The following is a 222,884-nucleotide window of genomic DNA, read 5'->3' on the forward strand; positions in this document are numbered from 1 at the left end:
TGCAGGTTGAGGGCGTTCAGGTCCCGCACGGCCCGCTGGACCGGCACCTCCAGCCGCAGTGACGACGCTCCGGACGCGGAACCGATCAGGTCCACGGCCTCCTTGCACAGCCGCGCCACATAACCGCTCTGGGCCCGGATCCGAGCCCGTTCCTCCGTCGTGTAGGAGTTCCCGTCGGCGACCCGGGCGTCGATCAGCGAGACGTAGTCGGCGGTGAGCAGTTCGGCGCAGGAGATCTTCATCGCGGCCTCCGCGAACTGCAGGTGTGTCACCGGTGCCTCGTGCTGACGCTCGTAGATCGTGTACGTGATGCCCCGCTGGTGGACGCGCTCGCCGAACTCCGCCAGCGCCGCCCGCGCGGGGCCGAGAGCGCCGGCCGCCGTCCAGGCGCAGAACAGCAGGAGGACCGGCATGCCGTAGAAGGGGTCGGCGCTGTTGCGCCGTGACGGGAAGGAACCGCCCAGCAAGGGCCCCAGCTCCAGGACACGGTGGGCCGGGACGTGGACGTCACGGGCCACGACGCTGTTGCTGCCGCTCCCGGCGAGCCCTGAGACGTGCCAGTCGTCGAGCACGTCGAGGTCGGACATCGGAACGGCCGTCCACAGCGGACGCGGAGGGCGGCCGTCCCCCGTGTCGGCCACGGCGGTCAGCAGGTGCCAGTCGGAGTCCTGGCAGCCGGTGGCGAACCGGGAGGTGCCGTCGACCACGTAACCACCCTCCACCGGGCGGGCCTTGGCCTTGGGGACGAGGGTGCCGCTGACCCGTACGTCGGGGTCGGCGAAGATCTCGTCCTGTGCCTCGTCCGGGAAGAGCGCGGCGATGAACGCGCACCCGGCCTGGATGAGTGCCGTGAACCCGGTCGACCCGCACGCGGCCGAGACCTCGCTCAGCACCTCGACCTGGGTGCGCACCGAGGACTGGTGACCGCCGTACCGGCGGGGCACGTTCATGCGGTGGACCCCGGCGTCCGTCAGGGCCGCGACGACCTCTCCGGCCACCCGGCGGCGCTGCTCCGTGCGCACGGCGTGCGCACGGATGAGGGGCTGCAGTTTCCGTACACGTTCGAGGAGTTCGGCGTCCGACTCCGGTGCGGACGAACCAGCCAAGGCGAGACCTCCGGGCCCGATGCGCGGCAGAACCCTCACCGTGACGCCGAACCCGAGAGCTGTCAACGCCCCCTGCGGGAGCCGCTGTTGACGTCGGCGGCGGCATGACGACCTGCCCCACCCCCTGGCCACCGGCATGGTGGAAGGCCGGGCCGCGACAAGGCGGAAACGGTTTCGATCCCGTACAGGACCGGCCCTTGCTGGGCATCGGTGAGCCGGTGCGCTAAATCGTACGGCCCGGAACCGTACCGGGTGTCGTGGGCGGGAAACGGATGTCACCGCCGTGTCACAGCACGCCGGGGCCCCACAACCAGTGCCGGGCCCGTCGTGTCGAACCCTGCGTTGCGACCAGAACCGGTCGGCCGGACCAGCCGACTGACACATCATCAATTTCCCACGGGGGGAACAGACATGAGCATCACCACGCGCACCGCCCGGCGTACCGCGGGCTCCGCCGCCGTAGCGGCGGCCTCCTTCCTGCTGCTGGCGGGGGCGGGCATCCTGGCGGCACCGGCCGCCTTCGCGGGCGTCCCCGGCGGCACCTCCGCCGCCGACCGCAACAGCGACTTCGACGGCGACGGCTACAACGACGTCCTCGTCGGCGTCCCGGAGGGCACCGTCGACGGCAAGGAGGGCGCCGGGTACGTCACCGTCCAGTACGGCGCCCCCAACGGCATCGGCACCAACACCACCGTGCCCAAGGGCGAGGTCCAGGTCGTCAGCCAGTCGACCAAGGGCGTGCCCGGCACCTCCGAGACCGGCGACCACTTCGGACAGGCCGTCGCGACCGGCGACCTGGACGGCGACGGCTACGACGACGCGGTCATCGGCACCCCCGGCGAGGACGAGGGCACCGTCGAGGACGCGGGCCGGGTGACCGTCGTCTACGGCTCCGCGCACGGCCTCGACACCGGGCGCACCGCCACCTTCACCGCCGCCACCCCGGTCGAGGGCGCCCGGTTCGGCCACGCGGTGGCCGCCGCCCGGTTCACCGGCGACATCGTCGGCGACCAGCTCGTCGTCCTGGACCAGAAGGTGGGCCTGCACGTCTTCACCTACCACGCGGGCGTCCTGCGTCAGGTCGGCACCCCGCACTCCACCGGCCACACCCTCCAGGCCGCCTACCTGACCACCGGCGACTACGACAACGACGGCTTCGCCGACCTCGTCGTCTCCGGCTACAGCCCCGACGACGACTACACCAAGGGCTGGTCCGCCTACTACGCGGGCGGAGCGGAGGGCCTGGCCTACCGGCACGACCTGCTCGGCGGCCTGGGCACCGCCTCCGGCGACGTCGACGGCGACGGCGACGACGACCTCGTGGTCGGCCAGCTCAGCGGCGTGGACGAGACGGCCGGTGACGCGGACGCGCCCGGCGGTCTGGTCGGCGTCTACTACGGCGGCGGGGAGGGACCCGCCGGCACGGAGGGCCCCGGTACCGCCCCGCAGTGGTGGTCGCAGAACTCCCCGGGCGTGCCCGGAGCGGGCGAGCAGGGCGACGCGTGGGGCAACGACCTGTCCGTCGCCGACGTCGACGGTGACGGTTTCGCCGACGTGGCGGTCGGTGCGCCCGGCGAGGACGCGGACGGCGAACAGCGGGCGGGCGCGGTGTGGCTGCTGCGCGGCTCGCAGGAGGGCGTGACCGGCACCGGGGCCCAGTACTTCGACCAGAACTCCCCGGGCGTCCCCGGTGCCGCCGAGGCCGGTGACGGGTGGGGCGCCCAGGTGCGGCTGGTGGACACCGACGGCGACGGCCGGGCGGAGCTGGTGGCCGCGGCGCCCGACGAGAACGCCGGTGACGGCGCGGTGTGGCTGCTGCCCGCGAGCGGTGACGGCCTGCTCGCCGACGGCTCCCGTTCCTACGGTGCCGCCGCTCTCGGCGGCAACGGCCACGGCGCCCGCTTCGGCGCTGTGATCGACGAGTGAGTACGGCGCGTCGGTTCCGGAGCGGTCACTCGGCGCCGCGGAGCGCGACCCACGTGTCGTGTGCCACGACGCCGTCCGCGTCCAGGCCCCGGTCGCTCTGGAAGGCGCGGACCGCGTCCTCCGTGCCGGAGCCGAACTCACCGTCCACGCCGGTTCCTCCGACGCCGTAACCGCGCTCCGTCAGCATGCACTGCACCTGCTGCACGCGTTTGCCGCTGTCGCCGAGGCGTGTGCGTCCGTTGCCGTCGTAGTAGGTGCATTCCGCGAGCCAGGGCGCGGTGCCGGTCCCGGCGGACGGGCCGTCGGCGGACGGGGTGGCCGGGGACGGGGTGGTGGACGGATCGTCACCCGTAGGGCGGGTGTCGATGTCCTGGCCGCCGGCGGAGCCCGAGGCACGGGGCTCCGCCGAGGTGGCCCCCGGCTCCGGGTCGGGGTTCTCCGCCACGGCGCCGTCGACGTCCGGGCGGCTCAGTCCGCCCGTGCTCGGGGAGAGCGAACCGGTGGCGGGGTCACGGGGGCCGGTGCCCTCCGCCCTGCCGGCACCGGATTCCGGTGCGGCGGAGGCAGGGGGCTGCTGCTTGACCAGCAGCAACGCCATCGCAGCCACGACGCAGATCGCGACGGCCGCGACGGCGACCAGTAACGCCCTCCTGCGGCTGCGGACCGGGGTCTTCGGCGGGTCCGGCGGAGGCTGCGATGGGCCGCCGGCGCCCTTCGCGGGCGGCTGCGCCTCGGAGGGCGCGGACAGCGGAGCTGGCTGCGGGAGGCGTGCGGACACGACCGGCGGCAGGTCGCCGGGAGACCGTAGACAGCCCATGCGGGCGACCGGCAGACCGTGCAGCAGTTCGTACGCCTGCTGCCGGGCGAGCACCTCGCCGCCCAGGGGCTCCGGCCAGGCGGAGGCCCGGGGACGGACCTGGGCGGCGTCGACCAGCTCCCGCGGCCCGGGCCGTCGAGCGGGGTCCTTGTCGAGGCAGGCGGTCAGCAGGGCACCGAGCTCCTCGTCCGCCGCCGAGAGCTCACCGACGACCTCGGGGTCGGGGTCCTCGTACGCCACGCGGTGCATCACGTCGACGCCCGTGCCGTCGCCGAACGGGGCACGTCCCGTGGTCGCGTAGACCAGTGTCCCGGCCAGCGAGAAGACGTCCGACGCGGTGTCGGAGCGGCCCTCTCGCAGATGCTCGGGCGACATGTAGGCCGGGGTTCCCACCCGGTTGCCCGTGCCGGTGATCGCGCTGGCGTCGGCGGCCTTCGCGATCCCGAAGTCGATCGCGTGGGCACCGCGGACCGACAGCAGTACGTTGGACGGCTTCAGGTCGCGGTGCACGATCTCCTCGTCGGCGAGACCCGCGAGTGCCTGCCCCAGCTCCGCCAGCAGCCGCCACACCGCGGCCGTCTCCAGGGCGCCGTACTCCTTCACGGCTTCCGCCAGGTCGAAGCCCGGGAGGTACTCCGTGGCCATCCACAGCAGTTCGTCCTCGAAGCCCGTGCCGCACAGGCGCGGTGCGTGCGGTGTCCTGAGGCGGGCGTGCACGGCTGCCTCGCGCTCGAACCGGCGCCGGAACCTGGGGTCCTCCGCGTACTCCGGCCTGATCACCTTCACCGCGACCAGCCCGGGGCTGTCGTCCGCGGGACGCGCCAGATAGACCCGTCCCATGCCGCCGCTGCCGAGCAGCGCCACGGGTGCGTAAGGGCCGACGCGCCTCGGGTCGCCGAGCCGCAGGGGTGAGGCACCGGTCTGCCGCAGCGCGGCAGCCGCGTCGTCCGTCGACGCCGACCGCTGTACCGACAAGAAGGCCCCCGAAGTCACGTTCGATGCACGCCAGTTCACCCCCAGTGAGAGACGAGCGTAACCCAGCTCGCGCACGTGTTCAGGAAATCGCTCACCTCCGTCCCGCGGGCCGCCGACCAGGCGGGCGCCGGCCCCCTCGGAGCGGGCGCCCGCTGTTCACCGCCCGACACGCGGCGGGTCGGGAATGAACCCACGGCGCGCCCACGTTGTCCACCGCCGTCCGACTCTCCTGCCCCCGGGTCAGAAAGCAGGCTCATGACGTCCTCGCCCCGCACGATGCGCGCCGTCCGGCTCACCGCTCCCGGTCCCGTGGCCAACCTGCGGCCGGTCACGCTCCCGCTGCCGCCGGAGAGGGACGGCTGGGTGCGCATCCGCGTCGAGGCGTTCGGGCTCAACCGCTCGGAGCTGAAACTCCGGCTGGGGCTGAGCGAGGGCGTCACCTTTCCCCGGGTACCGGGCATCGAGGCCGCCGGCACCGTCGACGCGGCCCCGGCCGACAGCGGTCTCGTGCCCGGGCAGAAGGTCGTGGCCATGATGGGGGACATGGGGCGCACCTACGACGGCGGCTACGCCGAGTACACGTCGGTGCCGCTGAGCCAGGTCATCCCGGTCGACACGGACCTGCCCTGGGAGGTGCTGGGCGCCCTGCCGGAGATGGTGCAGACCGCCTACGGTTCACTCACCGTCGGCCTGGACCTCAGGCCCGGCCAGTCCGTGCTGATCCGCGGCGGCACCTCCTCGGTCGGCCTGGCGGCCGCCGCGCTGGCCACCTGGCGAGGCGCCACGGTGCTGTCCACCACCCGGCGCCCCGACCGCCTCGCCCTGCTGGCGCGGCACGGTGTCGACCATCCGCTGCTCGACACCGGCGAGATCGCGCCCGCCGTGCGGGCGCTCTACCCGCACGGCGTCGACGCCGCCCTCGACCTCGTCGGCACCCCGACCCTGCGCGACACCCTGCGCGCGGTACGCGTCCACGGCACGGGCTGCTTCGGCGGCAGCCTCTCCAACCAGTGGACGGTGCGGGACTTCTCCCCGAACGAGTACCTGCCGAGGGGCGTACGTCTCGCGGGTTACTTCGGTGACGCGGCCGACCTGCCCCGGGCGGCCTTCCAGGAGATCCTGGACGCGGTCGCCGCCGGCCGGCTGGCCTTCCCCGTCGACCGCGTCTACGACGGCCTCGACCAGGTTCCGCAGGCCCACGACGACATGGAGCACGACCGCGCCACCGGCAAGCTGGTCGTCCGCGTACGGCACGAGGACCGGTGAACCGGCGTCCGCCGGGGACCGGCGTGGAGGTCCGACCCCGGTCGGCCACGGCGGCACAGGAGTAGCACGGGTGGAGCGGGGGACTTGAACGTCAGGCCGGGCGTGGCGGCGTACCCATGGGGGCCGCACCGGCCAGGCTTCTCCGGTTCAGCCAACGAGCCGGGGAGGCCGCGTCCGGACGGGGTCACCGTCTCGCGGGCGGATGCGGAGACCACCTTCTTGCCACGGATGCCCATGCGAGCCGACCGGGGTGCGGTCTGATCGCGCGCCTTCTGCCGAACCGCCGCAGAGCACTCCAGTCCCCCATGGACCGCACGGCACCGCGGGCGTCGGCTGCGCACGGACCGTGGAGCGCGAGCCCCTGTCGTCCTGCAACGGCGACGGGGAGCGCGGCGGCTGTAGGGTGGCCGCACCGGTGGAGGTGGGTGGTGGCGGTGGAGTGGCGGGAGTTCGCCGAGGCGATGGCCCAGCTCGCGAGGAACTTGCTGGCACAGGATTCTGTGCAGGGCACGCTGGACGAGATCGCGGCGTCGGCGGTGCGCCTGGTGGAGGGCTGCGACGCGGCCGGAATCCTGGCCGTCCGCAAGGGCCGGGCGGTCACCCTGTCCGCATGCGGCGACGTGGTGGAGGCATCCGACCGGCTGCAGGGAGAGCTGGCTGAGGGCCCGTGCTTCGATCTCGCCGCCCGCGCCGACGGCGGGAAGGGGGATCGCGTCTTCCGGATCGCGGACCTCACCGAGCCGCAACCGGCCTGGCCGCGGTTCGCCAGGGCGGCCCGTGACCTCGGTATCGGCAGCATGACCGGGGTCCTCCTCTACACCCACGACGACGACTTCGGCGCCCTGAACCTGTACTCCCGCCGCCCCGGCGCCTTCGGCAAGGACATCGAGACCGCCGGCTGGATGCTGGCCTCGCACGCCGCCGTCGCCCTGGCCGACGCCCGCACGATCGACCAGCTCGAGGACGCCATGAAGACCCGGCACGCCATCGGTGAGGCCATGGGCATCCTGATGGAACGGCACAAGCTGAGCGAGGACGACGCCTTCAGCGTGCTGCGCCGCATCTCGCAGCAGCACAACATCAAGCTGCGCGACGTCGCCCAGCGGGTTCGCGCCGACCGCCCCGGCCAGGGCTGAGCACTCACCGTCCGGCGGAGCGGGCGTGCACGGCCTGCGTAGGTCCCCTGTGCCCGGGTAGCCGCAAGAGCGGCAACCGGTCACGAGTGGTGAACGCGACGAAAGAGCTCCACATGATCACCCCGCTGATGAAGCATGCGGCAGATGGGACGGGCAGGGACGATCATGCCAGGCTGCGCTATGCCGCGGCCTGGGGACCCGGCACGCCTCACGCCGTGGAGGCGCGGCGGGACGTGCGCGCCGTCCTCGCCCACGCCCCGCTGGGCGACCGCCCCGCCGTCCCCGCGTCCCGCGTCACGGATGCCGAGCTCGTCGTCAGCGAGCTCGTCACCAACGCGCTGCGGCACGCTCCCGGCCCCTGCGCCCTGACGCTGCGGCTGACCGGTACGGAGCTGTCGATCAGCCTGTACGACACCTCGCCGGACGCTCCGGTGGTCAGGCCGCCCGACCGCGGTCGCGTCGGCGGTCACGGCCTGTACCTGGTGCACTCGATCAGTGACCGGGTTGACGTGACTCCCCGGGGCGGAGGCAAGGAGATCACCGCTCACCTGCGACTGGTGGCGAGTGAGGACTCCGACGCCGGCGAGTTCGCCGAGCGGGCACGGGCCTGAGGGCAGAAACGGATGGAAGGGCGCGGAGGGGCAGGTCACGGCGGTGGTGGTCAGCCCCCGCAGGCGATCAACCCCGGTGCGCGGTGACCAGCCAGGCGCGGGAGTCGAACCACACGCCGTCGCCGGTGTCGTGCGCGTCGAGCGTCGACCGCAACCGGTCGAGGGCGCGTCCGGCGGACGCGGAATCCAGACCGGCGGTCCATTCCTCCACCATGCGCAGCCCACGGACGGCGGCGAGCGCACGCTCCGCGTTCGGGCCGTAGCAGACGGGCTCGTGCACGTCGACGACATCCACCGCGGTGAATCCGGCCCGGGTCAGGATCCCGGCCATGACGTGCGGGTCGGCCAGAGCGAAGGGGTCGTCGGTCCCTGAGGCGGACGCCGACGGCCCGTGCCCCTGCGAGAGCGCCGCCCGAATCGCCGTGTGCCACTCCTGCCGGTCGGCGGCCTGCCAGACCAGTTGCACGAACCGCGCGCCCGGACGCAGCGCCCGCCCGATGTTGGCGAAGGCGGCGCCCGGGTCGGTGAAGAACATGGTGCCGTACCGGCTGACGGCCAGGGTGAAGTGCTCCGGCGGGAACGCATGGGTCTGAGCGTCGCCCTGCACGAAGTCGACGTTGCGGAGCCCCTCCGCCTCGGTCTGTCGGCGGGCCCGCGCCAGCATCGGGCACGAGACGTCGATGCCGACGGCGGTGCCCGGCGCCGCCGCACGGGCCGCGTCCCGGGTGGTCAGGCCCGTGCCGCAGCCGATGTCGAGGACACGGTCACCGGGGCGGACGTCGAGGGCCTCCAGCAGGCGTACGTGATGACGAGCGAGCTCGGTGTCGTAGTCGAACACAGGGACCACCTCCTCGCGGGGGCGAGCCGCGCCCCGGTGCCCACTCTGCCAGTCACCACGCGTCCACTCACCACGGACCGCCCGTCCTGTCGGGATCGCCGTCGAGGTGTCGACCGCGCCTCCGCGGACCGCTTCCTGCTCCACCGACCCCGTACGGCTCGGCTGTCGCACCGGGTCGCCGGGGCCCGGGCGGTGCGCCCGGGAGGCCGGGACCCGCCGCTCAGGGGGTGCCCAGATACGTGGTCGCCTCGACGTCGTGCAGGTGGATGAGGATGTCGTGCGCCCTGCCGAAGGCGGTCGTGTACTTCACGGGGTCGGGCCATCCGGCGCCGATGTTCCAGGTGGCGCGCGCCTCGTGCAGCCAGGTGCGCGCGGGTTCGGGGGCCGTGCGCAGGTCGAGAACGTAGTCGTCCTGGCGGGCCCTGTCGAGGGTGTGTTCGTTGGAGCCCGGCTGCGCGGCGCCCACCCGGTAGGTGCGCATCACGTTGTCCGCGGTGCCGAACGCCTTGAAGGAGCCCTGGTAGAAGCTGAAGCCGATGCTGACGTAGTCCTTGCCCAACGCGTCGCGCAGGAACGCGCCTTGGGTCTTCGGGTACCGGGCGTCGAACGAGTCGTAGGACACATGGGTGTTGTGGGCCGACAGCAGGACCCGGTCGCCGGTGTGCCGGTGCCACCAGGCCACGTTCTCGGCCATGACCTGGTCGCGCAGCCTCATCATCTGCGCCACCTGGCTCTCGTCGCCGAAGTCGAAGGACATGCCCCTGGCCATCTGGTGGATGGCCCTGGCGTGCTGGACCATCCACATGTGTTCCCGCGGGTCGGCGCCGGGGGCGGGGCGCTGCCTGCGCAGGAGTTCGTACACCTCGCCGGTCCGCGCCGACCGTTCCCGGCGTTCGGCGAGCGGCAGTTCGAAGTACTCCGCGCTGTAGGTGCCGGCGTCGGTGGCCGGCGCCAGCCCGCGGTACAGCTCGGTGACGCGGTCCAGCAGCCGCGGGTACCTGCGGGCCACGTAGTCGGTCACTCGCCCGTACAGCTCGGGACCCGCGTAGCCCATGTCGTTCCCCATGAACTGCACGGGGTCGCCCGGGTGGTGGAGGTTGTAGTCGCGCATCCACTCGATGAGGTCGAGGTAGTCCTGGTTGTTCCAGATCCGGTACGAACCCTGGAACTCCTCGCGCGCGATGTCCTCGAGGTCGCCCTTCCCGTGCACCACGTAGTCGTTGAGCCGCACTCCGCTGCTCCAGGGCAGTTCCAAGGAGAAGGACCGGAAGCCCTTCTCCTCGACCAGGTACCGGAAGACCCGGTGCTTCATGCGGAAGAAGTCCCGCGAGCCATGGGTGGCCTCGCCCAGGCCCACCACCTCGGCGCCGCCGATCATCCGGCCCAGCGCCCGCAGGTCCCGCAGTCCGCCTTGCGGATCAGTGGTCCTGAGGGGGTGAGCGCTGCGCTCGACGGCGGCGACCACACGCCCGTCGAGCCGCGCGGAGGCCGAGGCCTTCGACGCGGCGACGGAGGCGGGTGACCCGTGTGCCGAGTCGGCGATGGCCGGAGTGCCGATCGCCACCGCGCTGACGGAGAGGAGGACCGAGGAGATGACTACTGCCTTGTTTCGCTTCATGGTTGTAGGTTTCCGCGCGCCCGGGGTGCTGCACGAACCCCTACGCTGCCCACCTGCGGGTACCGCAGGCACTACCTACGCAAGTGGGGTGGTGACGCCGGCCTTTGCTAGGGTGCGCCGATGTCGACGATCAGGCAGATCCAGGTCACCTTCGACTGCGCGGAGCCCGAGCGTGTCGCTCGCTTCTGGTGCGAGGTGCTGGGGTACGTCGTACCGGACCCGCCCGAGGGATTCGCGAGCTGGGAGGAGTACGACCGCACCCTGCCTTCCGAGGACCGGGGTTCGTGGTTCGCGTGTGCCGATCCCTCAGGTGTGGGTCCGCGACTGTTCTTCCAGCGTGTTCCCGAGGGCAAGGTCGTCAAGAACCGTGTGCATCTCGATGTGCGGGTCGGTACCGAGCTCGTGGGTGCGGAGCGTCTGGCCGCGCTGGAGGCCGAGTGCGCACGGCTGGTCGCGCTCGGCGCGGTGCGCGAACGCCTGCTGCCCGCCGATGAGGACAACGAGTCGTGCATCGTGATGCGGGATGTCGAGGGCAACGAGTTCTGTCTCGACTGAGCATCTCCTGGGGGGAGTTGGGTCAGTGGGGCGCTCAGGCGCCGCCGCTGACGTGGACCGGGTGCCCACCGTGATCATGGCCTTTTGGGCTGTCGTCCGGGTGGTTGCTGTGTCCCTTGGGCCCGCTCGGCCTCCTGGGCGTCTCTGGCGAGTTTGTCGACCTTCGTCTGTGCTGCCGTGATGCCGCGGAGGATGAGGCGCAGGTGGGTGGTGGACTGCGGGACGGCCGCCTGGAGTTCTTCCAAACGGCGTTGTTGCGCGGCGAGTTCGGCTCTCAGCCGGGCGGCCCGGTCGGGGGGTGGGGGAGGTGCCTCGCCGTTGAAGACGATGTTGTGCAGGGGTCGTTCGGAGTGGACGGCTTCACGTTCGGCCGCGTGGGCGTCAGGGGGGTAGTCGATCCGTACGCCGATGACACGGGGGCCCCACGGCTGTTGTTGCAGGTGGGTGCGGATACGGGTGAGCGGGCACGTGGAGATGCCGACGTACAGCAGGCCCTCGAGTCCGTAGAGCCGGTACAGGGCGGTGCGGCCGGCGGTGTGCAGGCTGCCTTCCTCGTCGAACAGGCTGCGCAGGAACTGAGTGTCTATGTCGGTCATGACGCGGCCTTCCTCGGCTCGGGGCGCGCGGTGCCCGCCGCGGCCGCCTCTCAACGGCCTGCGCCGGCATGCCTGCGGCCCGGGTGGCGACCGCGCGCCGAATGTCCGTCCTCTCACGGTCCCACGAGGGTGTGACAGTGCCCGCGCGCGGCCTCGCCGGGCGTTGGCAGAACAGGCGCACTCGCGGGTCCGGCCGCTCGGGCATCATCGTCGTCCTGGCCGAACGGATCGGCTGGCTCGTGGCGATCCCGGTGAGTGTCGGCGCCCTGGCTCAAGCCGCTGCTGTCAGGGCCATGGCTCCCGCTTCCTGCTGGACCAGGGGACGTAGCGCCGTCTCCCGGCCGCGACGAACGGCGAAGACATAGAGGCGCAGGACGATGAAGCGGCCCAATCCCGCGAGGCCGGAAGCGCCGAGGTAGACGAGTTGCTCGCTGAGCAGGGAGGGCGAGGGCTGGATCAGGTGAAGGACGCAGACGGCCGCCGTGGTGGCCAGGTACGCGAGGGTCGCCGAGCCGGCGGACTGCCAGTGCTCCCGCCAGCCGGCGCGGCGCCCCGCCCCGAAGGTGAAGCGGGCGTGGAGCTCGGTGCACAGCAGGGTGGACGCGGCTGTGACGAGCGCGTTCGCGACCGCCCAGGGCAGGGTCAGGGCCAGTAGCGGAACCGCCAGGCCGGAGAGGAGCCCGACGCCGCCACCGAGGATGACGAATCGTATGAAGGAGGCGACGGCGTTGGGGGCGGCCGGGGTCGCCGTCTCGGGCTTCTGAATGAGCGGCGACGTCATGGGTGTTCCTCTCCTCGACGGCTCCGGAGGGTCCGAAGTAGGGGTCCTTGGCGGGCGGGGCGGATGTCGAACTGGTGCATCAGGTGCTTCTGCGTTCGTCGTCGGTGTTTCCGATGCACGAAAAGCTACGTTGCGTTCAGTGATTCGACAACTTATTTGTTGCGTCAAAAGCTCATACTCACAGGTGAATAGGCCAATTTCATTGCAACGAATGAGAAAGCAACGCAACGCAAGAGCAGGCGCTCATTGCAACAGGCTGAGGGTGAACGCTATGCGGTGGGTGGGTCAGACAGGCAAGCGTCGGGTTCGCCGACCATCGGTGGTCGGCCCCCGTTATCCGCCTTGTCCGCGAACCCCCTCGGAATTGTCCTTGATCCGTAACGGACGCATCCCGCAACCGCTGTTCCTCGTCTTGCCAGGTGGTCACGGGGTGACCGGGGAATCGACGAGTAACTGCGCGGAAGCGGGGCGGACATGGCACGGCACGGCGGACGGGGCTGGAACGGCAAGGTACTCGGGGCGGCGCTCGGGGTGACGATGCTCGCCGCCGGCGCCTCCGTGTGGACCGCGCAGGCCGGCGCCGTAGGCACGTCGCCCAAGGCGAGCAGCTCGGCCACGCAGGGCAGCGCGGTGAAACCGGTCGACGTGACCATCGCGCACGCCTCGGACAAGGGGGCGCGGGGCGTCAACATCACGATCGACGACGGGCCCGACCCCGTATGGACCCCTCAAGTCCTGGACGTGCTGCGGGAGTACGGAGTCAAGGCCACGTTCTGCATGGTGGGTACGCAGGCGCAGGCTCACCCGGACCTGGTGAAGCGGGTGGTCGCCGCGGGGCACCGCCTGTGCGATCACTCGGTGTCCCACGACACCACCATGGACAAGAAGTCCCAGACCTACCAGTCGCAGCAGATCCTCGACGCCGAGCACATGATCACCCAGGCGTCCGGTGGTGTACGGCCGATGTACTACCGAGCCCCCGGCGGCGCCTTCACTCCCTACAGCCGCAAACTCGCCGCGTCCCGAGGCATGCGTCCGCTGGGCTGGAACGTGGACTCCAAGGACTTCGAGAGGCCGGGCACGGACGCCATCGTCGCCACGGTCGAACAGGAGCTGCCTGGTGGCCCGACCGTCCTCTTCCATGACGCGGGTGGCGACCGTTCCCAGACCGTCGCGGCCCTGCGTCAGCTCCTGCCCCGACTCAAGGAGCAGGGTCACTCCTTCGGCTTCCCGGTGCGCTGACCCGATGGCCGTGGACGTTCTGTGCACTCGGGGCCGGAGCCGGAGCCGGAGCTGATCACTGCGCTGAACTCCCGTACGGAACTGCTGCTTTGGCGATGCGGAGATTGATGCCCGTTGTGCGAGCCGCCCCGGAAGCAGCCGACCAGACTGCTCACCCCTCCTTCAAGAAGTCCGGGTCCCAGGGCAGGACCCGGAAGTCACCCGTGCCGTTCTTCACCTTCTCGAACGGCGCCGCACTCACGCACTTCGGCAGGTCCTTGGTCTCGACCGGGTTGCCCACCGAGGCCCAGCTGTAGCCGAGACGGTCGTGTCGGCCCACGTCGTGCACGGTGAAGCCGACCCGGTTGCCCTGTGCTCCCGGCAGGTCGGTGCGGGTGATGACCCCGCTGGCGACCGCGACCTTCCCGCCGGTCAACAGGCAGTCGATCCTCCCCTCGGCCCAGGCGCCCCGGCCGTCGAGGTAGTGGCTGAAGCGGAAGGTCCCCGTGGCCTTCGCCGGGTCCATCCGGTGCTCGGCGGCGAGGTGGGCGTCGAAGGTGAAGGTGATGTCGTCCCCGAGCGGCCGGTAGAGCTTGGCGGACCCCGTCAGGGCTGCGGCCTCCCTCGGTGTGCCGGGGGAGCGGGTCTCGGCCGAGCGGTCCAGGGCCGTGGCGGAGGCGGTGCACGCGACGGTGATCAGTACGGCGGCGCCCGCGGCGACACGGATGCGGGTGGAGGCTGACGCGTTGCGACTCATCGCTGGTCCTTCCTCGTGGTGGGCGCCCGTTGGCCGCGGGCGCCCACTCAGAGTCCCGTGGACTGACGGTGCCTCACATCGCCCCCGTAGTTGACGTGTTGCTCCGCCGCTCGGAGCACGCCGGTGATCGCCGTGAGCCCGCAGAGGTACGCGCGCCTGGGCCCCTGGTCTCACACCCGGAGGACGGCACTGCCTGCGGCCAGGCAGTGAACGCGGGGCACATCATCCGTCCACGGTGTGCTCCGCCTCCCGGCGCAGCAGGTCGCCCGGCCGGCATTCGAGCACCTCGCAGAGCGCGGCGAGCGTCGCGAAGCGTACCGCCTTGGCACGGCCGTTCTTGACGACCGCCAGGTTGGCGGGGGTGATCCCCACGCGTTCCGCGAGCTCGCCCACGGACATCTTCCGCTGTGCCGGCACCACATCGATGTCGACGGCGATCGGCATCAGATCACCTCGGCCAACTCGGCCTGCATCTGCGCTGCTTCGGCGTCCCGTGCGACGGCCTGGGCGAGCAGCGTCCGCAGCACGTACACGATGAGCGCGACACCCAGGATGGCCATCCCGAGCCCGCCCATGATGACGGTGACACCCGGGTCGTCCCGCTGGCCCGGCGCGTTGACGGCCGTGACCGCGAACCACACGAGGGCGGCCGACACGATTGCGCCGATCACACCGTCGACGTACCGGAAGGCGGCGTGGGAAAACACGGTTCCGCGTCGCACCATCGAGACCAGCCGCCCTACGCAGACCACGGCGACCTGGACCGACACCATGCCGAGGATCGTGATGACGCGCAGCGAGGTCAGGGGGAGGGATCCGTCCTCGGGGTCCTTTCCGCCGACCAACGCCCACACCATCAACGCCTGAAGGAACAGGGTGCCGGTGAACACCCCCACGAGCATCGCACGCAGTGCGTGGACAGCCAGCTTTCCCATGACTCACCTCTCCATCGAATCGCGATGGAAAGCTATCGAATATCGATAGGTGGAGCAAGGGGGAAGTCCTGTTCTCCGGGAGGTGGCCCTCTGGCCCTCTGGGGGGCCGGGGTGACGCCCCGTCTCGGTCGCCCCCAGGTCCGCCTCGGTCGGCCCTACAACCCGCCTCAGTCCGCGTCCCGCTCCCCGGTGAGGCGCCGGAGCAGGTCGAGCAGGGTGGCGCGGTCCGCGTCCGGCAAGGGGGAGAAGCATTCGGCGAGCACCTCGTCGGCCACCTTGTGGCCGGCCGACAGGACCTGTTCGCCAGCGGGCGTGAGGTGGTGTTCGATGCGCCGTCCGTGTCCTGGCCTGCGTTCGACGAGGTCCTGGGCCGTGAGGCGGCCGGCGAGGGTGCCGAAGGCCTGCTCGGTCTGGAAGGTCGCTGCGGCCAACTCGCGCGCGGACGCGCCGGGGGAGCGGCTGATTGCGCGCAGTGCGTCCCACTGGGCCAGTGTCGTGCCGACGGCCTGGAGGGCGCTGTCGAGGGCTCTGTGTTGTCGGTACTGGGCCTGCTTGACCGCTCTGCCGAGTTCTTGCAGCTCACCGTGCATGAGACGAGTCTACGGCATAACCAAGCTAGCTTATATAAGCATCTTTAGTTAGGGTGGTGGCATGTCCACAGATCCAGCGGCAGCATCAGCCGCCTACGCCGACCTGCCCCTCACCCTGTCCGAGGCCGGAACGGGAAGGCCGGTCCTCGTTCTGCACGGTGGCGGAGGCCCCGCCACCGTCGCGGGCCTGGCCGACCACCTCGCCGGCACCGTCCACACGATCACCCCCGTGCACCCCGGCTGGGAGGGCACCCACCGTCCGGCATGGCTCACCGGCATCGACGACCTCGCCCTCGCCTACCTGAACCTTCTGCGTGAACGCCACCTGAGCGACGTCCTCGTCGTCGGTTCCTCACTCGGGGGCTGGACGGCCGCCGAGATGGCCCTGCGCGACACCGAGGGACTCATCACCGGGCTCGTCCTGATCGACGCCGTGGGCGTGCACGTCGAGACGGAACCGATCACCGACTTCTTCGCCCTGGACGCCCGCGGAGTCGCGGAGCACTCCTGGCACGACCCCGACCGCTTCTACCTCGACCCGGCCGACATTCCGGCCGACGAACTCGCGCGGAGGCAGGCCAACATGGCGACCATGCGCATCCTTGCCGGCGAACCGTACATGCACAGCCCCACGCTGTTGTCCCGGCTCGGACAGATCCGGGTGCCCGCCCTGCTGCTCTGGGGTGAGAGCGACCGTGTCGTCACCCCTGCCTACGGCGCCGCGTACGCCGAGGCGTTCGGCGACGGCCGGCTGGAGGTCATCCGCGGGGCCGGTCACCTTCCGCAGATCGAGCAGCCGGAGGCCACCTTCGCCCTGATCGACGAGCATCTGCGCCGGACGGGCGGCCCCTTGCGTCAGCGCTGAGCGATCTCCGTACGTCCGGTCAGCCGCCCCTGAGCGGGGGCGATATGACGGCGAGCGGGGTCGCCAAGACTGCCACCATCAGTCGGTCGGTCGCGGCATGTGTCGGCGTGCACCGAGGACCTGGTGGAGATGATGACGAAGCTCGTCAACGACAAGGAGGACGCCGGCACCGTCGCAAAGAAGTGGCTGACAAAGGCCGGCCTCGCGACCTGACCCATCGCTCGACTGTCACATCACCTACAGGAGTGGCGACAGCACCCCGAAAGAAGGACACAGATCCCGACGTCACCGCTGAAGCGCACCTTGCCGGTGTCATCCCGCGGCGCGAGGTCGAGGTCGGGGATCGCGTGGTTGGCGGCTGCCTTCGGGACCACGGTGCAGTGGGCGGTGGCGGCACTTCTTACGCCCCGCCGGGGAAGGGGCGGGACTCGGCGAACGGCTCGCGGGTGTGCACCTCGAGCCGAACCGGGTGCTCGGGACCAGGGCTCACCGGCCCGCCTCCTGAAGCGCCGGGGAAGCGGGGTACCAGCCCAGCTCGGGGGCGATCAGGTGCCGGACGTCGTGCAGGATCTGCTCGTACTCCTCCCGGTGGAACTCGTACGGCAGCTCCAGGCGCAGCTCCGACACCTGCGCGAGGACGGGATCGGCCGTCAGTTGTTCCAGGATCTGGTCCGCGGTGCCGACGATGTCCGGGGCGAACAGGATCCGCTTCCCGCCCAGTGCCGCCACCGTCCGGGGCTTCAGGGTGCGTTCGTGCCGACTGGCGGCGTAGTCCCGGTAGCGGGCCCGGGTGACCGCGTCGGCGCTGTCGAACGGCACGATCACCCGCCCGAGCGCCACCCGCGCCCCTGTCCGGTCGGCGCCCAGGCTGCGCCGGTACTCGGAGAGCAGGTTCAACTGGGCGGTGGTGAAGTCGTCGGTGTCCTCGCCGGAGACGATGTTGCCGGACAGCAGGTTGAGACCGTTCTCGGCGGCCCAGCGGACCGAGCGCAGGCTGCCTGCGCCGTACCAGATCCGCTGCACCAGACCGGGGTTGTGCGGCTGCAGCCGCGGCCGCTGGACGTTGCCGGGCGAGTGGATCACGGTGTCCGGGCCGCCGAGGTAGTCGCCGCGCAGGTTGTCGACGAGGCGGGCGATCCTGCCGTACGACAGGTCGAAGGTGCGCCAGTCGCCGTCGTACACCAGGTCGCCGAGCAGGTCGGCGTGCGGCATGCCGGTACTGAAGCCGACCTGGAGGCGACCGCGGGACAGTACGTCGGCCAGCGCGAGGTCTTCGGCCAGGCGGAAGGGGCTCTCGTAGCCGATGGGGATGACCGCGGTGCCCAGCTCGATCCGCTGGGTGCGCTGGCCGGCCGCGGCGAGGAATACGGCAGCCGAGCCGACGCCGTGTTCGAGGTGGCGCTGGCGGATCCAGGCGCCGTCGAAGCCGAGGCGTTCGCCGTACTCGAAGAGTTGGAGTGTTTCCTCCAGGCCGGTGTAGGGGTCGTCGTCGGCGAAGTTGCCCGGGGTGAGAAGGGCCAATGAGGTGATGGTGGGCGTGCTCATGCGACCGTGCTCCTCAGCTCGTGGTGGTCTTGGCGGCGGGGGCGGAGAGGCGGCCGCCGGGGATGGCCGCGAGCAGCTCGCGGGTGTACGCGTGGCGGGGGCGGGTGAACAGTTCCTCCGGCGGGCCCGTCTCGACGACGCGGCCGGCCCGCATGACGGCGACTTGGTGCGCGATCTGGCGTACGACGGCCAGGTCGTGGGAGATGAAGAGGTAGGCCACGCCTGTGTCGGCCTGCAACTCGGCCAGCAGGTCCAGGACTTGGGCCTGAACGGACACGTCGAGCGCGGAGACCGGCTCATCGCAGACCACCAGGTCGGGGGAGAGGGCGAGAGCGCGGGCGATCGCCACGCGCTGCCGCTGACCGCCGGACAGCTCCGCCGGGCGGCGCTCCAGCGTCGCGGCCGGAAGGGCCACCCGGTCGAGCAGATCGCGGGCCCGGGCGAGCCGGGAGGCGCGGTCGCCGATCTTGAAGGCGCGCAGCGGTTCGGTGATCACCTCGCCGATGGAGAAGCGGGGGTCGAGGGAGGCGTAGGGGTTCTGGTAGACGAGCTGGGCGCGGCGGCGCAGTTGCCTGGCCCGGGCGCCCTTGGCGGTGGTGACGTCGGTGCCGTCGAAGAGGATCTGTCCGGCGGTCGCGTCGGCAAGGCGGAGAATCAGGCGGGCGGTGGTGGACTTGCCCGAGCCCGACTCGCCGACCAGGGCGAAGGTCTGGCCTCGGTGGAGGGTGAGGCTGACGTCGTCGACGGCGCGCAGCGTGCGGGGGCCGTCCCCGGTGCGGGGCAGCCTGAACTCCTTGACCAAGTTGCGGACTTCGACCAGGGGTGCGGTGTCCGGCTCGGGGACGGTGGCGGCCGGGGTTCGGGGCCGGGCGGTGGTCAGGCTGGGGGCGCCGGCCAGCAGGTGCCGGGTGTAATCGTCCTGCGGGTCGGCCAGGATGTCTTGGGTGGGGCCCGCCTCGACGACCTTGCCCTGGGACATCACCACCAGCCGCTGCGCCCGGTCGGCGGCGACCCCGAGGTCGTGGGTGACGAGCAGGACCGCGGTGCCGGACTCCTCGGTCAGGCGATGGAGATGGTCGAGGATGACCCGCTGCACGGTGACGTCGAGCGCGCTGGTGGGCTCGTCGGCGATGATCAGCTCGGGTTTCGCGGCGATGGCGATGGCGATCAGGGCGCGTTGCCGCATGCCGCCGGACAGTTCGTGCGGGTACTGCCGGGCCCGGACGGCTGCGTCGGGCAGTCCGGCCCGGTCCAGGACGGCGATCGCCTCCGCGGGGGCCGAGCGGCGGGTTGCGAGACCGTGGATGCGCAGCACTTCGGCGACCTGGTCGCCGATGCGCTTGACGGGGTTGAGGGAGACCGTCGGATCCTGGGGGACCAGTCCGATACGTGCCCCGCGGACGGTGCGCAGTTCCGCCTCCGGCAGGGTGGCCAGGTCGTGTCGGCCGAAGCGGACGGTGCCCGCGTCGATACGGCCGTTCGCCGACAGGAGCCGGGTGATCGCGTGCGCGGTCGTGCTCTTGCCGGAGCCGGACTCGCCGACCACCGCGGTCACCTGACCCGGCCACACGTCGATGTCCACGCCCCGGACGGCCTCGACCGTGCCGCCCCGGGTGCGGTACGACACCGACAGGCCGCGGATCTCCAGCAGTGGTGTGGTCACGTCCTCACCGTTCTCACGTTCGTCGGTCATCGTTGCCGGGACCATTCGCCGTCCAGCGCCCGGGCGATGCGGTTGGTGGCCAGTACGGTCGCGGCGATCGCCAGGCCGGGCAGTGCGGTCAGCCACCAGGCGTTGGCGAGGTAGTTGCGGCCGTCGGAGATCAACGTTCCCCATTCCGGGGCCGGCGGGGGAGCGCCGTAGCCGAGGAAGCTCAGGGCAGACACGGCCAGGATGGAGGAGCCGAAGTCGAGGGTGGCCAGGACGATCACCGGGCCCGCCGCGTTGGGCAGCACATGGCGGCCCAGTACCGAGTACCAGCGTGCTCCGCTGGCGCGTGAGGCCTCGACGAAGACGGCCTGCCGCACCCGCAGCACCTCGGAGCGCGCCACCCGCGCGAACGCGGCGACGCTGGCGATGCCGACCGCGACCGCCACCTTCACCGTGCCGTAGCCCAGCGCGGTGACCAGGGCCAGGGACATGAACAGCGCGGGGATGGACAGCAGCACGTCGACGAAGCGCATCAGCACGTCGTCCACCCACCGGCCCACGAACCCCGCGACCACCCCCAGCAGCCCGCCGACCACGAACGCCACCAGCACCGCGATCAGCGTTGCCTTCAGGGACAGTTGGGCACCGTGGACGACCCGCGAGAACACATCGCGGCCCAACTCGTCGGTGCCGAACCAGTGACTGCCGCTCGGAGCACGGAAGTTCTGCGACGGCACGCCCTTCAGTGGGTCCTGCGAGGTGAACAGGTCCGGCCGGAACGAGGCCAGCACCACCAGCACGAGGACGGTCACGGACAGGAGCAGTCCCGGGCGGCGTACCACGAAGCGCAGCAGCCGTCGTACGTCCACGCGGCGCCCGGGATCAGGCTTCGGCCCCGCCTCGACCGGGCGGGCCGGTCCCAGCGCCGCTTCGGAGGGGTCATCGACAAGGCTCTGGCTCATGTGAGTGCCGCCCTTCTGCCCGAGGCCACCACGATCCGCGGGTCCAGAAGCGGATAGACCAGGTCGATGACCAGGTTCGTCGTCACGAAGATCAGCGCCCCGAACACCACTACCCCTTGGACCAGTGGGATGTCCTGGGCGGTGACCGCCGCCGCGGTCACCCGGCCGAGGCCGTCGCGGGAGAACACCGTCTCGACGACGACCGAACCGGCGATCAGCTGCCCCACCAGCAGGCCGACGACCGTCAGGGCAGGCAGGGACGCGTTGCGCAGCGCATGCCGCAGATGGACCCGCCACCGTCCGGCGCCCTTGGCCCGCGCGGTCTCCACGTACGCCTGGTCGAGGGCGGTGAGCAGGCTCTTGGCGAGGACCTGCGCGATCTGCGCGCCCGTCGGGACCGCCAGCGTCAGCGCCGGCAATACCAGCCCCTTGAATCCGTCGTTGCCGAACGCCGGGAACCAGCGCAGCCGGAACGAGAACACCTCGACCAGCAGCAGCCCCACCCAGAACGTCGGGACGGACACCCCGAGCGGCGGCAGCGACAGCAGCAGCTGCCGCAGCGAGCGCTGGGCGGTGTATGTCGCCAGCACCGCCAGGCCGCCGCCGAGGAGCACCGCGAGCAACAGGGCCGCGCCGGTCAGCTGAAGCGTCTGCGGCAGCGCGTCGGCCAGCGTCGAGGTCACCGGCCGACCGGTGGACACCGAGTCGCCGAAATCCCCGCGCACTGCCCGGCCGAGGTACTCGGCGTACTGCACCAGCACCGGCTTGTCGAAGCCGTACTCGTGCCGCAGGGCGGCGAGTTGCTCGGGGTCGACCTGCCCCGAGTCCATACCAGCGCCGGCCATCGCCGTGACCGGGTCGCCCGGCAGATAGTCCAGCACCAGGAACGAGACCGTGTAGGCCGCCCACAGCACCCCGACCGCCTGGGCCAGCCGCTTGAACACATAGCGGCGCATGCGCTAGCCGATCCAGGTGTCGTGCAGCTGGAGCCGGCTGGAGGCGTCGAAGTCGAGGTCGTGCACCTTCTTCGCCACGCCCAGCTGGGTCTGGAGCTCGACCACCGGCACGTAGTAGGCGTTCTGCACGATCAACTGCTGTGCCCGGGAGACCAGTTGCCTGCGCTTGGCGGTGTCGACGGTCGCGGCCTGCTCGGACAGCGCGGTGTCGAGCGAACTGGCCGGCAAGCGGTAGAAGTTGGCCAGCTCGGTGGAGAAGGAGCTGCGCAGGATGTCGGGGTCGGCGCGGGTCACGTTGCCCCACACCGCGTCGTAGTCACCCGACTGGAGGGTCGGGGCGAACTGCGTGACCTGGAGCTGCTTGAGGGTCACGTCGACACCGGCGGCCTTGAGCTGCTGCTGGATCAGCTCCAGCGCGGGCTGGTTGGTGGCCGCGTTGGGGAACCACTTGATGGTCAGGCTGAGTTTCTTGCCGTCCTTGGCGCGGATGCCGTCGCTGCCGGTCTTCCAGCCGGCCCCGTCCAGCAGGGACTTGGCCCTGGCCGCGTCGAAGGTCAGGCCGGAGGCGAGGTCGGTGTAGTCGGGTGTGGTGTGCGCAAGAACGCTGGTGGCCGGTTGCGTGCCGGTCGGGAAGACGGTGTCAGCGATCTGCTGCCGGTCGATGGCGTACAGGATCGCCTGGCGCACCTCGGCGTCCTTGAGCAGCGGCCGTGCGTTGTTGAGGCCGAGACCGAACACGACGCCGGGGTTGGCCCGCCGCTGGAGGGTGACCTGGCCGCCCTTGAGGGCCGCCTCGTTGGCCTTGCCGACGCTGGAGACGGCGTCGACCTGGCCGGACTGCAGGCCGCCGGCCCGCACACCCGCCTCCGGCACGACCTTGAACACCAGCTTGTCCAGGTACGCCTCGCCCTTCTTGCTCCACCGCGAGGAACCCCACGCGTATCCCGCGCGCTTGGCCAGGGTGATCGACTGGTTCTGCACGTACTGCTTCAGTACGAAGGGCCCGGACCCGATCACCCCGTCGCTGCACTTCTGCTGCGGGGTCCTCTGCACGCTCGCCGACGACTCGATCCCCAGCGAGTGCGTCGAAGTGGCCTGCAAAAACTGGGCGTTGGGCTGGCCGAAGGTCACCTTCACGGTGAGCGGGTCGACCACCGTGGTGCTCTTGACGCCGCTCAGATAGCCCTCGGCGAGCGTCCCCAGGGCGCCGAGCTTCGGCACCGCGTCGAAGTTGTCCTTGACCACCTGAGCGGTCAGCTTCGAGCCGTCGCTGAAGGTAACGCCCGAGCGCAGACGGAAGGTGAACGTCGTGGCGTCGGGACTGACGTCCCAGCTCCTCGCCAGCCACGGCACGATCTTGCCGGTCTTGGGGTCCTGGTCCGTCAGGGAGTCCACGGTCTGGCGCACCGCGTAGATGGTCTCGTTGCTGGCGACCTGCTGTGGATCCACGCAGCCGGCGTCCGAACCCACCGCGAAGGTCAGGGTGCCACCGGGCTTGGGCTGCCCGGAGCCGCTGCCGGAATCGCCGCCGCCGGAGCCGCAGGCGGCCAGCAGCACACTGGTGGTCACCAGGACGGTCAGTGCCGCCCACCGGGAGGTTCTGGCATGGGAAAGTGCAGTCACGGAGGGTTTCTCCTACTCGTGTCACCAGGCACGGACGCCGTACGAGGCATGGCCGTGCGTGGGCGTGCGGTCCCGGCCGGCGCGACGCCGGTGCCGGGGAGCGCTGTGCAGACGGGGGTCACGGGAAAAGGGAGGATCAAAGACAGGCGGAGATCAGGCGCAGACGGGTGCGGCGACGACAGATGTCGTACTGCGGCCTGCGGCGGGAAGTCCCGTCAGGCCTGACAGAGACAGCTGGTCGAGCGCTTGAGGTCGATGTGGCGCCGACGCGAGAGCCGGGAGAACACGGTGGCGCCGGCGAAACGGGCGCTGAGGTCACCACCGTGCCGCATATCGGTCCTCCACATGATTCGGCCCCGGTCACGGGGCCACGCGCTTGCGGAGATCGTCGGTGATCCCGCCGGGCTTTCACCTGGAGCACCCCACCGCGTGGGAGGGTTGCCGGTCAGCGAGCCAGGGCTTGACGCTGACACTCAATGCCGTTCGTGATCGTACGGAGTGGTCTTGTCGTACGTCAATGGCGTCAAGGGACGCCTCGTCAGGGCAGTCGGGGCGCGAGTGCGTCCGGCTCAGGAGCCGCCGCGCTCGCGGGGGATCTTCTGGCCGGCCTCGATCGCCACGGGCAGCCGGTTCTCGGCCGGGGGCAGCGGGCAGGTGGCCAGGTCCGTGTAGGCGCACGGCAGGTTCGTGGCGCGGTTGAAGTCCAGGACGACCGTGCCGTCGGCGGCGGGCGCTTCGAGGGACAGGGACCGGTTGGCGGCGTAGGTGGTGACCCCGGAGGTTGCGTCGGTGAACAGCACCATCAGCCGTCCCGCACCAGGGCCGGGAAATGCGGTCAGCGACAGCGGGCGCCCGTCGAGCTCGAACTCGACCCTGCCCGGAGCGTCGTACACATGCTCAAGGCCCTCGACCGCGGCGCCCACGGTGGTCGGCCGCGGGGTGTCGAAGGGGATGTACCGGCCAGTCACGACCCAGCGCGGGTCGGGGGCGTAGGCGGGCGTGCCGGTGAAAGCCGTGCGCAGCGGCGCGTCCGGGTGGCGGGGGCGCACGATGTCCTGGCCGCCGCGCTTGGCGACCTCGATGACGGCGTCTCCCCAGACGGCGTCGACGCCGCCGCGCTCGGGAAGCACGCCGAAGCGGTGCTCGCCGCGCACCGGCGTCCCGTCCACGACCAGCTCCTCGCCCTCGTCGAGGTTCACGACGACGCCTTCGGGGCCGGTGTGCCACGAGCCGGGTGCGTCCGGGAAGCGCTGGGGCCGGTCGTCGAGCCAGTGCAGGCCAGTGATCGCCAGGAAGCCGTGCGGGGCGGCGAGCCGGGCCTCCTGGGCGCTGTACCACTCCTGCCAGGTCTCGGTGAAAGCGTGGAGGTCCGTAGTGGTGGCCTCGGTGGTCATGGGGAATCTCCTTTGTGCCGGGGTGCCCTCGGGCAGGGGATCAAGGGGTTGTCGGGCCGACGGGTGTACTCAACCGGCCAGTTCACCGAGGAGCCGCCAGGTCCGTCGACGATCGGCTCCTCCCGCGATTTCAGTGACCGAGAACACGACCTCGGTGGCGCCGGCGTCGCGGTAACGCCGCACCTCGGCCTCGACGGTCTTCTCGTCGCCGATCACGGCCAGATCGGCGGCCCGTCGGCCGCCGGAGAGTTGGATGACCCGTGCGTAGGACGGGATCTGTTCGTAGAACGCGAGGTTCTCGGTCACCTTTTCCCGCACCTCGTCGACGTCGTCGGTGACCACGCCGGGCACCAGGGCCACGATCCTGGGCGTGGGGCGCCCGGCGGCCTCGGCCGCGGCGGTCAGGGCGGGCACGATGTGGTCCGCCAGGGCGCGCGGTCCCGCCAGATAGGGCAGGATCCCGTCGGCCAGCTCACCGCTTGCCCGCAGAGCCTGCGGCCCCATCGCCGCAACCAGCAGGGGCACACCGCTCTCGGCACCCGGAACCCGCGCCGGGATCGGTGTGGTGGCGATGAGCAGCTCCCCGTGGAAGTCGGCCGTGCCGGTCTCGGTCAACTGTCGTAGCACGGTGAGGAATTCACGCAGCCGGGCGATGGGGCGTTCGAAAGGCAGGCCGAAGCCCGTCTCCGTCAACAGTTTCGTGCCCAGAGCCAGACCGAGGTGATAGCGGCCGTGAGTCGCGGCCTGGGCCGTCTGTGCCTGGCTGGAGACCAGCAGCGGGTGCCGGCCGAAGACGGGGATCGCGGAGGTGCCGACCTGCAGTCCGGGGACCGCCCGTCCGACGATCGCCGCGAGCTGGGGTGAGTCCGCGCCGAAGGTCTGCCCGAACCAGGCCGACGTGAGACCGAACTCAGCGGCCTCTTGGGCCAGTTGCACGGTGGCGTCGACCTGGTTCGACGCGTCGGACGCGTTGAGCGCTACTCCAACAGTCATGTCAGTTCAGAACGGGCGTCGGCCGGACCCGCATTCCGGTCCGCGTGTGACAGCTTCTTGTCAGTCATGTGTACAAGGGCCGGCTCCGGGGGCTCAGCCCGCCTGTCGTCGGTCCGGTGCGGACCGGTGGGTGAGGGGTGCGCGCAGGCCGAGGTTCTCGCGCAGGGTGCTGCCGGTGTATGCGGTGCGGTAGATGCCGCGTTCCTGCAGTTCTGGGACGAGCAGGTCGACGATGTCGTCGAGGCCGTCGGGGATGAGGTACGGCGTGACGTTGAAACCGTCGATCGCGCCGTGCCGGACGAAGCGGGCGAACTTGTCTGCCAGACCGGACGGAGTGCCGACGTGCCCGCGCTGCGGCCCGAGTGCGATGACGGTCTCACGCAGCGACCAGCCGTGTGCCTCCGCCTTCGCCCGCCATTCGGCCACGACGGCACGCGGGTCGGCGATGCGCCGGGCACCGAAGGAGCCGTCGTTCTCCGTGACGACGGGGTCCTCCTTGGGCAGGGGCCCGTCGGCGTCGCGGTCGGACAGGTCGATGCCCCACAGCAGCCCTGCGATCCCCAAGGCCGTGGCCGGGGTGACCTGTTGCAGCCGGATCCAGCGCTTCTTCTCCCGGGCCTCCTCTTCGGTGGCGCCGATGATGATCTCGGTGCCGGGCAGGATCCGCAGATCGTCGTCGGGCCGCCCGACCGCGCGCAGCCGGCGCCGGATGTCGTCGGCGAAGGCCAGTGCGTCGTCGAAGTCGGTGCCGTGCGCGGAGAAGATGACGTCGGCGTTGCGGGCGGCGAAGTCGCGTCCCTCGCCGGAGTCACCGGCCTGGAAGATCACGGGGTGGCCCTGGGCGCTGCGCGGCAGGGTCGGGGCGAGGTCGACGTCGAACTGCGGTCCCTTGTGGCGCACTCGGTGTGCGGCACCGGGCCCCGACCAGGCGGGCGCGCCGACGGAGTCGGCGACTGCGCCGTCCTCCCAGCCGTCCCACAGGGCGCGGGCCACGGTGAGGAACTCTTCGGCACGCCGGTAGCGGTCGGCGTGGTCGAGGTAGCCGCCGCGCCGGAAGTTCGCGCCGGTCCAGGCGTTGTCCGTGGTCACCACGTTCCAGCCGGCGCGGCCCTCGGAGAGCAGGTCCAGGCCGGACAGGCGGCGAGCCAGATCGGCGGGTTCGTTGAAGGTGGAGTTGGAAGTGGAGACGAGACCGATGCGACGGGTGACCGCGGCCAACGCCGCGAGCTGCGTGATGGCGTCCGGCCGTCCGGCCACGTCGAGATCGTGGATCCTGCCGTCGACCTCGCGCAGCCGCAGGCCCTCGCCGAGGAAGAACGCGTCGAACAGGCCGCGTTCGGCGGTCTGGGCGACCTTGCGGAAGGAGGCAGGGTCGATCTGGGAGCCGCTGTCGGGGGCGGACCAGATGGTCCAGTGGTTGACGCCCTGGAAGAACACCCCGAAGTGGAGCTGGGCGTGCGGCCGGGGGACGTCGAGGGGGTCGGTGCGGGTCATCGGGCGTCCTCCTGGGCGGCCACGGCAGCGGCGGCGAAGCGATTGGCGGGGCGCTCCAGACCCAGGGTCGAGCGCAGGGACGTACCGGGCAGCGGACGGGCGACGAGGCGCCGTTCGGACAGCGCGGGCAGGACGAGGCGGGAGAGGACGGGCAGGTCCTCGTCCAGCACCAGTGGATGCAGTCGTACACCGTCGACGTGACGGCTCAGTTCACCCAGGAGAGCGACGAGTCGGTCTGCGGCACCGATGTGCCGCAGCCTTCCCCGGTCACTCCACGTCCCGTGTCGTTCCAGGTCGGCGACGCGCTCGGCGGCCGTGGCCTCCGGTGTGTCCAGTGCCACCTCGACCTCGGCGAAGACGCGGGGCGTGGCGGGCGCAGCGGCGGCCGTGGCGACCGACGCGAGATCGCGCCCCTCGACGAGAGCGACGTCGAGCTGTGCGGCGGGAACCCGGTCCGGTCGGCCCAGGACGACGAGCTGTCCCTGTGGCGGGCGCGGCACAATCGCCGGGCCCTTGACGGCATACGTGTCACCGGTGAAGTCGATGTAGTGGAGCCGTTCGCGGTCGAGGTAGCGGCTGGTTGCCACGGACCGGATGACCGCGTCGTCCTCCCACGAGTCCCACAGGGCGCGGGCCACCTCCACCCCGTCCCTCGACTCCCGGGCCAGCGCGTCGGCGCCGACGACCAGGGGGCGCCCCCAGGCACGGGCCGCCTCGGGACGCTCCTCCTCTGTCACCACCCACCCGGCGCGACCGGCGGAGATGTGGTCCAGGGACGCCAACTGACTGGCGACATGGAACGGTTCGGCATACGTCACCGGGACGACGGGCGCGATCCCGATGGTGCTCGTCGACGCCGCTACGAAGGCCGCCCGCTCCACCGCGCCGATACGGCCCACCGGATCCGGTGCGGCACCGGGGGGCAGTACGCCGTCTTCCAGGGTGATCAGGGTGAAACCGGCGTTCTCGGCGATGGCGGCGACCTGGGCCACGCGGCGCGGGGTGAGCAGCTGATCGGGGGAATGGGCGGCGCGGCGCCAGGCCGCGGGGTGGGCGCCGTCGCCGTCGAGCTCGACGGCGAGGTGCAGGGCAGGGCCGGACAATGGGGGTTCCTTCCGGGAACACGAGAACACAGGAACGCGAGAACGCGCGGCCATAGGCCACGAGAGACAGCCCGCAAGACGGCAGGCGGAGGTCAGGCGTGTACGGAAGGACAGACGGCGGAGGAGGTGCGGCAGTAGTCGACGTGCCGCCGGGTGATCAGCCACGCACCAGTGCACGCACCGCGTGGTGCCGCGCCCAGTACGTGCATCGAAGCCTCCACCTGTCAGCGAGTTTCCCCTTCAACGTACGTCGTCCGCCCCGCTGAATGTCAAGGTCGACCATGGGCGCAGGGCCGTCCAGCCCGCTGGGAGGTGGGCTCCCTGAGGCACCGGGCATGGAGTCACCGCAGCACTGCGGGAGGACGGTGCTGAGTGCGGCCCGCCGCTTCTTCGCGCTGCAGGAGGAGCAGCGGCTGGAGATCGAAAACCTCGACTCGCTGCGGCTCCACGGCTACACGCGCACCGGCACCGCGTACACGGGGGCAGTACCGACCGGCGTGAGCAGACTGCCGAGATGCTGGGCGGTCTCGCGGACCCACGCCAGCACGGCTTCGTCGTCAACGGCCTCCTGCACGAGCTGCGCAAACGGAAGATCATCGGCCCTGACTACACCGGCACCAAGCTCCGCGAGAACCTCGGACTCGAACCGCCGGCCCGCGACACGGCACCCGCCGGGTCTGACCCGAGCCACGCCCGGGACCGGCAGGGGCCGGGCGCGGCACGCAGCTACGCCGTATCCCAGCCAACTACTGCGGTCAGCAGCCTCGTTGACACCGACTGGACGACATGCTTGCATCGCGTCATGTCTCCGCAGGAGCCTCTGACCCGTCGCCGCGCCGTGGACCTTGTCCGAGTGGCCGCCGCGCTGTGTCGGTTCCCTGACTGACCGGTTTCCCCGGGTTCCCTGCTTCGACGCTCTTCGACGGCCTTGTCACGCATGCGCCGGCGGTCGCCGTCCGCGCAGCCCTGCCGAGGACGTTCCCTCGCGCGCCGGTGCCCCGCTCCGCCCGGCCCCTTCCCTCATCCACGACCCATGACGGGACAACCATGTCCGCTGCCGGTTCCGCCGCCCACCACGAGATCTCCTACGACCGCCGCAGGCTGCGCCAGTGGCTCGCCGGGGAGGCCCGAGCGGAAGGGGTCACGCGGCGCCGGCTGCTGACGCTGCTGGCCGCGACCGCAGCCACCGCACTCCCCGTGCCACACCCCGCTCGCGCCGCCGACTCTCCGATCCTCAAGCCGCTGCCGCCCGAGTCGTTCATCCCACGCGGCACCAATGCCGAGACCCGCTGGGAGGCGCTGCGTGGAACCGGCCACCACACCCCCAACGCCCTGTTCTTCGTCCGCAACCACACCGCGACACCCGTCCTGGACGCCGCCGACTGGCGGCTGAGACTGTGGGGTGACGGGCTGCGCGGCACACCCACCGAGGACAGACCGGTGGAGTTCGGGTACGACGATCTGCGCGCCCTGCCCGCCGTCACCCGGACCGCCTTCGTCGAGTGCGCCGGAAACGGCCGCAGCTACTACGCGACCCAGCAGGGCGAGACGGTCGCAGGCACCGCGTGGACGCTGGGCGCGGTCGGCGTCGCGCGCTGGCGCGGCGTGCGCCTGGCCGACGTGCTGCGCAGGGCCGGGCTGTCCCCGTACGCGGTGGACGTGCAGCCCCGTGGCCTCGACGCCGAGTACGTCAGCGGTGGCGAGAGCCTGGGCCGGGTGCGTCGACCATTGCCGCTGGCCAAGGCGCTGGACGACGTGCTGCTCGCGTACGAGATGAACGGTGAGCCGCTTCCGTACGACCACGGGTACCCGGTGCGGGTGCTCGTGCCCTCGTGGGTGGGGATCGCCTCGATCAAATGGGTCGGTGACATCGAGGTGTCGGCGCAGCCGCTGTACTCGCCGTGGAACACCACCTTCTATCGGCTGTTCGGCCCCGCCTACCCGCAGGAGGGCAGTACGCCGCTCACCCGGCAGACGATCAAGAGCGCCTTCGAGCTGGCGAGCGGCGCGACGTTCCCGGCGGGGGAGAGTCAGGTGCTGCACGGTCGGTCCTGGTCGGGTGCGGGCGCCGTCGTGCGGGTCGACGTCAGCACCGACGGTGGGACGACATGGCGGCGGGCCCGACTGCACGACCGACCGCGTTCCGGCACCTGGACGCGCTGGTCCGTCCCCTGGACACCTGGTACGCCCGGCCCGACACATCTGCTGGCACGCGCCACGGACACGGCGGGCCGCACCCAGCCGGACACCGCAACGTTCAACACGCAGGGCTATCTGTTCAACGCGGTGGTGCGCCACCCTGTGACGGTGCTCTGACGCCGGCATGCCTTCCCAGGACGACGACGATCTTCTGGCGACCATCAAGACCGAGCACTGGTCCGGGCGGATCGTCAGCACCCACGCCCCGGACATCATGCGCGACATCGAGGCGGTCGAGCGGATGTGGGCGCAGGGCATCGAGGAGGCCGCGCAGCACGCCGGATCGGCCGGTGGCGAGCCGGTGGCACGTGACACGGCACTTGGTCCTGTGGTCCTACGCCCGTCGGCTCGCCGCCCGTCCCGCCTTCGGCGGCCACCTCGACCCAGACGGCATCGAGTGCCGTCACCACGCCCGCTGCCAGGGCCTGGAGGCGGCCGGAGCGGCCGTGCGGATACTGGACTGGGCGGCCCACACGTTAGCCGTTCCACCTGGTGGACCAGCGTTGACATGCGTTCGGACAATTGTCTTAACTACGGCCCAGAACGGTCATGATTGTCTGCGACAAGCCCTGGCTTGCTGACCGGCAACCCTCGCTCCGTGGTGGGGTGCCCCGTAAACGCGAGGCCCAACGGGCCGGAACAGTGATGGTGACGCCATGTACGCAGCTCCCAGGACGGCCACGCGCCGCCCCCAGGGCTGCGTACCGTCGTACGCGAACCTGTTCGTCGCCGATCATGCCGTCGATCTGCTCCGCGTGAACAGCGCACTGTGTAGCGCACCGGGCTGTGCCCGCTGTCGGGGCTGACACTTCCCCGCAGCCCAGTACTCCCTGACGAACACCGCCCGTGCGGTGTGCCGTTGTCCTCCCTGCTCCCCGGTACCTCGTCGTCGTGTGCGTCCCTTCATGTCGCCGCGCTTCCGGGGATGTACCCACCCAGCCGGAGCCCACCATGAGTGAACCCCCTGGCGACACCGTCACCCTCCCCGAGACGCCGACCGCCGACCAACCAACGAAAGCCCTCACTGCCCAGCGAGTTGTGCCGCAGCGGAGCCCCGGACGCTGGATCGCCACCGCGGTAGTGCTGGTCCTGGTCACCCAGTTCGTGCACGGACTGGTCTCCAAGCCCTTCTCCAGCGCGGTGTTGGGCCTGATCGGCGGCTTCGTGCTCGCCCTGGCCCTGCTGTCGAAGAGCCCCGTGCTGGAGGGACAGGGTGTCTTCCGCACCGACTACGAGGGCCCGACGCTCCGCGACCACCTCGGCCTCGCCCACCCGGACAAGGCGTCCGACGAAGGGGCGGCGTCGTGAAGTTCCTCGCGATCACCCTTATCGTGCACCGCCCGGACCCGGTCACCGGGGTGCGGAAGTCCACACATGGCAGGTTCCGCGAGGTCCTCGACAACGCCCTGCTCGCCGAGGAGCTGGGCTTCGACGGCTTCGGCGTAGGGGAGCGGCACGAGCGGCCGTTCATCTCCTCGTCCCCGACCGTCGTACTGAGCCATGTGGCGGCCCTGACCAAGCGGATCCGCCTGTTCACGGCCGTGACCACGCTCAGCCTGCTGGACCCGGTCCGCGCGTACGAGGACTACGCCACCCTCGACCATCTCTCGGGCGGCCGCCTCGACCTGATCATCGGCAAGGGCAACGGCGCCGCCCAACGCGACCTGTTCAACGTCACGCCCGAGGACCAGTGGGACCGCAACGCCGAGAGCTACGAGGTCTTCCGGAAGATCTGGCGCCAGGACAAGGTCACCGCCGACACCCGCTTCCGTCCTCCGTTGACCGACGCCGAGGTGTGGCCGCGGCCGTACCAACAGCCGGTCCGGGTCTGGCACGGCAGCGCCACCAGCAAGGAGTCGGTCGAACTCGCCGCCCGCTACGGCGACCCGCTGTTCTCCGCCAACGTCACCAACCCCATAGAGCCGTACGCCGAGTTGATCCGCCACTACCGCGAGCGCTGGGAGTTCTACGGCCACGACCCGGCGCAGATCGCCGTCGGCGCCGGCACCGCGGGCATCCATGTCGCCCCCACCTCGCAGGAGGCGCTCGCCGCGTACCGGCCGATCTTCGAGGCCAACCTGGCCTTCTTCAAGAAGGCCGGCCTGCCGGTGGTCTTCGAGACCCTGGAGGACTTCGTCGAGCGCAGCTCGGCGCTGATCGGCAGCCCCCAACAGGTCGTCGACAAGGTGCACCGCTACCACGAGCAGTTCGGCCACACGGTCGTCCACCTGCACGCCGACGCGGGTGGGCTGCCCGAGTCCCGGCACCGCGCCTCCCTCGAGCTGTTCCAGTCCAAGGTCGCCCCCGTGCTGCGCCGCGAGATCCCCGATCCGCCGTTCGCCTGGGGCCCCGTGCTTCCGGCATCACCGATCACCCAGGAGTCCGTCCGTGTCTGACATCTCCCTCGGCGTCCTCGACCTGGTCCCGGTCTCCTCCGGATCGACGGCAGCCGACGCCCTGCGCAACTCCATCGACCTCGCGCAGCAGGCCGAACGCCTCGGATATGCCCGCTACTGGTTCGCTGAGCATCACCTCAATCCCGGCGTGGCCGGAACCTCCCCCGCCGTCGTCCTGGCGCTGACCGCATCCGCCACCTCCACCATCCGGCTCGGCTCCGGGGCCGTGCAGCTCGGGCACCGCACAGCGCTGTCCACGGTGGAGGAGTTCGGCCTGCTCGACGCACTGCACCCGGGCCGCTTCGATCTGGGCCTGGGCCGCTCGGGCGGCCGCCCGCCGGGGCAGCCGGCCGCACCGTTGCCGACGGCGACCCCCGTCGTCGACGGCCGCACCCCGAACGGCCTGCTGATCCCACCCCGCTTCTCCTTCGAGCATCTGCTCGGCTCACCCCGCATCGCGCTGCAGCGCAGGCTGCTCCTGCTGCCGGGCGCCGAGTCACAGGACTACGCCGAGCAGATCGACGACATCCTCGCCCTGCTGGCCGGCACCTACCGCTCCGCGGAGGGCGTCGAAGCGCACGTCGTGCCAGGGGAGGGCGCCGACGTGGAGGTGTGGATCCTGGGCAGCAGCGGGGGTCAGAGCGCCGAGGTGGCGGGCGGCAATGGTCTGCGGTTCGCGGCCAACTATCACGTCAGCCCGGCCACGGTCCTGGAGGCGGTGGAGGGCTACCGGTCCTTCTTCCAGCCCTCCGAGTTCCTCGAAAAGCCGTACGTCAGCGTCTCGGCGGACGTCGTCGTCGCCGAGGACGACGCAACGGCCCGGGAACTCGCCACCGGCTACGGCCCGTGGGTGCGCAGCATCCGTACCGCCGAGGGCGCCATCGAGTTCCCGACGCCGGAGGAAGCGCGTGCCCACGCATGGACCGACGAGGACCGGGCCCTGGTCCAGGACCGCCTCGACACTCAGTTCGTAGGCTCGCCGGGCCGGGTCGCCGACCAACTGGAACAACTGCAGGAGGCCACGGGCGCGGACGAGCTGCTCATCACGACGATCACCCACGACCACACGGACCGGGTCCGTTCGTACGAACTGCTCGCGGAGGAATGGCGCCGACGGGGGCACTCCTTCCAGTAGTGAAGGCCCGCGCCGCCGACGTAGCCCTGGAGTGCGACAACGTTCTCCCAGAAAAGAGGACGCGGATCCCTCGACACCGTCGCCGACCTCCAGGGTTGCATCGGCTGACCGTGCGCGTTGGATCAGCGGGGCGGCGAAGGCGCTCGGGATCAGCCAGGAACCGAACCGACGCGGCGCGCGTCTCCCGCACCATGATCTCCAACGAGCATCCAGAGCACGTGAGATCCGCCGGGCTCGACTCGCCGGCCGCGGTGACCGGGCATCCGTCGAAGGTCAACGACTACGACAGCTTCGCCGAGGCCTACACGGCCGAGAACGAAACCAACCTGATCAACGCACACTACGAACGGCCCGCGATGCTGGACCTCGCCGGAGACGTGGCCGGGCGGCGCGTCCTGGACGCCGGCTGCGGGTCTGGGCCGCTGTTCGAGGCGTTGCGCGAGCGTGGTGCCGTCGTGAGCGGTTTCGACACGAGTGCCGGGATGGTGGAGCTGGCCCGGCGGAGGCTCGGCGAGGGCGCTGACCTGCAAGTGGCGGACCTGGGCGGTCCGCTCCCTTACCCGGATGACACGTTCGACGACGTGGTGGCCTCCCTGGTGCTGCACTACCTGGAGGACTGGGGACCGCCGCTGGCCGAGCTGCGACGGGTCCTCAAGCCCGGCGGGCGACTGATCGCCTCTGTCGACCATCCCTTCGCCATCAACCTCATGCACCGCCAGGCCGGCCGCGAGGGCGAGTACAACTACTTCGACACCACCAACTGGACCGAAGAGTGGACCATGGGCGGACGGAGCGCGCTGATGAGTTTCTGGCACAGGCCGCTGCACGCGATGACCGAGGCGTTCACCGGAGCCGGTTTCCGTATCACGGTCATCAGCGAGCCGGAGCCTGATACAGCCGCCCGCGAACTGTTCCCCGAAGCCATCGCGGCCAAGCCCCGCTTCTTGTGCTTCCTGTTCTTCGTTCTGCACGCCGACCAGTACCCGGGCACACCCGGGTAAGGGTGTCAGGCCCCCGGACCGGAACCCGTCCGCACGAACAGGCAGAACGGGTGTCCCACCGGGTCGCGCAAGACTCGTACATCGTCCTGGGGCTGGAAGTCCGCCATGCTCGCTCCCAGGGCGAGAGCGTGATCGACAGCTGATGACAGGTCGTTCACCTCGATGTCCAGATGCATCATCATCTGCTGCCCGGAGTCGCGGGTGGGCCATTGCGGGCGTTGGAAGAGCGGCTCTGTCTGGAAGGACAGCGCGGCCGTGCCGTCGGGCGACACGATCTCGACCCAGCCCGGTTCCTCCTTCCGCGTCCGCCACCCGAGCAGACCGCGGTAGAACCGCGCGAGCTCACGCGCGTCCGGTGCGTCAAGGGTGGTCGCGGCCAGGGTGAAACGCGGTTGCGACTTCATGCGGTAGTGCTGCCCCGTGTCGCCGCTGTCAGGCCCGTCGGGACAGGTCTGGCGTCCCCACCGGCAGCACGGCCGAGATCCACGTCCTGCGGCCGGCGGTCACGCCGAAGCCGTGGCGGGAAGGAGCGGCGCCGACGCGGCGTCCTGACCTCTCTCCCGAGGGGTGGGACGGCCGGCCCGGGGTAGCCGCGTCTGTACGAAGGCCTGGTCGTACAGGAGTTGTCGTCGATCTCTCGGAAGGACAGTCATGCCTGGCATGTTGGAGAAGATCAAGCAGTTCAGCAGGAGCCCGCAGGGCCGGCGTGCCGCGGAGCAGGTGCGCCGTGCCTCGGCCGATCCGCGACGCCGGGCGCAGGCGCGCCAACTGCTCGGCAAGCTCCGGGGGCGGAGCCACTGAGACGGGCAGCAGTGAGGCCTCCGCGCCTCCACGCCTCAGCATCTCCACGCCTCCGCGTCTCCGGGCTGTCCGCGCGAGTGCTGTGCGGGCCGCCCGGAGGCGACAGTGGAGAACTGCGGACCCCGGCCCGCATCCGTACGCACCACCGCTGACGAAGAATGGTGAGCAGCGTGCTCACCAGGGGCCGGGAAGGAGGCGCGCGCTGATGACTGACCTCCGTGATCGACTGGGCAGGGCCGTGTTCCGGCGCGTGGCGGGCCCGGACGGCCCGGCCAACCGTGCCCGGATCCACGACACTCCGGGCCCCCGGTGGTTCGGTCCGGAGCGTCCCATCCGCACGGTCCACGGTGACGCGTCGATGTTCATCGGCGGGCTGAGCGCTCTCCTGCTCCAGTCCCTGCATCCGCTCGCCATGGCCGCCGTGTCCGCGCACTCCGGGTTCCGCGGTGACCCGTGGGGACGGTTGCAGCGCACCAGCACCTTCCTGGCCGTCACGACGTACGGCACCGCGTCCGACGCCGAGGAGGCCGTCGCGCGGGTGCGCGGCATCCACGAGCGGGTGCGCGGGACGACGGCCGACGGACTCGCGTACCACGCCGCGGACCCGCACCTGCTGGGCTGGGTGCACGCGGCCGAGACCGACAGCTTCCTGCGCGCGCACGAACGCTACGGAGCCCGGCCGCTCGACGCGGCGGGCTACGACGACTACGTGGCCGACACCGCACGGGTCGCCGAGGCGCTGGGCGTGGTCGATCCGCCGCGCGACCGCGAGGCCCTGGCCGGGTGTCTGGCCACGTACCTGCCGGAGCTGCGGGCCACCCCGGACGCCCGGGCCGCCGCCCGGTTCCTGCTGCTGCACCCACCCGTGCCGCTGGCCGCGCGGCCGTTCTACGGCGTCCTCGCGGCGAACGCGGTCGCACTGCTGCCGCCGTGGGCACGGAGGGTGCTGCACCTGCCCCGGCTCCCGGTGGTGGAGGGGCTCGCGATACAGCCCTCCGGTCTCCTGCTCACCCACACGATCCGCTGGGTCATGACGCCCGGGGCACGCTCGCGGGCGGAGTGAGCAGCGGAGGAGTGGGGCGCGGAGGAATGGGGGCCGCGGCGGAGCGAGGCGTGCAAGCGGGAGCTGCGGGGACGGCCGAACGCGCACGTCGCGGCTCCTCCCGTGCACCGCCTGCGAGAAAAGGGTTTCCCAACGCGCGGGCGGTGGGACCGCGCGGCAGTGCCTCAGGACGACTCGCGCACCACGAGCCGGCACGGGACGGTGTGCCGGCCGGGCTCGGGCCGGGCCCCGATGGCGTCCAGCAGCCGCAGGGCGGCCTGGCGGCCGATCTCGGAGAGGTCGGTGTCGATCGTGGTGAGCGGGGGCCGGCAGGCCAGGGCCATGATGTCCCAGTTGTCGTAGCCCACGATCGCGACCCTGCCCGGGACGTCCACGCCGTTCTCGCGCAGGGTGTCGGCGACGCCCCGGGCGATCTGGTCGTTGCCGCAGAAGAAGGCGTCCGTGTCCGGGGCGATGCGCAGGACCGCCTCCGCCGCGCGGCGCCCCCACGCCTCGCTCCACTCGCCGAAGTGGACGCGTCCGGTGGCGAGTTCGAGCGAGGAGCGTTCGAGCAGCTCGACGGTGTGCCGGGCACGGTCCTGGGCGGCCGCGTGATGTGCCGGGCCGGTGACGTGCGCGATCCTGGTGCGCCCGGTCGCCAGCAGGTGGTCGACGGCCAGCTTGGCTCCGCTGCGGTCGTCCGAGACCACGGAGATGTCGTCCGGGTCCGTGGACGGCGAGAGCGCGTAGACCGTCGGGATCGGCTCGATGCCCTTCAGGGGCGGCCTGGGGTCGGTGCGGCGGCCGGTCACGATGATGCCGTCCACCCGCCGGTCCATGAGGTTGCGCAGATGGTGCTGCTCGCGGATGGCGTCGCCGCGTGTGTCGCACAGCAGCACGGAGATCTTCCCGGCGCCGAGCGCGTCCTCGGCACCGAGGAGGACGGGGGTGCTGAACCGGCCGATGCCGTCGGTCGTCATCAGTCCGACGGTCCAGCTGCGGCCGGTGTGCAGGCTCTGCGCGTGCTGGTTCGGGCGGAAGTCGAGCTCCTCCACGGCGGCCAGGACCCGTTGCCGTGTCTCGGGCCGCATCCTGCCGTTGCCGTTGAGCGCCTTCGAGGCCGTTCCGACGCTGACGCCGGCCAGCCTGGCCACATCGGCGAGTTTTGCCCGTCCGGTGGAGGGAGAACCCGGAGCAGCGGTCACGCGCAATCCTTTTCCTGATGGGTGTGAGTCTGCAACATCCTGGCACCATTCCCCGTCGTCGGCCAGTCCCCGCTAGGGGAAAGAAATACCGCGGCGTACCTCTTGACTCGTGCGCACCGGCTCTCTACTTTTCCGGGCAGAAAAACGTTTTCCCAAAGCGGGTTCGAGAGGCGGTCCACCGTCTCACCGACGCCGCGGTCACCGGGGCACCGACAGTGCACCGTATCCCCGGCCCGCTCCCCATCCAACCGTTCGGAGAGCCATGCCCGACCCCCGTTCCGCCGTGCCCTCCTCCGTGTCGCCGGCCCTGCCCGGCCGGCCGGCCGTCGCGTCGGGCCCGGTCCGCCCGGGCCCGGCCGCCAAGGCGGCGCTCGTCCCTGCCGCCGCCGAGGTGCGGGGCGGTTTCTGGAGCACCCGGCGCCGGGTGAACGGGCGGACCTCCATCCCCCAGGGTCCCGGGCTGCTGGAGTCGGCGGGAAACCTGGACAACCTGCGGGTGGCGGCCGGCCTCATCGAGGGCCCGTTCCAGGGCGCGTACCCGTTCGTGGACTCCGACGTCTACAAGTGGCTGGAGGCCGCGTCCTGGCAGCTCGCCCAGGAGCCGTCCGAGGACGAGGGCCCGCTCGCGGCCGACGTGGAGCGCATCGTCTCCCTCGTCGCGGCCGCGCAGCAGCCCGACGGATACCTGAACACCTGGTTCCAGCTCCTCAAGGGCGGCGAGCGCTACCAGGACCTGCGCTGGGGCCACGAGCTGTACTGCGCGGGACACCTCATCCAGGCCGCCGTCGCCCACCACCGGGTCACCGGACGCCGTGAACTCCTGGACGTGGCGGTGAAGTTCGCCGACCACATCGACTCGGTCTTCGGCCCGCCCGAGAGCGGCAAGCCGGTCGACGGCGTCGACGGCCACCCGGAGGTCGAGACCGCCCTGGTGGAGCTCTACCGGGAGACGGGGGAGCGGCGCTACCTGGAGCTCGCCGGCTACTTCGTCGACCGCTTCGGCCACGGTCTGCTGGGCGGCGAGGCGTACTGCCAGGACCGTGTCCCGCTGCGCGAGGCCACCGACGTCGAGGGACACGCCGTACGCCAGTTGTACCTGCTGGCGGCCGCGACCGACCTGGCGACGGAGAACGGTGACACCGAACTGCGCGCCGTCACGGAGCGGTTGTGGGCCGCGATGACCGCCGCCAAGACCCACATCACCGGCGGCCTCGGCGCCCACCACGACGAGGAGGACTTCGGCGACCCGTACGAGCTGCCCAACGAGCGCGCCTACTGCGAGACCTGCGCCGCCATCGCCTCGGTCCAGTGGAGCTGGCGCATGGCCCTGCTCACCGGCGAGGCCCGCTACTCCGACCTGATCGAACGCACCCTGTTCAACGGCTTCCTGGCCGGGGTCTCGCTGGACGGCGAGCGCTGGCTGTACGTCAACCCGCTCCAGGTCCGCGACGGCCACACCGACCCCGGCGGCGACCAGTCGGCCCGCCGCACCCGTTGGTTCAAGTGCGCCTGCTGCCCGCCCAACGCCATGCGGCTGCTGGCCTCCCTGGAGCACTACCTCGCCTCCGGGGACGGCAGCGGCCTCCAGATCCACCAGTACGTCACCGGCCGCTACACCGCCGACGGCGTCACTGTCCGCTGCGAGACCGACTACCCGTGGCAGGGCACGCTCGCCTTCACCGTCGAGGAGACCCCGGCCGACCGGCCCTGGACCCTCTCGCTGCGCATCCCGCAGTGGTGCCGCGAGTACCGGATCAGGTACGGGGACGCGGCGTACGACGGGACGGACGCCCCCGCCACCGACGGCTGGCTGCGCATCGAGCGGACCTGGGCACCGGGCGACCGGGTCGTCCTCGAACTCGCGCTGGCGCCCCGCCTCACCGCCGCAGACCCTCGGGTGGACGCCGTCCGCGGCTGCGTCGCCATCGAGCGCGGACCGCTCGTGTACTGCCTGGAAGGGGTCGACCATCCCGGTGGCGGCCTCGACGACATCGTCCTCGACCCGGCCGGCCCGCTCACCGACGTGCACCGCCCCGACAGGCTGGGCGGCGTGACCACGGTGACGGGCTCCGGGTACCGCCGCCCCCGCCCCGAGGCCGGCTGGTGGCCCTACACCCCGGCCGACGCCCGGCCTTCCGCGACCGAGCACGACCCCGTCGAACTCACCGCCGTGCCCTACTACGCGTGGGCCAACCGCCAGGACGGCAGCATGCGCGTCTGGCTGCCCACCCAGTGAGCCACCCGTCCAGCCCGGCTCCGCACCCGGGCCCACCACACGCCCCACGTTCCGCCACGTCCCCCCGCGCCCCACTCCTCCCTTCGAGCCGCCCCAAGACAACGAGGTCGCCGTGAGAAACCCCCGTCGCACCCTGATAGCCGCCGTCGCCACCGCCGGTGCGCTCGTCTCCGTCGCCGCCTGCGGCGGTGGTTCCGACTCCTCCTCCTCCGGTTCCGGCAGTGGCGGCGGGACGTACACCTTCTGGGACCCGTACCCGCAGTTCGACGCCACCTCGCCGTGGGGCAAGCTCGTCAGCAAGTGCGGCACCGACGCCGGCGTCCAGGTCAAGCGCACCGCCATGGACACCACGGACCTGGGCAACAAGGCCCTGCTCGCCGCCCAGCAGGGCAACGCCCCCGACGTGATGCTTGTGGACAACCCGGTCGTCTCCACGCTCGTGGAGGCGGGCATCCTCAACAAGACCGCCGATCTCGGCCTGGACACCACGTCCATCCAGAAGAACATCCTCGGCGCGGGAGAGATCGACGGCGCCTCCTACGGCGTTCCCATCGGCGCCAACACCCTCGCTCTCTACTACAACAAGAAGGTCCTCACCGCGGCGGGTGTCGACCCGGCCTCGGTCAAGGACTGGAACTCCCTCACGGCCGCGCTGAAGAAGGTCAGGGCGGCCGGCAAGAAGGGCATCACCTTCTCCGCGATCAACACCGAGGAGGGGAGCTTCCAGTTCCTGCCCTGGTTCTGGGGCGCCGGGGGTGACCTGACCGAGCTCGACTCGGCCAAGGGCGTGGCCGCGCTGTCCCTGTGGAAGGGCTGGGTGGACGACGGACTGGCCCCCAAGGACGTCCTGCAGAACACCCAGACCACGAGCTGGCAGGAGTTCGCCACCGGCGACTACGCGTTCGGCGAGAACGGCACCTGGCAGCTCGGCAACGCCGACAAGGCCGGTTTCGAGTACGGCGTCATCAGCATCCCCGGCCGGAGCGGCGGGGCGGCGCCGGTGCCGACCGGCGGCGAGTTCGTCACCGTCCCGGTCCAGAAGGACAGCGGACGCTACGACGTCACCAAGAAGATCGTCACCTGTCTCACCAGCTCCGCCAACCTGCTGGCCACGGACACCACCCTGGCCTACGTCGCTCCCACCGCGGCGGTGCAGACCGAGCAGGTCAAGGCGAACCCCGAACTGAAGCCGTGGGTGGACGCGGTGGCCGCGGCACGCGGTCGCACCAGCGGCGGTCTGGGCACCGAGTACCCGGTCATCTCGCAGCCGATGTGGACGGCCGTGCAGAGCGCCCTGTCCGGAGGCCAGAGCCCGCAGGCCGCCCTCGACGCCGCCCAGAAGGCCGCGGACAAGGGCAGGAGCTGACCACCCGACGCCCTCGCGGCACCTTCCGGGCCCCGCCCCGGCCGCCGCACGGCACCCGCAACCGCCCGGACACCGCCGCCGGTCCCGGGCGGGCCACCCCCTCCAGGAGTCCGCCATGACCATCGCCCGCGTCGACCGCCGCGCCCCGCGGTCCCCGGCCAGGCCCCGGGACGCCGGCACCGCAGCCCCGGCCGACGGCCCCGCACCGAAGCCGCACCGGCGCCGCACGAGCCGGCTGACCGCACTGGCGTTCCTCGCGCCGCTGGCCCTCTACCTCGCCGCGTTCTACGTCTATCCCCTGTACCGCAACCTCGACCTGAGCCTGCGTGACTACACGGTCCGTTCGTTCGTCGCGGGCGACGCGCCGTTCTCCGGGCTGGACAACTTCAGGACCGTCCTGGACGACCCCACGTTCGGCCCGGCCATACGCCACACCATGATCTTCACCTTCGTGTCGATCGTCTTCCAGTACGCCGCAGGGCTGGCCCTCGCGGTCTTCTTCAACCGGCACTTCCGGCTGGCCGCCACCCTCAGGGCGCTGTTCCTGATCCCCTGGCTGCTGCCGCTGATCGTGTCCGCGTCGACCTGGTCGTGGATGCTCAACAGCGAGTCCGGTGTCCTCAACTACGCCCTGCACACGGTCGGCGTGGCCCCCGTCGACTGGCTCAACTCCCCGCACTGGGCCCTGACCTCGGTCATCATCGCCAACATCTGGATCGGCATCCCGTTCAACCTGGTCATCCTCCACAGCGGCTTGCAGAACATCCCCGGCGAGCTCTACGAGGCGGCCGCCCTGGACGGGGCGAACGCCTGGCAGCAGTTCCGGCGGATCACCTTCCCGCTGCTGCGCCCGGTCTCCGCGATCACCCTGCTGCTGGGCCTGGTCTACACCCTCAAGGTGTTCGACCTGATCTGGATCATGACCAAGGGCGGCCCCGGTGACGCCTCCTCCACCCTGGCGACCTGGTCCTACCAGCTCGGCTTCGGGTCCCTGCTGCCGAAGTTCGGCCCCGGAGCCGCCGTCGGCAACATCCTCATCCTCATCGCCCTCGTCTTCGGACTGCTCTACATCCGGGTCCAGAGGAGGCAGGAAGCATGAAGTCCCGTACCGGAAAACGCCGTTACACCGTCATCGGCCTCCTGCTCACCGCCGTGATGCTGTTCCCGGTCTACTGGATGCTCAACGTGTCCCTGACCCCGCAGCAGGACATGCGCAAGAGCCCGCCCGACCTGCTGCCCCTGCGCCCCACCTTCGAGGGCTACCGCGCCGTCCTCGACGACCAGATGCCCTACCTCGGCACCAGCCTGCTCATCGGTCTGGGCACGGTCGTCCTCACCCTCCTTCTCGCTGCCCCGGCCGGCTTCGCACTGGCCAAGCTCCGCCCGCCGGGCGGCGGCTTCCTCGGCCTCGCCCTGCTGGTCGCCCAGATGGTTCCCGGCATCGTCATGGCGATGGGCTTCTACGGCATCTTCCTCGACCTCGGACTGCTGAACTCCTGGTGGGGCCTGATCGTCGCCGACTCCACCATCGCGGTGCCCTTCGGCGTCATGATCTTCACCGCGTTCATGTCGGGCATCCCCGGCGAGCTGATCGCCGCCGCCCGCATCGACGGGGCCGGCACCTGGCGCACCTTCCGGTCCGTCGTGCTCCCGGTCAGCCGCAACGCGCTCGTCACGGTCTCGCTCTTCAGCTTCCTGTGGGCCTGGTCCGACTTCGTCTTCGCCAACACCCTCGACAGCGGAGGCGAGTTGCGGCCGATCACCCTCGGCATCTACCACTACATCGGCAACAACAACCAGGAATGGAACGCGATCATGGCCACCGCCGTCGTCGCGTCGCTGCCCGCCGCGGTGCTGCTCGTCCTCGCCCAGCGCTACGTCGCCGCCGGTGTGACCGCGGGCGCGGTCAAGGACTGAACCACCGTGCCCGCCGCCCCCGGCCCACCAACCGGGCGGGGCCGGTCCCCGCCCCGGCCCCCACCCCGTCACGGGACCGTCACCCCCGCGCCACCCGTCCGACGGACCCCGAACCACCCGCCCCCTCCGGCGTTCCGCGCCACCCGGTATGTCACCCCCCCCGTCCTCAGGAGAGCCGCTGATGTCGTACCTGAGCTCCCGTCACCGCCGCAGATTCCCGCTGGGCCGCGGCACCGCCGCCGTCATGGCCACCGCCCTCGCCGCCACCGCCGCCCTCCTGACGGGCGGATCCGCCGAGGCCGTTCCCACCTCCTCCACCACCCTCGTGGTCAACGCGGCACAGACCCTGCGACCCGTCACCCACGTCGCCACCGGCAGCCTCTACGGCCTGGCCGACAACAGCACACCTGCCGACAGCCTGGTCCAGGCGCTGAAGCCGAACACCTTCGTCCAGATGGCACCCGGCGGCAGCCAGCTCCCCAACGGCGAACCCAGGCCCGCCGGCGACGCCCTCGTGGTGGCGGCGAAGGCGGCCCGCGCGGGCGCCAAGGTCGTCGTCCGGATGCCGGACTGGTACCCGAACTTCCCCTACAGGTGGGTGAGCTGGAGCGACTGGCTGTCCGCCGTCGACAAGCAGGTGACCGCCGTCAAGGCATCCGGCGCCACCAACATCAGCGCCTACGAGCTGTGGAACGAACCCGACTGGACCTGGGACACCGCCAACGCGGGCGCCTTCAACGCCGGTTGGGCGCGCACCTTCAAGCAGGTCCGCGCCAAGGACGCCACGACGCCGATCCAGGGCCCGAGTTACTCGGCGTGGAACCAGTCGTGGATGAGTTCCTTCCTCACCGACGCGAAGGCCTCCGGCACGGTCCCGGACGTCATCGCCTGGCACGAGCTCCAGGGCAGCCAGAACATCGCCGCGCACGTCTCCGCGTACCGCGCGCTGGAGTCGAGCCTCGGCATCAGCCCGCGCCCGATCGACATCGAGGAGTACGGGACGCCCGCCGAGATGGGCGACTCCGGTGCCCTCATCGGTTACGCGGCCAAGTTCGAGCGGACCGGTGTGCGGGACGCCGAGCTCGCCTTCTGGAACCACTACGGCACCCTCGGCGACACCCTCACCGACACCGGCGGATCGCCCAACGGCTCGTACTGGACGTACAAGTGGTACGGCGACATGTCCGGCAGCATGCTGGTCACCACGCCGCCCGCCCAGACCGGCATCGACGGCCTCGCCTCGCGCAACGGCGCGGGCAACCAGATCAGCGTGATCGCCGGCGGATGCACCGGCTCCTGCGCCGTGACGGTCAACGGCCTGAACTCCCTGTCCGCCTTCGGCAGCACCGTCCACGTCAAGCTGGAGTACAGCCCCGGCACCGGCCGCACCACCGCGTCCCCCGGCCCGATCACCGTCTCCGACGCCGACTACACCGTCAGCAACGGCTCCGTCACGGTGCCGGTCACGATGAACGCCACCGACGGCTACCACCTGGTGATCACCCCGAGCGGCACCAGCACCTCGCTGGCCGGGCGCTACCAGATCACCAACAGGAACAGCGGACTCGCGCTGGCCACCCTCAACGCGGGCACCGCCCAGGGCACTTCGGTCGTCCAGGCCACGTCCACCACCGGCACGGACCAGAACTGGACCCTGGTGGCCGCCGGTTCGGGTCTCTACAAGATCGTCAACCAGAAGAGCGGGTTGCTGCTCGGCATCACCAACGCCGGGACCGCGGACGGCGGCACCGCCCTGATCTGGGGTGACAACGGCACCGCCGACCACCTGTGGCAGCTCATCCCCGCCCGCGACGGCTACTACAAGATCGCCAACTACAACAGCGGCCGCCTGCTCGGAGTGGACCAGATGAGCACGGCCTCCGGTGCGCAGGTCCTCCAGTGGTCCGACAACGGCACGGCCGACCACCTGTGGAGACTGACCGCCCGCTGACCCACCGCAGCCCGGCCGACGGCCGTGGCCGTCGGCCGATGGGCCCCGCACCCGGTGCGGGGCCCACACGGTCAGCAGGTCGAGTTGGTCTGGGTGAGCAGGCCGAGCCGCCAGGGCAGACTGTTGTAGTCGCCGCCGGCGTTGGGGTCCTTCCCCTGGTAGAGGTACTGAAGCCTGCATGCCGGAATGGTGAGTGTCTGGTCGTATCCCGCGCGGATCATCTCGCCGTGACTGATGTCCCGGGTCCAGGCGCCGGACGGGAAGGTCACGTTGCCGGCCCTGGCGAACGGGTTGCTCTCGGACGCGGCCAGCGGCGACCAGGAGCCGGCCAGGCTGCTCGACGTCCAGGAGCGGAAGTAGCGCCGGCCGTCCGAGCCGATGGCCTCGACCAGCAGCAGGTACTGGTTGCTGCCCTGCACCTTGTAGACGTTGCTCGCTTCGAACAGGGCGTACTTCGAGTCCTGGGCCGCGATGACGGTGTCGGTGAACCCGTTGGGGAACTGGCCGACGGTCGTCCGGGAGCGGTAGAGGTGCCCGTTGTCGTCGGAGGAGAACAGGTAGCAGTTGGCGCTGTCGCAGATCACCCACATGTCGACCCAGTAACCGTTGCCGATGTTCTGGCGGATGACGTCCGGCATCGACGAGTAGAAGTTCTTCGGGGCGCTCCACCCGTTGGGATTGCTGATGTCGGGGTTCGTGGAGTACGACGCGTTGCCGGTCTGGTAGACGAGGTACCACAGGCGCTGCGGGGCGTTGTAGAAGACCTGCGGCGCGGCCCGGTACCCGGCGCCCACGGCGGTGCGGTCCAGGTAGTGATGGGTGGCCGAGCCCGCCTGGGACCAGTCGGAGAAGCTCAGGTAGACCAGGTTGTACCCGGCGGAGTTCGCGGTGCTGGCGAACACGTGGTACTTGCCGTTGTAGTAGACGACCGACGGGTCCTTGATGCCCGCGACGTTGTGCGTGGCGTCCGACTTCGGCGCGATGAGGGCGCCGCTGGAACTCCAGCGGAACGAGGAGGGCAGCGCCGCGGCGGACCGGGTGGCGGGAGCGCCTGCCCGTTGTGCCGCGGCGGTGCCGCCCAACGCGGTGAGCGTCGACTGGTAGGCGGCCTTCTTGTTGCCGTTGCGGTCGAACAGCAGGGGGTTCTCGCCACTGCGCCAGGAGTCGCTGTCGCGGATGCCCCAGACCGTGATCCCGGTGCAGCGCGCCACGTTCATGCACGCCCGGACCGTGTTCGCGTACGCGGTCGTCGGCGCCTGCGCGATGTCGAGCTCGGTGATCTGGACGTCCACGCCGAGCGCGGCGAAGCTCGACAGCGTCGTCTGGAAGCTGGACGGCGGTCCGCCCGTGCCGAAGTGGGACTGCAGGCCGACGCAGTCGATGGGCACCCCGCGTGCCTTGAAGTCGCGGACCATGCGGTAGACGCCCTGGGTCTTGGCGTCGCTCCAGTTCTCGATGTTGTAGTCGTTGTAGCAGAGCTTGGCCGACGGGTCGGCCGACCGTGCGGTGCGGAACGCCTCCTCGACGAACCCGGTGCCCAGCACGTCCCGGAAGACCGAGCTGCGCAGCTGGCCGCTGCCGCCGTCGGCGAAGGCCTCGTTGACCACGTCCCAGGAGTGGATCCTGCCCTTGTAGTGGTTCATCACCTGGGTGATGTGGTTGTTCATCACGCCGCGCAGGGTGCCCGCGTCCCTGATGGAGCCGACCCAGGAGGGGAGTTGCTGGTGCCAGACCAGGGTGTGTCCGCGCAGGCGCTGCCCGCGCGCCTGCGCCCGGTTCGCGATCTGGTCGCCGGGGCCGAAGTTGAACGAGCCGCGGGAGCGCTCGACGGTGTCCCATTTCATCTCGTTCTCGGGCGTCACCGAGTTGAACTCGCGGTCCAGGATCCCGGTGTACGTGCCGTCGCCGAGCCGTCCCGCGGCCACGGCGGCGCCGAAGTACCGTCCGGACTGGGCCGCCTGGGCGCCCAGCGTGGAGGCGCGGACGTCGTCGGGTGCGGCGGTCGCGGCGCCGGGTGTGACCAGGGCGGCCATGGCCAGCAGGGATAATGCCGAGGCTCGGCGGCGGCCGATCCTTTTCAGAGGGTTCATGGTTCTCCTCGTGCGGGTGAGTGGGGGGTTGCGCTGTGCGGTCGACGGGACGGGATCAGGGCGTCGACAGTTCGAACCGCAGGACGCGGACCGCGCCGCCGAGCGCCCGGGTGGCGTGGTTGAAGAGGGCGAATCGGTAGCCCATGAAGAAACGCCAGTCGTTGCCCATGGAGAAGGCGGGCCCGAGCCGGGTGAAGTTGGTGCCGTCGGTGCTGTAGGAGAAGGTGCCGGGGCGTGCCGCGCCGGGCCGGATGTCCGCGCTCGCGCGCAGCCACACACCGTTTCCCGCAAGGGCCGCGCTCGCGACCTCGACGCCGGTCCCGGTGGTGTTCCAACTGCCGTCCATCGTCAGACCGTTGACCATCACCACCCGTGTCGTCCCGCCGTCGCGCCGGAGTCCGATCCACGCGGAGGAGTCCCGCAGCAGCGCGAGTCCTGCCCGGTCGCCGTCCCGCATCGCCGAGTGGTCGAGCTGGACCGTGGCGGTGGAGGTGGGCCCCTGGATGCGGTGCGTGAGGGTGTTGCGGGCCCAGTACAGGTCGTCGGTGACGGTCGCGGTCCGCAGGGTCAGGCCGTTGCCGACCGACCACTTGGTGTTGTCCGGGTTGTGGTTCCACTCCCACCGGGGCTTGAGGACCGTACCGTCGAAGGTGTCCACGCCGGTCATGGGGGTGACCTGGCGGGGCGGGGCGGGCACGGCCGGGGTGGGGTACGACGTCCCCCAGCCGCCGTTGACCAGTTGGACCACGGGCCATCCGTCCGAGGTCCAGGTGACGGGCGCGAGGACCGGTACCCGGCCGCCGGGGTAGGCGTCCACGAAGGCCATGTAGTACCAGGCACCGCCCTGGGTCTGCACCAACCCGCCCTGGTGCGGGACACCGCCGCCGGAGATCGGCCCGCGCAGGTCCAGGAGCACCTGGCGCATCGTGTACGGACCGAAAGGTCCGCCGGAGGACTTCAGGATGTACTGGCCGTTGGCCGGACGGGTCAGGAAGATGTAGTACTGCCCGTTGATCTTGTAGAAGCGAGAGCCCTCCAGGGTGCCGACACTCGACGGTGTGGTGAACACCTGCTGGGTGCGGACCTGGCTGCGGCCGTCGGGCGAGAGCTGGGCCACGCTGATGGTGGTGTTCCCGTACGCCACGTACAGGGTGTCGTCGGTGTCGACGAGCAGCCCAGCGTCGTAGTAAGGGGTGTTGATCGTCGTCAGTCTGCTCCACGGCCCCTCGACGGAGGTGGCGGTGTAGACGTAGGTCCTGGCGAAGTCGATCTGGCCGAGCCAGTAGAACGTCCTGTTGCTCGGACGGTAGGCCAGTGACGACGCCCAGATGCCTCTGACGTAGCCGCGGGCCCCGTTCAGGTCGTACTTGGCGCCGAAGTCGAGGACGGGCACCGAGTGACCGGCGATCTCCCAGTTCACGAGGTCGTACGAACGCAGCACGGGTGCGCCCGGGGAGTAGTGCATGGTCGAGGCGGAGGCGTAGTAGGTGTCGCCGACGCGGATGACGTCGATGTCCGCGAAGTCCTGCCAGACCACCGGGTTGGTGTACTGCGCGGCGGCGGGGGACGTACCCCGAGCGGACGCGGTGGCGGACAGGGGGCCTGTGAGCGGCAGCAGGGCGCCTGCGGCCAGGCCGCCGGCTGCGGTCAGCGCCCGTCGGCGGTCCATGGGTTGGCGAGGCCATGACATATCCATGTGTCGTTCTCTCTGCGAGGGAGCGCTGGGGGAGGGCCGGTCCTGCTCGTTCGAGATTGCGAACGCTGACTGGGGTATCGAGCACCCAGGATGATAGGAGGCTGCCATGCCCCGTCAATGCCTTTCGCAGGATTCGCTGTTGACGTCGAAATATTTCGACGAATCGGCTGGGTCGATGCCGTCCGGGCCGAGGATTGGCTGTCCCTGAGGTGTTGACATGTCCAGGCCCACCTCTAACATCCGTACAGCCAACGATCCGAAAGCCGATCGAAATTTCGAACTGTCGGCACGGGGCGGAACCGGGACACCGGCCGACGGCCCGGTCCACGGCGCCCCCTGAAAGGAGTCCCTGGTGCCCCGATCCACAGGCAGACGACTGCTCCGCGTCTTCGCGGCCGCCGCGCTTGCGGTCACCGCGTCTCTGACGGTCTCTGCCCACTCCACCGCTGCGGCCGCCCCGGGCAGCCCCGCACTCACCCCGCCCCTGGGCTGGAACAGTTGGAACAGCTTCGGATGCGGGATCACCGAGGCGCAGGTCCGCCAGGCCGCCGACGCGATGGTGTCCTCCGGAATGCGGGACGCCGGCTATCGGTACGTCGTGGTCGACGACTGCTGGTTCGACCCGCAGCGCGACGCGGCCGGCAGTCTGCGGGCCAACGCGACTAAGTTCCCCAGCGGGATGAAGGCCCTGGGGGACTACATCCACAGCAAGGGCCTGAAGTTCGGCATCTACCAGGTGCCGGGCGAGCGCACCTGCGCGCAGACCAGCGGCGCCTATCCGGGCTCGACGGGCAGCAGAGGGCACGAGACGCAGGACGCCGCCACCTTCGCCTCCTGGGGCGTCGACTACCTCAAGTACGACTGGTGTTCCTCCAGCGGCACCCGCGACGAGCAGGTCGCGCGTTTCACGCTGATGCGTGACGCCCTGCGTGCCACCGGGCGGCCGATCGTCTACAGCATCAACCCCAACAGCTTCCATGCCATCACCGGCGCCACGTACAACTGGGGCGAGGTCGCCGACCTGTGGCGGACGACCGAGGACCTGCTCGACATCTGGCAGAACGGCAACACCAACAGCTATCCGATGGGCGTCGGCAACGTCCTGGACGTCACCGCGCCGCTGGCGGCCCAGTCCGGCCCCGGGCACTGGAATGACCCCGACATGCTGGTCGTGGGCCGCCCCGGCCTGTCGCTGACGGAGTCCCGCTCGCACTTCGCCCTGTGGGCGCTGCTCGCCGCACCGCTCATGGCCGGCAACGACATCCGCACCATGTCCGCCGACGTGAGCGCGATCCTGCGCAACCCGCGTCTGCTGGCGGTGAACCAGGACCCGCTGGGCGCGGGCGGCCGCAGGGTCCGCGACGACGGCAACACCGAGGTGTTCGCCAAGCCCCTGTCCGACGGCTCGGTCGCGGTAGGCCTGTTCAACCGGGGAAGCGGCACCGCGAACGTCACCACCACGGCCGCCCAGATAGGGCTGTCCGGCGGGCCGTTCACACTGACCGACCTGTGGAGCGGCGGTACGTCCAGCACATCGGGGCAGATCTCGGCGAGCGTGCCCGCGCACGGCGTTGCCGTGTTCCGGGTGACCGGTGGCAGCCCGGTGTCCGCCACCACCTCCCGGCTGCGGGGCAACGCCTCCGGCCGCTGCGTGGACGTGGACAACGCCTCCACCGCGTCCGGGGCCACGGTGCTGCTCTGGGACTGCCACACGGCGGCCAACCAGCTGTGGACCACGTGGGCCGGCGGCGAGATCCGCGTCTTCGGCGACAAGTGCCTGGACGCCTACAACCAGGGCACGGCCAACGGCACCCGCGTCATCACCTGGCCCTGCAACGGCCAGGACAACCAGAAGTGGACCGTCGCCTCCGACGGGACCGTTCGCAATGTCCACGCCGGACTGTGCCTCGACGCCAACGGGTCCGGCACCGCCAACGGAACCGCGCTGGTGCTGTGGAGCTGCAACGGCCAGGCGAGCCAGAGATGGAGCCGCGTGTGAGGGCGCGGCGGTGAGCTGACCGCTCGCGGGAGAGCGGTGCCCCGGTCACCGGGAGGATGACCGGGGCACCGGCTGTTCGGGCCGCCGTCGAGAAGGCCTCGGTGGCGTGCCTTTCGTGCGGTGGGGGCTCAGCCGTCGAGGGGCTCGTAGTCGAACCAGTCGAAGTGGACGGCGCCCGCGGTGGCGTACATGCCGATGACCCGGCCCGTGAAGCCGCCGGCGACCTCGGTCGACAGGTAGCGGCCGTCGAGGCTCGCGAGCTCGGTGCAGGTGCCGTCGGACCGCTCGACGCCGAGGGAGACGACGTCGGGTCCGGTGCACGGCCCGTGCGGCGGAGGCGGGTCCGTGACGGTGACGGAGAGGACCACCGGTCCGGCGGGCACGGAGTCCTCGGCCACGACCGTGCGCAGGGAGCCGACGCGCGCGACCACCCGCACCCGCGTGCCCGACACCTCGATCGCGTAGTGGTGCCGCTCGTCGAGCCGGACGGCGAGGCCCCCGTCCCCTTCCGCGGCATCCACGAGTACGCGCGCCCGGTACGACGGATGCTGCTGGCGCCGGCCGGTGAAGACCACGTCGGGTTCGTCCAGGGAACCGCCCCGCGCGCGGAGCGTCAGCCACCCGGGCCGTTCCTTGGTGGTGCAGTGCTCGGCGGGCCGGTCGCGCAACGAGATCCAGTACGGCCGCAGTTCGGCCAGTTCGAAGTCGTCGCGCTGCTCCTCGGCCGGGCCGGGGACCAGCGGCCAGGGCGGCTCGGGCAGGTCAAGGACGACCTCGCCGACGACAGGCCAGCCGTCCACCCAGCTCACGGGAGCGAGGAAGGTCTCGCGCCCGAGCACGTGCCAGCCTGGGGTGCCGCCGCGCGGCCGTACGCCGAGCAGGACCATCCACCAGGAGCCGTCGGGGCCCTGGACCAGGTCCGCGTGCCCGGTGTTCTGCACCGGACGGTCGGTGCCGCGGTGGGTGAGGACCGGGTTGGCCGGACACGGCTCGAACGGCCCGTCCGGCCGGCGGGCACGGGCGATCGACACACCGTGGCCGCGCTCGGTGCCGCCCTCGGCGATGAGCAGGTACCAGTACTCGCCGATCCGGTACAGGTGCGGCGCCTCCGGGGCCTTGGCTCCGGGCCCGCCCGACCAGAGGCTGTGCGGAGTGCCGTACGTCTGCCCGGTGGACGGGTCGATCCGGACCTGCGCGACCCCGGCGATCGTGCACCAGCAGGTGCCGTCCTCGTCCCAGGCGAGATCGGGATCGATGCCGGGCACCCCCGGCGCCCAGACGGGATCCGACCACGGGCCGGCCGGGTCGGTCGCCGTGACGATCAGGTTGCCGCCGCCCTCGCTGCAATTGGTGACGATCAGCCAGAAGCGTCCGTCGTGGTGGCGCAGGGTGGGGGCGTAGATCCCGCCGGAGGACGGCATGCCGGCCGGGAGCCGCAACTGTTCCGGCCGGTCCAGGACGTTGCCGATCTGCGTCCAGTGCACCAGGTCGCGGCTGTGGAAGAGGGGCACGCCGGGGAAGTACTCGAAGCTGGAGCAGGCGAGGTAGTAGTCGTCGCCGACGCGGCAGACGCTGGGGTCCGGGTGGAAGCCGGGGATCACTGGGTTGCTGACGTGTCCGTCCGGCTGGCGCAGAGGGGGCACCCGATGGGTCCTCTCTTCGAGTCGTGGGCGAGGCGTAGGCGGTGCGGGTGGTGCGGGGTCGTGCGGGGCGCAGAGGCTGTGACGGCGCTGTCGAAGCGCTTCACCCGACACGCGAAGGTAACGGACAAGATTCATCCGGAACAAGGGTCCTGTCGCCGTGAGAGCATGGCAATCGGCCGCGTGGCAGGACGTCGGAACCAGTCGCTTTGACTGTCGATGCGCTTCGACATGTGCGCCGGTCGCAGCGCCGAGATCAGAAGGGCTTCGCGCCCCGTCCTGCACTGGTGAAACCGGGTGCGCCACCCGGGACGAGCGCGGTGGGCGGCCTGCCGTTGTGCTGTCGTCAGGCCCGCCGGCGCTCCTCCCGTTGCCTGACCAGTTCTTCGACCGCGCTCGGCAGCGTCGTCTCGAAGTCGATGAGCTTCACCCACGTCGGGGTCACGACGATCCGGACCATGCCGTCGTGGTAGAGCGAGCGCACCTCCGCCTCCCATTCGACCCGTTGCTCGGGGGTCATCTCGTAGGTGCTGGTCGGCTGGAGGTACTCGTCCGGGATGCCGTCGACGTGGTCCAGTTCGGCCCGGCCCCGGATGAGCAGGATTTTGGGCGGGTGCACCTCGGTGTCGATCGTCAGGGCGACGGCCGGGTTCTCGCGCAGGGACGTGAGCTTCGGGGCGTTCTTCGTGGTGCACATGACGATCTCCGAGCCGTTCCAGACGAACGCGATCGGGACGTTGCGGGGGGTGCCGTCCTTGGCGACGTAGGCAAGCCGGGTCAGGTCGCGGGTCAGCAGTTCCTGGCTGATCGGCCGGTTCAGGACCTCGGTGATCTCGTTCGCCTGCATGGTTTTTCCTCCGCTCGTGGCCTCTTGTGCCCCGGGGACGGAGTCGGCGCGCCGTTCTCGACATCCGGCACGCGGCGAAGGGGGAGTTTCTTCCTCACGGCCCGTCCGGGCTCCAGCTCGGGCGGCGGCGCGGGGGTCCGGCGAGGATCAGTTGCTCGAGGCCGGCGTACCGCTCGCGTGCCCGGCGGGCGCTGCGGCGACCGCTCAGGACGGTGAACAGCCAGCCGCAGGCGAAGCCCACCGGCACGGACACCAGGGCGGTCGTGGTGAAGGGGAACCAGTTCAGGTCGGCCTCCGGGAGAGCCGACGTGGGGGACCCGGAGACGAGCCGGGTGCCCGACATCAGGACCAGGACGGCGAGCGAGCCGCCGATCAGCGTGCCGAGCAGTCCGGCCTTGCCGAAGCGCCGCCAGAACAGCGAGTAGACCAGTGCGGGCGCGATGGCGGAGGCGCCCATGCAGAAGGAGAGGGTGGCCAGGGCCTGGAGGCTGCGGTGCTGGGCGAGGGCGGCCAGCAGCACCACGGGGATGCCGACGAACAGCGCACAGGCCCGTGCGAAGGTCATCTCCCGCAGGGCGGGCATGCCGCGGCCGCGCGAGGCGATGACGTCGTGCGCGAGGGAGTTGGCGCAGGCGAGCGTCATCCCGGCGACGGACGCCAGGAGGGTCAGGAAGATCGCCGTGGTGACGGTGCTGAACACCAGGCTCTCGGTGCGGGAGACGTCGGCCCCGAACACGGCGCGCGCGCCCAGCAGATACGCGGTGCTGCCGTGCGGGTCGGCGGCCGTGATCCGCTCGCGGCCGACCAGTGCCGTGGCACCGAGGGCGATCACGGTGATCACCAGCATGAACAGGGCGACCGAGGACACCGCCCAGGACATGGTGCGGCGTACCTGACGCGCGTTGCCCGCGGTGTACATCCGCATGGTGACGTGCGGCAGGCAGGCGCCGCCGAGCACGATGGCGACCTGGGTGCTGATCATGTCAAGGCCGGGGTGCGGCCCGTCCGAGAACTGCAGCCCGTACTGGAGGAACGCCTGACCGGTGCCGCTGCGCTGCGCGGCGGTGTCGACCATCGTTCCCGGGTGCCAGCCGAAGGAGGCGAGGACGAGCACGGCGACCACGAGGCCGGATCCGAGGAGCATCACGGTCTTGATGATCTGGATCAGCGCGGTGCCCCGCATCCCGCCGAGGGCGGCGTAACTGATCATCAGGACGCCGGCGCCGACGATGCAGCCGGTCTGCATGGCACGGTCGGAGAAGCCGAGGATGAACGCCAGGAGCTGTCCCACGCCCGCCAGTTGCACGATCATCATCGGGATCAGCGACAGCAGGGTCACCGCGCAGGCGGTGATGCGCACGGCCCGCCCGGGGACGCGCCGGCTCAGCGCGTCACCCATGGTGAACCGGCCGGTGTTGTGCAGGGGTTCGGCGAGCAGGAACATCAGCAGGAGCAGGGACAGCAGGGTGCTCAGCGCCAGGACGACACCGTCGTAGCCGCACAGCGCGATGACCCCGCCGATGGTGAGCACGGTCGCGGCGGAGATGTAGTCCCCGGCGACCGCCAGGCCGTTGCGCAGCGGGGAGAGTGTCCGGTACCCGGTGTAGAACTCCTCCAGGTCGTCACGGTCGGGGCCGGTCAGGACGCACAGCAGGAGCGTGAGGGTGACGACGCTGCAGAAGGCGACCAGGGACCAGGACTGCGCGGAGCCGCCGAGGTCGGTCATGCCCGGGCCCGCCCGTCCCCGTCGGCCGGGCGGGCGTACTGGCTGACCCGGCGGGCCAGGGGGTCGACGAAGCGCCGTGCCGCGTACTCGAACAGCAGGACGGCCAGCCAGGTGACCGGGATCTGTACGACGGCGAGCAGCAGGCCGGTCGGGAGTCCGCCGGGGGCCGGTCGGGCCATGAAGGCGGGGGCCTTGACGGTGAGGGTGAGGAAGAAGGCGAAGTAGCCGAGGGCGACGAGGGTGGCCACGCGCCGCTGCCACCGGCAGGCGCGGCGCAGCACGCGCAGGGCGCGGTGGTAGCTGGACCACGAACGCTGGCGGGCCCCGCTTCCCGGGCGCTCTCCGGCCGCCGGGAGGGACGGCGGCCGGAGAGCGGTGGGGGAGGGGACCCGTCCGTTGTGCCGGTGCGGCAGGGATAACTCCGAGCGGTCGTAGGACATCCCAAAACTCCTAGCGCGGTGGGCCCGGCAGTCACGGACCGCAAGAAGGTGGGGGAGCGGAGGCGGTTCGGGTCACCGCACGTTATGCGGGTGTCCGGGCCGTGGATGTGTGTTCCGTTGAACTTTCCGGGGGCGGCCCCGCGAGCAAGGCGGCCTCGACGGGTGCCCGTGGTGACGGTGTGACGGAAGGGACCACAGGTGTCCCCTGTGGTCCCTTCTTCTCGCCATCGGTCGTCCGTACGTCGTACACCAGTCCTGATCGGTGCCGGCTGCCCTGACGGAGGCACACCGGCCGGTGGGACGAGGACACGTACGCCGAATGCCGCAGGGATGAGCCGTGCATCGAGGGGGTGGTACTGCCGGCATATGCCCGCCGGGTATCGGTCCGCCCGAATGTGCCCCGGTGCACGGTCAGGCGCCCCACCTCCGGTCGGCGCCGCTTCCACGACCGTGTGTCAGCGCTCTGCGCGTCGGGCACGGACGCTCAGGGCGATGACGGAGACGAGGAACCAGAAGGCACCGAAAGCCGAGTACCCGGCGACGGTGGACAGACCGCTCGTCGCCGAGCCGGAGGAGGCGGCGATGGTGGCACCGGCGAGAACGGACTGCGCGCCGCTGACGACCATGGGCCACTGGGCGCCGACGGTGCGCCGGCGCCGGACCGCCACGACGAGCTGGACCGCTCCGGACAACAGGGCCCAGACGCCGAAGACGAGGAGGGCCGTCCCTACGGAGGCGAAGACGGCGACGATCATTCCGACGGTGGTGGCGAGGCCGAGAGCCATGTTGACGGCACTGACGTGGTCCGCGGAGCCGGTGCCCGCCAGGCGGCGCTCCAGGAGCGTGGCGATCACGTCCCACAGGGGGTACACGACGAGCAGCACGGCCGCGACCGCGGTGGGCCTGTCCGTCGACTCCAGCGAGGCGGAGGTCGTCAGGACCAGCGCCACCCAGATCAGGGAGAAGACGACACGGATCAGGTGGAGCGACCGCAGCCCGGAGGGTGTCGGCGCGGTCGCGGTCGTAGCCGGAGAAATGACGGTGGTCTGTGTCATCGGGAGTCCCGTTGCCATCGTGAGCGGTGTGAGGCGGGCGCCTCGCCGACGAGTCTCAGCGGCCCCCGGCACCGCCGCGTACTTCGAACGAAGTAGTTGTGCCCTCCGCTTCGACGGAACGGCTCTCCGGCGCTCCCGGCGAGCGGAGCGGGCTCGCCGTGTACATCGTTCGAAGTACACGGTCGCGGCGCGGGTGCACGAGAATCGGCACATGGCCGACGCGCACGACAGTCAGGACGGACCGGCGGCACCCCTGTGGGTCCGCCGCCCCGAGGTGCTGCACCGAGGCGCCTACGCAGTGGCCGCGCTGGTGTTCACCGGTCAGATCGTGGCCGTGGCGGTGCGGGGGTCGGACTGGCCGACGGCCCTCGGCGTCCTGCTCGCCGGAAGCGGTGTCGCCCTCTCGTGGCGGCAGCCGTGGGCCGGACTGGTCGTGGTGAGCGCGGCGTCCTTCGCCGTCACAGCGGTGGGGCACGACCCGCTGTCGGTATGGATGATGGCGGTGCTCGTGCTGTTCTCGGTCAGCCTCAGGGGAAAACAGCCGCTGCTCGCGACCGGCGTCGTGGCCGCGTTCTTCCTGGGCGCGTTCATGACGGTGGGAGGGTTCCGGGGCGGCGCGGTGGTGGGAGCCGCCGCCCTCTTCTCGGCCATGGCGGGAGGCGCGACCGGGGCCGCGCTCCGCATCCACCGGGACCACTGGTGGACCCTGGAGGAACGGGCCGAGAGCGCCATCGCCACCCGCGAGATGGAGGCCACCCGACGAGTGACCGAGGAGCGGCTCCGAATCGCCCGGGACCTCCACGACGTCATCGGCCACCAGGTCGCGATGCTGAGCATGCACCTCGGGGCTGCGGAGATCGGACTGCCCGCGGACGCCGAAGCCTCCCGGCAGGCCCTGGTGTCCGCCAGGTCCAGCGCCCGCACGGTCGTCGTCGAGACCCAGCGCATCCTCGCGCTCCTGCGCCTCGGGGACGACGTGGACGGCGACGAGGCGCTCCGGCCGACCCCGGCGCTCAGCGGTCTGCGAGGGCTTGTCGCCTCGTTCGAGAGTGTCGGCCTGGACGTCCGGGCCGACATCGAACTCCCCGACGGTTTCGTGGAGCCGAGCGTCGGCGTGACGGTCTACCGGGTCGTCCAGGAAGCACTCACGAACGCCTACCGGCATGGCGAAGGGACAGCGACCGTGGAGGTGCGCGAGCGCGACGGCAGGATCGCCGTCACCGTGGAGAACCGCGTCGCCCGCTCCGCACGTGGCTCCGGCAGCGGACTGGGGCTCGTGGGGATGCGCGAACGCGTCGAGTCGTCCAACGGGCGACTCACGATCGACCGCCACGACGGGCGGTTCCGCGTCCACGCGGAGTTCAGCCTGCTGGGAGCCGTCGTCCGATGACGCGGATTCTGATCGTCGACGACCAGGACGACATCAGGGCCGGGATCCGGGCGATGCTCCGGCTCGACCCGGAGCTCGTGGTCGCGGGGGAGCTCTCCGACGGGCTCCAGGTGGTGCCCTTCCTCCGGGACCACCCCGTCGACCTCGTGCTGATGGACGTCCGGATGCCGGGCATCGACGGCGTCGAGGCCACGCGCCGGATCCGCGCGGAGCACTCGCCCCAGGAGACACGGGTGATCGTGCTGACCACGTTCGACCAGGACGACATCGTGCTCGCCGCGCTGCGCGCGGGCGCCAACGGTTTCCTGAGCAAGACGGTGAGCCCCGCCGAACTCGTCGCCGGAATCAACGAGGTCGTCGGCGGTGGGGGCGCGCTGTCGGCCGCCGCCACGGCCGCGCTCATCGGGCACATGACCGACAGTCCGCCTCCGGTGGTCGACCGGGAACTGCTGCGGCGCTTCGACGCGTTGACCCCCAGGGAGCGGGACGTGGTCCTGCTCGTGGCGAGCGGACTCGGCAACGACGAGATCGCGGCCCAGATGTCCGTGTCACCGTTCACCGTGAAGACACACGCGGTACGGGCGATGACGAAGGTCGGCGCACGGGACCGAGCGCAACTCGTCTCGTTCACCTTCCGCGCCGGCCTCTGCCCCTGACGCCGGGCCGCTTCCTCGTCGTCGTACGCGTCTGCTCATCCGCTCGACTGCTCAGCCCTCGCTCGGCCGTTGCTGTCCTTTCGGATGCTGTCGATGATGCGGGTCCAGTTGTCGCCGCCGTGGCCGTGCTCGATGGCGTGACGGTAGTGGGCCTGCACGGCCAGGGGCAGCGCGAGGTCGAGACCGAGTGCCGTGCTGGTCTCCACGATGTGGTCGGACGTGGCACCCATCATGGTGACCGTGCTGAGGTCGCCGGGATGCTCTCCGGCGTCGAGCGCGGCACCGGGGTTCGCCTCACCGGCCCTGAGGATGTCGCCGATCGAGTCGGCGAAGGAGAGCAACTCGGGCAGTGCCTCCGCCGCCTTCAGGCCGGCGGTGCCCAGCATCGCGGTGGCGTGCATCAGGCCCGACAAGGTGGTGAGGAACACCGCGAGTTGGGCTTGGTACATCATCTGCGCGAGGCCCGGGTCGACGCCCAGATAACGTGGCGTTCCCAGCGGTGCCAGCGTCGCCCGGTGACGCTCCATCAGCTCTTCACGGCCGCTGTAGTAGATGTGGGACGCCTCCGTGCCGACCATCGGTGCGGGAACCATGACACCTCCGGTGAGGAAGCCGGCGCCGTGGCTCGCCGCCCAGGCCGCCGCCTCACGGGTGCGGTCGGGGGTGTCGGAACTCAGATTGACCAGTGTGCGGCCGGCGAGCGACGCGTTGGTGCCGCCCAGGATGTCGTACATCGCCTGGTAGTCGGTGAGGCTGAGGATCACGAGCTCGCTCGCTTCGACCGCCTCGCCCGGGGTGGTGGCGAGCGTCGCTCCGTCGGCGACGATGCCGTCGGCCCGGCGGGCGGTGCGGTTCCACACGGTGACGGGGTGGCCGGCGGTGAGGAGGGTACGGGTCATGGCCTGACCCATCGGGCCGAGCCCGATCACGGTGACGGTGCCGTTCTGCCTGGTGGGGGCGTTCAGTTGTTCGTTCACCCCTCCATGGTCGGAGAGCGACGCCAGGGGCGGAAGTACCTACTATTTTCTGCGGTACTTACCTTTTAGTAAGGGGGACAGCGATGGCCAGGGCACCGAGATGCGGGCCTTACATCTGCGGCATCGACGCAGCGCTCGACGTGGTGAGCGGAAAGTGGAAAGGGCTGATCCTCTGGGAACTCGACGCCCACGGGATTCGCCGCTTCGCGGAACTCCGCCGCGGACTGCCGGGGGTGAGCGAGAAGATGCTGACGCAGCACCTGCGGGAGATGGAGGAGGACGGTCTCGTGCACCGCAAGGTCTACGCGGAGGTGCCGCCGCGCGTGGAGTACTCCCTGACGGAGCACGGCCGTACGCTCAACAAGGCGCTGGAGCCGTTGGGGGCATGGGGAGTTGAGCGGATACGGCGCGAGGGCGCGGGCGTTGTGGAGGTCGAGGTGGCGGAGGCCTCACACAGCCGGCAGGACCGCTAGCGGGCTCGCGGTACCTCACATGCGGGCTTTCAGCACGTCGACCTCGCACCCCGGCGCGAACGGATCGAAACCGTGCTGGACCAGCCAGCGGATCACCAGCAGACTGCGCAAGGACCACCACCCGCGGATCACGTCGAGGTCCACGTCCGTGCCGTAGCCGGCCATGACGTCGTCCAGGCGCTCCTCGTGTCCGAGGGTGAAGGTGGCGAGGTCGTACAGGGCGTCGCCCCGGCCCGCCTCGGACCAGTCGATGATGCCCGTGACCTCGTCGCCGTCGACGAAGACGTGCGCAACCTGGAGGTCGCCGTGCGTGAACGCCGGTGTCCACGGCCGGAACGCGGCCTCGGCGACCTGCCGGTTGCGGGTGACGAGGTCCGCGGGAAGGACGCCGTGCGTCACGAGCCACTCGCACTCGTCGTCGAGTTCGACCACCAGCGAGGCGACGCTCCGGCCGGCCCTGCCGGGCCGGGGCGGCAGGGGCGCGTCGTGCAACGTCCGCATGGCGGCGCCCGCGGCGGCCCATGCCGTCGGCGGCCCGGTTGCCGGTCCGCCGAGGCTTCCGACCGTGGTCCCGGGGAGCGCGGCGATCGCGAGCGCGGGCGGCCTGCGCCACAACACCTGCGGGGTGGGGACCGGCGCGAGTGCCATTGCCTCGACCTCGGCGTCGAGGCGCGACTGATCGGCGTCCACCTTCAGAAACACATCGCCGACGCGTAGCGTCGCGCGCTCGGAGTGAGAGACGACGACCTCGACCTCGTCCATGGGCGATGAGTATCCCGGGGATGCCTGCCGGCGTCGCCGCATTTCTCACGTGCGACGACGCGGCCGGCGGTGGCCCGTCCCCGGGTGAGGTACGTCTGGGAGGGCGCGGGCCGCTTACGGTTCGCCGTGGGCTGCCGCGGGCCGGGACCGGTCGGGTCGGCCCAGTCCTGCGACGAGGAGCGCGACCAGGGTGCGCGGGTTGTAGTCGGGGTCGTTCTCCGCGCCCACGCAGAGGTTGCCCACGCCGCGCATCAGCTCGAGCCCTCCGATGCCGGAACGGATCTCACCGGCCGCCGCGGCGGCGTCGAGGAGCTGGGTGCACACCGGTACGAGATGGTCGATGAAGTAGGCGTGCAGGGTCTCGAAGCCGGTGTTGTCGTGTTGCAGGGCGGCGGCGAGTCCGTGTTTGGTCACCAGGAAGTCGACGAAGATGTCGATCCACCGTTCCAGCGCCTCGTACGCGGTGGGGCAGCTCGCCAGCAGAGCGGGGCCGGCCTCGGCGCAGTTCTCCACCTGGTGGCGGAAGACCGCGACGATCAGGTCCGCCCGGGTGGGGAAGTGGCGGTAGATCGTGCCGATCCCGACACCCGCCCTGGCCGCGATGTCGCGGACCGGCGCGTCCACGCCCGAGGTGACGAAGACAGCGGCGGCCGCGTCCAGCAGGATCTGCTTGTTGCGCCGGACGTCCTTGCGTTGGGACGCGGCGGCTTTCTCCGTGCCCTGGCGGCTGTCGCTCACTGCGGGGCTCCTCTCGGCGGATCGCGGTTCCGCATGCTGTGGAACGGGGTTCCGTTTCGGCCATGATGGCAGATCGGGCCGGCGGACCGGCCACCGCCACTGCTGTGACCGCACACTCCGGACGCGCTCGTGAGGAGGGAACGCGGGGCGTCGGCGTGTGTGACACGGGTGAGCGGGGGTGGGGGCCCCGGTGCCCTCGACGGCAGGAGGAGACGGCCCCTTTCCGCCCGGTTCCCGTCCCGCCGACGCCCGTCGACGCACGTCGGCGTCTCCGGACGTCCAGTGCGCGCCACGACCACGCGCGGGCGTATGTCCGCCCGCGCGTGATCTGCACCCGCCCCCTCAGACGAGGGACGAGTGGGTGACGTACAGCGGCTTCACGGCCCCGTACTCAGTCGCCGACGGGCGTGCCGAACCAGCGCGCGAGGTGGCTGTCGAGGTCCTGCTGATCGTCGCCGATCCAGGCGACATGGCCGTCGGGGCGCAGCAGGACGCACGGCGCGTCCAGTGCCGCGGTGGGATCCGCGAGGTGGTCGACCCGGTCCGACCAGCCGCCGACGGTCAGGCGTTCGGTGCGGTCCAGCACGAGTCCCCGGCCGTGGTGCAGCAGATCGTAGAGCCGGCCCTGTTTCACGTCGATGTCGCGCAGGCGGCGGCCGAGCAGGTGGGGGCCTTCGCCGAAGTCGTAGCGGACACTGATCGCGGTGATCTTCTCGATGAGATGACGGTTCACCTCCTCGAAGTCCATCAGTTCGGTGAGGAGCCTGCGCACGGCCTGCGGCCCCGGCTCCGTGGACAGCAGCTCCGTCTGGGCGCGGGTGTTGTCCAGTACGTCCTCGGCGACCGGATGACGTTCGGTCTGGTAGGTGTCCAGCAGTGTCTCCGGTGCCCAGCCCCGGACCTGAGCGGCCAGTTTCCAGCCGAGGTTGAAGGCGTCCTGTAGGCCCAGGTTGAGGCCCTGTCCGCCGATGGGCGGATGGATGTGCGCCGCATCGCCCGCCAACAGCACCCGGCCCACGCGGTAACGCTCCGCCAGCCGGGTGGCATCACCGAAGCGGGACAGCCAGCGCGGGGAGTGGACGCCGAAATCGGTTCCGGCGACGGCGCGCAACTGCTCCCTGAAGTCCTCGATGGTCGGTGGTGTCGAGCGATCGCTGACTCCCGCGGCCGGGACCAGGACGCTGTAGACGCCCTCTCCGAACGGCCGGAGCCAGAACCGGTGATGGATCTCGCGGACCTCGGCCGTCCTTGCGGCGATCTCCTGCGGCGGCACACCCACTTCCATCTCGCCCATCAGCGTCTCGTTCCGCGAGGGCTCGCCGGGAAAGCCGACACCGAGGAGTTTGCGCACCGTACTGCGGGCACCGTCACAGCCGACGAGGTAGCGCGAGCGGACCCTTTCCCCGTCGTCCAGTTCGACGGTCACCCCCTGCTCGTCCTGCTCGAATCCGGTGACCGCCCGGCCGCGAAGCACCTGCGCGCCGACTTGAGCCGCATGCTTCTCGAGCAGGTCGACGAGGACCGGCTGCGGGATGCCCAGCAGATAGGCGTGCGCTGAATCCAGCCCTTGGGGAGCGGGTTTGTTGATGGCGGCGAAGAAGCCGCCGGCCGGACGCTGCCTTCCATGCGGCCGAACTCGGTCCAGCAGTCCGCGCATCGCCAGCAGTTCGAGGCTGCGCATGTGCAGACCGACGATGCGGACGAACGACACGGGCTCGGTGTCCTTCTCCAGGACGAGTACCCGCACGTCGTGCAGCCGTAGTTCGGCGGCCAGCATCGCGCCGGTCGGCCCGCACCCGGCGATGATCACGTCGAAGTCGAACCCGGCGGGCTCGCGATCGACACCGGCTGCGGCTTCCGACGGCCGACGTCCGGAGACCAGGCGTGCATGGGAGTCGCGGTCGACCGTGTCGTCCGGCGACGTCTCGGCGGTGAACTGCGGAGAGTCCATAGGTGTTGCCTTTCGGGAGTGCCTTGTTGTCGAGGCGCTCCCGGCGACACCTGCGTCAGTCGCCGGCCGTGACGGAAAGGGGGAGCGCCCACATCGCTACAGCGTTCATGGGACTCACCTCCTCGGGCGGGGTCACGGACAACGGCAAGCTACAAGCCCCGCCCTCGCTCGTCCACTCCTTTTCCCAGCCGCTCCGAGCACCGCCGGTCCCGGGACCTCGTCTCCGGGGCCCACGGCAGGCGTTCAGGCCCCGGCAGGCTCCAACCGGACGCAGCACCGGCCCGGGGTGGGCGCCAGACAGGCCGTGTACGCGCGCTCGCCCAGGCCCTGGAGGACACCGCGCAGCAGGTGCAGGTTCATGCCGCACACCGTCTGGGTGTGCTCACGCGCCAGGGCGTGGAAGGGGCAGTTGCCCAGCACGATGGCGCCCGTCTCCTCCTGCCGCGGCTCGAACCCGTACCGCTCCAGCAGCTCCAAGAGGCTTGCGCCGCCCGGTTCTTCGAGTCGCGCGCCGAGTTCCTCGGCCTTGCGGTGCAGTACGTCCTGCACCGGTGCGCCGGTCGCCGCGGATTCCTCCACCGCCTGGGCCAGGAGGCGTCCGGCCAGCTCGTAACGCCGATCCGGGAGGCTGACCGCGATCTGCTTCCGGGAGCGCTGGTACAGCTTGGCCGGTCGGCCGGCTCCCGGTCCCGTCCGCCCGCTGCGCCGTTCATAGACCACGTCGAGCAGGGACTCGCCGGCCAGCCGGTCGAGATGGAACGCCGCGGTCTGCCGTGCCAGGCCCAGTGCGGCGGCCGCGTCGTCACGGCTGACGGGCCCGGGCTGGCGCACCACGTGGTCGTACAGCCGCCTGCGGGTCGGCTCGTCCAGTGCGGCGATGGCCGAGACATCGGTGTCGCGTACTTCCTTCGGGTCGTCCACGAACACCAGTGTAAAACCCATGGCCATTGACTAAAGAAGAGAGCAAGGCTTCTATAGGTAATGAGAATTGTCGATAGAAGGAGAGGTCGTCATGTCCTCCGCAACCGCAAGCACCCCTTCCGCCGCCGCCTCGCGGCGCGGGCAGTTCGCTGATCCCGGCTACCAGGCGTTCGTGATCCTGCGTACGGCCTTCACCGTGGCGCCGATCCTGTTCGGGCTGGACAAGTTCGCGAACCTGCTCGTGGACTGGCCCGCCTACCTCGCGCCGTGGATCGACGACCTCGTCCCCGGCAGCGCCCAGGCGGCCATGTACGCCGTGGGCGTGATCGAAGTCGTCGCCGGAATCGCCGTGGCCCTCGCGCCGCGTTTCGGAGCCTGGCTCGTGGCGGCCTGGCTGGCCGGCATCATCGTCAACCTCCTGACCATCCCCGACTACTACGACATCGCCCTGCGTGACTTCGGCCTCCTGCTCGCCGCCGTCGCCCTCGCCCGTCTCGCCGCGCGCTACCACGGCGGGAGGGAGCGCTGACCGGGCCGCAGGCCGTTGTCTCCGGTGGCGCGGCCTGACATGGCCCGCCGCCGGAGACATGGGTGCGAGGGGGTACGGGGTCTGCCGTGCTGCGGCGGACGCGAGTGAGGTCACCTCGCGGTTCGCGGGGGGGGCGGACCATGAGGCATTTTTCGTCGGCCTCACGGCTCGTCGCGTGGGAAGGGTGACCGGGGCGGCCCCGGGCGGAGCGGGGACGAACACAAGAACCTGGGGGTCACGCGTGCATGGACCGATTGACACCGGGCAGACGGGTCTCAGGGCCTTGCAGCGCTGTTCCCCCGTGGTGCTGCAAGGCCCTTTCCGTCGACTGCCGCCTTGAGCCCACCGCCAGGTCCGCCGACCTCGCACGCCAGAGGGACCCGCCTCAGCCGCACCGGCCGACCGGTGATGAGTTTTCGCGCCCGCGCCCGTCATACCCACGACAGGACACGACAAGGCGGACGGATGACGTGATGAGTGCGGACACGCGGCTGGGGGACCTGGGCGATCGCAGGCTGGACGAGGTCGACGAGTCGGCGTTCTCAGGGCTGGCGGAACGGCACCGGCGGGAGCTGCACGTGCACTGCTACCGGATGCTCGGATCGTTCGAGGACGCCGAGGACACCGTGCAGGAGACGTTCCTCCGTGCCTGGCGGCGGCGGGAGACCTTCGAGGGACGGTCCACGTTCCGGGCGTGGCTGTACCGGATCGCGACCAACGCCTGCCTGGACCTGCTCGCCAAGAGCCGGCCGGAGCCCGCGACCGGCGGCGAGGTGTCGTGGCTCCAGCCCTACCCGGACCGGCTTCTCGACGAGCTGCCCGCGGGCGGCGCGGACGAGCCGGAAGCCGTCGCCGTCGCACGGGAGACGATCGAGCTGGCGTACCTGGTCGCGCTCCAGCATCTCGCTCCGCGTCCGCGGGCCGTGCTGATCCTGCGGGACGTCCTCGGCTGTCCGGCGAAGGACGTCGCCGAGTACCTCGGGGACTCCGTCAACTCAGTGAACAGCGCGTTGCAACGGGCCCGGGCGGGCATGCGCGAACACCTGCCCGCAGAGCGGCAGGACTGGACCGGCGGCGAACAGGACGCGGGGACCCGGGCACTGGTACGCCGCTACACCGACGCCAGCGTCGCCACGGACGTCGACGCGCTCGCCGCGCTGCTGCGGGACGACGTCCGCTGCTCCATGCCGCCCACGCCGGGACTCCACGTCGGCCGCGACGCGGTGGTGAACGACTGGATCGAGGGCGGCTTCGACGGCATGAAGGGCCTGCGCGCCGTCCGCACCTCCGTGAACCGGCAGCCCGCCGTCGCCTTCTACCTCTGGCGGCAGGGGGAGGAAGAGGGCGCGGAGGGCGCGTACCTGCCGCTGACGATCGACGTCCTGCGCGTCACCGGCGGAGCGATCACCGAGATCATCACCTTCCACGACGACCGGTTCCCGTGTCTCGGGTTGCCCGAGCGGTTGCCGGTGGACGGTACGGCCTGACCCCGCAGCGTGCGCTCGGGCGGCGCGGCACCCGTGCCCGGGCCGGCGCGGGCGAGCAGCGATCCCGGTCGGACCCGGCTGCGACGCCGAGGGGCGGGCCCTCTCGTGCCTGTGAACACCCTTACACCTGTTGCCAGATGATGGAGGAGAGACATGAACAGCGTCCACGAGAGCGGGGTCGTCGTAGCCCCGGAAACGGACCGGGCCAGCAGCGTCCGCAGCATCCCCCGGCCTCGCGGTCTCATCGGCGTCGGCCTCGTTGCCGCACTGGTGGCGGTGCCGGTCACCACGCTCGCCGCAGCGCTCGCCCAGGCTGTCGGCGTCGACTTCGAGGTCCCTGACGGTGGCGAGGCGATTCCGCTCTCCGGGTTCGCCGTGGTCACCGGGTTCTTCTCGGTCGTCGGCATCGTCATCGCCGTGGTTCTGCTTCGCTGGAGCGCCCGCCCCGCCGTGCGGTTCGTGTGGGTGACAGTCGGTCTGACCGCGATCTCCCTGGTCCCGCCCCTGCTGGCCGGGGCAGACGCGGCCACCACCATCGCGCTCATCGGGCTGCACGTTCTCCCGGCGACGGTGATGATCCCCACCCTTGCGAGGTGCCTCCGCAGCCGGACCCCTTGAGCAACCTGCGCCGGGACTCGGTCGGTCCGCCACTGTCAGTGGTCCCGCCTACGGTTCTCGACACGGGTGGGCGCGCTCCGCAAATGGGCGCCTACTGCCGCAGTGGAGATCACAGATGAGGGGGCTCCGATGGCCGAGACCGGAGACGTGCGCGAGGCGTGGGGCCGGATCACCTCGTGGCTCGAGCGGAACGAACCGGATGTTCTGGCCGCGCTCGGCGGTCCGGGGAGCCGGTCTGCCATCGAAGACGCCGAACTGCGCATGGGTGTGAAGCTGCCGGAGGAGATGTGGCAGTGGCTGTCGGCGAACGACATCGATGCCGGCAGACAACCCGCTGATCGATCCTGTCTGGTGGCCTTCGGGACGGCGATACCTCTGCCCGGCGGGCATCTCCTCCTCGGACTGACGGATATGGAGCGGGTCTGCCTCAGCCAGAGGGGTCTGGAGGAGGCGCAGCCGTCCGCTGACTCCGATCGTCCGTTGTGGCGCCGCGAGTGGGTGCCGATCGCCGCCGAGCGCGACGGTCTGTACGGGACGTTTCTGGACACACGCCACGGAACCGTCGGGACGTGGGCCGAAGCGTACGGTCCCGAGGAGGGCGTGTACGCCTCGTTGTACGCGTTCTTCCAGGAGGCGGCGGACCGACTGGAAGGGGTCTCCTCGGGAGACTGGAGTGGTCCTGGGGCGCCCGACGGGTCCGTACGGCTCGATCCCCGTCCCGAGGACCAGCCGATACGTCTATGGGCACGCGCCAACGGCTATCAGGTGAATGATCGTGGGCGCGTCCCGGCGTCCATCCGTGAGGCTTTCGAGGTGTCGCGGCGGTGATCACCGAGTTTGGTTGTATCCGCTGACGACCGCCGACGACTTGGAACTGGGGGGAGGGCGACGATCACATGCGCCGGGAGGAGCGGTCGCCGGACGACTGATCCACCGGGCGGGCGGCTGCGGCGGCCATGAGGGCCAGCAGAAGCCCGACCACGCCGACGATGATGTTGTTGACGATGGTCCTGGTGGTGCTGACGTCTCCTGCCACGACCCAGGGCGCGACGATGGTCCAAGCGCTGAGTGCGCAAGCGGCCCAGGCCATGCTGTGCGACCGCTCGTATGCCCGGCCGAAACCACCGCTCATGATCACGGCGTATGCGATGCCGACGATCAGATTGTTGACGGCGAGAGTGGAGAAGCCGTTGAATCCCGCGATCCAGGGTGAGGCCGCCAGATAGAGGCCCGTGATCAGGGCCATCGCCTCGACGGCCTGTGCCCTCGGAGTGGTCGCGACACGCTCGGCCATCTCGTGCCGATTGCGCATGTCGAGGATGTCGGGATGTGTTGCCATGTCCGACCGGGGTTGGGTTGTCATTTCAGTATCTCCTGTATGTCTGTTTTGTGTGGTGCATATAAGTGAGTACCCCATGGGGACGTAGTAGTCGTTGCTGAGTCGCCCGCGTCCGAAGGTTTCGCGGAGCCGGTGGCGGGGTGGCCGGGTGGCCGTCGCGGTCGGGTCCGGCGTCATCGGTTCCCCGGTCACGCGAGCGCTGTGACCGGGGAACCGAGTTCGGCTGTCAGGAATGGTGCCGACCGCTGCTGACCAGTTCCGGTACCGTGCTGACTAGTTCCGGTACCGGAACACGATCCGGCCGCGGGTCAGGTCGTAGGGCGGGAGCTCGACCAGGACCCGGTCCTCCAGCATGATCTTGATGTAGTGCTTGCGGATCTTCCCGCTGATGTGCGCGAGCACTTGGTGGCCGTTCTCGAGCTCCACGGTGAACATGGCGCTGCGCAGGCACTCGACGACCTTGCCCTCGACCTCGATGACGTTCTTGTTCTTGGTCATCGCACCAGCTCCAGATTGCTGCTCATCCGCCGGGCGCCGATGGTCTCGAACAGGGCCGAGCCTGCTTGGTTGGACTCCTGTACCTCGGTCCATGCCTCGGCGAATCCGGAGCGGTGCAGGGTCGTCAGCGCGTGCGCCAGCAATGCCCGTGCGATGCCGCGGCGCTGCTGGTCGGCCCGGACCGCGATCAGACCGATGCGCGGGCGGATCGCCGTCACGACGCGGATCAGCCCCAGGTAGCGGTCCGGGGCCGCGGCCACCGCGTACTCGGACGGGTCCACGATGGTGTCGCCCTCGCGGCGGGGGACCACCTCGGCGGGCATAGACTGCCACCCGACGGTCGCCTCGACTTCGTCACGGATCGCGCGGTCCACGGCCCGCAGCAGACCCTCGTCCGCCTGACCGGCGGGGAGGATCGTCACGCCCGAGGGCGGCAGGACCGCGTCGAGGCGTGTGACCTGGGGATCGGTCGGTACGACGTACTCCCACTCGCGGCGCCGGAGCGTGAAGCCGGCCCGCCGCCAGGCGGCTGTCAGCTCGACGTCGGCTTCGTCGACCACCGTGTACAGCGGGGACGGCAGTTCCTTCAGCATCGCTTCGGCGAGACGGTCGAAGGCGGTGTCGTGCCAGGCGTCGATGCTGATGAACAAGCGGCCGTCGGGGCGGTGTTGCGCATGCCCGCGGCCGACCACCAGGTCGTCGTCCAGGGCGTGCCATTGCCTGTCCGCGACGCGCGTGATCATGACCGCGTGCTCGCTCAGGCCGGATGTGCAAGGCGTTGGTTTCATCGGAGTCTCCCTCCAGGAGTGCCTCGATCTCAGGCGCTCCTGGCGACACCGAACGTCAGCCGCCGGACCGTGACGGGTTGAGGGAGCACCCACGGGTAACTGTGTTCACGGGGCTCACCTCCATATGACGACTTCACGGTCCACCCGGAAATTAGCAGCGGGTCGGCGCCGGGCTCAAACCCTTTTTCCGGCAGTGCCACCAGACGCCGGCGGCGTCCATTGCGTCGGCGGTTCGACCACCAATGGGCAGGGTCAACCGCCTGCAAGGGTCATCGGGCGAGTCACTTCGAGCAGGATCGAATGCATGGACGAGGCGACGCGGTCGTCGCAGGGTTGGTGTGCCCGACGGCGGCGGCAGGGGAACTTCTAGCGGCCGCGTCGCCGGAGCGGTCCGGCCCGGCATCCGCCAGGGGTCGGTGGTGACGGCCGGCGAGCCGGCCGTGGACGGAGGGACACCACTATGCACAGGATCACGCGGGGCGCCGCCGCGTTCGCCATGGCCGCGGCCGCCGTGGCGGCGATCGGAACCAGCTCGGCCCACGCCAGCGACAGGACCGTGTTCGGCTGCCCGGGCGGGGCGGTCTGCATCTATCCGGAGGGTGCTGACATCCACACCAGCAATCCGACGAACGTCTACTACAGCTACGGAGCACACAACCTCAGCAACCAGTTCGGCAACCACTATGTGCTGAACAACCAGTACGGCAGCGCCAACGCAACCGCCCAGTTGTGCCAGGGCTACAACGGCGTCAACTGTGTGATCACCATCGGACTGAACGAGTTCGGCTACTACAACCTGACACCGATCAACTCCGTCGTCCTCAACCGGCCGTAGCCGCCCCTCTTCCGACCTGCCGGAGGCGAGTGTCTCGCCTCCGGCACCGGTGCTCTCGTCGGTGCGACCACCGGTGCCTGCTCTCCACAGGGCCGGGACCCAGTTCGCGTTCGGTGACTGGTGTCCCACAGACAAGTCCGGAAAAATGTGGCGTCGCAGCCGACCACTGCGACGTGCGGGAAGAGCAGAACGGGGAGGTGCGGCGATGCCGCGCAGAGAGCGTCCGCTGGACGCGGGGGAAGGTCCGTTACTGGAGCTGGCCGCGGGGCTGAGGCAACTGCGGCGGAAGGCGGGCAACCCGCCCTACCGGGAGCTGGCGGAGCAGGCGCACTACTCGATCTCGACCTTGTCCTCGGCGGCGTCCGGGCAGCGACTGCCCACGCTGGCGGTGACGTTGGCGTACGTGCGCGCCTGCGACGGCGACCTGGCGGAATGGGAGCGCCGCTGGCAGGAGACGGCGGAGCAACTGGGGGAGGCGTACACCGAGCCCGCCCCGGTGGAGGAGTCCGGCCGGGCCTCGCCGTACGCGGGGCTGCGGTCGTTCCGGGAGCAGGACGCGGAGTGGTTCTTCGGCCGGGAGCGGCTCGTGGAGGACCTGGCCGAGCGGCTGCGGCGACAGCGGTTCGTGGTGGTGATCGGGGCCTCCGGCTCGGGCAAGTCGTCACTGTTGCGGGCGGGACTGGTGCCACGTCTGCGGGCCGCGATGACGACGGTGGTGGTGACGCCGGGGCCGCGGCCCCTGGAGGAGTGCGCCGTACGGCTGGGCGCGCTGGCGGGACTCACGCCGGGCGGGGTGTACGAGGAGCTGCGGCAGGACCCGGCGAACCTGGGCCGCGTGGTGCGTCAGATCGCCGCCCGTTCCCAAGCCGGCGATGGCGACGGCGGCGGCAAGGGCGACGTGGTGCTGATCGTCGACCAGTTCGAGGAGACCTTCACGCTGTGCCCGGACGACGGCGAGCGGGACCGCTTCGTCGAGGCCCTGGTGACCGCTGCCCTGGACAAGGGCGGCCGGTGCCGGGTGGCCCTCGGGGTGCGCGCCGACTTCTACGCGCACTGCACCCACCATCCGCTGCTGGTGGAGGCGATGCGTGACGCGCAGGTGCCGGTCGGACCCATGAGCCTGGACGAACTGCGCCGGGCCGTGGTGAGGCCCGCCCAGCGGGCCGGACTGACCGTCGAGGGCGCGCTGTTGGCGTCGCTCACTGCACAGGCGCACGGCCAGGCCGGAGTGCTGCCGCTGCTGTCGCACGCACTGTTGCAGACCTGGCGGCGACGGCGGGGCAACGCCCTGACGCTGGCCGCGTTCGAGTCGGTGGGCGGACTCGAGGGCGGCCTGGCGCGTACGGCCGAGGAGTTCTACCAGCAGTTGGAGCCGGGGCGACGCGAGCTGGCCCGGCGCGTGTTCGTACGCCTGACCGCGCTGGGGGAGGGGACGGAGGACACCCGGCGTCCGGCGCCCCTCGCGGAGTTGGAGGGGCTCGCGGGGGCCGGTGACGGCGGCCTCGGCGCCGTACTGGACCGTGCGGCCGGGGCGCGGCTGCTGACGTTGGACCACGAGCGGGTGGAGCTCGCCCACGAGGCCCTGATCCGGTGCTGGCCCAGGCTGCACGGATGGCTGTCCGAGGACCGCGAGGCCCTGCGGACCCTGCGTCGGCTCACCGGCGCGGCGCAGGCCTGGGTGGGACTGCGCCGGGACCCCGGTGCGCTGTACCGGGGCGCCGGGCTCGACCTGGCCGCCGGGCTCGACCGGGCGTCCTTGTCCGCGGTGGAGCGGGAGTTCCTGGACGCGAGCCTCGCCGCCCGGACGGCCGAACAGGCGGCGGCCCGGCGGCGCGTGCGGTTCCGGCGCGGAGCGGTGGCGCTGCTGACCGCTCTGGTCGTCGTCGCGAGCACCACCGCGGTCTTCGCCGTGCGGGCACAGCGGGCGGCGGACCGGCAGCGGGACGCGGCCGGTTCACAGAGGGCCGCGGAGAAGGCCATGGCGCTGCGGGCGTCCGACCCCGCGCTGGCCGCGCAGGTGGCTCTGGCCGCCTACCGGCTGTCGCCCACCCCCGAGGCCCGGGGCACCCTGCTCAGCACCTTCGCCACCGTGTACGCCACGCAGTTGCCCGACTGGACGAGCACCGCCACGACGATGGCCTTCAGTGCCGACAGCCGGGTACTGGCGACCGGTGACAGCGACCGGACCGTGCGCCTGTGGCGGGCCTCGGACGCCCACCGGCCAGGCGAGTTGAGCAGGCTGCCGCGACTGACCGGCCCTGTCCGCACGGTCGCGGTCAGCCCGGACGCCGGTCTCCTGGCCGCGGGAGACGACCTCGGGGCGACCCAGCTGTGGGACATCGGCGATCCACGGCACCCGCGACTCGCCGCCCGCCTGCCCGCCGCCGCGGCCCCGGTCACAGGACTGGGTTTCACGCCGGGTGGCCGGACTCTGGCGGCGGTCTCCCGCGACGAGATCCGGTTGTGGCGGCTGTCCGATCCACGACGGCCGCGTCTGTCGGCCACGACCCGTGTGCCCGCCGCCGTGACCGCGGTGGCGTTCCGCCGGGACGGGCGCGCGCTGGCCACGGGCCACTCCGACCGTACGGTACGGCTGTGGCAGGTGACCGAGTCCGGTCGGCGGCTGCGGCAGTCGCCGCCCGCGACCGCCCGCGGCGGTGCGGTCGGCGCCCTCGCGTTCGCCCCGGACGGCCGCACCCTGGCCACCGGCGGCGCCGACTTCACGGTCCGGTTGTGGGACGTGGCCGGATCCCGACGGCCGCGCGCCACGGAGGTGCTCTCCGGGCACACCGACGCGGTCGACGCCGTGGGCTTCAGCCCCGATGGCCGCACTCTGGCCTCCGCCGGCGTCGACGGCACGGTACGACGCTGGGAGTTGACCGGACACCGTCCCGTCCGGGCGTCGGCCGTCCTCATGGGGCACACCGGACGTGTCGTGTCGCTGGTCTTCAGCCCGGACGGCCGGACTCTGGCCACCGGCAGCGAGGATCAGACCGTACGGCTGTGGGACCTGCCCGGACCGGCGATGACGGGCCACACCAGCTCGGTCTACTCCGTCGCCTTCAGCCCGGACGGCCGCACCCTGGCCACCGGCAGCTACGACCGCAGCGTGCGCCTGTGGAACATCACCGACGCGCGGCGCCCCCGTCAGCTCACCGAGCTCACCGGGCACACGGCCCCCGTCAACTCCGTGGTGTTCCGCCCCGACGGGCACACCCTGGCCAGTGGCAGTGCCGACGGCACACTGCGCCTGTGGAACGTCGAATCCGCACACCGCGCTCGCCAACTGCCCGCCGTGGCCGGTCACGTCGGCCACATCAACTCGGTGGCGTTCAGTCCCGACGGCCGCCTCCTGGCCACCGGCGGCGAGCGGGGCAGCGTACGGCTGTGGGACACGACGGACCCACGACGACGTCCCCGTCCCCTGTCCGCGATGCCGGGCACCCATGCAGTGGACTCCGTGGCCTTCGCCCCGGACGGCCGCACGCTGGCCGTGGCCGACCGGAACCGCAAGGTCACCCTGTGGGACGTGGCCGGGCCACGGCATCCCGCCCGCGCGGCCGTTCTCGCCGGCCACACCGGGGCGGTGAAGTCGGTCGCGTTCAGCCCGGACGGCCGCACCCTTGCCACCGGCAGCGAGGACCGCACCGTACGGCTGTGGGACCTCACCGAGCCGCGGCGTCCGGTCGCACGGGACCGGTTGACCGGCTACACCGACGGTGTCATGGCGGTCGCCTTCGCCGCGGACCGGCGCACGCTGGCCGCCACCAGCTCCGACAACACCGTACGGCTGTACGGCCTGACCGAGCGCGGGCGAGCCCGGGAGCTTGCCGTGCTGGCGGGTCACACCAAGCCGGTGGACGCCGTCGCCTTCAGCCCGGACGGCCGTACCCTGGCCACCGGCAGCGAGGACTGGACCGCGTTGCTGTGGGACCCCGCCGTCGGACGGGTGGCCTCCCGGATCTGCCACACCGTCACTCCGGAGATCACTCGCACCGAATGGCGCCAGTACTTCACGCAGCAGAGGTACCGCCCACCGTGCTGAGCTTCGTACGCGAGCCGCCCTGACTCTGCACCCGCGGCGTTGCTCCCGGCACCGCCGCCCTTGCGCGGGCCCGTGTCCGCGGAGAGCGCCGGATCGCCGAGACCGCCTGCCGTCTTCCACTGACGAAGGCCGTGGACGGAGTGGCCTTCGACGGAAGGGCCGTTCACCCGTCAGGTGGTCAACGGCCTTTCGCGCGCCCGTCAGAAGAAGCAGTCCGAAACCCATCCCCGCACGAGGAGCCGGTAGTTGAACACGTCGTGCCAGACATGGCTGACCCGGCCGTCCGGACAGACCGCCGAGGGGCCCGAGATGGCCGCGTACCAGTAGACGCAGTCGCCGTTCTGGGCCGTACCGACCCACCGTCCACCGGGTGTGTCACGCATGGTGACGTTGGTCCCCTTGATGACGCTGTTCGGGCCGCCCGGAGTGCAGACCTGGGCGGCCGTGGCCCGGGTCGGCGTCGGTGAAGCCGCATCGGCGGAGGTCGCTGTGACGCTCAGGACCATGGCGCACCCGAGCGCGGTCGCGGCGAAGTGGCGTAAGGGCATGGTTCAGTCCTTGGCCAGGCAGGAGACGCAGGCGGCTTTGAAGCTGTACGCGTTGAACCCGATGTCAGGATTCTCGGAGTGGGCCCGTACCGCGTGGGACCTTCCGGTGCAGTTGCTGTTCGCGTAGAAGTACCCCTCCTGACGGTGATAGTGGGCGTACGAACGCACGGAGCCGACGTGCGAGGTCAGGTAACACCCTCCGGAGACGAGATCGCCGGAGTACGAGATGCCGCTGCCGGTGAAGTTGGCGCCGGACCACCAGCAGTACGACCCCTGGTTGCAGGGGGCCGCGGCCGGTGCCGCCGGTGTCGCCGACGACGGGGACGCGCCCAGCATCAGCAGAGCGGCCGCGGCGCCGGCGGTGAAAGCCTTGGCGAGGTGTGTGGAGCCCGTGGGTAAGGCCATGTCGTTCCTCTCCGGGGGGAGTTCAGCAGAGACGCAGCCCGGGAATCCGGTCGCGTTGTCGTCGTCGAGATGCTCGTGCGGTGTGCGGCTCAAGAGGTAGCAGCTCAGGGTTGTTCGCCTTCGGGGCGCCGGTGCCGAACAAACAACGCACGAAGAATGCCGGGCAGCCTGGAGCCTCTCAGGGGACTGCCATGGTGCAGTGCGAGACCGCGTGCGGTGCGGCTGTTCGGCGGGACTTGGCGTCTCCGAAGAGGGCGAGCCCCACCCGGTCACCAGTGGGGGCGGCCGAAGAGGCCACGTCGACGAGGAAAAGGCAACTTCGACACCGCTCGCGGAGGCGGCTACTTTCACCTGGTCCTCGGCCAGCACCCACGGCCGCCGCCCAGGAGTTCTGTCGAGCCGGGCAGCCGGGCCACACCACTCACCCCACCAGGAATCCAGGGAGACGTATGCCGCACCTCGCTCTGTACACATTCGGAGTCCTGAAGTCGCCTCTTTCCGATCCCGCACCGCTCACGCGCGAGTTCCACGACAGCGCCGACGCCATCTACCGTGCAATCAGCCGACACCCCGGGTACGTTGCCCACGCTGAAGCGGCAGAGGGCGAGCAGGGAACGCACTTCGACGTGCACTGGGGGCCATGGGGAGAGTTCGCCGTACCGGCCTGGTACGACAAGGGCCGTACCGCGGACACCATTGCCCTGGCCGCGACCCTCTCACTCTGGACGGACCTGCGTCCCGCCTTCGACGCCATCTACACCTCGCTGCACCGTGAGGCGTTGAACAGGCGTTACGACTGGTTCGAGAGGAAAGGGCGCCCGAGTCATGTGCTGTGGTGGGTCCTTGACGCTGCGATGCCCACCTGGCAGGACGGGGTTTCCAGGCTGAACCACCTTCACGACCACGGCTCCACGCCGCGAGCCTTCACTTTCCACCACTCCTTCGCCCTGGGGGGAACACCGGCCAGGATCAAGGAAGCCGGGCCGAAGGCTGACCAAGTTCGCTGACGGGGAGCCTGGACGACTGGGTTCGCTGTCGAGATGTTCAGCATCCAGGTATAAATGACCGCCATGTTCCAGGACCATCTCCGAGCGCTGACCACACGAGCAATGTGCTCGATCACGGCTGCCGAGGCGGAGGACATCTACGTCGTCTCGTTCTTCATCGACAACGAGCGAGACGACCCGCGGCAGCCGACGCTGACCGTTGGACACAACACCGAAGCTCAGTTCCGACGCAGTATTGCGGACGCTTCCGATGAGGCGGAGGCCCGCTGGAATTATGCCTTCTGGCTCCAGAACGAGCTCACCGTCATCGGCGACTCCACCCGAGACCCGGACGGAGCCGCAGCGCGCGACCAGTGGATCAGAGAACTCGGGCTCTGGTACGACGAGCCCGGCCCCTCCGAAAACCGGATGAATGACGTCGGGCCGATTGCCGCCCGGATCGAGGGCGCCTTCAACCAAGCATGTGTCATGCTCGCTCGCCACCTTCATGACGCCGGCGCCGTCCAAAGCGTGATCGGCAAGCCGGTTCCCATCATCCTTCACGAGCCCGAGTACTACGAGGGGGTCGCCCGCCGCACCGAGATCGCCAATCCGCCCGGACTCGCCGACGCCTTCACGGCATGGGTCCGTAATGGCTGAGGTGTTCCGACAGTCTCGGTACTCGCCTCCACCTTGGTCGGTGTATCAACGCGCCGTGACCGGGGACCACATGCCGAGCCACTGCTCGGCGTCCCAGGCCTCGAACCGCTCGACTTCGACGAACCCGAGTTTGGCCGCGAGACGCATCGAACTGACGTTGGCGGACTGGGTGGTGAGCACCACCGGCTCGCCGGGAAACGCGTCGGCGAACCAGTCGAGTGCTGCCGCGCACGCCTCGGCTGCGTATCCGCGTCCCCAGACCCGCGGCAGGAACAGGTAGCCGAGGTCTGCCTTCCCCGCGGCTGCCGGCCGACGGTGCCCCGTTGCTCTCCGGAGAAGGATGTGGCCGATCATCGACCCGGCCAGATCGACGACGAGGCTCCCGGGCCACTGCTCGGGCACTTCGGGTGTCTCACGCTCGAGTTCATCACGGGCGCGCGGACCCCCGAGGTAGGTGTGCACCTCCGGCGACGCCAGCAGCTCGATGAACACCGGACGGTCCTGGGCCTCCGGCGCACGGAGCACCAGCCTCTCGGTCCTGATCGGGGGAGGTGGCCAGGAGACGGGTCCAAGATCAGTCATGCGGGGCAAACTATCGCAGCCCGCTGAGCAGTTGCCGCGGAGACCGGAACAGAGGTGACCTTGTCGTTCAGACGGCGTCTCAGCCGCGGGTGTGCCGGGAGCGGATGAGCCGAGATGCCCCAGTGGCATGGCTGTTCGGGCCAAGCGACGTTGAACGCTGATAGTAACCGCGTCAGTTGCGCAGCCGCGCGAGTTCGTCGGCGCGACGGCGGTCCTTCGGGCGACCGAGGGCCCGGCGCATGTGGATCAGGTCGTCGAGTGCGGCGTAGCGGATGGTGAATCCCGCGGGGTCGCGTGTGATGTCCGCCGAGGTCAGGCAGGGGGTGACATCCATCGCACCCCAGCGCAGCTCGGGAGTGCAGAGGTCGCCACTGGCACCGGTGACCCGGTAACCCACCTGCGAACGAGCGAGATCGGGCAGTTCGGCGCAGCCGCACAGGGCCAGGGCATCGCGCAGGGCGCGTGCCTCGTCCGGGGTGCCGTCCCAGAGCAGGTCAAGGTCTCCGGTCAGTTCGGTGGAGCCGTGCATGATGCCGGCGACCTGGCCGATGACTATCGCGTGCGAGCCGGCGTCGTGGAGCGCTCGGAGGAAGGGGAAGGGATCGAAGCCGAGTGCCCCGTCCGTGGCGAAGGTGCCCAGTAGATCGTCGGCTTCCTCTGGGCGGCGCCCGATGGGGGGACGTTCTCGCGTTGCGTCCTCGGTTCGGGCGATGGCCTGCCGCAGGCGCAGGGCAGCTGTCTGGCTCATGTGCCCATCCAACACGATCGAACTCTGCCGGCGATCCGAAGTGGTGCGGCCCGTGTTCGCCCGCACCTCGTCGAGTAACGGCGGCGCCGGAGATGCCTGTTCCCGGTGGTCCCGGCCCTCATTGCGACGTATCCGGAAGCCGTTGCTCGGACCCGGCAACTCTCAAGAGCGGGCAAGCGGTGCTGGTCCGGACGCCCAGCCCAAGGCGGCCACCAGCGTTGCGTCGAGCGGAGTGCACAGGTAGAGCACCGAGCGTCCACTGCCGATGCGGTTCAAGCGACGAGCAGGCGAAGCCCCAGATCTGCCGCGTCGAGGCCGGCGAGGTCGCTGTTGTGCTCGGCCCACCGGCCGGACGCGAGGTCGTCGGCGAGGCTCCGTACCGCCCGCTCCTCGGCCTCCGGCCCGACCCTCGTCCACACCGACATCGCACGTCGCACATGATCCTCCAGATACGCGCCGGGCCGGCGCCAGTAGGCCTCGAACAGGCCGTCGGCACAGTCCCACGGGACGGGCACCGGCTCAACGCGGGCACCGATCGCGTCGGCCATCCCCGCGAGGGAAGGGAATCCCGTGAGCACGGAGGCGAACTCGGGGAGGTAGTCCCGGGTGAGCCAGAACCGGTCCTGCCATCCCGGCTCGTCGGTGTCGAAGGTGAGCACCACCACGCCGCGGGCCACGCGCCGCATCTCACGCAGTCCGGCTGTCGGGTTCGCCCAGTGGTGAACGGTGGACACGGCCATCGCGACGTCGAAGGAGCGGTCCTCGAACGGCAGGCTCTCCGCGGCGGCGGCCACGCACGGCGCCGAACCGGCAGGCCGCTGCTCCCGCATGACGGCCGACGGCTCCACCGCGGTCACGTCGCGATCGGCGGGCTCGTAGGAGCCGGTGCCGGCCCCGACGTTCAGCACGGTCCGCGCGTCTCCGAGCGCGTCCCAGATCTGCGCGGCGATCCGCGGATCGGTACGCCGGGTGGCGGTGTAGGCACCGCCGATCGCGTCGTACAGCCGCGCGCCGAGCATCTCCAGTTGCTCCTCCGGTGTCACCTTCAGTCCCCTTGCCCGCGCCCTGAGTTCCCTGTCGATGGCCACCACCATGGCGTCGGCGCGATCACGCCGCTCCAGCATCAGGCCCCGCAGCCGGCGCAGGTGCGCGACCGCGTCGGCGGACGGATCGCCGACCAGTTCCGCGACCTCCCGCAGCCCGAAGCCCAACCGCCGGTAGGCCAGCACCTCACGCAACCGCTCCATGTCGGCCGCCGAGTAGGCCCGGTACCCTGCCGGTGTCCGCGCCGACGGCCGGACGAGCCCGATCGTGTCGTAGTGATGCAACGTGCGGACGCTCACGCCGGCGAGGTCGGCCACGCGTCCCACGGTCCAGTGATCCTCCACGGCTCCGACTATGCGGCCTGACGCCACGTGAGGGTCAAGGAGCGCTCACGGCAGCGAGTGCAGCACTACGACTGTTCCCGCGTCGTGGGCCGGCCGAGCGTCTCCGTCGCGGCCTCGGCGAAGTCGTGGACGAGGGGGGAGCGCCGGGACGACACCCATGCCAGGGCGACCTGGTTGGGGCCGAGGTCCTCCACGGGCAGCGGAACGACGTCCGGGCGGGTGTAGAAGGTCGCCGTGGACAACGGGAGCACGCACACGCCGGCACCGGAGGCCACCAGCTCCAGCTTCTCCTCCACCTGGTGGATGGCCGGGACCTCGGGGCGCCGCCCTTCGCGCAGTTCCACGGCCACGTCACGCCACTCGGGTACGGCATCCGGGTCCTGGAGGAGATGCTCGGTGGCGAGATCGTGCACGGTCACCGAGGTGTGGCCCGCCAGGCGGTGCCCCACCGGCAGTACGACGACCCGGGGCTCCTGGAAGAGCGGCCGTACCTCCAGCCCGCGCCGGTCGACGGGCAGCCGTACGATGCCGATGTCCGCCCGGCCGTCCAGGAGCACCTCCACCTGGTCGTGCCAACTGGTCCGCAGCAGACGTACGTTGACGCCGGGGCGGCGGGTGGCGAACGCGGCCGTGGCCGGGGTGACCGTGATGCCGGGCATGAAGCCGACGGTGAGGGTGGGGGTGTCCCGCGCCGCCGCCCTCACCCGCCGCAGGAGTGCCTCGGTCGACGCGAGCAACGGCACGGCGTCCTCCAGCAGTTGCTCTCCGGCCGGCGTGAGCAGCGTGCCGCGCCGGTCACGGTCGAAGACCGCTGCGCCGAGTTCGTCCTCCAGGCTCCGGATCTGACGGGACAGGACGGGCTGCGCGATGTGCAGCCGCTCGGCCGCGCGTCCGAAGTGGAGCTCCTCGGCCACGGCCACGAAATAACGGAGCTTCCGCAGATCGAGATCCACCCGGACTCACCGCTCCCTCTCTCCGGGGCGACGGCCCGTCCGGGCAGTCGGCCGTCCTGCACGACGTCGCCGGCGTCCCGTGGGGCGACCGGGGCGACCAGTGACGAATCTACCGCTCCGGCCGTGGTCGGCCGCCGCAGGCAGGGCGGAGGCCGACCCGGCCGGTCACTCGCCGGCGAGCACGGCCAGCGGGTCCGTGTGCGCCGGGACCCATCCCAGTTCGGCCTCGGCGCGCGCCGGGGTGAGCTGCTGGTCCAGTGCGAAGGCGTCCGCGACCGGGCCCATCTGCTCGCGGGCCTGCTCCAGGGTGAGGGAGGCGACCTTGCCGTCCAGACCGACGGACCGCGCGATCGCCAGCGCACACTCCTTGGCCGTGGGGTTCACGCCGCCCACGCCGACGTACACCGAACCCGGCTTCGCCTTCACAGCGGCGGCGTAGAGCTCCGCGATGTCGTCGATGTGGACCAGCGCCCAGCGGTTGTGGCCGTCGCCGATGTACGGAACGGCGCCCGCTTCCCGGCCCGGACCGGTGTAGAAGATGTCGATCAGACGGTTCTCACCGCCGTACAGCAGCCCGGGCTGCACCACGACGGGGCGGCCACCCTGCTCGGCGCGGCGCAGTACGGCCTCCTCGACGGGCTTGCGCCAGGCGACCACCGGCGGCGGGTTCCAGGGGGCGGTCTCGTCCACGACTCCGTCCGTGTCGCCGTAGACCCAGGTGCCGCCGGTGTGGACGTAGGCGCCGGTGCCGATGCCGTCCTGCATGGCGGTGGCGGCCGCGAGGTCCTCGTCCCCGGTCTCGGCCTGCGCCAGGTGGATCACCGCCTCGGCGCGGGCGGCGGCCGCGTTCAGCACGCTCAGGTCCCGCAGTCCGCCGCGCACCGGCGCCGCTCCGAGGGAGGCGACGGTCTCGGCGGCGCGGTCGTTGCGGGCCAGCGCCTCCACGGTGTGCCCGTGGCGGACCAGCGCGCCGATCGTGGCCTTGCCGATGTATCCGGATCCGCCGGTGAGGAAGATCTTCATGGTCAGGGGCTCCTGTCTTCGCAGGTGTCGTTGGCTTCGCTGATCAGCCTGCGTCCGGCGGCGGTCGTGCGTCCAAGACCTCTTTCGGCGTCTGTGATACCCGGAGGGCATCAGGGAGCCTGTTCCGGTCCGCCGTGGTGGTATCCGATCCGGGCCCGACTGGAACAAGTCGGCCGGGCGGACGGCGTCTGAAGAGACCCCGCCTTGCACGGGCGAGCCGGCCGCCCGCGCCGCCGCTTCCGCCGGATCACCGAAGGCGGTGCCGAGCGGGCGTGCGGTGCCCTTGCGCACGCCCGCCGCGCCCGCAGGCAGCCTCTGCCGGGACGGGATGCCGTAGGCCCGGTTGCCGACGGGGGAATGTCATGAACGCCCGGCTCCGGAGGGCCGGCACCCTGAACCGCGGTGCCCCCTCAGGGCGCCGTGACCAGCGGCGGCTCGCCCCAGTCCGCCGCCAGCGTCTGCCGCAGCGCCTCGACGGCCGACGGGCCGATGCGGTCGGCGAGGACCGACTCGATGACCGCGATGGTGGCCTGGGCCCGTTCGTGGACGCGCAGGCCCTCCGCCGTGGTGCGGATCAGGATCCTGCGCGCGGAGCCGGGGTCGGGGATCTGTTCGAGCAGGCCCATGCCGATCAGGGCGTGCACCACCTGATGGGCCGTCTGCCGGGTGACGCCGATGCGCCGGGCGAGTTCCGACACGGTCGTACCCTCGGGATCGAGTCGCGCGAATACCGATGCCTGGGTCGAGGTCACCGGCTGCTCGCCCGCCGCCTCCATGCTGGCGAAGAGGGCGTCCTCGAACCAGCGACGGGACTCGGCGAACAGTTGAGGCAGATTGGCCGCGCGCTGGCTCATGGCTCCTTCATGGGGTCGGTGACAAGCGGGATTATCCCCTGCCGCCGTGGCCGGTGCCCTCGCCGTCCCTTTCCCGGTCGGCCGCGTCGACACGCCGGGCGGCGAGGTCGAGGCTCGCGGTGAAGCCGAGGCTCGCGTTGAAGCACCGTTCCACGTCCTCGTCCTCGATCCCGGCCCACAGGTGGTTGCCGCCCCGCACGCTGACGAGTTCCGCGCTCACCCCGGCCCTGTGCAGCGCGGTGACCAGACGCTCGGCCTGGGCGTGGGGGACGATCACGTCGTCCGTGCCGTGCAGGACGAGGAAGGGCGGTGCGTCCGGTGCGACATGGCTGACCGGACTGGCTTCGCGCGCGCGATCCGGGAGGTCGGTGAGCGCACCGCCGATCAACAGGGCCTCGAAGGTGCCGGGGTCGCTCGGGTCGTAGACGCCCTCCGGCTGGTCCTCCGCCAGGCGGGTGAGGTCGGTCGGCGCGTACCAGGTGACACAGCCCCGGACGGGGAGGCTGCCGGCCGTGAGGGCGAGGAGGGCCGCGAGGTGTCCGCCGGCCGACTCGCCCCACAGGACGGTGCGGGCCATGTCGAGGCGGAGTTCGGCGGACCTGGCGTGCAGCCAGGTCAACGCGGCGCGCAGATCCCGGAGTTGGCCGGGGTGGGTGACCTCGCCGCTGAGCCGGTAGTCGGGGCAGGCGACGGCGAATCCGGAGCGGACCAGCCGGGCGAACGGTCCCGGCCGCCAGTCGCGGAAGCGGGGGCCCAGGTCGTCGCGCAGGCCGGTGCGCCAGGCACCCCCGTGCACGAAGACGATCACCGGAACGGGGTCCGCCGTCTCGGCCGGCAGCCACAGGTCCACCTCCAGGGGGCGGCTGCCTTCGGGGATGTCGTAGACCGCACCGCGCAGCACCTGTGCTCCCGGCGCGGCGGGCGCGGCCGGGGGCAGGGGCAGGCGGGCCGGGTCGGGCGGGGTGAGCAGCTCCACCGGGAAGGGTTCCGGCTGGGACATGAGTAACTCCGGTACGGGAGGTCAGTGGGCGAGGCGGGGGAACAGGGCGCGGGCGTTGGCCGTGGTGAGCGACCTCCACGTGGTGCCGTCCACGGGAGCGGGTGCACTGGTGAAGGACGCGGCGTGCGCCTCGGCGGCGGGGGCCGGGGTCCAGCAGTAGTCGCTGCCGTAGAGGAGGCGTCCGGGGTCGGCGAGACCGAGCAGCGCGGGGACCTGACGAGGGAAGGCGGGGCCCGCCAAGTCGTAGTACAGGCTGCGCAGTTGGGTCACCGCGTCCGGTGCGCCCCGCTCGCTCGGCATGAACAGCTTCATGAACCCGTTGATCCGGTCGGCCAGTACGGGCAGGGCGCCGCCGCAGTGCGGGACGATGACCTTCAGTTCGGGATGGCGTTCCAGTGTTCCGGCGAACAGCAGGTCCGTCACCGTGCGGGCGGTGTCGAAGACGAACTCCACCATGGGGCGCGGGCGGCCCAGGGCGGACTGCTCCCAGCACACCGGTGAGGTGGGGTGCAGCAGGACGACGGCGTCGCGGCGCGCCAGTTCGGCGAAGACCGGTTCCAGGCGGGGGTCGCCGAGGTACACGCCGTGGGTGTTCGTCTCCAGTACGACGCCGTCCGCTCCGAGTTGGTCGAAGGCGTACGCGATCTCGGCGAGGGCGCCGTCGACGTCGGGCACCGGCAGCGAGGCGAACAGGCCGAAGCGGTCCGGGTGTTCACGCACCAGGCCGGCACCGTCCTCGTTGACCTCGCGGGCCAGACGGCGGGCGGCTTCGGTGTCGCCGAAGAAGACGCCCGGCGAGGAGACGGAGAGCAGGGCCGTGGCGATACCGCTGCGGTCCATCAGTTCCAGGTGGGCCGTCTCGGACCAGGCTGGCCAGGCGGGCACGCCGTCGGGCTGGTGGTGTCCGGCGGCCTTGGCCTGGCGGACGTAGGAGTCGGTGACGAAGTGGGCGTGGACGTCGATGAGTCCGTCAGCGGTCATGGGCGGTGTCCTCGTGCGGGGGCGTGGTGCGGTGCGGGGGAGTCCGGCCGTCCCGCCTGGAGCGGATCGCCGCCGCGGCACGCTCGCCGACGACGATGCCGAACAGGCCGGTGAGTCCCAGCAGGGGCGGGGCGGGTGACTGGACGTCCATGGCCCAGTAGACGGCGCCCATCAGCAGACCGGCGGCGAAGGAGTACGCGGCGGCGCGGGCGAAGGAGGGGTTCACAGGGCCGCCAGCAGGGCCTGGCCGGCGAGCATGCCCAGCAGTCCGAAGAGGGCGACGGGCGGCGGGGCGGGCGACTTGACCCGTACCACCACGTAGAGCGCGCCCACGACGACGCCTGCCGCCAGCGCCTTCAGGTACGGCATCTCAGCCCTCCGTGCGCCATGTGTGACCCGGCAGGAAGCGCACGTCGTACTTCTGCGGGACGGTGGCGAACTTGCTGCCCTCCGGCACGAACGGCCGTGCGGGCAGGGTCAGTTCGTCGGTCGGCGTGCCGAGGTTCTCGAAGAACCGCTCGAAGGTGCCGCCCGGTCCGGCGGCCACGCCGACGATCTGGGTGTGGTGCCGCTCCATGCGGTAGGCGTGGGGGCAGTTCTTCGGGACGAAGCCGAAGTCGCCGGGCGTGAGCAGCTTCTCGTGCTGTTCGCCGTCCAGGTCCTCCACGAAGAGGCGGACCGCGCCCTGGGTGACGTAGAAGACCTCGTAGGTGTCGGGGTGGGAGTGTGCCGGGATGAGCTCGCCCTTGGGGCCGTCGCAGGTGAAGAAGTTGAAGGTGTTCTCGGTCTGCTCACCGCCGGCGTAGACCGTGAAGAGGTCACCGAAGAGGTGGGCCCGGTCCCCGTGGCCCTTCTCGATGAAGTACGGCTTGCCCGGCTCGGGCGGGATGAGTGAGCGGGTGCGGTACTGGGTGGCGTACTCGATGGTCATGCGGCACCTCCGGCCGGGTCGACGCTTATGTCAGGTTACCTGACATAGAGGGTGAGGGTAAGGCCCTGGCGAGGTCACCCGTGCGGGTGTGGCTGGTGTGGCCCCGCTTCAGTCCAGCTCTCGGACGCTGTTGCCGTTCGCCCGACGGCGTCCTCCCCGAGGGGGTCCGGTGGGGTCGGATTGAGCGGGTCGTCGATCAGGCCCCCCACTCGGCGCGTCTCGTCGAACGGGTCCACGGCCATCTCGTGCGCCGTCGCGGTGAGGGCCTTCAGGGCGGAGACGAGCCCGGCGCGCGCGTCGGCGGGCAACCGCTCGACGAGCGAGCGGATCTCGGTACGCCGGTGGGCGAGGACCCGCGCCACGAGGTCCCGGCCGGCGGAGGTGAGGCGCAGGATGACCTCCCGCCGGTTGCCGGCGTTGGTCCTGCGGTCGACGAGGCCGGCGGTCTCGAGGCGCTCGACCATGCGCAGGGCGGTCGAGGCGCTGACTCGCAAGGTCGCCGCCAGTGCGGCGAGCTTGACCGGTCCGCAGGTGTCCAGCACCACGAGGGCGCGGAGCTGGGGCAGGGTGAGGGATTCGTCGGTGGAGGCGAACGCCCGTGCGGAGATCGCGACGAGCAGTCTCGATGCGGACATGACCGCCATGGTGACGTCCTCGGCCTCCTGGTCGAGGGCGGAGCGGGTAGGCGAGTCATCCGAGGGCTGCGGGTGAGGGGGGGGTCCTGGCGTCTCATCGCTCTCTGTTCCGCTTCTCCGTCGCGTGCGGTCTGGGATCCGGACTGGCCGCGAGGCCCACCCGGGTGAGCCCGGCCTGTTCGGCCCGCCCAGCGGTACCGGGTGGGCTGATCCGGAGGACCGTACCCGGGTACGCCGCCTCGGCCGCGCTACTGCGCCCAGTGCGCCATGTCCCGCGCGGTACCGATCAGGCACTCCACGTCGGTCGGGAAGCCGGCGAGAGCGTGGGCGGTCAGGCGCAGGTGGCCCTCGAGGCAGGTCAGACGGTTCTGCTGCTCGCCGACGAGGATGAGCGGAGGGAACCTCTCGCCTCTGGTGAGTGCGTGGGAGGCGTCGATGAACGGTTCGTTCGGCACGTCGAAGGCTCGTAGCCCCGCTCTGATGCGAGCCGCGGCGTCGGCCGGACGGCGACTGCCGCCCGACAGTTCGGTCCAGTACGCGTAGTCGAGGTACCGCACGCCGGCAACCTCGTCAGCGGACAGAACCGCGCTGGTCCACGTGACGTCAGTGGGGAAGTCCGCGAACAGGCCGCGGTTCTCGCCGTACCCGCGCGTCGCGGCGAGCAGGGCGCGGCGTGCGAGGTTCGCGCCGGTGTCGGAGCAGTCCGGGCGCGTCAGGAGCTGTTCGTCATGCCCGGCTGCCTCCAGTCGGGACCGGAGGTTCCGGCCGAACCTGGGGCTGGACAACTCGCCGCCCAGGAAGCAGGCGATCATCTCGTCCTCGCTGCTCACGCCCAGTACCCGCACGGCCCTCAGCATAGGTTTGCTCAGCGGCCTGATGTCCGTGTCGCCCCCATCGGTGGCACCTCCCGCACCAGCACGGCGCGGGTGTACAGCAGGTGGAAACCTCGGCGCTGGACGTTCTGCTGGGACTTGGACCCCGGTTGTGTGGTCACCACGGCGATGTCGCAGCGGGCGGCAGCGGCGTCGGCGAGCCGGGCGGCGAGCAGGGCAGTCTGCACGCCGTGCCGACGGTGGGCGGGGGCGGTCGCCGCGCCCGTGAGCTGGGCGACGCCGTCCGCGACACGGAGACTGCCGCCTCCGGCGACGGAGCCGTCGTGCAGCGCGAGGTAGGGCACCACGCCGGCTGTCGCGAAGTCCCGTTCGGCGTTGAGGAGCACCTCGCGCGGGAAGTCCTCGTGCGAGGGGACCCCTTGCCCGTCGGGATGAGCGAAACCGTCCGCCACCACGTCCAGCCACGCGTCGAACTCCTCGTCGCGAGCCACCCGGACGTCGACGCCGGGAGGCGACGCTCGCTCGTACCCGGTGTCGAGGGCGAGTCCGAGCACGTTCTCGAACGACTCCAGCCGGTACCCGCGAGCGGTGAGCAGGGCGCCGACCGCCGGGTCGGCCAGCGCGGACACCTCGGCCTGCACCGGTGCACCACGATCGGCGAAGGCGCGCTCGACCTCGTCGAGCACGGCCTCGTCGGGCACACCGTCGAACCCCAGACCGGCGATCTTGTTGAACGGTGAGCCGTCCTCGGCGAACGTCGCCACCGAGCCGGCCACCCGCATCACGAAGCCGGAGTCGTCTCCCCGGCGCAGGCGAGCGGCGTCGGCGGCCGCTGCCATCAGGTTCGCCTCGACGCGTTCGATGCGTCGCGCCAGGGCGACGTCGCAGAAGAACGGTGGTGGATTCATGCCGGCCCGCATCCCGTTCGGTGTCCCGTCTCGATGCTCATGGGCCGAGGCTAGCGGTCGTGCCGGGAGCCGGGAGCCGGGAGCCGGGGGCGGGACGCGAATGGGCCGTGAGCCGCGTCTGAGAGTGTCGTGCCCCCTTGACCGGAGCCCTGGTGCGCACGCTGACCGGCCACTGCGGGCCGGTGCGCGCGCTCGCCTTCAGCTCCGACGGCACGCTCCTGGCCACCGCCAGCCATGGCAGGACGGTGCGGCTCTGGGACCCGGCCACCAGCGCCGTGGTGCACACCCTGGTCGGCCACACCGACCATCTGTACACAGTCGCCTTCAGCCCGGACGGCCTGCTTCTGTCGCCGAGTAGTTTCTTGACTCTCACACAGTGTCAGGCCGTCAGCTCGGAGACATCATGTTCACCATCGGAGACTTCGCCCGGCACGGCCGCGTCTCGATCCGGATGCTGCGTCACTACGACGCGACCGGACTCCTGCACCCGGCTCATGTCGATCCCGCCAGCGGCTATCGCTACTACACCGCCGCCCAACTCGCCCGCCTCAACCGGATCATCGCGCTCAAGGACCTCGGGTTCACCCTCCAGCAGGTCCAGGACATCGTGGACGAGAAGGTCAGCGCCGAGGAACTGCGCGGCATGCTGCGGCTGCGGCGGGCCGAACTGGAGACCGCGATGGCTGCCGCGGGAGCGCGACTGGTCCAGGTCGAGGCGAGGCTCCGAGCGATCGAGAGCGAGGGGCACATGCCCACGAACGACGTCGTCATCAAGAGCGTTCCTTCCGCCCGGGTGGCCGAACTGACCGCGACGGCCGCGAGCTTCGAGCCCGAGGACATCGGCCCGGTCATCGGGCCGCTCTACGATGAGCTGTTCCGGTGCCTGGAGGCGGCGGGCATCACCCCCACGGGTCCCGGCGTCGCGTACTACGAGGACGCCCCAGAAGGCGGCGGCAGGATCAGCGTCCATGCCGCAGTGGAGGTCGCCGCGCCTCTCCAGGACGGCGCCTTCCGAGTCCTCGACCTGCCGTCGCTCGACCAGGCGGCGACCATCGTGCACCGCGGCTCGATGGACACCGTCCTTCCGTCCGTCCAGACGCTGGCCCGCTGGATCGACGCCAACGGCTACCGATCGACCGGATACCCCCGCGAGATCAACCTGGAGTGCCCGGAAAACCGCGACGACTGGGTGACGGAACTCCAGGCACCGGTGACCCTGGCCTGATCGACCCCGACAGGGACCGACCGGTGACGCTGGGGCAGCGGGGACCGCAAAGGTGTCCCGCTGCCCGACCCGTCGTCGCGGGACGCGCCCTCCGAAGCCGCGGCCATGCCCCGTCGCTTCGGGCGCTGGGCCGGTACGCCGTCGTTCAGACCCGGGTGTAGCCGCCGTCGGCGAAGAGTTCGGCGCCGGTGACGAACGACGAGGCGTCCGAAGCCAGGAAGAGGGCGGCCTCGGCGATCTCCTCGGCGTCGGCCAGCCGGCCCAGAGGCACGAGGGTCTCGGCGAACTGTTCGACGTCCGGCCCGGCGGCGCCCAGCAGGCCAGGGGTCCGCGTGGGCCCCGGGCTGAGCAGGTTGACCCGGAAGCGGCGCTCCCGCGACTGGCGGGCCCAGTTGTGCACGAGGTTGCTCACCGCCGCCTTCGAGGCGCTGTAGACCTCGAGGTGCTCATTGGGGCGCACGCTGTTGCTCGAGCCGATGACCAGGATGGACGCGTTCTCCGCCAGCAACGGAAGTGCCTTCTGGACGGTGAACAGCGGGCCCTTGACGTTGACGGCGAGCGTCAGGTCGACGTTCGTCTCGGTGTGGGCGCCGAGCGCCGCGTCCGCGACGATCCCCGCGTTGGCCACCAGCACGTCGATGTGTCCGGCCTCCGCACGGACTCGCGTGTAGAGCTCGTCCAGGTCGGCCAGGACCGAGACGTCGGATCGTACGCCGGTGGCCGCGGGGCCCAACTCCTCGACCGCCGCTTCGAGGCGGTCGAGGTCCCGGCCGGTCACGAAGACCCGCGCGCCCTCCCGGACGAAGCGGTGGGCGATGGCCAGCCCGATTCCGCTGGTCCCTCCGGTGATCACGGCCACCTTGTCCTGCAGCACGCCTGGCATGTCGAACCCCTTCGGTTCTGGAATGGATCGTCCACAACGTAGGCAGTAATGGACGATCGAGTCAAGAATGGATAGCATGAGCACATGCCGAGACCACGCGCGTTCGACGAAGACCGAGTCCTGGAGCGGGCCCGGGAACAGTTCTGGGCGACCGGCTACGCGGGAACCCGGATGGACGACATCGCCCAGGCCACCGGTCTCGGCAAGGGCAGCCTGTACGGCGCTTTCGGCGACAAGGGCAAGCTGTTCCACCGTGTGTTCGGTGACTGGTGCACCGCGGTCGTCGAGGTGGCCGAAGGGCGGCTGACGGGCGGCCCGGACGCGGAGGCACTGGCCCGCCTGTCGGGATACGTACATCTGATGGCGGAGAACACCGCCGCCGACACCGAGCGCCGCGGGTGCCTGTTGGCCAAGGGCGTGGCGGAACTGGCCCAGCACGATCCGACGGTCGCCGACCGGTCGGCGGAGACCATGACCGCGCTGCTGACCCTGCTGCGCACGGAGATCAGCGCCGCCCAGCGCCACGGCGACATCGACAGCACCGCGGATCCGGAGCGGTTGGCGGCCCTGCTGCTGACGGTGGTCCGCGGCATCGAGGCGGTGGGCAAGGCCGGCCTGGCCCCGGAGACGGTGCGGAACATCGCGGACACCGCACTGGCGCTCCTGCCCGTGCGCGGGGGCGAGGAACGCCCCGCGACCGGGCGCGGTCCCGCCCGCGAGACGTAACTCGGCGCCCTCATTTGAGGGCGCCGGTCCAGGCAGCTCAGAGGGTCGCTGCGTCGCACCGCCCAGGCGCTGCTGCCGTCAGCCGGTGAGTTCGGTGTGGAGGCGGATGGTGGTCCCGGTGTCGGGGGCGGAGCGGATCTCGACGAGGTCGCAGAGCTGATGGGCGAGCCACAGGCCCCGCCCGCCGGCCTGGGTGCTGGTCGGTCGGCGCCGTCCCGCCAGGGGATCCGAGATGTAGCCGGCGTCGCGGAACTCGCACACGAGTCGGCGTTCCTCCCCCCAGGTCCGCAGCGTGCCGTGTCCGCCGCCGTGACGAATGCTGTTGGTGGCTACCTCGGTAGCCGCCAGGTGCAGCTCGCGCAGTCGGTGGCCGCCCAGCCCGAGCTGTTCGGCGCAGGCCGAGATCTTCTCCCGCAGGGCCTGCAGGTCACCGCTGGCGTAGATGAACTCCTCGTAGGGGTCGCACGGTTGGCTCAGTGACGCGAAGTCGAACGGGGCCTGCGGGTCGTAGTCCGTACACGCCGTGCTGCGTCCGCCCGAGCGGATCTGGGGGTGGCAGCGGGTGAGCTGCTCCAGGGCGGCGGTCTCGCCGGAGGTGTCGTAGGGACACAGCAGCCACCAGGCGGGGCCGTCGGCGAAGGCCTTGTTCAGCAGCCACTCGTGATAGCGGAGCTGTTCAGCCTGCGCCTGACTGCGCACTTCGTCCCAGGGGGACTCACCGATCCCGCGCACGGGCCGCCCCTCCGCGGCGTGCTCGCCGATCCATTCCTGCCAGGCTCCGATGAGCCGGCCCGGGTGGTGCGCCACCGCGCTGGTGTCGACGTAGCGCACCTTGCCGTCCTCCGGCACCTCGGAGCGCAGCAGGGACGCCTTGTGCTCGGGGACGGCCACGACGACGGCCTCGCCTCCGTCGAGGGCTTCCTGGATGAAACCGACGGTGCCCTGGAGGAACTCGTCACGGCCCGCGTACGGGTACAGCTCGTGCCGGTAGCCGGCCTGGGTCGGCGGGGGAGTGTCGGAGTGCGAGGGGAGGGTCACGGCGCCATCACCACCGGGATCGAGGGGACGGCGAAGCCGGACAGGTCCCACGCCAGCCGCAGGGTTTCGTTCGCGCCTTCCAGGACCACCTTGCGGTCGGGAAGGTGCCGGGCGGCGTCCGCCAGGGTGCCCATGGCGGCCGCGTCGAAGAACTCCAGACCGTGGCAGATCAGGCGCACGGTCGCGTTCTGCGCGAGCAGTGTGCACAGGACCGCACCGAAAGCGCCGGCGCCTTCGGCGTCGATGATCCCGTTCACCGTCCAGCCTTCCTTTCCCGTCCGGTACACCCGGAACGCTGGTGATGCCGGACGGCTGCCCAGGTGGTGGGGGTGCACACACCTGACTTCTTCCAGTGTAGGAGCGTCCCACTCGGTACCTCGGTAGGCGCAGACCACAAGGGCACCGCTGTCCGCGGCGAACTCCTCCAGGTCCAGCTCACTGCGCAGCAGCTCCTCGGGGCCCGCTGGCCACGCGCCAGGAGTCACGTGGCGCAGCACGCGCAACGACCGGTACCCCTCCCGTCCGGCGCTCTCCGCCTCACGGCGCACCGCGGCGATGAGGGAGCCGTCCAACCGGGCGGGGTCGAGCACCGTCTGCGCGTACTCACCGGCCGTCTGCACGGCCGGGCCCACGATCATCACCTTGTCGCCAAACAGGGCCCCGTCCGCTATGAAGGCCCGGCTGCGGTCCATGACGTCGTCCGTCGGCCCCATGAGCTGGCAGATGTGATCACCGCTGCCGGCCTCGTCGAGTGTGGCCAGGGTGCGCGCCGCTCTCACCGATCCTCCCTCGCTCTGATGCGGTCAACCCTACTGACATACCCCGTGCAGCGTCCGGGCGGGTGATCTCCGGGCCGGGCGTGGGGCGCGGGGCGGATGCGGGTGCTCAGAGGTAGTCCGCGATGTCGATCGCACGTGTGAGCGCACGGCGGACAATGCTCTCGCCTGGGCTTGGGCTTCGCCTGCGTAAAGCTGCGGAGTCCGGAGCGGGCCTTCAGCCCCTGCGTCAGGTTGGGCAGGTGGCCCGTGACCCCGAAAACCACCCCCTGCCTCCCCGTATCGGCTGTCATCATGCCCGGGTGGCCCACGACATCGTGTTCTTCCTCGCGCCCGACGACAAGACCGCCGCTGCGACACGTCTGCGGGGACCCGGCCGGGCCTTCGAGACAGTCGCGTGCCGTTTCGTCGAGCCGGACAGTGCCATCGTCGAGTGGGACATGTACTTCGCGGAGCCTTCGGCCGAGGCCCCACCGCTGGAGCGGCTCCTTGAGTGGACATGGCCGGAGTGGGTGACCGCACCCTTGAACGACGGCGTCGAGGTGTTCGCTCTGCCGGAGCAGCTGACCCGAGCACTGGCCGGCGCGAGCCCGGCCCAACTCGAGGAACTCGCGGGCCGCTGGTCCGCGCGGCTGCGATCCGAGGACGGAGACGACATGACCGACGATGATCTGCCGGCAGTCCTCCGGGGAGTGGCCCGGCTCGCGGCGTCCGCGGTGAACACCGGTGGTGGCGTCTACAGTTGGAGCTTTTGACCCCGCCTCCTACGAAGGCGGTGGCCTATCACGTTCCCGGGTCCGCCTGAACGCGTTGGCGCCCACTGCGCCAGCAGTCTGATGCTGCCGCAGTGGGCCGATTAAGTGTCAGTTCTGCTTGCCCGGAGGGGTGTTGACCCGCTCAGGCGTCAGCCATACCAGGTCTGGATGAGGCCGACGTTGTCGTTGAGGTTCGCGCCGAGGTACGGCACGGGGAGCCGGAAGGTGGTGGCGAAGTTGAGGGCACGGTTGTGGAACGTCGCCACGGTGCAGCGGTTGTAGCCCCTGGCCGAGCTGATGTTCTGCGACCAGTAGGAGTCCGGGTGCAGCGAGTACCCGGAGCTGTCGCACGGCCCGGCGTTGCCGTAGACGCTGGTGCTGGGCGTCCGGTAGTCGGTGTTGGCGTACCAGACCATCAGCAGGGTCGCCTGCGCGGACCTGCCACCGGCCGCGGCCTTGGTTTCGAGGTGGGCGCGTGCGTCGGCGGCCGACTTGGTGGAGCAGTAGCGGTAGAGCTCCGGCGAGGGTTTGCCGTTCGTGGGTGCCTTGCCCACGAGGACCGCGCAGTTCTTCGGTGCCGGGGCGGCGGTGTCCGCCGCGCTGTTCGGTGCGCTGGTCAGCAGCAGGCCGGACACACCGGCCGCCGCGACCAGGCTCGCGATGCTCTTCCGCCGGGTGAGTAGAGTCATTCTTTTCCCCCTTCATGGTGTGCCGTGCGGATGTGGACGGTGTCCGGTCGCGGGGTGCGGCCGAAGAGCCCGATCCAGGTGTAGCCGTTGCGCCCTTGTTCGCCATCGGAGTCCTGTAGCCGAACAAACAAAGCCCGAAAAACCGGCCGTTGGCGCGACTGTGATCACGGACATGAGCACTGATCGAATGAGGGGTAGGCCGATGATCAAGAAGATGACAGGGGCAGCGTCAGCGTCCAGAGCTTGAAGTGGCAGGGGCCGTTCAGAAGCTGTTCCTCCTGCCTGACCGCTCAGAACGAGTTCCGCCGCTACTGCGACATCACGATTACGTGCCCGTACTACGCGTCCTGCGGCTACTACTTCGCGTACGAAGACGGTCGTTGACGATGAAGTGGCCCGACACCGCTCGCCCGTACTGGAAACCATGGCCGTGTTCGTCACGACGACCGACGCCGATCCATACGCCGCCGATATGTGCCGCCGGTGAGACTGCCGCTGACAACCGGATGGAAGCAGAGGTGGCAGGGTGCGACTCGAGGGGTGGCACGGCTGGGTCGGTACGTTCACCGGGGTGGTGCTCCTCACGGTGGCCGCGTTGCCGGTGGCAGTGGTGGCGGCGTGGGCCCTGGCCCGCCGACGGAGGCTCGCCGGTGCCAAGGCCGCGACGGCATTGCGCACGTCGATCGCCGAGGTCGGCATCGTCTACGGGACTGTCCCGCCGGTCTGGTTGATCCTGCTGCCGGGCGACGAGGACGGGGCCGTGGTGAACCTGACGCCGCTGCGGGACCTGCTCACGATGGACACGGGCCAGATCGTCGGCAACCACCTGGTGTTCGCGGCGCTGGGGTTCCTCGCCCCACTGCGGTTCACGGCGCTGGCGTCGGTACGGCGGGTCGTCGCGCTCGGGGCCGGTTGCTCGGTCCTGGTCGAGACAGCGCAGTACGTCCTGCATCTGGACCGGGTGTCCTCCGTGGACGACGTACTGCTCAACACCGCCGGCGCCGGTCTGGCCGCACTGGCGTCACGCGTCTGGTGGCGCGGTACCGGCAGAAGCTCGCTTCCCGCCGAAGCCTGAACCAGGTGCGGGCCGCTCAGCGCTCCAGCGGGGCAGACCCGTGCGGGGAGCGGAGCACGAGCAGGGTGATCTCGCTGGGGGCGAAGACGCGGAACGGCGGGCCCCAGAAGCCGGTGCCGCGGCTGGTGTAGAGGAGCGTGCGGGAGCCGTGGTGGCTGAGGCCGGCGAGGGCGGGCTGGTCGAGGCGGACCAGGTAGTGGAAGGGCCAGATCTGGCCGCCGTGGGTGTGGCCGGAGATCTGGAGGTCGATACCGGCGGCGGCCGCCCGGTCGACGAACGTGGGCTGGTGTGCCAGGAGGAGGACGGGCAGGTCTGGGTCGGCGCCGTCCAGAGCTCCGGCGAGGTGTGCGCGATGCCCTGCCAGCCCGGAGGACTCCGCGGTGACGTCGTCCACGCCGGCGACCACGAGGGTGTCGCCGCCGCGCTCGACCAGTTGGTGGCGGTTGCGCAACGGCTCCCACCCCAGTTCGTCCATCAGGTCGACCCAGCCCTGGGCCTCGCTGTAGTACTCGTGGTTGCCGGTGACGTAGACACGGGCCTTGCTTGCCCGCACGGTCCCGAGGGGGGCGGCCTGGGCGCGGCGGCGTTCGGCCGTGCCGTCCGCGATGTCGCCGGTGTGGCAGACGAGGTCGGCTTCCAGCGAGTTGACCGTCTCGCACACCCGTGCCGACCAGCGTGCGCGATCGAGTGGGCCGTAGTGGGTGTCGGTGATGAGCACGACGCGCAGCCCGTCCAACCCGGCTCCCAGCCGGGGGAGTTGTACGTCCAGCCGGCGCACGCGTGGCACGCGGCGGGCCTCGGCGTACCCCCAGGCGAGCAGTACGGCTGTTACGGCGAGGACTGCCCAGGTGACGATCCGGGCCCGGCCCTGGCCGTCGCCGACGCCGGCCACGATCAGAGCGACCCGCAAGAGGACGCCGAGCAGGATGGACCAGGTGAACAGGACCCAGATGCTCCCCAGCAGGGTGTCACCCAAGATCGCCGCCCGGTCCTGCTGACGCCGACCGTGCCCGCGCACCATCGCGAGCGGCATGCCGATCAGGCCGAGGGCGAACAGCCCGGTGCCGACCAGCGTGACGGGCAGCGGCCAGTGCTGGCCGCCGTACAGCAGCACCCAGCAGGGCACGGCCCACAGAAGAACGGGCGCGATCAGGGGGAGGTAGCGCATGAGGCGGTGCAGTCGGCTCTGCCGCGGGGCTTGCGCTTCACCCTCGGTGGGTCGGGTGTTGCTGGTGTCGGTCACGCTGCTCCTCCTGACCGGGCTGCCGTCTCGCGCACTGTATCCGGTCGCCTTGGGCCGGCGGACTGGTGGTCGCGGGCGGCGACCAGGGCGTGGGGTGTGCTGAGCAGCGCGGTGATCGCCGCGGAGTGCGGCTGGGCGGGGAGCTGCGCTGAACGGCAGGTCCGCCGTGCCGCTTGCGCTTCGCCGAAGAGACGGCGTGCCCGTCGCTGGCTTGGCCGCACTCCGCGAGCGGTCCGTCCAGGGGCCGAGTGCAGCGAGGCGGCGTCACTGGGTGTCGAAGGCGGCGGAGTCGGTATGCCCGTCGGACACCACCAGCGAACCTTCGACCGCCGGCCGCCGGTGAGTGAAGAGCCAGAACCAGTCGTGCCGTCGTAGCCTCCGTCAGCCTCCGTGCGGCCCGAGGTTCCTTCCAAGCCTGCACACATAGCGCCGCGACGCCCCGAAGGCAAACGCCGCTCACTCGAAGGTGTGACGATACGGTGCTGATGGACCGATTCTCCGAACGACGTAGTGTCATATGCCTGTTGCTTCGATCACGGGGCAACAGGCAATGCACAAGGCGGGTCAGAGGAGAGGACGGCATCACAGGATGGCGGACACCGACTGGAGTGAACAGGGGCTGTGCCGGACCGCGGACCCCGACGACCTGTTCGTTGAGGGCGCTGCGCAGAACCGTGCCAAGGCACTGTGCAGCGGTTGCAACGTGCGGACCGAGTGCCTCGCCTACGCCTTGGACCAGCGCATCGAGTTCGGCATATGGGGAGGAATGACCGAACGCGAGCGCCGGGCCCTGCTACGGCGGCGTCCCACGGTCACCTCCTGGCGCCGCCTGCTTGCGACGGCGCGCGAGGCACACGAGCGCAACAACAACACCGTGATCGCGGCCCCTGGAAGAGCGTCTGATCTGGCAAGTTGACGGGTCTGCGAGCAGCGGGGACCGACAGAGCGGCTCGGCCGGGCCGTCGTCGACCTGACCCGGGACGGTCAGGTCGACGCCGATAATGCGTCCATGAGACCAGAAGTGCAGGCGTTTATTGCTCACGGCCCGCTCCCCGACTGTGACGCCGACGAGGAGGAGATCGACGGTCGTGTCCGTCAACTCGAGGCGATAGCACGGCCGGTCACGCCCGAGGAGGCCAAGGCCCTGGCCGCCTGCTTCGGTCCGGACGACTGCTACGGCGTCGCCTGGACGCTCCTGCACCTCATCGAGACGGCCCCCGGCCCCGTGCCCTCAGTTCCCCAACCCGCCCCGGACGCCGGCGAATGGCACCACACCCTTTGGGCGCGGTGGGGAGGCGGAGCGGGCCACGAGGACAACTCGCCGCGGTAGCAGAGCGAGACGTCGACTCAGGATGAGCGGGGGATGGCGCGGGCGTCAGGGGTGCCCTCCGCAACCGCAACCTGTCATCACCGCTCCCTCCTCGGGCGGCGGGGTCTGTGCGGCGGCCGTTTTCACCGCCGCGAGCAGTCGGCGGCGTTCCTCCGGCGGAATCCACCTGCCGTCGACGACCACGCCGTGGATGCGGCGGGTGTTGCGGATGTCGCGCAGCGGATCGGCGTCGAGGACGAGCAGATCAGCGGCCTGGCCACGGGCCACGGTGCCGACGGCGGGCAGGCCGAGAGTGTCGGCCGCGTCCCGCGTGGCTGCGCGCAGAGCTTCAGCCGGGGTGAGGCCGGCCGCCACGAGGAGCGCCAGCTCGTCGTGGAGGGCGAAGCCGGGGACGAGGTATCCCGTGCCGGTGTCGGTGCCCGCCGCCAGCCGCACACCTGCGCCGTGCAACTCGCTCACCAGCCGCAACCGGTGGGCGAAGATCCGGCGGATCTGCCGTCGCTGCTCGGGAGTGCGTCCACCGGTCAGGGCTGAGAGCTGGTCCGGCCAGCTCTCCACCTGCCAGGCAGGCAGGTACTTCCATTCCCCGTCCCGGGACGGAACTTCGTCGGGCAGCTCCAGCGTGCGGTGCACGCTGAGCGTGGGGACGACGGTTGTCCCGTCAGCCGCCAGGCTCCGGAAGAGGGCGTCCGCCCGGTCCTGGTCGTAGCCGCGTACCGCCCGCCATTCGAGGGGATGCACCTGCTGGAACCAACTGTGGTACCGGGACAGGCTGCTGGGGTCGCCCGGATCGATCCGTACGGCAGCCAGGCGCCGCCGTATCTCCTTCTCGTGCCGTGAGGTGGCCAGGAGCAGCGCGTGCAGATGCTCGATGCTGCGGTGGCCGACGGCGCTCGCCTCCGCGATCCGTACCGTGTCGGGGCAGTGCCCGAGGTGGGGAATGCCCTGGCGCCGGGCCTCGTCCGCGATGGCGAAGTACGACTCGCGGGACAAGCGGGAGTACACCTTGACGAAGTCGGCGCCCTCGCGCTTGACCCGCCGTACGGCGCGCCGGGCCTCCGCGGCGTCGCGCACTTCGATGGTCGGGCCCACGTCGGCCGCCCACAGTGAGGGCGTGCCGTCGACGATGGGGCTGCCGACCACCCAGCGGGGGCCGAGCAGTGCACCGCTGCGGATCTTCTCGCGCCACTCGTGGTGGACCGGCTGGCCCCGCATCTCCCGGACCGTGGTGACACCGGCGAGGGCGTACAGCGGCGGAACCACTGTCTCCGGGCCGTCGCTGTGGGTGTGCGCTTCGATCAGTCCCGGGATCAGGTACTTGCCGGTCAGGTCGACCGTACGGGTGCCAGGGCGGAGCCGTGTGCTTGCGCTCGGGGCGAGTCCGGTGATGCGGCCGCCCTCGACGAGGACCGTCATGTCGGGGGTCGAGGGTGCTCCCGATCCGTCGATCACGGTGACATGGGTGAGCGCCAACGGGCCAGTGTGGTCGCCGACCTTGCCTTCGGCCGGGCGTGCCGTCTCGGCGGAAGCCGTGCCCGACAGTGCTGTACCCGTCATGGCGGCGGCCCCGACCAGGAACCCTCGTCACGCCATGCCGTGAGCTGCCCCAACTGCTGCTTCGGCCATGCCTTTTCCCCTCCTGCTGGTGAATCCGTCGAACGTGTCCGCCGACCCCACGACTCTGGCGGACACGGGTCGAAAGGACAGTGCGGCCAGACCGTGCATCTGGGGGTGTTGCTGGGACCACCGGGCATCTCCCGGCGCGAACCACCAGGTTGGGGGGAAACCTGTCACGGCGGGGGACTGGTGAGGTCGATCCATATCCAAGGGGCACGGTGCCAGGGGCGAATCTCACCTACGACCAGCTCGATCGTGCTGCGGTATGCACACCCATGCAAGAATTGAACATGTTCAACGCGTCTGACAGGGTGTCTCCCCTGACCCACTGTTATCGGTCGGGCGATGTGGGTTGAGGGTGGGAGGTCCTGGTGGCGGGCGGAAGCAGGCTGCGTGCGTGGGGGGCGTGTCTCGGCGGCTTGATGGTGGTGTGGGCCGCCCTGACGGGCTGCGCCGGTCCTTATCAGTACTACGGCGGAACAGGGATCCACGACACCACGGCCGCCGAAGTCGCTGGAAGCTGGGCGAACGTCGAGGGGACCCGAGTGATGCTCCGGCAGGACGGAACGGCTCTGCTCGAAAATCTCGACGGGCAGGACTTCGACTTCGAGGACGGCTGGCGCCTGTCCGGTACGGGAACCTGGCAACTGACCGACGAGGATGGCGGACAGGTCGTCCGGCTCGCACTGACAGCCCGGACACGCGTGGAGAGCCGGTCGACCACGACGGCTGACACCTCGGCTCCTGAACCCCCATCGACATACGTGTGGTCCTTCTACGTGGACCGCGACCAGCACGACGAGGTGCAGTTGTTCTTCTTCTACGGCGATCCCGACGCCGGAAACACATACGCGATGACGCGCGAGACGGGCACGTAGCCGTTCGGTCATCGCTGGGCCCGCACAGGCCCCTGGCAGCCACCGAGGCGAACCACCGTTCTGCCGCGTCCTGCCAGGGACGACGTCGGCCTTCCACCGACCGCTCACCCACCCGCGCGAAGGAGCCGTGCAGGGCCCGCGTCAGGGGCCGGTGTCCGGATGAGGGCGCGGTCCGGGGTGGGGCGCGGCCTCCGGTGTCTCAGGGGCCTGGGCCCGTTGGCAGTCGCACGCCGGCGGGGGTGGTCCAGCGGTGAGTCGGTCCGCGGGCACCCGCTCGATGCGGGTCCAGCCCTTCCAGCCACGGTCCTGCAGTACTGCCAGCACGTGTTCGGCGCCCGGCGCCCACTCGAGCACGGTGGAGTCCATCAGGGCGACGAACTGGTCGTCGAAGCCTTCGTCGCCCACCTCGCCGGCCTCCACGGCGCGGATCAGCAGGCGCTCCAGGACGTCGGCGAGCCCCACGATCCGGGGATCGCCGGGCAGCCAGTCGAGGTCCCCGGTGAAGAAGCCGTAGAGCGCCACCATGTCGGGGTCGTTCAACTCCTCGTGCTTCTTGGCGATCACTGAGTCGATCATGTCCGGCACCTGTGCGGCGATCATGATCCAGGCGTCCCGCTCCAGCTCGATGTACGGCTCCACGACGCCGAGACCGCGCAGGCGGTCGAGGTAGTCCACGACACTCTGCGGGAGCGCGAGGTGCTCTCCGGCGGCGAGCCGGGCGAGCCGCCCGCGGGTGTCCTGCAACCGCCGTATCTCGGCGCGTAGTTGCTTGTCGATCTCCCGGACCCCGCTGAGGAAGTCCTCCGGGCCGGCGTCGAGGAGTTCCTGCACCCTGGCCAGCGGCACACCGGCGTCGGCCAGGGTGCGGATCCGGATCAGTCGCACGACCGCGCTGGAGTCGTAGGTGCGGTACCCGGACCGGTCGCGCCGGGGCTCGGGCAGCAGTCCGATCTTGTGGTAGTGGCGTACCGCCCGTACCGTCACCCCGGCGTACGTCGCCAACTGACTGATGGTGAGCATGGGCCCAGCCTGCCTCAGGCGATCTTCCGGCGGTAGGCGGTCATGGCGAAGACGTACGCTACGACGAGGATGCCCACGCACCACGCGAGCGCGGTCCAGATGTCCTCGCCGACCGGTTGCCCCGTGAACAGGGCACGGATCGTGTTGACGATCGACGTCACCGGCTGGTGCTCGGCGAACCAGCGCACCGGGCCGGGCATCGTCCTCGTGGGCACGAACGCCGAGCTGACGAACGGCAGGAAGATGAGCGGGTAGGCGAACGCGCCGGCCCCCTCCACCGAGGACGCGGACAGACCGGGGATCACGGCGAGCCAGGTCAGCGCCAGGGTGAACAGAAGCAGGATGCCGGCGACGGCGAGCCACGACGACACTCCTGCTCCCGAGCGGAAGCCCATGAGCACCGCGACGGCCACGACGAGCACGAGCGCGAGCAGGTTGGCGACCAGAGAGGTGACGACATGGGCCCACAGCACCCCCGACCGTGCGATCGGCATGGACTGGAACCGCTCGAAGATCCCGCTCTTCACGTCGGTGAACAGCCGGTACGCGGTATAGGAGATGCCCGACGCGATCGTCATGAGCAGGATGCCGGGCAGCATGTAGTTGACGTACGGAACCGACCCGGTGTCGATGGCGCCGCCGAAGACGTAGACGAACATCAGCATCATGGCGACCGGTGTGACGGCGGTCGTGATGATGGTGTCCATGCTGCGTGTGACGTGGCGCAGGGTCCGCCCCGTGAGCGCGGCAGTGTCGCTGAAGAAGTACGAGCTCATTCCTGGCCTCCGGTGGTCGTGGTGATGGCGTCGCCCTGGTCGCCGCCGCCGATGACCGCGAGGAAGATCTCCTCCAGCGTCGGCTGCTTCTCGACGTACTCGACCTTGGCTGGCGGGAAGAGTTGCTTCAGTTCGGCAAGGGTGCCGTTCACGATGATCCGCCCCTGGTGGAGGATGGCGATCCGGTCGGCAAGGTGCTCGGCCTCCTCCAGGTACTGCGTGGTGAGCAGCACCGTCGTGCCGTGACCGGCGAGTTCCTTGACCGCTTCCCACACCTCGATGCGCGCCTCCGGGTCGAGTCCGGCCGTCGGCTCGTCCAGGAAGATCACCGGTGAGTTTCCGATGAGGCTCATGGCGATGTCCAGGCGGCGGCGCATCCCGCCCGAGTAGGTGGACACGCGGCGCGCTCCGGCCTCGCTCAGCGAGAAGCGCCTCAGCAGGTCGTCCGCGATCGTGCCCGGGTCTTCGAGGTGACGCAGTCTGGCGACCAGGACGAGGTTCTCCCGACCGCTGAGCATCTCGTCGACGGCCGCGAACTGCCCGGTGAGACTGATGGACTCCCGCACACGCGCGGGTTGTGCCGCGACGTCGAAGCCGTTCACACTCACCGTGCCCGCGTCGGCCTTCAGAAGCGTGGCGAGGATCCGCACGGTGGTGGTCTTCCCCGCCCCGTTGGAGCCGAGCAGGGCGAAGATGCTGCCCGGCGCCACGTCGAAGTCCACGCCGCGCAGCACGTCGAGCTTCCCGTACGACTTCTGCAGCCCCCGCACGCGCATCGCCGGACCGGCGATCGTCTGGGCCGTCATGGTCATCTGTCTCCTTTGCGGACCTGTGCCACGCGACTGCGAGGGCACCCGTGCCGAAAGGATGGAGGGTTGACCCTACGTCAAGGTCAAGCCGGGTCTGCCGGTCTCTGCCGGGGCTGCTCCGATCACGGCTTCCCCGCCGTCGGTGCTTTTGCGGCGCGTCCGGCACTCCGCGAGGAGTTCGCGGCGCTTTCGAAGGCAAATCCCGCCACGTCGCTCCGAGTTGGTTTTCTCCAGCATGCCCAGGCCATGGAACAGTCGAGTGACCAGGAAGGAGGCGACTTGCTTCCCTGGCTCCTCAGTAGTGATCGATCTTTTGCTGTCGCCCCCGCAGCGGTCGGGTGCCGGGTGCTGCGCCCGTGGGGAATTTCCCTGCTCAGATGCCTGTGAGACGGTCGCTGTCCGGGCGTAACGGAACGTCACCTCTCAGTCACCTGTTGGCCAGTACATGACTAACTTGGTCGACCGGTGCCGGTTAGCGTTTTCCGCGCTGGACATCCCAGCGGACCGAGTGTCAACAGGGGGATTCCTTACATGCGTATGAGAGCCAAGGCCATCACAACGGTCGCGGCAGGCCTGCTGGCCGTCGCGGGGCTGTCCGCGCCGACCGCCGCGGCGGCAACGTCAGGCGACCAGGGTGCCCGGACAGCGACGTCCGACCGGATCGCCGCCAACACGTGGGTCTACACGTGGACCAGCGCGAACATCCGCAGTTGTGCCTCCACCGCGTGCAGCATCAACTACACGGTCCCCGCCAACTACCAGCTCAGCGCCATATGTTGGGCACACGGCCAGTGGGTGAGCCAGAACGGCGTCTCCCACGACAAGTGGGTCCTGCTCGGCTCGGGCTCGAGCTGGATCTGGGGCGGCCTGCTCAAGGGGAACGAGACGGGCAACGTACCCAACCAATGCTGAACTCCGTGGGAATGGCGAGTGCCCACGCTGCCCGGAAGCTGAACCGGCAGGCGGTGCACAGGCGCCTTCCGCGGCCGAAGTAGGTGACTCGTCGCTTCCCGAAGGCCACCAGCGAATCCCCTGTCTCCAGAAGGGGAATCGCTGGTGGCCCATTGCGTGCCCGGCGGGCATTCGCAGCGGCTGGGGCATCTGCGCCGACCTGTTTCTCTTGCCGGGCCCCCGCATTCGCACCTCGCCTGCCGCCTGCCGCCTGCCGCCTGCCGCCTGCCGCCCGTCGAAGTCGAGGCCGCCGTGACCCGGCGGCGAGCGGTGACGGATCATCGAACACATGTCTCTCACATCCCGGCGAAGACTCCTCGCCGCCCTGGCAGCCTCTGCCGCCGTCCCGCTCACCGGCCTGGCCGCCGTCCCGGCGCGAGCCGCTGCTCTCGCCGACGTGCCGGTCTTCCCGGGGCCGGGTGGACTCCCCTCGGCCCGTTCGTGGGTGTCCATGGCACCGCTCGGCGCCGCGCACTTCACCCCGGTGGCACTCGCCGCCCCGCTCACCGCCACCGCGCTGTCCGGCACCCCGGCCCGCACCGAGGTGACCTCCGGAGGAAGGCGCGTCGCGCTGCTGACCCAGGGTGCGCGGACCGTCGTACTGCCCGGCCCGCAACGGACGTTCGCGGAGAACAAGCGTCCCTTCGTGGACGACTTCCAGCGGGCACTGCCGGACCTCGCGCTGGACGAGACGGACCGCGCGTACTGGGGTACCTCGCCGGGCGGCGGCAAGTGGGTCACGTCCGAAACCTTCAAGACGGACTTCTCGGTGGTGCCGGGCGCCGGGATCATCGACCTCACGACCGCCGGGTCCAGCCGGCACGCCAGCCTGCGTGACGACGAGATCACCGACGTCGACGTGCGCTGCACGGCGAGGTTCGACAAGGTCCCCATGGGGCAGGCCTGTTCGTTCGCGCTGACCTTCGGTTACGTCAGCACCCAGAATCACTACCGGGCGCGGCTGTCCTTCCTCACCTCCGGGGCGGTCGAGATGCGGCTGGAGAAGGAGGTCACCAACGACGTGGCCTCGCTGGCGACGGCGGTCACCCTGGCCACGGGCGTGCCGGCGGGGACCGAATGGACGATCCGGGTGCGGCGGGAGGGCACCCGGATCCGGGCGAAGGCCTGGCAGTCCGCGTCAACGGAGCCCAGTTCGTGGGCCTTCGACGTCACCGACTCCACGTCCACCCTGATCAAGGGCCGGGTGGGCGTGCGCGCCCTGGCCAACGACGGCTGCACCAACCTGCCGGTGCGACTGTCGGTGAGCGGTCTTCAGGTGGACGCCGCCAACTGGGCGGTCCTGCCGACCGTCACCCACGGCGACTGGGTGCGTGTGCTGTCCGAGCCGTTCGACGGCACCTGGACACCCGAGCTGGAGCGGACGATCCGCGGCTGGGCCGGATCCACCCTCCCGGACGTCCTCGCGTACGCCGCGATGTTCCTCGGCGGCGCCGCGGCGGTGACGGCCGGCGCAGGACCCGCCCAGGGAAGGCAAGTGCTGGGCGAGGCAGGCTACGGCTACCTCGACACACACGGCTACCGCCTCGAAGGCGCCGACTTCCACGAGTACATGAAGGTGGGCTGGACCTTCCCGGACGGCACGTACAAGGGGCCGTCCAGCAAGCAGGTCGGCAACCTCGACTGCTCGGGCTACACGCGGATGGTCTACGGCTACCACCTGGGCGTACCGCTGGCCGCCGACGAGGACACCTCCGGTACCCGGATACCGCGCAAGTCACGGCACATCGCCGACTACGCGCCGGGCGTGCTCGTCGACCGGGCCACCGGGACCACTCCGCCCGCCGCGCCCCTGCTTCAGCCCGGCGACCTGGTGCTGTTCAACGCCGACTCCAGCGACGACGGGGTCAGCCCGACGATCGACCACGTCGGTGTCTACCTGGGCCTCGACGGCGACGGGAAACGCCGCTTCCTCTCCAGCCGCAAGACGGTCAACGGGCCCACCATGTCGGATCTCGGCGGCGCGTCCCTCCTCGACGGCTCGGGGACCTACGCCAGGACACTGCACACCGTGCGCCGGATCTGAACCGGGTCGGCAGCCACGACGTCCCGTGAACCGTGGGGTGAGTCGGGGGAAGGCGCGCCGACATCCACCGGTCGCGGGCCCGGAACCCGCTGGCGCGGTCCCCGGCAGCCGGAGGCAGCGCCCACCCTCGGGCTGCCGGGGTGACCGAACTCGCCCTTGCAGCAAGGCAGTAGAGGGCCGACCGCGAACCTCCCCGCCAAAATGATCTGTGACAGCGCTGTGACCGGAGGTGTGGGCTCCGCCACAGCCCGCCGGGGGTGTCGCCTGGTGGGGTGGGCGAATGCCGACCGCCTCCCGCACCGTTCCCGCCGTACTCGCCGCTGCCCTGCTGCTCGCCGCGTGTGGTTCTCAGCGCGCCTCGTCCAGTGGGGACGCAGACGCCGGGGGCGGGCCGGTGAGAGCAGAGGCGCTGTGTCCGTCGGACCTGCCCCAGTACGGCAGCCCGCCGTCCGCGGAGCCGTCCGTCCACCCCTCCGGCACGCCGACCGCGCTGCCCCTGCCCTCCGCGAACGGTGACGGCACGGCCGGGGACGGCGTGAAGATCACCGCGTTGTACGCCTGGGGCCCGCAGAGCGGCTGCGCGGGAGTCGACTACAGCGCGGACTTCGAGATCACCAATAAGCGGACGGAGAAGGCCACTTACACGGTGACGTTCGGGTTCCTCCCGGCGTCCCGAGCCGGGGGCGACAACGTTCGGAAGACCGTCGAGGCGGTCGGTGCGGGGCAGGTCGTCAAGGGCACCGTCGTCCTGGGGGAGGGGACCGGGAACGGACCCGTGACCGGCGTAAAGGTGATCAAGGTGCGGAGTGTTCCCGCAGCCGAGGCGCCGTCCGCCTCGGGCACGTGCCCTGACTCCGGTATGCGCCTTTACGCCGACGAGGGAGACGCGGCCATGGGCCTGCGCGTCGTCGGCCTGCACCTGGTCAACTGCGGTACCCGGCACGTCCGTCTCAACGGCTATCCCAAACTCGCGCTCGAGGACGAGGACCACCACCCCGTGGACGGTGTGCGCGTCCTCCAGGGCACCGATCAGATCAGCACCGGCCTCGGAGGGGACAGCGGGCCCCAACTGGTCGTCCTGCGGCCGGGGCAGGCTGCCGTGGCCGGACTGGCCTGGCGCAACACGACCCAGGCCGGCGAACCGGTGAATGCGCCCTACGTCCGCGTCTGGGCCACACCCGCCGCTGATCCCGTGATGGTCGTGCCCGAACTCGACCTCGGCACGACGGGGAAACTCGGCGTCGGTCCGTGGCGGAAGGACGACACGTTCAGTGACCCCGCCGGCGCCGCCGCCCGTCCGTGATCGCGTTCCTCGTGGTGATCGCGTGCGCGCTCGCCGTGTACGTCCTCGCGCACCCGCGCATCGCATCCGGGGTCAAGGTCGTCCTCCTCACCACGCCACCAGTGGCCGGAGTCGTGTGGCTTCTGGGGGAGGTCTTCGAGATGGCGTTCACGGCCGGGGTCGTCGGCGCGGTGTTCGTGGTGTGCCTGGTCGCCCTGCTCGGGCTCCTCGGACACCCTCGCCTGCAGACCTGGACGAAGATGATCGTGTTCGGCACGGTTCCGGTGGCGGCGCTGTCCTGGCTGCTTGTCGTCACGGCGGACGACACGATCAAGGACCCCGGTGAGGACCCGTGTTCCATGTACTACGGGGGCGTGGGCAGCTCCAAGGCGTTTCCCCCGCAGGCCTTTTGCCGCTACGAGGACGGCAGCACCCACGATCTCGCGACCGGCGGCCAGTTCGTGTTCTGGGTCTGCTTCACCGTCAGTTTGGCTCTGCTGTCCATCGGCCTGTGGCAGGTCGTACGGGACCCGGGAACGTTCGTGCGGCAGTTCAGGGCCGTGACCGACGGCCGGTGAGCAAATGATGGCACGCGGCACCGACCGCTGAGGACCCGGGACGTAAGGATTTCGTCATCTCGTCCCGGCTGTGCCACGGCCGTGCACACCGTTGAATGAGGTGCCGACAGGAAAGATCCGTGGAAGTGAGGCCGGGATGGGGCGCGTGCGGGAGACGTTGGGCAGGCCGTTGGCCGTGGGGGCGCTGGCGGTGGCGGTCGTCGCTGTCGGCTTCGGGCTGTACTGGTTCCAGCCGTGGAAGCTGTGGCAGGACGAGACGGTGGAGGAGGCGCTGCCCGGAGTCGTGACCACCTCGGCCCCGTCGACGGCGGAGCCCACGGCCTCCGCGCCGGCATCGCCCAGCTCGGTCGCGGAGCCCCGGACGGTGGCGAGTGGTGACCTGATCAGCCACGAGCACGCGACCAAGGGCACGGTGAAGCTCGTACGGCTTGCCGACGGCTCCCATGTCGTCCGGCTGGAGAACCTCGACACCAGCAACGGCCCCGACCTGCGGGTGTGGCTGACCGACGCGCCGGTCAAGGAGGGCAGCGCGGGCTGGCGCGTGTTCGACGACGGGAAGCACGTCAGCCTCGGCAAGCTCAAGGGCAACAAGGGGAGCCAGAACTACACCGTGCCCGGTGACGTCGATCCCTCCGCCTTCACCAGCGTGAGCATCTGGTGCGACCGCTTCGACGTGTCCTTCGGCGCGGCCGAACTCGCCCGCGCCTGAGGGGTGCCGGCCGATGGCCCGGGGCGCCGCGGTCGAGAGGGGGGAGTTCTGACGTCGCCGCCCGATCGCTCGGAAGGGTCGCGGGGAGCGGACACAACTGATGCGGGCCACGGACAGTGCGTCCGTGGCCCGCATCAGTTGTGTCTCCGTCCGTTTCACGCGAAGTTCGGGCTGCGTGTCACGGGCATGCTCGCCTCAGCCTGCCTTACGTCGAAACGGCACACCCGGCCGAGTCCGGCAGGTCAGGCGTGGCGGTGGGACCGTCGATTACCCGTGACCACTCGGTACAGCACGAGCAGGATGAGAGAGCCGACGATGGCGGCTATCCAGGTCGACAGGTCGAAGAAACCGTCGATCGAGTCGACACCGAAGATCACCTTGCCGAGCCAGCCTCCGAGAAGACCGCCGACGATGCCGATCAGCATGGTGATGATGATGCCACCCGGGTCCTTGCCGGGCAGCAGAAGCTTGGCGATAGCGCCGGCCAGCAGGCCGATCAGAATCCAGGCGATGATGCCCACGTCTCCTCCTCGTTCAGAAATACCTTCCTCACCCGAATGCGCGCGGACGGGATTGATAAACCTGGAATAAAGATGATCGATTGGGGGAGGGGGTCGCTCGCACCCTGTCGATGCCGGGCGAGGTGAAGCCGGGGTGCGCCTTTCCGCCCTCGCCGAACGGGTCGGTGGAGACCCGGGGCGCCGGGAACCACGTGCCCTAGCACTCCATACGTCGACCGTGAACTCGCTGGTGTGGGGCGCCGCGAGATCACCGGCGTTGATCAGCCGGACGAGATCGCCCACACCGTCGGCGGTGTCCGTCCCTTGCCCGCTTACTCCAGTCCACCGAGGCGGAGGGCATCCCTCATCTCGCTGAGTTTCGCGGCTGCCGTCGCGGTCCACTCCTGCGGCCGGCCGGCAGCACGGAGGGCGTCCTCGATCTCCCTGAGCTTGATGGAGGGCAGCACGCCTGCCCGCTCGACCAGGTCGTCCCGGGACACGGTGGTCAACCACGTGCAAGGGGTGAAGCCCGGACGTGGGAACGCGAACCGCAGCACGCCGTCAAAGGGCAGTCCTTCCGCGGCGCCCACGGTCACTTCGATGCCCAGACCGCTGATGTCGACGCCCGCCGGAGCGACGACCTGCATCGCCCGGAGCCCGGACGCCTCGTCTCCCGGCAGCAGCACGACCGGCCGTCGCTCATCGAACTCGACCCACCAGACTTCGCCGTGCTGCATCTGTCCTCCTGGCGCGATCTGCGGTGAGGGCGCTGCGAAAAACGGGTGCGGCCACCGTTGATCATCGGCGCGTGAGGACTGTAGATCATGCGGTGGCAGCAGGGCACAGCGTAGACCGTGCCCGGTGGCAGGAGTCAGTCCAGGGCCTGATACAGCGGATCGCGGGCCCGCTCCCCGCGGCTTGAACCCCGGTCCCGGGTGCAGGACTTGGTTCGCGGACTGCTCTCGGACCAGTCGCGCCAGAACAGCCGAGTACGCAGGCCGGCCCCCGCTGGGCACCGCTCGAACCCGTCGGCCCCCGGTGGCCGGCGACGAACTTCGGATCGGCCGCGCCGATGCCCTGCGGCTGCCGCCGGCCGCCCTGCGCGAACATCGCGCGTACCGACAAGCTCCCGGCCAAGGGCACGATTGCCGGTTCCCTCGCCCGGTACCTACTAGGTACCATCCGGTGCATGCCATCTCTGAACGTGCCCTTCACCGACGAAGAACTCGAAGGCGTCCGCGCGGCGGCGGCCGCCGAGGGCAAGAGTCTCAAGCAGTACCTGCACGACCTCGGCGTCCGCGAGATGCAGCGCAAGCAGTTCGTCGCGGGCGCGAGTGCCTGGGCGGACCGGCTGCGCGACGAGTTCGACGACGCCTTCCCGGATGAGGTCCCCCCAGCCGAACGCCAGGGCGGGACCGCTGCCGCCTGATGCACCTGCACATCGACGTCTCCTGGCTCCTTGACGTCCAGGAGGCCGCCCTGGGTTCCGAGGACATGTCCGTCGAGGACTACTCCGCCCTGGTCGCCGCCGTGGCCCGGCACAGGACAAAGCTGCCCACCCTTCAGGCAGCCGACCCGGACGCCGCCTGGCGCGCGGCCGCGCTCATGCACACCATCGTGCGCCTGGAGCCCCTGCCGTTCCGCAACAGCCTCTTCGCCGCGTTCGTCGCCGCGCAGTACATGGACCAGTCGGGGGAGGGGATCGACCCTCCCTACGGTGCCCTGTCCGACCTCGTACGGAAGATCCGCGACACACGCCTGCGGGTCCCCGACGTCGCCGACCAGCTCCGTTCCTGGAGGATCTGAGCGGGACGGCTGCCTCCCGTGCGGAGCCCGAGCGAGACCGCTCTCCGCCACACCGTCGGTGCCCGTTCAGTGCGCAAGCAGCATTCGCCGAGCCAGCCGAGTGATCTCCCGAGTGGCCGGTGACAGTACCGACCCCTGTCGTCGCACCACCGCGATGGTGTCGTACAACGGCTCCGCGAACCCGACGGTGTGCAGGTTGTCCGGGAAGACGCGGCTGCGGGCGACCGCACGCGAGACGATGGTGTCTCCCGCGCCCCGGGCGACGATGTGCAGGGCGGATTCGACGTGTTCGACCTCGATGGCGGCGGACAGGGTGACGCCCTCCACCTGGGCGCGCTCGGCGAGTTGGCGGCGGGTGGGGTCCCGCCAGCCGTAGTGGGCGTCGTAGAGGATCAGGTTCGCGGCGGCGAGGTCGGTCATGGTGACCGGTCGTGCGGTGTGGCTCGGGTCCGCGGAGACGTAGACCACCTCGTCGCGCATGAGGGGGGTGACCTCGAGGCCCTCGGCGTCGATGGGCAGGACCACCAGCCCGGCCTCCAGGTCGCCGGCGCCGACGGCTTCCACCACCTCGACGGAGTTGAGGCCGACGATGCGCAGTCGCACCTTGGGGTGGCGGGTGTGGAAGGTCTCCAGCAGCTCGGACAGGAAGTAGTAGTCGGCGTTGCGCAGCAGGCCGAAGGTGGCCACGCCCCCGTCGAGAGAGGTCAGTGAGCGCAGGGCGCGGTCCGCGCCGTCGGCGGCCTCGATCGCCTGCTGCGCGTAGGGCAGCAGTTCCTCGCCGGCCGCGGTCAGGACCAGCCGTCGCGGCCCGCGGGTGAACAGCGGCACCCGGTAGTGGTCCTCCATCCGTCGGATGAGCTCCGAGACGGACGGCTGGGTGGTCCGCAGTTCGTTCGCGGCGGCGGAGAACGTGCCCAGGCGCGCCGAGGCGAGGAAGGCGCGAAGCTGGTTGAGAGTGATCGCGGCGACAGTCGGGGAGGACATGTCGCCATCGTGCCATAGGGCGACCCTATGCAGGGTCGAGGAAAAGTCGGGGTTGTCCTGGGTCAAGCGCTGCCTCAGGCTCTGCTGTATGAAATTGAGCCACCGCTTCACCACTGATTCGGCCAACCGCTTCACCCTGCTCAAGGCTCCGGCCGTCGACGCACCGCCCGCCCAGCGCGACCCCGAGGTGATCGAGACCGTCAGCCGCATGCTGTCGGACATAGAGCGCCACGGCGTGGACGCGATCCGCCGGTACGCGCGCTCCCTCGACGGCCAGCCCGACGGCGCGGTCGAGCTGGACGCGGCGCAGGTGGCGCGGAGCGGGGACCGGCTGCCGAAGGAGCTGCGGGCGGCGATCGAGCTCGGCGCCGAGCGCACGCAGCGCTTCGCCGGGTTGCAGCGCGCGCACCTGTCGGACTTCGAGGAGGAGATCGCTCCCGGCCTGGTCGTGGGCCAGCGGTACGTGCCGGTGGGAGCCGTGGGGGCGTACCTGCCGGCCGGCCGCTTCCCGCTCACCGCGAGCGCCTTCATGACCGTCGGCGTCGCCAAGGTCGCGGGCGTCCCGACCGTCGTCGGGTGCACCCCGCCCCAGCCGGACGGCCGTGCCAACGACGCCGTGACCTACGCCGCGCACCTGTCCGGCATCGACCACCTCTACGTCCTGGGAGGCGTGCAGGCCCTGGCGGCCATGGCCTTCGGCCTCCTGGACCGGCCGCCCGTCGACATGATCGTCGGCGCCGGCAACGCCTACGTGGCCGAGGCCAAGCGGCAACTGTTCGGCACGGTCGCCATCGACCTGCTCGCGGGCCCGTCCGAGGTCGCCGTCATCGCCGACGAGACCGCCGACGCCGAGGCGGTCGCAGCGGATCTGCTCGGCCAGGCCGAGCACGGTCCCACGTCGCCGGCCGCTCTGGTCACCACCTCCGAGCGCCTGGGACGGGACGTCGTAGCCGCCGTCGACCGGCAGCTCTCGACCCTGGCGACCCGGGACATCTGCGGCCCGGCCTGGCGTGACTACGGGTCCGTCATCCTGGTGGGCAGCCGGGAGGACGCCGTCGCGGTCATGGACGAGCTCGCCCCGGAGCACCTGGAGGTGCACACGGGCGAGGACGACTGGTACCACGACGCCCTGCGCAACTACGGCTCCCTCTTCCTCGGTCACTGGAGCACGGTGGCCTACTCGGACAAGGGCATGGCCGGCACGAACCACACCCTGCCGACCGCGGGTGGCGCCAAGCACAGTGCCGGACTGTCCGTCTCCCGCTACCTCAAGCCGCTCACGTACCAGCGCATCGCCCGTGAGGCCACGCCGCTGCTGGCCGAGGCGGTGGAGGTGATCTCCGCCAGCGAGGGCATGGCGGCCCACGAGGCCACGGCCACCCTGCGGCTGCGCACCTACGCGGGCTGACACGGGTGCCCATCCGCCAACCCCTCCGCAAAAGTCTCCTCAACCTCTTGGTCAGTAGTCAGCAACCCTCTGATCCAGCAGTCGGCCACCGCCCGACCCAGCAGTCAGCAGCCCCTACGATCCGCCGATCAGCACAGAGAACCGGTGCACGATATGAAATCGCTACGACGCGAAGGCGCAGGCCCGCCCCGCTCCACCGCGGGCGCCGCCGTGGCCGTCGCGCTGGCCACCCTCCTCGCCTGCGCCGCCTGCAGTCCGCCGGGGGCGGGCAAGGGGACCGCGACAGGCGACATAGTCGCCGTCACCGACCCCGTGACCGCCCGACAGGTCGCCGCCCTCGGCGACGTCACCTTGCGGATGTGGGCGGACCAGGCGGAGAAGCCGCTGATGAAATCGGTGGTGCCGGCGTTCGAGAAGCAGTACCCGAACGTCAAGGTCGACATCACCTACAAGAGCTTCGACGACCTGATCGCCACCGTCGTCAACGCGGCGTCCGGCACCAACCCGCCCGACCTCTTCGAGGGCAACATCGGCTACGCGGTCGACGGGGCGCTGGTCAAGGCGAAGCTGGTGCGCCCCCTGGACGACGTCGCGGCCGCCTACGGCTGGATCACGGGCACCGGCGCGAGCACCCTCGCCCCCGCCCGCTGGAACGGATCGGGCACCGCCTTCGGCAGCGGCAACCTCTACGGCATGTCGCCCATCAGCGAGGTCCAGGGCATCTACTACAACAAGGCCCAGCTCGAAGAACTCGGCCTGAAGCCCCCGCGGTCCCTCGCCGACCTCGAGAAGGACCTGCCGGTCGTCAAGAAGGCCGGCAAGCAGCCGATCATGCTGGGCAACAGCGACCAGTACGCGGCCACCCACATCTTCTCCGACCTGGCCGTCACCGAGCAGACACCGGCCTCGATCCGGGACTGGATCGGCGGCAAGGCGGGCACCACGTTCGTCACCGAGGGCAACGCCAAGGCGGCCCGGACGATGGCCGACTGGGCGAAGAAGGGCTACTTCGGCTCCGGCTACGACGGCTTGAGCAACGAGGACGCCATCAGCCGGTTCGCCAAGGGCACGGGCGTCTTCTTCGTCGGCGGCTCCTGGAACGGGGCCACGCTCGACCCGGCGAAGTTCGGCTTCGGCGCGCTGACCACCGGCGGCGCGGGAGCCACCGCCTCGCCGTGGCACATCTCCGCCTCCTCCAAGCTCACGCCCGCCGCGGTCGCCTTCCTCGCCGCCCTGCACACCCCGAAGGCCGGTCAGGTGATCCTCGACACCGGGCGGCTGCCCGTCGTCACCGACGGCGTGAAGGGCACCAACAGCCTGCAGACCCAGACCCTCGACGCCCTCAAGCGCACGATCGCCGCGGGCACCCAGGTCGGCTACTACGACTGGACCGCCTCCGACATGCTCAACGTCATGGGCGGCAAGCTCCAGGAGGTCATGGCCGGGCGCACCGGCGACACACAGTTCCTGAAGGCCGTCCAGGCGTCCTGGCTCAAGGCGAGGCAGGCGCAATGACCACCGCGGCCACCACCCCGAAGCGGGGCACCACCGCCCCGACGCCTCCAGCGGCCCGCACCGGCCGCACCCACGGCCCCCGCCGCCCCTCCCTCCGGTCCTACCTCGCCTCCCTGTCCTGGTCCTCGCTGCTGTACGTGGCACCCGCACTCGCGTTCTTCGCCGTGTTCGTCCTGTACCCGATCGGCATCTCCGTCTGGTACTCGTTCTACGCCTACGACGGCCTGACACAGGGCACGCCGGTCGGCTGGGACAACTACACGGCGGTCTTCACCGACAGCGGGCTGCGCGCCGCGCTGCTGCACTCCCTGGTCCTGCTGTTCTTCTACGCCGTCCTGCCGGTCTGCGTCGGCCTGCTGCTGGCCGGTTCCATGTCCCGAATCCGGGTGTACGGACTGACGGTGTTCCGGGCGGTGCTGTTCCTGCCGCAGATCCTGTCCAGCGTCGTCGTCGCCGTCGCCTGGCGGAACCTGCTCGCCGTCGACGGGCCGGTCAACACGGCCCTCAAGGCCGTGGGACTCGGCCGGTTCGCCACGAGCTGGCTGGGCGACTTCGACACGGCCCTCCCGTCGGTCGGCGTGATCGGGGCCTGGGTCGAGTACGGGCTGTGCATGGTGCTCTTCCTCAGCGGCATCGTCGCCATCGACCGCTCCACCTATGAGGCGGCCCGCCTGGACGGCGCCGGGCCCGTGCGGGAGTTCTTCGCGATCACGCTGCCCGCACTGCGCCCGCAGATCTCGATCGCGCTGATCCTCACCGTCACCTTCGCGCTGCGCAACTTCGACCTCATCTGGAACACCACCCGGGGCGGCCCCGGCACCACCACGACCGTGCCGAGCCTGTACGTCTACCAGGACGCGTTCCAGAACCGCATGCTCGGCCGGGCCTCCGCGCTGGCCGTCGTGCTGACCGTGGTGATCCTCGCCGTCGTCACCGTCGTACAACTCGCGCTGCGGGAACGCGAGCGCCCGCTCCGCCGTTTCGCGCGCCCGGGCAGGAAGGTGCAGTCATGAGAATCGCCCGCAGCGAGAGCGTGGCCACCCACGCGCTGCTCGTCCTGGCGTCCGTCGTCGCCGTCTTCCCCCTGGTGTCGATCGTCGTCTCGTCCCTGCACGGGGTGGCCGGCTCGGGCGGGGTGTCCTTCGCCAGCTACTCCACGGCCTGGACGCAGGGCCGGTTCGGGCCCGCGCTGCTGTCGAGCGCGCTGGTGGCCGTCACCGTCGTGGTGGTCACCGTGGTGCTCGCCGCCCTGGCCGGTTACGCGCTGGCCACCATGCGGGTGCCGGGCGGCCGGATCATCGTCGGCCTGCTGCTCGTGGGCCTGGTCCTGCCCTACGAGGTGACGGTCCTGCCGCTCTACGAGCTGCTCACCGGATGGCATCTCGTCGACACCTACGGGGCGTTGATCCTGCCGCAGATCGCCCTGTCCATCCCACTCGGCGTCCTGTGGATGCGGTCCTTCTTCGCGTCCGTGCCGGTGGAGCTCCTGGAGGCGGCCCGCATCGACGGCACGAGCCGGCTGCAGAGCCTGCGCCTGGTCGTCCTGCCCATCGCCGGGCCCGCCCTGACCACGCTGAGCACGGTGCTGTTCCTGTTCACCTGGAACGAGTTCCTGCTGGCGCTCATCCTCGTGCCCGACAACGCCTCGGTGCAGACCGTGCCGCTCGCGCTGTCCTTCTTCTCCGGCGCCGCCCGGTCCAGCGACCCCGCGGTCACCGCGGCCGCCGCCGTCCTGGTCGCCCTGCCGGTGCTGCTGGCGTACGTCTTCCTCCAGCGGCGCCTGATCAGCGGCCTGACCGAAGGAGCCGTCAAGTGACCGCGCCCCTGCTGCCCGAGGACACCGGCGTCGCCCGGGTCGTGTGCGAACAACTTGCCCCTGAGGTAGGGGAGTTGGACCAGAACAAGGAGCTGGCCCTCGATGCCGTACGGCGTGCCCTGGCCGACCGTGCCGACATCGTCGTCCTGCCCGAACTGACCACCTCCGGCTACGTCTTCGCCGACGCCGACGAGGCACGGCGTACGGCGATCACCGCCGGGGACGCCTTCTTCACCGACCTCGGCGCCCTCCTGGCAGGCACCCGTACGGTCGTGGTGCTGGGCTTCTGCGAGGACGGCGGCCCGGTGCTGTACAACAGCGCCGCCGTCGTGGACGCGAGCGGAGTGCGCGCCGTCTACCGCAAGACCCATCTGTGGGACCGCGAGACGCTGTTCTTCACCCCCGGCGAGCGCATGGCCCCGGTCGTCGCCACCCCGCACGGCCGCATCGGCGTCCTGATCTGCTACGACCTCGAGTTCCCCGAGATGCCCCGCCGACTGGCCACGGCGGGCGCCGACCTCATCGCCGTACCGACCAACTGGCCCCTGGAGGAGCGCCCCGCCGACGAACGCCCCGCCGAGATCATCCAGGCGCAGGCCGCCGCACGGGCCAACGGCCTGTACATCGCCTGCGCGGACCGCGCGGGCACCGAGCGCGGACAGGCCTGGACGCAGGGCACGGCCGTCGTCAACCAGTACGGCTGGATCACCGCCGCAGCCGACGACGAGCGGCCCCGGGCCGTCGCCGACCTCTTCCTCCACCTCTCGCGGGAGAAGGCCCTCTCCCCGCACAACGACCTGCTCGGCGACCGCCGCACCGACCTCTACGCCCAGGAGAGCCCCCAGCTATGACGTCCGCCGACACCACACCGCCCGCGCCCGCCCACCTCGCCGCGGACGACGACTGGTGGCGCACCGCCGTCATCTACCAGATCTACCCGCGCTCCTTCGCCGACAGCGACGGCGACGGCACCGGCGACCTGCCCGGCATCACCGCACGCCTGGACCACCTCGCCGACCTCGGCGTGGACGCCCTGTGGCTGTCGCCGTTCTACCCCTCGCCGCAGCGCGACGGTGGCTACGACGTCGCCGACTACCGCGCGGTCGACCCCCGCTACGGCACCCTCGCCGACTTCGACGCCCTGCTGGCCCGGGCCCACACCCTGGGCATCCGCGTCGTCGTCGACCTGGTACCCAACCACTGCTCCAGCGAACACACCGCGTTCCGGGCCGCGTTGGCGACGGCACCGGGCAGCCCGGAGCGGGACCTGTTCCACTTCCGCGACGGCCGCGGCCCGGACGGCGGCCTGCCGCCCAACGACTGGACGTCGATGTTCGAAGGGCCGGCCTGGACACGGGTCACCGAAGCCGACGGCCGCCCCGGGCAGTGGTACCTCCACCTGTTCGACCCAGGCCAGCCCGACTGGAACTGGGACAACCCGGCCGTCCGCGCGGACTTCGAGACGACGCTGCGCTTCTGGCTCGACCGCGGCGTCGACGGCTTCCGGGTCGACGTCTGCGACGCCCTCGTCAAAGCCGACGGCCTGCCCGACTGGCCCCACCCGACCCACGGGGTCATCGAACCGGTCGACGGCGTCATGCCCCCCATGTGGGACCAGGAGGGCATCCACGACATCTTCCGCGCCTGGCGCAAGCTGCTGGACTCCTACGACGGCCACCGCATCCTGTGCGCCGAGGCCTGGCTCCCGCCCGAGCGCGCCGCCCGCATCATCCGCCCCGACGAGATGCACCAGGCCTTCAACTTCCGCTTCCTTGAGACCCCTTGGGAGCCGGACGCGCTGCGCGCCGTGATCGACGAGTCCCTGACGGCCAACGACGAGGTCGGCGCGCCCACCACCTGGGTCCTGTCCAACCACGATGTCATGCGCCACGCCAGCCGCTTCGGCTACGACGGTCCCGTCGCCCTGGAGCACGGCGTCGGAGCCGACGACCCCCAGCCCGACCGCGCGGCGGGCCTGCGCCGCGCCCGAGCGGCGACCGCACTCATGCTGGCCCTGCCCGGCTCCGCCTACCTCTACCAGGGCGAGGAACTCGGCCTCCCCGAGGTGACCGACCTACCGGACGCCGCCCGGCAGGACCCGGTGTGGGAACGCTCCGGCCATCGCATCCGCGGCCGTGACGGCTGCCGCGTACCACTGCCGTGGACCAGCCAGGGCCCTTCGTTCGGCTTCAGCGACACCCCCGACACGTGGCTCCCGCAACCCTCGTACTACGGCCCCTACGCAGCCGAGTCGCAGCGCGACGACCCCGACTCCACCCTCCACCTCTATCGCGGCCTGCTGCGCCTGCGCCGCCACCACCGGTTGGGGACGGGGGAGTTGCGTTGGCTGTCGTCCCCGGACGGCGTCCTGCACTTCACCAACGGCGCGATCGAGGTGATGACCAACCTCACTTCCCAGCCGGTCCCACTGCCCCCCTCCCGCCACGTCGTGATCGCCTCCGCCGCGGTGACGGATCACGTGGCACCGGACACGACGGTGTGGCTCGTGCGGGACTGATGCGGCAGCGCGGACACTGCCGACGGGCGTCCTCGATCATGCGCCGGTGATGTGACCTCCGGCCCCGTGACGGTTCTCGACGGTGAGCGACTGCGCCCCCTTTCCAGGGCCACTGGTCCGGTGACCGTCCGGGTCCACGTGCCGGCGCAGGGCAGTCGGGAAGCGCGGCTTGCCGAGTACCGGGTGGCACTGTCGTCTTGCGTCAGGAGCGATCGAACAGCGTGACCACGCTCTGCGGTGCTTCCCGGCCGAAGAACGTCTCCAGGTTTCGCGCCGAGCGGCCGGCGGCGTCGCTACCACGCGGGAACAGCCGCTCTTCGTAGGCGGTGAGCGCGGCCTCGACATCGGGTTGCTCAACCAGTTGGCCGGCCAGGTCCGCGCTGTCGTACATGGCGAGGTTCGCGCCCTCGCCGGCGAAGGGTGACATCAGATGCGCGGCGTCGCCGACGAGCGTCACTCCGGGTGCCCTGTCCCAGCGAAGTCCGACGGGAAGGGCGTAGATGGGGCGCAGCGACGGTTCCGTGTCGCTCTCTGTCACGAACGCGGTGAGCAGTGGTGACCAGCCGTCGAACTCGGCGGCAAGCCGCCTGAGGCCGGCGGACGGGTTGCCGAAGTCGATCGACCCGATCCACTCCTCGGGCTTGTTCAGCGCCACGTATCCGCGTACGTGCCCGTCGGCGTGGCGATGGGCGATGATGCCCCTGCCCGGCGCGACCGCCATCAGCGTGCCGCTGCCGATCGCCGCCACGCTCGCCCGACAGTGCTCCCGGCCCGCGGCGAGGGCGATCTCGATGAAGCAGGTTCCGCTGTAGCGAGGCTGAGCGGGGGTGAGCAGCGGGCGCACCTTCGACCAGGCGCCGTCCGCGCCGATGACGATGTCGGCCCGCGTGGCGGAACCCTCTGTGAAAGCGAGGTCGTAGTCACCGTCCGGGCCGCGCCGGATCGAGGCGAGCTTGTGGCCCCACCTGATCGTCCCGGGCGCCAGCGAGTCGATGAGCAGGCGCCGGAGTTCGCCACGGTCCACCTCCGGACGGGCCGAAGCGGGGTCTGCGGGCGAGTCGAACAGGACGGTGCCGTGGCGGTCGACCACGCGCTTGGCGTCCTCACCTGGGCGGACCAGAGTGAGGAACTCGTCGTACAGACCGGCTGCGCGTAGTGCGACCTGGCCGGTCTCCTCGTGGATGTCGAGCAGACCGCCTTGCGCACGGCTGTCCGCCGATTCCTCACCCTCGTAGATCGTCGCGGCAACGCCGTGAGCCTGAAGCACTCGTGCGAGCGTCAGCCCGCCCAGTCCCGCTCCGACAATGGCGATGGTCTTCTGCATGCTGCGCTCCTGTGTCGCGCCGACACGCGTCGGCGATGTTCAGCGCCGGGAGCGGACGGAATGCCCCGTCCCGGCAAGGAGACGCTCACCGATCAGAACCATCTGCACCGATGTATGCGCAATGTCCGGCGGAGCACCGCGGGACATCGTTTTTCGCGACCTCGTGACTATAGCTCGGCAGCCGCCGCACGGTGGCCGGGTCAGGTGCCGCTGCTTCGGCGTCGTGCGCGGTGCCAGCGCGACAGGATGACCAAGCCTCCGCAGAGCCCGGCGCAACGTGACGTCCGCTGCACCAGGCCCTTCGGTGCTGCTGTCGTACGGCTCAGACGGCGACGCGACCGCCGTCGACGGGGACGATCGCGCCGTGCACGAAGCTCGCCGCGTCACTGACCAGGAAGGTGATCACGGAGGCGACCTCCTCCGGGCTCGCCGGGCGGCCCGCGGGCGCCTGGGCGGCGAGCCCGCCCAGGTCGTCGCCCATGCCGGCCGTCCCCTCGGTACGGGTCGGCCCGACCCCGACGGCGTTGACCCGTACGCCCTGCGGGCCGTACTCGGCCGCCCATGACTTCGTCAGCAGATTCACGGCGGCCTTGCTCGACCCGTACAGGGCCATGCCGGCCATGCCGAAGTCGGCGACCATCGTGGACACGTTGACGACGGCGCCACGGCCGCGCTCCGCCATGGCCGGAGCCAGCGCGGCCACCAGGTAGTACGGGGCCTTCACGTTCAGCGCGTACACCGTGTCGAACTGTGCCTCCTCGGTGTCGGCGGTGGGGCCGAAGGGATAGACGCCGGCGTTGTTCACGAGGACGTCGACCCTTCCGCCGATGTCGGTCGCGCGCTGTGCGAGATCGCGCGCCGCTGCGGCCGTCGTCAGGTCCGCGGCGAGGAAGTCGGCCTTGCCCCTGCGCGCCCGGATGGCGGCGGCCACGGACTCACCACGCGCCGCGTCCCGTCCCGCGATCAGCACGTGCGCGCCACGCTCGGCGAGGGCGGCCGCCGTGGCTGCGCCGATGCCGCTGGTGGCACCGGTGACCAGGGCGACGCTGCCGGAAAGGTAGGAAGAATTCACGGTAAGCACTCCATCGAAAAGTCGGGTTGCGAGCCACAATGTACGCATCATTTCCGTGGAGAACATTCGATGGCTGCACCTTGTGGTGTCTCACATTGCGTCGATCGGTTCTCTTGGAGAACGTCATCGGCGTCGTGGGAACTCACATATGGGCAGGTCAAACGCTTGTAGTTGATCCTGGGTCGCAATTCCGTGGGGAAGTGGCTATCGAATTCACTGATAGCGGCGACCACTTATTCATATAACGGGGGCGGGTTGAATCCGAAGGGAAGAACGCGTCGAATCCTGCTCCAGGGCGCGAGCGTTTTGGGAAGGGCGCACGGGTCCGGATGCGGATCAGAGGTCTGCCGTCGGAAGTCCTGTGATGAAGGCGGCCAGGTCGCGCCGTCGGGAGTGGGTCGGCCATACCGCCCAGGTGCGGCGGACCAGCGGATGTCGGTGCAGTGGCTTCCACACCACGTTCTCGGGCAGCGGCTGGGACCAGCGGGGCGGCGCCAGGGCGAAGGCCTTCTCGGTGCCGACGGCCGCCAGCTTGACCTCGGCGATCAACGACTGATCCTGCGGCGGCTCCGGTCCCAGGTCGAGGCCGAAGCTGCGCAGCACCGAGGTCACTTCGTCGTACCACGCCGGACTGCCGGAGCGGGGAAAGCTCACCCACTCCAGGCCCCGGAGGGTCTCCAGGCGCACCCCCTCGTCGTCCGCCAGCTCGGCGGCGACGCTCGTAGCGAGCAGCACACCCAGCTTCTCCGTGACGACCAGCATGGCGTCGAGGTCGGGGTCCGCGGGGCGTTCCCGGAGCAGACCGATGTCGAGGTCACCGGCGCGCAGGGCCTGCAACTGAGCGGCAGATGAGAGGTGACGGGCCTGCACGCGGGTGCCGGGGCAGGAGGCCGCCACCTGTTCCATGGCCGGCTGGAGCAGATCCGACGGGAGTTCCAAGGGGATGCCGATGCGCAGCAGTCCGCATCCCGGGCTCGTCAGGCTCACCATGGTCCGCATGGCCTGGTCGTGGCGGGCGATCACGGCGCGGGCCTCCGCCAGCAGGGTCTCGCCCTCCTCGGTGGGACGGACACCGGTGTTGGTGCGGATCAGCAGCTTCAGTCCGAGTTGCCGCTCAAGGCCGCTCACCGTCTGCGACAGCGCCGACTGGCTCATGTGCAGTCGGCGGGCGGCGGCGGACATGCCGCCCTCCTCGGCGACCGCCACGAAGGTTCGCAGTTCCCGCAGTTCCATTTCTCCATACCAGCACACGGTCCACCGACTGGGCATCCGCCGGCCAGAAGGTGCGCCGATGGCCGCGTTCACCCCCGATGATGGCGGCGGTCCCCGTGAGGCGTGCCCCGCCCGCCGTGCCCGAGATCTGACCGACGACGGGACCGGGCTGCTCCGTGTCACGCTGCTGCTCCGCCCGCGGGAACCGGTCGACGACGCACCGCACCGTCCTCGCCGCCGACCCGGCAGGTCGCTCGACCTGCCGGCCTGGGTGCTGTCGCCGCGACCATCCTTGCCGGGCCGGTGAAAGGCGTCCCTGCGTCTGTCGGCCGACCACTACCTCGGCTGGGCCGCGTTCGTGTCCGGGCGAGTGGCCTGATCGATGAGACGCTGGAGGTACAGCCCACGTGCCGCGTCGAGTTCGCCGGGCCGGCCGGTGCGTACCGCTGTGGCGAAGGCGCGGCGCAGGACGGGCCAGCATTCCTCGTGGTCGATGTCCGCGGTGTCGTAGGCCAAGGGCTGCTGTGCTCCGTAGAGTTCGACGCGAGTGACGGCGCGTGGCACCGCGACCGCACCGGAGAGGGACGCCTGGCTGACCGCGCCGTTCTCGTGTTCACAGGTGAGTTCGATCCAGCGACGCGAATCCCCTGTGCCGCGCACCGTCTTGATGGGGCCGATGGCGGCGTCAAGGAGGTCGAGGAGATGCGGTCCCAGATCGAGCAGGGCGCCGTGCTCCAGGCGCCAGCCGGTGGCGAACTCCCCACCGAGGAAGGCGCCGTGCAGGTAGCAGGAGCGTGCGCCCATGACGGGGAAGGTGCGAGCGGCCTGGAGGAAGGCCTCGGTGGCTGGGTGGAAACGCTTGGTCAGGACCAGTTGGGAGACGACCCCTGCTTCCCGCACGGCTTCGGCGACGCGTTCGGCGGTGGTCACATCAGGGCCCAGGGGCTTCTCCAGGAGCAGGGCCTTGCCCGCCTGGGCGGCCCGTGGGGCGAGTTCGGCTTGAACGGCCGGTGGCACGGCGAAGGCGACGGCCTCACAGCGGTCGAGGAGGTCGTCGTAGGAGGCGGCGACGTGCGCGCGGTAGGGGGCCGCGGTCTCCTGTGCGGCCTCGGGACGGCGGGCCCACACGGCGGTGAGGCGGGTTTCAGGTCCGGCGGCGAGCATGCGGGCGTGCATGGCGCGCGCCCAGGGCCCGGCGCCCACGAGGCCGACCTCGACGGGTTTGTGCGGCCAGGAAGTGGCGGGGGTGGTCACGAGGTGTCCTGTCCGTTCTCAGGTCCGCTGATCGGGCGACCTGGTGGTGCTCGGATGGTGCTGTGAAGGGGCGTTCAGGGTGCGAGGGCGGCCAGCCGGGAGTCGGCGCGGGCGGCGGAGTAGAGGATCTCCACGACCATGGCGGCCGCCCCGATGACGCCCGCGTGGTCGCCCAGACGTGAGGTGACGACCTGGAGGTTGGCGGTCGCGCGAGGGAAGGCCCGCTGGTAGAGCAGTTCGCGGACGCCGGTCATGAAAGGCGCCCCGGAGAGTTCACCGGCGATCATGAGGACTCCGGGATTGAGCAGGCTGACCACGGTGACGAGGACCTCCCCGGCCCGTCGTCCCGCCTCGCGGGCCAGCCGGATGGCGTCCGGCTGGCCTTCGGCGAGCAGTCGTTTGACGTCGGAGGCCGATGCCGCTTCGATGCCCAGGGCTGACAGGTGTCCGGCGATCGCGCGGCCGCTGGCCACCGCGGCCAGGCAGCCGTGCGAACCGCACATGCAGAGTGCGTCGGGCCGGTCGTGCAGGCGGATGTGGCCGATGTCGCCCGCTCCGCCGTCTATGCCGCGGTACACCTGGTCGCCCACGACGACGCCGGCGCCGATGCCGGTGGACGCCTTGACGAGCACGAACGCCGTGCAGTCGCGGTGGTTGGCCTGATGCTCGGCGAGCGCCATGAGATTGGCGTCGTTGTCGACGAAGACGGGGACCGGGCCGGTCTCCATGCTGGGGCCCACGTGGTCGGCGTAGGCCTTCTGGAGCCGCTCCCGGATGGGGTACTGGTCCCAGCCGGGCATGATCGGCGGTTGGACGACACGGCCGGTGGCCCACTCGACGGGGCCGGGCACGGAGACGCCGATGCCGCAGATGTGCCCCGCGTCCACCCCTGCCGCGGTGATCAGCTCCGGGAACCAGCCGGCCAGTTTGTCCAGGACGTTGTCGGGGCCGTCACTGATGAGCATCGGCCCGGTCTGCTCGGCGAGTATCGTGCCGGCGAGGTCGAGGACGGCGGCCCTGGCATGCCGGGTCTCCAGGTCCACGGCGATGACCGCGGCGTGGGACGGGTCGAAGACGATCTTCTGGGAGGGCCGGCCGCCGGTGGAGGCCCCGGTGGTGTGCTTGAGCCACCCGGCGCGGTTGAGGACGTCCAGACGCTGGCCGATGGTCGACCGCGACAACTTGGTGACCTGTAGAAGATCGGCGCGAGTGTTCGCGCGCCCGCTGCGGATGAGCTGGAGCACCTCTCCCGCACTGACCTGATTCGTCGTCAGCATCTCGTCCCCCGTGTTCTCAGCTCTTGTCGGCACCACTGGTCAAACCTTCGGTGAGCAGGCGTTCGGCCGCGAAGAACAGGAGTACCACGGGAATCGTCAGCACCACGGACCCGGCCATCAGCACCGTCTTGGGCACCTCGACGCCGTTGGACAACTGGGCGAGGCCCAGGGAGACGGTCCACTTGTCGGGGTCCGCGGCCAGGAAGAGCAACGCGAAGAGGAACTCGTTCCAGGCGATCATGAAGACGTACAGCCCGGTGGCCATGAGGGAGGGCAGGGCCAGCGGCAGGATCACCTTGCGCACCGTCTGCAGGCGGCTGCACCCGTCGAGTGCCGCCGCCTCCTCGATGGAGTAGGGGATGGTCACGAGGTAGTTCTTCAGCATGTAGATCGACACCGGCACGGTCTGGGCGACGTAGACGATGGCGAGGCCGACCAGGCTTGAGGACAGGTGCAGCTTGGCGAAGATGACGAACAGCGGGACGGCCAGCAGGGTGGCCGGGAAGAGGTACACGGCCAGGAAGAGCGCGCTGACCTGGCGGTGGCCGAAGAACTTCAGGCGGCTGACCGCGTAGGCCCCGGGCACCGCGGCCAGCAGGGTCAGGGCGACCGTGCCGAGCGAGACCAGCGCGGAGTTGACCAGGAACTTCACGAAGCCCTGGCCGCCGTCGTCGGTGGAGCGCAGCACGTCGCGGTAGGTGGTCAGGGTGAAGTCCTTCGCCGACAGCCACAGCGAGCCCGGGTCGAGCAGCAGGGCGTCGATGGGCTTCAGCGACAGCAGCAGCATGTAGTAGAAGGGCAGCAGGGTGATCACCGCGAGGAAGGCGATGACGACCCAGCGCAGTACGCCGAAGAGGCGGTCCTCGAACTGGGCGCGGGTCATCACGACTCCTCCTGAACCTTGTTGGCGAAGAACTTGAAGTAGAGGCCCAGAAGGATCATGAGCGAGACGGCGAGGACCAGGGCCTGCGCGGCGGCCGCTCCCACGTCGTAGCGGGCGGTGAGGAAGTCGTAGACGCGCACGGCCGCGACGTCGGTGCCCGCTCCGCCGCCGGTCAGCAGGTAGACGTCGTCGAACTTGTTGAAGGTCATGATGAAGCGCAGCACGCACAGCAGGGCGATGACCGGCATGAGCTGCGGCAGCAGGATGTGGCGGAAGCGCTGCGTGGGCGTGGCGCCGTCGACCAGCGCGGCCTCCTCCAGCCCGTCGGGGACGGCCTGGAGGCGGGCGAGGATGAACAGGAACGCGAAGGGGAAGTAGCGCCAGCACTCGAAGGCGATGACGGTCAGCAGCGCCAGCGGGATGTCGAAGTGCACGCCCAGCAGGTGGACTTCGTACTGGCGGGTGGACAGGAAGGCGATGGGGTCGTCCCAGCCGAACAGGCGGCGGCCCCAGTCGTTGACCACGCCGTACTGCGGGCTGAGGGCGACCTCCCAGACGAAGGCGACGGCGACGACGGGCGCGACGTAGGGCAGCAGCATCGCCGCGCGCAGCAGCCCGCGGCCCTTGAACGGCCTGCGCAGGGCGAGCGCGGCGATCAGCCCGAGGACGACCGAGCCGAGGGTGGAGCCGACGGTGTAGATCAGGGTGGTGGTCAGGCTCTGCCAGAAGCCGGCCGAGTCGAAGACCTGGCTGAAGTTCTCCAGGGTCCAGTTGCCGAACAGGCCCATGCCCTGGATGTCGACCAGTTTGGCGTGCTGGAAGGCGAGCAGCACGGTCCAGGCGATGGGCAGGATCACCACCACGAGGACCACCACGAAGGTGGGGGAGACGAATGCCAGCCCCGCGCGGTTGGCGCGGCGGCTCGCGGTCATCGGACGGCGGCGCTCGGCGGGCCGGTCCGCGGACCTGGTGCTGGTGTCCCGGCGCTGCGGTGCGCCGGCTGGTGCTGTAGTCATGAAGGGACCTTTGTGACGTGCATGCGGGCGGCTACTGGAGGGATTTCTGCAGGGCGGCGACGTCGTCGTCGGCTTCGTGGGCCGCCTCGGAGGGGGAGATCTGTCCGCTGGTCATCGCGCCGATGGCCTTCGGGACGGGCAGTTCGCCGTTGGTGGCGCCGACGAGAGCGCCCTCGCCCTGGGTGATGCCCCAGCGCCGCATGTGGCTGACGCCGGCGGCGAGCTGGTTGAGCAGGCCGGGCGGGTAGACCTGGTCGAAGGGCTTCTTGGTGTCGACGCCGATCTTGCTGTGCCGCCAGGTGTCGAGGTAGCGGTCGGGCTGTGCGGCGGTGCCGTTGCGGACGGGGATCTTGCCCTCGGGTGCCATGCCGAACCACGACTCGTAGCCGGTGCCCATCATGTACTCGATGAAGGCCCGTGAGGCCGCGGTCTCGGCGGTCTTCGTGGTCACCCATGAGGTGATCTCGCCGAACTGTGCCGGTTCGGCGGCATCGGGGCCCTTCATCGCGGTGACGATGCCGCTGTTGTGCGACAGGTACTGCGGGTCCTTCTTGCACTGCGGGCAGCTCGGCAGGGCGTCCTTGCGCAGGCCGGCGAGTTCGTCCAGCAGGAACGAGGACCAGATGATCATCGAGGACTGGCCGGCGAAGTAGGTGGCGCGGGTGGAGTCCACCGTCTGGGTGCCCGGTGCGCCGTAGGTGCGGGCGAGCTCGTCGTAGGTCGAGAACGCGGTGCGGCACCGAGAGGAGTCCAGGGCGACCGTGTGCTGGTCGTCGACCAACTGGCAGTCGTTGGCCAGGGCGAGGCTCTCGAAGCTCTGCGAGGTGAAGACGTCGCTGGGGTCGGTGGCCGCGGACATGCCGTAGCGACCCTTGGTGGTGAGCGCCTTGGCGGCGGCGGTGGCCCTGGCGTAGGTGTCCGGGGCGGGCAGTCCTTTCTCGGCGAGCTGGTCCTTGCGGTAGACCAGCAGTTGCAGCCAGGCGTCGGAGGGCACGCCCAGGCTGGTGGCGCCGTCGGAGGTCAGCTCCAGGGCGTTCGCGTTGAAGGTCTTGCGTCCCAGCTCGCCGATGATGCGGTGCGGGATGTCGGTGTTGAGCAGGCCGTTGCTGTACATCTGCCAGACCTGGCCCATCGGGGCGGCGCCGATGACGTCGGGCAGCGTGCCCGAGGCGGCGGCCGACATGATCAGTTGGGGCATCTGGCCCTCGTCGACCCCGACGAGATGGACCTTGATGCCGGTCTTCTTCTCGAACCCCTTGATGATCTTCTCGGTGACCGCGACGCGGTCGGGAAGGTTCTCCTGGGACCAGACGGTGATCTCCCGGTCGGGTTTCCCGGGTCCCGTACTGCTGGAGCAACTGGTGAGCAGCCCGACTGTCAGGGCTGCGGTGATGCCCACCGCGATCGCGCTGGATCGCCGGCTCTTGGTGCGCATTGCGTGTCCTCGTTCCGACTTACGTCTACTGCGCAGGCATCTCAGCATCACTTTTGCTTGTTGACAAGACATAAGTTGGGGTTATTGTCGACGCAACCGCACCCGCAACCCTTCCGGAGTCATCCGTGGAACGCGTCGTCCAATTCACCGGCCCTCGCCAGGTCGAGGTGACCGAGCAGGTCAGAGCCGATCTACCAGCCGGTCACCTGAGAGTCCGCACCCGCTACTCGGGCATCTCGGCCGGTACCGAACTCACGGCCTACCGCGGCACGAATCCTTACCTGACGCGTACCTGGGACCCCGAGGCACGGCTCTTCCGCGACGGCGCGGCGGGCATCCAGTACCCGGTCGCCGGCTGGGGCTACTCCGAGGTCGGCGAGGTCGTCGAGGTCGCCCCCGATCTCCACGGTGCCCCCGGGCTGCCCGCGCCGGGCGACCTGGTCTGGGGCATCTGGGGCCACCGCAGCGAAGGCATCGTCCCCGCCGAGCGCATGATCGGCCACACGCTTCCCGCCGGACTCGAACCGCTGGCCGGCGCGTTCGCCCGCGTCGGCGCCATCGCGTACAACGCCGTCCTGGCGGGCGACATCCACGTCGGCGAGGACGTCGCCGTCTTCGGCCAGGGCGTCATCGGACTGCTCACCACCCGCCTCGCCCAGCTCAACGGCGCCCGCGTCACCGCCGTCGACGCCCTCGACGGCCGCCTCAAGACCGCCAGGCAGCACGGCGCCCAGCACACCCTCAACGCCCGCACCGACGCCGTGGCCGAACGCATCCGCGAGGCCACCGCCGGCCTCGGCGCCGACCTCGCCATCGAGATCAGCGGTGCCTATCCGGCGCTGCACGAGGCCCTGCGCTCGGTCGCCGTCGGCGGACGCGTCGTGGCCTCCGGCTTCTACCAGGGCGACGGCATCGGCCTGCGGCTGGGCGACGAGTTCCACCACAACCGCGTCCAGCTGATCTGCTCCCAGATCGGCGGCGTACCCCCGCAGTTGGCCCACCGCTGGAGCGTCGAGCGCCTCCAGCAGACCTTCCTGCGCCTGGTGGCCGAGGGACAGATCGACGTCGCGTCCCTCGTCAGCCACGTCGTGCCCGCCGACTCCGCCGCCGACGCCTACGTCCTGCTGGACGAGCGCCCCGCCGAGGCGCTCCAGGTCGTACTGGAATTCTGAAAGCCCCGAAAGGCCCCTCATGCTCAAGACCGCAGCGCAGGAACAACTCCTGCCCGGAGACACCCTGCAAGCCAAATGGGACTTCGCCCAGCAAGCCGGCTACGACGGCATCGAACTGCGCGGCAAGGGCGACCTCCACTTCGCCTCCCGCCTGGAGGAACTGCGCCAGGCCCGCAAGGACGGCGTGGTCATGCCCACCGTGTGCGTCGACATGCTGCACTTCTTCGCGGCCTTCGACGCCGGACAGCGCCGCGACGCCCTCGACCAGATGAAGTCCCAGCTCACCGTCATCGCCGAGATCGGCGGTCTCGGCGCGCAGACCCCCGCCTCCTACGGCATGTTCTCGCGCCGTCTGCCGCCCTTCGAACCACCCCGCAGCGAGGCCGAGGACCGCGAGATCCTCATCGAGGGCCTTGCGGAACTCGGCGAGCACGCCCGCGCGCAGGGAGTCACCCTCTTCCTCGAGCCGCTCAACCGCTACGAGGACCACATGGTCAACCGGCTGGAGCAGGCCGCCGACCTCATCCGCGCCACCGGCCTGGACTCGGTGCGCATCGGCATCGACAGCTACCACATGAACATCGAGGAGGCCGACCCCGCCGCCGCCATCCTCGCCCATGCCGACGTCATCGGCCACGCCCAGGTCTCCGACTCCAACCGCTTCCAGCCCGGCGCCGGCCACCTCGACTGGCCCGCCTGGCTCGGCGCGCTGCACACCATCGGCTACGACGGCTACCTCGCCCTCGAATGCCGCCTGACCGGCGACCCCGTCGAAGCCGTCCGCTCCGTCCCCGCCTTCCTCAAGAGGTCCGGCGCGTGACCACCCTCCTGAACCGGCCCGCGCCCACCGCCTCCGCAGCCCTGACACTGCGGAGCGGTGCGGCGCGGGTCCTCTTCGACAACTGGACCGGCACCTCCACCGTCCCCTCCCGCACCCTCTACCCGCACCAGTGGAGCTGGGACTCCGCCTTCATCGCCATCGGGCTGCGCCACCTCTCGGTCCGCCGTGCCCAGCAGGAGCTGGAATCCCTGCTCGCCGGACAGTGGGCCGACGGGCGCGTCCCGCACATCGTGTTCAACCCGGCCGTGCCCCACGACGCCTACTTCCCCAGCCCCGACTTCTGGCAGTCCTCCCAGGCAGGCCGCGCGGCCGGCGCACCGGCGGGCCAGGAGACGTCGGGCATCGTCCAGCCCCCCGTGCACGCGCTGGCCGCCTGGCTCGTGCACCAGGCGGACCCCGAGGAATCGCGACGCCGGGGTTTCCTGGCCCGCGTCCAGCCCCGGTTGGCCGCCTGGCACGACTACCTCCTGAACCGACGCGACCTCGGCGGCGCCGGACTGGCCGCCGTCGTCCACCCCTGGGAGCCCGGCATGGACAACAGCCCCTGCTGGGACGCGGCCCTCCAGCGAGTCGCACCCGCTCCACCCGACACCTTCCAACGCGCCGACCTGGACCACGGCCACCCCGCCGAGCGACCGACCGACCTGGACTACGGCCGCTACGTCCGCCTCGCCGCCGACTACCGGGACGCGGGCTACGACGATGCCGCCGCACCCCGCTCCTTCGCCGTGGAAGACCCCACCTTCAACGCGTTGCTCGCCGTCAGCGAACTGGCGCTGGCCGCCTTGACCGGGGAACTGGGCGGGAGCGCCGAGCCGCACAGGACACGTGCCGCGGAACTGACCCACCAGATGGTGACCCGGCTGTGGGACGAGGACGCGGGCCTGTTCCGGGTGCGTGACCTCCATGACGACACCCTGGTGGACGAACGCAGTGTCACCGGACTCGTCCCGCTGATCGTGCCCGGCCTGCCGCGCCACGTGGTCTCCGGGCTGCGCCAAGCCCTCGACGGACCGCACTTCAAGGCGCCGGGCACCGGGCTGGTGCCCAGCTACGACCTGGTGGCTCCCGCCTTCGACCCCACCCGTTACTGGCGCGGCCCCGCCTGGTTCAACACAGCGTGGCTGATCCACCGCGGACTGCGGACGCACGGATTCCACCAGGACGCCCACCGTCTGAGGCGGGAGTACCTCACGCAGGCGGACAGGTCCGGCTTCGCCGAGTACCTCGACCCCACGACGGGAGCGGCCCGCGGCGCGAGCCGCTTCTCCTGGACCGCCGCCCTCGCCCTCGATCTGCTGAACCACGCTCCCGAGGAGCCCACACCATGACCGCGGCCGACACCCGGATCCAGCTCGTGCGCGACGCCACGTTCATCCGGCTGCGCACCGACGGCGGTATCACCGGTACCCACGGCACCGCACCCGACGGGCTCTTCCTGCACGACGGCCGCCACCTCAGCCGCTGGCAGCTCACGGTGGACTCCACCCACCCCGTCCCCCTGGTGCCCGCCACGGCCCGGACGGACGACACCGCCAACAGCGTCCTGACGCCCGAGGGCACCCGCGACAACCCGCCCGCCTACACCGTCTTCCGCAGCCAGACCGTCGCCGCCGGCACCCTCACCGAGCACCTGCGTCTCGTCAGCAACCGCCCCGATCCGGTCACCGCCCGTATCGACCTCACCGTCGACGCCGACTTCGCCGACCTGTTCGAACTGCGTGCCGACGACCGCCACTACACCAAAGCCGACAGTCGTCATGAAGTCCGTCCCACCGACGACGGGCTGCTGTTCGACTACCGCAGAGCCGACTGGCACGCCCGCACGACCGTCACCTGCGATCCGGCCCCCCACGCCCTCGCGCCCGCCGAGGACGCCCCGCAGTCCACCATCCGCACCCTGACCTGGCACATGGAACTCGACGGGCACGGTGAGGCGGACCTTCGCCTCACCGTCCGTGCCCACCCGCCCGGTCTGCCGGACGGTCCTCCCGCCGTGCCGAACCCGCCACCGCGGCCGTCCACGGCGACCGACGATCTCGGCCGCGCCTGCGAACGCGGCCTTGCCGACCTGGACCTGCTGACCATCCCGGTCACCGGCGTCGACGGCGAGCAGGTGCACGTCCCGGCCGCGGGAATCCCGTGGTTCCTCACGCTCTTCGGCCGCGACTCCCTGCTGACGTCGTACTTCCTGCTTCCCTACCGTCCCGGGACCGCCGCCGCGACGCTCAGCGCGCTCGCCGCGGCCCAGGGGGAGCGCTACGACGCCTTCAGCGGCGAGCAGCCCGGACGCATCGTCCACGAAACCCGTCACGGCGAACTCGCCCACTTCCGGCAGATCCCTTACGGCCGCTACTACGGCTCCGTCGACTCCACGCCGCTCTTCCTCATCCTGCTGCACGCCCACTACGAGGCGACGGGAGACCGCTCCCTGGCGGTCCGGCTGGAACAGCACGCCCGGCGTGCCGTCGACTGGATGCTCACCGACGGCGGCCTCGACCGGCACGGCTACCTCGTCTACCACCCCGACCCCGACGGACTGATCAACCAGAACTGGAAGGACTCGGACGGCGCCGTCTGCTTCACCGACGGCACCCAGGCCAAGGGGCCCATCGCCGTCTCGGAGGCCCAGGGATACGCCTACGACGCACTCGTACGCACCGCTCATCTGGCCCGTGACATCTGGCAGGACACTCGATACGCACAGCACCTGCGGCAGGCCGCCGACCGGCTGCAAGCACGCTTCGTCACGGACTTCTGGATGGCCCAGGCCGACTTCCCGGCCCTCGCCCTGGACGGGGACGGCCGTCAGGTCGACGTGCTGGCGTCGGACGCCGGGCACCTGCTGTGGTCCGGCATCCTCTCCGAGGACCACGCCCGACGGACCGGCAGGCGTCTGCTGGAACCGGACTTCTTCTCCGGCTGGGCCATCCGCACGCTGGCCGCCGGGCAAAGGCCCTACCACCCGCTGTCGTACCACCGCGGGAGCGCGTGGCCCCACGACAACGCCATCATCGCCCTGGGCCTGGCCCGGTACGGACTGGACGCGGAAGTCACCGCCGTCACCGAGGGCCTCGTCGCCGCGGCCACCCGGCACGGCCATCGTCTGCCCGAGGTGATCGCCGGGTACGCCCGATCCGCGACCGATGGCCCGGTGCCCTACCCGCACGCGTGCACCCCGCAGGCGTGGGCGGCGGCAACACCGTTGGCCCTGCTCACGGCCCTACGGCGGTGACGGACTGACCGGATGTCCTGCCTGCCCGATACGCGGACGTCGGATCGGTCGGGACCGGACCGTGCCGGGAGGCGCTGTCGGACCGGCCGACCTGGGCGATCCCGCCAGGGAACTCCCCGGTGCCGTCACCGCTGACAGCGGCCGCGCTCGTCAGGAACGTCGCAGGGCCGGTGCCCGGGTTTCGCCCAGTGACGATCAGGTGGACTCGCGAGCCACCAACTCCGTACGGAGGATGACGTGCCGCCAGGCCACGGCACCCTCCTCCATCTCCTCCAGGAGCAGCCGGACCATGGCCTGCCCGATCGCCTCGATCGGCTGACGCACCGTGGTCAGCCGGGGAGTGGTCTGCTGGGCCAGCGGGAAGTCGTCGAAACCGATCACGGCGACGTCCTCGGGCACCCGGCGCCCGGCCGCGTGCAGCGTCTCCAGGGCTCCCGCGGCCGTCGTGTCCGACGCGGCGAGAACCCCGTCGATCTCCGGATGCCGTCGGAGGAGTTCGGCCATGGCGCGGCGTCCGCTCTCCGCGGTGAAGTCGCCCTCGGCGACGAGGGTCCGCTTGCCCTCCACGCCCGCGAGCGCCAAAGCCTCCTGGTAGCCGCGCACTCGGCACTGCGTCACGTACATGTCGGTCGGCCCGGTGATGGTGGCGATCGCTCTGCGACCTTGTCGGAGCAGGTGGTAGACGGCGCTGCGGGCTCCGCCGACGTTGTCCACGTCGACGTAACTGACGTATTCGTCGCCGGAGCGGCGTCCCAGCAGCACGGTCGGCAGCCGGGACTCGGCAAGCATGTCCGGCAGTGGATCGCCGGCGTGCACGGAGATCAGCAGAACGCCGTCGACCCGGCCGCCGCGCGCGTACTCGAGGAAGCGCTGCCGCTCGGCGTCCGAGCGCACGAGGGTCAGCAGCAGTTGCATGCCGGTATCGGACAGCGCGTCCCCGAGCGAGCTCACGATCTCGGAGAAGAAGGGCTCCGCGAACTGCCGCCAGTCCGGTTCCGTCATGACCAGGGCAACGGCGTCGGCCCCTCTCCCGGCCAGGGAGCGGGCGGCCAGGTTGGGCACGTAGCCCAGTTCCTCGATGGCCCGCTGCACCGTCAGGCGGGTCGACTCCTTCACGCCTGCGGCGTTGTTGATGACGCGGGAGACCGTGCCCCGTCCCACCCCGGCGTGCGCGGCCACCTCCTCCAGCGTCGGCGTCCCCAGGCGCCGTTTACCCATGACCACCTCCCCCACGAGATCACCGATCTTACGGGGGTGCGGGCGCCGAGCACACGACTTTGCCGGGGGGCGACGGGCACCGTCGAACGGTTCGGTACCGGGGGCACCGGCCGCTCGCCGCGCTCTCATGAGGAAGGCGGGCGCGATCTCGCGCGCGTCGTCCGGCGGGACGCCCAGCCTGCGCGCAACCATCTCGGAGAGGCGGCCCCGCCTTGGTCGCCGTCCGCAGGTCGGGGCGGGCGGACCGCAGCTCCACCCGGGGAGAGCAGGTCCCCGCCGGGGGCGGAGAGGGCGGACGACAACCTGGCCCGGCGGTCAACGGCCGAAACCGACGTTCGCGCGCTCCGCGCTGGTGTCGCCGGTCCCCCCTGGCTAGGGATCATGCGGCGGGTCGCGCAGGATGTCCGCGGTGATGTCAGCCAGTGACGTGCCGGTACGGAACGCCTCGGCACGCATGCGGGCCAGCGCGTCCTCCGGGGCGATCCCCTGCCGGGAGGCCAGGGCTCCGACGGCGCGGGCCGTGTCGAACCAGTGGGCGCGGACAATCTCCTCCGGTTCCCAAGCGGGTGGCCCCCCTCCGCTCAGCAGCATGTCGCGAGTCGACATGAGAGCGACCGACACGGCCTCGGCCACGTCCTCCGCCTGCTCCAGCTCGCGCGCGTCCAAAGCGTGTGCGCGACGGGCCAGCAGGTCCACGGAGCCCAGGACGTAGTCACCGAAGAACAGGGGCAGCGCGTACACCGATGCGATGTGCGGCAGCCTCTCGCGTACGGACGCGCCGAACAGCGGCCAGGGCGTCACATCGTGGCGCAGGTCGTCGACCGCGACAGTCTCACCGCGGTTCGCGGCGGTGAGACAGGGCCCCTCCAACACCGTGAACTGGATCTCCTCCAACAGCAGGGCGTCGTCGTTCGAGGCGGCGAGCAGCTGCCGCGAGGGGGTGTCGGTGAGGAGGGAGAGAGTCGCGCCGTCCACACCGAGCCCTTCGGACACAGCCGCGCACACCAGCCGGGGTATCTCCCCGGCATCCGCGTCGGCGGCCACTTTGGCGACCAGCCGTGCCGTTTCGGCCGCTTTCGAGGTCATCGTGCGCTCCGCTCGCGCCGTGCGTCCGGCGCGGACGGCCGGCAGGCGGCCTCACCTGGGCGATGTCCGACACGGTGTGGGGATGCAGGGCGAGGCGCCGTCCTCGTGTGCTGGATAAGCGTCATGCGAGCGAAGTACCCGGCCCCGCGGAGGCGACGCCCGCGGGACTGTCGGACACCGGTGCCCAGAGCCCTGTGCGTGCCGACCTCGCCCACGTGGTGACGGTTCGCGTGGTCCGCCGGTGCTCGCGGGCGGGGCCGAGAAGCCAATGATTGGGTCGTCCTGTCGCGGTGACTCGGCGGAGAAGCAAGGAGCAGCCGAGCGGAAGAGACAGATCATCGACAGGGACGTTCCTGCCGCAGGAGGGCCCGTCCGCTCTCACTGCGAGGGCCCGCCCCCGGCGGAGGGGGCCGGCGGCTACCGTCTCGCAGCTGAGGCGGTGGTCACCTCGCCCCGTGCGACTGGGCACACGGGGCGGTCGGCAACCAGGCGTGAAGGCCGCGTCGCGGGTCTGTACACCGTGTGCTTCGGTCCCTGGCCCCCGAGTGAGACCGTGATCGTCCTGGTTCACGGACTCGGCCTGTCAGGACGCTACTTCACCCCTCTCGCCCAGTCGCTGGCGGCTGCGGGGCGCACCGTCCTGGTGCCGGACCTGCCGGGAAACGTACGCTCGCTGCGGGCCGTCCGGCGCGCCCCGGACGTCGAGGAAACGGTGCAAGCGCTGCTGCGCTGGCAGGCGGCCGCGGCGATCGGCCCGTGTTTCCTGGTGGCCAACTCGGTCGGCTGCCAGGTGACCGCGGCGCTCGCGGCCGAGCATCCTCTACTGGTGGAGCGGATGGTGCTTATCGGCCCCGCACTCGACGCGACGGCGCTGTCGCCGGCGCGGCAACTGCTGCGTCTGCTGGCCGACGCGCCGAAGGAGCCGCTGTCCCTCCTCGGTGTGGCCGCCGCGGACTATCTCGTCACCGGAGCAGCCCGGTTCCTGGCGGGATTCCGACAGGCACGGCTGGACGCGGACGGCCCGTTCGAGACGCGCCTACGGCGGATCGAGGCGCCGACCCTGGTGCTGAGGGGATCCGACGACCGGGTGGCCCCACAGCCCTGGGGCGAGCGGGTTGCCGCCGACCTGCCTCGTGGCCGGCTTGCCGTGATACCCGGCGCAGCCCACGCCGTGCACTTCAGCCGGCCCGACACCACCGCCCGACTGATTCTGGAGTTCTGCCATGAGGACTCCTTGAAGATCAGCGGAACCTTCACGCCCCAGAGCCCATCGTCCTCGGTGACTTGATTGCTTGATTGAGGGCATCGTGGGCTGCCTGGTCTGCGCTCCCGGCCTCCCGACGTGCCGTGGTCAGGAGCCTGCGGCGAGGATGCGTCTCGTGGGCTCGCGATCACCCGCTCATGCCGTTCTGGCGCGTTCACTGGTTGCTCAGGACGGTCCGCAGCCGCTGGTGGCGGTCGAGGTCTTCCCAGGTGTCGTGATCGGGCGGGCTGGGATTGCGGCGTGCGGTGCCCCAGGCCCAGACACTGGCGGCGAGACCGGCGAAGAGGGGGATGAGCAGCCACAGCAGGGCGCCCATGGCGGTGAGCCTCCTTCGGCGCGCTGAGATGGACGGGTCGGCAGAATTCAGGCGGTCAGTTGCTTGGTCGCCCCGCCGGAGATGGCGATCTTGCGGGGTTTGGCGTGCGCGGCGAGCGGGATGCGCAGAGTGAGGACACCGTTGTCGTAGGCGGCCTCGGCGGCCGCGGTGTCCAAGGCGTCCGACAGGGCCAGGCGGCGGGTGAATCGCCCGGAGGGCCGCTCGGTGAGTACGGGGCGGGCGTCGGCCGGGATGGGGGAGGGCCGCTCGGCGGTCAGGGTCAGCGTGTGCCGCTCCGTGGTCAGTTCGATGGTGGAGCGGTCCATGCCGGGCAGGTCGAACTGCACGTAGAGCGCTGCCTCGTCGCGCCAGGCATCCGCGGCGATGACGGTGCCTGCCGGGGCGGCGGTCGTGAGCTGTTGCGTGAGCCGGTCGAGATCGCCCAGAACGCCCGTGCGCGCAAGCATGTCCAACTTCTTCCTTTCTGCAGGCGGCCGCAGCGACTGCGGCCCAACGATCGAGCGCGTCTATTTCTATAACCCGACTGGAGACTTACTGACAAGTACCCGCTACATGAAGTTGACAGTGATGGACTCAATCTCCTACTCCTGCTGTGAGTGATCGGTGCGTCGGCGTCATGGCCGCCATCACGGCGGTCGGCTCGTCGACGCACGTGAGTGTCCGAAGGGGAGGCCCGCTGGTGACGGTGCTGGCCCTGGCCTGGGTGTTCGGCGCGTATGCGCTGGCGGACGGCGCGATGCTCATTGCTGGGGCGTGGCGGCGCCGGCGTGAGCCCCGACCCGCCGCGGCGTGGGCGGCGGCCGGTGCCCTGGGGGTGGTGGCCGGACTGATCACGGCTCTGTGGTCGGGGCTGACGGCCCTGGTGCTGGTGGGCATGGCAGGTGCCTGGGCCATCGGGACGGGCTGCCTCGAACTGTGGGTCGCCACGCGGCTGCGTCGTGAACTGCGACATGCGTGGTGGTGGCGGGCTTCGGCCGTCGCATCGGTGGCGGCGGGCGCGCTGCTGTGGCTGCGCCCGAACGTCGGAGCGGTGGCCATCAGCCTGGTCCTGGGTGTGTATGCGCTGGTCGCGGGCGGCCTGTGGCTGGCTGCGGCCTGGCGGGAGTACCGCACCGGAAACGGTGAGCGGTCCTGGACCAGGCCGGCGTCCGGTGCCCGTATGGCCCACTGACGTGTCCCCGGAATCAACCAGGTCCGGCGCGCCTCAGGCCCGTGTGTCTGAGGCCCGCCATGGATGTCGGAAGGCAGGTGGGCGTCGTGACGCGGCTGTACGTCAACGGCTGCGATCTGGTGGTGCGTCTGCCGTGGCGGTGGGCGCCGGCGGCGCGCTGCCGCAGCGTGCGGCTGCCACTCGAGTGCGTGGAGGAGGTCCGCGTGGAGTCGCACTGGTGGCGCGCGGTGCGCCCGCGGCCCGGGCGCCGTTACCGCTTCCGCCCGGGCCGTTGGTGCGTGGGTGAGATGGAGCATGGCAGGGGCCGGGACTTCGCTGCCCTGCGCGCCCGGGGACCGGTACTCATCGTGACGGCCCCTGGTCGCGACACCTTTACCCGGCTGGTCGTGTCCACCCGCGACCCGGAGGTCGACGCGGCCTGGCTGCGGCAGGCCGTCGCCCGGAACAGGGACAAAAAGTTGAGCTTAAGCTTGTCAACTTTCCGGCGTAGTGCTATATCAGAAGCAGAGCGGATCGGATGTGGGAACGACGTGAAGGAGGGATGACAGATGCTGATGCGTACGGATCCCTTCCGCGAGCTTGACCGGCTCGTCGAGCGGGTCTGGGGCACGGCAGCGCACCCGGCAGGCATGGCGCTGGACGCATGGCGTGAGGGCGACACGTTCTTCGTGGAGCTGGATCTGCCGGGAGTGGACGCGGAGTCGATCGATCTCGATGTCGAGCGCAACGTCCTGACGGTGAAGGCCGAACGCAAGCCGGCGTACGGCGAGAACACCGAGACGGTGGTCACCGAGCGGCCCGCGGGGACGTTCAGCAGGCAGCTGTTCCTCGGCGAGACCCTCGACACCGAAAAGATCGAAGCCTCCTACGAGGCGGGTGTGCTGAGGCTGCGGATCCCGGTCGCCGAGCAGGCCAAGCCTCGCAAGATCGCCATCAGCGGCGGCAGCGATCGCAAGGCGCTGGGCGGCTGACGCGACGGTGAGTCCATCTCCTCAAGGGCCTCGGACGTGAGTCCGAGGCCCTGACGCCGTCTCCGCCCGCTCTGCTGCCTGGGTGCGCGGGAACCGGCCCTGCTGTCGCGCATGCCGAGCGCCGTTCACCGCGATCGAGTCCGGTCGTCTCGCCTCCCGGCTCGCGCGGGCGACCGGCGTCAGGGTTATCGCCACGCAGGCCGCGACAGTGTCCAGTCTCGGAAGATCGGAGCACGTCGGCCGCGCCGACCGAAGTGCGCGTCGGCGAACACGGCGAGCCCGGCATCAGGGGCCGGCAGGCTTCAGGATCCGGGCGACCGTTCCGGCTCCCCGCCGTCGGCATCGAACACCTTGATGAAGGTGGCGCCGCACCGGCAGCGGGAGTGTTCGACCAGTTCGCCGTCGGCCGACACGCTCAGCCCCTGGCTGAGCCGCACATGCACATGATCACCCATGAGGAGCTGCCTTCCTTGACCTCGTCCGGTCCGGTCATCGTGGAGGCCGCCCGCGCGGAACGACAATGCCGCAGCTCACACATCAGAGCGCGCCCGCCGTCAGCCGTCCCGCGTCCCGGCTACTGCTTCGGTGACCGTGACCGGGCGGCTGGCGGGCACCGAAGCGGCTCCACCCGGGGAAACCCCCGCGATATCAGCCCCCTTTTGCCGTCGCCCGACGCGGAGGGCCCTTCGTCGGCGGGGCACAGGGGCCGAACCGCAGGCGGCGGCTTGTCCGCAAGCCGGCCGTGGTGTTAAAGAAGAGTTGGCACTCGCGCGCCGCGAGTGCCAACGGCTGGGTCGGGTGACGTAACTCGTGCGGCCGTGAGGGAGACCTCTGCCGTACGGGTGAACGTCGCGGGCGTCACCCCGGTCCGCCGTCATCGACTCACGGATTCGATGCGGAGGAGACCGTACCGATGACTGCGAAGATCATCACGTACGAGGAGGAGGCGCGCCGCGCGCTGGAGCGCGGCATGAACCAGCTCGCGGACGCTGTGAAGGTGACGCTCGGCCCCAAGGGCCGCAATGTCGTCCTGGACAAGAAGTGGGGCGCCCCCACGATCACCAACGACGGTGTCTCCATCGCCAAGGAGATCGAGCTCGAGGACCCGTACGAGAAGATCGGCGCCGAGCTGGTCAAGGAAGTCGCCAAGAAGACGGACGACGTCGCCGGTGACGGCACGACCACCGCGACCGTCCTGGCCCAGGCCCTGGTCCGCGAGGGTCTGCGCAACATCGCGGCCGGCGCCAACCCGATGGCGCTGAAGCGCGGTATCGACAAGGCCGTCGAGGCCGTCTCCGCGGCCGTGCTGAACGAGGCCAAGGAGCTGGAGACCAAGGAGGAGATCGCCAACACCGCGGCCGTCTCGGCGGGCGGCGACCGGATGATCGGTGAGCTGATCGCCGAGGCCATGGACAAGGTCGGCAAGGAAGGCGTCATCACCGTCGAGGAGTCCAACACCTTCGGCCTGGAGCTGGAACTCACCGAGGGCATGCGCTTGGACAAGGGCTACATCTCGCCCTACTTCGTCACCGACACCGAACGCATGGAAGCTGCCCTGGAAGACCCGTACATCCTGCTGGTCGGCTCCAAGGTCGCCGCCGTGAAGGACCTGCTGCCACTGCTGGAGCAGGTGACGCGGGAGAGTCGGCCGCTGCTGATCATCGCTGAGGACGTCGAGGGCGAGGCTCTGGCGACCCTGGTCGTCAACAAGATCCGCGGCACCTTCAAGTCCGTCGCCGTCAAGGCCCCGGGCTTCGGCGACCGCCGTAAGGCCATGCTCGGCGACATCGCGGTCCTCACCGGCGCCACGGTGGTCTCCGACGAGGTCGGGCTGAAGCTGGAGCACGCCGGCCTGGACGTACTGGGTCGCGCCCGCAAGGTGGTCGTCACCAAGGACGACACCACCATCGTCGAGGGCGCCGGTGACGGCGCCGCGATCGAGGGGCGGGTGAAGCAGATCCGCGCCGAGATCGACCGCTCCGACTCCGACTACGACCGCGAGAAGCTCCAGGAGCGCCTGGCCAAGCTCGCCGGAGGAGTGGCCGTGATCAAGGCAGGTGCGGCCACCGAAGTCGAGCTCAAGGAGCGCAAGCACCGCATCGAGGACGCCGTGCGCAACGCCAAGGCCGCCGTGGAGGAAGGCATCGTCGCCGGCGGCGGGGTGGCCTTGCTGCACGCGTCGGAGACGGCGTTCGAGAAGGTGGACGCGGACCAGGAGGAGTGGACCGGCGTGGAGATGGTGCGGCGCGCTCTGAGCGCTCCGCTGAAGCAGATCGCCCACAACGCCGGACTCGAAGGCGGTGTTGTGGCGGAGAAGGTCCGTTCCCTGCCTGTCGGCCACGGTCTGAACGCTGCGACCGGCGAGTACGTCGACATGCTGGCCGCCGGCATCATCGACCCGGCGAAGGTGACCCGCTCCGCCCTCCAGAACGCCGCTTCCATCGCCGGCCTGTTCCTCACCACGGAGGCGGTCATCGCCGAGAAGCCCGAGGAAAAGGAAACGGCCTCGGCCGGAGCCGGCGCCGACTTCTGATCGGTACGCTCCGCGGACGGACCGAACGGGTGCCGGCGGCCGCAACCGCCGACTGCCGGCGCCCGTGGTCACCCGAGCCCTCGACGGCGGCACGCACCTGGTCTTCGTCGGTGACGTCCTGCACCGGCAGCGGACAGGAGAAGCGCGCCGACCGGGCGGGGAGGCCTCGCACAGCGCCTGTGCTGCCGTGTCGACGTCGCGGCCGAGGGCTCGACCTGCGAGGTCGCCCACGCCGGGAGGGCCTCCCCACGCCCGCGCCGTCCACAGCCGTACGAAGGCGACCCGCCTGCTCTTCGTAGGAGACCACTCCGACCGACAAGGAACCGCCACACCCCAGCGGAAAGACCATCCGCAGCGCGCACCACCAGCCGATGCACACCGCCATCGGCCCCCGATACCGGCGGTCGTCCGCCGGCGGCCAGTCACGGAGGACGCCATGCGCATGCACTGGGACGCCTTCCTCACCGCGGTCCAAGAGCGCGGCGAATACCCCACCCGGGATGAGGCAGAACGAGCCTCCCGGGTCGTCATGGCCCTGCTCGGCGCTCATCTGGTGGGCGAGGTGCGCGCCGAACTGGCCACCCGGCTCCCCGAAACGATGGCCTTCGTCCTGCTCAACCCCCTCCAGGCGCACGAGCCCCTGCCACCCGAGCGGTTCATCCGGGCAACCGCGGCCTGGATCGAAGGCGCCACGGAGGCAACCGCCACATGGGACGTCAGCGCCGTCCTCAGCGTCGTGGCCGACATCGCGGGCGAGGACCTGATGAACCGCATCCTGCTCCAGCTCCCACCGGGCTACGACCTGCTCTTCGGACACCCGCAACCGAACTGACTCCGCCGTACAGCTCGCTGATCACTCGATCCAACGGGCGGCTGCCTCGTAGGTGGAGTCCGGGGTGCTGTTGAACGCGATGGCCGCATCCGGTGCGCACCGACGCACCAGGTTGACGACCCGCTCGAGGAGTTCGACCTGGTCCTCCGAGTGCCGCAGGCCACCGCCGACGACGACACACTGCCAGGGGCGGGCTCGCAGAGCGTTCCCGACGACCGCTTCCACGTCGTCGCTTCCATCGAGGCCGATGAGGCAGGTCTCCACGCCCACGCCGCGTTCGGCGAACTTGGCCAGTCCCGCCTCGATCGCCCTGGCTGCCGGCTCGGGGTCCCACGGTCCCGGCACCCGGTACGGATCAAGCCCGATGACGAGAACGCGGGGTGGAGGGGCGACGTCCATGCCTGGACGATACGCCTCGAACGACCCACGCATCAGGAGGTGATACTCAGGCCCGCGTGACACATCGCTCCGCAGGCCTCGACGAGCATCGCCCTGCCGACGATGACGTACGAGTGCGAGTGGGCGACACCGACGACACCGCTGACACGGTGGGGTCTCGGGCGAACCGGGCCACGCCCCGTCCTGAACTGAATTGAACTGAACTGAATTGAACGACACCACATCGGCCCGGTAGGCACCCCCGACGGCTCCGTTTCGTGGCCGGAGCGGCGGGCACCCGGCATGCCCACGGGAGGATCCGCACGTCACCGCACAGGTGCGGTCGGGCACCGGTCCGCGCACTCGTGCCCGGCGGATCAGCCCGCCGAGACAGCGGATGATCCTGTGGAGGGGCCCATGAGCGAGTACACACCGTCCCAGGCCGAAGGCGAACGGGACGACGACATGCCACACGAGTCCGCGGAGACGCGCCCCGACCAGGGTCCTCCCCGGACGACTCCCTCCCAGGCCGAGGGGGAGCGTGACGACGAGGGTGAAGAGGAGCGAGCGCTGCCCGGCGGGCCTGACCGGTACGCGCGGGCGCGCAGCGAGGAGGAGCCCGGAGCCCACTCCGGTGCCGAGAGTCAGGCGCACAGCCGCGTCGTGCCGGGGACGGCGAGCGCCGCCGAGGGCTACGGGGCACCGGGCGGAACGGCGGACGACGAACCCCTCGCCGGAGTCGAGAAGACCGAGCGACCCGAGCCGTCCGGACCGGTCACCCGTGACCACGTCAGGGAACTTCTCGCCGCGCGCGGGGATTCCGCCACGCTGGTGCTCCTCGAGGGCCGCGCCCAGGTGATCGCCGCAGCGGAGCGCAACACCGACTTGTATGCGGGGGCATTGGACATCATGTCCGGCGAGGAACTGGCCCGCCGGATCGGGACGGACTCGCCGACGGACGGGGAACTGGACGTGCTGGCCGGCACGTTGAACACGATGGTGGCCAACCTCGGTGCCTGAGTCGGGCACAGGCCCCGGTAGCTGGCGAAGACGACGGCGCTGGCAGATGAGACAGTCCAGCGGTCAGGCCACGAGGGAACCCGTGGTGGCGTTGCCCGACACGCCCGCCAGGTGCGGCGCGGACACCGCCACTCGAGCACCCGGCGCGTCGGCAGGGTGGCGGTGGCGGGGGTGGGGAGAGAACCGCCGCCGTAGGGGCACACTCGGCGGTGCATCTCATCGCCCCGGGTACTCGGCGGCCAGTGTGACCCACCCCACAGGCGCAGGCCGTCGAGACTCTGGCCTTCCTCACGGGCGTTGGTCAACAGCATCATCGTGGGTGCCATCGGACTGCTCCTGGGCCTGGCGGCCAGCGCGCTCGCCGGCCGCGGAACGCGGCGCGGCGAGGAGCGCGGTCCTTCGACGTCGTACGGAACCGGCCCGGAGCTGACGTACCGCGTCGCCCACCGAGGGGAGTGAACGACCTGGGGGACCCGGTGCCCGGGCACCGGGCTGACCGCGTACCGCCGGGATGTGGCCGACGAGGTGGTAACCGGTGGCATAGACCTCCCGGTACGGGGCACCTGAAGCCTGCCTGACGTGCCCGGTGGTGAGTTGCGGGTGTCAGAGCCTGAAGGCAGGAGATCCCCGTGGTGTGGTCGGCCGCACCACGGGAGGGGCTTTGAGGGAGAGGAATTATCGTGCTCATTCCGGCGGAGAAGGAACTGCGTGCCGCACTGGCCCGTTTCGCTCAGGCGCGTATCGAACACGACGTGCGCCCCACCGGTCGTACCAGCAGGGACCTCGAGGACTCCACGTACACGCTGTGCGTGATGACCGGCGCCCGTACCGCCGAGCAGGCTCTGCGCGCGGCCGACGCACTGCTGGAGCAGTACAGCGCGAACCGCCCGAGCACCTCCCAGGCGGACGAGACGCTGGCTGCCTAGGACTGATTGTCCCGTACGACCATCTCGCCGCCCACCGCGGTCGCCGGGCTCCCTGGATCGGGAGCACTGGACTCGCCCGACCTGATCGATGGGCGGGACCGGCCTGGAAGAGCCAACGGGGATGACCGCGCTGCGGCAGCTGCCGCCCCCGCCTCCCGGTGCGGGTGAGAAACCGGGTTTCCCCGCGACGGCATGGACTTCGTGGCCGTGTACGGCGTCGGCGCGATCAGTTCCGAGGAGGACATCGGCCCCACGTGTGGCGCAGGAACTGCGGTTCCTGCGCCATGAACGTGTCCTAGTATTCGAGCCCTGGGAACGACCAGCGTGACCGAGATACGGGCGCGGGCTGGGACGCTGACCTTCACGCGGACCACACGAGTGCCGTCGAGGCAGGCCCTGCCGTGGCGCCGAGCGCGGTCGGAGTCGTCGTCCTCCGTCATCCCCGCACTACACCTGCACCAAGGCGGCCGTTGCCCGCGCGGTGGCCGCTACGGCCGAGACGAATTCGGCCCAGTCCAAGGACGACGTCTTGTGAGGCTGTCACCGGGAAGCTTTGTCTCGCCCTGTGCAGGGGCAGGTCGCGGCCGCCGATGAGTTTCGATGTACCGGGAGGTCCAAGTCGGCACACCCAACCAAGGGAGCACTGATGGGCAAGACGCACACGCATCCGGGGACCCACATCGCCCGTCGCATGTTCGAGCTCCTGGAGCCGATCTGCCTGGTCACCTTTTTCGCCGACGAGTGCAACGAGGAGCTGGCCGCGCTCGGCCACCGCACCTACTGGGACGGCTACTTCGCCAGCCGCGCCGCACCTCTGGGACGGGTGCCGGCGGAGGTCGTGCACGCGGCCTTCTACAACTTCGCCGAGGGGGAGGTCGCCCGGCACATCCCCAGCGCCTGGGAGAAGATCCCGCCCGAGGAGTCCGTGGCCGCACGGGAGCGCGGCAGCGCGGCCTCCCTGCGGCGGATCCTCGGCGCCGGCCTGGCCGGCTCCCCGGGGCTGGTGCGCGCCGCCGACCTGACCACCAAGGCTGCGACCAGCGCACCGACGGAAGGCCGGGTGATGTACGCCGGCATGCGCACTCTTCCGGTGCCGACCGACCCGGTCGCCCGGCTGTGGCACTCCGCGACCATGCTCCGTGAGCACCGCGGTGACGGGCACATCGCGGCTCTCGTCGGCTCCCGCATCGGCGGCACGGAGGCCCATGTGCTCTCCGCGCTGGAGATGGGGATCCATCCGCCGGAGTCGTTCGGGCGCATCCACCACCTGCCGAAGAAGCGGCTCGCCGCGGTCATGGACGGCCTGCGCGAGCGCGGGCTCGTCGACGCCGAGGGCCGGTTCACCGACGCCGGCCGCCGTACCAAGCATCACATCGAGACCCTCACCGACGAGCTCGCCACCCCGCCGTACGACGCTCTGTCTCCCGCCGAACTCGACGAACTGGTCACGGAACTCGAACCCATCACCGCGCGGCTCGTGGCTACGGGATCCCAGTGACACGCAAGACTGCTGACGCCGGCGCCTGTGCGCCTGGGTGTGTTTTGTAGCGCCAGTGGGGTGATGACGGCCCTGCGGGATGAGGTCCGTGCACTGTCGACAGATAGTCTCTGCGCAGATAATCTATGGGCAGATTATCTGATCGAAGGGACCAGTCATGTGGGAGTACGAGCACAGCGTCGACACCAGCGCCACGCCCGAGGCGATCTGGCGGCTGTGGGCCGATGTCGAGAACTGGGGCACCTGGAACGCCGAGATCGAGAAGATCGAGATGGATGGCCCGTTCACGGCGGGCACGCGGATCACGATGACGCCGCCCGGGGACGACCCGGTGGTGCTGCGCATCGCTGAGGCGGTCGAAGACGAACTGTTCGTCGACGAAGCGCGCTTCGACGGGCTGCTGCTGCGTACGACCCACCGGATCGACCGGATCGACCGGAACTGGATCCGCGTGGTCTACCGGATGGAGATCACCGGCACCGACGCGGACGAGGTCGGCCCGCAGATCGGCCCGCACATCACCGCCGACTGGCCGCAGACCATGGCCTCGCTGGCCGAGCTGGCGGGCCGCTGATGCCCCTCAGCCCCGGCGAGAGCCCTGGGTTCCTGCTGTGGCACGCCACCCTGCGCTGGCAGCGCGACATCGCCACGGCCCTGGCCCCGCTCGGTCTCACCCACGTGCAGTTCGTGCTGCTCGCCTGCACCTGGTGGCTCAACACCCAAGGGGAACATCCCAATCAGATGACCCTCGCCCGCCAAGCCGGCACCGACGTCAAGATGACCTCCCAGGTACTGCGCGCCCTGGAAACCAAGGGACTCCTCGAGCGCGAAGTCGACCCGGCCGACACCCGTGCCAAACGACTGCGCGTCACCGACACCGGTGCCGAACTGGCCCCCCGCGCGATCGCCGCCGTCGAGCGCGCCGACGCACGGTTCTTCCAGCCGGTACCCCTCGACGACGCGGTAGCCCTGCTCGGTCGCCTGGCCCATCCCGACACCTGAGACGTTCTCACCGTGGGCTCAGATCGCCGAGCCTTGTGACGTCAGTCGCGGTCGTTGGCGAGGCGATCGGTGGCGTCGGTGCACAGCGCGGCCGGGAGGCGCGGCAGGGGCACGGCCGTCAGCGTGCTCCAGTAGTGGGGGAAGGCGTCGCCCCACAGCCGGTCGGCGCCGAACCAGTGGCCGTCCCAGTGCCGGATGGCGATGCCGTGCAGCCGGGCGTGCGGCTGGAGGGCGCCGAACGCGGGAAGCCAGGGCAGCCGTTCGGCAACGGCGTCGGGGAAGACCAGGCGGGATCGGTGAACATGCCGTTGCCGGTGTTGAGGATGAGGCTGTCGGTCCGTACGGAGGGCACCTCGTGACGGGTCTTCGGGTCCAGCATCCTCCGCCACCACCTGCTGCCCCGGTACTGCCTTCTGTCCTGGGCAACGCCCTCCTGCGCCTGCCCAGCACCGTCCTGGTACTGGCCTCCCTCGGCTCCCTCTGCCTGGGGGAGCAGCCGCCCACCCGCCGAATGGGGCCGCCTGCTGTCGGAGAACCAGCCGTACGCGGAATTGGCGCCCTGGACCGTCCTCGGTCCGGCCGGCGCACTCGTCCTGCTCTCCGTCCTCGCCCTGTCCGGCACGGACTCCGTGGCTGAGCGGCCCAGCGTCCCGCAGCGCGCGGCCGTCCTGAGAACGAGCCGTGCGGGGGCAGGACAGGGCGTCCCACCCCGGCCCGGACGTCATCGGATGTGCTTCACCGGCTTGGTGGCGGCGTTGAGCAGGTGTTCCAGGGGCCCGCGGCGGAAGAAGCGGGACCAGGTCGAGGCGAACAGGATCGCCCCGAGGACGAACACGAGCAGGGGCAGCCAGGACTGCTGGGTACCGGTCCCCGTCGGCAGGGACAGCGCGGACTGCGCGAGGAAGTGACCGACGTAGGCCGTCAGGGACATGGTGCCCACGGCGATGACCGGTTTCGCCAGGCGGCGCAGTCGCGGCAGGCGGTCCATGGCCACCGTCGCGCCCACGATCACGAGGATCGCGATTCCGACGCTGCCGACGATGTCGAACGTGGTGCCGCTGTGGGGTCCGGCCTTCAGCAGAAACGACGCGGACATGTCGGGGAATGACCCGCCGTCGGGCGGCATCGACGCACTGCCGAGTGGCATCGACCCCGAGCCGCCGGACGACGGCCCGTCTTCCGCGAGACTCCGCAACGCGCCCTTTCCGGCGAGCAGCAGGGACATGCCGTACGCGGTCACGGTGAGGGCGGCGCCGAGCGCGGCCAGGCGCTTCTGGACAGTGCCGGAGGACAGGTCGAGGCGGCCCAGCGCCATGCCCGCGATCACGAACGCCATCCACGTGAGCGCCGGGTAGAAGCCGGTGAGCAGCAGATCGAGCACACCCACCTCGCTCAGGCGGCGGAGCGGGTCGTAGGCGTTGATGCTCTGCTGGACCGACGGCGTCAGCAGCGAGCTGAGGACGAATGCCAACTGCGGTGCGACGAGGGCGAACGCGGCCGCGACGATCGCGAGGGTCCTGGCGCTCAGCCTGACCAGGGGCAGGGCCAGGAAGAAGTAGACGCCGTAGAAGCCGAGGATGACGACTCCCCCGTACTCCACGGCCATCGCGGTGCCCAGCGCCAGCAGGACCACGGCGCGAATCGCGATGCGGGCCCTCGCCCGGCGGCCGGCCAGGCCGGTCTTCGGCTCGCGGCGGCCGGCGATCAGCATCAGTGAGAACCCGGCGAGGGTGGCGAACAGAACGGACGAGTGACCGTCCGACAGGTACCGGATCCAGCTCGCGACGCCGGTCGTGGCGGACAGCGGGGGACCGATGTGCACGACGTACATGCCGAACACCGCCAGCGCGCGGGCCAGATCCACCCCGACGAGGCGCCCCGTCGAGGGTCCGGGCGAGGCCGGCACGGCGGACTCGGGGGCACTTCGGGGCTGCGGAGGCGAGTTCTCCGGGAGAGCGGATGACTCCTGCGACGGCTGTGTCTGTGTCATACGGAGAACCTCGCGCGGATGTGCGGGTGCGGACCATCCGGCAGGCTTCGGTAGCTCCCCCGCCGGTCGGCGGGGGTGGATCCGACGGTTGCCGGATGGGTGCGAGGCCGACGGGCTCCGAGGCTGGAGGGATGACCACCGCAGAAAGAAGGGAACCTCGTGAACACCCCATCCGCCCCGACGAGGATGAGACGCTCCTGCCCGCCCGGGAGACGGCCAGGGCGCTGTACGCCTATGTCCGGCCGTACCGGTGGCCGGTCGCTCTCGGTCTGCTGTGCGCCCTGCTCGGGGCCGCCGGGGGACTGCTCCAGCCGCTGGCCACGAAGGCACTGGTGGACCGGCTGGCCTCCGGTGACACCATCGCCGGGATCCTGATCGCGCTGACCGTGCTGGTGGTGCTGGGCACGGTGGTCGAGGCGTTCGGCGCGTACGCGCTGGAGCGGACGGCGGAGTCGGTGGTCCTGGCCGCGCGGCGCACCCTGGTGGGGCGGCTGCTGCGGCTGCGGATCGCGGAGTGGGAGCGGATGCCGCCGGGTGACCTGATGTCCCGGGTCACGTCGGACACCACGCTGTTGCGGGCGGTCAGCACCCAGGCGGTTGTCTCCGGCGTTACCGGGGCGGTCGCCTTCGTGGCGGCGGTCGTGGTGATGGCGTTCCTGGACGTCGTGCTGCTGGGTGTGACGCTCGGTGTCGTCGTGCTGGTGGGCGGGGCGGTCGCGCTGGTGATGCCGAGGATCGCGCGGGCCACCGAGCGGGCGCAGGAGGCGGTCGGGGAGCTCTCCGTCGCGCTGGAGCGGGCTCTCGGGGCGTTCCGCACCGTGAAGGCGTCCGGTGCCGAGGAGCGGGAGGGCGCCCGGGTCCAGGCGGCGGCGCGACGGGCCTGGCGGCATGGCGTGACGAGCGCGAAGTGGGAGTCCGTGGCGGGCTCGGCGGACGAACTCGCCGTACAGACGGCCTTCCTCGCGGTGCTCGGTGTCGGCGGCGCACGGGTGGCGGCGGGGGAGATCCCCGTGTCCACCCTCGTCGCCTTCCTGCTGTACCTCTTCTACCTGATCGAGCCGGTGTCCAGGCTGGTCGACGCCGTCTCCCAGTACCAGGAGGGGGCAGCCGCGATGTCCAGGATCGCGCAGGTGGAACGCCTGGCGACCGAGCCGACTGCAAGGCAGAAGGACGCCTGTCCGACGCGGGGTCCGGCGTCGGTGCGCTTCGAGGACGTCTCCTTCCGCTACGGCCCCGGCCTGCCGCTTGTCCATCGGCAGGTGAGCTTCGAGGTTCCGGCAACCGGGATGACGGCCTTCGTCGGCCCCTCGGGGGTGGGCAAGTCGACGGTGTTCGCGCTCGTCGAACGGTTCCACGAGGCCACCCGCGGCCGGGTACTCGTCGACGGCAAGGACGTACGCCACTGGTCCCTGGCCGAGCTCCGGTCCGCCATCGGGTACGTGGAGCAGGACGCGCCGGTTCTGGCCGGCACCCTGCGGGAGAACCTGGTGTTCGCGGCGCCCGGCGCGACGGACGACGACATCCGTGACGTCCTGGCCCGCACCGGACTCGACACCCTCGTCGAGCGTCTTCCGCACGGCCTGGACACCCCGGTGGGGCACCGCGGTTCGAAGCTGTCGGGCGGTGAGCGCCAGCGCGTCGCCATCGCCCGCGCTCTGCTGCGAAGGCCCCGGCTGCTGCTCCTGGACGAGGCGACCTCGCAGCTCGACGCCGTCAACGAACGGGCGCTGCGGGACGTCATCGCGGAGGTGGCCCGGGAGACCACCGTGCTGGTGGTGGCCCACCGCCTGTCGACGGTGACCGGCGCCGACCGGATCGTCGTCATGGACGCCGGTCGGGTCCGGGCCGTCGGCACGCACGAGCAACTCGTGTCCCAGGACCGGCTGTACGCGCATCTGGCGGCCACCCAGTTCCTGGCGCCCGCGCGTTGACCCCCACAGGCCCGGTGGCGCCGCGTTCACCCGGTTCGGCGAGACGACGTGAGCGGGGTCTCCCGAGCCGGCGGAACAGCAACACGGGCTCGTTCAGTCCGCGTTGAGGGGAAGCCGTAGCCGTACCCGGTAGCCGCCCTCCGGGGTCGGGCCCGCGTCCAGGGTGCCGTGCAGGATCTCGGCCCGTTCCCGTAGACCGACCAGGCCCTGCTGCGAACCCGGGAGGGAGAGGGAGGGACGCGTGGGCGGGGTGTTGGTGACGGTCACCCCGATGCCGTCACCGTCCTGCCATACCTCGACGCGGGCCGTGGCGCCGGGGGCGTGCTTGCGGACGTTGGTCAGTGCTTCCTGGACCGTGCGGTACAGGGCCCGCTGGGCGGGCGAGGCCACGGTGGGCGGGAGCTGCCCCGACAACTCCGCGTGGGTACCACTTGACTCCACCAGTTTGCGCAGGTCGGCCAGGGTGGGCTGCGGGGTCAGCTCGGTGGCGTGACCGCCGGAGGCACGCAGCAGCGTGACCATGGTGCGCAGCTCGTCGAGGGTCGTGACGCTTAGCGAACGGATGGTGCGGGCTGCCTCCTTGGCGTCCGCGTCCTTGGCGGCGACCTGCAACGCCCCGGCCCGTACGGCGATCAGACTGACCTGGTGGGAGACCACGTCGTGCATTTCACGGGCCAGTTGGGCCCGCTCGCGCGCCAGCACGGCCTGGGCGTGCAGTGCCCGCTCGTGCTCCCTGGCCTCCTCGATCTCCACCAGCCGCCGTGCCAGGTCCCGGTGCGCCTGGAGAAGCTGTCCGATGAGCACCGGGGCGGAGGCGGTCGCGAGGCCGTAGACGAAGGTGAGCAGGGTCATGGTCCGGCCGACGTCGGTGAGGCCGGCCAGGGGCCAGGGAATGCTGTTCGCGACGGCGGTCAGTGCGACGCACCCCGCGAGGAGCGGGCGGTTGCGGGAACGCTCAGCCAGCGTGAACAGCGCCGCGAGCGGGGCGACGGCGACGGGCTGGGTCAGCGAGACGGGCAGGGTGAGCAGGAAGACAGCGAGGGGGAACCGGCGGCGGAAGACCAGCGCGGCGCAGCCGAGCGAGGCCAGCACGATACCGAGGCGCGTGTCGTCCAGCAGGTTCAGCCATACGTCCACGGCCGCCGCGATGACCAGGACGAGGTCGACGACTCGTGCGGGCACGCGCTCCCACAGCGCGCGGACGCGGCTCATCGCCCGGTACCCGACCGGGGGCGTTCGTCGAGCAGTCCCGCCCGCTGCGCCAGCAGCGCGGCCTGCACCCGGCTGGCCACCCGCAACTTGGTCAGGATCGCACTGACATGGTCCTTGACCGTGCCGGCACTGAGGTGGATGCGCGCCCCGATGTCGGCGTTCGACAGCCCTTGCGCCACCAGCACGAGGACGTCACGCTCGCGGGCGGTGAGCAGCCGGACCCGTGCCGCGTCCTCGTCGACGGCCGCCCCGCTGCCGGGGTGGCCGTGCAACAGGGCCCGCGACGCCTTGGGGGACAACACCACACCTCCCGCTGCCAGGGTGCGGACCAGGTGGGCGAGCTGCTCCGGCTCGGTGTCCTTGAGCAGGAAACCGGCAGCACCCGAGTTCAGCGCGCTCAGGATGTACTCGTCGGCGTCGAAGGTCGTCAGCATCGCCACCACCGGCGGATCCGGCATCCTGCGCAGCTCGCGCAGAACGGTGAGCCCGTCGACGTCCGGCATCCGGATGTCCAGCAGCACCACGTCGGGCCGAGCCCGCCTCGCGGTCGCCACGGCGTCACCCCCGCTCGCGGTCGCGACGACCTCGATGTCCTCGGACGCGCCCAGAATGAGTTCGAAGCCCGAGCGGACCAGTGCCTCGTCGTCCACCACCACTACCCGGATCACGCGCTCCGCCTCACCTTCGTTCATGCCGTCGGGCCCACGCCGACTCGACCATAAGGCCCCGGTCGGTCGCGACCGCCCGGTGACCAGCAGCTCCAGCCACATGGCGGGGCAGGACCCACCACTCGGCAGGGACGTCACGGCACCTGCCGAACAGTCCATGACCGGTCCACCACCCGGATGCAGCAGCGGGCGGCTCAGCCCGCCGACCGCCAGGATTCCGCCGAGGTCGACGCTGACGCGGACGGGATCGCAGGTGAGGAACAGCGCCGCGGCTCGGTCAGAGCTTCAGGCGACGGCCGACTCCCCGGCCGTGCGCAGGGACAGGGCCTGGTGATAGCGGCGCAGCAGGAGGAGGGCGGTGGCGGCAAGGCCGGTGAGCAGGCCGAGCCAGACGCCTTCGGTCTCCAGGCCGGCGAGGTTCCCGAACAGCCAGGCCGTGGGCAGGCCGATCAGCCAGTAGCCGACCAGGGTGATGCGGAAGCCGCTCCTCGTGTCGTCCAGCCCGCGCAGCAGGCCGACGCCGATGTTCTGGGCGCAGTCGAAGAACTGGAGGACGGCGGCGATGAGCAGCAGGTCGGTGGCGATGCCGGTCGCGCTGTGCCCGTCGGCGGACGACGGGTCGAGGAACGGGCGCAGCACCAGGCCGGGGACGGTGAGGTAGATGACGCCGACGACGGCCATCACCGCTGCCGCGCACGCCAGCGCCGTGTTCTTGATGCGTTCGGCCGCCTCGGTCCGGTGCAGGGCGAGTTCACGGCTGACGTTGAGGGACGCGGCGTGCGACAGGCCGACCGCGATCTGGAAGACGATGTAGATCAGCTGGTTGACGGCGGTGTGCGCGGCGAGCGCGGCGCTGCCGAACGTGCCGATCAGCAGCGCGACGACCGAGAAGAAGCCCGCCTCGGAGCCGTAGGTGGCGGCGATGGGCACGCCCAGGCCGGTCAGCCGGCGCAGGGTGGCCGGACGGGCCTTCCAGATGCGGATGTCCAGCAGCGGGGCGAGCCGGGGGTCGCGGCGCGCGGACGCGTACAGGGCGAAGCAGGTCAGCAGGTAGACCAGCGAGGTGGAGATGCCGATGCCGGGCAGGCCCAGCTTCGGGAAGACCCAAGTGCCATGGATCAAAGTCCAGTTGAGGCCCGCGTTGACCGCGACCGAGGCGATGGTGATGCGCAGCAGGGCCTGCGGCCGGCGCATGCCTACGGTGAACTGGCGGACCGCCTGGAACCACAGGCAGGGGATCAGTCCGGGGGCGAGGGCCAGCAGCATCGGCCAGGCCCTGTCCACGACCTCGGGGTCCTGGCCGAGGTGGGCCACCGCCCGCCCGGTCAGCAGGATGACCAGGGCGCCGAGGGCGCCGGCCAGGGTGGCGAGCGCCAGCGCGGCCCGGACCACGTCCCGGACCTCCTCCGTGGCCGCCTCGGAGAGTTCCTCGTCCTCGTCGGCGCGGGCGGAGGCGGCGGACACCTGGTTGCCGACCGCGGTGACGAGGCCGACTCCCATGGTGCGCAGCTGGTTGAAGATGACCAGCGCCAGTCCGCCACCGGCCAGCGCCTCGGCGCCCATCAGGCCCATCATCACCGTGTCGGTGGTGGTGAGGGCGACCTGGGCGAGTTGGGTGAGGGCGAGCGGTACGGCCAGGGTCGCCAGGGCGCGGCTGTCCCGGAGCAGTGTGGTGAGCGGTGTCGGCATCGGTGTCAGTTCTCGCGGAGTTCGGTCAGCAGCTCGTCGACGGCGCGCTCGACGGCCGGGTCTGTGAGATTGCGGGCGTTCATCCAGTCGTCGTTGAAGACGGTGTCCATGTACTTCTCGCCTCCGTCGTTGACCAGCGCGACCATAGTCGTGTCCGGGGCCAGGGCGGGCATGCGGGTCAGCGCCTCGTACACGACACCGCCCGCGGAGCCGCCGATGAGGAGGCCGATCCGGCGGGCCAGCACCCGGGCGGTGGCGAACGCCTCGACGTCGCCGACCTTGACGCCCTCGTCCAGCAGGTCGTAGTCGACCATGGCGCCGATGGTGGCTCCCTCGGGGGTGCCCGTGCCGGACTGGTAGTAGTCGTGGGCGGGCGGCCCGAAGGCGATCGACCCCTTGGGCTCGACCCCGACGATCCGCACCCCGGGCACGGTCCGCCGCAGTTCACCGCCGGTCCCGAAGAGTCCGCCACCGGTCCCCACGGCGCCTATGAGGATGTCGACACGGCCGTCCAGCGCGGCGTCGAGCTCGTGCGCCACCGGACGGTAACCGTCCCCGTTGGCGCGGTTGTTGTGCTGCTCGGTGAAGTAGGCGTTGTCGCTCTCGGCCGCGAGCTTCTCGGCGAACTCCTCGCGGGCGGCCGTGGCCAGTTCCTCGTCGCCGTCGTCGGCGACGTAGACGAGTTCGGCGCCGAGCGCCTTCATGCCGCGCAGCTTGTCGGGGGCGGCGTGATGGTCGACGACCGCGGTGAAGGTGTAGCCGCGCTCGGCCGCCATCACGGCGAGGCCCAGTCCGGTGTTGCCCGAGGTGGACTCGACGATCCGGCCGCCGGGGCGCAGCAGTCCGCGGTCCTCGGCGTCGAGGACCATCTGCCGGGCCATCCGGATCTTCGCGGTGCCGGTCGGGTTGAACTGTTCGAGCTTGAGCAGGAGTCGGCTGCCGTTGCCGGTGCGGCACACCTCGAAGAGCGGGGTGTGGCCGATCAGTTCGGAGACACGGCTGACCACGGCGGGACGCGAGAGTGCCTTGTCCATCGGATGGCTCCAGGTGTCGGGAGAGAGTCAGGCGAGTGGAGGGCGGTCGAACCGCCAGCGGGTCGTGCCCCCGGCAGTGTCGAGGACGACTTTCCGGGGGAGCGGAAGCTCGTGGAAGGGGGACTCGTTGGAGTCCATCTGGTATCCGGCCGTGTTCGGATAGACCAGCAGGTCGCCGACGGCCGGGCGAGCGCGGAACCGCACCTTCCGCCAGGTGACCATGTCGGACTCCAGGCAGGTGGCCCCGCCGACACAGGCCGCGTACGGCTCACCCGGGGTTGCCTCGGCGGGCAGCAGCACCGGATCCGGCAGGTACTCGCTGTTGAACCACTGTTCGGACAGGCTCAGGCTGCTGCCGTCCACGGTGACGATGCCGTACCCGGGCCGGTCCTTGACGCCCTGCACGCGGAACACCGTGCAGCCTGCCCGGTCGAGCAGCGCCCGGCCGGGTTCGAGGAGCAGCATCACACCCGCCTCGCGCAGTCGGCCGGCGAGACCGTCGGTGGTGAGGATCGCGCGCAAGGCGGCCGGGCCCGGCGCCGGTGAGTGGTACGGGTAGAAGTCGGACGCGGTGAAGGACTTGCCCGCGTGGTAGTGGTGCGGCCCCTGCTCCCTCAAGAAGCGTTCCCAGTGCTCTGCGGCGGTGTAGTCGACGGCGAACCCGCCGCCGATGCTGATCCGGTCCGCACGCAGCCCGAGGACGCGTGCCTTGAGGCAGAGATCGATCAGCTCGGCCGCCAACTCGCCGCGCGCCTGTGTGTCGTAGCCGGACAGATGGAAGGAGAAGCCCTCCATCACGACGGCGTCGCCGGCCTCGGCGCACCGGGCGAGGGCGGAGGTCAGCTCCCGGTCGTCCAGCCCGAAGCGGCTGTGCGGCTGGGCCGGTGGCAGGCGCCGCAACAGCACACGCGCCGGACGTGCGGCGGCTTGCGCCTGGTCGATGACGCGCTCCAGTTCGTCGCGTGCGTCGACGGCGATGAGGCAGCCGTGCAGGACGGCGACCCGCAGGAGGCCCTCGGCCTTGGCGGGGCCGGTGACCACGACGTCCTCGCCGCGCACGCCGTGTCCCAGCGCGTCCCGCAGCTCGCCGGCGCTGGCGACGTCCACGCCCGTGCCGGACACTGCGCAGCGGTCCATCCAGACGGCGGCCTTGTTGGCCTTCTTCGCGTAGTACACCTGTCCCTGGACACCGGCCTCCGTCAACTCATGCTTGAAAGCAGTCGAGTTGGTGTCGAACCGGTCGGGCATCAGCAGATGGAACGGGCCGCCGAGCGCGTACGACAGCTCGTGCGGCAGTTCGCTGCCGAGGACCGCGTCGAGCTGCGGATCCGGGTGGGCGGGCAGCGGCGGAGCGCCCGAGGTGCTCGTCGTCACTGCCACAGATGCACCCGTGTTCCCAGATCCTGCTCGAGGGCGAGCTGCGCGAAGCGGTGGCCGAGTGCGATGTCGGTGACGACCAGGCCGCTGTTGTAGGCGAAGATCCGTTCGTCGGCCGAGCGCCGGCCCTCGGCCCGGCCCGCGATGACGTCGGGGAACTCCGCGTCGACGGCTGGGAAGTTGCCGTCGGCGTCGGTCATGTCGGTGCCGGTGACCTTCATCTGCGCCTCGCTGGTGGCGACGACGCGGTCCGCCCGCTGCAAGGTCGAGGGCGCGATGCCGTGGCCCACCAGGATGGACAGGGCGCCCGGCTTCAGGTCGTCGCACTCGACGGCCGCCGGGGTGTGCTGGCCCGCGGTGGCGAGCACGATGTCGGCGTCGGCCGCCGCGGCCCGAACGTCGTCCACGGTCTCCAACTCCCGCCCGGGGTAGTAATGGTGGAGTTGTTCGCGGACGGCGGCCAGACCGTCGGGGTGGGTGCCGTAGACCATGAGCCGGTCCAGGTCGGGCAGGGTGGTGAGCAGGAACGGCAGGGCGAGACGGCCCTGGGTCCCGGTGCCGATGACGAGGGCGCTGCGGCTGTCGGGCGGCGCGCACTCGCGGGCCAGCAGCGCCGAGACGGCCGGGGTGCGCAGCGAGCCGATGCGGCCGCAGTCCATCATCGCGACCGGCAGCCCGGTGACGTCGTCGTAGATCGTGAGAGTCGTGTAGTAGTGCTGTTCGTCGCGCGAGCGGTCCAGACCGTGCTTGTAGGACGTCTTGATCGCGACGACCTCGCGGACACCGTCGCGGCCCAGCATGGCGTACGCGACGGAGTGGCCGTCCGAGGGCTTGACGGTGAGCTTGCGCGGGTTGGCGGACTTGCCGTCGGCGAGGGTGCGGTACGCCTGCTCGACCACGTCGACCACGTCGGCCAGGGAGATGTCGATGCCGGCGAGGTCGCTGGTGCTCAGGACCCGCAGAGCGGTGTCGTCCGCGGATGTGTCGGCCGGGGTGGCGTCCGGGTGTACGGAGGTGCCGGTCACGGCTGTTCCCTTCATGACGGGGGATCCTGATCAGGGGTTCGGAGCAAAGACGCCGACGGGAACTCAGACGACGGCCACGATCGCGGCCTGTCCGTAGCCGTGCTCGTCCGCCTCGGTGAGGGGGCGGCTGCGGCGGCCGGGGACGCGCACCGAGGCACGCTTGAGCCAGCGGTCGGTGCCGTCGTAGCGGGGCCGGAACGGCACCCGGCCGTGCACGACTTGGTCGTTGTCGACCACGAGGACGTCTCCGGGCTCCAGGGCGACGGCGACCGAGACGCGTTCCAGTTCGGCCGTCAGCCGGTCGTAGGCGGCGCGGTAGTCGGCGGGTGCCTCGTCGAGGGGGGTGTAGGCGGGGTCGTAGCGCAGGGTCGGGCCGGCCGCGGTCTGCCACAGGACGGGAACCCTCGGCGGCTCGCCCTCGAAGTCTTGTGCCTCGGCGTAGGCGTCGTCGGGGAGGATCGGCAGCACCGGCCGCGACAGCAGCGCGACGTCGTCGGGGGCGAGGCGGACCTTGCGGATGCTGGCGGCGGTGGTGGCGACGGCGTCGTGGTTGCGCATACAGGCGAGCAGCAGCAGATGGGCGCGGCCGGGGTGGAAGGCGTCCTCGGTGTGCGGGCTGAGCAGGACCGTGCTGCTCGCGCCGGTCTGCTCCTGCTCGTGACCGGGTGCGGGCACGATGTTGTGCACGAAGCGGCCCTCCTGCTGGCCGTCCCAGGCGATGGGGTGGCCCATGACCGTGGCGAGCAGCAGCAGGATCAGGTCCCAGGCGGCGGCGCGGTCACCGGCGGTGGCCCAACTGCCGGGTGTGGGGCCGATGCCGCCGTCGTCGACGGACAGGCCGCGCAGGACGTACAGGCCGTCGTCGGTGTCGACCGGTCGGCACGCATGACGAATCGTTTCACCAAGGCGGGTGGCGGACGTCGCGACCCGGCGGAGCAGTGCCGGCCGGGCGGCCGAACTGCCTAAGTCGGCAAGGATCTTGTGGGCGGTCTCGGTCAGCTCGTCGACGTCGTGCGGGGCGAGCTGTCGGACGGGTGCGGCTCCCGTGGGCATGGCGCAGACATCCCTTTCGGGCGTGGGTGCGGGGTGCGAGTGCGATGGAGCTCGGAGCGCCGACCTGTGCGTTCGCTGTGTGTCGGCTGGGCGATCGCTGCGAAACGTATCAGTCGCACTTAGGTAAGGCAACCCTTACTAACTCCCGTGCTTCCATGGCGAACTGCCCACCCGGCGCGCGCCGTTGCGTGCTCCCGTGCGCCGACCTGATGCCCCGCCAGAGATCGCGAACGCTCTCGGCAGACCTTGCGCACAGGATCTTCTTAGGGTAGGCAAACCTAAGCAATGTGCCCATGTGAGCGGAACGAGGTCGTACGACGTGAACCTGAACAGACGCCAGGTGCTGTGGGCCGGTGGCGGAATAGGTGCGGCCGCGCTCCTGGCCGCCTGCGGCGGCGGTGACGAGACCTCGGCCAAGTCGCCGTCGACGGCGAGCGAGAAGCCCCGGAGCGGCGGCACCCTGCGGGTGGGCGCGCTGGGCCGTGCGTCGGCCATCACCCGCGATCCGCACGGCACCCAGGCCAACGAGAGCGACTACCTGATCATCTCGCTGGTCCACGACACCCTCACCGTCCCCGGCAGCAAGCCGAACACCGTTCCCCGCCTCGCCGCGAACTGGCAGGCGTCGGACGACCTGAAGACCTGGCGCTTCACTCTCGCCAAGGGCGCGAAGTTCCACGACGGCACGCCGGTCACCGCCGAAGACGTCGTGTGGTCGCTGAAGCGGCTGCGCAACACCCCCTCCGGCGCGTCCCGCCTCCCGGGCATCAAGCCGGAGAACATCAAGGCCGAAGGCGAGAACACCGTCGTCCTGGTGTCCGACTACGCCAACGCCGAACTGCCGCTGCTGACCCGCCTGACGACGTTCGTGCTGAAGAAGGACACCGCGGACAAGGACCTCGGCAAGGCGCCCGGCACCGGCCCCTTCAAGCTCGACTGGTTCCGCTCCGGCAACGCCCGCCTGGTCCGCAACGACGACTGGTACGGCGGCGACGTCCACCTCGACGCCATCGAGGTGAAGATCTTCGAGAGCCCGCAGGCGATGGCCAACGCCCTGCTCGCCGGACAGATCGACGTCGCCTCCAACGTCGGCGCGGTCGCGGCCCGTACCGCCGAGAAGCGCGACGACATCCAGATCGTGCGCCGCCCCAACGACATGGCGATGCCGATCGTCATGCGCACCGCAGACGGTCCGTTCGCGGACGCGAGGGTGCGGGAGGCGCTGCGCCTCGCCGTCGACCGGGACACCATGGTCAAGCAGGTGCTGTCCGGATACGGCACGGTCGCCAACGACATCCTCGGCACCGGCGACCCCGCCTTCGCCAAGGGCATCCCGCAGCGGGGGCGCGACCTGGCCAAGGCCAGGCAGCTGCTGAAGGAAGCCGGCTTCGACACGTCGAAGACCTACAAGCTGCTCACCACCGAGGACATCGCGGGCCTCGCCGAGTCCGCCACACTGTTCGCCTCCCAGGTCCGCGAGGCCGGGGTCAAGATCGAGGTGGTCAAGCAGGAGTCGGCCACCTTCTGGGACAAGACCTGGCTCAAGGGCGACCTGTACACCACCTACTGGGGCACCAACGACTCGGTCGTGTTCTTCGCCAGCAAGACCATGGTCTCCGACTCCGGCCAGAACGAAACCGGCTGGAAGAACAAGGAGTTCGACGCCGCCTACAGGAAGGCGATGGCGACCAAGGACGCGGCGGAGCGCGCCAAGGTGCTGCACGAGCTCCAGCAGATCGAGTACGACGCGTCCGGCTACCTGCTGTGGGGCATGGCCGACGGCATCGACCTCGCGGGCTCGGCCGTGCGGAACCTGCCCACCCTGCCCGGCTACGGGCGCGTCCAGCTCGAGCAGGCATGGCTGACTCGCTGACCCGGCGGGAACCGGCCGCGGCTTCGGCACCGCGGCCGGTTCCCGCCGTCGTCCGCACGGCCCTGTACGCGGCCGGTGTGCTCGCGCGCCGGATCCTGCTGCTGGCCGTGCTGCTCGCCGCCGTCTTCGCCGCTGTCGAACTGCTCCCGGGCGACGCCGCCGACGCCACCTCCGAACGCGGCGAAAGCGCGGCCGACCTCGCCGCGCGGCGCCATCTGCTGGGCCTGGACCGGCCGGTGACGGAACGCTTCGGGGACTGGATGACCGGCCTGCCCACCGGCGACCTGGGCACCTCCGCACGCGGGGAACCGGTGGCGGCCCTGCTGGCCCACCCGTTCCCCAACACCCTGTTGCTCGGCGGGCTCGCCCTGCTGGTGACCCTGCTCGCCTCGGTCGCGCTCGGCTGCTGGGCGGCCGGCCGGCCCGGCGGGACGGTCGACCGGATGGTCTCCGCAGGCGCCACCGGCATCCTTGCGCTGCCCGAGTTCGTCGTCGCCGTCGCCCTCGTCCTCGTCCTCGCGCTGTGGACCGACTGGCTGCCCGCCGTCACCCTCACCGACGCCGACGGCTCGCCCGCCTCCTGGCGGATGCTCGTGCTGCCCGTCCTCGCCCTGGCCGTCCCGCAGATCGGCTGGAACACCCGCATCGTGCGGGCCGCGCTCGCCGACGAGGCCAAGGCGCCGCACATCGACACCGCCGTGCTCGACGGACTGCCCCGCCACCGGATCCTCACCCACCACCTGCTGCCCGGCGCCCTGCCCACCATCGCGGCCGGCATCGCCACCTCCACCGGCATGCTGCTGGGCGGCGCGGTCGTGGTGGAGACCATCTTCAACTACCCCGGCATCGGCTCCGTCCTCGCCGGAGCGGTCGCCGACCGCGACAGCCCCCTCATCGCCGGGGTCGTCGCCGTCACCGGAGCCGTCATCACCGGAGTGCTGCTGCTCGCCGACCTCGTACGCGCCTGGGCCTCGGGAGGCCGCACATGACCGCGACCACCGCCCCCGCCGCGAAGACCGCCCGGCCTCCGCGCCCCACCCGCCGCCGGATCGTTCTCCGGGTGCTCCCGGCCCTGCTCCTCACCGCCGTCGCCCTGGCCGGACCCTGGCTCGCCCCGCACGCCATCGACACCCCGGTCACCGCGCCGTACGCGGAACCCGGCGGCAACGCTCCCCTCGGCGGCGACCAGCTCGGCCGCGACATCCTCAGCCGCGTCCTGGCCGGAGGACGCGAACTCGTCGTCACGTCCCTCCTCGTCGCCGCCCTGGTCACCGCGGTGGCCGCCGTGCTCGGCGCGGTCAGTGCCCTGCGCCCGGCCGTCGGACGGATCGTCGAACGCAGCGCCGACGTGCTGATGCTGCTGCCCGCCGTGCTCGGCATCCTGCTCGTGACCCTGTCCTGGCCCGACGGCGGACGCCTCGCCGTCGTCACCGCGTCCGTCGTCCTCGGCGTGCCCTACGCGGTACGCCTGGTCGCCGGGGCCGCCGCACCCGTCGCGGCCTCCGGCTACGTCGAAGCGGCGGCCGTCGGCGGCGAGCGACTCGGGTACCTCGTGCTCCGGGAAGTGCTCCCCAACCTGCGGGCCACCCTGCTGGCCCTGTTCGGGCTGCGCTTCGTCGCCGCCGTCTACCTCGTCGCGACCGCCGGTTTCCTCCAGGTCGGCCCCCAACCACCCGCCGCCGACTGGGCTTTGATGATCCGCGAGAACTCCGCCGGCATCCTCCTCAACCCCTGGGCCGTCCTCGCCCCCAGCATCGCCATCGGCCTGCTCGCCATGAGCGTCAACCTCGCGGCCGCCGCCCTCGTCCCCACGACCGGCCGGAAGGCGGTGCCCGCACTGTGAACCACATGCCCGACTGGTACTCCGACAGCCACACGCCCGACGCGGAGAGAGCCGTCCGGGTCCGCGACCTGACCGTCACCACCCCGAACGGCCGCCTCCTGCTCGACCGGGCCGGCCTCGAACTGGCCCCCGGCCGCGTCACCGCCGTCGTCGGCCCCTCCGGCTGCGGCAAGACCACGCTCCTGCGAGCAGTGACAGGCACCCTGCCCCCGGGCACCGAGCGCACCACGGGCAGCATCACCGTCCTCGGCCAGGACCCCCTCGCCCTCCCGGCACCGGCCCTGCGCACGCTGCGCCGCCACCGCCTCGCCTACGTCGGCCAGGACCCCGGCTCCGCCCTCAACCCGCGCATGAAGGTACGCCGCCTGCTCACCGAACTCGCCGTGGACAAAAGCCCCGAGGCGATCCGCGCCCAGCTCACCGAGGTCCGGCTCCCTGTCGACGACGGCCTGCCCGACCGCCGTATCGGCGGCCTGTCGGGCGGCCAGCAACGCCGGGTCGCGCTCGCCCGCGCCCTGGCCCGCCGCCCCGCCGTCCTCCTCCTCGACGAACCCACCGCGGGACTCGACCCCGCGCTGCGCGACGAGATCGCCGACCTCCTGCGCCACCTCGCGGAAAGCCACCGCATAGCCATCGGCCTGTCCTGTCACGACCCCGACCTGGTCACCCGGCTCGCCGACGACGTCGTGGACCTGACCGGCCCGCGCCTCCAGCCGACCGCGAACGCCGCACCCGCCCCCCGCGAACCCGCACCCACACCTGACGACGGTTCGACGCTGATCGCGTCCGGCCTGCACGCCGCCCACCTCCACCGCGGCCGCCGCGTCCCCGTACTGCACGGCATCGACCTCACCCTCTCCGCAGGAAGCAGCCTCGGAGTCGTCGGCGCCTCCGGTTCCGGCAAGACGACCCTGCTGCGCACCCTCGTCGGCCTGCACCGCGCCACCGCCGGCACCGTCAGCCTGGACGGCACCCGCCTCGCTGCCACCGCGCACCGCCGTACCCGCGACCAGCGCCGCCGCCTCCAACTCGTGCCCCAGGACCCCCTGGGCACCCTCAACCCCAGCCGCACCGTCGAGGCCACCCTGCGCCGCCCGCTCCTGCTGCACCGCCGGGCAGCACGGGCCGAGGTCCCCGACCGCGTCCTGGAACTGCTCGACCAGGTCGGCCTGCCCGCCGCCTACGCCGACCGCTACCCCCACGAACTCTCCGGCGGCCAACGCCAGCGCGTCGCCGTGGCCCGCGCCCTGGCGGCCGACCCCGACGTGCTGATCTGTGACGAGGTCACCTCAGCCCTCGACGCGGACACCACCGTCGCCGTCATGGACCTGCTGGCGGATCTGCGGGACCGGCGCGGCCTGTCCCTCGTCCTGGTCAGCCACGACCTGCGTCTCGTCGCCGACCGCACGGACACCCTGCTCGTGATGTCCGAGGGGCATGTCGTCGAGTCGGGACCCACCGCGCAGCTGTTCACCTCACCGTCCCACCCGGTGACCGCGGCACTGGCCACCGGGACGCTGCTCGGCGGCTGACTCGGGCTTGCGCGATCGGTCCGCCCGGCCGCGGGGCGCGGTCGCGGCACCGGTGAAGACACCCGTGCCCGCCTCCAGCTCATGGCCTCGGTGGTGGCCGGCTCTTCCTCTACAGTCCCGGTGTGTCGAGTACCCCGGTGCGGCTGTTGCGGTTGTTGTCCTTGCTGTCCCAGCGGCCGTCATGGACGAACCGTGAGCTTGCCGAGCGCATGGAGGTCGACGAGCGCACCGTGCGGCGGGACGTGGCGCGGCTGCGGGAGCTCGGGTACGGAATCGAGTCCGATCCCGGTCCGTGGGGCGGTTACCGCATGGCGCCGGGCAGCGCGCTCCCGCCGTTGAACCTGGACGACGACGAGGCCCTGGCGGTGGCGGTCGCCCTGCGGGAAGCAGCGCTGCGCGGGGTGCTGGGCAGCGACCAGGCGGCGCTGTCCGCGCTGTTCAAGCTCCAGCGGATGCTGCCGCGCCGGGTGGCCGAGCGGCTCAGTGCGTTCGCCGACTCCGTCGTCCACACTCCGCAGGGGCCGGGTGATCCGGTCTCGACCGAAGTGCTTCTCGCGCTGGCCGACGCGTGCCACCACCGCCACCGCCTGCGGATGGTCTACCGCGATCGGGAGGGCCGCAGCACCAGCCGCGCGGCCGACCCGTACCGGCTCGTACGAACCCGGAACCGCTGGTATTTGGTCGCCCTCGACGTCGAGCGCGGGCACTGGCGGACCTTCCGGGCGGACCGTGTGGTGGAAGCGCGGCCCACCGGCCAACCGGTCCGGATCGACAGTCCACCGGATGCCGCACGCATGGTCGCCGACATGCTGACCAGTGACTACCCGGTGTACGCGACGGTGGTGCTGCCGGTGCCCCTGGAGGAGGCGCAGCGGCTCGTCCCACCCGGGGCGGGGGTCCACGAGAGCGTCGGGCCGGATGCGACGCGCGTCACCCTCGGCGGCACGCACCTGGACGAACTCGCCGACCGTCTTCTTGCGCTGACCGTCCCGCTCACCGTGCTGGAACCGGCCGAACTGCGCACCTTGTTGCGCACACGCCTCCGCACCCAGCTCGACGCCCTGACACCGGGGGACCTGGGGGACCTGGAGAGCCGGCAACGGGGCGAGGACGTTACGTAGGTCGGCAGCTTTCGGTCTTCACATCGGATCGCCTGCCAGGGCGGGCAGGACACTCCTCCCGAAAACGGCCCTTCACACGGCCGCTGCCGTGATGTCCGCCAAGCCACCTCCCATCTCTGACCAGGACAGTTTCTGACCGGGTCGGCTCATAGAGTGAGCAGTGAGCCCTCGGACGAGCTCCATGACCGCTCGGCGCGTCCCACCCTGCCCGATGCACCCACCGGGAACCGAAGTTGCTCCAGCGACACACGGCCACGACAGCACCGACGGAAGTCCGATCACCGCACCGCACCACCTCACCCTGATGGAAGAGACCGCATGCCATCCGCCGACGAGCTCATCGGCCACCACGCCGTTGAAACCCTGATCCGCGCCATCCAGACCGCCGCTCCGGACGCCGACCTCACCTCACTGCGCACAGCGCCAGGGCAGATCGCCCCGATATCCCTCCGGGAACGCGCCGATCTGTTGCGCGATGCCCTGCTGGCCGACCTGCCCGGCGACTTCGCCGCGCTGGCCCGGATCGTGCGCTCCGCCCGGGACAGCGCCCCGGATTTCACCGGATGGCTGATCTGGCCGGTCACCAGCGCCCTCGCCACCCGCGCGGTCCAGGAGGACAGCCACACCGCGTTCGACGATGCGATGGCGCTGCTCGCCGACCTCACCGGGCGCCTCACCTCGGAGTTCGCCATCAGGACCCTGCTGCGGCACGACCTCGACCGCGCCCTCGGCATCATCAGCGACTGGACCGTCTCGCCCGACGCGCACGTGCGCAGGCTCGCCTCCGAAGGCACCCGTCCCTACCTTCCCTGGGCGGTACGAGTACCGGACATCCTGGCCCGCCCCGGAGTGACCATGCCGGTCCTCGACGCCCTCCACCGGGACGAGAGCGACTACGTGCGCCGCTCGGTCGCCAACCATCTCAACGACCTCAGCCGGGACCACCCCGACCTCGTCGTCGACACCGCCCGCCGCTGGCTGGTCGCGCCCGACCCGGCCACCGAACGCCTCGTACGCCATGGCCTGCGCACCCTCGTCAAACGCGGCCACCCCGGCGCTCTGGACCTGCTCGGCTTCACGCCTGCGGCAGTCGAGGTCGACGGACCCCACCTGGACCGCAGTACCGTCCCCTTCGGCGGCAGCGTCCGGTTCACCGCCTCGGTCCGCAACACCGGCGACACCCAGGCACGCCTGGCGATCGACTACGTGGTGCACCACCGCAAGGCCAACGGCGGCCAGACCGGCAAGACCTTCAAACTCACCACGCGCACCCTCGCACCGGGCGAGCGCATTCAAGTGGCCCGGGAGCACTCCTTCCGCCCGATCACGACCCGCCGCTACCACTCCGGCACGCACGCGATCTCCCTTCAGGTCAACGGAGTCGCATCGGCCCGCGCCGACTTCGAACTGGTCGACCCGGACACACCCTGACGCACAGTCCTGCCCTCCACCCCGGGGGCGAACCGCCTCCCGACGCGGTGGGTACTTTGGATAGGCCGCTATGGGGTACCCCGGTCGTCCGGACGTGTGCGAGACGAAGGAGTTCGCCCGCGATGACGAACCTGCTCGGCTTCCTCGGTGTGCTGATGCTGGCCTACCTCGTACCCGGGCCGGACTTCCTGGTGATCGTCCGGGCGGGGGCCCGGAACACGGCCCTCGGCCGTGCGGCGGCCTGGGGCGCGCAGAGCGGGCTCTGCGTCCACATGTGCGCCGCGGCGCTCGGTCTGTCGGTGATCGCCGCCCGGTCGGCGTACGCGTTCACCGTAATCAAACTGGCGGGCGCCGCCTACCTGGTGTTCCTCGGGGTCCGCGCGCTGCTCGCCGCCCGCTCCGGTGCGGCCCCGGCCCGGCCGCACCGTGCCTCCGGCCGCGAGCACCCGGGAAGCTGCCGCTCCAGCTTCATGGAGGGTTTTCTCACCAATGTGCTCAACCCGAAGGCCGCGCTCTTCTTCCTGAGTGTCCTGCCGCAGTTCGTGACGGGGACCGACGGGTCTGCGACGGGCCAGATCTTCCTGCTCGGAGCGGTCGACATCGCGGTGGGCCTGGCCTACTGGTTCGCCCTGGTCACGTTCGCCGCGCGGCTGCGGCCGCTCCTGACCGACATCGCGAAGCGCCGGATCTGGGATCGGATCAGCGGGAGCCTGCTCATAGGGGTCGGCGTAGGGATCGCCGCCACAGACTGAGCCCGTGCAAACAGGGACCACCTGCTCGACGCTCCGGCGTGCCGCTTCAGTCCCGCAGAACACGATCGAGTGCCGCCCGGCCTACGGGCCCCCAGTTCGGCTTGCCGCCGGGAAGGCCTCGGTCGCCGTTCTGCCCCATGAGCATCAGGAAGAGGCTCTTCATGACGGCCAGTCCGCGGGCACGCCGGATCGCCGCCTCGTCTGCTTTCCTGTACGCGATCCGCTCCCGCCGCGTCGCCGACGATCCGCCACCGCTGGGTCGTCGAGAGAACCGTCAGGGGTGATCCGGCTGGATACGCTCACCCTTCATGACCAACCGAAAGGTGCCGCGCTGAGCCAGTACTTCGATATAGGCGACGAGACTCTGTGGAACCCGTCCAACGGCGCTTCCCGTCTGTTCCAAAGCCAAGTGTCGGTCTTCGAGGCGGAGCTGGAGCTCTCATCCGGCATCGGGCCGATGGAGAACGACGAGTGCCAGATCAACCCAGCCGTCTTCGAGATCTTCCTCAACGCCCTACTGGTGCAGCACCGAGGAACAAGCCACGCCGTACTGCGCGCGCTCTCCGAGGGGTTCATCGCCACCGTGCTGGTTCTCGCGGAGCGCGCCGGGATCAGGGTGGACTGGGCTCAGTCCGGGGCCGCTCCGGATGGCGCACTTGAAGGTGCACAAACTCCCGCAGTCACAGGGATGTCCACTCTGGCCGAAGGACGCGCCCGGGGGGCGGGACTGCGCGAGAAGGCACGGGAGCTCGCGCAGCACATGCCTCGCTGACCGGAGCCACCGCGTCGGCCGATCAGTTGCCCACCGATGCAGTCCTTAGGGCTAGCACGAAGTTGCACTCCTCCTATGACGACCAGTCAGAGGGCGATCAGTCCGGCTGTCGTCTCCTGGAAGCCGCAGGCGTCGAAGTAGAACGAACGCAGGTGTTCCTCGAAGTCGACGTGGAGCCAATGGCACTTCGCGGCACGGGCTTCCTGAGCCGCGGCTGCGACCAGTGCTCCGCCGACACCGGCCCGCTGCCGATGCTGGGCCACCACCGTGTCCAGGATGAAGGCGTGAACTCCGCCGTCCCAGGCCACGTTGACGAAACCGATCAGCGAGCCGTCTTCCCAGGCGCAGACCCAGCCGAGGCTGTGGCGCTCCACTCGTTCTCGCCAGTCAGTCTGAGCGACTGGATGGCCGAAGCCTTCGGCATGCAGCGCGTTGAGGGCTGTGTTGTCGAAGTCGCCCCACCATTCGTACGTGATCGTCACGCCTTGGTCGTAGGGATCAGGTCACGTCCGACAACCCGATTCCGCCCGGCCCTCACAGAGCCGGTGCCGCAGGCCGGAAGCGCCGCATTCGGAACGGACCCGATGAGCGCGGATGCATGATCCGTTTTGTGCCGGGAGGGCGCCGTAGGCACGTTGCGGGTCATACGGGAACCCGCTGGGCGCTCGTGGGCAGGGCGTAGTCCGAAGGAGTGGCCGCTCGGTTCATGTGGCGTAAGGACGGCTCCATGCAGGAATGGCTTCGGCGATGCGGGACTACGTTCACCGCGGCGGGTCACTCAGTCGCGGCTGTGCCCGCCTGCTGGCCGGATCCGCCTTGGCCTTGATCGAGGGATTGTGATGGCGACTCATACGACTGAACCGATCTCTCCGACTCCTGCGGCCGAGGGGCGCCGCGGCAGGGGTCAGGTGATCGTGTCCTGGCTGTCCACCACCGACCACAAGAAGATCGGTCATCTGTACCTGATCACCTCGTTCTGCTTCTTCCTGGTCGGCGGGGTGCTGGCGATGGCGATCAGGGCGGAACTGGCCCGGCCCGGGCTCCAGTTCCTCTCCAGCGAGCAGTACAACCAGGCGTTCACCATGCACGGCACGATCATGCTGCTGCTGTTCGCCACTCCGACCTTCGCCGGGTTCGCCAACGCGATCATGCCCCTGCAAATCGGCTCTCCCGACGTCGCCTTCCCGCGGCTGAACATGTTGTCCTACTGGTTCTTCCTGCTCGGCGGACTGATCGTCATGGGCAGCTTTCTGACCCCGCAGGGTGCCGCCGACTACGGATGGACCGCCTACACCCCGCTCAGCGGGCCCATCCGCAGCGGTTACGTCGGCGCCGACCTGTGGATCATGGGGCTGGCGCTGGCGGGATTCGGCACGATCCTGGGCGCGGTCAACTTCATCACCACCATCATCTGCATGCGCGGCCCCGGGATGACCATGTTCCGCATGCCGATCTTCACCTGGAACGTGCTGCTGACCTCGGTGCTGGTCCTGTTCGCCTTCCCCGTGCTGGCGGCGGCGCTGTTCGCGCTGGAGGCGGACCGGAAGTTCGGGGCGCACGTCTTCGACGCCCAGTACGGCGGGGCACTGCTGTGGCAGCACCTGTTCTGGTTCTTCGGCCACCCCGAGGTCTACATCCTCGCCCTGCCCTTCTTCGGCGTGATCACCGAGATCATCCCGGTGTTCTCCCGCAAGCCGATCTTCGGTTACATGGGCCTGGTCGGCGCGACCATCGCCATCGCAGGTCTGTCGGTGACCGTGTGGGCGCATCACATGTTCGCCACCGGGGCCGTGCTGCTGCCGTTCTTCTCCTTCATGACCTATCTGATCGCCGTGCCGACGGGGGTGAAGTTCTTCAACTGGATCGGCACCATGTGGAAGGGCTCGCTGTCCTTCGAGCCACCCATGCTGTGGGCGGTCGGCTTCCTGGTCACCTTCCTCTTCGGCGGCCTGACCGGTGTCATCCTCGGCTCACCGCCCCTGGACTGGCACGTCACCGATACCTATTTCGTCGTCGCGCACTTCCACTACGTGCTGTTCGGCACGATCGTGTTCGCGATGTTCGGCGGATTCAGTTTCTGGTGGCCGAAGATGACCGGCACGATGCTCGACCACCGCCTGGAGAAGATCCACTTCTGGACGCTGTTCGTCGGTTTCCACACCACCTTCCTGGCCCAGCACTGGCTGGGTGCCGAGGGGATGCCCCGCCGCTACGCCGACTACCTGGCCGCCGACGGCTTCACCGCCCTGAACACGGTCTCCTCCATCGGCGCCTTCCTCCTCGGCCTGTCCACCCTGCCGTTCCTCTACAACGTCTGGAAGACCGCCAAGTACGGCGAACGCGTCAAGGTCGACGACCCCTGGGGCTACGGCCGCTCCCTGGAATGGGCCACCTCCTGCCCGCCGCCCCGCCACAACTTCGTCACGCTGCCCCGGGTGCGCACCGAGTCCCCGGCCTTCGACCTGCACCACCCGGACATCGCCCAGTTCGACCAAGCGGAGTCCACCGGCAAGCGTGACGTGCTGGAGGCCGAAGGGCACAAGGGCGACCGGTCATGATCAGAGGACGGGTTCGACGCTCACACGCGGACCACGCGTCCGCTCTCGCCGCCGAGGCCGAGGGCTACCTCCTGTTGCGCAGTCACTACGACGACGCCCGCCGGGAGGCGGGGGAGTTGTGCGCGGAAATGCCCTGGCTGACCACCGCCCAGGCCGAGGACCTGGCCCACCATTACTGCGAGCGGCGCATGCTGCTCGCCCGGCACATGCTGCGCGTCACCGTCCAGCGCGCCGACCAGCTGTGTCAGGAGTACGAGAACCGTTACCAAGAACTACGTCGCGCACTGCTCAAGCGGCATGCCGCCTGCGCGTCAGCAGTGATGGCCTGCGCCGCCGGTGTGGGTGCGGCGGTGGGCGTGCTGACACGCTGACAGGCAGGCCGTGCCCACGCACGCTGCCGGTGTACGGCATGCCCCGCACCGTCGGACTGTGCCGACCTGACGCCCGCCCAACCTCAGGCGACTTCCCAGGCCCCCGGTCGGCGCCGATCGGTACCGCCCGTTCCCCGCTGCTCTCATGGGCCGCCGACCTCCATATCCCCGGCCGGTACGGCTTCCTGAGCCGACGCCGACGCCGACGCCGACGCCTCCACGGTCCTCCGGGCGGCGTGCAGGCCGCGCCGGTGCAGCGGAGCGAGCACGGTCAGGCCCCCGATGAGTACGACGACGAAGAAGGCGCTGAATGCGGTGGCGCCGGTCAGCAGTCCCGGCATCAGCCCGTGCGCGGTCACTACGGCGCCCAGGGCGGGGGCCCCGACGCCTTGCGCGGCGTAGCCGATGAGGTATCCGCCAGAGACCATGCCGGCCCGGTGGTGCGGAGCGGCGTACCGGCTGAAGACCGTCAGTCCGCCGGCGAAGTCGAAGGCGTAGGCGGCGCCGGCCACCGCCGAGGCGACGAAGAAGAGCGCCAGCGAGTGCTCCACGCCGGTGAGGACGAACAGCCATACCGCCGCGAGCGACCCGGCCGCCCCGAGGACGACGAGGAGCCAGACCGGCACGCGCCGGGCCACGAGGGCGAAGACCGTGATGCACGCCGCGAAGACCGACAGGAGAGCGCCTGTGACCAGGGCGTTGCTCGAACCGGCGAGCTGCCGGGCGATCTTGGCACCGAGCGGCAGCACGATCGCCCCGAGCAGGAACGACGACGCGAACGCGATCGAACCGGCCACGAAGACGACGCGGCTGCCACGGGGGATGACGATCGGCCGGACACGCCACGGCTCCTGGGCCTCGTCCGGTGTGTGGCGCGGCATGCACAGGACCAGGCACGCCACGGCCGCGATCGAGACGGCAAGGACGAAGAAATCGAGGTGCAGGGGAAAGGGCGCGTACTCGGTCAGGGCGCCGCCCACGAGCATCGCCAGCCCGATGCCGAGGGCCGATATCGCCGTACTGAGGGCGCCGGCTCGCTTCTCCTTGCCGGGTGCGCTGAACTCGACCATGGCCACACTCGCGGGGCTGATGGACAGACCGACGCCGATACCCATGAAGACACGGCCGATCAGTAGCCACACGACGTCACCGGCGACCGCGAAGAACAGGGCGCCGATCAATTCCGCGGCGAGCCCGATCAGGATGGACGCACGTCTGCCGATGTGGTCGGAGAGGTCACCGAAAATGATCAGGACCGGAATCAGAGTGATCGGGTACGCGGCGAAGATCCAGGTGATGGCGGTCGTCGAGACACCCCACTCAGCCTGGTAGAGCGGATAGGTCATGGTCGGGCAGGCGCTGGTCCACAGCGCGAGTGCGACCACCGCGCCGGCGGTCCAGAAGCTGGCGCGTGTTCCTAGAAGCGGCACGGGGTCTCCTGTGTGACGGGTCTTGGATCGCCGTGAGAGGCTGAATATTTCTTAGCAACCTAGCTAGCTAGATTGCATTCCGCAACTCAAAGTCCAAGTCTGTGAGCCGCCTGCTGGGGGATTGTCGAGGCGCCCGAGCGGCTGGGGCGGACAAAGCTGCCGGACGGGTGCGCCGTGGGGTGGCCGCGTGGGGGCCCGAGTCGGGCGCCTCGTCCAGCTGTGGGCCGGTTCCACCACGAGCAGATGGCTCGGCCTGCGCGTAGCGCGGTCGCCGGGCCGGGAGTTCGTCTGATCACCGTCGACTGATCAGGACTGGGTGTGTCCGGCGCCGCCTCCGGTTGGAGCTGGCAGGACAGGCCGGCGATGTCCGCGCATTCGGCGGGAGCCGAGGGCGGGCGGACCTGGCGAGCGTTGGCTACTCGGTGGGTGCGCCGTTCGCGCTGGCGTGCGCCGCGGCCGGTGTAGTGAGCGGCGTGTCGGCGGTCTCCGCGACGGACGAACTCGCCCGCCCGGCCTTCTCACCTGTGCCGACCGCGGTGTCTACACCGGCCCGGCCTCCGACGCCCCATACCGGCGCGCGTCGGCTGAGGGCTCCTCCATGGGGGCGGCAGGGTACGTGCGGGAGGCGGCGCGGGCCATCAGGCCGTGGCCCTTCGATCCATCGGAGATCACGGTGCCGGTCGATCCCTTGTGCAGAGAACCGGACACCAACCCGTTCCACTCGCCCGATCCCGGCACGTCCCTGGCTGCCCGTACAGCCACGGCGCGACGCCACCTCCCGGCGGACGCGGGAACCGCGGTTCTGTGGCTCGCCCGCACGATCATCCGGTCCCTGCTCGACCTGACATCGACGAGTTGGCCAGGCGGGAAGCCGTGATGGACAGGTGCGGCGCTGCCCGTCACCACCCCAGCGTCGTCCTCTCAGGACGGGGCTGAGCCGGACGCTGGAAGCGGCCTCGCGGTGGCGCACGCTGGCAGGGCGGTCGTCGAACGGCGGTGACCGCCCGAACGGGAGATACGTATGAGCATCAGGACACACGCGATCGGCAGCCAGGGACTGACGGCGTCGGTCGAGGGTCTGGGCACCATGGGGATGACCGCCATGTACGGGACCCGGGACGACGCCGGGTCGGTGGAGACGATCCACCGGGCGATCGAACTCGGGGTGACCCTCTTCGACACGGCGGACATGTACGGCCCGTTCACGGGAGAGGAACTGCTCGGGCGGGCGGTCGCACCGTACCGGGACCGGGTGCTGCTGGCGACGAAGTTCGGCGGGCTGACGCTGGACGAGTCCGGCAAGGTGGTCGGTGGCCCGAACGGACGGCCGAGTTATGTGCGGCGCGCGGTGGAGGGTTCACTGCGCCGGCTGGGCACGGACCGCATCGACCTGTACTACCAGCACCGTGTCGACCCGAACGTGCCGGTGACCGAGACCTTCGGCGCGCTGGGCGAGTTGGTCGCCGAGGGCAAGGTGCGCTACCTCGGTGTCAGCGAGGCGTCCGTCGAGACCATCCGCGCCGCCCACGCCGCCGCGCCGCTGTCGGCCGTGCAGACCGAGTACTCGCTGTTCACCAGAACGGTGGAGGGCAACGGGGTGCTCGACGCGGTGCGCGAACTCGGCATCGGCTTCGTGGCGTACGCCCCACTGGGCCGCGGCTTCCTCACGGGACGGCTGCGCTCGCTCGACGAGCTGCCGCAGAACGACTGGCGGCGCACCGCGCCCCGCTTCAGCGGCGAGAACTTCGCGCACAACCTCGCTCTGGCCGACCGGGTGCGCGCGATCGCCGAGAAGCACGACATCACCCCGGGGCAACTGGCCCTGGCCTGGGTGCTGGCCCAGGGCGTCACCGCCATCCCCGGCACCAAGCGGCGCAGCTATCTGGAGGAGAACGTGGCCGCCGCGGCGCTCACACTGGACGCGGGGACGCTGAGCGACCTCAGCGAGATGATCGGGTCCGAGGAGGTGGCCGGTGAGCGGTACTTCCCCGAGGGAATGAAGGCCATCCAGGAATGAACAGCAACCACAACGACCTCGGTGACTTCCTGCGGGCCCGGCGTGCGGCACTGCGGCCGGCCGATGTCGCGCTGGTCGCGGGCGGACGCCGCCGGACTCCGGGGCTGCGACGCTCCGAGGTGGCGCTGTTGGCGAACATCTCGGTCGACTACTACGAGCGGCTGGAGCAGTCCCGCAACGCCCACCCCTCGCAGGCGATGCTGGCGAGTCTGGCAGGGGCGCTGCGTCTGTCGGTGGACGAGCGCGACCACCTCTACCGGCTCGCCGGTCACGCCCCGCCGCGAGGCGGGGGAGCCGGCCGGTACGTCGACCCGGCCATGATGTTCCTGCTCGACGCCCTGACGACGGTGCCGGCCCAGGTCATGGACGGCCTCTCCACGATGCTCGCCCAGAACCGGCTCAGCCAGGCGCTGTTCGGCTCCTGGGCCGTGGGGGACGCGCGCGCCGGCAACGTGACGTGGCGCTGGTTCACCGACCCTGCGTCGCGGGCGCTGAACGTCGCCGAGGAGCACGAGCAGATCGGCCGCGACTATGCGGCGGACCTGCGGAGCGCGGTCGCGCGGTTCGGCAGGGACGCCGCTGCGGACAGCCTCGTCGCCGACCTTCTCCAGGCCAGCGACGAGTTCGCCCGTTACTGGGACGAGATGGCCGTCAAGCCGCTGCGTTCCACCCGGAAGCGGCTGGTGCATCCGCATGCGGGGCCGCTCGACGTCCAGTGCGACGTCGTCCTCGGCTCTGCCACGGGTCATCGAATGGTGATCTTCCGGCCGCAACCCGGGTCGGGGACCGCCGAACACTTCGAGTTCCTCCAGGTGCTCGGAGAGCAGACCTTCGAGGCGTGACAGCGCTGACGCCGGCGGCCGCGCGCCGTGCAGCGGCCCGCTGAGGGGCCGATGCCGGCCCCTGCCCCGTGAGGCAACCGTCGTGGATCAGGGCGTGCACCGGCACTGGAGGTGCACACCGGCACCTCGCCCCGGGGCCGTACGTCTCGGCCGCCCCGTGGCGCTTCGCACCGTGCCGGACGGGCCCCGCGGGCCCTCCGCGGGCTGTGCGGCCTACTTCTCACTCAAAGATGTGGACGTGGCGTTCATATTCTGCTTATATGGACTCAGCGTTCATTTCGAGCGGAGGAGAGAGACCCATGACCACCACCCCCATCACCCCGAACACCGCCACCCGCGTCGCCCTCGTCACCGGCGGTTCCGGCGGCATCGGCAAGGCCGTCGTCGAGCGGCTCGCCGAGGACGGATTCGCCGTCGCGGTGCACTACGCAGGCAACAAGGGCAAGGCGGAGGCCGTCGTCGAGAAGATCAAGGCGTCCGGAGGCCAGGCCATCGCCGTCGGCGGGGACGTGGCCGACGAGCGGGAGATGGAAGCCGCCTTCGACGCCGTGGAGACCGCGTTCGGCGGTATCGACGTCGTGGTCAACGGCGCCGGGATCATGGTCCTCGCGCCGATCGCCACGATGGACCTGGACGACCTCGACCGGATGCACCGCACGAACATCCGCGGCACCTTCGTCGTCTCCCAGCAGGCCGCCCGCCGGGTCCGCCGGGGCGGTGCGATCATCAACGTCTCCACGTCGGTCACCCGCACCCAACTGCCCACGTACGGCGCCTACGTCGCGAGCAAGGCCGCCGTGCAGGGCATCACGCTGATCCTCGCCCGGGAACTGCGCGGCAAGGACATCACCGTCAACACGGTCGCGCCCGGTCCGATCGCCACCCCGCTCTTCCTCGAGGGCAAGGACGAGGCCACGGTCGCCCACTTCGCCAAGGCCACGCCGCTGGAGCGGCTGGGCGAGCCCGAGGACGTCGCCGAGTCGGTCGCCTTCCTGGCCGGCCCCGCCCGCTGGGTTAACGGCCAGGTCCTCTACACCAACGGCGGTCTCGCCTGACGGCCGCGCGGCCACCCCTCCACCACCTCCCAGCAACCATCCGAAGGAAGAGACCCATGTCATCCGTCGTCCTGATCACCGGTGCCGCCACGGGCATCGGCAACCTCACCGCCCGTGCGCTCGCCGCCGCCGGCCACACCGTCTACGCCAGCATGCGCGACCCCCGGGGCCGCAACGCCGGCCATGCCGAGGAGCTTCTGGAACTCGGCCGCAGCGAGGGACAGGACCTCCACGTCGTCGAGCTCGACGTGCAGTCCGACGCCTCGGCCGAGGCGGCCGTCGCGACCGTCCTCAAGGAGGCGGGCCGGCTCGACACGGTCGTCCACAACGCCGGACACCTCTACGTCGGCTACGTCGAGGCGTTCACGCCCGAGGACATCCAGCGGCTGCTGGACATCAACGCGGTCGGCATCCAGCGCGTCAACCGGGCGGCCCTGCCGCACATGCGCGCCCGCCGCTCCGGCACCCTCCTGTACGTCGGCAGCACCACCTCCGTGGTGGTGCCGCCCTTCCTCGGTCCCTACGTGGCGTCGAAGTTCGCCGCTGACGCGCTGGCCCAGGTGACCGCGTACGAGGTCGGCCAGTTCGGTATCGAGACCACCATCGTGATGCCCGGGCCCTTCACTCAGGGGACGGACCACTTCCCCAACGCCAGCCGTGCCGGTGACGCGGAGCGCACCCGCGCCTATGCCGCGCTGGACGCGATGGTGGCCCGCAACGAGGAGGCCACGGAGGGACTGTTCCCGCCCGGGGTCGACGCCCATCCGCGTGCCGTGGCCGAGGAGATCGTCCGCGTCCTCGCCCTTCCGGCCGGCACCCGTCCCTTCCGTACCGTGGTCGACTTCAGCCAGGCCGGGGTGGAGGAGGTCAACGAGGTCCTGCACCGAGCCCAGGAGCAGTTCGTCACCCGCCTCGGCTTCGGCGAACTCCTCCACGTCAAGGGAGCGCAGTCCTGAGGCGTGACGAGGACCATGATGTCCAGCCGGCCGCGCCGCCCCCGGTCCATCGCGGGAGCGTGGCCGGCCGCCCCCACTGACGCGATCAATGCAGGGAGAGGAACCATGTCCGACACACAACTGCCGTCCGCGATCCGTACGTTCATCGACGCGACCAACGACGCAGACTCCGAGGCCTTCGCCGCCGCGTTCACCGCCGACGCCCGTCTGAACGACTGGGGCCGTGAGTACCACGGCCGCGACGGTGTCCGGGACTGGGACCGCACCGACAACATCGGCGTCCAGAGCCGGTTCGAGCTGCTCGGCCTGCGGCCGGGTGACGATCCCGACACCTACGTCGTGACCCTGCGGGTGAGCGGCAACGGCTACAACGGCACCGGCCCGATGGTCTTCCGCCTGAGCGACGGCCTGATCGCGGACCTGCGCATCGGATGAGCGGACGGCCGGACCACGCCGAGACCGTACGGTTTCCTAGACTGGGCCGATCCCGGAACGGGCGAGGGAGAGAGAACGTGACGAAGCAGGCCGAGGGCACCGAGGAGCGTCCGGCGCGGGGACGTGGCCGCCGACCGGCCGACGAGGTTCGCGCGGACGTCTTCCGGGTGGTCGGGGAGATTCTCCTGGAGCAGGGCATCTCCGACCTGACCTTCGAACGGGTGGCCCGACTGTCCGGTGTCAGCAAGACGACGCTGTACAAGTGGTGGCCCTCCAAGGGAGCCCTCGCCCTGGACGGCTACTTCCACGCCGTCGAGGAAACCCTCGCCTTCGAGGACACCGGTGACATCCGCGCCGACCTCACGAGCCAGTTGCGCGCGTTCGCCCGGATCATGACCCGCACGCCGGCGGGCCGGGTGGTCACCGAGCTGATCGGCCAGTCCCAGACCGACGAGGACCTGGCCACCGCATTCCGGTCCCTCTACTCCTCCGAGCGCCGGCGGCTGGCCGGGGAGCGCCTGCTGCGGGCCAGGGAGCAGGGCCAGATCCGGGCCGATGTCGACGTCCAGGTTCTCGTCGACCAGCTCTGGGGCGCCGTGTACCACCGGTTGCTCATCCCGGACGAGCCCGTGACGGAGGACTTCGTGGTGGCACTGGTCTCCAACGTGCTCGACGGAATCACCCCGTCACCGCGAGCGACCTGAACGTGTGGGACTCCGCCCGCACGACCGCGTCCCAGCGCGCGTACCAGATGCCTGCCGCCTGACGCGGGGTAGACATGCCACTCCAATCGGCTCGGCCCCGAACCGCCTATCCGGATCCGGTGACGCGTCAGAACGCCAGTACCGTGCTGTCATGAGTGACAAGGTCGACCGCCACGGGCTCTGGGACGACGCTGCGGTCCGTGCCCGTGTCGCCGCCATGGCTCAAGGAGACCCTGGACGTCGGCGTTTCGGGTCCTCACACCATGGATATCGGCTTCGGCCTCCTCTGGAGGAGGAGACGATCCGGCTGTTCGAGCAGCAACACGGTGTCCGGCTCCCCGCTTCCTACCGCGGCTTCCTCAAGGACGTCGCCGACGGAGGAGCGGGACCGGACTACGGCCTCCTGGGCCTTGCAGAGGAAGTGGACGACGAAGAGGCCCTGCACGACCTTCGAGAAGAGGGCCGGAGCGCGGGATTCCTGTCCACGCTGTTTCCGTACACCGGCGAGTGGCCGGGGCCGGGCAAGGGCCATGATGCCAACTACTCGGTCGCGGGGAGTCTGGTCCTCGGGGAGTGCGGTTGCGGCACGTTCCACCGGCTGATCGTCACCGGGAGGAACGCCGGCCAGGTCTGGCTCGACGATCCTGACTGGGGTGGCCTGACACCGGGGCCGGACTTCCGGGACTGGTACCTGGCATGGCTGGCTACGGCCTGACTGCCGCGTCCTCAGACCTGGTCCTCGTGCTCCGGCCGCTCCTTCGACCGGGGGCGGTGTCGAGCGGAGCGTGTCGTCGAGAACCGGGCCCGGTAGTGAGCGGGTGAGACGCCGAGCCGGGTCACGAAGGTCCGTCGGAGGGTCTCCGCGCTGCCGAAGCCGGCCGCGCGGGCGCTCTCGGCGACGCTGTGGCCGGCGTCGAGCAGGGCCTTCGCGTGATCGAGCCGTACCTGTTCGACGTACTTGGCGGGTGTCGTGCCGAGTTCGGTGTGGAAGAGCCGGCTGAGATGCCGGGTGCTGACACCGACGAGGGCTGCCAGTGACTCTGCGGTGTGCTCCAACGCGGGCTGCGCCGAGACGAGGTCGGTGGCCCCGCGCAGCGCGGGAGTGCGCGGCACGCTGCCCTTCAGCGACGCGGAGAACTGGGACTGACCGCCGGGGCGCTGCATGAACATGACCAGGCCGCGGGCGACCTCACGGGCCAGATCCGCGCCGTGGTCGCGCTCGACGAGGGAGAGCGCGAGGTCGATGCCGGCGGTGACACCCGCCGAGGTGAAGATGCCGCCGTCCTCGACGAAGAGCGCGTCGGGATCGACGTGGACGTCGGGGTGGGCACGCGCGAGCAGGCGGGCGTGGCGCCAGTGAGTGGTCGCACGGCGGCCCGACAGCAGACCCGCGGCGGCGAGGACGAACGAGCCGGTGCAGATGGAGACGAGCCTGGGGGTGCGGGCGTGCGCCTTTCGGACGGCCTCGGTCAGATCTGACGGGATGGGCTCGGTGGCGAGCAGATCGCCACCCGGGACGACGAGTGTGTCGACGTCGAGGTCCGCCGCGGCCGCGTCCACGGGCAGGTGGGTACCGATCGATGTGCGTACCGGATCACCGGACGGCGAGGCGTACCGCAGCGAGTACTGGGCGCCGAGGATGTTCGCCTCGGCGAGGACCTCCGCGGGGCCGGAGACGTCGAGCATCTTCATGCCGTCGAACACGAGGAAGGCGACGCGATGGACGGTCATGCGGTTGCCGGCTCCTTTCCGTGGTGGGGCATCCCTCGACGCCCGGACCCGCTGCAGCGCCGAGCCGGTCGGCGATCATCTCATTCGGGCCAGGCGTTCGTCCGGATGACGGTGACGAAGTCCTTGCGCTCGAAGCCGGGGTCGAAGTGCGCGAGGACATCGTCGTTCATGGTGCCGAACGTGGTGTCGGGCCGGTCGGCCATGCCGTCGTAGAAGGCCTGGAGGATGCGGTTCTTGAAATCCGGTCGCGGGTGGGCGGCGACCACCTCCGCGCGCTGCTCCGGGGTGATCTGATCGAGCTCCAGACCGAGGACGTCGGTCTCCACGCCGAGCGTCACGACGGCGACCTCCGGCGCGAGGTGGTGGGGGACTTCCGGCGTGGTGTGCAGGGCGATGGCCAGCCAGACATTGCGCGCCTCCTCCTCGCTGCGGCCGTGGTCGCGCAGGAAGCCGTACGCCGCCTCGGCGCCGTCGAGCTCGAAGCGGCGGTCCTTCGTGCGGTGGTCGGCCGTCAGCCCGAGGTCGTGGAAGAGGCCGCCGACGTAGGCGAGCTCGGGGTCCACCTCGTGTCCGCGGGCCGCCGTCTTGAGCATTCCCCACAGGAACACTCGGCGGGAGTGGTGGAACAGCGTGTCGTCGGCCGACTGGCGCACCAGCGCGGTGGCCTCGCGGACCAGGCGGGTGTCCGGGACGGTGATCCCGGCGATCGTCTCGGTCATGGCGTCTCCTCTTGGCGTTGATCGAAGTACGAGTCGTTCGTCCGGCTCATCTCCACCGTCGCCCATGCGTTCCGTTCCGGACAGTGTCCTAACGGACGGGTAGCCCACAGATGCGGACATGAGTGCTGTGCGTGAGGGCAGGGCTGGGGTGCCCTTGCATTGCTCTGGGTAGCGAAGTGCAACTCATCCGGTAGGCTGGCTGACATGCCCAAGAAGCTCGGCAAGGACTCGACGTGCTCCATCGCCCGCACACTTGAGGTCCTGGGTGACGCGTGGACCCTACTGATCATCCGTGAGGCACTGGTGGCCGGGGCGACGCGGTTCCAGGAGTTCCGTGACGCCCTGGGGATCGCTCCCAACATCCTGTCCAACCGGCTGGAGCCCCTTGTGGAGAAGGGGATCTTCGAGCGCCGTGGCTATCGGGAGCCGGGTGAGCGGAGCAGGTACGAGTACGTCCTCACCGAGGAGGGCCGCGCTCTGAACGTCGTCATCGCCGCTCTGGCGGACTGGGGCCGAGCGCACCGGCCCCTGGCCGACGGCACCTCACCCCGTTTCACGGCCCTCGACGACGGAACCGTGGCGGAACTCGCCTTCATCACCCCGAGCGGGGAACGGCTCCAGCCGGGGAAGCTTGTGGCGCGCAGAACCGAAGACGCCCGACTCGGGGTGTCCTGAGGGCTCGGGCGGTCCACGACGGCGTGGCGAGTGACGGGTGGGGCATGGACAGTGCAGGTGCTCTCGCCCGCATTGCCGGTCAGGCCGGTCGGGAAGGCCTGCGGCTGCCGGGAGGCAGTGGCCGCGTCCGTTCGCGCGTCACTGTGTGCGCGGCCGCCACTCCACCATCATGATGGTCGCGTCGTCCCGAAGTCGGCTGGTCTCGACGTCCAGGATCGAGTGGATCAGCCGCCGCAGGCTCTCCGGGGCCAGTTCCCCCGCGGCGGTCGCGCGGATGACGTAGTCGACGAACCGCTGGAGCCCGAACAACTCCCCGTCATGGGTACGGGCCTCGGTGACGCCGTCGGTGTACAGCAGTACCCGGTCTCCCGGTCGCAGTGTCACCTCGTGGATCGTGCGGCCGCGGTCGCTCAGCAGGAACGGCAGCCCCAGCGGAGGGTCGGCGTCCCTTTCCAAGGCGCCCTCGATCAGCCGTTGGTCCCGGATGAGCAGGGGTGCGGGGTGTCCGCAGTTGCACCACCGCAGTACGCCGGAAGCGAGATCCAGCTGGGCGAGTACGCCTGTGCAGAACTGGTTGGGCAGCCATCGGGCCAGGGCCTCGTCCACGGTCTGTGCCAGTTCCGGCAGTTCGGCTCCGATCCGGCGGGCGTTGCGGCAGGCCGCGAGGGAGAGGGCACTGGTCAGGCCGGAGGCGAGGTCGTGTCCCATGGCGTCGAGGACGGTGGCGTGCAGGGTCGTGTCGGTGAGGGCGTGGTCGAATGCGTCGCCACCGATCTCGTAGGCGGGTTCGAGGACGGCCGTGGAGACCACGCGCGTGTTGCCGATCGTCCGGGGCGGCAGGAAGGCGCGCAGCATCTCGGAGGGCAGTTGCATGCGTCTGGTGCGGGTGCGCTGGACGTAGGAGTCCTTGAAGGTGCGCCGGGAGGTGACCATCATCGCCACGAGGGCGGCCAGGGCCTTGCCGCGGTGCAGGGATGCGGCGGTGAGGGAAGGGCAGTGGACGGCCAGGACCCCCAGTCGTTCGGCGCCGTCCAGCAGGGGGAACCAGGCCACCATCGCGCCGGACTCCGCGGACTCGACACGCAGGGACTGGGTGCGGTACGTCCAGCCGGCCAGGGAGGCGTCGATGGGCAGCGTCGCGGTCACATCGGTGAGCGGGACCAGATGGCGTTGCTGGATGTCGGCGAGGTAGGCCACCGAGTGATGCAGTCCGAGGGCCTTGGTGCAGCGGGCCATGGCGGTGGTGAGGTCGACGGTCCGGTTGGCCGAGTCGGCCAGGAAGTGGAGCAACTGGTCGTCACCGGCATCGGGCATCGTCACCTCGTTGCGCCTCCCTCAGATCGCTGACCGTCTGGCGCCCATGGTTCAGCAGTCTCACACCGGGGTTGCGCGGGCGCACTCGGGCGGCTGCCCCCGGGGTGACGTGAGGCGTCGGAACCAGGCGCCCTGTCGGCGCGCTCGGACGGGTTCGAGGAAGAAGGCTGCCGGCAGACGTGCGACTGGTTGCAGGGCGGTGCGCCCGGGCGTCGTCCGGTTCAGTGCTGGTGGTCGCCGGGTGCAGCGTCGGGGGAGGCCGTGCGGCGGGCGTAGGCGCGGGCGGCGCGTGCGCGGTCGCCGCAGCGGGTGGAGCACCACTGGCGGCGGCCGTGGCGGAGCAGGTAGCGGTTGCAGGGGGCGGAACCGCAGGCGGTGAGGCGGTCCGCGTCGGGGCCTGTGAGCAGGTCGGCGGCGTCGGTGGCGAGGGTGGCCAGGGCGTGGTCGACGATCGCCGTGGTGGGGTGCGGGGTGGAGCGGTAGGGGCCGGTCCTGTCGTCCCACTGCAACAAGGGGGCGGTGGGAACGCGGGTCATCGCGTCGTTGACGGCCCGGACCGCGGCGGGAAGGGCGGCCAGCCCTTCGGCGCGTGCGGCGAACAGTGACCTGATCTGCTCGCGCAGCGAGCGCAGTTGTGTCGCGCACATCTCCCGCATGCCGGCGTCGACCGGGGCGAGACCGCGTTCTGTCAGCCAGTGGTTGGCCTGCGCGGGTGTGCCCAGAAGATCGACCATGTGCCCGCCCGTCAGCGTGATCGCGCTGTTGGCGAGGGCGAGGGAGAGGTGCTCCTCCTCGCCCTGAGCAGGCGGCAGGCCGAGCTGGTCGGTCAGGGAGTCTTTCACGTTTCTCATGTTAAGCCTTGCATGTATCCGTGAGAAGCGACTACGTTCTTCTCACGGTTAAAAAGACTCTCATCCGTGAGGTGCTTCATGTCCGCTCTTCCCGCAGACACAGATCCGTTTCCGGTCCGGGTCTTCGGCGGCCCGACCGCCCTCTTCGAGTACGGGGGGCTGCGCTTCCTCACCGACCCGACCTTCGACGCCCCGGGCGACTACGCCCGCCCCGACGGCCGGTTCCTCACCAAGACCGCCCCCTCCAGCGGGGCACCCGCCGATCTCGGCTCCATAGACGTGGTTCTGCTGTCGCATGACGAGCATCCAGACAACCTGGACAAGTCCGGCCGGGCCCTGCTCGCCGACGTCGAGCTCATTCTCACCACCCCCGGCGGCGAACAACGCCTCAAGGGCGGGGCCAAGGGCCTGGCCGACTGGGAATCCGTCGAGCTGAACCGCCCCGACGGCGGCACGGTCACCGTGACCGGTGTCCCCGCCGTACACGGACCGGGCCCGCGTGAGAAGGTCGAGCGCGTCACCGGTCAGGTCGTCGGCTTCGTCCTCACGGGGGAGGGCCTGCCGACCGTCTACGTCAGCGGCGACAACGCCTCCCTCGACGTGGTCAGGGAGATCGCCGAGCGCTTCACTCCCCTTGACACCGCTCTCCTCTTCGCCGGCGCCCCCCGCTTCCCCGAACTCTTCGACAACCGGTTGATCGTCCTGAGCAGCGCCCAGGCAGCCGAGGCGGCCCAACTCCTCGGCGCCCGCCGCGTGGTCCCCGTCCACTACGACAGCTGGGCCCACTTCACGGAGGGCCGTGACGAGTTGGCCGCCGCCTTCGACGCCGCCGGTCTGGCCGACCGCCTGGACTGGGGCCAGCGGGACTGAGCGTCGGCCTCTCAAGGCCGTCTACCGGCCGAGACGCCCGTGGAGGCTCAGTGCTGCGGTGTCCCGGCAGCTATCTCGAACCCTGAGGACTCGTCCCAGGGAACCGCCGCCCACAGGCTCGTCACGGCACCCCAGATGCGTTCCACCAGAGGCCAGTCCGGGTTGTTCCCGCTGAGGGTGACGGTGACCAGCAAGTCGCATCCCCAGATGCCTTGTTCGTCGTTCGGCGAGGCAGCGATCACGGACTCCGCGATCTCGGCCACGCCCACGTGTACCTCCAGCGTCAACAGGTCCGCGACCGGCCTGTCGCTGCCGTCGCGGCCAGTACCGAGCCTGAACGCGGCCACCGGTGCCTCGTACGGCCCCAAGCACTCGCCGACCAGAGGGACGCCGTTCTCCAGGAGGTGGTCCAGCAGGCGGTCAAGTGCCTCGTCGCCATCCTCCTCTCCGGAGCGGCAGAAGAAGCTGAGTTGGTAGGTCACGGTTCCCTCGTCGTTCACGCTTGGCCGGCAGTGGTTTCTCCTGGGTCATCATGCATGCCGGTCTCTGCGCGCCCGCGGGGCCTGGTGGGGGAGCGGGGCCGGCCGGTGGGCCGAACCCCGCTGTCGGTAGGAGATGCAGGTGTGCAGGTCAGCCGGACAGACTGAACGACTGGGCCGTCGCGCCGGAGCAGGACTGCTGGGACAGCTTCGCCCCGTTGGCGGTCGAGCCGCCGTCGACGGCCAGACACTTTCCGCTGTGCCGGGCCACGAAGCGGTATCCACCTGATGCGAGGGACTCGGGGCGCCACTGCTGGTTGGTGCCGCCGACGTAGTCCCACAGATGGACTCTGGTGCCGTCGGCCGTCGCGCCGGTGCCGCCGTCGACGTCCCAGGACTTGTTGTTGTGCTGGTTGACGACCTGGTAGTAGCCGTCACCGGTCGATCGGAACTGCCACTTCTGGTTGGCCCCGTCGCCGCAGGCCCACTGTTGCAGGGCGGTGCCGTTGGCGGTGCCCCAGTCGGCGGCGTCCAGACAGGCGCCGCTGCCGGCGTTCGCCACTCGGTACCAGGTGCCGGAGTCGATCGGTCCGGTGGAGCCGCCGTCACCCGGGTTCCACACGAAGGTGGCCACGGCACCGGCCGGCAAGGTGTAGGCGAGGGATCGGCCGTTGTCGGTGAGGGAGAAGCGTTGGGCGCCGCCGGAGGTGTTCACGACGTAGGCGACCCGGGAACCGTCGGGGTTCTGGAAGGCGACGTCCTGCACACCGCCCCCGCCCTGGCTGGTGGAGCCGATCCGGGTCGCGCCGACCTTGACGAACTTGCTGATGTGGCCGAGCGAGTAGTACTCCGCGCCCCGGTTGACGGTGCCGCCCGCGATCTCCACGACGCCGTTGCAACGGGTGCCGCAGAGCCCCTGGTGCGGCCCGCCGTTCTGGTCGAGCGCGAGGTTCCACGTCACCACGGTCTCGCCGCCGTTGCGCATGTTCTGCACGACGAGGTTCTCGGCCTGCCAGCGCAGGCTGTCGCCGAAGGTGTTGGCCGGGGTGCTGCTGTCGGTGCCGGAGCACTCGGTGAAGAACACGCGCCTGCCCGCGTTGATCACCTGCTGCTGAGCGGAGGGGTTCCCGGCGTAGCAGTGGAAGGCGGCACCGATCACGCGGTTGATCCCGGACGTCCGGGAGAAGACGTCGAGCGGGTAGTTCGGGTGATCCCAGTTGTGGTCGAAGGCAAGGATGTTGGTCGGCAGGCCGGCCGCCGTCAGCTTGGGATCGAGCACCTTGATGAAGTCGGCCTGCTGCGCCGAGGTCATCGACATCGAAGGGTAACTCGTGGGGTTCTCCGGCTCGTTCTGCACCGTCAGGTCGGTGAGGGTGATGCCCTCCTGACCGTACGCCTTGATCGTCTTGACCAGGTAGTCGGCGAAGTCGCCGTAGTTCTCGGGCCTGAGGCTGCCGCCGTTGAGCGAGTTGTTCGTCTTCATCCACGCCGGTGGCGACCAGGGCGTGCCCATCAGGCGGATGGACGGGTTCACCCCGAGGGCCTGTTTGACGACCGGGATGATCTCCTGCCTGTCCCGGTCGATGGAGAACTGCCCGCGCGTGTCCTCGTAGGAGTGCGGGGCGTTCGTCGCGTCGAAGTCGCTGCTGCCGAGCGGCTGGCGCAGGTAGGACAGGCCGATGCCGTCTCCCGAGGTGGAGAACAGCGAGCGCATGAGGTCACTGCGCCGGTCCTGCGGGAGTCCTTGTATGAGGTGCGCCGAGGCGCCGGTGACCGATGCTCCGGCCCCGGTGTACCGCTGTCCCCTCTGGTTCGCGTCGATGCGCAGGTCGATGCCCTGCGGTGAACTGTTGAAGGCCAGGCTGCCGTCGGCGCTGAGCTTGCGGGAGCCGTCGGGCGTGGTGATCCACACCTGGGCGACGGGGTCGGCGGCCTGCGCGGTTTCGCCGCCCAGGATGCCCAGACCGGTGACGGCGAGAGCCAGGGCCAGGGCGCCGGCCCCGGTCCGTGTCGGACTTGTTCTGCTGCGGTGTGACACGGTGCGGGTCTCCTTCGGGTCGGTGACAGGTGGGGGTGCCGACCGGCTCGCCGTAGCGTGCGGGGAGGTGCGAGCCGATCGGGGCTCGAAGGGTGGTGCACTCGGGACGACGGACCGGAACGGTGCTGCCGGCCGGTCGGGAGGGCGATCAGGGCAGGGAGGGTGCTGCGGCCCGTGCAGGAAACGGATGTCACTCGCGGTCGTGCGGGAGGGGCCGTTCGTGCCGACGGGCCCAGTGCCGGGGGAGAGGCGAGCCGTCTGGCCCGGTCAGGTCGGCGGGGCCGTCCCCGGTGGCGACAGTGACGTCCGGCGCGACGACGTGAGGCGGGTCGTACGCGGCGCGTCCGGGGTGTCGTCGACGCAGGCCACTGGCGGCTCGCCGGGTGGTTCCCTGCCCGGCGCGCTCGCTCATGGCGACAGGGGATGGCATGCGGGTCCTCACGGGTTCGGCTGAGGGTTCCAGCGGAATGACGGCGTCATGAAAACACACTTACTAAGTACTTAGTAAGTGGTCTGCATCACAACGCTGCGGGATGGTCAAAAGATCATCCGCGGGCGGGCAAGGTCGGCGTAGGCTGGGGCGAGTGAGTGACCAGTCAGCAAGCGGAGCCGGACGTGGCGCTCGGAGCGGGCCCCGCGTCCCTCGCAGTGCCGAAGCTCAACGCCGGCAGCAGGACATCCTCCGCATCGCGATGGACACCTTCGCCGCACGGGGCTACAACAACGCCTCCCTGGCCGAGATCGCCGACCGCGTCGGGCTGACCCAGGCAGGCGTCCTGCACTACTTCCGCTCCAAGTCGCTGCTGCTCACCAGCGTCCTCGAACTGCGCGACGAGACGGACATCGAGCAACTGGGCACCCAGAGGCCGAGAGGGCTGAGGTTTCTCCGGCACCTCGTCGACACCGCGTACCGCAACGCCGAGCGGGAGGGCATCGTCCGGCTCTACGCGGTGTTGTCGGCCGAGTCCGTCACCGACGACCACCCGGCCCAGGGCTACTTCCGTGACCGGTACGCCGGGTTGCGTGCCTTCGTCTCCGAGGCCATGACCGAGGCGTGCGGGCTCGGCGAGGCGGACGAGGCCCGGGTACGGCACGCCGCCAACGCCGTCATCGCCGTCATGGACGGGCTCCAGACACAGTGGCTTCTCGACCCGCAGACCGTCGACATGGCGGCGTCCACGGAACTGGTCATCGAGTCCCTCCTCGCCGCGCTCGCCCCGGACCGCTTTCCGGTCGCTACCTGAGTCACCGGCAGAGCCGCATCCGGCTCCTATGGCGCGGCGGTCGTCGCGAGGAGGGCGACCACGGGGCCGTACTCGCCCACGCGTTCAGTGGCCCCGCGAGGCAGCGGACGCGACCGCACGCTGTCCCGGACCGCGGACCGCGGACCGCGGGCCTGCGGCTGAGTCCAGAACTGTCCGGTGACGCCGGCGGTGCCTTCCCGCTCCTTGCCCGTGGAAAGGCACCGCCGTCACCGGACCGTGTCACCTCAGCGGCTTCACCTCGGCCCGCCGATCCGCAGCCGGATCGTGTACGCCGCAGGGCGCAGGGCGAAGTCCGGCCAGACGTCCGGGCCGCAGGCGCGCGAGCCCAAACCGTGCTGGGCCGCGTCGATGTGCAGGTGTGTCGTGGCGGACGCGGGGAGCTCGTGGGGGTGATCGGCCGCGGCGATCTCCTGGGGAGTGTGCCGGCTGAGGACGAAGCCGGGCCGGCGCCCGCGGGTGTCGGGCAGAGCGACGAGGTGCAGCACCTCGCGGCCGCCGCTCGTCAGGGACAACTCGCGCAGCCCGGAACGGTGTCCCGTCTCCTGGGGGCGGGCGTAGTCGACCGCCAGGTCGTGGACGGAGGAGGAGTAGCGGCCCGTGAGCGCCGCCCGGATGCTGTCGGGGTACGACTCCAGGGGGCCGAGGCCGAACCACTCGGCGCCGTCGACGGGCTGCACGCCATCGGGCAGGCCGAGCCGGATCCCGACCCGCGGCCACACCGTGCTCCAGCCGCTCGACGGCTCGATCTCCACACGCAGTTCGAGCTCTCCACCGTCGAGCGTCCAGACGGACTCCACCATCACGAAGAGGGCGGAATCCGCCGCCGACACCTTGTCGAGGGTGCGCAGAGCGTCCTCGGCGTGCTCGACGCTCACGCGCCGCGTCGTCAGCCGGTGCAGTCCCTCACGTCGCCACAGCTCGGCGTTCGAGACACCCGGCACGGATGCGTCGCTGGTCTCGACCTCGTCGGAGGCGCCCTCGTCGTTGTCGGTCGGGGCCCGGAACAGCTCCAACCGCGGATCCGACACGGCACGCCCGGCCAGACGCACCAAGGCCCCGTCGACGAACTCCGCCACGCCCAGGGTCAGCGTCCCGGTGCCCGCCTGCCAGTCCGCTCGGGTGCGCACGGCGGGGACGGGACGGCGAACCGAGCGGTCCGACTGGGCCGTCGCCACCACATGCCCTGCCGGAGCCCAAGCGGTCTCCGTGGCCAGTACGGCCTCGACGGTGAGCCACGTCTCGGCGTCCTGGGCGACGGTGACCGGCGGCAGCGGCACCCACTCCGACACTCCCGCCGCGACGACGGGCGCCTCCAGTTCGCCCGACTCCACCACTCTTCCGTCGTGCTCGACACGCCACCGGAACCGCAGGTCCGACGTGTCGGCCGAGTGCCGCAGATTCGTGACGGCGACCTTGTCCCCCTCGAAGGAGAACGTGACGGGCTGTACGACCGCCTTGAACTCGTGCAGGCTCGGCGTCGGCGTGTCGTCGCTGAGCACCATGCCGTCCATCACGAAGTTGCCGTCGTGCACGACCTCGCCGAAGTCACCGCCGTAGGCGTAGAACCGCGTGCCGTCCGCTGTCCTGGCCAGGATGCCGTGGTCGCGCCACTCCCACACGAAACCGCCGTGCAGTCGGGGGTGTGCGTGCACCAGTGCCTCGTACTGGTCGAAGGCTCCAGGACCGTTGCCCATGGCGTGGGCGTACTCGCACAGCAGGAACGGCTTCGTGCGCTGTCGTGCCCCCTGCGCGGGAGTGCAGTCGAGCAGCGGCACGCGCGAACCGTCGGTGCCGATCGCCTCGGTCTCCGGCACGGACGAGTACATGCGGGAGTAGACGTCCGTGTACTCGCCGGCATGGTCGCCCTCGTAGTGCACGGGCCGGCCGGCGTCGCGCGCGTGGACCCAGGAGGACATGGCGGCCAGGTTGCTGCCGGTGCCCGCCTCGTTGCCGAGGGACCACATCACGATGCTCGGGTGGTTCTTGTCCCGCTCCACCGTGCGCCGGATGCGGTCGAGGTATGCCTCGCGCCAGGCCGGATCGTCGCTGGGGTTGCCCTTCCAGTCGACCTTGTGGAATCCGTGCGTCTCGAGGTCGCATTCGAGGACGACCCAGAAACCGAGCTCGTCGGCGAGGTCGAGCAGCCGCGGGTGCGGCGGGTAGTGGCTGGTGCGAATGGCGTTGACGTTGAACCGCTTCATGAGGGCGAGGTCCTCGCGGGCGTGCTCCTCGTCGAACACACGGCCGCGCTCGGGGTGCGTCTCGTGCCGGTTCACGCCGTGGAAGACCACTCGCCGGCCGTTGACGAGGAACTGGTCGCCCCGGATCTCCACGGTGCGGAAGCCCACGCGCAGGGCGATGGTCTCGGCCGCGTTGGACACGGTGGCCTGGTAGAGGCGCGGACGCTCGGCCGACCAGGGTTCGACCTCGGCGATGTCCAGGGGCGCGATGTCGGCCGCCGTGGCCCACACCCGCTCGATGCCGAGTTCGGGGATGCGCAGCGTGACGGGGAACGCCGTCGAGTCGGCGACGATCTCGGGGTCGATGTGCCCCCGACCGGAGTCGTAGCCCGTCCGCAGCCAGACGTCCTCGATGCCGGCCGCGGGGCGGGCGAGGAGGGTGACGTCGCGGAAGATGCCCGGCAGCCACCACTGGTCCTGGTCCTCGACGTAGCTCGCCGCGGACCACTGGTGCACCCGGACGGCGACGACGTTGCCGCCGGGGCGCACCGACGACGTCACGTCGAACTCGTGGGCGAGGCGGCTGCCGCCGGCACTGCCGATCTCGACCCCGTTGACCCACACGCGGAACAGCGACTCGACACCGTCGAAGCGGAGCACGACCCGCTCGGCGTCCGTCCACTCGGCAGGCAGCTCGAAGGCGCGCCGGTAGTCACCGGTGGGATTCTCGTCGGGGACGTACGGCGGGTCTATCGGGAACGGGAACTGGACGTTGGTGTAGATCGGCCGGCCGTGGGCGCCGTCGCCCTGGAGCACCCAGTGCGAGGGCACGGCCATGTCGTGCCAGTCCTGGTCGTCGAAGTCCTCGGCGGCGAAGTCCTCGGCCACCGAGGCCGTAGGGGACAGCCGGAACCGCCAGGAGCCGTTCAGGGACAGGGAAGGGGCGTCGGAGTGGAGCCAGGATCGGGCCGGGCGGAGTGCGCCGCGCCCCGGCGTGACGTCCGAAACGAGGGCGGAGAGCTGGGAAGGCAAGAGTTGCTGCTTTCTGCTGGCAAGAGGTGCGGTGGGTCGGGGACGTGACGGTCACCTGAGCACCAGGGTCCGGATCTCCCAGGGGCCGAGGGAGAGTTCGAGTTCGTCGTGCACCGGTACCTGCGCGAGGGCTCTGCCGAGCAGGTCGACCGTGGTGGCCCGGGTGAAGGCCCCGGTGAGCCGGACCGTGGAGGCGGTGTCGCGCAGGACGGTCAGCCGGATCTCGGTCCCGGCGCCGAGGGCGTCGTCGACGACGCGGCGGACGCACGAGACGTGGACGTTCTCACCGTCGACCCGGACACCGGCCACGGCAGGCGGCAGTTGTCCGTGACCGGGTGCGGTTCCTCGGGTGACGAGCACCTCGTTGCGGAACTCCTCGGCGAGGGCGACGGCACGGGCGTCCTGCCAGCCGGCCGCCGAGGGGACGACGGCGAAGCGGTGCTCGATCCGCATGCCGAGTTCCTGTGCCCCGGGCGTGGGGATCTCGCTCGCCGCGGGTTCGTCACGCAGCGGGTGGATGTTGACGCTGATCGACCCGATGGCGCGCAGCAGGGTGATGGCGAGGGCGGAACCCTCCTCGACCAGTTCGTACTCGCCGGAGTGGTCGAGCAGCACGGTGGCCGCGCCCGCCGACACGAAGGAACTGGCGGGGAAGGTCGGCAGCGGGTACTCGCCCCAGCCGCCCTCAGCGGTGAGACCGCGGTCGGTGACGGCGAACTGGCCTGCGGCCGCGGAGGTGTCCACCGGCTCGGGCAGCGGCACGTGCAGGCGCAGCCGGTGGTCGGCGGACCGGTTGAGGAACGAGGTGGAGACACGGACGAACGGTTCTCCGGTGCGTACCTCCACCAGCATCTCCACCGGCGTCCGCACCGTCTGTTCGCTGCGCACGTCACGGTCGCCGGAGAGGCCGGCCGGCCATGCGTAGAGGCGTGTGACGCGGACTCGGGCGCGCAGCGGGCCGCTCTCGACGAGGTCGACGGCGACCTGCACGGGCTCGGACACGAGGACGTCGGCGGCCGGTGGGGCGTAGTTGTAGCTGTCGCCCCGGTCGCCGCCGTCGACGAGCCGGCCGACGCCGTACAGGACCGTTCCGTCGGGGCCGGTCACGTCCAGGGTGCCGTCCGCGGCCACTTCGACCTCGACCAGGCCGTTGGACAGGGTGCGCGATGTGGCGGTGGCGGGTGCGGCCGGCGTGTCCGGGGCGGCGGACGGTTCGCCGGCCTCGACGCGGAAGCTCGTCAGACCGAGGGCCGGGACGCGCACCGGCACCAGCGCGCTCGCGCGGGCCTCCGTCAGCGTCCGCACCCGCCACTCGCCCGGGTGTGCGGCGGCCGCGGCGGCGACCTCCCGACGCAGCACCATCAGGTCGAAGGGACCGCTGCTGGGGACCTCGGCGAGGTGGAAGACGAGCGAGTGGGGAGTGAGCTCGTAGTGGTCGATGAGTCTGCCGAAGAGCTCGCGGCGGTGGATGCGGCGCAGCACCCGCTCCAGATGCGAGGCGTCCATGCGTTCGTCGCTGAGGACAGTCGGCGCCTCGGAGACCATCTGCACGGGCTGCACGGAACCGTCGGCCGACCGTGCGATCAGGACCGCACCTTCAGCGGGCGCCACGACATCCACCTCGACCAGCGCGGAACGCGCCGACGTGAGCGGGTTGGCGACCAGGTGGCCGTCCGCGGGCACCAGGGCGGCGGGCGCCGCGAGTGCCGCGTCGCGCACCGCGCGGGCGGTCTGCGCGGCCTCGGCGAGGCGCGCCGCGACCTGGTCGCAGGTCTCGTCGGTGCCCGAACCCACCACCGAGTCGTGCGCCGTCGACTCGATGACCTTGTGCCAGGCGAGGGCCAGGAAGGGGGAGTCGTCCTGCGCGGAGCACATCACGTTCATCCGCTCGGCGTGGTCGACCGTGCGTTCGGCGAGAGCCATCCGCTGCTTGAGGCCGAGCCGCACCGACAGCACGCCGGGCAGGATGTTCCCGCGCACATGGCTGCGCAGTTCACCGGTGACGACGGCGGTGACTTCGTCTCGCGCGTGCTCGCGGATGTACTCGTCGAGTGTCGCGATGGTGATGGCACGCCCCTCCTCGGCGGCCCGCCGCAGCCAGGACGCGAGGCGCGGGTCGGGCGCGTGGTGGTCCGTACCGGCCATGGCCAACACCGGGTCCGAGCCCCAACGTTCGGTCGTCATCCCCGCGTACTCCCCCAGGGCGCTGCCGATCCGGTCGGGCACCAGGAGGACGTCGAGGCCGTTGTCGTAGCCGTCGAAGAGGAACTCGGTGCGGACCTCCGAGCCGTCGGGCGCGCGCCAGCGGAAGGCGTGGCCGTCGACGTTCCCGGGGACGCCCCGCCACAGCGCCGCGTGCTCGATGCCGGCGCGGGCCAGGATCTGCGGCATCTGAGCGATGTGGCCGAACATGTCGGGCAGGTAGCCGACGGGCATCGCGCCGCCCAGACGCTCCGCGGCTGCCCAGCCCATCTGGAGGTTGCGCACGATGGTCTCGCCGGAGCAGAGGAACTCGTCGAGCAGGATGAGCCAGGGACCCACGGCGAGCCGTCCCTCGCGGACCAGGGCCGCGAGCCGGTCGCGGTTCTCGGGGCGCATCTCCAGGTAGTCCTCGACGGCGGCCATCTGCCCGTCGACGGTGAACCGGAAGTCGGGGTCGGCCTCGGCCGTCTCCAGCACGGTGTCGAGGGCCTGGACGAGCCGGTGCCGGAAGACCTGGAACGGTTCGTACCACTCCCGGTCCCAGTGGAAGTGGGGCACGAACACGGCGGAGTCGGACATCGCTGGGGGAACCTTCTTCTGTGCGGGTCGGACAGTGGAGCGTGACGTCACTTGAGCGATCCGGCGGCGAGTCCCGAACGCCAGAACCGCTGGAGCAGGATGAAGACGATGATCACGGGCACGATCGACACCAGGGAGCCGGTGATGACGGACTCCTGAAGAAGGGGGGCGCGTGCCGTCTGGCCGTTCCATTCGTACAGGCCGAGCGTGAGGGGGAACAGCGACTCCTTCTGCAGCATCACCATCGGCAGGAAGAAGTTGTTCCAGATGGCCACGAACTGGAACAGGAAGATGGTCACCAGGGCCGGCGTCATCAGCTTGAACGCCACCGAGAAGAAGGTGCGGAACTCGCCCGCGCCGTCCAGCTGCGCCGATTCGATCAGCTCCTGGGGGACCGCGGCGTTGGTGAAGATGCGGGCGAGGTAGACGCCGAACGGGCTGACGATGCTGGGCAGGAAGACCGCGAGATAGGTGTTGACGAGTCCGGTCGCCGAGAACAGCAGGAACAGCGGAAGGGCCAGCGCGGTCGTGGGGACGAGGACACCGCCGAGGATCACCGAGAACAGGAACTCCCGCCCCCGGAAGGGGAACTTCGCGAGGGCGTACCCGCACAGCGCGGAGATCAGCGTCCCCACCGCGGCGCCCAGCACCGCGTAGACGACGGTGTTGAGGGCCCATCGGCCGAAGATGCCGTCGCTGCGGGTGAACAGGGTGCGCAGGTTGTCGAACAGGTTGAAGTGGGAGAAGGCCAGGCCGTTGGTGGCGGCGAGATCACCCTGCGGCTTGGTCGCTGCGACGACCAGGAAGTAGATCGGCAGCAGGAAGTAGACGGCCAGCAGCAGCATCAGCGCCGTCACCGCCGTGCGGCTGACACGGCTTTCCCGGATCGTGGGTCGTGTGCTCACAGCCCCGCCCTCTTGGAGGTCAGTCGCATGAAGCCGAAGCTCAGGACGAACGTGATGACGGCGATGACCACCGAAATGGCCGCGGCCTGCTGGTAGTTGTTTCCCGACGCCACCGCGTAGGCCAGCATGTTCGGCGTGAACGTGCTGGAGATGTTCGAGGAGATCTGACGCAGCACGGCCGGCTCGGCGTAGAGCTGGAGCGTGCCGATGATCGAGAAGACCGTGGTCAGGACGATCGACGGGAGGATGATCGGCACCTTGATGCGCCAGGCGATCGTCCAGTTGGTCGCGCCGTCGATGCGGGCCGCCTCGTACAGCTCCTGCGGGATGGACTGAAGCGCCGCGTACATGATCAACATGTTGTAGCCGGTCCACAGCCACGTGGACACGTTGGCCGTCGACCACAGCACCGCGCCCGGACCGAGGAAGTCCGGCTTGAGGCCGATGCCCTGGAAGAGCTCGACGACCGGGCTGAGCTGGGGCGAGTACAGGTACGACCACATGATCGCGGCGATCACACCGGGCACCGCGTAGGGCATGAAGGCCGTGATGCGGAAGAACGCCTTGAGCCGCAGCAGGGGGGTGTCCAGCAGCAGCGCGATGATCAGCGCGGTGAACAGCATGACCGGTACCTGGACGATGCCGAACAGCCCGATGCGGCCGATGCTGGCCCAGAACTCGCTGTTCTGGAAGACCTGCCCGTACTGCTCCAGACCGCCGAAGGTCGTGTACGAGGTGCCGTACTGGCCACCGGTTCGCCGTACGACGCGGAAGCTCTGCCAGAGCGCATAGCCGACCGGCACCAGGTAGAACAGCACGAACGGCAGGAAGAAGGGGGCGACGAAGGCGAGCACGGTACCGGCCCGGGGGCCGCCGCCGCTGAGACGGCGACGGCCCCTGGGTGACTGCACCGCACGGGGCGCGCGGGTGGCCCGGGTGGCGATGTCTGTCATGCTGAGCTCACTTGCCCGCCGTGGCCGGGATGGCCTGGTCCTTCATGGACTTCAGTGCGGTGGCCTGCGCCTTGGCGAGGGCGTCACCGAGGGTCCCGTCCCCGGCGGCCGCCTTGGCCATCGCGTCCTGAAGCGCCAGGTTCACCGTCTTCTGGGTCGGGCCCCAGGCGAAGCTGGTGTCGATCTTCTTGGACGAGTCGGCGAAGACATCGAAGATCTTCTCGTTGCCGTAGTACGGAACACCCTTGGACAGGGCGGGCAGTTGGAGTCCCGCGGTCGCGGCCGGGTAGAGACCGCCGAGCTCGTTCTCCAGCGCGAGGGCCTCGGGGTCGCTGTTGAGCCAGGTGTTGAACTTCACCGACTCGTACAGGTGCTTGCTGCCCTTCATGAACGCGACGGTCGAGCCGCCCCAGTCACCCGAGGAGCCGTTCGAGCCCCAGGTCGGCATGGGCACGATCGACCACTTGCCGGCCTGCTTGGGGAGGTTGTCGCGGAACATGCTGTAGCCCCAGGCGGCACCGACGTAGCTGGCGATCTGGTCCTTCTGGTACGCGGCGTACATCTGCGTCGAGCCGTTGGCGAGGTCCGTGCGCACGAGCTTGTCGGAGATCAGCTTCTGCCAGTAGTCGGCGACCTGCCTGCTCTGCTCCGACTCGACGGTGACGTGCCACTTGTCGCCCGAGTAGCTGTACATCTCGGCGTTGTTCTGCCAGAGCAGACCGTTGAACCACTCGGCGTTGTTCGGGTCGAAGAAGGTGATGTCCAGCCCGGGGTCCGCCTTGTGCAGCTGCTGTGCGGCCGTCGCGTACTCGTCCCAGGTCCTGGGGATCGCGATGCCGTGCTTCTTGAAGAGGTCGCTGCGGACGAAGAGCGCCATCGGGCCGGTGTCCTGCGGCAGTGCGAACACGCCGGTTCCGCCGAAGCTCGTCTGGGACCAGGTCCAGGGGACGAACTTGGACTTGGCGGCGGTGGCGTCCTTGCAGGCGGAGGCGTCGACGAAGGCGCTCTGGGTGCGCAGGTTCGGCAGCTCGTCGTAGCCGACCTGCGCCAGGTCGGGTGCCTTGCCCGCCTTGAGGGCGTTGCCGAGGATGCCGTACTGGTCGTTGGAGATGTTCTTCGTCTCGACCTGGATGTCCGGGTTCTTCTTGTTCCACAGCGCGACGACCTTGTCCATGCCGGGAACGGTGTTCCAGTACTGGAGGACGACCTTCCCCTTGGCGGGGGAGCACGAAGGTGCGGCGGCCTTGTCCGAGCCGGCGGGCGACGAGGAGCAGCCGGCGAGGAGTACGGCGATACCGGTGGCCGTGGCGAGGGCGGCGAGGCGCGTGCGCGTAACTGTGTTGCTCATGTTTTCCGTTCCCAGAGAACGACTGGCGGCGGGTGCCTGGGCGGGTTGGAACAAAGGGCCGTGAGCGGTAACGTGAGCGCTCACGGGAGCGAAACGATTCGGAGTCTGCGCTTATGTGCGGACAAGTGTCAAGGCTCCGGAGTGACACCGAACGGACAGAGGTGAGTGATGGCGTCGTCTGCGAACGGTCCGCGCCGGGTGACCATCGACGATGTGGCCCGGGCCGTCGGAGTGTCGCGGCAGACCGTGTCGCGGGCGCTGAACGACAAGGGCGAGATCGACGCCTCCACGAAGCAGCGCGTGCTCGACGCCGCCCAGGAGCTGGGCTACCGGCCCAGCCGTTTCGCCCGGGGCCTCGTCCGGCAGGACTCCATAAACGTCGGCCTGGTGATCCCCGACCTGCTCAACCCCTTCTTCACCGAGGTCGCCGCCGCGGCTCTGGAGGCCGCGCGCAAGCGTGGCTGGCACGTCGTCGTCTACGACACCGGCGACCGGGCGGAGGAGGAGCGCGGCACGCTGGAGGTCATCGCGGCGCAGGTGGACGCCGTCGTGGGTTACCTCAGCCTGCCCGAGGACGAGATCGACAAGCTGATCCGCGGGCTCCCTGTCGTCCTCATCGACCGCGACCACCGCGCCGAGCGCTTCAACGCCATTAGCCTCGACGGCGAGGCGGGCGTCCACGACGCCATCAGGCACCTGGTCGACGCCGGGCACCACCGCATCGGGATGCTCGACCATGCCGCACGCTCCGAGCCCAGCATCCGCCACCGCTGGTACGCCGCCGCCATGGCCGCCTGCGGCCTGGAACCCGCCGCGGTCAGCCGCGCCGCGCAGAGCATCGACGGAGGGCAACACGCTCTGCGTGAACTCCTCACCGAACACCCCGACGTGACCGCTGTGTTCACGTTCAACGACATCATCGCCATCGGGGCGCTGCGCGCCGCACGAGCTCTCGGTCGCAGGGTTCCCGAGGACCTTGCGGTCATCGGCTTCGACGGCCTCCAGCTCGGCACCCTCGTCGAACCCGCCCTGACCACCGTCGCCCTCGACACCCGTGAACTCGGAGTCCTGGCCGTCGAACAGGCCGGACGGCTGCTGGCCCGCAGCGGACCGCTCAGCCACGACGAGGCGGCGGTCCGGGCCACACTGCGGCTGGGCGGGTCCGCCTAGAGCAGGTCTCCGGGGCATCGACCGTCAGTTGATGTGTGTCGTCGAGGGATGCCTATGGGGCGGGTCGGGGCCGCTGTCGCGGGGCCGGCCGCCGAGGCTCGGGGGGCGATCGCCTTCAGGTATCGCACGGGCTGCCGTTAGACGGACCTGGCCGCGGAGTTGGGCTCCGGCCGCGTCCGCCGTTGCCGTTGCCGTTTCGTGAGGGCACCGCGAGTCCGACCGCGGTGCCCTCGGTCGTTCTCGCGGCAGCCTGACCGCCACGCTCCCCCTCGCCGCGGAAACCGTTGCCCCAAGCCCGCGTTCGTCATCACGCCCGGTCTGCCACCTCTCCGCTGCCCTTCGGCGCGCCCAGACTTTGTCCTGATCATGGAAAAAGTTGAGCGACCTCACGCCAAAGGGGTTACGCGCCGGAACCAGGGCCGCTAACTTCCTTGCACTGGACCGGTCATGTGCATGCAGGGGCACAGGCCGGTCCGACGGCGCGACGGCGCGCGCCTGCACTCCCCGAACAGGGCCGATCGGGTCCTGCCACATCCCCACACCTCGGGAGACGTTTGTGCGCAAGAAATTCGTCAGACTCGCAAGGCCCAGACCCCTCCGCTCGCTGACGCTGGCGTTGGTGTGCGCCGTCGGCTGCCTCCTGCCGGGAACAGCGGCCGCCGCCACACCGGAGCCGTCCGGCCGTGCCGCGGCGGCCGTCGAGTACCAGCAGGTCACGCTGGCCAAGGGCGTGGCCGAAACGGGAGAGCCCATGACGCTCGCCGTGCTGCCGAACCGCTCGGTGCTGCACACCTCGCGTGACGGCACGCTGCGCGTCACGGACGCGGCCGGCACCACGTCGGTGGCGGGCAGGCTCGACGTCTACAGCCATGACGAGGAGGGCCTCCAGGGCGTCGCGGTGGACCCGGCTTTCACCTCCAACCGCTTCGTCTACCTGTACTACGCGCCGAAGTTGAGCACGCCGGGCGGCGACGCCCCCTCCGACGGGTCGGCCTCCGACTTCACCCCCTTCGACGGCGTCAACCGGCTGTCCCGGTTCGTCTTGAGGACCGACAACACCCTGGACCTGACCAGCGAGAAGAAGATCCTCGACGTTCCGGTCTCGCGCGGCATCTGCTGTCACGTCGGCGGCGACATCGACTTCGACGCGGCGGGCAACCTCTACCTGTCGACCGGCGACGACTCCAACCCGTTCGCCTCGGACGGCTTCACCCCGATCGACGAGCGCGCCACCCGCAACCCCGCCTACGACGCCCAGCGCTCGGCGGGCAACACCAACGACCTGCGCGGCAAGGTGCTGCGCATCAAGGTCAACGCGGACGGGACGTACTCCGTCCCGAGCGGCAACCTCTTCGCGCCCGGCACCGCCAAGACCCGCCCCGAGATCTACGCGATGGGCTTCCGCAACCCCTTCCGCATGAGCGTGGACAAGGCCACGGGCATCGTCTACCTCGGTGACTACGGCCCCGACTCCGGAACCGCGGCGCCCGGGCGCGGACCCGAGGGCCAGGTCGAGTTCAACCGCATCACCCAGGCCGGCAACTACGGCTGGCCGTACTGCACCGGCAACAACGACGCCTACACCGACTACGACTTCGCCACCAACACCTCGGGCGCCAAGTTCTCCTGCTCCGCGCCCAGGAACACCTCGCCGCGCAACACCGGCCTGACGGACCTGCCCCCGGCGCGACCGGCCTGGATCCCCTACAACGGCACGTCCGTACCGGAGTTCGGCGGCGGCTCCGAATCCCCGATGGGCGGCCCCGTCTACCGCTACGACGCCGCGTCCACCTCCGAGGTCAAGTTCCCCCAGGAGTACGACGGCGACTTCTTCGCCGGCGAGTTCGGCCGCCGCTGGATCAAGCGCATCGAGGCCGGCGGCGACGGCACCGTGCAGTCCATCAACGCCTTCCCCTGGAGCGGCACCCAGGTGATGGACATGGCCTTCGGCCCGGACGGCGCCCTGTACGTCCTCGACTACGGCACCGGCTATTTCAACGGCGACGAGAACTCCGCCCTGTACCGCATCGAGCACGTCACCGACGGCCTCGCCCCCATCGCCCAGGCCAAGGCCGACATCACCTCCGGGAAGGCACCGCTCGCGGTCTCCTTCTCCTCGGCCGGCAGCTCCGACCCGGACGGCGGCGCACTCACCCACGCCTGGACCTTCGGTGACGGCGCGACCTCCACCGCCGCCAACCCCTCGCACACCTACACGGCCAACGGCCAGTACACGGCCACGCTGAAGGTGACCGACCCGACCGGAAAGACCGCGACCGCGTCCGTGCGGATCACGGTGGGGAACACCGCGCCCACCGTACGGCTCGACCTGCCCGCGGACGGCGCTATCTACGACTTCGGCGCAGCGATCCCGTTCAGGGTGACGGTGACCGACCCGGAGGACGGCACGATCGACTGCTCCAAGGTGAAGGTCTCGTTCATCGTCGGGCACGACAGCCACGGCCACCCGCAGACCTCGGCGACCGGATGCACCGGGACTCTCCAGACCCTGGCCGACGGTGAACACGACCCGAACGCCAACATCTTCGGTGTCGTGGACGCCGAGTACACCGACCAGGGTGCAGGCGGCCAGCCCGCGCTGACCGCACACGACCAGCACATCACCCAGCCCTCGCACCGACAGGCGGAGCACTACGGGAGCTCCTCGGGCGTCGACGTCATCACCCACACTCCGGCTCACGGCGGCAAGACCGTCGGCAACATCGAGAGCGGCGACTGGATCTCCTTCAAGCCGTACGCCCTCGCCAACACCGGCGTCTTCACCGCCCGCGTCTCCTCCGCGGGTGCGGGCGGAACCATCGAGGTCCGCGCCGGCTCTCCGACCGGCACCCTCATCGGCACGGCAACCGTCCCGGTCACCGGTGGCTGGGAGACCTTCCAGGACGTGACAGCCTCGCTCGCGAACCAGCCCAGCGGCTCCACGCAGTTGTACCTCGTCTTCAAGGGCGGCAGCGGCGCCCTGTTCGACGTCGACGAGTTCTCCTTCACCACCTCCGGCGGCGGAACCGGCTCGGGTGCGGTGAAGGGGGTCAACGGCAAGTGCCTGGACGTCGACAACGCCAACACCGCCGACGGGACGAAGGTTCAGTTGTGGACCTGCAACGGCACGACCGCCCAGACGTGGACGGTGAACTCCGACGGCACCGTGCGGGCGTTGGGCAAGTGCCTGGACGTCTCCGGCGGCGCCAGCGCCGACGGGACGAAGGTCCAGTTGTGGACGTGCAACGGCAGCGGTGCGCAGAAGTGGGCATCGCAGACGGACGGCACGGTCCGCAATCCGCAGTCGGGCAAGTGCCTCGACGCGTCCGGCGGCACCTGGAACGACGGCACACCGGTCCATCTGTGGACCTGCCACACCGGCCCCAACCAGAAGTGGACCCTGCCCTAGAAAGGAGGCAACCCGACATGCGCACACAACTCCAAGCGGCCATCGGCCTGTTCACCGGCCTCCTGCTCTGCCTGGCCCCGCAGGCCGTCGCCGCGCCCGAACCGGCGTCCCAGCCCGCCGACACGGTCCGCAGCACAGCCCCCGCGGCCCCCACCGCGAAGCTCGCGGCGGCCGATCCGGCGTACAAGATCCTCGTGTTCTCCCGGACCGCCGGTTTCCGGCACTCGTCCATCGACGAGGGCATCTCGGCACTCCAAGCCCTCGGCGCGGCGAACAACTTCACCGTGGACGCCTCGGAGGACCCCCAGGTCTTCACCACCGGCAACCTCGGCCAGTACAAGACGGTCGTCTTCCTCTCCACGACCGGAGACGTCCTCGGCGACGCCCAGCAGACCGCCTTCCAGCAGTACATCAACGGCGGCGGAGGCTACGTCGGCATCCACGCGGCGGCCGACACCGAGTACGACTGGCCCTTCTACGAGGGCCTGGCCGGCGCCCTGTTCCACTCGCACCCCGCCATCCAGCCCGCCACGGTCAAGGTCGAGGACCGGGCCCACGACGCCACGGCCCACCTCGGCACCACCTGGCAGCGCACCGACGAGTGGTACAACTACCGCACCAACCCCCGCACCACCGCCCATGTTCTCGCCTCGCTCGACGAGTCGAGCTACTCGGGCGGGAACATGTCCGGTGACCATCCGATCGCGTGGTGCAAGGACTACCAGGGAGGCAGGGCCTTCTACACGGGGGGCGGCCACACCGAGGAGTCGTACAGCGACCCCGTCTTCCGGCGGCACCTCCTGGGCGGCATCCGCTGGGCCGCGGGGATGACCGAGGCGGACTGCCGCCCGGAGAACGGCTACACCTCCCTGTTCAACGGCGCATCCACCACCGGCTGGCAGCAGGCGGGCCCGGGCGGTTTCACCCTCGCCGACGGCAGCCTCAGCTCCTACGGCGGACTGGGCATGCTCTGGTACTCCGCGAAGGAGTTCACCGGCGACTACTCGCTCAAGCTCGACTGGAAGGCGGCCGGTGACGACAACTCCGGTGTCCTCATCGGCTTCCCCGCCTCCGACGATCCCTGGTCGGCCGTGAACAACGGCTACGAGATCCAGATAGACGCCACCGACGCGGCCGACCGCACCACGGGCGCCGTCTACGGATTCAAGTCCGCCGACCTAGCGGCACGCGACGCCGCGCTGAACCCGCCGGGGGAGTGGAACACGTACGAACTCAAGGTGACCGGCGAACGACTGGAGATCTTCCTCAACGGAGTCAAGATCAACGACTTCACCAACACCGACCCCGTCCGCAGCCTCCAGCAGGGCTACATCGGCATCCAGAACCACGGCGACGGCGACGACGTCGCGTTCCGCAACATCCGGATCAAGCCGTCGGGCGACACGCAGCCCGGCCCCCGCTCGGGTGCGGTGAAGGGCGTCAACGGCAAGTGCCTGGACGTCGACAACGCCAACACCGCCGACGGGACGAAGGTTCAGTTGTGGACCTGCAACGGCACGAGCGCCCAGAAGTGGACCATCGCCGCGGACGGGTCGGTCCAGGCGTTGGGCAAGTGCCTGGACGTCTCCGGTGGCGCCAGCGCGGACGGGACGAAGGTCCAGTTGTGGACGTGCAACGGCAGCGGCGCGCAGAAGTGGGCACCGCAGACGGACGGCACGGTCCGCAATCCGCAGTCGGGCAAGTGCCTCGACGCGTCCGGCGGCACCTGGAACGACGGCACACCGGTCCATCTGTGGACCTGCCACACCGGCCCCAACCAGAAGTGGACCCTGCCCTGACAGCATGGGCAGCCGCCCGAGCAGCCTGCGTGTGACATGACGGTGAGGGCCGCGGACTGTGTCCCGCGGCCCTCACCGGCGTCCGGTGACGGCCGTGCCGCGTACTCCTCCCGAGTGCTGTTCCGAAGGGCCCCCAAGGTGCCGCCACGCCGCCCGCGCTCCATCATGCGCAACAGGTCCCCGAAGGAGCAGGTGGACCAGGGCGGTTGCTGGGCACTCGGGGTGACGCCAAGCCGCGCTGGGACGCAAGTGACGGGAGTGGCCGGTGGGTCGGCGTTCCGTGCGGCGGGGCCGTGACCTCGACGGGCGGAGCGGAAGGGGAGAGCAGCGCGTGACGATCGGCGACGCCGTGTTCGCATGGCTCGGGGCGGGCGCGCTGCTCGCGGCGGTGCTGCCGCGGGTGGTCGACGGCCGGCCGCTGTCGCTTCCCCTCGTCTTCCTGGGCGGTGGCATCGGCGTGTACCTGTTGCCGCTGCCCCTGCCGGTCGTCGACCCGGTCGGCGACCGGCTGATGGCGGAGCACATCACGGAAATCTGCGTGATCATCGCCCTGATGGGTGCCGGACTGGCCATCAACCGGCCCATGGGGTGGCGCCGATGGGCCACGACATGGCGGCTGCTGGGCGTCACGATGTCGCTGACCGTCGCCTTCACCGGCCTGACGGCCTGGTGGCTGCTGGACTGGCCGCCCGCAGCGGCACTGCTGCTGGCCGCGGTCCTGGCGCCGACCGATCCGGTGCTTGCCGCGGAAGTCCGGGTGGGCGAGCCGACCGAGGACGAGCACGACGAGGACGAGGTGCGGTTCGCCCTGACCAGCGAGGCCGGCCTGAACGACGGCATGGCCTTCCCCCTCACCTACGCGGCGGTCGCTCTGGTGGCCGCAGCCGGCGGCGACTGGTCCACGGACTGGATCGGCGGGTGGGCACTGAAAGACCTCGCGCTCAAGAGCGGGATCGGGCTGCTGAGCGGCTGGCTGATCGGACGGTTGCTCGGCTGGCTGTTCTTCCAGACCCGCTCACCAGCGCTGCGGTTGTCCGAGCACCGAGAGGGATTCGTGGCCCTGGGCGCCACTTTCCTGGCCTACGGAGTGACCGAGCTGCTTCATGGCTACGGTTTCCTCGCCGTGTTCGTCACCGCCTGTTCGATCCGCGCGGAGGAACGTGCCCACGGCTTCCACAACGTCCTGCACGACTTCGTCGAACAAGTCGAGCGCCTGTTCACCGCTGTGCTGCTGTTCCTCCTCGGGGCCTTCGTCGCTCTGGGCGGTCTGGAGCCGCTGACGTGGCGAGGAATCGTCACCGGGCTGATCCTGCTGCTCGTGATCCGGCCACTGTCCGGGTGGATCGGTCTGCTCGGGAGCCGGATGCGGCACAGTGAGCGCTGGGTGACCGCTGCCTACGGCATCCGCGGCATCGGCTCCCTGTACTACCTTGCCTACGCCCTCGGGCAGCACAGCTTCCCCGTACCGGCGCGAGAGCTGTGGGCGGTCGTGACGTTCACCGTCCTCGCCTCGGTCGTTCTGCACGGAGTCACGGCCGGCCCGGTCGTGAAACGCCTGGACCGGCTACGCGGAACCACGCCTCCACGTCCGTAGGTGCTTCGGCAGGCGGGTGGGCGTCGTACGCCTGCCGAGTCCGGTGATCGCTCATGGACGTGCCGGTGCGTGAGTGAGGCTTGGCATGGGGCGGGGTGGTTACTCGTCCGTCGTGACTGACACACGACCACTCGCCCTGATCACCGGCGCTTCCAGTGGGATCGGCCGGGAACTCGCCCGGCAGTTCGCGTCCCACGGCTACGACCTCGTGGTGAACGCCGAGGACGAATCGCTGGAGTCCGCCGCCCGGAGCCTGCGGAAGTCGGGCGGCGAGGTCCGCGCGGTGCGGGCCGACCTGAGGACCAACGAGGGACGGTTCCGGCTGCTGGACGCGCTCGACGGACTCACGGTCGACGTCGCCGTCCTGAACGCCGGGGTGGGCCGAGGCGGTGCCTTCGTGGACACCGACCTCGCCGACGATCAGGAGGTCATCGACCTCAACGTCACCGCGACCGTACGGCTGGCCAAGCCGCTGCTGCGGGCCATGGTGACGCGTGGTGCAGGGCGGCTCGCCTTCACCTCGTCCGTCGCCTCGGAGATGCCCGGCCCTTTCCAGCCCGTCTACAACGCGTCCAAGTCGTTCGTGCAGTCCTTCGCCCAGGCACTGGCCGAAGAGGTGGAGGACACCGGCGTGACGGTCACCTCCTTCATGCCGGGCCCTACGGACACGGACTTCTTCGACCGGGCGGGCATGGCGGACGACACCCGCATCGGGACCATGAAGAAGGACGATCCCGCCCAGGTGGCCGAGCAGGCCTTCGAGGCGATCGTGAAGGGCCGCAGCAAGGCCCTGACCGGATCGCTGAAGACCAAGGCGCAGGGCCTGGCAGGGAAGGTGCTGCCCGACGGTCTCAAGGCGGCGGCCCACCGGCGGCTGGCCGAGCCGCAGAGGGGCAAGGACCCCGACCAGACGGAATGAGGCGGAGGCGGCCGTCACCGCGCGCCCGATCGAGGGGCGACCCGTCGGTCATCGGGTCCCGGCTGCCGTCCGAGCCCGCGCACGCAGTGACGGCCGGACTCAGCGCTGCCCCGCCGCCCGGTGTGCCGCGGGCCCGGCAGGCTCACGTGCTCGTACGGGATGGGCGTTGCGCCGGACGTTTCAAAGGGAGCCTGTGCGCTACCCGTCTGATCGACAAGCGTTCCGACGCGCAGGCGAAGCGAGGAGGAGAGCGGATGTCGAATCCACAACAGCCCGAGCTGCGGCGCAGTGACAAGGGGGCTGGAACTCCGCAGGACAGCCAGTCCCGCAAGGCGGCGCAGGCCGCAAATGAGGGCGGTCATGCCCATGGCACGGACCGTGGGGACAAGGGCGGCGGCAGGGGAGGCGGCACCCCACCTGAGCAGAAGCCGGACCACCCGGCCTGACCTGTCCCGTGAAGGAACGCCGTGAGGCGCTGGAGGAGGCCGGAATCAGCCCGGACGACGTGCGCGCCGAAAACTGAAGCCGTCGGCGAAGCCCGGCCCCGGCGGATGCCCGTGTTATACGGATCATCGCCGGGGCCCAGGTCTGTTGGTCGGTGCCACCCAGAAGAGCCTCTATCCCTTGTGGTGGGCGGTAAGGGGGTCGCCGGCCCTGTCGACGGCTTGGGCGATCCAGGCCATGGCCTCGGGCACGTCGTAGTTCCCGGCGTGCGGCTGGTTCCAGGCCAGCCGGTAGTCGAGGTTCTTGACCTGGGGGTCCGCGGCGAGGGCGCGGTCGAGGTTGACCGAGACGGTGAACGCGGTGTCACGGTCACGGGTGCCGTGGCGGACGTACCAGTTGGGCGCGGTGTCGGCGCTGGTCCCGATGAAGTCCATCGGGTTGATCAGGTGGACCTGGTCGTCCACGGTGGTGCTCTTCTTCGCGGTGTACTGCTTCCAGGTGAGACCGGTGTCGTCGAGGCCGCTGCCGTCACCGGCGACGTCGTTGTGGTTCCAGCTGTACTCGGTGTAGTTCATGTACCGCTGGGTGGGCGGACCGAAGAGGTCGGTCTCGGTGCCGCTGGTGGTGTTCCCGTTGACCCCCACGGCGTCGAAGGCGGGGGTCGTCTTGAGTGTGGCCTGGGTTGCGACGAAGGCGAGGTAGTTCGCCATGTCGAGGGAGCGCACCTTGCCGGTGGTCGGGTCGACGTCGATCCAGTTGTTGACGTACGACTTGGTGGAGCCGCCCGAGGTGATCTCGAAGGTGCCGCCCAGCGGGGGGATCGTGTGCGCGGGGTCGGCCTTCAGGTAGGTCTCGGCGGCGCGGGCGACCTCGTTCTCGATGGCGTCGAGGAGGGTGGCGGCGGTGAGCCGGGAGCCGTCGGGATTGCGCAGTCCGAGGCTCTTCTCGTACGCCGCGAACCGCTCCGCGATCGCGGTCGCGTCGACGGGTGAGGGATTGGAGCCGGTGGCGTCGCGGGTGCCGAGGACGTTGTACAGCCACTCGTAGGCGATGTCGGCGTTGCCGAGGTCGGTGATGGGGCAGTAGGCGTTGACGGCGAAGACGTCGTCGCGCAGGGTGCTGCGGCCCTGGGCGTCTACCCCGGCGGCGCCGATCGCGGCGAGGTAGGGGTTGTACTCGGCGCTGTTCCCCGAAGCACCCAGAATGGACACCAGCGCACCGCCGCCGCTGGTTCCGTTGATCACGATCCGCTCGGCACTGCCGGGCATCGTGGCGTCGTTGAGGCGCAGGTAGCGGACGGCCGCCTTGGCGTCGACCACGGCGGCGGGGGCCTTCCCGGGGGCCGAGCCGTCGGCGCCGACCAGTCCGCGGCTTCGGCTGGCGACGTCGATGAACACGTAGCCCGCCTTCAGCGCGGCGCCGACGTTGCTCGTGGTGCTGTTGTACGACGTGCCCGCGGTGATGCTCGCCCGTATGTAGCTGGCTTTCCAGCCGCTGTTGTTGACCGCGAAGTAGATCGGGGTGCGCTGGTCGCCGAAGGCGCTCTCGGGGACGAAGACGTTCATGCTCTGGTATCCGCAGGCGGTGTTCGGGATCGTGGTGCTGCCACCCCCGGGCCCGCCCGGCTGCTGGGCCGCCGCCGCCACCGGGTCGGCGACGTAGCAGATTTCCTTGTACCAGCGCACGCGCACCGGCCGGCCGTCCACGGTGACGGTTATCGTCGTGTACGCGGCCGAGTCGAAGTCGAGCGCGGCATCCTGTGGGTCGACCGAACGCCCGTGACCGGCGGTGGGTGCCGCTGCGGCGACGGAGGTCGGTACCGCGATCGCCGCGAGCACCAGCGACCCCGCGAGCGCCATCCTTCCCAGGACGCGACCGCGGGGTGCGGGGTGCTGTGCGCCCGCCGCCGGGTGAGTCATCGCGGCACGTCGGTCGGTCGCAGACAGTCTTTGCATGCGTCTCCCCTCATCGAGCACTAAGTGCTTCGCTCAGGCCCCGGGTTCGAGGCGTGACGCACGCTACAAGATTGTTAACAATAAGGCCAGCGATATTGCAGACAGTTTGTGCGGCAGTGCCGAGGGTGCCGAAGGTGTCCACGGCCGCCGCGGCCTCAAGCGGGCCGCGGCGGCCGTGGTGTCGGCGTCGTCATGCCTGGGGAACGCCCGCGACGACGGATGCGCGGGTGGCGCGCAGACGCTGGGCGAGCAGGGCGAGGGCGCACAGGGCGGCGACTGTCGCCGCGTAGGTGACGAAGGTGTCCTTCAGGCCGGCGTGCGTGGCGGCGATGCCTGCGATCACCGCCGGCATGCTGAAGGCCAGGTAGGAGATGACGAAGGCGACGGAGAGCAGTTCGCTGCGTTCGGCGGGGCGGGCTATGCGGGCCAGGGTGCCGAAGCTGGCGAGAGCGGAGCCGCCGAAGCCGACGCCCGCGATCGCGGTGCCGAGCGCGGCCGTGGTCAGGGAGTGTTCCTCCACGCCGGTCAGGGCGACGGCGGTGCCGACGAGGAGCAGGCTCGCGCTGACGGCGAGGGTCCGTCCGACGGGCCAGCCGCGCAGGGCGAGGGCGGTGAGGAAGGCCGGGCCGGTGAGGAGGGTGACCACGAGTCCGCCGACGACGTGGCTGGAGAGGCCGAAGAGGCCGACGGCGACGGACGGGCCGAGGGAGAGGTAGAGGCCGCCGAGCGCCCAGCTCGCGATGAGGATCGGGACCAGGCTCAGCAGGTCGGCCCGCAGGTGGGGGGCGATGCGCAGGCGGGGCTGGAGCGAACGCGCGGCACCGGGGCGGCGCAGCGAGGTCTCGGGCAGGGCCGACAGGAGGGCGCCGGCCACCACGAGGGCGGTGAGCAGCAGCACGTAGACGAGGCGGGTGGGGTGCGGCCCGTACTCGACGAGGAGCCCGCATCCGAGGGCGCCGAGTCCCAGTCCGAAGGTGGGCGCGGTGCCGGTGACGAGGCCCGCCCGGTGGGGGGCGTGCGTGGGGTTGAGGTCGGACAGGGCGGCGCCGAGCGTGGTCATGGCGGCCCCGGTGGCGATGCCCTGGATGAGGCGTGCGATCAGCAGCAGGCCGACGTCGCCCGCGGTGAGGAACAGGACCATCGAGGCGGCTTCGAGGGCGATCGCGCCCAGCAGGACCGGACGGCGGCCGAGGTGGTCGGAGAGGGCGCCGAGGACGAGCAGGGCCGCGATCATGCCGATTACGTAGACGGCGAAGACCGTGGTGAGGGTGGTGGGGGAGAAGTGCCACTGCTGCTGGTAGACGACGTAAAGCGGGGAGGGGGCGCTGGAGGCGGCCATGAACAGGACGAAGACGACCGCGAGGGAGGCGAAGGCGACGGGACGGCTAAGCCGCCGCCTCTCCTGCGGTGGCGCCACGCGGTCGGTGGCCGGCGGGGAGGACTGGAGCTGGGACGGGGCGGGACCGGACACGACGCGACTCCAAAAGCAGTGATCGATGCGTTTAGGACGCTACCACTAACGCAACGATCAGTGCGATAATTTCCCCATGGCTGAAACGTCGACCCAGGTACGTCCCGGCGGCCGCTCCGCGAAGGTGCGGGCGGCCGTCCACCGCGCCGTCGCGGAACTCCTCGCCGAGGAGGAAGCGGAGACCCTGACCCTGCCCGCCGTGGCCGCGCGCGCCGGTGTCCACCCCACCACCCTCTACCGGCGCTGGGGGTCCACCGCCCAGCTCCTCAACGACGTCGCCACCAGCCGCTTCTCCGACGACCTGGTCGTCCCCGACTCCGGCTCGCTCGCCGGCGATCTCCAGCGCTGGCTCGCCGACGTGGCCACCGACGTGGCCGACCCGGACACGCTCGCCCTCATGCGGGCGACCATCGGCTCCGGCCCGGCAGGCGGCTGCGCCTGCGTGGAGGACCGCCACCGCCAGCTCCGCGCCATCATCCGGCGCGAACAGGACCGCGGAGGCACGGCACTGGACGTGGAGAGCGCCGCGGACTTCCTCCTCGGCCCGCTCTATTACCGCGCCGTCTTCACCCCCGAGCCCGCCTCCGCCGACTGGGCCCGCACCCTGGTGTCCACCTATCTGGCGACGCTCCGAACGCCCTGAACCGCACACGGACCGCGAAGGCACATCCGGTCGACCAGAGCAAGTGGGATGCGGTTGCGGTGAACTTTGCTTCCAGCGCATCGACGACGTGCCGCAACTGAGCCGGGACGGCGCCGGCGCCGATGTCCGTCCCTCTTCTGTCCGTCCCTCCTCCCAGGAGCAGCCGCATGAACCGACGTCCCCGCCTGGCTCTTGTACTGGCCCTGATCGGACTGCTGGGCGGATGCGGCTCCGCCGTGGACAGAGATTCCTCCGGAACCGACGAAAAGCCGTTCTGGCAGGCCGAGTTCGACGGAGCCTCGGCCACTCGCCCGTCGGCGAGATTCTGGAACACCGAGATCGGGAACCGGGACGCCGAGGGGTGGGGCAACAACGAACTCCAGTACTACACGGACGACTCGTCCAACTCGGCCCTCGACGGTGAGGGGCACCTCTTGATCTCCGCACGGCCTGCCCCGGCCGGATCCGAACTGCCCTGTCACACACGGCGCTTCTGCCCGTGGACGTCGGCCCGCCTCACCACGGAGGGAAAGGTTTCGCTGACCCACGGAAGAGCGGAGGTCCGAGCGAAACTGCCCACCGGCACGGGATTGCTGCCCGCGGTGTGGATGCTGGGCAACAACGGAGTCGAGTGGCCAGGGCAGGGCGAGATCGACATCTGCGAAGTGGTCGGCGGAGAACCCCAAACGGTCTACGGAACCGCGCACGGACCGACCTACTACAACGACAACGGGATCGGTGGCACCGCCACGCTCCCCGCCGACGCGTCGCAGGCGTTCCACGTCTACGCCGTCGACAAGCAGCCGCACCGCATCACGTGGCTCGTCGACGGAAAGCCGTACTTCACGTTGACGCCGTCGCAGGTGCCGCGACCTCGCGACTGGGTCTTCGAGCAGGACATGCATCTGCTGCTCAACGTCGCTGTAGGAGGCGATTGGCCCGGCCCTCCCGACGCGTCGACGCCGTCGCCCGCGACGATGACGGTCGACTACGTGCGCTTCTACGGCGAGGGCCACAGCGGATGAGAGTCCGCAGCCGGCCGCGCGACTGCGGGGCCGCGGCCCGTCCGGCGCAACTCCTCACTACGCGGACGTCGTTGCCATGCGGCGTCCTTGATTCCGTCCACAGCCGCCAGCCGGGCGTGGCCATCCTTGAGGGCCGGCTTCCGTAGGAGCAGGTCGGCGGGGCGAGGGGTTCTCGAACGCGCTCCGAACAACAGCGCCATCGCCGATCGGTCGGTGGTCATCGACCGCGCTGTCCGCAGGCACAGGCACCCCGTCCTCGCCAGGATCGCCCTGTCGCCCTGTCGCCCTGTCGCCCTGTCGCCCTGTCGCCCTGGCGCCCGCCGACCGGGGGACCGGCGGGCGGGGTGGCCCTGCGCCACCTGCTCGACGTACGCCACACGACAAACGACGCACGGCAGCAGGCATGACCGCCCGTCGGCGTGAACGCCGTGCCGGCAGGCGGCCGTACAGCAGGCACTACCTCCACAGGGTGGAGGGCGCCCCCGCAGGATGACCTGCCTGCCTGATCGTGACGGGCGACCGGAATTCCTAGCGTGGTGGGCAGGCCGCAACGGCGGCTCGACCGATACGCAAGGAGCGACTGATGAGGCCCAAATTCACCTCCGGTGCGGTGATCACAACGCTGGTGGCCGCGTTGGCCGGCATCGTCCTGGCCCCGCCCGCCACGGCCGCGACAGGGGCCGGGCCGCTACGCGGTGGGACGTACGCCACGTCGCACAGCCAGGATCTGCAGGTCCAGGTGGACGCGATCATGAAGACCGGGACCGTCGGGGTCGTGGCCCGGTCGACGGGCCCGCGAGGTTCCCGGTACGCGACCGGAGGAGTCGCCGACCGGGCGTCGGGCGACCCGGCACGCCCCGGCGACCGGTTCCGCATCGCCAGCACCACCAAGACGTTCGTGGCGACGGTGATGCTGCAACTCGTCGGCGAGGGGCGCCTGTCGCTGGAGGACACCGTGGAGCGGTGGCTGCCCGGAGCGGTCTCCGGTCACGGCAACGACGGCAGCGCGATCACCGTACGGCAACTGCTCCAGCACACCAGCGGCCTGTTCGACTACACCGCGGACTTCCCCGAGTTCGCGTCCCTGGCCGGCTATCGCGCCGCCCGCTACACCACCTGGACTCCGGAACAACTGGTCGCCATCGCGATGCGGCACGCACCGAACTTCCGGCCCGGCACCGGCTGGAGCTACTCCAATACCAACTACATCCTCGCCGGAATGATCATCGAGAAGGTCACCGGGCGCAGTTGGGGACACGAGGTCACCACACGCCTCATCCGCCCGCTGGGCCTGCGCGACACTCTCGTCCCGAGCACCTACCCGCGGATACCCGGCCCCCACCTGCGGGGCTACTCGGCCTTCGGTGAGGCCGTACCGGAGGTCGACGTCACCGAGTTCAACCCTTCCGCCGGGGGCGCGGCGGGCGCCATGATCAGCACGACGGCCGACCTCTCCCGCTTCTACCAGGCGCTCCTCGCAGGTCGGCTGCTGCGTCCGGCCCAGCTCACGGCGATGAAGACAACCGTGCGGGCCCCGGAGTTGGACCCCGGCTGGCCCGGTGTGCGTTATGGTCTCGGCCTGATGGAGGTTCCCCTGTCCTGCGGCGGCGCCTACTTCGGCCACGGGGGAGATGTGCCCGGCTACACGACCCGCAACGGCATCAGCGCGGACGGCCACCGGGCGGTGGTCCTGAACGCCACCGGGGACGGCTCGTCGGACTCCTCCACCCAGCGGGCCCAGAACGACTTGATCGACACAGAACTCTGCGCGTAGCCCCAGGAATCGAGGCCGGGCACCCGCAGTGCGAAGGTGACACACCGCGGAGGAAGACGACCTCAAGGCGGCGTGCCGAAACTCTTTCGGATCTCGCGGCAACCCTGTGCGGTTCCTGTGGCCACAAGGAGGTGGATTCGATCACCGCGGTGATCGAGCCGGCTCTTTCTGATGAACGGCTGCAAGGAGAACACCCCCCATGAGAAACCCCACGAACGGCGGGCGGCACCGTCGGCGATGGACCGCGACCGGTCTGGTGCTCGGTGTGCCGGCCGTCCTGGTGCCGTATCTGCTGTTCGCGCAGGAGGACTCGCAGGCGGCAACGGTTGACGGCGACGCCTACTACCGGCTGGTGTTGGTGCGCAGTGGCAAGGTGCTGGACGTCGACGGGTACTCCACGGCCGACGGCACCCGGATCCAGCAGTGGACGGACCAGAACACCGCCAACCAGCAGTGGCGGCTCAAGCCTGCCGGGGGCGGCTACTACGAGCTGGTGAACCGGAACAGCGGCAAGGTGCTGGGCATCGCGGGCGGTTCGACGGCGAAGTCGGCAGCCGCCGAGCAGCAGACCGACCGTTCGGCCACCTCTCAGGAGTGGCGGATCGATCAGGTGGGCGCCTCGGGCGCCGTGACCCTCACCTCCCGCAGGAGCGCCCAGATTCTGAGTGTCGCGGGCGACTCGGCGGCCGAGGGCGCGGCGGTCGTCCAGGCTCCCGGCACGGGTGGTGCCGGGCAGCGGTGGAAGCTGGTGAAAGTGGCGGGAGTCGGGGCGCCCGGGTCACTGACGGCGGCTGCGGGCGCATCGTACGTATGGAAGAACGCCCAGGTGGTGGGCGGGGGTTATGTCACAGGGCTGGTGTTCAACCCTCGGGAGAAGGGGCTGCTGTACGCGCGCACCGACATGGGTGGCGCCTATCGCTGGGACACCGGAGCGCAGCAGTGGATCCCGCTGACCGACTGGATCGGCGAGAAGGACTGGAACCTGCTGGGAATCGACTCGCTGGCCACCGACCCCGTCGACCCCAAGCGGCTCTACCTCGGGGCGGGCACCTACACCAACGACTGGGCCGGCAACGGCGCGATCCTGCGCTCCGCCGACCGGGGCCGCACCTTCCAGCGCACCGATCTGCCCTTCAAGGTGGGCGGCAACGAGGACGGCCGCGGGGCCGGCGAACGGCTCGTGGTCGACCCGGCGGATCACCGCACGCTGCTGCTCGGCACCCGCAAGAACGGCCTGTGGCGCAGCAGTGACTATGGGGTGACGTGGCGTCAGGTCTCGTCCTTCCCCGTCAAGGACGGGGCGGGCAGCGGCGGCGGCATCACATTCGTGACGTACGGCCCGGCCGGAAGCAAGACGGTCTACGTCGGTGTCGGCGACAAGTCCACCTCCCTGTACCGCTCCACCGACGGCGGCAGCACCTGGCAGGCCGTCCCCGGGCAGCCCACGGGCGAACTGCCGCAGCACGGCGTGATCTCCGGTGACGGCTCGCTGTACCTGACGTACACGAACAACCTCGGGCCCAACGGCGTGACCGGGGGTTCGGTGTGGAAGTACACGCCGGCGGGCGGTGCGTGGAGGAACGTCTCCCCGTCCCGGGGCGGTTACGGGTTCTCAGGTCTGGCCGTCGACCCGCGCAAGCCGTCCACGGTGATGGTCACCACCCTCGGCCGCTGGTGGCCGGAGGACGAGATCTACCGGACCACCGACGGCGGTGCGACCTGGAAGGCACTGGCCGACAAGTCGGTGCGGAACGCCTCAGCCGCTCCCTACGTCGGCACCCACACGGGCCACTGGATGACCGCCTTGGCCATTGATCCCTTCGACTCCGGGCACGTGCTGTACGGCACGGGCAACGGCATCTTGCGCAGCAAGGACGCGGACGCCTCCGACAGCGGAGGCACCAGCCACTGGGGCATGGGCGCCCGGGGGCTGGAGGAGACCGCTCTGATGGACGCGATCGCCCCGCCCGGCGGCGCCACCGTCGTCACCGCCATGGGCGACCAGGGCGGCTTCCGCCACGACGACCTGACCAAGGTGCCCGCCGGGCGGCTGAAGAACCCGCTGATGACCAACAGCACCGACATCGACTTCGCCCAGTCCAAGCCGTCGATGATGGTCCGCGTCGGGAAGGGCGGTGCACAGGACGGTGCCTACTCCACCGACGGCGGGCGCACCTGGCACGGTTTCGGGGCCGAGCCGGTGGCCGGCGCTGACAGCGGCCGCATAGCGCTGGCCGCGGACGGCTCCGCCATGGTGTGGACCGAGGCCGGCCAGGCCCCGTATCGCTCCACCGACAAGGGGGCGAGCTGGTCGCGGGTCGCTGGTCTGGGAACGGAAGCCGTGGTGGTCGCCGACCGTTCCGCGGCGAGGGCCTTCTACTCGCTGTCCGGCGGCACGCTCTACGGCAGCACCGACGGCGGCGCGACCTTCACCGTCCGCGCCACGGGCCTGCCCAACGGCCGACTCACCGCCGTCCCCGGTGTCGCCGGGGACCTGTGGATCTCCGGCGGCGACAAGGGCCTGCTGCACTCCACTGACGGCGGCCGCACTTTCACCACCCTGAGGTCGGTGACGTCCGCCTCCGCCCTCGGCTTCGGCAAGGCCAGGCCGGGCACCGACTACCAGGCCCTGTACCTGATCGGCACGATCAGGAACGGCACCGGAGTCTTCCGCTCCACCGACAAGGGCGCCACCTGGATCCGCGTCAACGACAAGGCGCACCAGTGGGGGGCCATCGGCGAGGTCGGTGTCATCACCGGTGACCCCGACACCTTCGGCCGGGTGTATGTCGGCACCAACGGCCGCGGCCTCCAGTACGGCACCCCGTCGTCCTGACCCGCTGACCGTCCCCCGGGCAGTCGACGGTTGACGCCGAAGGCCCTGCCCCGGCCGCACGACCTCCCACAGGCGTCGCGGTCGGGGCCGAAGGGCGCAATCGCACCACGACGTCGTGCTGAACACGGAACGGCCCCGTGAGCCGGCGGCCGCCGCACTCCATGCCGCTGTCTGCCGGGGCACGGCACCTCCGCAGGCGAAGGACCTGCGCCACGGGGGAGCCGGCCTCTCGCGCCGACGGCCGCCGACGCCGTTGCCGACCTCCGGCGACGGCTGCCCTGTGTTCGCCGGGGGTCGAGCCCCGGATTCCGTACGCGCGACAGCTCGAGCCGGGCCGAACTCCCATACAGCGGCCCGCGCGGTCGAATCTGTGACCCGTCTGCACGCCACTCGCCGGCTTGGCGCGAGCGGCGCGCATGGCGCCCGCTGTGCGGCTCACCAGCAGATTTCGTCCGGGCGTGCGATGTGATCACTCGATCGTGAGTTCTTCCCTGCGTGCCGTGGGTGCGGCGCGATTCTGGGCCGGACGGCGTGTGACCGACGCTGCTCGGACGTGGACGGGAGAAAGACGGACATGACGCAGGGAGCGGGTGGCCGTGAGGGCCTGGACGAGCAGGTGGTGCTGCTGGTGGCCGGAGTGGCCGATCTGGCGGTGAGCACGCTGGGGGCGGCTCTGGGGACGGTGCGGGGACTGCTGCGCCGCTCGGACGTAGCGGATCTGGCCGCGGAGGCCGAGCAGGACCTCAGGGCGCGCGGCCGCATCGCGCTGGATCGGTGCGCCACCGTTCCTCCGGCTCACTTGGAGATCCTCGCCCGGCATGCCCTGTCCCGGCGGGCCTCCGGCGATGTCTGAGCAGTGGGAGTCGGCCGCGTTCAAGAGCCGCGTGGACGAGATGTTGCGGGATTTCGTCGCGCGGGAAGCCGACCAGCTGACGGGGATCGACCCTGCTCTGGCGCCGGTGGCCGGACAACTGGAGGCGGCGGTCGCGGAGGGCAAGCGGCTGCGGGCGGCGTTCTGTTACTGGGGCTGGCGGGCGGCAGGGCAACCGGACAGTGACGCGCTGCTGCGGGCGGCAACCTCCATGGAGCTGGTGCATGCCGCTGCAATGGTGCACGACGATCTCATCGACGACAGTCCGTTGCGGCACGGTCGGCCCACGGCGCATGTCGCGCTGCGCGCGGCGGTTCGTCGTCGCCCGCGTGCCGTCTCGGCTGCCAGGTCACTGGCGATGCTGGTCGGGGACCTGTTGATGTCGCTGGCCGGGCAGTTGTTCGCCACCAGCGGTCTGCCCGCGGCGTACCTGGCCCGGGCCCGGCCCTTGTGGTCGGCGCTGGCCCGCGAACTGGTCGCGGGCGAGTGCCTGGAGATCCTGCACACCGGAGCCGATCCGGACACCGCGAGGTCGCTGAAGGTGATCCGCTACAAGACGGCCAAGTACACGGTCGAACAGCCTCTGTTGATCGGCGGCTTGCTCGGCGGGGCCGGTGAGCGGCTGCGCGAGGGCTACTCCGCCTACGGGCTTCCGCTGGGCGAGGCATTTCAACTGCGGGACGACCTGCTCGGCCTGTTCGGAGATCCGGGACAGACCGGCAAGGCCAACGCCGACGACGTGTGCGCCCATCGACCCACAGCCCTGCTGTCGGAGACCTGGCGTATTGCCGACGAGGACGAGCGGGAGCAGATGCGGGCCCTGTTCGGCCGACGCGACCTGGACAGCGACGGCTTGGACACGGTCCGGGAGCTGATGCGCCGACTGAAGGCACCCGACCGCATCGAGGACATGATCACCGCGCGGGTCGAGACAGCCCTGGACGCTCTGCACGAGCTCGACGTCCCCGCGCACGCTGCCGCCGCCCTGACCGCACTGGCGCACACCGCGACGGTCCGCTGGTCCTGACCTACCCCACTGCGGGGTCGGCAGTCCGTGCTCCGCGGTGGGCACCGCCCCGCCCCGCAACACCCCACCTATACAAGGAGTTCCGCCATGAGCTGCACCGAGGCCTCGATGGACGCCCTGCGGCAGGTGGGTGACGACCTCGCCGATGCCGTCGTCGCCGAGCTGTTCGAGCGCGGGGAAGTGGGCAAGTTCAACACCCTGATGCGCTACGTCTCCACCGCCGGAGCCCCCCTGCCCGACGGCCTGCCCGACGTCGCACGCGAATACCTCCAGGTCACCAGCGTGCCACCGGCCTGGGTGGACTGGACCGAGATGGAGAAGGCCCGGCTGTTCTTCATCGACAACAACGTGCACATCTCCACCGCACTGTCCTTCGCCTCCATGCCCGCCTGCTACGTCGTCCCGCACGTCGCGAAACTGCTGTCCGCCACCCACGGGCTGAGCTACCCGTCCAAGCGGATGGCGGAGACCGGCCAGTTCACCGTGTACCTCATGCAGCCCGACGCCTTCGAGGCAGGCAGCCGGTTCATCCCCGCTGCGCAGAAAGTGCGTCTGTTGCACGCCTCCATCCGCCACCACCTGAAGCGGGAGAACCGCTGGGACACCGCGGTCATGGGGACGCCGATCTGTCAGGAGGACATGATCGGCGGGCAGATGTTCTTCTCTCTCCTGGTCCTGGACAGCATGCACCGGCTCGGCATCCACATGAGCGTCGAGGGAGCCGAAGCGTACTTCTACGCCTGGCGTGTGGTCGGCGCGATCCTGGGGATCGACCAGGACGCCGTCCCCAAGACCCTGGAAGAGGCCCGGCAGTTCCTCGACCTGTACATGGTCCGCCACATGGGGCCCTCCGACGAAGGCGCCCGCCTGACCCGGCAACTCATCGACCTCTACGAGGAGGTCGTGCCCGGCACCCTTTTCGACCCCCTCGTCTCCGCCCTGATCCGCTACCTGATCGGCGACACCTGCGCCGACTGGCTCCAGGTCCCCCGTACCTCATGGGACACCGTCGTCAAGACCGTGCCCCACCTGCTCGGCGTGCTGGAGACCATCGAGGACCGCTCTCCCCTCGGGGCCTGGGCACTGGACCGCCTCGGCCACCTCACCAGCATCTTCGAGTTGTCCTCCCTCACCCGCGGGCGCGTCATGCACTACGCCATCCCCGAACAGCTGAAGCAAGACTTCGGCGTCAGCAGCACGCTGGGACGCACGCACCGGTGGACACCGCCCGCTGGCCTGAAGTGACGTGCCATTGCGCGCATTTGTCGCTCGGGGCACAGCAACTGCCGCAGTTAAACAGGCCAATTAGCCGGTCCCGTTTTGCAACCTGTTCTTACAACACCCGCTCTGATGACCCATCAGAAGGTTCTTTACAGGAGCTTCACAAGTCCTGGTGCAACCTTAATGAAGTGTGATGGAGGTCATGGGTGGAGCGTGCGAATTGCCATCTTATGCGTGACTTTCCGCGCTCGACCTAGGGGTCCCTTCGTGTTTGCATGATGAAGAGGTTGGTGATCGCCGGGGTGAGGGCTTCTCGCTCTGGGCGAAAGTAAGCCACTTCACGGGGGAGTCGGAACGCGCGTGTCAGAGCGATGTCGATAAGGCGTTCCTGTGCCCCCGAAAAGGCGAGACCGGTGACGACCGGCCGGTCTTCAGTGACGAATTGGGGGATGCGATGAAGGAATACGGCAGAATGTCCGCGCGGTCGCAGCGCGGGCGGCTCGCGGTGCGCGCACTGGGTGCGGCCGCGGTCGGCGCCCTGGCGTGGATCACGGCGACCGCGGGCATTCCCGGCGGGTCCTCGCAGGAGGCGAGCCCCACCGCGCTGGTCGCGGGGGAGACCCCCGGCTACGCGGTGGAGGACTTCGGCTACCCGCTGGCGGACAAGATCCTGGCCGAGAAGAAGATCCTCCTCAAGCGCGGCGACGGGCACATCACCCTGGCCGACTGCGCGAGCGGGACCGGTCTGCTGGAGATCATGGCCCGCGACAAGGCGGACAAGATCTGCTTCAAGGTGGTGGGCAGCTCCGGCTGGCTGACCCTGGAGATCCCCGCGGTCTACGCGATCAAGGGCAACGACTACACGACCGCGGTCGACATGACCGTGGGCACCGAGGAGAAGTCGTTCGACGTCCTCAAGAACTCCTGGACGCCGGTGGGTGAGGCCGCGGACCCGGAGGGCCGAGATCACATGCTCGTCGAGATCAGGTCCACCAAGTAGACGCAGCCAACATTGTCATGCTCACCGCAGCGCAGCCCGGCGCCCCCGGGACGCGCGGCCCTCGTGACTAGGAATCCACACTCATGCACCTCTTCAGACGTCACCGTCTCTCCGCGTTCGCCGCTGCCCTGCTCGCAGCCCCGGTCGTACTGGGTGCCGTTCCCGCCGCTACCACCACGGCCTCGGCGTTGGCCGGGGTCGATGCTCCGACCGACCTGACCTTTGTTGCGAAGGTCAACGTGGGTGAGCAGTCTGCCTGTACCGGCACCCTGGTCGATCCGCAGTGGGTGCTGACGGCGGCCAGCTGCTTTGCCGCGGACGGGAAGCTGTCCGCGGGTAAGCCCGCTGTCGCCACCACGGTGACGGTGGGCCGTACCGACCTGTCGCAGACGGGCGGGAGTGTCCAGCAGGCTCTTTGGCTTGTTCCGCATGCCGACCGTGATCTGGTCCTGGTCAGGCTCGCCGCCCGGGTCACCGATCCCGCCGTCAAGCCGGTGCGGCTGGCGAC

At 70.5% G+C, this 222,884-nt stretch carries 204 protein-coding genes, 5 pseudogenes and 2 riboswitches (1 of these 211 cut by a window edge); of the genes and pseudogenes, 105 read left to right on the plus strand and 104 right to left on the minus strand.

Going from position 1 to position 222,884, the window contains the following annotated elements:
- Positions 1–1,106, minus strand: partial view of an acyl-CoA dehydrogenase family protein gene (locus ACIQJT_RS04240; RefSeq protein ID WP_402639683.1) — the 5' portion only. 82 nt of this gene lie to the left of the window's left edge; 1,106 of the gene's 1,188 nt are visible here — the first part of the coding sequence; its start codon is at positions 1,104–1,106; its stop codon lies off the left edge, out of view.
- 411 nt (positions 1,107–1,517) lie between these two features.
- Between ACIQJT_RS04240 and ACIQJT_RS04245 the strand changes: the two genes are divergently transcribed.
- Positions 1,518–3,032, plus strand: a complete 1,515-nt coding sequence (locus tag ACIQJT_RS04245; RefSeq protein ID WP_402639685.1) for an FG-GAP repeat protein — start codon at positions 1,518–1,520, stop codon at positions 3,030–3,032.
- Between the two features lie 25 nt (positions 3,033–3,057).
- Here ACIQJT_RS04245 and ACIQJT_RS04250 read toward each other — a convergent pair whose 3' ends face one another.
- Positions 3,058–4,824, minus strand: coding sequence for a protein kinase (locus ACIQJT_RS04250; RefSeq protein ID WP_402639687.1), 1,767 nt, complete (start codon positions 4,822–4,824; stop codon positions 3,058–3,060).
- A gap of 255 nt (positions 4,825–5,079) precedes the next feature.
- Between ACIQJT_RS04250 and ACIQJT_RS04255 the strand changes: the two genes are divergently transcribed.
- From ACIQJT_RS04255 to ACIQJT_RS04265, 3 genes are all read left to right on the plus strand, one after another.
- Entirely contained in the window at positions 5,080–6,090 is a 1,011-nt protein-coding gene (locus tag ACIQJT_RS04255; protein ID WP_402639689.1) for a zinc-binding dehydrogenase, read from the plus strand.
- Positions 6,091–6,524: 434 nt separating this feature from the next.
- Positions 6,525–7,226: a GAF and ANTAR domain-containing protein gene (locus tag ACIQJT_RS04260; protein WP_365462620.1), complete on the plus strand. Its 702-nt coding sequence runs from the start codon at positions 6,525–6,527 to the stop codon at positions 7,224–7,226.
- Between the two features lie 113 nt (positions 7,227–7,339).
- A complete protein-coding gene (locus ACIQJT_RS04265; protein WP_402639691.1) occupies positions 7,340–7,837 on the plus strand; it encodes an ATP-binding protein in 498 nt (165 codons plus the stop codon).
- Positions 7,838–7,904: 67 nt separating this feature from the next.
- Here the strand turns inward: ACIQJT_RS04265 and ACIQJT_RS04270 are convergent, their stop codons facing one another.
- Positions 7,905–8,675: a class I SAM-dependent methyltransferase gene (locus tag ACIQJT_RS04270; RefSeq protein ID WP_402639693.1), complete on the minus strand. Its 771-nt coding sequence runs from the start codon at positions 8,673–8,675 to the stop codon at positions 7,905–7,907.
- Between the two features lie 220 nt (positions 8,676–8,895).
- Positions 8,896–10,293, minus strand: a complete 1,398-nt coding sequence (locus tag ACIQJT_RS04275) for an erythromycin esterase family protein (RefSeq protein ID WP_402639695.1) — start codon at positions 10,291–10,293, stop codon at positions 8,896–8,898.
- 120 nt (positions 10,294–10,413) lie between these two features.
- Here ACIQJT_RS04275 and ACIQJT_RS04280 point away from each other — a divergent pair, with 120 nt between their 5' ends.
- On the plus strand, positions 10,414–10,848 hold the full coding sequence (locus tag ACIQJT_RS04280; RefSeq protein WP_402639697.1) for a VOC family protein: 435 nt from the start codon (positions 10,414–10,416) through the stop codon (positions 10,846–10,848).
- Between the two features lie 74 nt (positions 10,849–10,922).
- Here ACIQJT_RS04280 and ACIQJT_RS04285 read toward each other — a convergent pair whose 3' ends face one another.
- A complete protein-coding gene (locus tag ACIQJT_RS04285; RefSeq protein WP_402639699.1) occupies positions 10,923–11,444 on the minus strand; it encodes a GIY-YIG nuclease family protein in 522 nt (173 codons plus the stop codon).
- A gap of 271 nt (positions 11,445–11,715) precedes the next feature.
- Positions 11,716–12,225, minus strand: a complete 510-nt coding sequence (locus ACIQJT_RS04290) for a GtrA family protein (RefSeq protein ID WP_365462455.1) — start codon at positions 12,223–12,225, stop codon at positions 11,716–11,718.
- A gap of 474 nt (positions 12,226–12,699) precedes the next feature.
- On the opposite strand from ACIQJT_RS04290, the gene ACIQJT_RS04295 reads away from it, so the two are divergent.
- Positions 12,700–13,467 carry a polysaccharide deacetylase family protein gene (locus ACIQJT_RS04295; protein ID WP_402639702.1) on the plus strand — a complete coding sequence of 256 codons (768 nt, stop codon included), beginning with the start codon at positions 12,700–12,702 and terminating at the stop codon, positions 13,465–13,467.
- Between the two features lie 151 nt (positions 13,468–13,618).
- On the opposite strand, the gene ACIQJT_RS04300 is transcribed toward ACIQJT_RS04295, so the two are convergent.
- From ACIQJT_RS04300 to ACIQJT_RS04315, 4 genes are all read right to left on the minus strand, one after another.
- Positions 13,619–14,203, minus strand: a complete 585-nt coding sequence (locus tag ACIQJT_RS04300; protein WP_402639704.1) for a hypothetical protein — start codon at positions 14,201–14,203, stop codon at positions 13,619–13,621.
- Positions 14,204–14,425: 222 nt separating this feature from the next.
- On the minus strand, positions 14,426–14,647 hold the full coding sequence (locus tag ACIQJT_RS04305; RefSeq protein WP_402639706.1) for a helix-turn-helix domain-containing protein: 222 nt from the start codon (positions 14,645–14,647) through the stop codon (positions 14,426–14,428).
- On the minus strand, positions 14,647–15,138 hold the full coding sequence (locus tag ACIQJT_RS04310; RefSeq protein ID WP_402639708.1) for a DUF2975 domain-containing protein: 492 nt from the start codon (positions 15,136–15,138) through the stop codon (positions 14,647–14,649). Before ACIQJT_RS04310 ends, ACIQJT_RS04305 begins: the two co-directional genes overlap by 1 nt.
- A 167-nt stretch (positions 15,139–15,305) precedes the next feature.
- On the minus strand, positions 15,306–15,728 hold the full coding sequence (locus ACIQJT_RS04315) for a MarR family winged helix-turn-helix transcriptional regulator (protein ID WP_402639710.1): 423 nt from the start codon (positions 15,726–15,728) through the stop codon (positions 15,306–15,308).
- A 61-nt stretch (positions 15,729–15,789) separates the two neighbouring features.
- On the opposite strand from ACIQJT_RS04315, the gene ACIQJT_RS04320 reads away from it, so the two are divergent.
- Positions 15,790–16,593, plus strand: a complete 804-nt coding sequence (locus ACIQJT_RS04320; RefSeq protein ID WP_402639712.1) for an alpha/beta fold hydrolase — start codon at positions 15,790–15,792, stop codon at positions 16,591–16,593.
- A gap of 486 nt (positions 16,594–17,079) precedes the next feature.
- On the opposite strand, the gene ACIQJT_RS04325 is transcribed toward ACIQJT_RS04320, so the two are convergent.
- The 10 genes from ACIQJT_RS04325 to ACIQJT_RS04370 all read right to left on the minus strand — a co-directional run bounded on the left by ACIQJT_RS04325 (position 17,080) and on the right by ACIQJT_RS04370 (position 28,314).
- Positions 17,080–18,138 carry an LLM class flavin-dependent oxidoreductase gene (locus ACIQJT_RS04325; protein WP_402639714.1) on the minus strand — a complete coding sequence of 353 codons (1,059 nt, stop codon included), beginning with the start codon at positions 18,136–18,138 and terminating at the stop codon, positions 17,080–17,082.
- 13 nt (positions 18,139–18,151) lie between these two features.
- A complete protein-coding gene (locus tag ACIQJT_RS04330) occupies positions 18,152–19,831 on the minus strand; it encodes a dipeptide ABC transporter ATP-binding protein (protein WP_402639716.1) in 1,680 nt (559 codons plus the stop codon).
- On the minus strand, positions 19,828–20,751 hold the full coding sequence (locus ACIQJT_RS04335) for an ABC transporter permease (RefSeq protein WP_402639718.1): 924 nt from the start codon (positions 20,749–20,751) through the stop codon (positions 19,828–19,830). Before ACIQJT_RS04335 ends, ACIQJT_RS04330 begins: the two co-directional genes overlap by 4 nt.
- Complete coding sequence (locus tag ACIQJT_RS04340) at positions 20,748–21,707, minus strand: ABC transporter permease (RefSeq protein WP_402639720.1); 960 nt, start codon at positions 21,705–21,707, stop codon at positions 20,748–20,750. Before ACIQJT_RS04340 ends, ACIQJT_RS04335 begins: the two co-directional genes overlap by 4 nt.
- Positions 21,708–21,710: 3 nt before the next feature.
- On the minus strand, positions 21,711–23,330 hold the full coding sequence (locus tag ACIQJT_RS04345) for an ABC transporter substrate-binding protein (protein WP_402639722.1): 1,620 nt from the start codon (positions 23,328–23,330) through the stop codon (positions 21,711–21,713).
- 215 nt (positions 23,331–23,545) lie between these two features.
- Positions 23,546–23,677, minus strand: coding sequence for a putative leader peptide (locus ACIQJT_RS04350; protein ID WP_311318808.1), 132 nt, complete (start codon positions 23,675–23,677; stop codon positions 23,546–23,548).
- Between the two features lie 20 nt (positions 23,678–23,697).
- A riboswitch (SAM riboswitch) is annotated at positions 23,698–23,811 on the minus strand.
- Positions 23,812–23,899: 88 nt separating this feature from the next.
- Entirely contained in the window at positions 23,900–24,724 is an 825-nt protein-coding gene (locus tag ACIQJT_RS04355) for a DUF1684 domain-containing protein (protein ID WP_365462479.1), read from the minus strand.
- Positions 24,725–24,793: 69 nt separating this feature from the next.
- Entirely contained in the window at positions 24,794–25,717 is a 924-nt protein-coding gene (locus ACIQJT_RS04360; protein ID WP_365462481.1) for an LLM class F420-dependent oxidoreductase, read from the minus strand.
- A gap of 93 nt (positions 25,718–25,810) precedes the next feature.
- Complete coding sequence (locus tag ACIQJT_RS04365) at positions 25,811–27,211, minus strand: NtaA/DmoA family FMN-dependent monooxygenase (protein WP_402639725.1); 1,401 nt, start codon at positions 27,209–27,211, stop codon at positions 25,811–25,813.
- Positions 27,208–28,314 carry an LLM class flavin-dependent oxidoreductase gene (locus ACIQJT_RS04370; protein WP_402639727.1) on the minus strand — a complete coding sequence of 369 codons (1,107 nt, stop codon included), beginning with the start codon at positions 28,312–28,314 and terminating at the stop codon, positions 27,208–27,210. The genes ACIQJT_RS04365 and ACIQJT_RS04370 overlap by 4 nt, the downstream gene beginning before the upstream one ends.
- Before the next feature lie 514 nt (positions 28,315–28,828).
- On the opposite strand from ACIQJT_RS04370, the gene ACIQJT_RS04375 reads away from it, so the two are divergent.
- The 7 genes and pseudogenes from ACIQJT_RS04375 to ACIQJT_RS04405 all read left to right on the plus strand — a co-directional run bounded on the left by ACIQJT_RS04375 (position 28,829) and on the right by ACIQJT_RS04405 (position 35,045).
- Positions 28,829–29,200, plus strand: coding sequence for a hypothetical protein (locus ACIQJT_RS04375; protein ID WP_402639729.1), 372 nt, complete (start codon positions 28,829–28,831; stop codon positions 29,198–29,200).
- Between the two features lie 161 nt (positions 29,201–29,361).
- Entirely contained in the window at positions 29,362–30,630 is a 1,269-nt protein-coding gene (locus ACIQJT_RS04380) for a sulfite oxidase (RefSeq protein ID WP_365462487.1), read from the plus strand.
- Positions 30,631–30,664: 34 nt separating this feature from the next.
- A pseudogene (locus ACIQJT_RS04385) lies at positions 30,665–31,094 on the plus strand (hypothetical protein); the annotation flags it as partial.
- A riboswitch (SAM riboswitch) is annotated at positions 31,059–31,164 on the plus strand. Its footprint overlaps the pseudogene before it by 36 nt.
- A gap of 300 nt (positions 31,165–31,464) precedes the next feature.
- Positions 31,465–31,716, plus strand: a pseudogene (locus tag ACIQJT_RS04390) (amino acid ABC transporter permease); the annotation flags it as partial.
- 101 nt (positions 31,717–31,817) lie between these two features.
- Positions 31,818–32,909, plus strand: a complete 1,092-nt coding sequence (locus ACIQJT_RS04395; RefSeq protein WP_402639731.1) for an LLM class flavin-dependent oxidoreductase — start codon at positions 31,818–31,820, stop codon at positions 32,907–32,909.
- Positions 32,902–34,044 carry an LLM class flavin-dependent oxidoreductase gene (locus tag ACIQJT_RS04400; RefSeq protein ID WP_402639733.1) on the plus strand — a complete coding sequence of 381 codons (1,143 nt, stop codon included), beginning with the start codon at positions 32,902–32,904 and terminating at the stop codon, positions 34,042–34,044. Before ACIQJT_RS04395 ends, ACIQJT_RS04400 begins: the two co-directional genes overlap by 8 nt.
- A gap of 191 nt (positions 34,045–34,235) precedes the next feature.
- The gene (locus tag ACIQJT_RS04405) at positions 34,236–35,045 is read left to right on the plus strand and encodes a class I SAM-dependent methyltransferase (protein WP_402639735.1); all 810 of its coding nucleotides are present in this window, start codon (positions 34,236–34,238) and stop codon (positions 35,043–35,045) included.
- Positions 35,046–35,050: 5 nt separating this feature from the next.
- On the opposite strand, the gene ACIQJT_RS04410 is transcribed toward ACIQJT_RS04405, so the two are convergent.
- Positions 35,051–35,449, minus strand: coding sequence for a VOC family protein (locus ACIQJT_RS04410; RefSeq protein WP_402639737.1), 399 nt, complete (start codon positions 35,447–35,449; stop codon positions 35,051–35,053).
- A gap of 247 nt (positions 35,450–35,696) precedes the next feature.
- Here ACIQJT_RS04410 and ACIQJT_RS04415 point away from each other — a divergent pair, with 247 nt between their 5' ends.
- Complete coding sequence (locus tag ACIQJT_RS04415; protein WP_185806283.1) at positions 35,697–35,846, plus strand: hypothetical protein; 150 nt, start codon at positions 35,697–35,699, stop codon at positions 35,844–35,846.
- Between the two features lie 205 nt (positions 35,847–36,051).
- Entirely contained in the window at positions 36,052–36,909 is an 858-nt protein-coding gene (locus ACIQJT_RS04420; protein WP_402639739.1) for an oxygenase MpaB family protein, read from the plus strand.
- Positions 36,910–37,073: 164 nt separating this feature from the next.
- Here the strand turns inward: ACIQJT_RS04420 and ACIQJT_RS04425 are convergent, their stop codons facing one another.
- A complete protein-coding gene (locus tag ACIQJT_RS04425; protein ID WP_365462499.1) occupies positions 37,074–38,093 on the minus strand; it encodes a LacI family DNA-binding transcriptional regulator in 1,020 nt (339 codons plus the stop codon).
- A gap of 262 nt (positions 38,094–38,355) precedes the next feature.
- Here ACIQJT_RS04425 and ACIQJT_RS04430 point away from each other — a divergent pair, with 262 nt between their 5' ends.
- The 5 genes from ACIQJT_RS04430 (at position 38,356) to ACIQJT_RS04450 (ending at position 45,563) form a co-directional block, all read left to right on the plus strand.
- Positions 38,356–40,329, plus strand: coding sequence for a glycoside hydrolase family 127 protein (locus ACIQJT_RS04430; RefSeq protein WP_402639742.1), 1,974 nt, complete (start codon positions 38,356–38,358; stop codon positions 40,327–40,329).
- 112 nt (positions 40,330–40,441) lie between these two features.
- The gene (locus ACIQJT_RS04435; protein ID WP_402639744.1) at positions 40,442–41,695 is read left to right on the plus strand and encodes an extracellular solute-binding protein; all 1,254 of its coding nucleotides are present in this window, start codon (positions 40,442–40,444) and stop codon (positions 41,693–41,695) included.
- Positions 41,696–41,810: 115 nt separating this feature from the next.
- On the plus strand, positions 41,811–42,794 hold the full coding sequence (locus ACIQJT_RS04440) for a sugar ABC transporter permease (RefSeq protein ID WP_365462505.1): 984 nt from the start codon (positions 41,811–41,813) through the stop codon (positions 42,792–42,794).
- Entirely contained in the window at positions 42,791–43,612 is an 822-nt protein-coding gene (locus tag ACIQJT_RS04445) for a carbohydrate ABC transporter permease (protein ID WP_365462507.1), read from the plus strand. The genes ACIQJT_RS04440 and ACIQJT_RS04445 overlap by 4 nt, the downstream gene beginning before the upstream one ends.
- Positions 43,613–43,793: 181 nt before the next feature.
- Complete coding sequence (locus ACIQJT_RS04450; RefSeq protein WP_365462509.1) at positions 43,794–45,563, plus strand: RICIN domain-containing protein; 1,770 nt, start codon at positions 43,794–43,796, stop codon at positions 45,561–45,563.
- Between the two features lie 71 nt (positions 45,564–45,634).
- Here the strand turns inward: ACIQJT_RS04450 and ACIQJT_RS04455 are convergent, their stop codons facing one another.
- Together ACIQJT_RS04455 and ACIQJT_RS04460 are read right to left on the minus strand one after the other, a co-directional pair.
- Positions 45,635–47,653 (minus strand): non-reducing end alpha-L-arabinofuranosidase family hydrolase, encoded by a 2,019-nt coding sequence (locus ACIQJT_RS04455; protein WP_402639747.1) that lies wholly within the window; start codon positions 47,651–47,653, stop codon positions 45,635–45,637.
- Positions 47,654–47,708: 55 nt separating this feature from the next.
- Entirely contained in the window at positions 47,709–49,322 is a 1,614-nt protein-coding gene (locus tag ACIQJT_RS04460) for a glycoside hydrolase 43 family protein (RefSeq protein ID WP_402639749.1), read from the minus strand.
- A 379-nt stretch (positions 49,323–49,701) separates the two neighbouring features.
- On the opposite strand from ACIQJT_RS04460, the gene ACIQJT_RS04465 reads away from it, so the two are divergent.
- A complete protein-coding gene (locus tag ACIQJT_RS04465) occupies positions 49,702–51,348 on the plus strand; it encodes a glycoside hydrolase family 27 protein (RefSeq protein ID WP_402639751.1) in 1,647 nt (548 codons plus the stop codon).
- A 128-nt stretch (positions 51,349–51,476) separates the two neighbouring features.
- On the opposite strand, the gene ACIQJT_RS04470 is transcribed toward ACIQJT_RS04465, so the two are convergent.
- The 5 genes from ACIQJT_RS04470 to ACIQJT_RS04490 form a co-directional block, all read right to left on the minus strand.
- Positions 51,477–52,991 carry a glycoside hydrolase family 43 protein gene (locus tag ACIQJT_RS04470; protein ID WP_402639753.1) on the minus strand — a complete coding sequence of 505 codons (1,515 nt, stop codon included), beginning with the start codon at positions 52,989–52,991 and terminating at the stop codon, positions 51,477–51,479.
- Positions 52,992–53,334: 343 nt separating this feature from the next.
- Positions 53,335–53,835, minus strand: coding sequence for a pyridoxamine 5'-phosphate oxidase family protein (locus ACIQJT_RS04475; protein ID WP_402639755.1), 501 nt, complete (start codon positions 53,833–53,835; stop codon positions 53,335–53,337).
- Positions 53,836–53,929: 94 nt separating this feature from the next.
- Complete coding sequence (locus ACIQJT_RS04480) at positions 53,930–55,561, minus strand: cation acetate symporter (protein WP_365462521.1); 1,632 nt, start codon at positions 55,559–55,561, stop codon at positions 53,930–53,932.
- Positions 55,558–56,001 carry a DUF485 domain-containing protein gene (locus tag ACIQJT_RS04485; RefSeq protein WP_365462523.1) on the minus strand — a complete coding sequence of 148 codons (444 nt, stop codon included), beginning with the start codon at positions 55,999–56,001 and terminating at the stop codon, positions 55,558–55,560. Before ACIQJT_RS04485 ends, ACIQJT_RS04480 begins: the two co-directional genes overlap by 4 nt.
- 455 nt (positions 56,002–56,456) lie before the next feature.
- Positions 56,457–57,056 carry a DUF308 domain-containing protein gene (locus ACIQJT_RS04490; RefSeq protein WP_402639758.1) on the minus strand — a complete coding sequence of 200 codons (600 nt, stop codon included), beginning with the start codon at positions 57,054–57,056 and terminating at the stop codon, positions 56,457–56,459.
- Positions 57,057–57,267: 211 nt separating this feature from the next.
- Here ACIQJT_RS04490 and ACIQJT_RS04495 point away from each other — a divergent pair, with 211 nt between their 5' ends.
- Both ACIQJT_RS04495 and ACIQJT_RS04500 read left to right on the plus strand, forming a co-directional pair.
- Positions 57,268–58,446 (plus strand): histidine kinase, encoded by a 1,179-nt coding sequence (locus tag ACIQJT_RS04495; RefSeq protein WP_365462527.1) that lies wholly within the window; start codon positions 57,268–57,270, stop codon positions 58,444–58,446.
- Positions 58,443–59,102, plus strand: a complete 660-nt coding sequence (locus ACIQJT_RS04500) for a response regulator (protein WP_402639760.1) — start codon at positions 58,443–58,445, stop codon at positions 59,100–59,102. Before ACIQJT_RS04495 ends, ACIQJT_RS04500 begins: the two co-directional genes overlap by 4 nt.
- A gap of 35 nt (positions 59,103–59,137) precedes the next feature.
- Here ACIQJT_RS04500 and ACIQJT_RS04505 read toward each other — a convergent pair whose 3' ends face one another.
- A complete protein-coding gene (locus ACIQJT_RS04505) occupies positions 59,138–60,079 on the minus strand; it encodes an NAD(P)-dependent oxidoreductase (RefSeq protein ID WP_402639762.1) in 942 nt (313 codons plus the stop codon).
- An 83-nt stretch (positions 60,080–60,162) separates the two neighbouring features.
- On the opposite strand from ACIQJT_RS04505, the gene ACIQJT_RS04510 reads away from it, so the two are divergent.
- Positions 60,163–60,552, plus strand: coding sequence for a winged helix-turn-helix transcriptional regulator (locus ACIQJT_RS04510; RefSeq protein ID WP_402639764.1), 390 nt, complete (start codon positions 60,163–60,165; stop codon positions 60,550–60,552).
- A 15-nt stretch (positions 60,553–60,567) separates the two neighbouring features.
- Here the strand turns inward: ACIQJT_RS04510 and ACIQJT_RS04515 are convergent, their stop codons facing one another.
- The 4 genes from ACIQJT_RS04515 to ACIQJT_RS04530 all read right to left on the minus strand — a co-directional run bounded on the left by ACIQJT_RS04515 (position 60,568) and on the right by ACIQJT_RS04530 (position 64,930).
- On the minus strand, positions 60,568–61,314 hold the full coding sequence (locus ACIQJT_RS04515) for an aminoglycoside phosphotransferase family protein (RefSeq protein ID WP_402639766.1): 747 nt from the start codon (positions 61,312–61,314) through the stop codon (positions 60,568–60,570).
- A gap of 114 nt (positions 61,315–61,428) precedes the next feature.
- Positions 61,429–62,052, minus strand: a complete 624-nt coding sequence (locus tag ACIQJT_RS04520) for a TetR/AcrR family transcriptional regulator (RefSeq protein ID WP_402639768.1) — start codon at positions 62,050–62,052, stop codon at positions 61,429–61,431.
- A 391-nt stretch (positions 62,053–62,443) separates the two neighbouring features.
- Positions 62,444–64,003, minus strand: coding sequence for a rifampin monooxygenase (gene rox / locus ACIQJT_RS04525; protein ID WP_402639770.1), 1,560 nt, complete (start codon positions 64,001–64,003; stop codon positions 62,444–62,446).
- 243 nt (positions 64,004–64,246) lie between these two features.
- Positions 64,247–64,930: a helix-turn-helix transcriptional regulator gene (locus ACIQJT_RS04530; RefSeq protein ID WP_402640095.1), complete on the minus strand. Its 684-nt coding sequence runs from the start codon at positions 64,928–64,930 to the stop codon at positions 64,247–64,249.
- Between the two features lie 85 nt (positions 64,931–65,015).
- On the opposite strand from ACIQJT_RS04530, the gene ACIQJT_RS04535 reads away from it, so the two are divergent.
- From ACIQJT_RS04535 to ACIQJT_RS04550, 4 genes and pseudogenes are all read left to right on the plus strand, one after another.
- Positions 65,016–65,453 (plus strand): hypothetical protein, encoded by a 438-nt coding sequence (locus ACIQJT_RS04535; RefSeq protein ID WP_365462541.1) that lies wholly within the window; start codon positions 65,016–65,018, stop codon positions 65,451–65,453.
- A 473-nt stretch (positions 65,454–65,926) separates the two neighbouring features.
- Positions 65,927–66,940 carry an RNA polymerase subunit sigma-70 gene (locus ACIQJT_RS04540; RefSeq protein WP_402639772.1) on the plus strand — a complete coding sequence of 338 codons (1,014 nt, stop codon included), beginning with the start codon at positions 65,927–65,929 and terminating at the stop codon, positions 66,938–66,940.
- 153 nt (positions 66,941–67,093) lie between these two features.
- Positions 67,094–67,558 (plus strand): DUF6069 family protein, encoded by a 465-nt coding sequence (locus ACIQJT_RS04545; protein WP_402639774.1) that lies wholly within the window; start codon positions 67,094–67,096, stop codon positions 67,556–67,558.
- 681 nt (positions 67,559–68,239) lie between these two features.
- Positions 68,240–68,386 (plus strand): annotated as a pseudogene (locus ACIQJT_RS04550) (histone-like nucleoid-structuring protein Lsr2); the annotation flags it as partial.
- 64 nt (positions 68,387–68,450) lie between these two features.
- Here ACIQJT_RS04550 and ACIQJT_RS04555 read toward each other — a convergent pair.
- The 3 genes from ACIQJT_RS04555 to ACIQJT_RS04565 all read right to left on the minus strand — a co-directional run bounded on the left by ACIQJT_RS04555 (position 68,451) and on the right by ACIQJT_RS04565 (position 70,183).
- Entirely contained in the window at positions 68,451–68,897 is a 447-nt protein-coding gene (locus ACIQJT_RS04555; protein WP_365462547.1) for an SPW repeat protein, read from the minus strand.
- A gap of 273 nt (positions 68,898–69,170) precedes the next feature.
- Complete coding sequence (gene infA / locus ACIQJT_RS04560; RefSeq protein WP_004936508.1) at positions 69,171–69,395, minus strand: translation initiation factor IF-1; 225 nt, start codon at positions 69,393–69,395, stop codon at positions 69,171–69,173.
- Positions 69,392–70,183 carry a GNAT family N-acetyltransferase gene (locus ACIQJT_RS04565; RefSeq protein WP_402639778.1) on the minus strand — a complete coding sequence of 264 codons (792 nt, stop codon included), beginning with the start codon at positions 70,181–70,183 and terminating at the stop codon, positions 69,392–69,394. The genes infA and ACIQJT_RS04565 overlap by 4 nt, the downstream gene beginning before the upstream one ends.
- 460 nt (positions 70,184–70,643) lie before the next feature.
- Here ACIQJT_RS04565 and ACIQJT_RS04570 point away from each other — a divergent pair, with 460 nt between their 5' ends.
- Positions 70,644–71,018, plus strand: coding sequence for a hypothetical protein (locus tag ACIQJT_RS04570; RefSeq protein WP_402639780.1), 375 nt, complete (start codon positions 70,644–70,646; stop codon positions 71,016–71,018).
- 205 nt (positions 71,019–71,223) lie between these two features.
- Positions 71,224–75,063: an XRE family transcriptional regulator gene (locus ACIQJT_RS04575; RefSeq protein WP_402639783.1), complete on the plus strand. Its 3,840-nt coding sequence runs from the start codon at positions 71,224–71,226 to the stop codon at positions 75,061–75,063.
- 200 nt (positions 75,064–75,263) lie between these two features.
- On the opposite strand, the gene ACIQJT_RS04580 is transcribed toward ACIQJT_RS04575, so the two are convergent.
- Both ACIQJT_RS04580 and ACIQJT_RS04585 read right to left on the minus strand, forming a co-directional pair.
- Complete coding sequence (locus ACIQJT_RS04580) at positions 75,264–75,611, minus strand: hypothetical protein (RefSeq protein WP_402639785.1); 348 nt, start codon at positions 75,609–75,611, stop codon at positions 75,264–75,266.
- Positions 75,612–75,614: 3 nt separating this feature from the next.
- The gene (locus ACIQJT_RS04585; protein WP_402639787.1) at positions 75,615–76,016 is read right to left on the minus strand and encodes a peptidase inhibitor family I36 protein; all 402 of its coding nucleotides are present in this window, start codon (positions 76,014–76,016) and stop codon (positions 75,615–75,617) included.
- Between the two features lie 449 nt (positions 76,017–76,465).
- Between ACIQJT_RS04585 and ACIQJT_RS04590 the strand changes: the two genes are divergently transcribed.
- The gene (locus tag ACIQJT_RS04590) at positions 76,466–77,023 is read left to right on the plus strand and encodes a DUF3291 domain-containing protein (protein ID WP_402639789.1); all 558 of its coding nucleotides are present in this window, start codon (positions 76,466–76,468) and stop codon (positions 77,021–77,023) included.
- Positions 77,024–77,077: 54 nt separating this feature from the next.
- Positions 77,078–77,662, plus strand: a complete 585-nt coding sequence (locus ACIQJT_RS04595) for a hypothetical protein (protein WP_402639791.1) — start codon at positions 77,078–77,080, stop codon at positions 77,660–77,662.
- Between the two features lie 45 nt (positions 77,663–77,707).
- Here the strand turns inward: ACIQJT_RS04595 and ACIQJT_RS04600 are convergent, their stop codons facing one another.
- From ACIQJT_RS04600 to ACIQJT_RS04665, 14 genes are all read right to left on the minus strand, one after another.
- Positions 77,708–78,244 (minus strand): GNAT family N-acetyltransferase, encoded by a 537-nt coding sequence (locus tag ACIQJT_RS04600; RefSeq protein ID WP_402639793.1) that lies wholly within the window; start codon positions 78,242–78,244, stop codon positions 77,708–77,710.
- Positions 78,245–78,416: 172 nt separating this feature from the next.
- Positions 78,417–78,992 (minus strand): hypothetical protein, encoded by a 576-nt coding sequence (locus ACIQJT_RS04605; protein ID WP_402639796.1) that lies wholly within the window; start codon positions 78,990–78,992, stop codon positions 78,417–78,419.
- Positions 78,993–79,264: 272 nt separating this feature from the next.
- Complete coding sequence (locus ACIQJT_RS04610; protein WP_402640097.1) at positions 79,265–80,362, minus strand: methyltransferase domain-containing protein; 1,098 nt, start codon at positions 80,360–80,362, stop codon at positions 79,265–79,267.
- An 83-nt stretch (positions 80,363–80,445) separates the two neighbouring features.
- Positions 80,446–81,333 carry a LysR family transcriptional regulator gene (locus tag ACIQJT_RS04615; RefSeq protein ID WP_402639798.1) on the minus strand — a complete coding sequence of 296 codons (888 nt, stop codon included), beginning with the start codon at positions 81,331–81,333 and terminating at the stop codon, positions 80,446–80,448.
- A 165-nt stretch (positions 81,334–81,498) separates the two neighbouring features.
- Positions 81,499–82,356 carry an NAD-dependent epimerase/dehydratase family protein gene (locus tag ACIQJT_RS04620; protein WP_402639800.1) on the minus strand — a complete coding sequence of 286 codons (858 nt, stop codon included), beginning with the start codon at positions 82,354–82,356 and terminating at the stop codon, positions 81,499–81,501.
- 410 nt (positions 82,357–82,766) lie between these two features.
- The gene (locus ACIQJT_RS04625; protein WP_365462561.1) at positions 82,767–83,210 is read right to left on the minus strand and encodes a MarR family transcriptional regulator; all 444 of its coding nucleotides are present in this window, start codon (positions 83,208–83,210) and stop codon (positions 82,767–82,769) included.
- A gap of 31 nt (positions 83,211–83,241) precedes the next feature.
- Complete coding sequence (locus tag ACIQJT_RS04630; RefSeq protein ID WP_402639803.1) at positions 83,242–84,210, minus strand: alpha/beta fold hydrolase; 969 nt, start codon at positions 84,208–84,210, stop codon at positions 83,242–83,244.
- Positions 84,211–84,231: 21 nt separating this feature from the next.
- Positions 84,232–85,191, minus strand: coding sequence for an amidohydrolase family protein (locus tag ACIQJT_RS04635; RefSeq protein WP_402639805.1), 960 nt, complete (start codon positions 85,189–85,191; stop codon positions 84,232–84,234).
- Positions 85,181–85,417, minus strand: a complete 237-nt coding sequence (locus ACIQJT_RS04640; protein WP_402639807.1) for a DUF1427 family protein — start codon at positions 85,415–85,417, stop codon at positions 85,181–85,183. The genes ACIQJT_RS04635 and ACIQJT_RS04640 overlap by 11 nt, the downstream gene beginning before the upstream one ends.
- Positions 85,414–85,560 carry a DUF1427 family protein gene (locus ACIQJT_RS04645; RefSeq protein ID WP_365462569.1) on the minus strand — a complete coding sequence of 49 codons (147 nt, stop codon included), beginning with the start codon at positions 85,558–85,560 and terminating at the stop codon, positions 85,414–85,416. Before ACIQJT_RS04645 ends, ACIQJT_RS04640 begins: the two co-directional genes overlap by 4 nt.
- A 1-nt stretch (position 85,561) precedes the next feature.
- Entirely contained in the window at positions 85,562–86,122 is a 561-nt protein-coding gene (locus tag ACIQJT_RS04650) for a quercetin 2,3-dioxygenase (RefSeq protein WP_402639810.1), read from the minus strand.
- Between the two features lie 74 nt (positions 86,123–86,196).
- Positions 86,197–86,766: a MarR family winged helix-turn-helix transcriptional regulator gene (locus tag ACIQJT_RS04655; protein WP_402639812.1), complete on the minus strand. Its 570-nt coding sequence runs from the start codon at positions 86,764–86,766 to the stop codon at positions 86,197–86,199.
- Positions 86,767–87,005: 239 nt separating this feature from the next.
- Positions 87,006–87,602, minus strand: coding sequence for a hypothetical protein (locus ACIQJT_RS04660; protein ID WP_402639814.1), 597 nt, complete (start codon positions 87,600–87,602; stop codon positions 87,006–87,008).
- A 20-nt stretch (positions 87,603–87,622) separates the two neighbouring features.
- Positions 87,623–88,498 (minus strand): GNAT family N-acetyltransferase, encoded by an 876-nt coding sequence (locus ACIQJT_RS04665; protein ID WP_402639816.1) that lies wholly within the window; start codon positions 88,496–88,498, stop codon positions 87,623–87,625.
- A gap of 152 nt (positions 88,499–88,650) precedes the next feature.
- On the opposite strand from ACIQJT_RS04665, the pseudogene ACIQJT_RS04670 reads away from it, so the two are divergent.
- A pseudogene (locus ACIQJT_RS04670) lies at positions 88,651–88,836 on the plus strand (WD40 repeat domain-containing protein); the annotation flags it as partial.
- A gap of 65 nt (positions 88,837–88,901) precedes the next feature.
- Positions 88,902–89,723, plus strand: a complete 822-nt coding sequence (locus ACIQJT_RS04675) for a MerR family transcriptional regulator (RefSeq protein WP_402639818.1) — start codon at positions 88,902–88,904, stop codon at positions 89,721–89,723.
- 145 nt (positions 89,724–89,868) lie between these two features.
- Here the strand turns inward: ACIQJT_RS04675 and ACIQJT_RS04680 are convergent, their stop codons facing one another.
- On the minus strand, positions 89,869–90,606 hold the full coding sequence (locus ACIQJT_RS04680) for an SDR family NAD(P)-dependent oxidoreductase (RefSeq protein WP_402639820.1): 738 nt from the start codon (positions 90,604–90,606) through the stop codon (positions 89,869–89,871).
- Between the two features lie 84 nt (positions 90,607–90,690).
- On the opposite strand from ACIQJT_RS04680, the gene ACIQJT_RS04685 reads away from it, so the two are divergent.
- Complete coding sequence (locus ACIQJT_RS04685; RefSeq protein WP_402639822.1) at positions 90,691–91,332, plus strand: TetR/AcrR family transcriptional regulator; 642 nt, start codon at positions 90,691–90,693, stop codon at positions 91,330–91,332.
- 78 nt (positions 91,333–91,410) lie between these two features.
- On the opposite strand, the gene ACIQJT_RS04690 is transcribed toward ACIQJT_RS04685, so the two are convergent.
- Both ACIQJT_RS04690 and ACIQJT_RS04695 read right to left on the minus strand, forming a co-directional pair.
- On the minus strand, positions 91,411–92,370 hold the full coding sequence (locus ACIQJT_RS04690) for an anti-sigma factor RsbA family regulatory protein (RefSeq protein ID WP_402639824.1): 960 nt from the start codon (positions 92,368–92,370) through the stop codon (positions 91,411–91,413).
- Complete coding sequence (locus ACIQJT_RS04695) at positions 92,367–93,149, minus strand: MEDS domain-containing protein (protein ID WP_402639826.1); 783 nt, start codon at positions 93,147–93,149, stop codon at positions 92,367–92,369. The genes ACIQJT_RS04690 and ACIQJT_RS04695 overlap by 4 nt, the downstream gene beginning before the upstream one ends.
- A 239-nt stretch (positions 93,150–93,388) precedes the next feature.
- Here ACIQJT_RS04695 and ACIQJT_RS04700 point away from each other — a divergent pair, with 239 nt between their 5' ends.
- Positions 93,389–93,901, plus strand: coding sequence for a hypothetical protein (locus ACIQJT_RS04700; protein WP_402639828.1), 513 nt, complete (start codon positions 93,389–93,391; stop codon positions 93,899–93,901).
- Positions 93,902–94,050: 149 nt separating this feature from the next.
- Here the strand turns inward: ACIQJT_RS04700 and ACIQJT_RS04705 are convergent, their stop codons facing one another.
- Positions 94,051–94,590, minus strand: coding sequence for a hypothetical protein (locus tag ACIQJT_RS04705; protein WP_402639830.1), 540 nt, complete (start codon positions 94,588–94,590; stop codon positions 94,051–94,053).
- Between the two features lie 526 nt (positions 94,591–95,116).
- Here ACIQJT_RS04705 and ACIQJT_RS04710 point away from each other — a divergent pair.
- Positions 95,117–95,665 carry a VanZ family protein gene (locus ACIQJT_RS04710; RefSeq protein WP_402639832.1) on the plus strand — a complete coding sequence of 183 codons (549 nt, stop codon included), beginning with the start codon at positions 95,117–95,119 and terminating at the stop codon, positions 95,663–95,665.
- Between the two features lie 16 nt (positions 95,666–95,681).
- Here ACIQJT_RS04710 and ACIQJT_RS04715 read toward each other — a convergent pair whose 3' ends face one another.
- A complete protein-coding gene (locus tag ACIQJT_RS04715; RefSeq protein WP_402639834.1) occupies positions 95,682–96,908 on the minus strand; it encodes a metallophosphoesterase in 1,227 nt (408 codons plus the stop codon).
- Between the two features lie 589 nt (positions 96,909–97,497).
- On the opposite strand from ACIQJT_RS04715, the gene ACIQJT_RS04720 reads away from it, so the two are divergent.
- Entirely contained in the window at positions 97,498–97,824 is a 327-nt protein-coding gene (locus ACIQJT_RS04720) for a WhiB family transcriptional regulator (RefSeq protein ID WP_365462594.1), read from the plus strand.
- Positions 97,825–97,917: 93 nt separating this feature from the next.
- Positions 97,918–98,238, plus strand: a complete 321-nt coding sequence (locus tag ACIQJT_RS04725) for a hypothetical protein (RefSeq protein ID WP_402639836.1) — start codon at positions 97,918–97,920, stop codon at positions 98,236–98,238.
- A 45-nt stretch (positions 98,239–98,283) separates the two neighbouring features.
- Here ACIQJT_RS04725 and ACIQJT_RS04730 read toward each other — a convergent pair whose 3' ends face one another.
- Positions 98,284–99,795 (minus strand): amidohydrolase family protein, encoded by a 1,512-nt coding sequence (locus tag ACIQJT_RS04730; RefSeq protein ID WP_402639838.1) that lies wholly within the window; start codon positions 99,793–99,795, stop codon positions 98,284–98,286.
- A gap of 431 nt (positions 99,796–100,226) precedes the next feature.
- Between ACIQJT_RS04730 and ACIQJT_RS04735 the strand changes: the two genes are divergently transcribed.
- Positions 100,227–100,733 (plus strand): hypothetical protein, encoded by a 507-nt coding sequence (locus ACIQJT_RS04735; RefSeq protein ID WP_402639840.1) that lies wholly within the window; start codon positions 100,227–100,229, stop codon positions 100,731–100,733.
- Between the two features lie 141 nt (positions 100,734–100,874).
- Here ACIQJT_RS04735 and ACIQJT_RS04740 read toward each other — a convergent pair whose 3' ends face one another.
- Genes ACIQJT_RS04740 through ACIQJT_RS04750 form a run of 3 tightly spaced genes read right to left on the minus strand, consistent with a single transcriptional unit; the run spans position 100,875 to position 103,335 of the window.
- Positions 100,875–101,753 carry a MerR family transcriptional regulator gene (locus ACIQJT_RS04740; RefSeq protein WP_402639842.1) on the minus strand — a complete coding sequence of 293 codons (879 nt, stop codon included), beginning with the start codon at positions 101,751–101,753 and terminating at the stop codon, positions 100,875–100,877.
- A gap of 14 nt (positions 101,754–101,767) precedes the next feature.
- Positions 101,768–102,529 carry an ABC transporter permease gene (locus ACIQJT_RS04745; RefSeq protein WP_402639844.1) on the minus strand — a complete coding sequence of 254 codons (762 nt, stop codon included), beginning with the start codon at positions 102,527–102,529 and terminating at the stop codon, positions 101,768–101,770.
- Positions 102,526–103,335, minus strand: coding sequence for an ABC transporter ATP-binding protein (locus ACIQJT_RS04750; RefSeq protein WP_365462837.1), 810 nt, complete (start codon positions 103,333–103,335; stop codon positions 102,526–102,528). The genes ACIQJT_RS04745 and ACIQJT_RS04750 overlap by 4 nt, the downstream gene beginning before the upstream one ends.
- A gap of 534 nt (positions 103,336–103,869) precedes the next feature.
- Between ACIQJT_RS04750 and ACIQJT_RS04755 the strand changes: the two genes are divergently transcribed.
- The 5 genes from ACIQJT_RS04755 to ACIQJT_RS04775 all read left to right on the plus strand — a co-directional run bounded on the left by ACIQJT_RS04755 (position 103,870) and on the right by ACIQJT_RS04775 (position 108,902).
- On the plus strand, positions 103,870–104,250 hold the full coding sequence (locus ACIQJT_RS04755) for a hypothetical protein (protein ID WP_365462834.1): 381 nt from the start codon (positions 103,870–103,872) through the stop codon (positions 104,248–104,250).
- 328 nt (positions 104,251–104,578) lie between these two features.
- On the plus strand, positions 104,579–106,333 hold the full coding sequence (locus ACIQJT_RS04760; RefSeq protein WP_402639847.1) for an NlpC/P60 family protein: 1,755 nt from the start codon (positions 104,579–104,581) through the stop codon (positions 106,331–106,333).
- 280 nt (positions 106,334–106,613) lie between these two features.
- Complete coding sequence (locus ACIQJT_RS04765; RefSeq protein ID WP_402639849.1) at positions 106,614–107,636, plus strand: DUF4232 domain-containing protein; 1,023 nt, start codon at positions 106,614–106,616, stop codon at positions 107,634–107,636.
- Complete coding sequence (locus ACIQJT_RS04770) at positions 107,633–108,193, plus strand: hypothetical protein (RefSeq protein ID WP_402639851.1); 561 nt, start codon at positions 107,633–107,635, stop codon at positions 108,191–108,193. The genes ACIQJT_RS04765 and ACIQJT_RS04770 overlap by 4 nt, the downstream gene beginning before the upstream one ends.
- A gap of 136 nt (positions 108,194–108,329) precedes the next feature.
- Entirely contained in the window at positions 108,330–108,902 is a 573-nt protein-coding gene (locus ACIQJT_RS04775; protein ID WP_402639853.1) for a DM13 domain-containing protein, read from the plus strand.
- 242 nt (positions 108,903–109,144) lie between these two features.
- Here ACIQJT_RS04775 and ACIQJT_RS04780 read toward each other — a convergent pair whose 3' ends face one another.
- Positions 109,145–109,423 (minus strand): GlsB/YeaQ/YmgE family stress response membrane protein, encoded by a 279-nt coding sequence (locus ACIQJT_RS04780; protein WP_020120489.1) that lies wholly within the window; start codon positions 109,421–109,423, stop codon positions 109,145–109,147.
- 311 nt (positions 109,424–109,734) lie between these two features.
- Positions 109,735–110,139, minus strand: coding sequence for a type II toxin-antitoxin system PemK/MazF family toxin (locus ACIQJT_RS04785; protein ID WP_402639855.1), 405 nt, complete (start codon positions 110,137–110,139; stop codon positions 109,735–109,737).
- A gap of 452 nt (positions 110,140–110,591) precedes the next feature.
- On the opposite strand from ACIQJT_RS04785, the gene ACIQJT_RS04790 reads away from it, so the two are divergent.
- Both ACIQJT_RS04790 and ACIQJT_RS04795 read left to right on the plus strand, forming a co-directional pair.
- Positions 110,592–110,831 (plus strand): hypothetical protein, encoded by a 240-nt coding sequence (locus ACIQJT_RS04790; protein WP_402639857.1) that lies wholly within the window; start codon positions 110,592–110,594, stop codon positions 110,829–110,831.
- On the plus strand, positions 110,831–111,208 hold the full coding sequence (locus ACIQJT_RS04795; protein WP_365462813.1) for a toxin Doc: 378 nt from the start codon (positions 110,831–110,833) through the stop codon (positions 111,206–111,208). Before ACIQJT_RS04790 ends, ACIQJT_RS04795 begins: the two co-directional genes overlap by 1 nt.
- Positions 111,209–111,274: 66 nt before the next feature.
- On the opposite strand, the gene ACIQJT_RS04800 is transcribed toward ACIQJT_RS04795, so the two are convergent.
- A complete protein-coding gene (locus tag ACIQJT_RS04800) occupies positions 111,275–112,192 on the minus strand; it encodes a LysR family transcriptional regulator (RefSeq protein WP_402639859.1) in 918 nt (305 codons plus the stop codon).
- 88 nt (positions 112,193–112,280) lie between these two features.
- Here ACIQJT_RS04800 and hisD point away from each other — a divergent pair, with 88 nt between their 5' ends.
- From hisD to ACIQJT_RS04830, 6 genes are all read left to right on the plus strand, one after another.
- Positions 112,281–113,600 (plus strand): histidinol dehydrogenase, encoded by a 1,320-nt coding sequence (hisD, locus tag ACIQJT_RS04805; protein WP_402639861.1) that lies wholly within the window; start codon positions 112,281–112,283, stop codon positions 113,598–113,600.
- Positions 113,601–113,753: 153 nt separating this feature from the next.
- Entirely contained in the window at positions 113,754–115,115 is a 1,362-nt protein-coding gene (locus ACIQJT_RS04810; protein WP_402640099.1) for an ABC transporter substrate-binding protein, read from the plus strand.
- Positions 115,112–116,128, plus strand: coding sequence for a carbohydrate ABC transporter permease (locus tag ACIQJT_RS04815; RefSeq protein WP_402639863.1), 1,017 nt, complete (start codon positions 115,112–115,114; stop codon positions 116,126–116,128). Before ACIQJT_RS04810 ends, ACIQJT_RS04815 begins: the two co-directional genes overlap by 4 nt.
- Positions 116,125–116,931 (plus strand): carbohydrate ABC transporter permease, encoded by an 807-nt coding sequence (locus ACIQJT_RS04820; protein ID WP_402639865.1) that lies wholly within the window; start codon positions 116,125–116,127, stop codon positions 116,929–116,931. The genes ACIQJT_RS04815 and ACIQJT_RS04820 overlap by 4 nt, the downstream gene beginning before the upstream one ends.
- Entirely contained in the window at positions 116,928–117,782 is an 855-nt protein-coding gene (locus tag ACIQJT_RS04825) for a nitrilase-related carbon-nitrogen hydrolase (RefSeq protein WP_402639867.1), read from the plus strand. The genes ACIQJT_RS04820 and ACIQJT_RS04825 overlap by 4 nt, the downstream gene beginning before the upstream one ends.
- A complete protein-coding gene (locus tag ACIQJT_RS04830; protein WP_402639869.1) occupies positions 117,779–119,449 on the plus strand; it encodes a glycoside hydrolase family 13 protein in 1,671 nt (556 codons plus the stop codon). The genes ACIQJT_RS04825 and ACIQJT_RS04830 overlap by 4 nt, the downstream gene beginning before the upstream one ends.
- Before the next feature lie 202 nt (positions 119,450–119,651).
- On the opposite strand, the gene ACIQJT_RS04835 is transcribed toward ACIQJT_RS04830, so the two are convergent.
- From ACIQJT_RS04835 to ACIQJT_RS04870, 8 genes are all read right to left on the minus strand, one after another.
- Positions 119,652–120,773, minus strand: a complete 1,122-nt coding sequence (locus ACIQJT_RS04835) for an FAD-dependent oxidoreductase (protein ID WP_402639871.1) — start codon at positions 120,771–120,773, stop codon at positions 119,652–119,654.
- Between the two features lie 322 nt (positions 120,774–121,095).
- Entirely contained in the window at positions 121,096–121,845 is a 750-nt protein-coding gene (locus ACIQJT_RS04840; protein WP_402639873.1) for an SDR family NAD(P)-dependent oxidoreductase, read from the minus strand.
- A gap of 336 nt (positions 121,846–122,181) precedes the next feature.
- A complete protein-coding gene (locus ACIQJT_RS04845) occupies positions 122,182–123,078 on the minus strand; it encodes a LysR substrate-binding domain-containing protein (protein ID WP_402639875.1) in 897 nt (298 codons plus the stop codon).
- 315 nt (positions 123,079–123,393) lie between these two features.
- Positions 123,394–124,311 carry a Gfo/Idh/MocA family protein gene (locus tag ACIQJT_RS04850; RefSeq protein WP_402639877.1) on the minus strand — a complete coding sequence of 306 codons (918 nt, stop codon included), beginning with the start codon at positions 124,309–124,311 and terminating at the stop codon, positions 123,394–123,396.
- Positions 124,312–124,385: 74 nt separating this feature from the next.
- A complete protein-coding gene (locus tag ACIQJT_RS04855; RefSeq protein WP_402639879.1) occupies positions 124,386–125,588 on the minus strand; it encodes an ROK family protein in 1,203 nt (400 codons plus the stop codon).
- 16 nt (positions 125,589–125,604) lie between these two features.
- A complete protein-coding gene (locus ACIQJT_RS04860) occupies positions 125,605–126,471 on the minus strand; it encodes a carbohydrate ABC transporter permease (RefSeq protein ID WP_365462782.1) in 867 nt (288 codons plus the stop codon).
- Positions 126,471–127,487 (minus strand): carbohydrate ABC transporter permease, encoded by a 1,017-nt coding sequence (locus tag ACIQJT_RS04865; RefSeq protein WP_402639881.1) that lies wholly within the window; start codon positions 127,485–127,487, stop codon positions 126,471–126,473. The genes ACIQJT_RS04860 and ACIQJT_RS04865 overlap by 1 nt, the downstream gene beginning before the upstream one ends.
- A 31-nt stretch (positions 127,488–127,518) precedes the next feature.
- On the minus strand, positions 127,519–128,922 hold the full coding sequence (locus ACIQJT_RS04870) for an ABC transporter substrate-binding protein (protein WP_402639883.1): 1,404 nt from the start codon (positions 128,920–128,922) through the stop codon (positions 127,519–127,521).
- A gap of 125 nt (positions 128,923–129,047) precedes the next feature.
- Here ACIQJT_RS04870 and ACIQJT_RS04875 point away from each other — a divergent pair, with 125 nt between their 5' ends.
- The 4 genes from ACIQJT_RS04875 to ACIQJT_RS04890 are packed head-to-tail and all read left to right on the plus strand — an operon-like array spanning position 129,048 to position 134,170.
- Positions 129,048–130,094 carry a zinc-binding alcohol dehydrogenase gene (locus ACIQJT_RS04875; protein ID WP_365462777.1) on the plus strand — a complete coding sequence of 349 codons (1,047 nt, stop codon included), beginning with the start codon at positions 129,048–129,050 and terminating at the stop codon, positions 130,092–130,094.
- 19 nt (positions 130,095–130,113) lie between these two features.
- Entirely contained in the window at positions 130,114–130,914 is an 801-nt protein-coding gene (locus ACIQJT_RS04880) for a sugar phosphate isomerase/epimerase family protein (protein ID WP_402639885.1), read from the plus strand.
- Positions 130,911–132,266: an MGH1-like glycoside hydrolase domain-containing protein gene (locus ACIQJT_RS04885; protein WP_402639887.1), complete on the plus strand. Its 1,356-nt coding sequence runs from the start codon at positions 130,911–130,913 to the stop codon at positions 132,264–132,266. The genes ACIQJT_RS04880 and ACIQJT_RS04885 overlap by 4 nt, the downstream gene beginning before the upstream one ends.
- On the plus strand, positions 132,263–134,170 hold the full coding sequence (locus tag ACIQJT_RS04890; protein WP_365462771.1) for a glycogen debranching N-terminal domain-containing protein: 1,908 nt from the start codon (positions 132,263–132,265) through the stop codon (positions 134,168–134,170). Before ACIQJT_RS04885 ends, ACIQJT_RS04890 begins: the two co-directional genes overlap by 4 nt.
- Before the next feature lie 195 nt (positions 134,171–134,365).
- Here the strand turns inward: ACIQJT_RS04890 and ACIQJT_RS04895 are convergent, their stop codons facing one another.
- Together ACIQJT_RS04895 and ACIQJT_RS04900 are read right to left on the minus strand one after the other, a co-directional pair.
- Positions 134,366–135,388, minus strand: a complete 1,023-nt coding sequence (locus tag ACIQJT_RS04895; RefSeq protein ID WP_402639890.1) for a LacI family DNA-binding transcriptional regulator — start codon at positions 135,386–135,388, stop codon at positions 134,366–134,368.
- 372 nt (positions 135,389–135,760) lie between these two features.
- Entirely contained in the window at positions 135,761–136,474 is a 714-nt protein-coding gene (locus tag ACIQJT_RS04900; protein ID WP_402639892.1) for a GAF and ANTAR domain-containing protein, read from the minus strand.
- 553 nt (positions 136,475–137,027) lie between these two features.
- Between ACIQJT_RS04900 and ACIQJT_RS04905 the strand changes: the two genes are divergently transcribed.
- A complete protein-coding gene (locus ACIQJT_RS04905) occupies positions 137,028–137,762 on the plus strand; it encodes an alpha/beta fold hydrolase (RefSeq protein WP_402639893.1) in 735 nt (244 codons plus the stop codon).
- A 130-nt stretch (positions 137,763–137,892) separates the two neighbouring features.
- Here the strand turns inward: ACIQJT_RS04905 and ACIQJT_RS04910 are convergent, their stop codons facing one another.
- A complete protein-coding gene (locus tag ACIQJT_RS04910) occupies positions 137,893–138,054 on the minus strand; it encodes a hypothetical protein (protein ID WP_402639894.1) in 162 nt (53 codons plus the stop codon).
- Between the two features lie 47 nt (positions 138,055–138,101).
- Positions 138,102–138,521 carry an Hsp20/alpha crystallin family protein gene (locus ACIQJT_RS04915; protein ID WP_365462761.1) on the minus strand — a complete coding sequence of 140 codons (420 nt, stop codon included), beginning with the start codon at positions 138,519–138,521 and terminating at the stop codon, positions 138,102–138,104.
- Between the two features lie 170 nt (positions 138,522–138,691).
- Here ACIQJT_RS04915 and ACIQJT_RS04920 point away from each other — a divergent pair, with 170 nt between their 5' ends.
- Positions 138,692–139,246: a DUF308 domain-containing protein gene (locus ACIQJT_RS04920; RefSeq protein ID WP_402639897.1), complete on the plus strand. Its 555-nt coding sequence runs from the start codon at positions 138,692–138,694 to the stop codon at positions 139,244–139,246.
- 548 nt (positions 139,247–139,794) lie between these two features.
- On the plus strand, positions 139,795–140,217 hold the full coding sequence (locus tag ACIQJT_RS04925) for an Hsp20/alpha crystallin family protein (RefSeq protein ID WP_365462755.1): 423 nt from the start codon (positions 139,795–139,797) through the stop codon (positions 140,215–140,217).
- A 302-nt stretch (positions 140,218–140,519) separates the two neighbouring features.
- Here the strand turns inward: ACIQJT_RS04925 and ACIQJT_RS04930 are convergent, their stop codons facing one another.
- The gene (locus tag ACIQJT_RS04930; protein ID WP_402639899.1) at positions 140,520–140,672 is read right to left on the minus strand and encodes a hypothetical protein; all 153 of its coding nucleotides are present in this window, start codon (positions 140,670–140,672) and stop codon (positions 140,520–140,522) included.
- A 458-nt stretch (positions 140,673–141,130) separates the two neighbouring features.
- On the opposite strand from ACIQJT_RS04930, the gene groL reads away from it, so the two are divergent.
- Positions 141,131–142,750 carry a chaperonin GroEL gene (gene groL, locus ACIQJT_RS04935; protein WP_402639901.1) on the plus strand — a complete coding sequence of 540 codons (1,620 nt, stop codon included), beginning with the start codon at positions 141,131–141,133 and terminating at the stop codon, positions 142,748–142,750.
- A 436-nt stretch (positions 142,751–143,186) separates the two neighbouring features.
- Positions 143,187–143,582 (plus strand): DUF2267 domain-containing protein, encoded by a 396-nt coding sequence (locus ACIQJT_RS04940; protein WP_402639903.1) that lies wholly within the window; start codon positions 143,187–143,189, stop codon positions 143,580–143,582.
- Positions 143,583–143,603: 21 nt separating this feature from the next.
- On the opposite strand, the gene ACIQJT_RS04945 is transcribed toward ACIQJT_RS04940, so the two are convergent.
- Positions 143,604–143,981, minus strand: a complete 378-nt coding sequence (locus ACIQJT_RS04945) for a hypothetical protein (RefSeq protein ID WP_402639905.1) — start codon at positions 143,979–143,981, stop codon at positions 143,604–143,606.
- A 396-nt stretch (positions 143,982–144,377) separates the two neighbouring features.
- On the opposite strand from ACIQJT_RS04945, the gene ACIQJT_RS04950 reads away from it, so the two are divergent.
- From ACIQJT_RS04950 to ACIQJT_RS04975, 6 genes are all read left to right on the plus strand, one after another.
- The gene (locus tag ACIQJT_RS04950; protein ID WP_402639907.1) at positions 144,378–144,980 is read left to right on the plus strand and encodes a hypothetical protein; all 603 of its coding nucleotides are present in this window, start codon (positions 144,378–144,380) and stop codon (positions 144,978–144,980) included.
- A gap of 315 nt (positions 144,981–145,295) precedes the next feature.
- A complete protein-coding gene (locus tag ACIQJT_RS04955) occupies positions 145,296–145,439 on the plus strand; it encodes a hypothetical protein (protein WP_402639909.1) in 144 nt (47 codons plus the stop codon).
- Positions 145,440–145,660: 221 nt separating this feature from the next.
- Positions 145,661–145,906 (plus strand): DUF5133 domain-containing protein, encoded by a 246-nt coding sequence (locus ACIQJT_RS04960; RefSeq protein WP_365462745.1) that lies wholly within the window; start codon positions 145,661–145,663, stop codon positions 145,904–145,906.
- Between the two features lie 646 nt (positions 145,907–146,552).
- A complete protein-coding gene (locus ACIQJT_RS04965) occupies positions 146,553–147,404 on the plus strand; it encodes a MarR family transcriptional regulator (RefSeq protein WP_402639913.1) in 852 nt (283 codons plus the stop codon).
- A 157-nt stretch (positions 147,405–147,561) separates the two neighbouring features.
- Positions 147,562–147,978 (plus strand): polyketide cyclase, encoded by a 417-nt coding sequence (locus ACIQJT_RS04970; RefSeq protein ID WP_402639915.1) that lies wholly within the window; start codon positions 147,562–147,564, stop codon positions 147,976–147,978.
- Positions 147,978–148,406 (plus strand): MarR family winged helix-turn-helix transcriptional regulator, encoded by a 429-nt coding sequence (locus ACIQJT_RS04975; RefSeq protein ID WP_402639917.1) that lies wholly within the window; start codon positions 147,978–147,980, stop codon positions 148,404–148,406. Before ACIQJT_RS04970 ends, ACIQJT_RS04975 begins: the two co-directional genes overlap by 1 nt.
- Before the next feature lie 41 nt (positions 148,407–148,447).
- Here ACIQJT_RS04975 and ACIQJT_RS04980 read toward each other — a convergent pair whose 3' ends face one another.
- Both ACIQJT_RS04980 and ACIQJT_RS04985 read right to left on the minus strand, forming a co-directional pair.
- Positions 148,448–148,795, minus strand: coding sequence for a hypothetical protein (locus tag ACIQJT_RS04980; protein WP_402639919.1), 348 nt, complete (start codon positions 148,793–148,795; stop codon positions 148,448–148,450).
- 332 nt (positions 148,796–149,127) lie between these two features.
- Entirely contained in the window at positions 149,128–150,396 is a 1,269-nt protein-coding gene (locus tag ACIQJT_RS04985; RefSeq protein ID WP_402639921.1) for a DUF418 domain-containing protein, read from the minus strand.
- A gap of 131 nt (positions 150,397–150,527) precedes the next feature.
- Here ACIQJT_RS04985 and ACIQJT_RS04990 point away from each other — a divergent pair, with 131 nt between their 5' ends.
- Positions 150,528–152,327: an ABC transporter ATP-binding protein gene (locus ACIQJT_RS04990; RefSeq protein ID WP_402639923.1), complete on the plus strand. Its 1,800-nt coding sequence runs from the start codon at positions 150,528–150,530 to the stop codon at positions 152,325–152,327.
- 93 nt (positions 152,328–152,420) lie between these two features.
- Here ACIQJT_RS04990 and ACIQJT_RS04995 read toward each other — a convergent pair whose 3' ends face one another.
- The 7 genes from ACIQJT_RS04995 to ACIQJT_RS05025 all read right to left on the minus strand — a co-directional run bounded on the left by ACIQJT_RS04995 (position 152,421) and on the right by ACIQJT_RS05025 (position 160,385).
- Positions 152,421–153,539, minus strand: coding sequence for a sensor histidine kinase (locus tag ACIQJT_RS04995; protein ID WP_402639925.1), 1,119 nt, complete (start codon positions 153,537–153,539; stop codon positions 152,421–152,423).
- On the minus strand, positions 153,536–154,231 hold the full coding sequence (locus ACIQJT_RS05000) for a response regulator (RefSeq protein ID WP_402639927.1): 696 nt from the start codon (positions 154,229–154,231) through the stop codon (positions 153,536–153,538). Before ACIQJT_RS05000 ends, ACIQJT_RS04995 begins: the two co-directional genes overlap by 4 nt.
- Positions 154,232–154,492: 261 nt before the next feature.
- Positions 154,493–155,896: an MATE family efflux transporter gene (locus tag ACIQJT_RS05005; RefSeq protein WP_402639929.1), complete on the minus strand. Its 1,404-nt coding sequence runs from the start codon at positions 155,894–155,896 to the stop codon at positions 154,493–154,495.
- Positions 155,897–155,901: 5 nt separating this feature from the next.
- On the minus strand, positions 155,902–156,930 hold the full coding sequence (locus tag ACIQJT_RS05010) for a cysteine synthase family protein (protein WP_402639931.1): 1,029 nt from the start codon (positions 156,928–156,930) through the stop codon (positions 155,902–155,904).
- 27 nt (positions 156,931–156,957) lie between these two features.
- Positions 156,958–158,304 carry a Y4yA family PLP-dependent enzyme gene (locus ACIQJT_RS05015; RefSeq protein ID WP_402639933.1) on the minus strand — a complete coding sequence of 449 codons (1,347 nt, stop codon included), beginning with the start codon at positions 158,302–158,304 and terminating at the stop codon, positions 156,958–156,960.
- Positions 158,301–159,347 (minus strand): ornithine cyclodeaminase family protein, encoded by a 1,047-nt coding sequence (locus ACIQJT_RS05020; RefSeq protein WP_402639935.1) that lies wholly within the window; start codon positions 159,345–159,347, stop codon positions 158,301–158,303. Before ACIQJT_RS05020 ends, ACIQJT_RS05015 begins: the two co-directional genes overlap by 4 nt.
- Before the next feature lie 48 nt (positions 159,348–159,395).
- The gene (locus tag ACIQJT_RS05025; protein ID WP_365462721.1) at positions 159,396–160,385 is read right to left on the minus strand and encodes a TauD/TfdA family dioxygenase; all 990 of its coding nucleotides are present in this window, start codon (positions 160,383–160,385) and stop codon (positions 159,396–159,398) included.
- A gap of 319 nt (positions 160,386–160,704) precedes the next feature.
- Here ACIQJT_RS05025 and ACIQJT_RS05030 point away from each other — a divergent pair, with 319 nt between their 5' ends.
- The 7 genes from ACIQJT_RS05030 (at position 160,705) to ACIQJT_RS05060 (ending at position 168,937) form a co-directional block, all read left to right on the plus strand.
- Positions 160,705–162,258, plus strand: a complete 1,554-nt coding sequence (locus ACIQJT_RS05030) for an ABC transporter substrate-binding protein (RefSeq protein ID WP_402639938.1) — start codon at positions 160,705–160,707, stop codon at positions 162,256–162,258.
- A complete protein-coding gene (locus ACIQJT_RS05035) occupies positions 162,243–163,247 on the plus strand; it encodes an ABC transporter permease (RefSeq protein WP_402639940.1) in 1,005 nt (334 codons plus the stop codon). The genes ACIQJT_RS05030 and ACIQJT_RS05035 overlap by 16 nt, the downstream gene beginning before the upstream one ends.
- Positions 163,244–164,101 carry an ABC transporter permease gene (locus tag ACIQJT_RS05040; RefSeq protein ID WP_402639942.1) on the plus strand — a complete coding sequence of 286 codons (858 nt, stop codon included), beginning with the start codon at positions 163,244–163,246 and terminating at the stop codon, positions 164,099–164,101. Before ACIQJT_RS05035 ends, ACIQJT_RS05040 begins: the two co-directional genes overlap by 4 nt.
- Positions 164,098–165,633, plus strand: a complete 1,536-nt coding sequence (locus ACIQJT_RS05045) for an ABC transporter ATP-binding protein (RefSeq protein ID WP_402639944.1) — start codon at positions 164,098–164,100, stop codon at positions 165,631–165,633. Before ACIQJT_RS05040 ends, ACIQJT_RS05045 begins: the two co-directional genes overlap by 4 nt.
- 122 nt (positions 165,634–165,755) lie before the next feature.
- The gene (locus ACIQJT_RS05050) at positions 165,756–166,754 is read left to right on the plus strand and encodes a helix-turn-helix transcriptional regulator (protein ID WP_402639946.1); all 999 of its coding nucleotides are present in this window, start codon (positions 165,756–165,758) and stop codon (positions 166,752–166,754) included.
- A 318-nt stretch (positions 166,755–167,072) separates the two neighbouring features.
- Positions 167,073–168,185 (plus strand): DNA alkylation repair protein, encoded by a 1,113-nt coding sequence (locus ACIQJT_RS05055; protein WP_402639948.1) that lies wholly within the window; start codon positions 167,073–167,075, stop codon positions 168,183–168,185.
- Positions 168,186–168,307: 122 nt separating this feature from the next.
- On the plus strand, positions 168,308–168,937 hold the full coding sequence (locus tag ACIQJT_RS05060; RefSeq protein WP_402639950.1) for a LysE family translocator: 630 nt from the start codon (positions 168,308–168,310) through the stop codon (positions 168,935–168,937).
- Between the two features lie 46 nt (positions 168,938–168,983).
- Here ACIQJT_RS05060 and ACIQJT_RS05065 read toward each other — a convergent pair.
- Positions 168,984–169,151 (minus strand): annotated as a pseudogene (locus tag ACIQJT_RS05065) (aminoglycoside phosphotransferase); the annotation flags it as partial.
- Between the two features lie 66 nt (positions 169,152–169,217).
- Here ACIQJT_RS05065 and ACIQJT_RS05070 point away from each other — a divergent pair.
- Positions 169,218–169,709 (plus strand): DUF6086 family protein, encoded by a 492-nt coding sequence (locus tag ACIQJT_RS05070; protein WP_402639952.1) that lies wholly within the window; start codon positions 169,218–169,220, stop codon positions 169,707–169,709.
- An 86-nt stretch (positions 169,710–169,795) separates the two neighbouring features.
- On the opposite strand, the gene ACIQJT_RS05075 is transcribed toward ACIQJT_RS05070, so the two are convergent.
- Positions 169,796–170,191: a GNAT family N-acetyltransferase gene (locus tag ACIQJT_RS05075; RefSeq protein ID WP_402639954.1), complete on the minus strand. Its 396-nt coding sequence runs from the start codon at positions 170,189–170,191 to the stop codon at positions 169,796–169,798.
- A gap of 357 nt (positions 170,192–170,548) precedes the next feature.
- Here ACIQJT_RS05075 and ctaD point away from each other — a divergent pair, with 357 nt between their 5' ends.
- Positions 170,549–172,267 carry a cytochrome c oxidase subunit I gene (ctaD, locus tag ACIQJT_RS05080; protein ID WP_402639956.1) on the plus strand — a complete coding sequence of 573 codons (1,719 nt, stop codon included), beginning with the start codon at positions 170,549–170,551 and terminating at the stop codon, positions 172,265–172,267.
- Entirely contained in the window at positions 172,264–172,638 is a 375-nt protein-coding gene (locus tag ACIQJT_RS05085; protein WP_402639958.1) for a hypothetical protein, read from the plus strand. The genes ctaD and ACIQJT_RS05085 overlap by 4 nt, the downstream gene beginning before the upstream one ends.
- 143 nt (positions 172,639–172,781) lie before the next feature.
- On the opposite strand, the gene ACIQJT_RS05090 is transcribed toward ACIQJT_RS05085, so the two are convergent.
- Positions 172,782–174,068, minus strand: a complete 1,287-nt coding sequence (locus ACIQJT_RS05090; RefSeq protein WP_402639960.1) for an MFS transporter — start codon at positions 174,066–174,068, stop codon at positions 172,782–172,784.
- Positions 174,069–175,095: 1,027 nt separating this feature from the next.
- Between ACIQJT_RS05090 and ACIQJT_RS05095 the strand changes: the two genes are divergently transcribed.
- The 7 genes from ACIQJT_RS05095 to ACIQJT_RS05125 all read left to right on the plus strand — a co-directional run bounded on the left by ACIQJT_RS05095 (position 175,096) and on the right by ACIQJT_RS05125 (position 180,792).
- Complete coding sequence (locus ACIQJT_RS05095) at positions 175,096–176,085, plus strand: aldo/keto reductase (RefSeq protein WP_402640102.1); 990 nt, start codon at positions 175,096–175,098, stop codon at positions 176,083–176,085.
- Positions 176,082–176,927 carry a helix-turn-helix transcriptional regulator gene (locus ACIQJT_RS05100; protein ID WP_402639962.1) on the plus strand — a complete coding sequence of 282 codons (846 nt, stop codon included), beginning with the start codon at positions 176,082–176,084 and terminating at the stop codon, positions 176,925–176,927. The genes ACIQJT_RS05095 and ACIQJT_RS05100 overlap by 4 nt, the downstream gene beginning before the upstream one ends.
- A gap of 299 nt (positions 176,928–177,226) precedes the next feature.
- Entirely contained in the window at positions 177,227–177,982 is a 756-nt protein-coding gene (locus ACIQJT_RS05105; protein ID WP_402639964.1) for an SDR family oxidoreductase, read from the plus strand.
- 56 nt (positions 177,983–178,038) lie between these two features.
- Positions 178,039–178,938 (plus strand): SDR family oxidoreductase, encoded by a 900-nt coding sequence (locus ACIQJT_RS05110; RefSeq protein WP_402639966.1) that lies wholly within the window; start codon positions 178,039–178,041, stop codon positions 178,936–178,938.
- 105 nt (positions 178,939–179,043) lie between these two features.
- Entirely contained in the window at positions 179,044–179,373 is a 330-nt protein-coding gene (locus ACIQJT_RS05115; RefSeq protein ID WP_402639968.1) for a nuclear transport factor 2 family protein, read from the plus strand.
- Positions 179,374–179,450: 77 nt separating this feature from the next.
- The gene (locus ACIQJT_RS05120; RefSeq protein ID WP_402639970.1) at positions 179,451–180,077 is read left to right on the plus strand and encodes a TetR/AcrR family transcriptional regulator; all 627 of its coding nucleotides are present in this window, start codon (positions 179,451–179,453) and stop codon (positions 180,075–180,077) included.
- A 151-nt stretch (positions 180,078–180,228) separates the two neighbouring features.
- Positions 180,229–180,792, plus strand: coding sequence for an SMI1/KNR4 family protein (locus ACIQJT_RS05125; RefSeq protein WP_402639972.1), 564 nt, complete (start codon positions 180,229–180,231; stop codon positions 180,790–180,792).
- 11 nt (positions 180,793–180,803) lie between these two features.
- On the opposite strand, the gene ACIQJT_RS05130 is transcribed toward ACIQJT_RS05125, so the two are convergent.
- Positions 180,804–181,808: a GlxA family transcriptional regulator gene (locus ACIQJT_RS05130; protein ID WP_402639974.1), complete on the minus strand. Its 1,005-nt coding sequence runs from the start codon at positions 181,806–181,808 to the stop codon at positions 180,804–180,806.
- 80 nt (positions 181,809–181,888) lie between these two features.
- Complete coding sequence (locus ACIQJT_RS05135) at positions 181,889–182,527, minus strand: HD domain-containing protein (RefSeq protein WP_402639976.1); 639 nt, start codon at positions 182,525–182,527, stop codon at positions 181,889–181,891.
- A 204-nt stretch (positions 182,528–182,731) separates the two neighbouring features.
- On the opposite strand from ACIQJT_RS05135, the gene ACIQJT_RS05140 reads away from it, so the two are divergent.
- Positions 182,732–183,202 carry a winged helix-turn-helix transcriptional regulator gene (locus tag ACIQJT_RS05140; RefSeq protein WP_402639978.1) on the plus strand — a complete coding sequence of 157 codons (471 nt, stop codon included), beginning with the start codon at positions 182,732–182,734 and terminating at the stop codon, positions 183,200–183,202.
- A gap of 138 nt (positions 183,203–183,340) precedes the next feature.
- Here ACIQJT_RS05140 and ACIQJT_RS05145 read toward each other — a convergent pair whose 3' ends face one another.
- Positions 183,341–184,516, minus strand: a complete 1,176-nt coding sequence (locus tag ACIQJT_RS05145) for a PP2C family protein-serine/threonine phosphatase (RefSeq protein WP_365462854.1) — start codon at positions 184,514–184,516, stop codon at positions 183,341–183,343.
- A 221-nt stretch (positions 184,517–184,737) separates the two neighbouring features.
- Positions 184,738–185,367 (minus strand): CGNR zinc finger domain-containing protein, encoded by a 630-nt coding sequence (locus ACIQJT_RS05150; RefSeq protein WP_402639979.1) that lies wholly within the window; start codon positions 185,365–185,367, stop codon positions 184,738–184,740.
- 78 nt (positions 185,368–185,445) lie between these two features.
- Here ACIQJT_RS05150 and ACIQJT_RS05155 point away from each other — a divergent pair, with 78 nt between their 5' ends.
- On the plus strand, positions 185,446–186,237 hold the full coding sequence (locus ACIQJT_RS05155) for an MBL fold metallo-hydrolase (protein ID WP_402639981.1): 792 nt from the start codon (positions 185,446–185,448) through the stop codon (positions 186,235–186,237).
- A 47-nt stretch (positions 186,238–186,284) separates the two neighbouring features.
- On the opposite strand, the gene ACIQJT_RS05160 is transcribed toward ACIQJT_RS05155, so the two are convergent.
- Positions 186,285–186,719: a hypothetical protein gene (locus ACIQJT_RS05160; protein WP_402639983.1), complete on the minus strand. Its 435-nt coding sequence runs from the start codon at positions 186,717–186,719 to the stop codon at positions 186,285–186,287.
- Positions 186,720–186,867: 148 nt separating this feature from the next.
- A complete protein-coding gene (locus ACIQJT_RS05165) occupies positions 186,868–188,754 on the minus strand; it encodes an RICIN domain-containing protein (protein ID WP_402639985.1) in 1,887 nt (628 codons plus the stop codon).
- 584 nt (positions 188,755–189,338) lie between these two features.
- On the opposite strand from ACIQJT_RS05165, the gene ACIQJT_RS05170 reads away from it, so the two are divergent.
- Entirely contained in the window at positions 189,339–189,998 is a 660-nt protein-coding gene (locus tag ACIQJT_RS05170; protein ID WP_365462667.1) for a TetR/AcrR family transcriptional regulator, read from the plus strand.
- Positions 189,999–190,252: 254 nt separating this feature from the next.
- On the opposite strand, the gene ACIQJT_RS05175 is transcribed toward ACIQJT_RS05170, so the two are convergent.
- From ACIQJT_RS05175 to ACIQJT_RS05195, 5 genes are read right to left on the minus strand one after another with little or no spacing between them, the layout of a single operon-like run.
- The gene (locus tag ACIQJT_RS05175; RefSeq protein WP_402639988.1) at positions 190,253–193,231 is read right to left on the minus strand and encodes a glycoside hydrolase family 2 TIM barrel-domain containing protein; all 2,979 of its coding nucleotides are present in this window, start codon (positions 193,229–193,231) and stop codon (positions 190,253–190,255) included.
- A gap of 51 nt (positions 193,232–193,282) precedes the next feature.
- Positions 193,283–196,012: an alpha-mannosidase gene (locus ACIQJT_RS05180; protein WP_402639990.1), complete on the minus strand. Its 2,730-nt coding sequence runs from the start codon at positions 196,010–196,012 to the stop codon at positions 193,283–193,285.
- Between the two features lie 47 nt (positions 196,013–196,059).
- Positions 196,060–196,857, minus strand: coding sequence for a carbohydrate ABC transporter permease (locus tag ACIQJT_RS05185; RefSeq protein ID WP_402640104.1), 798 nt, complete (start codon positions 196,855–196,857; stop codon positions 196,060–196,062).
- A gap of 56 nt (positions 196,858–196,913) precedes the next feature.
- Entirely contained in the window at positions 196,914–197,870 is a 957-nt protein-coding gene (locus tag ACIQJT_RS05190; protein WP_365462661.1) for a sugar ABC transporter permease, read from the minus strand.
- A gap of 7 nt (positions 197,871–197,877) precedes the next feature.
- Positions 197,878–199,218, minus strand: coding sequence for an ABC transporter substrate-binding protein (locus ACIQJT_RS05195; protein ID WP_402639992.1), 1,341 nt, complete (start codon positions 199,216–199,218; stop codon positions 197,878–197,880).
- Between the two features lie 168 nt (positions 199,219–199,386).
- On the opposite strand from ACIQJT_RS05195, the gene ACIQJT_RS05200 reads away from it, so the two are divergent.
- From ACIQJT_RS05200 to ACIQJT_RS05225, 6 genes are all read left to right on the plus strand, one after another.
- On the plus strand, positions 199,387–200,388 hold the full coding sequence (locus tag ACIQJT_RS05200; RefSeq protein WP_402639994.1) for a LacI family DNA-binding transcriptional regulator: 1,002 nt from the start codon (positions 199,387–199,389) through the stop codon (positions 200,386–200,388).
- A gap of 619 nt (positions 200,389–201,007) precedes the next feature.
- The gene (locus ACIQJT_RS05205; protein WP_402639996.1) at positions 201,008–203,797 is read left to right on the plus strand and encodes a PQQ-dependent sugar dehydrogenase; all 2,790 of its coding nucleotides are present in this window, start codon (positions 201,008–201,010) and stop codon (positions 203,795–203,797) included.
- A gap of 17 nt (positions 203,798–203,814) precedes the next feature.
- A complete protein-coding gene (locus tag ACIQJT_RS05210; protein ID WP_402639998.1) occupies positions 203,815–205,596 on the plus strand; it encodes a ThuA domain-containing protein in 1,782 nt (593 codons plus the stop codon).
- A 331-nt stretch (positions 205,597–205,927) separates the two neighbouring features.
- On the plus strand, positions 205,928–207,190 hold the full coding sequence (locus tag ACIQJT_RS05215; RefSeq protein WP_402640000.1) for a cation:proton antiporter: 1,263 nt from the start codon (positions 205,928–205,930) through the stop codon (positions 207,188–207,190).
- Positions 207,191–207,302: 112 nt separating this feature from the next.
- Positions 207,303–208,109, plus strand: coding sequence for an SDR family NAD(P)-dependent oxidoreductase (locus ACIQJT_RS05220; RefSeq protein ID WP_402640001.1), 807 nt, complete (start codon positions 207,303–207,305; stop codon positions 208,107–208,109).
- Positions 208,110–208,363: 254 nt separating this feature from the next.
- The gene (locus ACIQJT_RS05225) at positions 208,364–208,555 is read left to right on the plus strand and encodes a hypothetical protein (protein ID WP_402640003.1); all 192 of its coding nucleotides are present in this window, start codon (positions 208,364–208,366) and stop codon (positions 208,553–208,555) included.
- A gap of 171 nt (positions 208,556–208,726) precedes the next feature.
- Here the strand turns inward: ACIQJT_RS05225 and ACIQJT_RS05230 are convergent, their stop codons facing one another.
- Both ACIQJT_RS05230 and ACIQJT_RS05235 read right to left on the minus strand, forming a co-directional pair.
- Positions 208,727–210,412, minus strand: a complete 1,686-nt coding sequence (locus ACIQJT_RS05230) for a subtype B tannase (RefSeq protein ID WP_402640005.1) — start codon at positions 210,410–210,412, stop codon at positions 208,727–208,729.
- Positions 210,413–210,698: 286 nt separating this feature from the next.
- Positions 210,699–211,979 (minus strand): MFS transporter, encoded by a 1,281-nt coding sequence (locus tag ACIQJT_RS05235; RefSeq protein WP_402640007.1) that lies wholly within the window; start codon positions 211,977–211,979, stop codon positions 210,699–210,701.
- A gap of 76 nt (positions 211,980–212,055) precedes the next feature.
- Between ACIQJT_RS05235 and ACIQJT_RS05240 the strand changes: the two genes are divergently transcribed.
- The 9 genes from ACIQJT_RS05240 to ACIQJT_RS05280 form a co-directional block, all read left to right on the plus strand.
- The gene (locus ACIQJT_RS05240) at positions 212,056–212,622 is read left to right on the plus strand and encodes a TetR-like C-terminal domain-containing protein (protein ID WP_402640009.1); all 567 of its coding nucleotides are present in this window, start codon (positions 212,056–212,058) and stop codon (positions 212,620–212,622) included.
- A 167-nt stretch (positions 212,623–212,789) separates the two neighbouring features.
- Positions 212,790–213,647 (plus strand): family 16 glycosylhydrolase, encoded by an 858-nt coding sequence (locus tag ACIQJT_RS05245; RefSeq protein ID WP_402640011.1) that lies wholly within the window; start codon positions 212,790–212,792, stop codon positions 213,645–213,647.
- Positions 213,648–214,230: 583 nt separating this feature from the next.
- Positions 214,231–215,421 (plus strand): serine hydrolase domain-containing protein, encoded by a 1,191-nt coding sequence (locus ACIQJT_RS05250; RefSeq protein ID WP_402640013.1) that lies wholly within the window; start codon positions 214,231–214,233, stop codon positions 215,419–215,421.
- A 199-nt stretch (positions 215,422–215,620) separates the two neighbouring features.
- Positions 215,621–218,257: an RICIN domain-containing protein gene (locus ACIQJT_RS05255; RefSeq protein ID WP_402640015.1), complete on the plus strand. Its 2,637-nt coding sequence runs from the start codon at positions 215,621–215,623 to the stop codon at positions 218,255–218,257.
- Between the two features lie 574 nt (positions 218,258–218,831).
- Complete coding sequence (locus ACIQJT_RS05260; RefSeq protein WP_402640017.1) at positions 218,832–219,110, plus strand: polyprenyl synthetase; 279 nt, start codon at positions 218,832–218,834, stop codon at positions 219,108–219,110.
- Entirely contained in the window at positions 219,103–220,155 is a 1,053-nt protein-coding gene (locus ACIQJT_RS05265) for a polyprenyl synthetase family protein (RefSeq protein ID WP_402640019.1), read from the plus strand. The genes ACIQJT_RS05260 and ACIQJT_RS05265 overlap by 8 nt, the downstream gene beginning before the upstream one ends.
- A gap of 87 nt (positions 220,156–220,242) precedes the next feature.
- Positions 220,243–221,400: an oxygenase MpaB family protein gene (locus ACIQJT_RS05270; RefSeq protein WP_402640021.1), complete on the plus strand. Its 1,158-nt coding sequence runs from the start codon at positions 220,243–220,245 to the stop codon at positions 221,398–221,400.
- Positions 221,401–221,848: 448 nt separating this feature from the next.
- Positions 221,849–222,376 (plus strand): hypothetical protein, encoded by a 528-nt coding sequence (locus ACIQJT_RS05275; RefSeq protein ID WP_402640023.1) that lies wholly within the window; start codon positions 221,849–221,851, stop codon positions 222,374–222,376.
- Between the two features lie 188 nt (positions 222,377–222,564).
- Positions 222,565–222,884 (plus strand): trypsin-like serine protease (locus ACIQJT_RS05280; RefSeq protein ID WP_402640025.1); only part of this gene is annotated, 320 nt, incomplete at its 3' end.

Source organism: Streptomyces sp. NPDC091972 (genome assembly GCF_044756385.1).
Lineage (GTDB): Bacteria > Actinomycetota > Actinomycetes > Streptomycetales > Streptomycetaceae > Streptomyces.

Coding starts and splice junctions, on each gene's coding strand:
- ACIQJT_RS04245 (WP_402639685.1), top strand. CDS start 1,518: ATGAGCATCACCACGCGCACCGCCCGGCGTACCGCGGGCTCCGCCGCC.
- ACIQJT_RS04255 (WP_402639689.1), top strand. CDS start 5,080: ATGACGTCCTCGCCCCGCACGATGCGCGCCGTCCGGCTCACCGCTCCC.
- ACIQJT_RS04265 (WP_402639691.1), top strand. CDS start 7,340: ATGATCACCCCGCTGATGAAGCATGCGGCAGATGGGACGGGCAGGGAC.
- ACIQJT_RS04275 (WP_402639695.1), bottom strand. CDS start 10,293: ATGAAGCGAAACAAGGCAGTAGTCATCTCCTCGGTCCTCCTCTCCGTC.
- ACIQJT_RS04280 (WP_402639697.1), top strand. CDS start 10,414: ATGTCGACGATCAGGCAGATCCAGGTCACCTTCGACTGCGCGGAGCCC.
- ACIQJT_RS04285 (WP_402639699.1), bottom strand. CDS start 11,444: ATGACCGACATAGACACTCAGTTCCTGCGCAGCCTGTTCGACGAGGAA.
- ACIQJT_RS04290 (WP_365462455.1), bottom strand. CDS start 12,225: ATGACGTCGCCGCTCATTCAGAAGCCCGAGACGGCGACCCCGGCCGCC.
- ACIQJT_RS04295 (WP_402639702.1), top strand. CDS start 12,700: ATGGCACGGCACGGCGGACGGGGCTGGAACGGCAAGGTACTCGGGGCG.
- ACIQJT_RS04300 (WP_402639704.1), bottom strand. CDS start 14,203: ATGAGTCGCAACGCGTCAGCCTCCACCCGCATCCGTGTCGCCGCGGGC.
- ACIQJT_RS04305 (WP_402639706.1), bottom strand. CDS start 14,647: ATGCCGATCGCCGTCGACATCGATGTGGTGCCGGCACAGCGGAAGATG.
- ACIQJT_RS04310 (WP_402639708.1), bottom strand. CDS start 15,138: ATGGGAAAGCTGGCTGTCCACGCACTGCGTGCGATGCTCGTGGGGGTG.
- ACIQJT_RS04315 (WP_402639710.1), bottom strand. CDS start 15,728: ATGCACGGTGAGCTGCAAGAACTCGGCAGAGCGGTCAAGCAGGCCCAG.
- ACIQJT_RS04320 (WP_402639712.1), top strand. CDS start 15,790: ATGTCCACAGATCCAGCGGCAGCATCAGCCGCCTACGCCGACCTGCCC.
- ACIQJT_RS04325 (WP_402639714.1), bottom strand. CDS start 18,138: ATGAGCACGCCCACCATCACCTCATTGGCCCTTCTCACCCCGGGCAAC.
- ACIQJT_RS04330 (WP_402639716.1), bottom strand. CDS start 19,831: ATGACCGACGAACGTGAGAACGGTGAGGACGTGACCACACCACTGCTG.
- ACIQJT_RS04335 (WP_402639718.1), bottom strand. CDS start 20,751: ATGAGCCAGAGCCTTGTCGATGACCCCTCCGAAGCGGCGCTGGGACCG.
- ACIQJT_RS04340 (WP_402639720.1), bottom strand. CDS start 21,707: ATGCGCCGCTATGTGTTCAAGCGGCTGGCCCAGGCGGTCGGGGTGCTG.
- ACIQJT_RS04350 (WP_311318808.1), bottom strand. CDS start 23,677: ATGTGGAGGACCGATATGCGGCACGGTGGTGACCTCAGCGCCCGTTTC.
- ACIQJT_RS04355 (WP_365462479.1), bottom strand. CDS start 24,724: ATGACCACCGAGGCCACCACTACGGACCTCCACGCTTTCACCGAGACC.
- ACIQJT_RS04360 (WP_365462481.1), bottom strand. CDS start 25,717: ATGACTGTTGGAGTAGCGCTCAACGCGTCCGACGCGTCGAACCAGGTC.
- ACIQJT_RS04365 (WP_402639725.1), bottom strand. CDS start 27,211: ATGACCCGCACCGACCCCCTCGACGTCCCCCGGCCGCACGCCCAGCTC.
- ACIQJT_RS04375 (WP_402639729.1), top strand. CDS start 28,829: ATGCTGGGCGGTCTCGCGGACCCACGCCAGCACGGCTTCGTCGTCAAC.
- ACIQJT_RS04380 (WP_365462487.1), top strand. CDS start 29,362: ATGTCCGCTGCCGGTTCCGCCGCCCACCACGAGATCTCCTACGACCGC.
- ACIQJT_RS04405 (WP_402639735.1), top strand. CDS start 34,236: ATGATCTCCAACGAGCATCCAGAGCACGTGAGATCCGCCGGGCTCGAC.
- ACIQJT_RS04410 (WP_402639737.1), bottom strand. CDS start 35,449: ATGAAGTCGCAACCGCGTTTCACCCTGGCCGCGACCACCCTTGACGCA.
- ACIQJT_RS04415 (WP_185806283.1), top strand. CDS start 35,697: ATGCCTGGCATGTTGGAGAAGATCAAGCAGTTCAGCAGGAGCCCGCAG.
- ACIQJT_RS04420 (WP_402639739.1), top strand. CDS start 36,052: ATGACTGACCTCCGTGATCGACTGGGCAGGGCCGTGTTCCGGCGCGTG.
- ACIQJT_RS04430 (WP_402639742.1), top strand. CDS start 38,356: ATGCCCGACCCCCGTTCCGCCGTGCCCTCCTCCGTGTCGCCGGCCCTG.
- ACIQJT_RS04440 (WP_365462505.1), top strand. CDS start 41,811: ATGACCATCGCCCGCGTCGACCGCCGCGCCCCGCGGTCCCCGGCCAGG.
- ACIQJT_RS04445 (WP_365462507.1), top strand. CDS start 42,791: ATGAAGTCCCGTACCGGAAAACGCCGTTACACCGTCATCGGCCTCCTG.
- ACIQJT_RS04450 (WP_365462509.1), top strand. CDS start 43,794: ATGTCGTACCTGAGCTCCCGTCACCGCCGCAGATTCCCGCTGGGCCGC.
- ACIQJT_RS04455 (WP_402639747.1), bottom strand. CDS start 47,653: ATGAACCCTCTGAAAAGGATCGGCCGCCGCCGAGCCTCGGCATTATCC.
- ACIQJT_RS04460 (WP_402639749.1), bottom strand. CDS start 49,322: ATGGACCGCCGACGGGCGCTGACCGCAGCCGGCGGCCTGGCCGCAGGC.
- ACIQJT_RS04475 (WP_402639755.1), bottom strand. CDS start 53,835: ATGCAGGCGAACGAGATCACCGAGGTCCTGAACCGGCCGATCAGCCAG.
- ACIQJT_RS04480 (WP_365462521.1), bottom strand. CDS start 55,561: ATGACCGACCTCGGCGGCTCCGCGCAGTCCTGGTCCCTGGTCGCCTTC.
- ACIQJT_RS04485 (WP_365462523.1), bottom strand. CDS start 56,001: ATGTCCTACGACCGCTCGGAGTTATCCCTGCCGCACCGGCACAACGGA.
- ACIQJT_RS04490 (WP_402639758.1), bottom strand. CDS start 57,056: ATGACACAGACCACCGTCATTTCTCCGGCTACGACCGCGACCGCGCCG.
- ACIQJT_RS04495 (WP_365462527.1), top strand. CDS start 57,268: ATGGCCGACGCGCACGACAGTCAGGACGGACCGGCGGCACCCCTGTGG.
- ACIQJT_RS04500 (WP_402639760.1), top strand. CDS start 58,443: ATGACGCGGATTCTGATCGTCGACGACCAGGACGACATCAGGGCCGGG.
- ACIQJT_RS04510 (WP_402639764.1), top strand. CDS start 60,163: ATGGCCAGGGCACCGAGATGCGGGCCTTACATCTGCGGCATCGACGCA.
- ACIQJT_RS04515 (WP_402639766.1), bottom strand. CDS start 61,314: ATGGACGAGGTCGAGGTCGTCGTCTCTCACTCCGAGCGCGCGACGCTA.
- rox (WP_402639770.1), bottom strand. CDS start 64,003: ATGGACTCTCCGCAGTTCACCGCCGAGACGTCGCCGGACGACACGGTC.
- ACIQJT_RS04535 (WP_365462541.1), top strand. CDS start 65,016: ATGTCCTCCGCAACCGCAAGCACCCCTTCCGCCGCCGCCTCGCGGCGC.
- ACIQJT_RS04540 (WP_402639772.1), top strand. CDS start 65,927: ATGAGTGCGGACACGCGGCTGGGGGACCTGGGCGATCGCAGGCTGGAC.
- ACIQJT_RS04545 (WP_402639774.1), top strand. CDS start 67,094: ATGAACAGCGTCCACGAGAGCGGGGTCGTCGTAGCCCCGGAAACGGAC.
- ACIQJT_RS04555 (WP_365462547.1), bottom strand. CDS start 68,897: ATGGCAACACATCCCGACATCCTCGACATGCGCAATCGGCACGAGATG.
- infA (WP_004936508.1), bottom strand. CDS start 69,395: ATGACCAAGAACAAGAACGTCATCGAGGTCGAGGGCAAGGTCGTCGAG.
- ACIQJT_RS04565 (WP_402639778.1), bottom strand. CDS start 70,183: ATGAAACCAACGCCTTGCACATCCGGCCTGAGCGAGCACGCGGTCATG.
- ACIQJT_RS04570 (WP_402639780.1), top strand. CDS start 70,644: ATGCACAGGATCACGCGGGGCGCCGCCGCGTTCGCCATGGCCGCGGCC.
- ACIQJT_RS04575 (WP_402639783.1), top strand. CDS start 71,224: ATGCCGCGCAGAGAGCGTCCGCTGGACGCGGGGGAAGGTCCGTTACTG.
- ACIQJT_RS04580 (WP_402639785.1), bottom strand. CDS start 75,611: ATGCCCTTACGCCACTTCGCCGCGACCGCGCTCGGGTGCGCCATGGTC.
- ACIQJT_RS04585 (WP_402639787.1), bottom strand. CDS start 76,016: ATGGCCTTACCCACGGGCTCCACACACCTCGCCAAGGCTTTCACCGCC.
- ACIQJT_RS04590 (WP_402639789.1), top strand. CDS start 76,466: ATGCCGCACCTCGCTCTGTACACATTCGGAGTCCTGAAGTCGCCTCTT.
- ACIQJT_RS04595 (WP_402639791.1), top strand. CDS start 77,078: ATGACCGCCATGTTCCAGGACCATCTCCGAGCGCTGACCACACGAGCA.
- ACIQJT_RS04600 (WP_402639793.1), bottom strand. CDS start 78,244: ATGACTGATCTTGGACCCGTCTCCTGGCCACCTCCCCCGATCAGGACC.
- ACIQJT_RS04605 (WP_402639796.1), bottom strand. CDS start 78,992: ATGAGCCAGACAGCTGCCCTGCGCCTGCGGCAGGCCATCGCCCGAACC.
- ACIQJT_RS04620 (WP_402639800.1), bottom strand. CDS start 82,356: ATGAAGATCTTCCTCACCGGCGGATCCGGATACATCGGCAAGGCCACG.
- ACIQJT_RS04625 (WP_365462561.1), bottom strand. CDS start 83,210: ATGAGCCAGCGCGCGGCCAATCTGCCTCAACTGTTCGCCGAGTCCCGT.
- ACIQJT_RS04630 (WP_402639803.1), bottom strand. CDS start 84,210: ATGTCCCAGCCGGAACCCTTCCCGGTGGAGCTGCTCACCCCGCCCGAC.
- ACIQJT_RS04635 (WP_402639805.1), bottom strand. CDS start 85,191: ATGACCGCTGACGGACTCATCGACGTCCACGCCCACTTCGTCACCGAC.
- ACIQJT_RS04645 (WP_365462569.1), bottom strand. CDS start 85,560: ATGCCGTACCTGAAGGCGCTGGCGGCAGGCGTCGTCGTGGGCGCGCTC.
- ACIQJT_RS04650 (WP_402639810.1), bottom strand. CDS start 86,122: ATGACCATCGAGTACGCCACCCAGTACCGCACCCGCTCACTCATCCCG.
- ACIQJT_RS04655 (WP_402639812.1), bottom strand. CDS start 86,766: ATGGCGGTCATGTCCGCATCGAGACTGCTCGTCGCGATCTCCGCACGG.
- ACIQJT_RS04665 (WP_402639816.1), bottom strand. CDS start 88,498: ATGAATCCACCACCGTTCTTCTGCGACGTCGCCCTGGCGCGACGCATC.
- ACIQJT_RS04675 (WP_402639818.1), top strand. CDS start 88,902: ATGTTCACCATCGGAGACTTCGCCCGGCACGGCCGCGTCTCGATCCGG.
- ACIQJT_RS04680 (WP_402639820.1), bottom strand. CDS start 90,606: ATGCCAGGCGTGCTGCAGGACAAGGTGGCCGTGATCACCGGAGGGACC.
- ACIQJT_RS04685 (WP_402639822.1), top strand. CDS start 90,691: ATGCCGAGACCACGCGCGTTCGACGAAGACCGAGTCCTGGAGCGGGCC.
- ACIQJT_RS04705 (WP_402639830.1), bottom strand. CDS start 94,590: ATGACTCTACTCACCCGGCGGAAGAGCATCGCGAGCCTGGTCGCGGCG.
- ACIQJT_RS04720 (WP_365462594.1), top strand. CDS start 97,498: ATGGCGGACACCGACTGGAGTGAACAGGGGCTGTGCCGGACCGCGGAC.
- ACIQJT_RS04725 (WP_402639836.1), top strand. CDS start 97,918: ATGAGACCAGAAGTGCAGGCGTTTATTGCTCACGGCCCGCTCCCCGAC.
- ACIQJT_RS04730 (WP_402639838.1), bottom strand. CDS start 99,795: ATGACGGGTACAGCACTGTCGGGCACGGCTTCCGCCGAGACGGCACGC.
- ACIQJT_RS04740 (WP_402639842.1), bottom strand. CDS start 101,753: ATGCTCACCATCAGTCAGTTGGCGACGTACGCCGGGGTGACGGTACGG.
- ACIQJT_RS04745 (WP_402639844.1), bottom strand. CDS start 102,529: ATGAGCTCGTACTTCTTCAGCGACACTGCCGCGCTCACGGGGCGGACC.
- ACIQJT_RS04750 (WP_365462837.1), bottom strand. CDS start 103,335: ATGACGGCCCAGACGATCGCCGGTCCGGCGATGCGCGTGCGGGGGCTG.
- ACIQJT_RS04755 (WP_365462834.1), top strand. CDS start 103,870: ATGCGTATGAGAGCCAAGGCCATCACAACGGTCGCGGCAGGCCTGCTG.
- ACIQJT_RS04760 (WP_402639847.1), top strand. CDS start 104,579: ATGTCTCTCACATCCCGGCGAAGACTCCTCGCCGCCCTGGCAGCCTCT.
- ACIQJT_RS04765 (WP_402639849.1), top strand. CDS start 106,614: ATGCCGACCGCCTCCCGCACCGTTCCCGCCGTACTCGCCGCTGCCCTG.
- ACIQJT_RS04775 (WP_402639853.1), top strand. CDS start 108,330: ATGGGGCGCGTGCGGGAGACGTTGGGCAGGCCGTTGGCCGTGGGGGCG.
- ACIQJT_RS04785 (WP_402639855.1), bottom strand. CDS start 110,139: ATGCAGCACGGCGAAGTCTGGTGGGTCGAGTTCGATGAGCGACGGCCG.
- ACIQJT_RS04790 (WP_402639857.1), top strand. CDS start 110,592: ATGCCATCTCTGAACGTGCCCTTCACCGACGAAGAACTCGAAGGCGTC.
- ACIQJT_RS04795 (WP_365462813.1), top strand. CDS start 110,831: ATGCACCTGCACATCGACGTCTCCTGGCTCCTTGACGTCCAGGAGGCC.
- ACIQJT_RS04800 (WP_402639859.1), bottom strand. CDS start 112,192: ATGTCCTCCCCGACTGTCGCCGCGATCACTCTCAACCAGCTTCGCGCC.
- hisD (WP_402639861.1), top strand. CDS start 112,281: ATGAAATTGAGCCACCGCTTCACCACTGATTCGGCCAACCGCTTCACC.
- ACIQJT_RS04810 (WP_402640099.1), top strand. CDS start 113,754: ATGAAATCGCTACGACGCGAAGGCGCAGGCCCGCCCCGCTCCACCGCG.
- ACIQJT_RS04815 (WP_402639863.1), top strand. CDS start 115,112: ATGACCACCGCGGCCACCACCCCGAAGCGGGGCACCACCGCCCCGACG.
- ACIQJT_RS04820 (WP_402639865.1), top strand. CDS start 116,125: ATGAGAATCGCCCGCAGCGAGAGCGTGGCCACCCACGCGCTGCTCGTC.
- ACIQJT_RS04830 (WP_402639869.1), top strand. CDS start 117,779: ATGACGTCCGCCGACACCACACCGCCCGCGCCCGCCCACCTCGCCGCG.
- ACIQJT_RS04835 (WP_402639871.1), bottom strand. CDS start 120,773: ATGCAGAAGACCATCGCCATTGTCGGAGCGGGACTGGGCGGGCTGACG.
- ACIQJT_RS04845 (WP_402639875.1), bottom strand. CDS start 123,078: ATGGAACTGCGGGAACTGCGAACCTTCGTGGCGGTCGCCGAGGAGGGC.
- ACIQJT_RS04855 (WP_402639879.1), bottom strand. CDS start 125,588: ATGCTGACGACGAATCAGGTCAGTGCGGGAGAGGTGCTCCAGCTCATC.
- ACIQJT_RS04860 (WP_365462782.1), bottom strand. CDS start 126,471: ATGACCCGCGCCCAGTTCGAGGACCGCCTCTTCGGCGTACTGCGCTGG.
- ACIQJT_RS04865 (WP_402639881.1), bottom strand. CDS start 127,487: ATGACTACAGCACCAGCCGGCGCACCGCAGCGCCGGGACACCAGCACC.
- ACIQJT_RS04870 (WP_402639883.1), bottom strand. CDS start 128,922: ATGCGCACCAAGAGCCGGCGATCCAGCGCGATCGCGGTGGGCATCACC.
- ACIQJT_RS04880 (WP_402639885.1), top strand. CDS start 130,114: ATGCTCAAGACCGCAGCGCAGGAACAACTCCTGCCCGGAGACACCCTG.
- ACIQJT_RS04890 (WP_365462771.1), top strand. CDS start 132,263: ATGACCGCGGCCGACACCCGGATCCAGCTCGTGCGCGACGCCACGTTC.
- ACIQJT_RS04895 (WP_402639890.1), bottom strand. CDS start 135,388: ATGGGTAAACGGCGCCTGGGGACGCCGACGCTGGAGGAGGTGGCCGCG.
- ACIQJT_RS04900 (WP_402639892.1), bottom strand. CDS start 136,474: ATGACCTCGAAAGCGGCCGAAACGGCACGGCTGGTCGCCAAAGTGGCC.
- ACIQJT_RS04910 (WP_402639894.1), bottom strand. CDS start 138,054: ATGGGCGCCCTGCTGTGGCTGCTCATCCCCCTCTTCGCCGGTCTCGCC.
- ACIQJT_RS04915 (WP_365462761.1), bottom strand. CDS start 138,521: ATGCTTGCGCGCACGGGCGTTCTGGGCGATCTCGACCGGCTCACGCAA.
- ACIQJT_RS04920 (WP_402639897.1), top strand. CDS start 138,692: ATGGCCGCCATCACGGCGGTCGGCTCGTCGACGCACGTGAGTGTCCGA.
- ACIQJT_RS04925 (WP_365462755.1), top strand. CDS start 139,795: ATGCTGATGCGTACGGATCCCTTCCGCGAGCTTGACCGGCTCGTCGAG.
- ACIQJT_RS04930 (WP_402639899.1), bottom strand. CDS start 140,672: ATGGGTGATCATGTGCATGTGCGGCTCAGCCAGGGGCTGAGCGTGTCG.
- groL (WP_402639901.1), top strand. CDS start 141,131: ATGACTGCGAAGATCATCACGTACGAGGAGGAGGCGCGCCGCGCGCTG.
- ACIQJT_RS04940 (WP_402639903.1), top strand. CDS start 143,187: ATGCGCATGCACTGGGACGCCTTCCTCACCGCGGTCCAAGAGCGCGGC.
- ACIQJT_RS04945 (WP_402639905.1), bottom strand. CDS start 143,981: ATGGACGTCGCCCCTCCACCCCGCGTTCTCGTCATCGGGCTTGATCCG.
- ACIQJT_RS04950 (WP_402639907.1), top strand. CDS start 144,378: ATGAGCGAGTACACACCGTCCCAGGCCGAAGGCGAACGGGACGACGAC.
- ACIQJT_RS04965 (WP_402639913.1), top strand. CDS start 146,553: ATGGGCAAGACGCACACGCATCCGGGGACCCACATCGCCCGTCGCATG.
- ACIQJT_RS04970 (WP_402639915.1), top strand. CDS start 147,562: ATGTGGGAGTACGAGCACAGCGTCGACACCAGCGCCACGCCCGAGGCG.
- ACIQJT_RS04975 (WP_402639917.1), top strand. CDS start 147,978: ATGCCCCTCAGCCCCGGCGAGAGCCCTGGGTTCCTGCTGTGGCACGCC.
- ACIQJT_RS04985 (WP_402639921.1), bottom strand. CDS start 150,396: ATGACACAGACACAGCCGTCGCAGGAGTCATCCGCTCTCCCGGAGAAC.
- ACIQJT_RS04990 (WP_402639923.1), top strand. CDS start 150,528: ATGACCACCGCAGAAAGAAGGGAACCTCGTGAACACCCCATCCGCCCC.
- ACIQJT_RS04995 (WP_402639925.1), bottom strand. CDS start 153,539: ATGAGCCGCGTCCGCGCGCTGTGGGAGCGCGTGCCCGCACGAGTCGTC.
- ACIQJT_RS05000 (WP_402639927.1), bottom strand. CDS start 154,231: ATGAACGAAGGTGAGGCGGAGCGCGTGATCCGGGTAGTGGTGGTGGAC.
- ACIQJT_RS05005 (WP_402639929.1), bottom strand. CDS start 155,896: ATGCCGACACCGCTCACCACACTGCTCCGGGACAGCCGCGCCCTGGCG.
- ACIQJT_RS05010 (WP_402639931.1), bottom strand. CDS start 156,930: ATGGACAAGGCACTCTCGCGTCCCGCCGTGGTCAGCCGTGTCTCCGAA.
- ACIQJT_RS05020 (WP_402639935.1), bottom strand. CDS start 159,347: ATGAAGGGAACAGCCGTGACCGGCACCTCCGTACACCCGGACGCCACC.
- ACIQJT_RS05025 (WP_365462721.1), bottom strand. CDS start 160,385: ATGCCCACGGGAGCCGCACCCGTCCGACAGCTCGCCCCGCACGACGTC.
- ACIQJT_RS05035 (WP_402639940.1), top strand. CDS start 162,243: ATGGCTGACTCGCTGACCCGGCGGGAACCGGCCGCGGCTTCGGCACCG.
- ACIQJT_RS05040 (WP_402639942.1), top strand. CDS start 163,244: ATGACCGCGACCACCGCCCCCGCCGCGAAGACCGCCCGGCCTCCGCGC.
- ACIQJT_RS05055 (WP_402639948.1), top strand. CDS start 167,073: ATGCCATCCGCCGACGAGCTCATCGGCCACCACGCCGTTGAAACCCTG.
- ACIQJT_RS05060 (WP_402639950.1), top strand. CDS start 168,308: ATGACGAACCTGCTCGGCTTCCTCGGTGTGCTGATGCTGGCCTACCTC.
- ctaD (WP_402639956.1), top strand. CDS start 170,549: ATGGCGACTCATACGACTGAACCGATCTCTCCGACTCCTGCGGCCGAG.
- ACIQJT_RS05085 (WP_402639958.1), top strand. CDS start 172,264: ATGATCAGAGGACGGGTTCGACGCTCACACGCGGACCACGCGTCCGCT.
- ACIQJT_RS05100 (WP_402639962.1), top strand. CDS start 176,082: ATGAACAGCAACCACAACGACCTCGGTGACTTCCTGCGGGCCCGGCGT.
- ACIQJT_RS05105 (WP_402639964.1), top strand. CDS start 177,227: ATGACCACCACCCCCATCACCCCGAACACCGCCACCCGCGTCGCCCTC.
- ACIQJT_RS05110 (WP_402639966.1), top strand. CDS start 178,039: ATGTCATCCGTCGTCCTGATCACCGGTGCCGCCACGGGCATCGGCAAC.
- ACIQJT_RS05115 (WP_402639968.1), top strand. CDS start 179,044: ATGTCCGACACACAACTGCCGTCCGCGATCCGTACGTTCATCGACGCG.
- ACIQJT_RS05125 (WP_402639972.1), top strand. CDS start 180,229: ATGAGTGACAAGGTCGACCGCCACGGGCTCTGGGACGACGCTGCGGTC.
- ACIQJT_RS05130 (WP_402639974.1), bottom strand. CDS start 181,808: ATGACCGTCCATCGCGTCGCCTTCCTCGTGTTCGACGGCATGAAGATG.
- ACIQJT_RS05135 (WP_402639976.1), bottom strand. CDS start 182,527: ATGACCGAGACGATCGCCGGGATCACCGTCCCGGACACCCGCCTGGTC.
- ACIQJT_RS05140 (WP_402639978.1), top strand. CDS start 182,732: ATGCCCAAGAAGCTCGGCAAGGACTCGACGTGCTCCATCGCCCGCACA.
- ACIQJT_RS05145 (WP_365462854.1), bottom strand. CDS start 184,516: ATGCCCGATGCCGGTGACGACCAGTTGCTCCACTTCCTGGCCGACTCG.
- ACIQJT_RS05150 (WP_402639979.1), bottom strand. CDS start 185,367: ATGAGAAACGTGAAAGACTCCCTGACCGACCAGCTCGGCCTGCCGCCT.
- ACIQJT_RS05155 (WP_402639981.1), top strand. CDS start 185,446: ATGTCCGCTCTTCCCGCAGACACAGATCCGTTTCCGGTCCGGGTCTTC.
- ACIQJT_RS05180 (WP_402639990.1), bottom strand. CDS start 196,012: ATGTCCGACTCCGCCGTGTTCGTGCCCCACTTCCACTGGGACCGGGAG.
- ACIQJT_RS05185 (WP_402640104.1), bottom strand. CDS start 196,857: ATGCTGCTGCTGGCCGTCTACTTCCTGCTGCCGATCTACTTCCTGGTC.
- ACIQJT_RS05190 (WP_365462661.1), bottom strand. CDS start 197,870: ATGACAGACATCGCCACCCGGGCCACCCGCGCGCCCCGTGCGGTGCAG.
- ACIQJT_RS05195 (WP_402639992.1), bottom strand. CDS start 199,218: ATGAGCAACACAGTTACGCGCACGCGCCTCGCCGCCCTCGCCACGGCC.
- ACIQJT_RS05200 (WP_402639994.1), top strand. CDS start 199,387: ATGGCGTCGTCTGCGAACGGTCCGCGCCGGGTGACCATCGACGATGTG.
- ACIQJT_RS05210 (WP_402639998.1), top strand. CDS start 203,815: ATGCGCACACAACTCCAAGCGGCCATCGGCCTGTTCACCGGCCTCCTG.
- ACIQJT_RS05225 (WP_402640003.1), top strand. CDS start 208,364: ATGTCGAATCCACAACAGCCCGAGCTGCGGCGCAGTGACAAGGGGGCT.
- ACIQJT_RS05230 (WP_402640005.1), bottom strand. CDS start 210,412: ATGGCGCTCGCGGGGTCGCTGGTGCTCGCGGCGATCGCGGTACCGACC.
- ACIQJT_RS05240 (WP_402640009.1), top strand. CDS start 212,056: ATGGCTGAAACGTCGACCCAGGTACGTCCCGGCGGCCGCTCCGCGAAG.
- ACIQJT_RS05245 (WP_402640011.1), top strand. CDS start 212,790: ATGAACCGACGTCCCCGCCTGGCTCTTGTACTGGCCCTGATCGGACTG.
- ACIQJT_RS05250 (WP_402640013.1), top strand. CDS start 214,231: ATGAGGCCCAAATTCACCTCCGGTGCGGTGATCACAACGCTGGTGGCC.
- ACIQJT_RS05255 (WP_402640015.1), top strand. CDS start 215,621: ATGAGAAACCCCACGAACGGCGGGCGGCACCGTCGGCGATGGACCGCG.
- ACIQJT_RS05260 (WP_402640017.1), top strand. CDS start 218,832: ATGACGCAGGGAGCGGGTGGCCGTGAGGGCCTGGACGAGCAGGTGGTG.
- ACIQJT_RS05265 (WP_402640019.1), top strand. CDS start 219,103: ATGTCTGAGCAGTGGGAGTCGGCCGCGTTCAAGAGCCGCGTGGACGAG.
- ACIQJT_RS05270 (WP_402640021.1), top strand. CDS start 220,243: ATGAGCTGCACCGAGGCCTCGATGGACGCCCTGCGGCAGGTGGGTGAC.
- ACIQJT_RS05275 (WP_402640023.1), top strand. CDS start 221,849: ATGTCCGCGCGGTCGCAGCGCGGGCGGCTCGCGGTGCGCGCACTGGGT.